We start from the raw sequence: 225,934 nt of genomic DNA, 5'->3' as shown, positions 1-225,934 counted from the left end.
CCTGGATCAGGTCTGCCTGAGCCAGGCCGTAGCCCGAATAACTGCGGGCAATGTGCACAACAAAACGCAGGTGGGCGAGCACCATCTGCCGAGCCGCCCCAAGATCCTGCTCATAGTAGAGACTCTCGGCCAGTTCACGCTCCTGCTCCGGTGTCAGCAATGGAATGCTGTTCACCGTGTTTACATAAGCCTCCAGGTTCGCACCCGGAACCAACGCATACGCAGGTTGCAAAGAAGTGGTCATACGAAAAAACCTCCGTCTTACATAACTCGTGCAGTTCAGCACTGCGAAAGTTGACTGGGAACCACAAAAAAAGTTCCCTAAAAAGCTGAAAAGGTCAACAGGCGAAAAGAAACTACTTAGGCGAAAGCTCACGTAAGTGACGCGCGACTGCAATCCATGCACCGATATACCCTAACAGCACCGCGCCAAGCAAGAGAGACAGACCATCGGCTACCGGCACGCCGGCCAGTGCAAAGTTGCTGCCATACAATCCGGCCAGTCCCGTGACCGCATCGTTGAGCCAGTTCAACCCGAAAGCCAGAACACCCCAGGAAAGCACACCGGCGCCAAAACCATAAAGCGCACCCATATAGAGAAATGGCCTGCGCACATAGCTGTCTGTACCGCCTACCAGCTTGATGACTTCAATCTCGATTCGACGATTCTCAATATGCAAACGAATCGTATTACCAATAACCAACAACAAAGCTGACACCAGCAACACCGTCAAGCCAAACACAAAACGGTCACCCAGCTTCAAAATTGCCGCCAGACGTTCGACCCAGACTAGATCAAGTTGCGCCTGTTGCACGTTAGGCAACTCCGCAAGGCGTTCGCGAAGGGCTTCGAGAGCAGTTTTGTCGACCTCATTGGGGGTCACCAGCACCACACCCGGCAAGGGGTTATCGGGCAACTCCTTGAGCGCTTCACCCAGCCCTGACTGCTGCTGGAACTCCTCAAGGGCTTTTTCACGGCTGATGAACTCTGCGTCCGCAACACCTGCCATACCTTTGATCTGATTGCTCAGTTGCTCGCCCTGATCGCTGCTGGCGTCCAGTTGCAGATACAACGAAATTTGCGCTGCTCGCTGCCAGGAGCCGCCCAGACGCTCGACGTTGTTGAGCAACAACGACAAGCCCATTGGCAGGCTCAGGGCAACTGCCATCACCAGACAGGTGAAGAAGCTGCCGATGGGCTGTTTGCCAAGACGTCTCAGGCTGTCGAGCAAACTCGCACGATGAGCCTCGACCCAGGCATGAAACAACATCCCGAAGCTCGGGCCATCGTCTTCATCATGCTTTTTCCTGGATGGCTGCGGATCGGAGGCTTTGGGTGCCACGCGCTCAGACACTTTGGGGCTGCGTGTAGCACTCATTGTGCGGCCTCCCCGTCGCCGATCAAGCGCCCGCGCTGCAACGTGAGCATACGATGGCGCATCCGGGCAATCAGTGCCAGGTCATGGCTGGCAATCAGAACGCTGGTGCCCAACCGGTTGATGTCTTCAAATACGCCCATGATTTCAGCCGCCAGACGAGGATCGAGGTTGCCGGTAGGTTCATCTGCCAGCAACAAGGCTGGACGATGAACGATGGCCCGGGCAATACCGACACGTTGTTGCTGGCCTGTGGACAAGTCACCGGGATACAGATCGGTTTTATCCGACAACGCCACACGCTCCAGCGCTGAATCGACACGCTTGATGATTTCAGCCTTGGACAGGCCAAGAATCTGCAGTGGCAAGGCCACGTTGTTAAACACCGTACGATCAAATAACAGCTGGTGGTTCTGGAATACCACGCCAATCTGGCGACGCAAGAAAGGGATCTGCGCGTTGCTGATCTGCCCCAGATCCTGACCGGCCAGCAACAACTTGCCGGTGGTTGGGCGCTCCATTGCCAGCAGCAGCCTCAGCAGGGTGCTTTTACCCGCGCCAGAATGTCCGGTGACAAAAAGGAACTCGCCCCGACGAACCCGAAAGCTCAGCTCGTGCAGGCCCACGTGTCCATTTGGATAGCGTTTACCGACCTGCTCGAAACGAATCATGGACGCTCCCGCTCCGCAAAAAGAGCCTGGACAAAAGGTTCGGACTCAAAATCACGTAAGTCATCAATGCCTTCACCGACACCGATAAAACGGATCGGAATATTGAACTGCTTGGCCAGGGCGAAAATCACACCGCCTTTGGCCGTACCGTCCAGCTTAGTCAGCGCCAGCCCGGAAAGAGGAACGGTTTGATTGAATTGCTTGGTCTGGCTGATTGCGTTCTGACCTGTACCGGCATCGAGCACCAGCAATACTTCGTGCGGAGCGGCTTCATCGAGCTTGCCCATCACACGGCTGACTTTTTTCAGCTCTTCCATCAGGTTGTCTTTAGTGTGCAGGCGACCTGCGGTATCCGCGATCAACACATCAATACCACGGGCCTTGGCCGCCTGTACCGCGTCAAAGATCACCGAGGCCGAATCCGCGCCCGTATGCTGGGCAATGACCGGAATATTGTTGCGCTCGCCCCACACCTGCAGCTGCTCAACGGCTGCTGCGCGGAATGTATCACCTGCAGCAAGCATGACTTTCTTGCCCTCAAGCTGCAGTTTTTTGGCCAGTTTGCCGATGGTGGTGGTTTTGCCTGCACCATTAACGCCCACGACCAGAATCACGAACGGCTTGTTCTGCGCGTCGATTTTCAGCGGCTGCTCAACCGGTTTGAGCATGGCAGCCAGCTCGGCCTGCAAGGATTTGTACAACGCGTCTGCATCAGTCAGTTGCTTGCGCGCAACTTTTTGCGTCAGGTTTTTGATGATCACCGAAGTGGCTTCAACACCCACGTCAGCAGTCAGCAGGCGGGTTTCGATTTCGTCGAGCAGGTCGTCATCGATGATTTTTTTGCCCAGAAACAGGCTGGCCATGCCTTCGCCAATGCTGGCGCTGGTTTTGGACAAACCTTGCTTGAGGCGGGCAAAGAAACCGGTCTTGACCTCAGGGGCAGGAGCCGGTGCCACAACAGGTTCAACAACGGCAACGGCTTGTGGCTCTGGCTCTGGCTCTGGCTCTGGCTCTGGCTCTGGCTCTGGCTCTGGCTCAACAAAAGTCTCGACCACTTCCAGAATTTCAACCACAGGTTCGACAGCGACCACCGGGACAGTGGCAACCTCGACCATGGGTGGGATCGGCGGCACGAAGTGCGGCGCCTGCACGTCTTCAACCAGTGCGACCGGCTCTTCCGGGACCGGCAAGGGCGGCCATGGCACAGGTTCCGCGGTGACCTGAGGTGCTTCGGCAGGCGCTGCGACCACAACCTCTTCAGGGGTTGGCTCAATGACCACCGGGACGGCTTCGATCAACGGCTCCGGGGCGATTTCGGGTGCAGGCGCGGGCTGTTCGACGACGGTTTCCTGCGGCTTTCTGCGCAGCCATCCGAACAGGCCTTTTTTCTCGCCAGCAGCAGCTGGGTTCTTCTTGTCGTCGTTGGAACCAAACATGGAGGACGGCTATCTCATGGTAGCGACGCGCCACTGTGGCGCCCCGACAAATAATATTCAGTGTGAAAAAGACTGTTTTTTTGTCAGCTTGTTCGCACGCAACTTAATTCAGAAGGGAAAAACACCTCTGAAAATTCGTCTTAACTCGAATCCAAGACGGAAAAATCGGCAAAAAAGCGAAATTTACCGGGATATGTCCACACTTCACAACGGGCTCCTATACTGCCCGACCAAACGCTGTCTGATCGTCAGAAGCCTGATAGGCGTGGCCGCCAGTAAAACGGATCAGTATCCTAGCACCTCCTCACCCGCCGACGCTAAGGCCAAGCGGGCAGCCCAACAGGTTTAAAAACGAATGAATGCTCTAGCCCGCCGCGCTGCTGGCCTGTTGCTCAGCACAGTTTTCCTTCCATTTTCGGTCCTCGCGGCCGAACCACAGCCTACCCATGAGTTCCGCCTGGACAATGGCCTTAAAGTCATCGTGCGCGAAGACCACCGTGCGCCGGTCGTGGTTTCCCAGGTCTGGTACAAAGTCGGCTCAAGTTATGAGACCCCCGGCAAGACCGGTTTGTCTCATGCCCTTGAACACATGATGTTCAAGGGCAGTAACAAAGTTGGCCCCGGTGAGGCCTCGTTGATCCTGCGCGACCTCGGCGCTCAGGAAAACGCGTTCACCAGCGATGACTACACTGCCTATTACCAGGTACTGGCACGCGACCGCCTGCCCGTGGCCTTCGAACTTGAGGCCGACCGCATGGGCAGCCTTCGCCTGCCCCCTGAAGAGTTCAAGCGCGAGATCGAAGTCATCAAGGAAGAGCGTCGCCTGCGCACCGACGACCAACCGATGAGCAAGGCTTTTGAGCTGTTCAGCGCCATGGCCTATCCGTCCAGCGGGTATCACACGCCGACCATCGGCTGGATGGTTGACCTGGAGCGCATGAGCGTTGGCGAACTGCGCGCCTGGTATGAAGAGTGGTACTCCCCCAATAACGCCACACTGGTGGTGGTGGGCGACGTGACCCCGGATGAAGTCAAAGCCCTGGCCACACGTTACTTCGGCCCCGTGCCCAAGCGTGAGGTCCCGATTGCCAAAGCCCCTCTGGAGCTGGCAACGCCCGGCGAGCGCCTGCTCAAGATCCATGTACAGACCCAACTGCCGAGCCTGATGCTGGGCTTTAACGTACCCAGCATTGCAACCGCCAAAGATCCGGTCACGGCCAACGCCCTGCGCCTGATTTCAGCCCTGCTGGACGGTGGTTACAGTGCACGCATGCCGACACAGCTGGAGCGCGGCGAAGAGCTGGTATCCGGAGCCTCGTCCGACTACAACGCATTCACCCGTGGCGACAGCCTGTTCATGCTTTCGGCAATGCCCAACAGCCAGAAAAAAGTCACCCTGGCCCAGACTGAAGCCGGTCTGTGGCGCTTGCTCGATGAGCTGAAAAAGACCCCTCCCTCCGCAGAAGAGCTGGAACGCGTCCGCGCTCAAGTGATTGCCGGTCTGGTCTACGAGCGCGACTCGATCACGAGTCAGGCCACTTCGATCGGCCAGCTGGAAACCGTCGGCCTGTCCTGGAAACTGATGGACACCGAGCTGGACGACCTGCAGAAGGTCACTCCTGCCGATATCCAGCAAGCCGCCCGTACTTACTTCACTCGCGACCGCCTCAGCGTTGCGCATGTATTGCCCGAGGAGAAAACCCATGAGTGAGCGTAAAGGTCCCCGCTACGCCCTGCTCGGTCTGAGCGCCGCCGTACTGGTCGGTGCACTCGGCTACTATTTCGCCAATCCTGTCGAGACGGTGGCCAGCCCCGCTCTGGAGAGCGCCAAGGCCGAGCGCAAGCTCGAATCCCTGGCAGAGCTCGACGGCAAGCCCCCCAGCCATCGGGCGCTAAACGTTCAAACCTGGAAAACCGCCGAAGGCTCCAGGGTGCTGTTCGTTGAAGCCCGGCAATTGCCCATGTTCGATCTGCGCCTGACCTTCGCGGCCGGCAGCAGCCAGGACGACAACACACCGGGGCTGGCACTGCTGACCAACGCCATGCTCAACGAAGGTGTGGCGGGCAAGGATGTCGGCGACATCGCCCAGGGTTTTGAAGGGTTGGGGGCAGAATTCAGCAACGGCGCTTATCGCGACATGGCTGTTGCCTCTCTGCGCAGCCTGAGCGACATCGACAAGCGCACGCCTGCGCTCAATCTGTTTGCTGAAGTCGTGGGCAAGCCTGCGTTCCCGGCTGACTCGTTGGCACGTATCAAAAACCAGATGCTGGCCAGCCTGGAGTTTCAAAAGCAGAACCCCGGCAAACTGGCCAGCAATGAACTGTTCGAGCGCCTGTACGGCAACCACCCGTACGCCCATGCCAGCGACGGCACGGTTCAAAGCATCACCTCGGTCACCATCGACCAGCTCAAGGCCTTTCACAACAAAGCCTACACCGCTGGCAACGCCGTCATTGCCATCGTCGGGGACTTGTCCCGCGCCGAAGCCGAGGCCATAGCGTCCCAGGTCTCGGCCGCACTGCCAAAAGGCCCGGCAGTGGCCAAGGCAGTGCAACCGGTTGACCCGAAGGCCGGCGCCCATCACATCGAATTCCCGTCCAAACAAACCCATTTGCTGCTGGCCCAACTGGGCATTGATCGGGACGACCCCGATTACGCGGCCCTGTCGCTGGGCAATCAGATCCTGGGAGGCGGTGGTTTTGGTACGCGCTTGATGACCGAAGTCCGTGAAAAACGTGGCCTGACCTACGGCGTCTATTCCAATTTCAGCCCGATGCAAGCGCGTGGCCCGTTCCTGATCAACCTGCAAACCCGTGCCGAATTGAGTGAAGGAACCCTCAAACTGGTGCAAGACATTTTGGCTGACTACCTGAAAAATGGTCCGACGCAAAAAGAACTCGACGATGCCAAGCGTGAACTGGCGGGCAGCTTTCCGCTGTCGACTGCCAGTAACGCGGCCATCGTCGGCCAACTGGGCGCAATGGGCTTCTACGATTTGCCTTTGGACTATCTGGAAACCTTCATGCAGCAGTCCCAGGACCTGACCATCGAGCAGGTCAAGGACGCCATGAACAAGCACCTGAGCGCCGACAAAATGGTCGTAGTGACCGCTGGCCCAACCGTGCCGCAAAAACCACTGCCACCTCCAACCGATAAACCTTCAGAGCAACCTCTTGGGGTTCCGGAGCATTAATGGCAAAGCAAAAATACACATCGCACACTGGCGCAGGCCAATTGCGCATCATTGGTGGCGAATGGGGCAGCCGCAAGCTGAGCTTCCCCAACGCCGAGGGCCTGCGTCCAACGCCGGACCGCGTGCGTGAAACCCTGTTCAACTGGCTGGCGCCGTACATCGGCGGGGCCAAGGTACTGGACGTCTTCACCGGCAGCGGTGCGCTGTTCCTAGAGGCCCTGTCACGTGGCGCCGCCAAGGGCGTAGCCCTGGACAGCAACCGCGACGCGATCTCCAGCCTGCGCGAGCACATGGGCACCTTGCGTTGCACCACGGGTGAAGTGCAGCAGACCAACGCCCTGAACTACCTGGCTACCGCGCCAACGGAAGTCTTCGACGTGGTGTTCCTCGATCCGCCGTTCAACCTGGATCTGCTCAAGCCTGCCTGTGATTTGCTGGAACAGAATGGCTGGCTGGCGGATGAGGCCTGGGTCTACACCGAAAGCGAACGCCGCCCTTCGGAACTGGGTCTGCCAGCCAACTGGCGCCTGCACCGCGAACAAAAAGCCGGAGGGGTGAACTACGCCCTGTGGCAACGAGAAGCGGCGCCGGTGCCTGCAGCGCAGTAACCATGAGCGTGGCGCACCCTTGGGTGCGCCACCCATGGCCTGTCTTGTCAGGTCAACCTCATACACGCGTGCTCCCCAAAGGCACAGTCCTGAATCCCCCCTCCTGCTTCACACTCCCCATCCTCCAGCAGTCAAAAGCGCGATTATCGTGACTGAAGACGCCTGTCAGTCGACTAATGGAGTAGCCTGCGCCTGCATGTAACACTTGGGTGCCATGCCTCGATTGTGGCAACGTAGACAGACCGCCGTATCAGTCATCCGATGAGAACTACAGTGCCCCCTTTCACCGCTACAGCTTTGCCTCCAGAACCGTTTGCACCGGCTTCACGACTCAGCAACCCTCATATCCAAACACTCTGGGGGCCGCTGTGGCGCACCAAGCCGGTACTCGACCATCAGCGTGAGCGGGTGTGGCTGGAAGACGGCGATTTTCTGGATCTGGACTGGCACGGCACACCGTCGGCCTATGCCCCGGTGGTGCTGGTACTGCATGGTCTGACCGGCTCATCGTGCTCGCACTATGTGCTGGGCATGCAAAGCGCCCTCGCCTCCCAGGGCTGGACCAGCGTCGCCTTGAACTGGCGCGGTTGCTCAGGCGAGCCGAACCTGCTGACACGCAGTTATCACTCCGGCGCCAGCGAAGACCTGGCCGCGGCCGTGGCTCACCTGCGTGACCGGCATCCGCTGGCACCGTTGTATGCGGTGGGTTATTCCCTGGGGGGCAATGTATTGCTCAAATACCTGGGTGAAAGCGGCAGCCACAGTGGCCTGCAAGGTGCAGTCGCGGTGTCGGTGCCTTTTCGGCTGGATCAGTGTGCTGACCGTATTGGCCAGGGATTTTCCCGGGTGTATCAAGCGCACTTCATGCGCGAGATGCTGGCCTACGTGAAAAACAAGCAACGCCAGTTTCAACTCGATGACAAGCATGACGGCCTGGCGACCCTGGCCAAATTGGGCACCGTGAAGTCCCTAAGCAAAATGCGTACTTTCTGGGAGTTCGATGACCGCGTGACGGCTCCGCTTAACGGCTATTTAAGCGTGCAGGATTACTACCGCCGAGCCTCCAGCCGATATTTCCTGGGCAGCATCGACACCCCGACACTGATTATCCAGTCCGAGGACGATCCCTTCGTGTTCAGACACAGCATTCCCGAGGCTTGCGAACTGTCGTCCTGCACGCAACTGGAGTTGCATGCCCAGGGAGGACATGTCGGATTTCTGGAGGGGTCTTTCCGCAAACCGGGGTACTACCTCGAACGACGGATTCCCCAATGGCTGACCTCGCTCGAGCCCGCGTCTGTGTCATGAACACCGACCCGGGTGAGTCGATCCGCTTCTGGCAAACGCCCCCGCTGACGGGTGTCGAATTGCTCACGGCACGCTACATCGAGCACCGCTTCGTGCCACATGTGCATGATGGTTTTGTCATCGGCATGATCATGGCCGGTGCCCAGCGTTATCGCTATCGGGGCGCCGAACATCTCGCGGCCACCGGCACCCTGGTATTGATCAACCCGGACGAAGTTCACAACGGCCACAAAGGCCATGATGCCGGCTGGCGCTATCGGGCGTTTTACCCGGACAACGTGCAAATGTACCGTCTGCTGGAAGAGCTTGGGCTGCCTGCGTCCCACTTGCCAACGTTCAATGACACGCTGCTGCATGACCCTGCATTATTCAGCGGCTTGTGCCAATTGCATCAATTGCTTGAAGAGCCTGAGTCTGCATTGCAGCAGCAAACATTGTGGCGCCAAATGATGCTCGCGCTGCTCACTCGCCATGCACGACTGCCGCTGCCGGCCAAACCCGGGGTCGAACACCGTGCAGTGAATCAGGCCAAAGAACTGTTGCAGGCGCGACTGGCGCAGCCACCTTCGCTGGAAGAGCTGGCGGCTGCGGTCAATCTTTCACCCTTCCACTTTGCCCGCGTGTTCCAGCGCGCGACAGGCATGCCACCGCACACGTGGTTGATGCAGCAGCGCATTGCCCATGCCCGGGCCTTGCTGCAGAAAGGCTGCTTGCCGCTGCACGTTGCGATGCAGTTGGGATTTGCCGATCAAAGTCACCTGAGCCGGCAGTTCAAGAAGGTCTACGGCGTGGGCCCCGGCGCGTATCGAGCGGCCAGTGCCCAGCTCCCGGACGCATAGATACCTGCTTCAATCGCCCGTGGCTATCCCGCGCGCCGGATCATTGATCCACTCACTCCACGAGCCCGCATAGAGCTTGCCCAACGGATACCCCGCCAACCCCAGTGCAAACAGGTTGTGGCAGGCCGTCACGCCGGAACCGCAATACGCGACCAGCGACTCGGGCGCGCGGCCAGCGAGCTTTTCAGCAAAGCGTTGCTTGAGCTGCCCGGCAGGCAAGAAGCGCCCCGTGCTATCGAGGTTTTCACTGAACGCGGCACATTGCGCGCCAGGGATATGTCCGGCAACAGGATCGATAGGTTCGACTTCACCGCGAAAGCGCGGCTGGGCACGGGCATCGATCAAGGTCAGCGCCGGATCACCCAGGCGTTTTTGCAAGTGCTCCGCGTCCAGTAGCAAACGGGGGTCAGGCTTGCCATTGAAGTCACCCCTCGGGACCACCACCGCATCCAGGCTGAGCGGCAACCCCGCGCCATGCCAGGCCTTGAGGCCACCATCAAGGATAAACACGCCATCGCGCTTGCCCAGCCAGGTCAGCAACCACCACGCCCGTGCCGCAAAGGCACCAGGGCCATCGTCGTAGAGCACCACGTCGCTTTCGGCGTCAATGCCCCAGGCGCGCAGTCGCTCAAGCAATACCGCAGGATCGGGTAGCGGGTGGCGCCCGGTCACGCCTTTGATGACCGGCCCGCTCAAGTCCCGCTCAAGGTCGGCAAACTGCGCACCGGCGATATGCCCTTCGGCATAGCTGCAAAGGCCGTAGTCCGGGTCTTCAAGGGCAAAACGGCAATCCAGAATAATCAGACCGGGCCGTTCCTGGCGTTCCAGCAGGACTTCGGGGCTGATCAATTGCGCAACGGGCATAGTGAACTCCTGTAAAGGGGTGAAATGCAGTTAGTGATCGTGCAGCGCGTCTTCCAGAGGAACGTAGTATTCGTTGATCAGGAAGTCGACCGCCTCGCGGGCCTCTTCAGTGACAAAGCCCGACTCCAGCACCAGCAGTTGGTACACCCCGCGCTTGATCGCGCGCTCACTGAGCTGGTCACCGGATTCGCGGGTGGTACACAGGAAGCTGACCCATGAGGTGAGGATAATCCACGCATTGAGGGTCAACGACTCAATTTGCAGAGGCGTCATGCGCAGGATCCCGGCATCGACAAACCCGGCATAGATCATTTGCGCCTGAGCCAGGCATTGCCGGGAAAACTGTCGGTAGCGGGCGGCCAGTTCATTGTCACTGTGCAGAAAGTGCTCAGTATCGCGATACAGAAACCGATAGCGCCACATGGCATCGAGCAGTTTTTGCAAATAAAAGCGCTTGTCATCGACGTTGAACGCACGCCCTTCGAGCGGGCGTAAAAAGCTCAATACCAGCGTCTCGTACTCGCTGAACAATACCGAGATGATCGCCTGCTTATTGGGGAAGTGGTAATACAGATTGCCCGGAGAGATCTCCATATGGGCCGCAATATGATTGGTCGTGACACTGCGCTCACCCAGCTGGTTAAACAACTCCAGGCTGCTATTTACGATGCGCTGGCTGGTTTTTATTCGTGTGACCATGAGCTTAGGCTTTAGTGAATAACGAATGGCATCTTACGGCCTAACCCCGGATCGATAAACAACATGGCATACAGGCCCCGATTGACAATTTAGAGTATAGGCTCTAAAAATCACGCTATTCTCATAAAAACAACGCCTACAGAATCCGCCTGGAGCGAACCATGTCTGCCGACAGTGCCTCTCTTCAAGACGCTTCAGCCATGGGGGATGATCTCCATGCCCTGCTCGACAAACAGCGGCAAGCCTATGCGGCTCATCCATTTCCGCCGTTTGCGCAACGCCAGCAATGGCTAAAGAGCCTGCGCCGGTTACTAAGTGATGAACGTGAGGTTCTGATCGACGCCATCAGCCAGGATTTCAGCCACCGAAGCCCTGATGAAACCCTGTTCGCTGAATTGATGCCCAGCCTTCACTGCATTGACGACACCCTCAAACACCTCAAGCGCTGGATGAAACCTTCATCTCGCCGCGTGAGCATGATGTTCCAGCCCGCCAGCGCCAAAGTGGTCTATCAACCGCTGGGGGTCGTAGGGATCATCGTCCCGTGGAACTACCCGCTGTACCTGGCGATCGGCCCTCTGGTCGGCGCATTGGCTGCCGGTAATCGGGTCATGCTCAAGCTCAGCGAGTTCACACCGGCCACCGGGCGCTTGCTCAAGGACCTGCTGGAACGCATTTTCCCAGAAGACATGGTCGCCGTCGTACTGGGTGAAGCCGATGTGGCCGTGGAATTTTCCGGACTGGCGTTCGATCATCTGTTGTTCACCGGCTCCACCCATGTCGGCAGGCAAGTGATGAAAGCCGCGTCGGCAAACCTGACCCCGATAACCCTGGAGCTGGGCGGCAAATCACCGGCTATCGTCTCCAGCGATGTGCCGCTTAAAGACGCGGCCCAGCGTATTGCCTGGGGAAAATCCCTGAACGCCGGGCAAACCTGTATCGCACCGGATTACGTACTGGTGCCACAGACGCGGATCGAGGCGTTCGTTGAGGCCTACCGCCAGGCCATCCACAGCTTTTACCCGACCTTGATCGACAACCCGGATTACAGTGCAATTATCAACCAACGCCAGGTCGCAAGACTTGAGCAGCTGAAAACCGATGCGACACTCAAAGGTGCGCGCCTGATTTCACTGTATGAACAAGGTCAGGGACGACGCATGCCCCACAGCCTGTTGTTGAATGTCACTGACGACATGCAGGTAATGCAGGACGAAATCTTCGGCCCGCTGCTGCCCATCGTGGCGTACAGCGATCTGGATCAGGCGCTGGCCTATATCAACGCCCGACCTCGCCCGCTGGCTCTTTATTACTTCGGTTACGACAAGCGTGAACAGGACCGCGTGATCCAGCTCACCCATTCAGGCGGCGTGTGCATCAACGAAACACTGCTGCACGTCGCCATCGACGGCTTGCCCTTTGGCGGCGTCGGGCAATCGGGAATGGGCCATTACCATGGCCACGAAGGCTTCTTGACCTTCAGCAACGCCAAGGGCGTGCTGAGCAAGCAGCGCTGGAACGGTTCGCAGATGATCTACCCGCCTTACGGACGACAGCTGGTGCGCCTGATTCAAAAGCTGTTTGTCCGATAGGCTAAAGGCTTGCCCTGAGTGTCCAATTTGATGGCGAGGCCACCCATGCCTGAATCGTGTGTTGAAACTACCCTGCTTTCCCGTCGCGGTGCGCTGAAAATCGGCCTGTGCGCCAGTGCATTTTTGGCAACTGCCGGCTTGGGTGCCAGCCTCAGCGGTTGCTCGGCCAGTCCCCGTGCCAGTGGCTTTGCCATATTGCGCAGCAGCGACGTGGTTTTTCTGCAAGCGGTGATCCCGGTCATGCTGGCCGGCAGCGTCGACGCACCGGACCAGCCCGGCGTAAACGACGCCACACTGTTGATGCTGGACAACAACCTGAATCACTTGTCGCCCGCTCTCCTGACCCTTACCCAGCAATTGTTCGACGTCCTCGCCATGCCCGTGACCCGCGGCCCGTTGACCGGCGTTTGGGGGCGCTGGGAAAACGCCAGCGCCGAGCACATCCAGCATTTTTTGCAGCGCTGGGCAAACAGCCGCATCGACCTGCTGCGCATGGGGCATGGTTCGCTGCTGAAATTGGTGATGATGAGCCGGTACGAATGCCCCGAATCATGGGCCCATTGCGGATACCCGGGACCACCCGCGGTCTGAATGGCCCGGCGCCCATGATGACCTGCGCAGCGCGCTCAAATAATAATAATTTCAGCCTGAGAAACTACTTATGCCCGTACCCGATCCATTCCGTGAAGGCCTGGCCCGAGGCTGGAAAACCTATGATGGCTCGCAACTCGACAGCGACCTTACGCTCGAAGCCGACGTTGCCATCATTGGCAGTGGCGCCGGGGGCGGCACCACGGCCGAAATCCTCAGTGCAGCGGGTTACAAGGTTCTACTGATCGAAGAAGGCCCGCTCAAAACCAGCCGCGATTTCACGCTGCTCGAAAACGAAGCGTATGCCAGCCTCTACCAGGAAGGTATCGGCCGAATGAGCAAAGACGGCGCCATCAGCATCCTCCAGGGGCGTGCCGTGGGTGGCACGACCCTGGTCAACTGGGCATCCAGCTTCCGCACCCCGGGGCCCACCCTGGAGCATTGGGCCCGTGAGCATCAGGTCATCGGCCACAGCAGCGAACAGATGGCGCCCTGGTTTGAACAGATGGAGCAGCGCCTGGGCATCGCCCCCTGGGTGATCCCGCCCAATGCCAACAATGAAGTGATTCGCAACGGCTGTGAAAAGCTCGGCTACAGCTGGCATGTGATTCCACGCAACGTCCGCGGCTGCTGGAACCTGGGGTACTGCGGCATGGGCTGTCCGACCAACGCCAAGCAATCGATGCTGGTGACCACCATCCCGGCCATGCTCGAAAAAGGCGGAGAGTTGTTGTACATGGCCCGCGCCCAGCGATTATTGATCACGGGGGATCAGGTCAACGGCCTGGAATGCCAGGGCATGGACAGTCGCTGCGTAGCTGCCAACGGGCACACGATTACAGTCAAGGCGCGGCATTACGTGCTGGCGGGAGGCGGCATCAACACACCCGGTCTGCTGATGCGTTCCGACGCACCCGACCCTCACAATCGACTCGGTAAACGCACGTTTCTGCACCTGGTGAACTTCTCTGCGGGTCTATTCCCCGAGGCGATCAACCCGTTTTATGGTGCGCCTCAGTCGATCTACTCCGATCACTTTCAATGGAAAGACGGCACCACCGGCCCCATGGGCTACAAACTCGAAGTACCGCCGCTGCACCCGGCTTTGGCCGCCACATTATTCTCCAGCTATGGGCAAACCAACGCCCTGCACATGGCGCAACTGCCCAACACGCACATGATGCTGGCGTTGATGCGCGACGGTTTTCATCCCGACAGTCCCGGCGGACATGTCGAATTGCGCTCGGACGGCAGCCCGACACTCGATTACACCCTCACGCCTTACGGCTGGGAGGCGTTGAAGCGAGCCTTCCACAGCATGGCCGAGATTCAGTTTGCAGCGGGCGCCACGGCAGTCATGCCGTTGCACAGCGATGCGCGCTACATGAGCAGCCTGCGTGAAACACGTGATCGAATCGACAGTTTGAGCCTTGAGTTGTATCGAACACGCCTGGCCAGCGCTCATGTGATGGGGGGTTGTGCGATGGGTGAAAATACTCGAATGGCCGTCACCGACAGTCTCGGCCGTCATCATCAATTGCGTAATGTATCGATCCACGATGGCTCTCTTTTCCCCACCAGCATTGGGGCTAACCCACAATTGTCAGTGTACGGGCTCACGGCAAAACTGGCCTCGCAGCTGGCCGAGCGCCTGAAAAATTCATGAAAAAGGACTTATCTGGACGCGTCTATAGTGCTTTCTTCTTCGAATGGCGACTTGGCCGACCGGGAATGCTGCGATACCATCCGACTCCCCAACGGATTCCCGCCAGGACGACGCGATGAACCGAGTGTTGTACCCAGGTACATTCGACCCTATTACCAAGGGCCATGGCGATCTGGTCGAACGCGCTTCGCGCCTGTTCGATCACGTGATCATTGCTGTCGCTGCCAGCACCAAGAAAAACCCGCTATTCCCTCTGGAACAGCGAGTGGAGCTGGCTCGTGAAGTCACCAAGCACCTGCCCAATGTTGAGGTAGTCGGCTTCTCGACGCTGCTCGCGCATTTCGCCAAGGAACAGAATGCCAATGTGTTCCTGCGTGGCCTGCGTGCCGTGTCGGACTTCGAGTACGAGTTCCAGCTGGCGAACATGAACCGCCAACTGGCCCCCGATGTCGAGAGTCTGTTCCTCACGCCGTCAGAGCGTTATTCGTTCATATCGTCGACATTAGTGCGCGAAATTGCTGCACTCGGTGGCGATATCACCAAATTCGTTCATCCGGTAGTGGCCGAAGCCCTGACCGAGCGTTTTCGCAAGAAGTGACCGCTGAAGCGGCGCCCGCGTGCACTGCGGGCGCCAATGCGGCACAATTGCCGCATTCGATTTCAGTTGCCCGGGCTGACTGCCCCGGCCGGAGTACCCATGTCCCTGATCATCACCGACGATTGCATTAACTGCGACGTCTGCGAACCCGAGTGTCCGAACGCTGCCATCTCGCAAGGCGAAGAGATCTACGTGATCGACCCTAACCTGTGCACACAGTGCGTGGGTCATTACGATGAGCCGCAATGCCAGCAGGTTTGCCCGGTTGACTGCATCCCTCTGGATGAAGCCCACCCGGAAACCGAAGAAGAGCTGATGACAAAGTACCGGGCAATCACCGGCAAGGCTTGAGCCACCCATACCCTGCAGGAGCGAGCACGCTCGCCTCTGCCAGGCCTTGAGTTCAATCCTATGTCTGGCAGCGCGGGCAGAATACGCTGGCACGCTGCCCCAGCTTGACCTCGCGCAGTTCGCTGCCGCAAACCTTGCAAGCCTCATAACCCCGCCCGTACACGAACAGCTCCTGCTGGAAGTAGCCAGGCTGGCCATCGCCGCCGATGAAATCGCGCAGGGTGGTACCGCCGCGCTCAATGGCTGCGGCCAGAATTCGCTTGATCTCGATCGCCAGCTTTAAATAGCGCGCCCTGGAAATCCCTCGCGCTTCGCGACGCGGATCGATCCCGGCAGCAAACAGGGCTTCGGTGGCGTAAATATTTCCCACGCCCACCACTACGGCGTTGTCCATGATGAACGGTTTGACCGCCATCGAACGGTTACGCGACAGCTGGAACAAGCGATCACCATCAAACAGATCGGTCAACGGCTCTGGCCCCAGACGCACCAGCAACTCGTGGTTGAGCGGGTCCAGGCTCCACAGCATCGCGCCGAACCGACGCGGGTCGGTGTAGCGCAAGGCCAGTCCAGACTCCAGTTCAATGTCCACATGCTCATGCTTGGCGGCCGGCAACCCGGCTTCGACCAGCCGCAAGTTGCCCGACATTCCCAAATGGCTGATCAAGGTTCCGACTTCGGCGTTGATCAGCAAGTATTTGGCACGCCGCTCCACCAGCACGATGCGCTGCCCGGACAGGCGTACATCGAGGTCCTCGGGGATCGGCCAGCGCAGGCGCCGGTCGCGCACGATCACCCGACTCACCCGCTGCCCCTCAAGGTGCGGGGCGATGCCACGGCGGGTGGTTTCAACTTCAGGTAATTCAGGCATGGGCTCTCCGCACTCTGCAATAGCGGGCGATTCTAGCGGAATTTTCTGGCAGGCTGGGCTCAGCGTCCGACGCAATGCGCTGAATCAGCCAAGCCTGCGGGTAGCGTCTAGGGCTATAATCGCGCCCTTTTCAATACCCGGAGCGACGTCATGTCCCTGCCAAGCCTGCGCCTTAAAGCCAATGCCGATCGACGCCTGCGCGCCGGCCACTTGTGGGTCTACAGCAACGAAATCGATGTAGCCACCACCCCGCTCAATGGCTTCAAGGCTGGCGACCAAGCCATTCTCGAAACCGCCGGCGGCAAGCCGCTGGGCATCGTTGCCATTAGCCCGAACAACCTGATCTGCGCCCGCCTGCTGTCACGCGACATCAAACTGCCGCTGGACAAGTCGCTGCTGGTACACCGTCTGAACATGGCGCTGTCCCTGCGTGACCGCCTGTTCGACAAGCCTTACTACCGCTTGGTGTACGGCGATTCCGACTTGCTGCCGGGCCTGGTGGTGGACCGTTTCGGCGACATCCTGGTGGTTCAACTGGCTTCCGCCACCATGGAACAGCATAAAGAGGACGTGATCGCTGCCCTGGTTCAAGTCCTTAAGCCAAGCGGCATCCTGTTCAAGAACGACTCGGCTGCCCGCGACGCAGAAGGCCTGGAGCGTTACGTTGAAACCGTCTTTGGCCTGGTGCCTGAGTGGGTGGCCCTGGAAGAGAACGGCGTGAAGTTCGAAGCTCCGGTCATGGCCGGTCAAAAAACCGGCTGGTTCTACGACCACCGCATGAACCGCGCCCGCCTGGCCCCGTACGTCAAAGGCAAGAAGGTTCTGGACCTGTTCAGCTACATCGGCGGTTGGGGCATTCAGGCGGCCGCTTTCGGCGCCAGCGAAGTGACCTGTGTCGACGCTTCGTCGTTCGCCCTGGACGGTGTTGAGCGCAACGCCGCGCTGAACGGTTTTGCCGAGAGAGTCACCTGCATGGAAGGTGATGTGTTTGAAGCCCTGAAAGAGCTGAAAGCCAACGAAGAGCGTTTCGACGTAATCGTGGCGGATCCTCCGGCCTTCATCAAACGTAAAAAAGACCTGAAAAACGGTGAAGGTGCCTACCGCCGCCTGAACGAGCAAGCCATGCGCCTGCTCACCAAGGACGGGATTCTGGTCAGCGCATCGTGCTCGATGCACCTGCCGGAAGACGACCTGCAAAACATCCTGCTGACCAGCGCCCGTCATCTGGACCGCAATATCCAACTGCTGGAGCGCGGCGGCCAGGGCCCGGATCACCCGGTGCACCCGGCGATCAACGAAACACGCTACATCAAGAGCATCACCTGCCGCTTGCTGCCTAACAGCTAAGACCGGTGTCGATCCTTGGCAGCGGCTACAGGGCGCCCCTTACTCTGTAGCCGCTGCCAAAGGCTGCGATGCTTGAAAGGGCATCACGGCTGAGGGACTTTATCGAGCTTCGGGCTCAGCTCCACGTCCTCGATCAGCAACGATTGATAACGCGGTTTCACCACCTTTACCTTGCCCTCACGTATCCGCTCGATCAGCTCCAGCGGGTTTTCACCACCGTCATAAGTGCCTGTGCGCTGCCACTTCCCCTGCACGTCGCGCTTGAAGAAATACAACGGATCGAACCACTTCTGTTTGGGCAACTGCAGCACCTCGTTTTGCCCGTCCTGATCCAGGTCGACCGACCACAGCACACACCCCGGAGGCCAGCATGGCTGCCCGCCAATTTTCGGATCGTCGAACTGCTCACTACCCTCGACGGGCGGGCCCATCCATTCCAGCAGCCTGTCATTGGGCCCTCGCGCGCCCTGGCCGGTGTCTGCATCCTTAAGACGCTTCAGCAATATTTGCCGCGCAGGTTCCGCCAGCACCTTGCCCTGCTCGACTTGCGCCAACAAGGTGTCATACGCCTGCTTGCCCTGCGGCCCCAGGCGGTAGCGCAAAGTATCCGCGTCAAACGTCTCGACCGATGTCTGGCCACTCAGCACGCGTTGCACCTGATTCTTTGCACTGAACTGCAACGGGCTGAACCAGGGCGTGTGAATCGCCAGCAATAACACCACGCACAGCAACGCAATCAACGGGTTGCTGATACGCAGGCTGCCCAGCCAGCTCGCCTGAGGCACAAGCGCCGCCCAAACCGCCGCCACGCTGTGGGCAAAAACCACCAGCACCAACAGCATCGCCAGAATGCGCGTCGGCGTGAGGCCGTACTGCTCGATACGCAACCAGCTCGAATACCCCGCCAGCAGCACCAGAACGGGTAAACACAGCAAGCACACGTCAACCATGCGCAGCAGCCATTTGGGATAGCCGCTGCCTTGCGAACCGTCCTGGAACACGCCGTTGAGCAAAAACAGATTGGCCGCCACCAGCCACAACATGATCGGCGTGGAATAACCGGTATCCCAGATCGGCTCCAACCCGCTGAATGGCAAGGCCAAGGTGAATACGATGGCAATCAGCGAGCTGAGCGGTAGCAGGAAGCGGCACAGCGTCAGCAAAATCCCTCGCAAAAGGCCGATGACCCGGTCCTTCTCGCGCCCCATGTGTACGCCCAGGGCAAACACCATCGCCGAACTGACATACATAAATCCATCGGTGGTAAACAGCTGGTTCAGCGCAACGACCCCGAGCATCTTGAACAGGCTGCCCCACAACAACAGCAACGCCCAAAACACGGCGTTCAACAGCAACCCCAGCAATACGATAAACACCGTGTCCCAGGCGTGGCGGAACAGATCTTCGTAACGCGGGAAGCGCCCTTCGCGGGTCGGCCAACTCAATATGAAAACAGTGCAGATATAAGTAATCACCACCGCAAAAAACGTCCAGCTGCCCGTCAGCCAACTGCTGGAGCGCCATACTTCACCGCCCTCCCAATACACCCAGGCACTGGTCACCGACATCACCGTGGTCAACCCGAGCACCAGCCAGGCAGTTCCGCGCAAACGGATGTTATCGCCCAGCAGCAATAGATTGATCCCGCCAACCAGTGCTGCCGTCGCCAGTGCAAACTTGATGCCCGGCTCGCTCAAAGAACTCGCCAGCCACAGCAGCAGCCCTTGCACCAGGCCGATGGCCAGACAGGCTTTGACAGATCGGTTGAGGGTTAGCATTCGGAATCCCTGCTGAATAAGTGTATCCCGCACTCTAATACTTATTCGCCATAGCTGCCTACCTCACGCCCGCCGTCAATAAAAACACCGCGCATGAAATCCAGAAAAACAAACAAATACTGACACCTATCAACAGTATTGATTTTTCCTACACGAAAGAGCGCTCAGACCTACAGCGCACAACATTGAAAATTAATATCGAGCAACTATGGTGTCTCTAGCCTCTTATTCAAAGTGGCGACTTATCCATCCAACAAAATGCCACGCGCAACTTGGCATCCACCTGAGGAACACTGTCATGAAAGCAATCATTCTGGAATCTGGAAAAATCGCCAACCTGGCATGCCTGGCCGTGTCCAAGCGGGCCTGATCTATAAAAACGCAACGCCGAGGGACGCCGGCACCTCGGCGTTATTTACATAGACGCCGACACCAACATTCGGCGCACTGATATGCCATTTCATATAAACCCTTACTTATTCATGCTGGCTCGCCCACCCCATCAAATTGTTTGGGATTATCTAAATCACACCCAATTTGAACTCAACATTGATTACTGCCAACGGCTGACCCAGTTAATTAACAATCCTGCACTGCTCGACAAAAACCATCCCATAGATCGAGACTTCTATAACGCCAAACTCTTCACCGACACGCCCATTGCACCTGTTGAGTGGCAGTGGGATGAGCTGTCGAAAATATTTCATATCGGCACAAAAAATTTACCGCAAGAACAGATACCACACGATGTTCATGAGTGGTCGGCACAGTACCTTGCCCATTGCCAGGACGTGCTCGCGACCCCGGCGCCGTCCTCTTCCCAACGTGAGTGCTTGCCCGAAGAGTTGATCCGGTTACCTGCCTGTATGCCTCCGTTTGAAGCGCAGGGTTCACTGGTAGATTCGCTTGTCAGCCGCAAAACCTGCCGCTCGTTTACTGAAAAAAATATTTCCCTGAGCCATATCAGTACCTTGCTTTACCTGTCACTGGGCTATCTCAATGAGCGCAAGGACGATGTCGATCCCTCCCTGCCCAAAGGGCTGGAAGCCAGGCGAAGCAGCCCTTCGGGCGGTGGCCTCAATGCCAGTGAAGGTTTTCTGTATGCCTCCCGGGTTGACGGTCTCAAGCCAGGGATCTACGCCTACCATTGCGCCCTTCACGCACTGAGCCATGTCAGTGACCTGCCGCCCGCCCCCTTGGGTCAACTACTCAGTGGCCAGCACTTCATCAACAACCTGCCCGCGGGACTCTTTATCACGTCGCGTTTCGACAAACTGTGGTGGAAATACGAGCATTCACGCGCCTACCGCATGGCATTTGTCGAGGCTGGGCATATTTCACAGACCTTTCAACTGGTTGCCACACATCTGGGACTCAACACGTGGCTGACCGGGGCGTTAACGGATGACTGTGTTGAAACCCTGTTAGGTTTGGATAACACCACAGAACAACCGTTGTTCTTTGTTGGCTGTGGATACGGCGACGGGCGCGTTCAGTGCGAGGCGCTGGTTGCCTTGATCAATGCACAAGAAAAAAACCCATGAACAGCCCGGCCTCGCAACCTGCAGGGCTTGGCCTGAGCGAGCAGCACTGCACCCTGGGTGACTGGGACAGCACAGCCTGTGTGAGGATAGATCGGCGCGATTACCTGCTTCCGGCAGAGCTGGAGCACGAACTGGAGAACCGGCACTGGTTTGTCCCCGCCTTCATGCCCTACCTCGCACACCCGAAGATTGTGCAGGCAGACCGCTCCATGACCTTACGGCTGGAGGCCAATCAACTGGTGTACTTTCTCGACTACACCACGCTGCTCGAACATAAAATTGTAAATCGCGCCGTCGAAACACTCATCCACAACGAACTTGGCATACCCATACCAGGGCACATGAAAAATGCCGCGCTACAGCTCTATACCGATGAGGGTTATCACGCGCTGTTCTCTAATCAAGTAGCAGAGCAGGTAGCGCAGCTTTATGACATCCAGAACCGCTCTGCACTACCGCTGCGTGTCACACGTCTGCAGGGGCTTATTGAAAAAACGCCCGCTGAACACCAGGCGCTGACCTGGTTTCTCGTGGGATTCGTGTCTGAAACCGTGGTCGCCAAGGAGTTGCTTGGCGCCGCACGCAACACCGTCGTATCCACGGTTTTCAGAATGCTCAAAAGCCACCTTGAAGACGAGGCTCGGCATAGTCGCTATTTCTCTGATGTTTTCGCTTATGTCTGGATGCAACTGGAGCAAGAGCAACGCTCGCGGGCAGCCCGATCATTAGTCGCGATCATCGGCATCTTCTTTGAAACGGATTCCCAGTGGCTGAGCGAGAGCTTCGGCGCAGTGGATCTGGACGAAACAACCATCGTGGGCATTGTGGCGGCCCTCGTACACCCCGACGCGCATCGTAAACGGGTGCGAAGAGGCGCCAGCGCGACACTGCTTGCCATGAGCCGCGGCGGTTTTTTTGACGACGATGAAAACCTCTTGCTGATGCGTGAAGCCGGATATATCAATGACTGAGTCCGGTACTGCAAAGCGCCGGGCAGCAGTGGCCCTGTTGCTGGCGATGGTCCTGCTCGGGGTATTCCCGCTGGATGTTGTGCTGCCCTCTTTCCCCGCGCTGTCTAGCCATTTCAACCGCTCGACCTCCGACATCGCGTTCTCAGTGAGCCTGTTTGCAGTGGGTATATCCCTCTCTCAGCTGTTGATTGGTCCACTGTCAGACACGCTTGGGCGCAAGGGGCTACTGCTTGCCGGGATGCTCATTTCAATACTGGGGGGAATCGGGTGTGTACTGGTATCGGACTTCACCTGGTTTTTGTTTTTCAGATGTATTCAGGCCATAGGGTGCGGTTCATTCGTCCTCACCCAGGCGCTGGTACAGGATCTGTTTGTTGGCAAGGCGCGCGACCAGCTGCGTATTTTGATGATCACCGCCAGCGGGGTATTCATTTCAGTTTCCCCCTTGGCAGGCACCTTGCTGCAACAGGCTTTCGATTGGCCGGGCAGTTTTTGGGTCTTTGTCGCCCTGGCCACGATGGTGTTTATCAAGGCGCTGTTCTTCCTTGAAAACTCACTTCCCCTCCCACACCCGTCGCGCACGCTTGTGCAGTCGTATCGACTCGTATGTCGCGACTCGATCTTTATCGGCTACTGGCTGATTTCAGGCTTGGCCTTCGCCTGTCACTTCTCTTTTATCGTGATGTCTCCGTTGCTGTTTTTGCAGCATTTGCAGCTTTCGCCTTATGCCTTCTCCCTGGTTCTGTTGCTGTATGGCCTGGCTTATCTATGCGGGGGTGTCGTGGCGCAAATGTTAAGCCGCCGGATTCAGGCGCGGGCCCAAATCAATGTCGGCACGCTGATGATTGTTTTCGCGGGGGTGTTGATGCTGCTGTTTTCGAGCCTTCTGGGGCTGTCGATACTGGGCGTGTTATTGCCGATGATTGTCTGCACGGCGGGGACGACCGTTGCTCGCCCTATCGCAACCTCCAGGGCAATGGACGTTTTCCCCGAATATGCAGGCACCGCCGCCTCCATCGGAGGCATGCTGGTTTTTGTCTGCGGCGGGGGGATCAGTGCGCTGGTCAACCTCAGCCGGTTCGACCTGCAAACCACCCTGGCGGTCTGTTTCATGGTACTGGGCGCTGCAATGCTGGGCCTGCATGCCCTGATCAACCGTCGGCAAACCAAGCGGCGGGCTGAGTAAGTCATTTCGCCTGCAGACCAGACCCATTCCCTCCCGCCTCCAGCCGTGTAGAATCGACGTATTCATCGCCAATCATCCCCGGCGGGTTTATGAGCTCAGGCCCAGACGCGCGGCGATCCCGCACCGTTAACGGCAGCTTGCGGACACGTAGTCATTTTCTGTGTGGTCCTCGAGTCAGTAGAAGCTCACTTCCCTGTTTGTTATCTGATTAGCCGCCCGGAGTTGTTCCATGCCTGACTATCGTTCGAAAACCTCCACCCACGGCCGCAACATGGCCGGTGCCCGCGCTTTGTGGCGCGCCACGGGGATGAAAGATGCCGACTTCAAGAAGCCGATCATCGCTATTGCCAACTCCTTTACCCAGTTCGTACCCGGTCACGTCCACCTCAAGGACATGGGCCAACTGGTTGCCCGCGAGATCGAACGCGCGGGTGGCGTTGCCAAAGAATTCAACACCATTGCCGTCGATGACGGCATCGCCATGGGCCACGACGGCATGCTGTACTCGCTGCCGAGCCGCGAGATCATTGCCGACTCCGTCGAGTACATGGTCAATGCCCACTGCGCCGACGCCATTGTGTGCATCTCCAACTGCGACAAAATCACCCCGGGCATGCTGATGGCGTCGTTGCGCCTAAACATCCCGGTGATTTTCGTTTCAGGCGGGCCAATGGAAGCGGGCAAGACCAAGCTCGCCAGCCACGGCCTCGACCTGGTCGATGCCATGGTCATCGCCGCCGACTCCAGCGCTTCTGACGAGAAGGTTGCCGAGTACGAGCGTAGCGCTTGCCCTACCTGCGGTTCGTGCTCCGGCATGTTTACCGCCAACTCGATGAACTGCCTGACCGAAGCCCTCGGCCTGGCGTTGCCGGGCAACGGTTCGGCCCTGGCTACCCACAGCGACCGCGAACAGCTGTTCCTGCAGGCTGGCCGCACCATCGTTGACCTGTGCCGCCAGTACTACGTCGAAAATGACGACTCGGTACTGCCGCGCAACATTGCCAACTTCAAGGCCTTTGAAAACGCCATGACGCTGGACATCGCCATGGGTGGCTCGACCAACACCATCCTGCACTTGCTGGCGGCGGCCCAGGAAGCCGAGATCGATTTCGACCTCAAAGACATCGACCGTCTGTCCCGTCATGTACCCCAGCTGTGCAAAGTGGCGCCAAACATCCAGAAGTACCACATGGAAGACGTGCACCGCGCTGGCGGCATTTTCTCCATCCTCGGTTCGCTGGCCCGTGGCGGCTTGCTGCACACCGACCTGCCGACCGTACACAGCAAGACAATGGCGGAAGGCATCGCCAAGTGGGACATCACCCAGACTGACGACGAAGCCGTGCATACCTTCTTCAAGGCAGGCCCGGCCGGTATCCCGACGCAAACCGCGTTCAGCCAGTCGACTCGCTGGGAAACCCTGGACGACGACCGCGAAAACGGCTGCATCCGCAGTGTCGAGCATGCCTATTCGCAAGAAGGCGGCCTGGCAGTGCTTTACGGCAACATCGCCCTGGATGGCTGCGTCGTGAAAACCGCGGGCGTCGACGAGTCGATCCACGTGTTTGAAGGCAACGCCAAGATTTTCGAAAGCCAGGACAGTGCCGTGCGCGGCATTTTGGCCGACGAGGTCAAGGCAGGCGACATCGTGATCATTCGTTACGAAGGCCCGAAAGGCGGCCCGGGCATGCAAGAAATGCTCTACCCGACCTCGTACCTGAAGTCCAAAGGCCTGGGTAAAGCCTGCGCCTTGCTGACCGATGGCCGTTTCTCGGGCGGTACATCGGGCCTGTCCATTGGTCACGCCTCTCCAGAGGCCGCAGCCGGTGGGGCCATTGGCCTGGTGCAAGACGGCGACAAAGTGCTGATCGACATTCCGAACCGCTCGATCAATCTGTTGGTCAGTGACGAAGAACTGGCGGCTCGTCGCGTGGAACAGGACAAGAAAGGCTGGAAGCCGGTCGAAGTGCGTCCACGTAAAGTCACCACCGCTCTCAAGGCTTACGCCTTGTTGGCCACCAGCGCTGACAAGGGCGCTGTACGTGACAAGGCATTGCTGGACAAACTGGTGCCATAAACCAGTGCGTTAACCCAAAAATCCCGGCCATGTGCCGGGATTTTTTATATCAGCTACTGGATCTGGTCGGGCTTGACGATCACCCAGTTCTTGTCTGCCGTCACCGGCAGCCCTTCCTTGGCCTGCGCCGCCGCATTTTTGGCCATCATGCCTTCCAGTTGCGCCATGTATTTGTCTTTGCGGTTGATCCACAAATGCACCCCGCCCTTGGCCACGTCAACGCCGTGAAACAGCATGTAGCCATCACTGGCCGGCGTATCGCCACCCACCAGCACCGGCTTTTTCCATTGGTCGATGTAGGTCAGGATGGCGGCCTGCTTGCCCGCCATCCATGTCGCCGGGGTCCACAGGTACGGAGTCAGTTCCAGTCCCAGGTTGGCCTTTTCGTTATATGTACCGGCGCTGATCTGTTTGCGAGCGGTGGTCAATTCGCCGGTTTTACGGTCCTTGAGCAGCGTGCTCACGCCAATCACATTCTGCGGTTTGACGTTGTAGCCGTACTTGGGATCAGCCGCGACCATGCGCACCAGCTCTTCCGAGGCGGCGGTCATCACGTAGACCTCAATGCCGTTTTCCATGAGTTTGTTGAACAACTCGACCTGACCGGTAAACACCTTGGGTGGCTGGATTTCGGAGGTCTTGAGCGCATCACCCTCAAAGTACGTCACCGGCACCGGCTTGCCCGAGGCCATCAGCTCATCCACGTAGCCTTTGAGTTCCTGCAGGGTGAAACCGGAAAACACCTGCGCCACCCACGGGTAGCACACCATGTCGTCCACTTCGCACAGGCGGTAGTAGTAACTGAACAGGCTTTCTTTATGGTCGGCGGTGTCTTTGAACGGGATGAGTTTAAGTGACGGGTCGAGGCTTTCTCGGGTGATCAGGCCCTTGTTTTCCATATAAGGTAACAACGCTTCTTCGAGATCGTTGCGATAGCTGGTGTTATCCATGTCAAAGACCGCGAAGTTACCTTTGTTCGCGTTGGCAGCAATCATGGCTTCCAACTGTTTCGCCTGGTCGGCGGGCCAGTGCTTGAGCTCGGTGGCCAACGCCTGGCCCGTAAGGCCCAGACAAAGGGTTACAGCGATCAACTTGGCAGTCAGTTTCATCAGCTATGCTCCTCGTTAAAGGCATCGACGCTAACAAACCGGCATGACATTTTTTAACTCGGACACGACCGCTATCGTCTTGTCTGCGCCAATGTCTTATTCCAAAAACCTAGGTCTTCATTCCACATCGGTATATTTGTAGATATATCAACCTGTTAGGATTTCCGGTTCGCTATTGTTGCAGCCAAAGACTGGTACAAGTCGCCCCTCGGAGCTTTCATGAATTTCCCGCTGATCCTCAATCTGCTGGTGTTCCTCGCGTTGCTGTTCGGCTTGTCGCTGACCCGTCACACCGCGTGGAGCCTGGCGAAAAAAGTCCTGCTGGCACTGGTCGTCGGTGTCGTCTTTGGTCTGGGCCTGCACCTGATCTACGGTGCCGAAAACCCGACCTTGAAAACCTCCATTGGCTGGTTCGATCTGGTCGGCAGTGGCTACGTGCAACTGCTGCAAATGATCGTGATCCCGTTGGTGTTCGCTTCGATCCTGAGTGCCGTGGCGCGCCTGCATAACGCTTCGTCGCTGGGTAAAATCAGCTTCTTGACCATCGGTACGCTGCTGTTCACCACCATGATCGCAGCGTTGGTGGGCATCGGCCTGACCAACCTCTTCGGTCTGACCGCTGACGGACTGGTGGCGGGCGCAGCTGAAATGAGCCGCCTGCAAGTTATCCAGAGCGATTACGCAGGCAAGGTCGCAGACCTGAATGTGCCGCAATTGCTGCTGTCGTTCATCCCCCAGAACCCCTTTGCCGATCTGGCACGGGCCAAACCTACGTCGATCATCAGCGTGGTGATTTTCGCGGCGTTCCTGGGCGTCGCCGCCCTGCAATTGCTCAAGGATGAACCGGAAAAAGGCAGCAAGGTACTGAACGCGATCGACACCCTGCAAGGCTGGGTGATGCGTCTGGTACGTCTGGTCATGAAACTGACCCCGTACGGCGTGCTGGCCTTGATGACCAAAGTGGTCGCCACATCCAACCTGCAGGACATCATCAAGCTGGGCAGTTTTGTGGTGGTGTCTTATATCGGCCTGGCGTTGATGTTCATGGTTCACGCCTTGATCGTGTCGCTGTCCGGTATCAGCCCGCTGCGATTCTTCCGCAAGGTGTGGCCGGTTCTGACGTTTGCATTCACCAGCCGTTCGAGCGCAGCCAGCATTCCGCTGAGCATTGAGGCACAAACCAGCCGCCTGGGCATCCCGGCGTCCATCGCCAGCTTTGCCGCCTCCTTTGGCGCGACCATTGGCCAGAACGGCTGTGCAGGCTTGTACCCGGCAATGCTGGCGGTGATGGTAGCGCCTACCGTGGGCATCAACCCGCTGGATCCGCTGTGGATCGCGACACTGGTGGCGATTGTGACCCTGAGTTCGGCCGGTGTGGCGGGTGTGGGTGGCGGGGCGACCTTCGCCGCACTGATCGTGCTGCCAGCCATGGGCTTGCCGGTGTCGCTGGTCGCGCTGTTGATCTCGGTCGAACCGTTGATCGACATGGGTCGTACCGCATTGAACGTCAGCGGTGCGATGGTGGCGGGCACGGTGACCAGCCAGATCATGAACCAGACCGACAAGGCCATTCTGGCCGAAGACGATCATGGGGACCTGGCGCACGCCTAAGCCCTGCACGCCTGTGCCCCTGCAGGAGCGGGCTTGCTCGCTCCTGCAGGGTATGTGGCTACTTCAAGCCCTTTCCCAGACCTCAAAGCTGAATGCCGGCTTGTCATCCGCCGCTGCATGCTGCTCTTGCGATACCAGCGTCCACTGCGCCTGATCAAACTCAGGGAACCACGCGTCGCCTTTCGGGCTCAGGCCCACTCGCGTCAGGTACAACCGGTCGGCATCTGCCAGGCCCTGGGTGTACAGCTGCGCACCGCCAATCAGCATTACCTCGCTCACGCCCTGCTCGTGTGCCCACGCTTGCGCGCGCTCAACGGCGGCCTCAAGTGTGGCAAACACTTCGGCACCTTCGAGCTGCAAGTCGGTCTGACGACTGACCACAAGGTTCAGCCGACCGGGCAACGGGCGACCCAGGGAATCCCAGGTTTTGCGACCCATGATGATCGGCTTGCCCAAGGTGGTGGCCTTGAAATATTTGAAATCCGCCGGCAAATGCCACGGCATGCTGTTGTCGACGCCGATCACGCGGTTTTCACCGAGGGCTGCGATCAGGCTGAGGGGGAGAGTTTTTTTCATGCCGGCGAGGATACCAGAGCCATCCCTGCAGGCAGTACCCTGCCCGACGTAACAGCGGTTATGCTCACGGCTCACTTGAATGGAATGTCGCGTGACTCAACTTTCCCCACTGCAACGCCTCTGGCTGACCGAAACCGTGCGCTTGCGCGAAGAACATGCCGGCCCGCTGGATGACCTTGAAGCCAACCGTCATGCCCGCAGCGCTGGCGGCGACCTCGCCGCGCGCCTGCAAACCCGAGCCTTGTGGCTGGCCGAGCGTGATGGTTTGCTCGGCGCCCTGCAGCATTGGCTGCAGGGCGCACGCCTGGCGCTGCTGGTTCTGGTTGTCCTCGCCATACTCAGCGGCGCCGGGCTGGCCTTCGCCGCGCTGGGTGACGGCCAGGGCCCGGTCAATGTGTTCTGGGCGCTGGGCAGCTTGCTCGGGCTCAATCTGGTATTACTCGTGAGTTGGGGCCTGAGCCTGCTGTTCGCCGGTGAACAGGGCGCCAGCCTCGGTCGCGTGTGGTTGTGGCTCAGCGAAAAACTCGCGCGCGATGCTAAAGCCGCGCAATTGGCGCCCGCCCTGCTGCTGTTGCTGCAACGGCGCAAGCTCAATCGCTGGGCGCTCGGCACGCTGGTCAATGGCCTGTGGCTGCTGGCGATGCTCAGCGCGCTGGTGATGATGCTGTTGCTCATGGCCACCCGCCGCTACGGCTTCATCTGGGAAACCACGATTCTCGGCGCCGACGTGTTCGTCACCGTGACCCGTGCCCTTGGCGCCCTGCCCGGTTTACTGGGCTTCAACGTACCCACCGCGGAGATGATCCGCGTCAGCAATGACACCAGCTACAATTCCGAACTGTTGCGTCAGGCTTGGGCGATCTGGCTGGTGGGCGTACTGCTTGTCTATGGCGTGATCCCGCGCCTGCTGCTCTGCGCTTTTTGCGCGTGGCGCTGGATAACCGGGCGCAATGCGCTGCAACTGGACCTGAGTCTTCCCGGCTATAGCCCATTGCGCGAACGCTTGATGCCCAGCAGCGAACGTCTGGGCGTCAATGACATCGCCCCCGAGCAATTGCCCGACGTGCAGGCCGGGCACACCGACTTGCACGCCAATGGCGCCTTGATCGTGGCCATCGAGCTGGATGATCAGCACCCTTGGCCGCCGAAGCTACCTGACGCGATCATGGACGCAGGCATTCTCGACAGCCGCGAATCCCGGCAAAAGTTGCTGGAGCAAATGACCCGCTTTCCCCCTGCCCGCCTGGTGATCGCCTGCGACCCGCGCCGCTCGCCGGATCGCGGCAGCCTGGCATTGATTGGCGAACTGTCGCGCAGTGCGGCGGACACCCGTGTATGGCTGTTGCAAGCCCCGCCCGGCCAAGCGCTCGACGCTGACCGCCTTGGCGACTGGCACACCGCACTGAAACAACTGGGGTTGCCCTTCGCCACCAGCCTTCCTTTGAACTGGCTGGAGACAGGCCATGACTAAGCCATTGACGCTGGCCGTGGTCGGCCACACCAATGTCGGTAAAACCTCATTGCTGCGTACGCTGACCCGCGATGTCGGGTTCGGCGAGGTGTCCCATCGCCCCAGTACCACACGCCATGTCGAAGGCGCACGCCTATCAGTGGACGGTACCCCGCTGCTGGAGCTGTACGACACGCCGGGGCTGGAAGACGCCATTGCCCTGCTCGACTACCTGGAGCGCCTTGACCGCCCCGGCGAACGCCTCGATGGCCCGGCCCGGGTGGCACGCTTTCTGGACGGCAGCGAGGCCCGGCAGCGGTTTGAACAAGAAGCCAAAGTCCTGCGCCAACTGCTGGCTTCGGATGCCGGGCTGTACGTGATCGATGCCCGCGAACCGGTGCTGGCCAAATACCGTGACGAGCTCAGCGTCCTGGCCAGTTGCGGCAAGCCGCTGTTGCCGGTGCTCAATTTTGTCAGCAGCCCGCAGCACCGCGAACCCGAATGGCGCGACGCCCTGGCCCGGCTGGGCCTGCATGCGCTGGTGCGCTTTGACAGCGTGGCACCTCCTGAAGATGGCGAACGTCGCCTGTATGAAAGCCTGGCGTTATTGCTGGAACATTCGCGTGACGCCCTGCAGCGGCTGATTACGGATCAAGAAGCGCAACGCCAGGCCCGGCAACAGAGTGCCTTGCGCCTTATCGCAGAACTTTTGATCGACTGCGCCGCCTGCCGGCGCAGCGTGGTCAACGATAAAGCCGTCGAGCAACAGGCCATCGGCGAGCTGCGCCAGGCCGTTCGCCAGCGTGAGCAGCGTTGTGTCGAAGCCCTGCTCAAGCTGTATGGATTCCGGACCAGTGATGCCGCCGCCGGTGACTTGCCGCTATTGGACGGACGCTGGGGCGATGACCTGTTCAATCCCGAAACCCTCAAGCAATTGGGGGTGCGGGTGGGCAGTGGTATTGCGGCGGGTGCCGCCGCCGGTGCAGGGGTGGATTTGATGGTGGGCGGCCTGACACTGGGCGCTGCAGCGCTGGCCGGGGCCATCGCCGGAGGCGCGCTGCAAACGGCCCGCAGCTATGGCAGCCGCTTGCTGGGCAAGTTCAAGGGGCAGCGCGAGCTGACCGTGGATGACAGCGTTTTGCGCTTGCTCGCCTTGCGCCAACGTCAATTGGTCCACGCCTTGAATGCCCGTGGGCATGCTGCAGTCGACAGTATCAAGGTCGCCATGCCTCAGGATAAAACCTGGCGCGAAGGCAAACTCCCAGAGGCTCTGAATAAAGCCCGCGCCCACCCGCAATGGTCGTCGCTCAACCCGCACCCCAAGCTGAGCCAGACCGAACGCCAGGAACAGATCGAAGCGCTGACGGAGCAGATCTGAACCCTCCCCGGTCGCCGCCGCAGGCTGCGTTGCTGAGCGTGCGCCATCACTTTTCCCCCAATAGCCTGGCGATATTGCTCTCTGCCATCGCCGGTCCCACACTCATGCCCACGCCAGTGTGCATCAGCGCCGCATTCAAGCCGGGGGCCACCTCCAGCCACGTGAAGGGGCTGGCCCCTTTTGCACCATAAACCCCCTGCCAGCGCTCGACGACTTGCACCCGGCAATCCAGCGTTTCTTCACACAGCTGCAAAAGCCAGTTGTCGACCTGTTCACCATTGAAGGGCGAAGGATCGCTGCTGTAGTCGTGAGAATCGCCGATGATCAGTTCACCGTAAGGCGTAGGACTGATCAGCAAATGGATGCCGTGCCGGTCCAGATGCGGGCTGTCCCGCAGAATTTCAGCCTGAACCGCCGCTGCTTGCGGCAGATCGGCAAAGGCGCCGTAATGCACACAACTCAGACCGGTCAGCAGCGCGTGCTGCAACTTCAAATCCACCTGCGGGCGGACACGGAGCATTTGCAGACGGCAGATACGCGGGTTGAGTCGGGCCAACGGCTCGGCCAGCAGGGTTTGGTAATCATGCCCCGAACACACAATCACCTGTGAGCCCTTGAATCTGCCCGCCGTGGTGTGGACGCAACCTGGTTCGACTTCCCGTACCAGTGTCGAGAAGTGAAATTCGACCCCCAACGCACGGTGCAAATAGTTGATCAACGCCGGAATGGCCTCACGCGAATACACTTGCTGATCGTCCAGCCCGTGCAAGGCCGCACGGTGATGGCTGAACTGGCCGTCATACAGCCCCCGCAGATCGCGCCCCCGCAACAATTCGGCACGATAACCGTGCGCTTGAGCCCGACCTAGGCAAAAGGCTTCCAGCAGATGCTCTTCGGCCTCGGTGCGGGCAAACAGGAATGAACCATTACGTTTGAGCCCGAACCCGGCGTGCTTCGCCCACTCACCCCAAATGGCCCGGCTTGCACGTGCCAGATCGAGCATTACGCCTGGAGGCTGGCCGGTCACCAGCGCTTGGCCAAAGTTGCGAACCGAGGCGCCCAGCGGCGTGCTGGTGCGCTCGAAGACCCGGACTTTTAACCCGCGCTTTGCGGCGGCATAGGCATGGGACAACCCGAGAATACCGGCGCCTACGATAAGAATCTGTTGAGTCATGATCACATCCTGAAGGGCAAACCCCCTGTAGGAGCGAGCCTGCTCACGATGGGCTCCCGGCGATGAGTCCGTGACACCGCATCGTGAGCAAGCTCGCTCCTGAAGGATTTACGTAGCTGCAAAATTACTGCGCCGCTTTCTCGGACTTGCCGTCGTAGCGCTTGCGCCATTCAGCGAGGATGCTGTCGCGGTTTTGCGAAGCCCAGGCAAAGTCATTTTTGATCAGGCGTTGTTCGTAGTCCGCTGGCAATTCGGTTTGCGGCTTGGCGATCCCCGGTTGCGCCAGTACGGCGAAGTTTTCCTTGTACAGCTCCATCGCTGCCGGGCTGGCAGAGAAGTCAGCCAGCTTCTTCGCCGCTTCTTCGTGTGGCGTGCCTTTGATCACCGCCGTGGCTTCGATCTCCCAGCCCAGGCCTTCTTTTGGCAACACGATGTCCAGCGGTGCACCCTGACGCTTGAGCTGCACCGCCGGGTATTCAAACGAGATCCCGATCGGGAATTCGCCTGCCGCTGCCAGTTTGCAGGGCTTGGAGCCGGAGTGAACGTACTGCCCGATGTTCTGGTGCAGGTCGTCCATGAACTGCCAGCCCTGCTTCTCACCGAAGGTTTGCAACCACGCACTCACGTCCAGGAAGCCGGTGCCCGACGATGCGGGGTTGGGCATCACGATCTTGCCCTTGTACTCAGGCTTGGTCAGGTCCTGCCAGCTCACCGGTTTGCTCAGGCCCTGTTTTTCAGCCTCGATGGTGTTGAAGCAAATGGTCGCGGCCCATACGTCCATGCCCACCCATGCCGGAGGATTGGCTGCATCGCGGTAGTTGGCGCCGATCTTGTCCAGGTCTTGGGGGGCATAGTTTTGCAACATGCCTTGCTGGTCGAGAATCGCCAGGCTTGAAGCCGCCAGTCCCCAGACCGCATCTGCCTGCGGGCGGGCTTTTTCGGCCAGCAGTTTGGCGGTGATGATGCCGGTGGAGTCACGCACCCATTTGATGCCCACGTCCGGATACGCCTTCTCAAAGGCTTGCTTATAGGTTTTCAACTGCTCGGCCTCGAGAGCGGTGTAGACCGTCAATTCGGTTTTGGCGGCAAAAGCGTTAAGGCTAAAAGCGGTGAGGACAGCAGCGGCAAGAGCAAGAGGCTTGAACATGATGCGGTTCCTTGAGGTTGTGGGAGCGTAGGTTGAGCCACGAATCATTGCGCAGGGACACCTTGCCGCCAGGCTTGGGAGCGTCGCAGCAAGCCGCGCGAAGCCCAGGCCAGCAGCAGGGAGACGCCCGCCGAGGTGAACAGGATCAGGGTCGACATGGCCGCCGCACCGCCGACGTTTCCGGCGTCGTCCATGTTCAGCACCGCCACGGCCGCAAGGATGGTGTCGGGGCTGTAGAGGAAGATGGCCGCCGAGACGGTGGTCATCGCCGAGACAAACAGGTAGCGCACGATATCCAGCAACGCGGGCAGGCAAATCGGCACGGTGACACGCCAGTAGTGGCGATACAGCGGCGCCTTGAGGGACAGCGCAGCCGCTTCGAATTCACTATCGAGCTGGCGCAAGGCCGTGGTCGCGGTCATTTGTGCGGTGGTCAGATAGTGAGCAATGGTGCACACCACCAGCAGCGTCATGGTTCCGTAGAGCACATGCAGCGGGTTGCCGCTCATGTTGAAAAAGAACACGTAGCCCAAGCCCAGCACCAGGCCCGGCACCGCCATCGGGACAAAACTGAGCATGCGCAGCGCCAGATTCAGACCCTTTTGACCGGTTGTTTTTTCCATCAGATACGCGCCGGTAAAGATCACCACCGTGCCGATCAGGGCAGCGCACAACGCCATGGTCACGCTATTGCGGTAGGCCAGCCAGCCGCCGCCAGCGGTGTCGTTGAACTGGTAGTGACTGAGCGACAGCGACAGGTTGTAAGGCCAGAACTTCACCAGCGACGAGTACACCGCCATCCCGAACACCAGCAGCAAGGCGGCGCAAATCAGCATCACGATGGCCAGGTAGCAGCGGTCACGGACTTTCGACGGGACCGGTTTGAACACTTGCGCACGGCCGCTCATCGAGTCGCCGTGTTGACGACGCAACCAGGCATCGACCCCGAAGCTGAACAGCGCTGGCAACAACAGCACCATGCCAATCAATGCACCGCGCCCAAACTGTTGTTGGCCAACCACGGCTTTGTAGGCTTCCAGCGCCAGCACTTGATAATCGCCACCCACCACCACCGGCACACCGAAATCCGTAATGGTCAGGGTGAACACCAGACAGAATGCTGCAAACACAGCCTGCCTGGTGCCCGGCCAGGTGATGCTGCGAAACGCCTTGAACGGTCCCGCGCCCATGCTTGAGGCGGCGTCAAACAAACGCGCATCGGCCAGCGACAACGCCGAAAGCAAAATCATCAATGCATGAGGGAAGGTATAAATCGCTTCCCCGAGAACAATGCCCCAGAAGCCGTAAATGTTGTCCGAGACCAGTCCGCGCAACATGCCCTGATTACCGAACAGGTACACCAGCGCAATGCCGGGCAACATCGAGGGCGCCATCAGCGGCAGCAGTGACAACCCGCGCCAGATGCGTTTTCCGGGGATCATGGTGCGCTGCAGCGCATAGGCAAACAGGTAGGCAAGCGGTACGACAATCGCCGCTACGCTGAGCGAAACCTTAAGGCTGTTACCGAGCAACCAATGAAAATTATCGCTGGTGACCAACTCACGCGCTGCCACCCAGCCGCCACCCTGACCGTCTTCAGCACTGAAGCCCCGCCAGAAAATCGCCAGCAAGGGCATCAAGACCGCAATGCTCAACAGCAGCAGTAACAGCAGCTTGCCGCCGACCACAAAAATCTTATCGCCGAGTTGCGCCTGCGAGCTGCTGCGGTTCAATTTGCCTGGTATTGGCAGCGCCATATCAGCAGCCATCTCAGGCAAACACCTGAAGGCTTTCTGGCGGCAAGGCCACAAAAATATCCTGTGCCCCCAGCCGCGGCAGGTCCTGGCTACCGACCTCAGCAGTCAGCGCATGGCCGGGCAACTGGTTCAGCTCAAAGCTCATGCGGCAACGATTACCAAGAAAGGTGATCTCGCGAACCCGTGCCGGAAACAGGTTTTCCTCATGCAGCAGCGGATTGACGCTGATGGCCTCCGGACGGCAGAACAATCGCCCCGAGGCAGCCTGCCCGGCACCGGCGGCCAGACGCATGCTCATGCCGCCAACGTTGGCGTGGCTATCGCTGCTGCGCTGAAAAGGCAGCCAGTTACCTTGCCCGACGAATTCGGCGACAAACGGGGTGGCCGGCTTGTCGTAGATGTCTTGTGGTGTCGCGTACTGCTCGACCTTGCCGTTGTTCATCACGGCAATGCGATCGGCCATTAACATGGCCTCATCCTGGTTATGGGTCACCATCAACGTGGTGATGCCCAGCTGACGTTGCAGCTGTCGCAACTCAGTGCACAGATGCTCGCGAACCCGAGCGTCGAGAGCCGACATCGGTTCGTCGAGCAGTAACAAGGAAGGCGCTGGCGCCAAGGCACGAGCCAGGGCCACCCGCTGCTGCTGGCCACCCGAGAGCTGGCCGGGGAATTTCTTTTCACTGCCGCTTAGGCCTACCAGGTCCAGCATCTCGCCAACCCGCTTGCGCACCACGTCACGATTACTGCCGGCCAGGCCGTATGCGATATTGGCTTCGACGCTCAGGTTGGGAAACAGCGCGTAGGACTGGAACAGGATCCCGTAATCCCGCGCTTGTGGTGCCAGGTCGGACACATCGCGATCACCCAGGTACAGCACACCGCTGTCCTGACGCTCCAGCCCGGCAATGCAGCGCAGCAAAGTGGTCTTGCCACAGCCGGACGGCCCCAGCAAACACACCAGCTCGCCGGCAGCGACATCCAGCGACACATCATCCAGCGCAGTAAAGGCGCCAAAGCGCTTGCTTACATTGCGCACTTTCATCGGTGCGCCGGGTTGGGTCAAAGCGGTGGTGTTCGAACGGTTCATGGATGCACCTCATCAAGCAGATGGAGGTCATCCTAGAGAGGCAATGCGTACAAGATGTGGCAACAAGGTAAAAGCTGCCGATAGTCGTATTGGCGGATTTGGGATAGCCACAGCCAGAATCAAGCCGGGGCCATTTCCTGCGCCAATCCAAGAAACGCTGCCGGCAAGCGTGCGGATTTACGCTCTTTGAGGCAGTAGAGGTACTCATGGATCACTGGCGCATTTTCCAGGGTCAGTACGCGCAGCTGCGGATCATGGGGGACTTCCTGGCGGGCGATGATACTGATCCCGATGTTGCGCAATACCGCTTCGCGAATCGACTCTCGACTGCCAATTTCCAGCAACGGGCCAAACCCCACACCTGCTGCTCCAAGCAGCGTTTCGGTCAACTGGCGTGTGGTCGAGCCCTCTTCACGCATCAACAGGCAATGTCCGGCCAAGGCACTGAGCGGTACATGCTCAAACGCGGCCAAGGGGTGATTGCGGTGCACCGCCAGCACCAGCGGATCGCTGCCAAGCACCCGGCGAATCAAGCGCGAATCCTCGAGCAACTGCGATGAAGCGGCCACATCAACCCGGTATTCCTCCAGCGCCTCCAGCACCTGCTGGGAATTGCCAATATCCACCGATACCTGAATCTGCGGCAGCCGGGCGCGAAAGGCTTTGACCAGATCGAGGATGTAATACGGTGCGGTCGCGGCGATGCGCAACGTGCCCGCGCCCTGGCCGCTATTGCGCAAGAAGAACTCAATGTCGGCCTCTTGCTGCAACAGCAACTTGACCATCGGCAGCAGGCGCACGCCTTCATCACTGAGGGTCAGGCGCCGTCCGCCGCGATAGAACAGCTCTACCGCGTACTGGCTTTCAAGGTGCCGGATCTGTGTGGTCACGGTCGGCTGGCTGAGCCCGAGCTTTTTCGCGGCCTGAGTAATGCTGCCCAATTGGGCCACCCGGTAAAACGCTTTCAGCTCTGCACTCAGCACTGCGGCCTCTCTTGATCTACTTGCGCAACAGGCGCAAGCCATTGAACACCACCAACAGGCTCACGCCCATGTCGGCAAACACGGCCATCCACATGGTGGCCAAACCGAGGAAGGTTACCGCAAGAAAGATCCCTTTAATGACCAATGCCAAGGCAATGTTCTGTTTGAGGATGCTGGAGGTCTGCCGTGACAAGCGGATGAATGCGGGTATTTTGCGCAGATCGTCGTCCATCAGGGCTACATCGGCGGTCTCTATCGCGGTATCGGTGCCCGCCGCGGCCATCGCAAAACCGATTTCGGCGCGAGCCAGGGCCGGGGCATCGTTGATGCCGTCACCGACCATGCCGACGTGATGCCCTTGGGCAGACAGCACCTCAATGGCTTTGAGCTTATCGTCCGGCAGTAAATTGCCCTGGGATTGATCGATGCCCACATGTGCGGCAATGGCACTGGCCGTGTGGGGATTGTCACCGGTCAGCATCAGGGTCTTGATCCCCAGTTCATGCAACTCGCGGATCGCTTCGCGACTGGTTTCCTTGACGGTATCGGCCACAGCGAACAGCGCCAGCGGACCAGAGCGGTCGCACAGCAGGATCACGGTCTTGCCTTGTTGCTCCAGAGCATCGAGCTTTTGTTCGAGCGCAGGCGAGCAAAGGCCCAGTTCCTCAACCAGACGGTGGTTACCCAAGTGGTACAACTCACCGTCGATCTCGCCGCGGACACCGCGCCCGCTCAGGGCCGTGAAGTTATCCACAGCGCGCAACACCAAATTCTTATCCACAGCCGCATTGGCCACCGCCAATGAAACCGGGTGATCCGAGCGGGTAGCCAAACTGGCGGCCAGCAACACGGCGCTTTCGGTTACCAGCGGATCAAGCGGCAGGTAGTCGGTTTGCACCGGTTTGCCGTGGGTGATGGTGCCGGTCTTGTCGAGGGCCAGATAGTCGAGTTTGTGCCCGCTTTCGAGGTACACCCCACCCTTGACCAGAATCCCTTTACGCGCCGCTGCTGCCAGACCACTGACGATGGTCACCGGGGTCGAGATCACTAGCGCACACGGGCATGCCACCACCAGCAATACCAACGCGCGGTAAACCCAATCGAACCACACGCCACCCATCAACAGCGGCGGGATCACCGCCACCGCCAACGCAAACAGAAACACCACCGGGGTGTAGATTTTGGCGAAGCTGTCCACAAAGCGCTGGGTCGGCGCCCGCGCGCCCTGGGCTTGTTCCACCGCGTGGATGATACGGGCCAGTGTCGAGTGGTTGGCGGCGGCCGTTACCCGATATTCCAGCGAGCCGGCCTGGTTGATGGTGCCGGCAAACACTTTGTCACCCACGGTTTTCTCAATCGGCAAGCTTTCGCCGGTGATCGGTGCCTGATCGATGGTCGAGTTGCCCGACACCACCTCGCCATCCAGGCCGATACGCTCGCCGGGGCGCACGCGCACCACCACGCCGAGTTCAATGTCTTTCACCTCACGCTCAACCCAGCTGCCATCGGCTTGCTGCACGGTGGCTTTGTCCGGCGCCATTTGCATCAGGCCGCTGATGGCGTTACGGGCGCGGTCGAGGGATTTGGCTTCAATCAGTTCGGCCACGGTAAACAGGAACATCACCATCGCCGCTTCAGGCCATTGGCCGATCAAAATCGCGCCCGTCACCGCGATGCTCATCAGCGCGTTGATATTCAGGTTGAGGTTTTTCAGGGCGATCCAGCCCTTTTTGTAGGTGGTCAGGCCACCGCTAAGGATCGACGCCAGCGCCACCAGCGCGATCACCCAAGTGGGTGCCGCGTCGGTAAAGTGCAACACCTCAGCGGCCAACGCGCCGACACCGGCCACGGCCAGCGGCCACCAGTGCTTCTTCGGCGCAGGCGCTGCCGGGGGGCTGGCATCGGCGCCCTGTTCCAGTGGTTCGGCCTGCATGCCAAGGGATTTGATCGCTGCCACAATCGGATCGGTCGACGGCAGGTCGTGGGTGACACCCAGCACCCGATTGATCAGGTTGAATTCCAGTTGCTGTACACCCGCCAGCTTGCCCAGTTTGTTCTGGATCAGACTTTGCTCAGTCGGACAGTCCATGGCCTCAATGCGAAAAGTGCTCAGGCGCGAACCCGCCGTCGGGGCAGCGCTCAGTTTCACCACGCTCGGGGCTGACGCAGACGAACAGCAGCTGTGCGCATGAGGCGCGTGATCGTGGCTGTGCCCGCTGTCGTGTTCATGCTTGTGCGGAGTGTGAATGGAATCGCTCATCAGGTTGTGTCCATTAGAAGGTGCCTGTTGCCAAGTAAAGACCCTGTAGCCACTATAGGGTCAAGTAACCTTTGGGAGGCACGACTGATGAAAATTGGTGAGCTGGCAAAACTGACCGACTGTCAGGTCGAAACCATCCGTTATTACGAGCGCGAAAAGCTGCTGCCAGAGCCGGCCCGCAGTGACGGCAATTACCGTTTGTACACCCAGGCCCATGTCGAACGGCTGACCTTTATCCGCAATTGCCGCAGCCTGGACATGACACTCGAAGAAATCCGCAGCCTGCTCAATCTGCGCGACAGCCCTCAAGACCAGTGCCAGAGTGTCAATGCGCTGATCGACGAACATATCCACCACGTCAAGGCGCGGATCGATGGCTTGCTGGCGTTGCAGGTACAACTGCTCGACCTGCGCCAACGCTGCAGCCAAGGACTGGACAAGGATCATTGCGGAATTTTGCAGCGCCTGGAAGTCAGCGGCTCGGTGACACCGCCAGAAGGCGAACCGAGCCATGTGGGCAAAAGCCACGGGCATTGAGAAAGATCCCGACGGTCGGGTGTACGTCTCTCACGTTCTGGGCATTATCGGGACGTGAGCTCCAGGTAGATCCAGTACAACAGAGCACTTGCACTGATGGCAGCCCCCAACATGCAAACCGCCCCCCAGCCAAAGTGTGCATATACATAAGTTGCCGCAATGGCGCCCAGTCCGCTGCCGATCGAGTAGAAGCACATATAGGCGCCGACAAGACGACTCTGCGCATCGGGGCGCGCGGCAAAGATCAGGCTCTGATTGGTGACATGCACCGCTTGAACGGCGAAGTCCAGCAACACAACGCCCACGACCATAGCCAGCAATGAGCTTTCGACAAACGCGGTGGGCAACCAGGACACGGTCAACAGCAGCAAGGCCACGCCGGTCGTGCGGTTGCCGAGCCCTCGGTCGGCCAGTCGCCCGGCCCGTGCCGCAGCCAGTGCGCCAGCCACTCCGGCCAGGCCGAAAAGGCCGATTTGGGTGTGTGACAGCGACAGCGCAGGCGCGCTGAGCGGCAGCACCATCGATGTCCACAACACGCTGAAGGCGGCAAAGATGAGCAGGGCAAAGGTGCCCCGGACGCGCAACGTGCGTTCGGTCAGATACAGTTGAAACACCGACCGCAGCAACGCCAGGTAACCGCCTTTTGCAGGTGCTGCCGGGGAGGCAGGCATGGTGCGCAACAACACCAGCGCCATGCCGATCATCAATGCCGCCGACACAAAATAAACACCGCGCCAGCCCGCCAGGTCGGCCACCGCCCCCGACACGAAGCGGGCGAGAAGAATCCCCAGCACGACGCCACTGGTCACGGTGCCCACGACCTCGCCGCGCTGTTCGGGGAGCGCCAGGGTGGCCACGTAGGCGACCACCACTTGGACCACAACGGCCATCAGGCCCACCAGCATCATTGCACCGAGCAGCATGCCCCAGTCCTGAGCCAGTCCTACAGCGCACAAGGCCAAAGCCGACAGAAGCAATTGGGTAAGGATGAGTTTTTTGCGGTTCAGCAGATCACCTAGTGGAACAATGAACAGCAACCCCAGCACATAACCAGCCTGGGTAGCGGTGACGACGATACCGATGGCGCCGGGCGAAACCGACAGGCTGGTGGCCATGGACTCCAGCAGAGGCTGTGCAAAATAGACGTTTGCCACCGCCATTGCGCAGGTCACCGCAAAGAGAAAGGTCTGGTAACGGCTCAGGGTGGCGGTCGTAGCACCTTGGGCAGACTCGGGATAGCCGCCGGCAGCCTTCTCGGTTTCGGCGTCCATTTTGGCTGGTGCAAGAGATTTACAGGCCATCAACTATCCTTGGAACTTGGTTGCTAAAAGAAACCGGATCGTTGTTTTTTATCAAATCAAGTTGTTAAATACAACCAGTTTGTCAAAGGCACCCCTCTGCCGTTTGATCCTTCCCGATCCATTTTCAGCACCCTGGTGAGTCATGGCCAAGCAGCAAATACTGGCTCAAAGCGAATGTCCGGTGGCCCGCACGCTTGAGGCGATCGGCGACCGCTGGATCTTGATGATCTTGCGCGAAGCGTTCGACGACGTTCGCCGCTTCAGCGAGTTCCAGAAACGTCTTGGCCTTGCCAAAAATATTCTGACCGTGAAACTCAAAATGTTGGTCGAACTGGGCGTGTTCGAAATCCAGCCGGCGTCCGATGGCAGCGCCTACAAGGAATACGTGTTGACCGAAATGGGACGCGCGGTGTTTCCCGTGGTCGTCAGCATGCGCCAATGGGGCGAGCGGTTTATGTTCAGTAAAGGCGAGAGTTTTTCGATATTGCTCGACAAAGAGCGGTCGGAGCCGGTTGAAACCATCACCGTGCGCTCCAAAGCGGGCAAGGTGTTGACCCCGGCAGACAGTTATAGGCGCGTCATCACGCGTGACGTGTGACCGCCTATTGTGGACACCTCGCGCTCAGGTGGCCCAGCGCCGGGCCTGAAAACCCGGTAGCCGCTGGTGCAGGCTGCGACTACCGGGTGTGCAGCGTTACACCGCCATCGGCGCGGTCATGGGAGCATGGTGCTGATAGCCTTCGAGGCTGAAGTCGCCCGGCTCGATCAGCCCCAGCCACTCCGGCTGGTAGACACCCGTCCTGGCGAACTCCGGAACGCGGTCCGAGATCACCAGTTTTGGCATCGGGAACGGCTCGCGGGTCAGCTGTTCGTTGAGCATGTCCAGGTGGTTCTCGTACACGTGAGCATCACCGATGAAATAGGTGAACCAGCGCGGCGTGTAGCCGGTCAGTCGGCCGATCAGGCTCAACAGCGCTGCGCCTTCGGTCAGGTTGAACGGCGTGCCCAGGCCCAGATCGTTGGAGCGAATGTAGAGCGTCAGGGAGATCTCCTTGGTCTCGACATTCGGGTGGAACTGGTACAGCAGGTGGCACGGCGGCAGAGCCATTTCGTCCAGCTGGGCGCAGTTCCAGCCATGGAACAAAATACGGCGGCTGCCCGGATCATTGATGATGGTGTCGACACACTGACGCACCTGGTCGATGGCCTTGTACAGCACCACGTAGGGCTGGCCGTCTTCCTCTCCTTCGGCAATCTGGCGATAACCCTGGCTCAGTGCCAGCTCGATGGCGGCCTGATTGCCGCGCCCAATCTGCTTGTAGGCAGGCCACTTGCGCCATTGCACGCCATAGATCTCGCCGAGATCGTCTTCGCCCTGACGGAACGGATTCGCCAGCCACTGTGCGTTTTCGTTGGCGTTCTGGTCCCACACCTTGCACCCCAGGGCGCGGAAGTCGGCAGCGCTGTTCACTGGACGCAAGAAGCCACACATTTCGCCGATCGCGGACTTGAATGCCATGCGTCGGGTGGTGATGGCCGGAAAGCCTTCTTTGAGGTCGTAGCGCAACATCGCCCCAGGCAGGCTGATGGTCTTCACGCCGGTGCGGTTGGCTTGCAAGGTGCCATTTTTGATGACGTTGGCAACGAGTTCGAGGTATTGCTTCATGGATTTCCTACCGTTTGAATGCAGGGCTTTATGAGCCCTGCAATTCGAATTTATGACGCAGCTTTTTGAGCCGCTGGATCACGATGGTAAGCCCACCAGATCAGTAACAGTCCGCCGGCGATCATCGGAATGCAAAGGATTTGCCCCATGGTGACCCAGCCAAACGCCAGATAGCCCAATTGAGCATCCGGCACCCGGACGAACTCGACGATAAAGCGGAAGATGCCGTAGAACAGGGCGAACATCCCGGAAACCGCCATGGTTGGACGCGGTTTACGCGAATACAGCCAAAGAATCAGGAACAATGCCACACCTTCCAGCGCAAACTGATACAGCTGCGACGGATGACGTGCCAATTGCTGCGGATCGGTCGGAAAAATCATCGCCCAAGGCACATCGGTGGCCTTGCCCCACAACTCGGCGTTGATGAAGTTGCCAATGCGCCCCGCGCCCAGGCCGATGGGCACCACAGGGGCGATAAAATCCATGATCTGGAAAAACGACTTGTTGTTGCGCTTGCCGAACCACCACGTGGCCAGCATCACGCCGATCAGGCCGCCGTGGAACGCCATGCCGCCTTTCCAGACTTCGAAAATCAACAACGGATTGGCGATGTAGGCGCTCAGGTCGTAAAACAGCACATAACCCAAACGGCCACCGACAATCACCCCCATCGCCACCCAGAACACCAGGTCAGACAGCTTTTCCTTGGTCCAGGTCGGGTCGAAACGGTTGAGACGACGGGACAGGATCAGCCAGGCTGCGCCAATGCCGATCAGGTACATCAAACCGTACCAATGGATTTTCAGCGGTCCGATGGCCAATGCCACCGGGTCAATCTGCGGGTAAGGCAGCATTGCGACTCCTCGTTAGATCAGGAAACTCAAGCCGACACAGAACAACAGTGCGGCAAACAGCCGTTTCAGCAGGCGTGGCGAGAGCTTGTGAGCCAAACGCGCACCGAAACGGGCGAAAAACATGCTGGTCAGGGCGATGCCCAGCAGCGCCGGCAAGTAAATAAACCCGAGACTATGCGCGGGCAAGTCCGGGTTGTGCCAGCCAATGATCATGAAACTTAATGCACCTGCCACCGCTATCGGCAATCCACAGGCCGCCGAGGTCGCCACAGCCTGCTGCATGGGCACACTGCGCCAGCTCAGGAACGGGACAGTCAGCGAACCGCCGCCGATCCCGAAAATGGCCGATGCCCAGCCAATCACACTGCCCGCCAGGGTCAAGCCCAGCTTGCCCGGAACCATTCGACTGGCCTTGGGCTGTAATCCGAAGGCCATTTGCACGGCAATCAGCACCGCGAACACCCCAATGATCTTTTGCAGGTGCGGCCCCGCGATGGCTTCAGCAGTCAGCGCACCGATGCCTGCACCGATCAAAATGCCCAGCGTCATCCAGATAAACAACGGCCAGCGCACGGCACCCTTGCGGTGGTGCTCACGAATCGAATTGATCGAAGTAAAGATAATCGTAGCCAATGACGTGCCGACGGCCAAATGCGTCAGCACCTCGGTATTGAAGCCCTGCAGGGTGAAACTGAACACCAGCACCGGCACGATGATAAGCCCGCCACCGACACCAAACAGCCCGGCGAGAACACCGGCAAAGCCTCCCAGCACCAGATAGAGCAGAAATTCCATAACGCCCCCTTCGATTTTGATCCGCATGGTAACGGAGCAAGGGCTTGGGCTCCACTCATGGCGCGACGGGCCAAGGCAATCTATAACTACAGGGGTTAAAAAATCATTAAGGACTGCCCATGTGCCTGATTGTCTTTGCTTGGCGCCCCGGTCACGCACAACCGCTGGTGGTTGCTGCCAACCGCGATGAATTTTATGCCCGCCCCGCCATGCCCTTGGCGCAGTGGGCCGAAGCGCCCCATGTGTATGCAGGGCGCGACATCGAAGCTGGCGGCACCTGGCTGGGCATTGGCGCCGATGGCCGCTTTGCGGCACTGACCAATATTCGCGAGCCCCATCGCCCGCCTTCACGGCGCTCCCGCGGCGAGCTGGTCTCTGAGTTTTTGATCGGAAACCAGTCAATTGGCGAGTACTTTGCCGACGTTGGTCGACGTTCGGTGGAATATGCCGGCTTCAACCTGTTGTTGGGCACCCGCGACCAACTCTGGCATTTCAACTCAAGGGAGTTGGCTGCGCAGCCGTTGAGTGCAGGTATTTATGGGCTGTCGAATGCCGGGCTGGATACCCCGTGGCCCAAGCTGCTGAAAGCCAAGGCAGCGTTGGCCGAAGTGCTGGGCGACCCGCAGCCGCAGTCCTTGTTGGCCTTGCTCAAAGATACGCAAACAGCGCCATTCAGCGAGTTGCCGGATACGGGCGTAGGGCTGGCAACCGAAAGTTTGTTGTCGAGCGTATTTATCACCAGCACCAGCTACGGCACCCGCGCCAGCACGGCATTGATCGTCAAGGCTGACGGTTCAAGGTTGATGGTGGAATACAGCTTCGGGCCACTGGGCGGGCGTTTGGGAGAAGTCAGAATCGAAGTTTGAAGCCCTCTCTGCAGAAGCGAGTACGCTCGCCTGCAGAGGGGCGTCTTTGTGGCTAATACGGCTTGATTGCCGCCGGATTCATCATCCGGGTCAGGCCCATGTTTTTCAGGGCCAGTTGCACGGTACTGCGAATCACCTGCGGGTTATCGATGGTCATGACTTCGGCCAGGATTTCCTTCGCACGGCTCAGGCTGACCTGGCGCAGCATCCATTTCACTTTTGGCAAGTTGGTGGCGTTCATCGACAGGCTGTCGAAACCCATGGCCATCAGCAGGATCGCCGCGGCCGGATCACCCGCCATTTCCCCGCAGATACTCGCAGGCTTGCCTTCGGCATGGGCATCGCGCACCACCGATTGCAGGGCTTGCAGCACGGCCGGGTGCAGGTAATCGTACAAATCGGCGACCCGCGGGTTGTTGCGATCGACGGCCAACAGGTATTGGGTCAAGTCGTTGGAACCCACAGACAGGAAGTCCACCTGGCGCGCCAGTTCCTTGGTCTGGTACACCGCTGCCGGAATTTCGATCATCACCCCGATCGGAGGCATCGGCACATCGGTTCCTTCGTCACGCACTTCACCCCAGGCGCGGTGCAGCAGGTGCAGCGCTTCTTCAAGTTCGTGGGTGCCGGAGATCATCGGCAGCAAAATACGCAGGTTGTTCAGGCCTTCACTGGCCTTGAGCATGGCCCGGGCCTGAACCAGAAAAATTTCGGGGTGGTCGAGGGTGACACGGATCCCGCGCCAGCCGAGGAACGGGTTGTCTTCTTTGATCGGGAAATACGACAGTGACTTGTCGCCGCCAATGTCCAGGCTGCGCATCGTCACCGGTTGCGGATGGAAGGCGGCGAGTTGCTCGCGATAAATCGCCAGCTGCTCCTTTTCGCTCGGAAAGCGCTGGTTGATCATGAACGGCACTTCAGTGCGGTACAGACCCACGCCTTCTGCGCCGCGCTGTTGCGCACGCGCTACATCAGCCAGCAGGCCGGTGTTGACCCACAACGGCATGCGATGCCCGTCAGGGGTGATGCACGGCAGCTCACGCAACGCATCAAGGCCCTGGGACAGCTGACGCTCTTCTTCGACGACTTCAGCGTACTGCTTGCGCAACACTTCGCTGGGGTTGGTGTAGACCTCGCCGTGATAACCGTCGACGATCATCTGAATGCCGTCGACCTTGGAGTACGGCAGGTCGACCAGGCCCATCACCGTCGGGATGCCCATTGCACGGGCCAGAATCGCCACGTGGGAGTTACCCGACCCCAATACCGACACCAGGCCCGCGAGCTTGCCTTCAGGCACCTCACCCAGCATGGTCGCCGTCAGCTCCTCGCTGATCAGAATGGTGTTGTCGGGATAGACCATGGTTTGCTGGCGATCATGCTGCAAATACGCCAGCAGACGCCGCCCGAGGTCGCGAACATCCGAGGCCCGCTCACGCAGGTAGGCATCGTCCATCAGCTCAAAACGATTGACGTGGTCCGTCACTACCTGCCGCAGCGCGCCCTGGGCCCACTGGCCGGTCTTGATGACATTTTTGACTTCGCTGCCCAGCGATGCGTCATCGAGCATCATCAGGTAGACATCGAACAGCGCCTGCTCTTCGGGCCGCAACTGGGACGCGAGCTTGGTCGACAGGGCACGCATGTCATTGCGCACGCCTTCGAGGGCCGTTTTGAACAGTTTCAGCTCGGCGGGAATGTCAGTGATGGTTTTATCGGGAACAACGTCCAGATCGGCCGGGGGCAACATGACCACCGCCGTACCCACCGCAGCACCAGGTGAACCGGGTACGCCGACGAACTTGGCCTCCTGGATGCCCTTGCCCTGACGCCCCAGGCCGCGAATCGAGCCCGTGGCTTCGGCGTGGGCGATAACCCCTGCCAACTGGGCGCTCATGGTCACCAGGAAGGCTTCTTCGCCCTCATCGAACTGACGGCGTTCCTTTTGCTGGATGACCAATACCCCGACCACACGGCGGTGGTGGATGATCGGCGCGCCGAGGAATGAGGCATAGCGCTCCTCACCGGTTTCGGCGAAGTAACGATAACGCGGGTGATCGGCGGCGTTTTCGAGGTTCAGAGGTTCTTCACGCGTGCCCACAAGGCCGACCAGGCCTTCGTTGGGCGCCATGCTGACTTTACCGATCGAGCGCTTGTTCAAGCCCTCGGTGGCCATCAGGACAAAACGGTTGGTCTCTGGATCAAGCAAATAGACCGAGCAGACCTGGCTGCTCATAGCCTCTTTGACGCGCAACACAATAATCCCCAACGCCGCCTTGAGATCCTTGGCGGCGTTAACTTCCTGGACGATCTTGCGCAGCGTATTGAGCATGGCTCGGGGTCGAACTCCGTGTCAGGCGCGCGTTAAAAGGCGCGGGGCAAGCTCTTTGAGAGCGCGACGATAGACCTCGCGCTTGAATGTCACCACCTGGCCCAACGGATACCAATAGCTGACCCAACGCCAGCCATCGAATTCCGGTTTACCGGTCAAATCCATCCGCACCCGCTGCTCGTTAGAGATCAGGCGCAGCAAAAACCACTTTTGCTTCTGGCCGATGCACAGCGGTTGACTGTGGGTACGGACCAGCCGTTGCGGCAAACGATAACGCAACCAGCCTCGCGTGCAGGCGAGTATTTCTACATCTTCGCGTTCAAGGCCAACTTCTTCGTTCAGCTCACGGTACAAGGCGTCTTCCGGCGTCTCATCAGGGTTGATACCGCCCTGTGGAAACTGCCACGCTTCTTGATTGATACGGCGAGCCCAAAGTACCTGACCAGCATCATTTGTCAGAATAATCCCGACATTAGGACGGAAACCATCGGGGTCGATCACGGCAACAACCTCGCAAACGCATGTCGCCGCATTGTTCCACAAAGGTTGTGAAAGCAGCAACGCGCCTTCCCGCCTTATGTGCACTCTTATGAAAAGACCGTATTCTTAGGGCCTTTTTTACAGACATTTCAGCAGGTAACTTCTATGCGTCTGGCTTTATTCGACTTGGACAACACCCTTCTGGGCGGCGACAGCGATCACGCATGGGGCGATTACCTGTGCCAGCGGGGCATTCTCGATGGCGACGCCTACAAGGCCCGCAACGATGCCTTTTACCAGGATTACCTGGCCGGAAAGCTGGACAACGCGGCGTATCTTAATTTCAGCATGGAAATCTTTGGCCTCCATGACATGGCTCAACTGGATCAATGGCACCGCGAATTCATGCGCGATTGCATCGAGCCCATCATGTTGCCCAAAGCACAGGCCTTGCTGACTCAGCACCGTGAAGCCGGCGACCTGCTGGTGATTATCACCGCCACCAACCGCGTAGTCACCGGCCCGATCGCTAAACGCCTGGGCGTGGAACACCTGATTGCCACGGAATGCGAAGTCGTCGACGGCCGCTATACCGGGCGCAGCACAGACATACCGTGCTTCCGTGAAGGCAAGGTGACACGCCTGAACCGCTGGCTCGAAGAAACCGGCTACAGCCTCGCTGACAGCTACTTCTACAGTGACTCAATGAACGATCTGCCGCTGCTGGAGCAAGTGACCCATGCGGTGGCGGTAGACCCTGACGAGAATCTGCGGGCCGAGGCCGTGAAGCGCGGCTGGCCGGTGATTTCACTGCGCGACTAAAGCCCCTGCCCCTCTCCAACCGGGGAGGGGCCGTTTGAAGTTACACCGGTTTGGCGCCCATCAGCCCGGCGATGGCGATAAAGCAAATGGCGCAAAAAACCACCAGCACCCAGGTAAAGCGCGGGTGCTTGGCCACACGTCCCAGCCGCTGCCGATTAAGACGCACCACCAGCCACAGCCAGCTCAGGCCGCCCAGCAGATACAAACTGCTGCCCGCCAGCAGCCACAACTGACTCAATGGCCAGCCCGCCAGATGCACCAAAAACCAGCCACTCACCGGCAGTACCAACAGACACAGCCCCATCAGAGCCCAGACAAATCCCCACGGACGCCGCACCACGCCGCCCGACAGGTCTTTATCACCGGCCCGCCAACGACGAACTACCCAGACAAGCAAAACGATGGCGCTGACAAACAGCAGCAGTGTCGACACGCCATGAACCAGCTTTAATGCTGCGAACGTTTCCATTTTATAAATTCCTTGCACCGTTCAAACAGCGTAGCGGCTATCAGCCAAGAAACAGCTGATAAGCCGGGTTATCGGTTTCATCCCAGTACGGGTAGCCAATTTCAGCCAGCGCCGCCGGCACCAGATGGCGCTCTTCAGCAGGCACCTGCAAGCCGGCCATCACACGACCGTCGGCCGCACCGTGGTTCCGGTAATGGAACATTGAAATATTCCAGCGTCCTCCCAGCTTGTTGAGGAAGTTGAACAGTGCGCCCGGGCGCTCAGGGAACTCGAAACGGAACAGCAGCTCATCGCTGACCTTCGCCGCGTGTCCACCGACCATATGCCGGATATGCAACTTGGCCAGTTCGTTCTCGGTCAGGTCAACCACCGGGAAGCCTTGTTCCGCCAGGCTGGCGAGCAGCGCGCGGCGCGGGTCATTCTCGGGATGGGTTTGCACACCGACAAAAATGTGGGCTTCGCTGCCGGTGTGGTAGCGATAGTTGAATTCAGTGATCTGACGCTTGCCGATGGCCTGGCAGAACGCCTTGAAGCTGCCCGCCTCTTCAGGGATGGTCACGGCGATGATCGCTTCACGGCCTTCACCCAGCTCGGCACGCTCGGCTACATGGCGCAAGCGATCGAAGTTGACGTTAGCCCCCGAGTCGATGGCCACCAGCGTCTGGCCACGCACACCGCGTTGCTCGACATACTTCTTGATCCCGGCCACACCCAGAGCGCCGGCCGGCTCAGTGATCGAACGCGTGTCGTCGAAAATATCCTTGATCGCCGCACAGATCTCGTCAGTGCTGACCGTGATGACTTCGTCCACGTAGTTTTTGCAGATATCAAAGGTGTGCTGGCCAATCTGTGCCACGGCCACACCGTCGGCAAAAATCCCCACGGTCGGCAACACCACCCGTTCGCCAGCAGCCATTGCGGCTTGCAGGCAGTTGGAGTCATCCGGTTCAACACCAATGACCTTGATGTCCGGGCGCAGGTATTTCACGTAGGCGGCAATCCCGGCGATCAGACCGCCACCGCCCACCGGGACGAAAATCGCATCGAGTGGTGCCGGGTGCTGGCGCAGAATTTCCATCGCGACCGTGCCCTGCCCGGCAATGGTGTGCGGGTCATCGTACGGGTGAACGTACACGTAGCCTTCTTTCTCGACCAGTTGCAGCGAGTAGGCCAGGGCTTCGGGGAACGTGTCGCCGTGCAGCACCACAATACCGCCGCGGGAACGTACGCCTTCGACCTTGATCTCGGGCGTGGTCTTGGGCATGACGATGGTGGCCTTGACCCCCAGCTTCTTGGCCGCCAGGGCCAGGCCCTGTGCATGGTTACCCGCCGATGCCGTGACGACACCGCAGGCCCGTTCGGCATCACTCAAGTGCATCAGTTTGTTGTAAGCGCCGCGAATCTTGAACGAGTACACCGGCTGCAGATCTTCGCGCTTGAGCAGAATCTGGTTGCCCAACCGCTGCGTGAGCTGATTGGCGGTTTGCAGAGGGGTTTCAACGGCTACGTCATAAACGCGCGAGGTGAGGATCTTCTTAACGTACTGTTCGAGCATCGGAAAGCTTCACTGGGCGGGTTGGCAGGGACCAAGGAGTCTACCCCAGCGTTTACGCGGGCGACCATACGAATCCAAAGGTTTTAGATGCTTGGGGTATACTTGCCGCCCTCTGATACCCTTCCCGCCCCGGAGCCCGCATGACCCAGGATCAACTCAAACAGGCCGTAGCCCAGGCTGCTGTCGACTTCATCCTTCCAAAGCTGGATGACAAGAGCATCGTCGGGGTCGGTACCGGCTCCACAGCCAACTGCTTCATCGACGCGCTGGCGCTGCACAAGGGCGCATTCGACGGCGCAGTGGCGAGCTCCGAAGCCACCGCTGCCCGTCTCAAGGGTCACGGTATTCCGGTGTATGAGCTGAACACCGTCAGCGACCTGGAGTTCTACGTGGATGGCGCCGATGAAAGCGACGAAAACCTGAACCTGATCAAAGGCGGTGGCGCAGCCCTGACCCGCGAGAAAATCGTCGCGGCGGTGGCCAAAACCTTTATCTGCATCGCCGACGGCAGCAAACTGGTGCCGGTGCTGGGTGCGTTTCCGCTGCCTGTTGAAGTGATCCCGATGGCCCGCAGCCACGTAGCCCGCGAGCTGGTGAAGCTGGGCGGCGACCCGGTTTACCGCGAAGGCGTGGTGACTGACAACGGCAACATCATCATCGACGTATTCAACATGCAGATCACCAACCCGGTTGAACTGGAGCGTCAAATCAACGCCATCGTCGGCGTCGTGACCAACGGCTTGTTCGCCGCACGCCCGGCTGACCTGCTGTTGCTGGGCACGGCTGAAGGCGTAAAAACCCTGACCAAGTAACCCGACGCTGAGCACTCGACCACGGCTACAAAAACCAGCCATAGCCGCGGTCGAGCAGCGCGAGGCCGCGTCCGGCTGCGCAGCAGTCGTAAACCCGGCCTCAGGTCAGGCCTTAGGGTTTTTTGAATACGTAAAACAGATTCGGCTCACTCACCACGTAAACCGCTCCCTCATCGTCCATCGCGATGCCTTCCGCTTGCGGCACTGACTTCGTCAAGCCGTGCCGGCCTTTTTTCAGCGACAGCGTGCTGATGGGGCGCCCTTCTACATCCAGTTCCAGCAGTAACTTCGACTCATCCGACAGCGCCAGCAAATGACCGCTGCGCTCGTCGAACTGCAAACTCGACAAATCGCGTACAAACAATCGGGCATCGCGCCGGGGGTTGGTCACCACATGGGTGGCGTAAGGCTCTTGCGGGTTATCGTGGGGGAAGCCGCGCACTTCGTAAATCAGCATCGGATCGCGCTCTTTGGCCACAAACAGGCGTTTGCCGGCCGAATCATAGGCCAGACCTTCAAAGCCTTTGTTACCCGCCAAATTGAGCCCCAGCGTCAGTTGCTCGGCATCAACCGCATCGAGAAACCGCGTGCTGTCATCAACCCGCACTTTAATCAGCCGCTGCTGGCGTTCATCGGTGATCACATAGGTGTTCTCACCAATGAACTCCACCGCTTCAGCATCACCAAACCCGACCAACGGAATACGCCGCAGAATTTTCCCGTCGAGGGACAGTTCGATCAGCTCGGCTTTTTTATTGGTGACGGTAAACAGGCTTTTGCGCAGCGGGTCGTAGGTCAGCGCCGACACATCGTCTTCCAGACCCTCAATGGCGCGACCCTGCACCACGACCTGATATTCGCCGAGGTTGATCGCTGCCGGGTCGATGGATTGCCATTGCTGGTTGATGTTGAACCACGTCCGCTCGAAGAAGCGGTAGTGCTGGGCCGCCATTCCTGCAGCGACCAAGGCCGCAAGAATCACGCAAACAAGAAAAACGGTGAGGCGACTGACACGGTGCATGGGACGGACTCTCTACAGATCAGGCAAATGAAATACCACGACTGCATGAATTCAAACTTAATCTGCCATGCACCTGGGTGCCCGCAACTACCTCAACACTAGCTGACGCATTACTTGGCGGCCTTCTCGAAGCGATAAAACAGGTTGGGCTCGCTCACCATGTAGAGCGTGCCGTGTTCGTCAGTTGCCACCCCCTCAGCACGCGGGATGGTGTTTTTAAGACCATTGAAGCCTCGCAACAACGTCATGAAGCTCACTTGTTCGCCCAATTCATCGAGTTCGAGAAGCATGTGCGAATCTGCCGACAGCACCAGCGTATGCCCGGTACGCGGATCAATACTCAAGGCCGACAGGTTTCTCAGGTCCAGCTCATCGCTGGATAATTTTTGCTTGTTGCCGGTGAGGGTCTGGCTGCCATTGCTTTTCCACACATACAAGGCGGGTGGACGCTCCTCTCCCAGCAGTAATTGCTGGCGACGCGGATCCCAGGCAATGGCTTCAAAGGCTTTGTTCTGGTCCTTGGAAACGCCCAGGTCGTAACTCGGAAAGTCAGCCATGTTCAGGTTTTGAGTCTCGGCATCGACTTTCACCACGGTCAGCATGTGATCACGCTCATCGACAATGGCCAGCAGGCCATTCTCCATCACGGTCACGCCTTCCGGATTGCTCCAGCCCTGGAGTGGAATCTTGCGCAGCACGTCACCCTCGAGTGACAACTCAACCAGAAACGGATTTTTGCCCATCACTGAAAATAGCGTTTTGGTGGCGGGGTTGTAAGCAAGGTCCGAGGCTTCGTCATCTTCCAGGCCCGGCAACGGCTTGGCATCAATGACTGCCGTGTAGTCGGGCAACCAAACGCTTTCACTCTGTTCTGTCGGGCTCTCGAAGCCCTCCAGCACCCATAACACGCCCCGGTCATCCCAATGCATGACGGAAGCTATCCCATAAAACACTGCACCCAGCAGCAACAGCCAGTAATACCAGCGCAGGTTAAAACGGGAAACTCGGCGTACGGGGGGCGTTTGAGGCGTGGTGGCCATTTGAGTGCTCTTCCAGAAAATTCGGCTACGTCTAAATATCACAAAGCAGGCAAAACCGATTGCCTCGTCTGGACTTATTATCCTGATCGTGTGTGAAAGAAATGGGAAAAACGTCAATGACCGGTCCGGACTTGTGTCACACAAACGGTGCAAAAGCACTCCCCCGTCAGCGTCAAAGGAAGCCTGTTGAACGACGCTATGAAGCACACTCCGAAAGCATATAAACATGGGTAGGAAAGTTCTTTTATTATTAACAGCGCTGCCAGCATTAAAGAAAAAATCAATTATAACGCTCGCCCACGACTTAAACATTGCCCACTCACTCCCACACTTCAACGACCCCATAGACATTTAAGTTCCAAGCGAACACTCTACACTCTTCTTCGCGACACAATTAAAGCCTTATGCCAGTAGGAGCATTCCGAATAAGTTGAAGGTGCCTATATTCTTCCCCTTGTGCCTTGACACTCATGCGTCGAGCCTCTTATCTAATAAGTAACCAGCCGGCCCAGCCCGTACCTGAAGTACCCGCTCAATACTCCATCACAGTGCCCATGGCTCCTAGCAAGGATCTTCAAGCCATGCCGGCACCCGTACGGCCTGTACCGATGTGTTTCGTCACCCATTACACGTTAGAAAGGAAACTTGCCCATGCCCTTCACCTCACACGCTGACAAGTTGGCAGCGCCGACACTTTATGAAACCAGCAAACATACTATTTGCGCCCGTACCGCCGAGCACTTACTTGTCACAATAGCGCCTTATTCAAATATGGAAGAGAACGATCTTATCGAATTATTCTGGGACGGCTGCTATGTAACCTCGCGCCAACTATGCAAGACCGACATTGGAAAATCTGTATCACTCAGGGTACCCGAAAGTTTCATCCAGAATGGAACCGCGCGCCTCTACTATCGAGTCATGCATATTGGCAGCAGCCCCGTACTTTCAGCACAACTCAAAGTCCTGATCAAGCTTGACTGCCCAGGCGGAGACGCCATCGGCGAGGAAAACCAGGGGCTCGCCCCGCTGATGATCCCGGAGCCGATACAGCGTTACGGGGTTAACCCCAGCCAGATGAAACGCGGCGTCCCGGTGAGCATCGAGCCCTATCGCAACATGGCCAGTGAAGATGCGATCACCTTGCTGTGGGGGGACGTGCGCATGGATCTGCCCAAACTGCGCAAGGCAGACATCAACAAACCCGTCAGCGTGTTCGTCCCGCCCGAAATCATTCAAGAGGCCGGTGAAGACCCCAAACTGGAAGTCACCTACTGCGTGATTGATCACGTGGGCAACAACTCCCGCTGGGCACCCGCACGCACCCTCAGGGTGGGTGCCCACAAGCTCTACTTGAACTCCGCCCCCCGCGAAGTGCTGCACGCTGCCGAGCCTCGCCCCAACTGGCGCAACTGATCGATACAGGGTCAAATAATCATCTATTCTTATTCCTAAAAGTTAGTTCTTTTAATTTTTATACTCGATTAGGGTATATGAACCGGACCACCGGACTCTCTGGTTTTTATTCGCGCCGCTCATGCGGCGCTCTAATGATGAGATGCGAGGTAGGTATGGTCAGGAACACAATTACCCTTGTGCAGATCGCCAGGGCATTGCGTGCAGCCAAGGAGCAGCACTGATGTCCAATTTGGCGAACGCACACCTGCAAAGCGACCTGGATGTCGCCCCACCGTTGCTCGACGCGCATATCCTGCGCACCGACACCGAAGCCCTTGAAGCCGCCCGCACCCTGGCTGCCAGCGCACGTGAGCACGCCGCCAGGCGCGACCAGCAGCGAAGCCTGCCGTGGTCGCAGGTCGAGGCGTTTACCCGCAGCGGCCTGGGCAGCATTTCCATTCCACGCGAATTTGGCGGGCCTCAGGTGTCATTCGTGACCCTGGCTGAAGTGTTCGCGACCATCTCGGCGGCCGACCCAGCGCTGGGGCAGATCCCGCAAAATCAGGTGGGTATCCTGCACCTGATTTTGAATACCGCAACTCAGGCGCAAAAAGAACAACTGTTCAGCAGCGTGTTGCAAGGTTGGCGCATCGGCAATGCAGGGCCTGAACGCGGCAGCAAAAATACCCTCGATTTAAAAGCACGTATCTCCGCTGAAGGCGATGAGTTCGTTATCAACGGCCAAAAGTTCTACTCCACAGGTGCATTGTTCGCCCACTGGATTGCCGTCAAGGCGCTTAACGAAGACGGCAAGCAAGTGATCGCCTTTGTACGTCGTGGTACACCCGGCCTGCGCGTCGTCGATGACTGGTCAGGCTTTGGCCAGCGCACCACCGCCAGCGGTACCGTGTTGCTCAATAACGTACCGGTTGAAGCCCAATGGGTAGTGGAGAACTGGCGCCTCAACGAGACCCCGAATATTCAAGGCGCCGTGTCACAACTGATCCAGGCCGCCATCGATGTGGGCATCGCCCGCGGCGCGATCACCGACACCATCAGCTTTGTACGCGAGCGCTCCCGCCCCTGGGTGGACGCCAAGGTCGACCGCAATAGCCATGACCCGTATGTGATCGCCGATATCGGCAAACTGAAAGTCGAACTGCACGCCGCCGAAGCGTTGCTGCGCAAGGCCGGACGGGTACTGGACGAAGTCAGCGCCGCACCGATTGATGCGCAGGCCGCCGCCCGGGCGTCGATTGCAGTGGCCGAAGCCAAAGTGCTGAGCACCGAAGTCTCACTGCTGGCCAGCGAAAAGCTCTTCGAACTGGCCGGCAGCCGCGCCACTCTCGCCGAATTCAACCTCGACCGGCACTGGCGCAACGCACGGGTTCATACCCTGCACGACCCGGTGCGCTGGAAGTACCACGCCATTGGTGCGTATCGCCTCAAGGGCACATTGCCTGCACGGCATTCCTGGATCTGACCCGGAGACACCCATGTCACTGATATCCAAACAGGTCCCGGTATTGCGCAGCGATGCCGAGGCCTTGAGCGTAGCGCGTGAACTCGCCGCCCATTTCAAACGCGACAGCGCCCTGCGCGACCGTGAACGCCGCCTGCCCCATGACGAACTCGAACTGTTTTCCCACACGGGCCTGTGGGGCATTACTGTGCCCCAGACTTACGGCGGTGCCGGTGTCTCCAACGTCACCCTGGCACAAGTGGTCGCGCTGATTGCAGCAGCAGACGGCTCGCTGGGGCAAATTCCGCAAAACCATTTCTACGCACTTGAAGTACTGCGGGTAAACGGCAGCCCCCAGCAACAGGCGCGGCTGTATGCCGAAGTCCTGGCCGGTCAGCGCTTTGGCAATGCCCTGGCTGAAATCGGCACAAAAACCGCCCACGACCGCACCACGCATCTGGCCAAGGCCGAGCACGGCTATCGCATTACCGGCCGCAAGTTTTATGCAACCGGCGCACTTTACGCCCAGCGCATTCCGACTTCCGTGGTGGATGACGACGGCATTCAGCAACTGGCGTTTGTGCCTCGCGACAGCGACGGGCTAAAGGTTATCGATGACTGGAGCGGTTTTGGTCAACGCACCACTGGCAGCGGCTCGGTCATCTTCGACAACGTCTTTGTCGGCGCAGAAGACGTGATCCCGTTTCAAAGTGCCTTCGAGCGCCCGACACCCGTGGGGCCGCTGGCGCAGATTCTGCACGCCGCCATAGATACCGGCATCGCCCGAGCGGCCTTTGAAGAGGCCTTGCACTTTGTACGCACCAAAACCCGCCCATGGATCGACGCTACAAGTGATGTGGCCAGTGAAGATCCCCTGACCCTCAAAAGCTTCGGCCAGCTCAGCGCCCGCTTGCATGCGGCCGAAGCCTTGCTGGACCGCGCCGGCGAATTTCTCGACCAGGCCCAGATCGACACCAACGCCACGACCGTAGCTGCCGCTTCGATTGCCGTCGCGCAAGCCCGCGCCATCAGCACCGAGGTCTCACTGGCCGCTGGCAGCACCCTGTTTGAACTGGCCGGCAGCCAGGCCACCCTGGCCGAACACGGCCTTGATCGGCACTGGCGCAATGCCCGGGTCCATACGTTGCACGACCCGGTGCGCTGGAAGTACCACGCCATCGGCAATTACTACCTCAACGATGAAAACCCGCCACTGCGGGGCACCATCTGATGAGTAAAAAGAAAATCCTGTTCAATGCCTTCAACATGAACTGCATTGGCCATATCAATCACGGCCTGTGGACACATCCGCGGGACACGTCTACCCGCTTCAACACTCTGGAGTACTGGACCGAACTGGCACAGCTGCTGGAACGCGGGCTGTTTGACGGATTGTTTATCGCCGACATCGTGGGCGTGTACGACGTGTACCAGCAGTCGGTCGACGTACCGCTCAAAGAGTCGATCCAATTGCCGGTCAATGACCCGCTGCTGCTCGTATCCGCCATGGCCGCCGTCACCAAAAACCTTGGCTTTGGTTTAACTGCGAACCTGACCTACGAACCGCCGTATCTGTTCGCACGTCGCATGTCGACGCTTGATCACCTGACCCGTGGACGCGTGGGCTGGAACATTGTCACGGGCTACCTCGACAGCGCTGCCAAGGCCATGGGCCTGACCGAGCAGGTCGAACATGACCGCCGTTATGACCAGGCCGACGAATACCTCGAGGTGCTCTACAAACTGTGGGAGGGCAGTTGGGAAAACGATGCGGTCATCAATGACCCGGCACAACGCATCTACGCCCGCCCAGAAAAAGTGCACAAGGTGAAACACGCCGGCGAGTTTTATCAGGTCGAGGGTTACCACCTCTGCGAACCGTCACCACAACGCACGCCCGTGCTGTTCCAGGCCGGCAGCTCGGATCGCGGGCTGGTGTTTGCCGGGCGCCATGCCGAGTGCGTGTTTATCAGCGGGCAAACCAAGGCCGCCACCAAACGCCAGGTCGACAAAGTACGCGCCAGCGCCCTGGCGGCAGGGCGCAACGCGGATGACATCAAACTGTTCATGGGCCTCAACGTCATCGTTGCGCCGACAGAAGCCCAGGCACTTGCCAAGCGCGATGACTACTTGAGCCATGCCAGTGCCGAGGCCGGAGTAGCGCATTTCGCCAGTTCCACCGGCATCGATTTTGCTGACTATGAACTGGATGAACCCATCCAGTACGTGAAGAGCAACGCCATTCAGTCGGCAACCAATGTGTTGCAGAACAACGACTGGACCCGACGCAAGCTGCTCGAACAACACGCCCTTGGCGGGCGTTACATGACGCTGGTGGGCTCGCCAGCACAGGTCGCCGATGAGCTGGAGTCATGGATCGAAGAGACCGGCCTCGATGGTTTCAACCTGACGCGAATTGTCACCCCCGAAAGCTATGTCGACTTTATCGATCTGGTCATCCCGGAATTGCAGCGCCGGGGCTCCTACAAAACGGCGTATGACAACGGCAGCCTGCGACAAAAACTGTTTACCGATGGCAGTGCGCACCTGCCCGATCGACATACCGGCGCTGCCTTTAGGCACACAACATAACCCGCAGGAGCGAGCTTGCTCGCGATGGCATCACTGCGGTCTGCCTGACGCACCGCGTTACCGGGATCGTGAGCACGCTCGCTCCTGCAAAGTTCGAACTCTGACTCGTTGACTGGAATTAACTTATGAACAAAAAACACACACTAATTCTGGCCCTCGGGCTGTTCAGCGGCATTGTCTTCGCAGGCGAAAAACCGCTCAAGGTCGGCACCACCGCCGCCTTTGCCATCCCGCTGGAAGCCGCGGTGGCCGAAGCCGACAAGCAAGGGCTGAAAGTCGAGCTGGTGGAGTTTACGGACTGGATCGCCCCCAACGTCAGCCTGGCCAGCGGCGATATCGATGTGAATTACTTCCAGCACATCCCCTTTCTGGAAAACGCCAACGCAGCGGGCGGCTTTCATCTGGAGCCTTATGCCCGGGGCGTGATCAACAATGTCGGTTTGTATTCGAAAAAAATACAGCAGTCTCGACGCACTGCCTGAAGGGGCCACCGTGGCCATCGCCAACGACCCGATCAACAGCGGTCGAGGCCTGCAGCTGCTGGCCAAGGCCGGACTGATCACCCTCAAGCCGGGTGTCGGCTACAAAGCCACCGAAGAGGACATTCTCACCAATCCGAAGAAGATCAACATCCTTCAGGTCGAAGCCGTGCAACTGGTTCGTGCCTACGATGATGCCGATCTGGTGCAGGGTTATCCGGCTTACATTCGCCTGGGTAAAACCTTCGATGCCGAATCAGCCCTGCTGTTCGACGGCATCGACCACCCCGAGTACGTGATTCAATTTGTCATCCAGCCCAAAAGCAAGGACGACCCGCGCCTGGCCAAGTTCGTCGATATTTACCAACACTCACCCGTGGTAAAGGCTTCGCTGGATAAAACCTACGGCACGCTCTACCAAGCTGGCTGGGGAGGCTGAACATGAGCATTGCCACTGCCCGCGTGCAGCTTGATGAGCCACCGCCCAGCGCCTCCCGAACAGAGCTGCACCCCGAGCTGAGTCGCGCCCATGTGCGTTTTATCGGCGTCGGCAAGACCTATGACGGCCGCCAGGGCCCGGTGGATGCACTCAAGGGCATTGATCTGGCGATTCAGCACGGGGAAATTTTTGGCATTATCGGGCGCAGCGGCGCTGGCAAGTCGTCACTGATTCGTACCATCAACCGCCTCGAACAACCCAGCAGCGGGCGGGTCTTGATTGATCAGGTCGACATCGGCGACTTCAATGAAAATGCGCTGGTGGCTCTGCGTCGCCAGATTGGCATGATCTTTCAGCACTTCAACCTGATGTCAGCCAAAACCGTATGGCAAAACGTCGAGCTGCCGCTCAAGGTCGCGGGTGTACCCAAGCCGCAGCGTGAGCAGAAAGTCCGGGAGCTGCTTGAGCTGGTGGGCCTGCAAGGCAAGCACACCGCCTATCCGGCACAACTCTCGGGCGGACAAAAGCAGCGCGTGGGCATTGCCCGGGCGCTGGTGCATGATCCAGCGATTTTGCTCTGCGACGAAGCCACCTCGGCCCTCGATCCTGAAACCACACAGTCGATCCTCGGCTTGCTGCGCGAGATCAATCAGCGGTTGGGGCTGACGATCATTCTGATCACCCACGAGATGGCCGTGATTCGCGATATTTGCCACCGCGTGGTGGTACTGGAACAAGGCCGGGTGGTCGAGCAAGGTCCGGTGTGGCAAGTGTTCGGCGACCCGCAACATGAGGTCAGCAAAACCTTGCTCGCCCCCTTGCAGGACACCTTGCCCGAAGCACTGCAACAGCGCATTTCACAGCAACCGACCGCGGCCAGCTCCAGTGTGATCCTGCGCCTGCGGTTTACCGGCAGCCAGGCCCGCGAGCCTGATCTTGGCGCCGTGTTCAGCGCGCTGGGCGGCCAGGTTCGCCTGTTGCATGGCGGCGTCGAACAGATTCAGGGGCATGCCCTGGGGCAACTTTTACTCAGTGTGACCAGCGCATCGCTGGGCGCAGAAGAACTGCGCAAGCGCGCCGAACAGTGGGCACAACAGGTCGAGGTCGTGGGCTATGGGGTTTGAGCGTTTATGGCAGGGCGTCGTCGACACTTTTTTGATGGTGGGGGTGTCGTCACTGATCGCGCTGGTGCTGGGGATTCCGCTGGCGGTAATTTTGGTCACCAGCAACAAGGGCGGAATTTATGAAGCGCCAGCGCTGAACAAAGCGCTGGGCGCGTTCGTCAACCTGTTCCGTTCTATTCCGTTTCTGATTTTGATGGTGGCGCTGATTCCGTTTACCCGCCTGATTGTGGGCACCACCTATGGGGTGTGGGCAGCCGTCGTACCGCTGACCATCGCGGCCACACCGTTCTTTGCCCGTATCGCCGAAGTCAGCCTGCGTGAGGTCGATCACGGCTTGATCGAAGCCGCCCAGGCCATGGGTTGCAAGCGTCATCACATCATCTGGCACGTGCTGTTGCCTGAGGCATTGCCGGGTATTGTCGGCGGTTTCACCATCACCCTGGTCACGATGATCAACTCTTCGGCCATGGCCGGTGCCATTGGCGCGGGCGGCCTGGGAGACATCGCCTATCGCTATGGTTACCAGCGCTTCGACACACAAGTGATGCTCACCGTGATTGTGCTGCTGGTGGTTCTGGTTGCCGTGATTCAGCTCGGCGGCGACCGTTTGGCCCGTGTTCTGAACAAACGCTGAGGTATAGTCGGTGGCCTGACGTGCCGCCGACTGAGCCTGAGATGACCCTCGATCCAAAAACCCTCGAACAGATTGCTGCCACCACCCTGGACCACTATCAACAGAGTGCCGAAGGGTTCCGTGAAGGCACCCGTGATCACGATGTCAGCCAAAACATCGACGCCTTGCTGCGGCATATCCGGGGCACGTCCCCATTTTCGATTCTCGACTTCGGCTGCGGCCCGGGCCGCGACCTGCAAACCTTCACTCGCCTGGGCCATGAGGCCATCGGGCTGGACGGCACAGAGCGCTTCACGCAAATGGCCCGCGAAGACAGCGGCTGTGAAGTCTGGCATCAGGATTTTCTCAAGCTCGACTTGCCGGCCGAACGCTTCGACGGCATCTTCGCCAACGCCTCGCTGTTCCACGTTCCCACCCAGGAACTGGCACAAGTCCTGGGCAAACTGCACGCCACCCTGAAACCCGGTGGCGTTCTGCTCAGCTCGAACCCCCGTGGCGATAACCGCGAAGGCTGGAATGGGCAGCGTTATGGCGCATACCACGACCTGGAAAACTGGCAGGCGATGCTCACGGCCGCGGGTTTTACCGAGTTGGAACACTACTACCGCCCGGCCGGCCTGCCCCGAGATCAACAACCCTGGCTGGTGAGCGTGTGGCGCAAAGCAGGGGCATGAATCCCTACACGGGCAGTTATAGCCATAGGGCGTCCCAGTGCGGGTAATCACCCAGACGCTTGACCAAGCCAGCGCGTATCGGGTTGGTAACAACATAGCGGGCAGTTTTTTTCAGATCCTCGTCATAGCGCAGTGCCCGGTCGTGATAGCCCTTTTGCCAAAGTTGTGCCTGACTTTTCTGACGCGCGTTGATCACCCGGGCGCTGAGTGATTTTGTGCGCTGCATGACACTCGAAAGAGCGCTGTGTTGAAGCTCGATTAACCAATGAAAGTGATCGGGCATCACAACCCACGCGAGGGAATTCACAGCACCTTGCGAATGAGTTCGCCTTAGCTCATTGATCAAGAGACGGGCTAAAAAAAAGTCATGGAAAATTGGTTCACGATTCATCACGACAGCAGTCATCAAGTAAATACGACCCGTCTCGGAATACCTGCCGGTACGCAGCCGACACCCATGAGGAAACACGGACATTCCTTTGCCCTCTAAAATAAGTTTCAAAGGGAAAGCTTAGCGCCGGGCAGAAAGGCAGGAGTACCCCAGTGATTCCAAACATGTCCCTTTCTACAGGAGCGAGCTTGCTCGCGATGACATCCCTGCGGTTTATCTGAATCACCGCGTCGTCGGGATCGCGAGCAAGCTCGCTCCTACAGGTTTGGTGCAGGCTGCGATTTTCGAAGGGCCATCGACCCGTACTTTGTAGGAGCGAGCTTGCTCGCGATGACATCTCTGCGGTTTATCTGAATCACCGCGTCGTCGGGGTCGCGAGCAAGCTCGCTCCTACAGGTTTGATTTTCGGGAGGGTCATCGATCCGTAGGTTGTCTCGCGATGGCATCTCTGCGGACTCGCTGAAACATCGCGTTCTGCAAGTCCACAAAAAACCCCGAAGGGCTCACGCCTTTCGGGGTTGTGGGTCTTCCATGGGTTACAACTTGGCGATGGACACTTCGGTGGATTTTACAAAAGCGATGACTTCGCTGCCGACGACCAGTTCCAGCTCTTTGACCGAGCGGGTGGTGATGACGGAGGTGACGATGCCCGATGCGGTTTGCACATCGATTTCAGAGAGCACGTCGCCCAGCACGATTTCCTTGATGTGGCCTTTGAACTGGTTGCGAACGTTAATGGCTTTGATGGTCATGATGTCGATTCCTGTCTTGAGATAGAACGTGAGGTTATTGCGCCCAACGCAATTGCGTAGGCAAAGGTGCAACGGGTTCTGGCTCAGGGGGCGAGCCAGGCAAGGCGAGTACTCGGTTCAACACTTCGGTTTCCAATGCCGCCAGCCGGTGGGAGCCACGGACTCGGGGCCGTGGCAGTTCGACGATGAGGTCGAGCCCCACTTCGCCGTCTTCGATCAGGATCACCCGGTCGGCAATGGCAACGGCTTCGCTGACATCGTGGGTCACCAGCAAGACCGTGAAACCATGTTGACGCCACAGGCGTTCGATCAGGTGCTGCATCTCGATGCGTGTCAGCGCATCCAGTGCACCCAACGGCTCGTCCAGCAGCAACAAGCGGGGTTGGTGTATCAGGGCGCGGGCCAGGGCCACGCGCTGCTTTTGGCCACCCGATAAAGCAGCAGGCCATTCGTTGGCACGTTCGGACAGGCCGACTTCTTCCAGCGCCTTGAGTGCCTTCGGCCGCCAATCGCCCGTGAGCCCCAAGCCAACGTTGTCGATCACTTTTTTCCAGGGCAGCAGACGGGCCTCCTGAAACATCAGCCGCGTATCGTCATGGGCGTCCTGCAGAGGGGCGCTGCCGGCCAGCAATGCGCCGCCCGTGGGCTGGTCGAGACCGACCAGCAAGCGCATCAAGGTGCTTTTACCACACCCGCTGCGCCCGACTATCGCCACGAATTGTCCGGCCGGGATGTGCAGATCAATGTCCCGCAGTACCTGACGCTCGCCAAAAGACTTCTGCAGACCGTTGATCGCCAGAGGAATGCCCGGGCGCAAACGCGGAGGTTGTTGAGCTGTCATGCTGCACCGCCTTTAGCCACTTGATAGGCCGGATGCCAGCGCAACCACACGCGCTCCAGACCTCGCGCTGCGCTGTCAGCCAATTTGCCGAGCACCGCGTACAAAACAATTGCCAGCACCACGACATCGGTTTGCAGGAACTCCCGGGCGTTCATCGCCAGATAGCCAATGCCGGAACTGGCAGAGATGGTTTCAGCCACGATCAGGGTCAACCACATAAAGCCCAGCGCAAAACGCACCCCCACCAGAATCGAAGGCAAAGCACCGGGCAGGATCACCTGGCGGAACAGGCTGAAACCGGACAAGCCATAGCTGCGAGCCATTTCCACCAGCGCCGGGTCAACGTTACGGATGCCGTGATAGGTGTTGAGGTAGATCGGGAACAGAGTCCCCAGTGCCACCAGAAAAATCTTCGCTGACTCGTCGATCCCGAACCACAGGATGACCAGCGGGATCAGCGCCAGATGGGGCACGTTACGGATCATTTGCACCGAACTGTCGAGCAGGCGCTCTCCCCACTTCGACAGACCGGTGATGAACCCCAACACCAGTCCGATGCTGCCGCCGATCACAAAGCCCAGGCCCGCACGCCAGCCGCTGATGGCGAGATGCTTCCAGATCTCGCCACTGCGCACCAGCTCAACCCCGGCTGCGATCACTGCGCTGGGGGCAGGCAAGATACGCGTCGACAACCAGCCCGCCGACACGGATAACTGCCAGACCGCCAGCAGCAACACGGGCAAGGCCCAGGGCGCCAGCCGCTGGCCAATACTGTTGAGGCTTGATGCCTTCACCGTACTCATGGCCGCCTCAGCTCTGCGACGCAGCTTTAGGGATGATGTCATTGGCGACCATTTCGCCAAACGGGCTCACGTAACCGCTGCTTTTCGGCAACTCCGGACGCTCGATATCCAGGTGCGGAAACAGCAGCTCGGCCACGCGGTATGACTCCTCCAGATGCGGGTACCCCGAAAAGATAAAGGTATCAATGCCCAGGTCCGCGTATTCCTTGACCCGTGCGGCCACTGTCGGACCGTCACCGACCAGCGCCGTCCCGGCACCGCCACGCACCAGGCCCACGCCGGCCCACAGGTTTGGGCTGACCTCAAGGTTGTCACGGCTACCGCCATGCAGCGCGGCCATGCGTTGCTGGCCCACGGAGTCGAAGCGCGACAGCGACGCCTGGGCACGGGCGATGGTGTCGTCATCCAGGTGCGAAATCAGTTTGTCGGCGGCTTTCCAGGCCTCGTCGTTGGTTTCACGCACGATTACATGCAAACGAATGCCGAAACGCACGGTACGCCCGAGCTTCGCGGCCTTGGCCCGCACCTGGGAGATTTTTTCGGCAACCGCCGCCGGCGGCTCTCCCCAGGTCAACACCATTTCAACCTGCTCAGCAGCCAGATCCTGCGCGGCCTCCGAGGAACCGCCGAAATACAGCGCTGGACGCGGTTGCTGGATCGGGGGGTAGAGCAACTTGGCGCCTTTGACTTTGATGTGCTGACCGTCGTAGTCCACGATCTCGCCTTCCAGTACCCGTCGCCAGATACGCGTGAACTCCACCGAGGCTTGATAGCGCTCTTCGTGGCTCAGGAACAAACCGTCTCCGGCCAATTCTTCAGGGTCACCGCCCGTCACCAGGTTGAACAGTGCACGCCCGCCGGACAGCCGGTCGAGGGTCGCCGCCTGACGCGCGGCCACGGTCGGCGAAACGATGCCCGGACGCAGAGCCACCAGAAACTTCAGGCGCTGAGTCACAGGAATCAGCGATGCTGCCACCAGCCATGAGTCTTCACACGAACGCCCCGTTGGAATCAGTACCCCGCCAAAACCCAGACGGTCAGCCGCTTGTGCGACCTGTTGCAAGTAACCATGGTCAACGGCCCGGGCGCCCTCTGAGGTGCCAAGGTAATGGCCGTCCCCGTGGGTGGGCAGGAACCAGAAAATATTGAGGCTCATGGAGTGGTCTCCTAATAAGTGGGTACGGCAAGCATTAAGGGGCTTTGGCCAGATTGGCGGGCGGCGTCCAGATCACGTCTTTAACAGTCAGCGGTTTGGGGATCAGCTTGAGCTGGTGAAAGCTGTCAGCGATCTTTTGCTGGGCATTGACCACTTCAGGGGTCAAGAACTGCGCACCGTAGCCTTGGCGTTTGACGGCAGTCAGGGTGATCTCGGGCGACAAGCCGAGCAGCGGGGCAACTTGTCGCGTCACTTCTTCAGGGTTGGCCTTGGCCCAGTCACCAATATTTCGCACTTCATCCACCAGGGTTTCGATCACCTTGGGATGCTGCTCGGCGTAGGGTTTGGTCGCCAGATAGAATTGATGGTTGTCAGCGATGCCACTGGCATCACGCAAGGTTCGCGCTTGCAGCTGTTGCTCGGCGGCAGCCTGGTACGGGTCCCAAATGACCCAGGCATCGACGCTGCCACGCTCAAAGGCAGCCCGGGCATCCGCAGGCGGCAGGAAAACCGTCTGGATATCGGTGTAGTTCAGCCCGGCATCTTCCAGAGCACGCACCAACAAGTAATGAACGTTGGAGCCTTTATTGAGGACGACCTTTTTACCCTTGAGATCTTTGACCGAGGTGATCGGCGAGTCCTTGGGCACCAGAATGGCTTCACTGGTCGGAGCAGGCGGCTCGTAAGCGACGTACAGCAGATCGGCACCTGCCGCCTGGGCGAACACGGGCGGGGTTTCGCCCGTCACGCCGAAGTCGATCGAACCGACGTTCAGGCCTTCCAGTAATTGCGGCCCGCCCGGAAACTCAGTCCATTGCACGTCGACGCCTTGTTCGGCCAGACGCTTTTCCAGCGTGCCTTTGGCCTTGAGTAACATCAGCGTGCCGTATTTTTGATAACCGATGCGCAGAGCATCAGCTTGGGCTTGTGTAACAGCGCCGAAGGACACAGCCGCAGCGAACAGTGCGACCAGACCACGACGCAAAATGACAGGGCGCATGGCGCTCTCCTATTTGCAGTTCGAGATTCGGGTGCACCTGCCGAGCCGTTAGCGGATCAGTAAGGTGGGTGATACCAATTACAAACCTGGAGGCGCTCGATCAGCTGTTCCTGCAGGGAAAATACATTCAGATGCTCCAGCGCGCGGTCCGAAGCCGCTCGTTGAGGATGTTCGGATCCAGCGGTTTCGGCCGACGGGCCAGGGCACTGTAAAAGTGCTCCAGAGACTCGCTCAAACGTTGTTCCAGTACCGGCACCAGCTGCGCTTGTGCGCTGCCTTCGCCGTAAGCAATCTGGCTGTCTTCGGCAAAAATGCCGTGCAGCATTTCTTGGGCCTTGAGTGCCGACAACACCGGCTTGAGCGCGTAATCCACCGCCAGCATATGGGCGATGCTGCCACCGGTTGCGATGGGCAAAACCACCTTGTGGCTCAAGGCACGCTCGGGCAGGAGATCGAGTACGGTTTTCAATGCGCCGCTGAACGAGGCTTTGTAGACCGGTGTCGCAATGATCAGGCCGTCAGCATTTTCAATCTGTTGCAGCAAGTCGATAATTTTCGGGCTATCAAAGCGCGCATGCAGCAAGTCTTCGGCCGGAAAGTCACGTACCTGATAACTCACCACTTCAACGCCATTCTGGTTTAGCCAGTGTTTGGCGCGATCCAGCAACACCCCGGAGCGGGATCGTTGGCTTGGGCTTCCTCCGAGTGTCACGACCAGCATCTAGGCGTTTCCTTGAATGAATGTGGGGAATTCTTTATCAGCGTTTTCGCTTGAGTGAGGTGACATTAGCAGGTGTTTTATATATCTATAAATCATATTTATTCATTTGTTTATTCTTAAAATGCATATGAGTTTTTGTTGAATAAAAGGCAAAAAAAAGGCCGTCGAGACGGCCTTAAACCCTATGGAAGACACGCTATATCTGTAGCAGCTGCCTCGTTCCTTCGGCAGCTGCTACAACAATCGGTGGTTATTTATTTGGCTGTGGCGTCAGCCGCAGGTAGGGCTTCACAGCGCGGTAACCTTTTGGAAAGCGGCGCACGAGCTCGTCTTCGTCCTTGAGCGAGGGCACGATCACGACCTCCTCTCCGTCTTGCCAGTTGGCCGGCGTAGCAACTTTGTAGTGATCGGTCAGTTGCAGTGAGTCGATCACTCGCAGGATCTCGTTGAAATTACGTCCTGTACTGGCCGGGTACGTAATAGTCAGGCGGATTTTTTTGTTCGGATCAATCACGAACAACGAGCGAACGGTCAGGGTGTCGCTGGCATTGGGGTGAATCAGGTCGTAGAGATCGCTGACCTTGCGATCCGCATCCGCCAGGATCGGAAAGTTGACCACCGTGTTCTGGGTTTCGTTGATGTCTTCGATCCAGGCATGGTGCGATTCCACCGTGTCAACGGACAATGCAATGGCTTTGACGCCGCGCTTGGCAAAGTCATCCTTGAGTTTGGCCGTGAAGCCCAGCTCGGTGGTGCAGACGGGAGTGAAGTCTGCCGGGTGCGAAAACAAAACACCCCAACTGTCGCCCAGCCACTCATGAAAACGGATCGGGCCGGCACTGGAATCCTGTTCAAAATCCGGGGCGATGTCGCCGAGTCTGAGGCTCATGGTGCTGCTCCTTTTCATAGGCAATGGCAGGGCGTGATGGGCTTACTCTGCCTGCACCGGAACTTAATTAAAAAGAATAAATATCAATTTAATTAGATCTAAAAAGAATATTAAAAACTGTTTCATTGGACGCAACAATGCCCCGGGTCCACTCTGGACTCAGGTTTAGGCAAGGGAGCGGCAGGGAGCTGCGCCATTAAATGTGTTGCGAACGCACCCGCCAGGGGGCTTCGGTAAACACCCTGCCCGGAATTGCGCCGGGCAGGACTTTTCTTGCTTTTACGCTACAGCAAACTTACAGCAACGGAATCGAGTAGCTGACGATCAGACGGTTTTCGTCCTGGTCGCGCTGGCCCGCGATGTCGTTACGCCACATGGCGTTTTTCCACATCACACCCAGGTTTTTCAACGCACCATCCTGAACCACATACGCCAGGGTCAGGTCGCGTTCCCACTCCGAGCCGCCATTGGTGGCCACTTTGCCGCCGCTGATGGTGTCGATGTTATCGCCACGCAGGTAAACCGCGCCCGCAGTCAGGCCTGGAACGCCCACTTTGGCGAAATCATAAGAGTAACGTGCTTGCCAGGTACGCTCGCCGGCGCGGGCGAACTTCGAGATTTGCATGTCAGTGGTCAGGTAAGCCGACGAACCGTCACCCTGGTTCAACCAAGGGAAATCGCTGCTGCCATTGCTGACCTGATAGCCGCCACCGAAGGTGTGACCTTCAACGGTGTACAGGAACAAGGCGCTGTACAGGTTGTTGTCGACTTTGCCTTTACCGGTAGCGTTGCTGCGGTAGTCGCCAGTGGTGAAGTAGGCTGGGTCGCTGCCGTTCTTGCCGTCATCACTGCTGTTGAAATAACGCACATCAGATTTCAACACACCTGGACCGATGGACCAGTTGTGGGTCAAGCCCAGGAAGTGCTGCTTGTAGAAGTCTTCCAGGTTGCCGTAGTAGTACTGCAGCAACAGGTCTTTGTTGAGTTTGTAGTCCACACCGCCGTACAGGAATTTATTGCTGAACTCGCCCGTACGCGCGTTGTTGGCACCCGCGATCGACAACCCCTCGGTGTTGCTGGAGTTACGGCCCTTGGCGTGCTCGATCTGACCACCAACAAACGTCAGGTCCTTGAATTCGTTGGAGGTGATTTGGCCCCCTTCAAAAGTCTGGGGCAACAAGCGGCCATCGTTGGAAACGATCACCGGCAGCTTCGGCATCAGGGTGCCGTAGCGCAATTCGGTCTGGGAGATCTTGGCCTTGGCTGTCAGGCCCAGACTAGAGAAGTCGCTGACTGCACGGCCATCGCTATCGGTAGGGAATACGGTGCCGCCGTAGTTGGCGCTGGTCGGGTTGCCATGACGGCCTTTGCCTGAATCCAGACGCACACCCAGCAAGCCGATGGCATCAACACCAAAACCTACGGTGCCTTGGGTAAAGCCCGAGGTGTAATCAAGCTGGAAGCCTTGGCCCCATTCTTCCTGATAGCTGGCGTTCTTGGGCGTGCCCGAGTCGCGGTTATCGTTGTTGATATAGAAGTTGCGCAGCTTCAGCGTTGCCTTGCTGTCTTCGATAAAGCCGGCAGCACTGGCTTGCTGTGCCAACAAACCGATGGCCACAGCCACGGCCAAGGTGGACCTGTTCATTGTGTTGCTCCTTTACGTTTCTAATTTTTGTAGGTCTTCAGCCCGAAATCTGACGCTTCGGTGCTATAGATGCGCGATTAGCGCCAGACCGTGACCAGCAAGTCAATCGTAACTATTCATGTCTACGACTTTTGTCTAGTCATTTACTGCTTGCAAGAAGGTTAATGGGTTTTTGATAAACCCAAAAAGAATTATTTAAGAAATTTTCAGACCGAATAATTATATAGAAGCTTATTCCCAAAGGCATTCGAAGGAATGCTATCGGGCCTTCGTCTAATGCCTGAACGGAATTTAATATAATTTTTTAGTTCATTTGGTTCTTGATTCCGGGAAGCCACCGGCTTCGGATCAGAACATCCAAAGGCCTGGAGCAAAGGGTCAGGAGGTATCGGAACTACATAAGCTAATGCTAAAAAGTTATTTATTTGTGCATTCTTAGATCATTTAACCTCGCTTTCTGCCGATATCCGGCCGCCTGCCGAGGAGCCCCCTGATGAAACTGCACTCTCCCCTACGCCTTTTGGCAGCTTTGTCTCTGGCAGGTGCCAGTTTTTTCGCACAGGCGGCCAGCGAAGTCACCGTGGCCTACCAAACCACTGTCGACCCGGCCAAAGTGGCCCAAGCCGATGGCGCTTACGAGCGCTCCATCGACGCCAACATCCGCTGGAGAAAATTTGATAATGGCGCCGACATCATTGCCGCGATCGCCTCCGGCGATGTGCAAATCGGCTATCTGGGGTCTAGCCCGCTAACGGCGGCAATCACCCGAAAAGTCCCGGTTGAAACCTTTTTGATCGCGACCCAGATCGGCGCTGCCGAAGCGCTGGTGGCACGGGAGGGTTCCGGCATCAACAGTCCCCAGGACCTGATCGGTAAAAAAGTGGCCGTGCCGTTTGTGTCCACCGGGCACTACAGCCTGCTGGCAGCACTGAAACACTGGAAGATCGACCCTGCGAAAGTCACGATTCTTAACCTCGCCCCGCCCGCCATTGTGGCCGCCTGGAAGCGTGGCGATATTGACGCGACCTATGTCTGGGACCCCGCGCTCGGCACGGCCAAAGAGAACGGCAAAGTGCTGATCACCTCGGGCGAACTCAGCCAGTTCGGTGCACCCACTTTTGATGCCTGGATCGTGCGCAAGGATTTCGCCGCCAAGCATCCGGAGATCGTCACAGCGTTCGCCAAAGTGACCCTGGACGCCTATGCCGATTACCACAAAGATCCAAAAGCGTGGCAGGCCAATCAGAGCAACGTCGACAAGCTGGTGAAGCTGTCAGGGGCCAAGGCCACTGACATTCCACTGCTGCTGCAAGGCAATGTGTACCCGCTGGCCGCTGGCCAGACGCAGTTGCTCGGTGCACCCACCACCAAGGCCCTGGCGGACACCGCCGCGTTCCTTAAAGAGCAAGGCAAGGTGGATGCTGTGCTGCCGGACTACGCGCCGTCGGTTAACGCCCGCTTCATCACTCAATAATCAACGCCCGCTGAGGAGTCGACTGCCATGGCCTTGTTATCACTGGAGCGCATCAGCGCACAGTACCCGGGCGCTGCCGAGCCTGTGCTGTCGGATATTTCCCTGAGCCTCGGCCCCCAGCAACTGCTGGTCGCACTCGGCCCGTCCGGCAGCGGCAAAACGTCATTGCTGAACCTGATCGCCGGTTTTGTCGAGCCCAGCGCCGGGCGCATCACCCTTGATGGCGCCCCGGTCAAAGGCCCTGGCGCCGAGCGTGGCGTGGTCTTCCAGGACGATGTGTTATTGCCCTGGCAAGACGTGCTGGCGAACGTAGCCTTTGGCCTTGAGCTGGCCGGTGTGCCGCGTAACAAACGCGAAACCCGCGCCCGTGAAATGCTCACACTGGTTGATTTGTCAGGCTTTGAACAGCGCCGGATCTGGGAACTGTCCGGTGGGCAAAGACAGCGAGTAGGCCTGGCGCGTGCCTTGGCGGCCGATCCTCGTGTGCTGCTGATGGATGAACCGTTTGGCGCCCTGGATGCCTTCACCCGTGAACAGATGCAAGAGCTGTTGCTGCAGGTGTGCAAACGCACCGACAAGCCGGTCTTCCTGATCACCCATGACATTGAAGAGGCCGTGTTTCTGGCCACTGACCTGATTTTGCTGGCCCCTGAGCCGGGTCGTATCGTCGAGCGCCTGGCCCTGGATTTCGGCCAGCGCTACAACGCCGGTGAATCGGCGCGGTCGATCAAGTCGGATCCTCGTTTTATTGAAACCCGTGAACACGTGCTGGAGCGCGTATTTTCACAACGCGGCGCCGCTCAGCGGCAGGAGCGCGCATGAGCAGCTATGAACTTCCGGCAATCACACCATCCGTTGCCGCGCCCCCTGCGTCGCGCCCGGTAAAACGCAGCTTGAGCACGCGCTGGATCAGCGTGTTGACGCTGCTGACCCTGATTGCACTGTGGTGGGCCGTCACCGCTGGCGAACTGATCGAGCCACTGTTCTTGCCACCACCGTCCGCCGTACTGGAGAAAGGCTGGTTACTGGCCACCAAGGGCTACATGGACTCGACCTTGTGGCAGCACTTGGGCGCGAGCCTGAGCCGGATCGGCCTGGGCCTGGGTTTCGCCATTTTGACTGCCGTCCCGGTGGGCATCGCCATTGGCTACAACCGCATTGCGCGAGGGATTTTCGATCCGCTGATTGAGTTCTACCGCCCGATTCCGCCGTTGGCGTATTTGCCGCTGATCGTGATCTGGTGCGGCATTGGCGAACTGTCGAAAGTGCTGCTGATTTATCTGGCGATTTTTGCGCCGATTGCCATCGCAACCGCGACCGGTGTGCGCACGGTAGACCCGGCAAAAGTCCGCGCAGCGCAATCCCTGGGAGCGACCCGCTGGCAGCTGATCCGTCATGTGATTTTGCCCAGCGCTCTGCCGGACATTTTGACCGGCGTACGTATCGGCCTGGGTGTGGGCTGGTCAACGCTGGTGGCTGCGGAGCTGATTGCGGCCACCAGCGGCCTGGGCTTCATGGTGCAATCGGCCGCACAGTTTCTGGTCACCGACGTGGTGGTGCTGGGGATTCTGGTGATTGCCATTATCGCCTTCGCGATGGAGATGGGCCTGCGCGCCCTGCAACGCAAGCTGGTGCCATGGCATGGCCAGGCTCACTAAGCCTATTGAACAGAACTCGACGCTGATCAATCGGCGCGCTGATAAAAGAGACGATCATGAGCCTGACCATTACCCCGATTAGCGCTGCCCTGGGTGCCCAGATTGACGGCGTTGACCTGAGCCTGCCGCTGAGCGTGGAACACCGTGATGCCATCGAACAGGCACTGCTCCGGCATCACGTTGTGTTCTTCAGAAACCAGCCCGTCACGCCACAGCAGCAAGCACGCTTTGCAGCCCATTTTGGCGACCTGCATATCCATCCCATCTATCCCAATGTGCCCGAGCAACCGCAAGTACTGGTGCTGGACACTGCCGTCACCGACGTGCGCGACAACGCAGTCTGGCATACCGATGTCACCTTCTTGCCGACACCGGCGATGGGGGCGGTGCTGAGTGCCAAACAATTGCCTGCTTTCGGAGGCGATACCTTGTGGGCCGCCGGCATTGCGGCGTTTGAAGGGTTATCCAGACCGCTTCAAGTCCTGCTGGATGGACTGACGGCCACTCACGACTTCACCAAGTCATTCCCGCTGGAGCGTTTTGGCTCAACGCCAGAAGACCTGGCGCGCTGGGAGCAAACCCGCAAGAGCAACCCGCCGCTGTCACACCCGGTGATTCGCACACACCCGGTGAGCGGGCGCAAATCGCTGTTCGTCAACGAAGGCTTCACCACCCGCATCAATGAACTGTCCGAAGCGGAAAGCGAAGCCATTTTGAAACTGCTGTTCGCCCATGCGACACGGCCGGAATACACCCTTCGCTGGCGCTGGCAGGAAAACGACGTGGCCTTCTGGGACAACCGCGTGACCCAGCATTACGCCGTGGATGATTACCGCCCCAATCGCCGCGTAATGCACCGTGCGACTATTTTGGGTGATGCACCGTTTTAACCGCGGCGCAAAAAACCTGTAGGCGCGAGCGGGCTCGCGCCTACAGGTCGGATTCGTTCATGGGTGCCAAGCGTTTCGGCAAAAAAGGCGGCAGGTACAACCCCAAATAAGCATCCACGACGCGCAGGCCTTCTTCGGCCATACGCGGGGTGATGCAGTCATGCAACTGGATGGAGCGCGCATAAACGCGATCACCCAGCTCCATCGCCAGCGCAAATACATCCACATCCTGCGGCAAAACCGGCAACTCGAAATGACGCATAAACAGCGCGTGCATCAGTTGGCCCAGCTCAAGATCGTGCTGGCGGTCGGCCCGGGTGACTTCGGTGAGGCCATGCTGAGCCAGAATCAGCTGTCGAGCCGCCGCATCTTCGCTGTAAATGGCCAACATGCGCTGCTCAATCCGTTGTGACAAGTCGCGCCAGGTGCTCAACGCTTCATGCTCGACCGGTGTTTGCAAACACGCGCGAAACGCGGCGTGTACATCACTGGTCAGGGCTTCGAGCAGCGCTGGCACCCCCGCAAAAAAGTGATAGACCGACGAGGGCGGAATCTCGGCGCGCTCGGCCACGCTATAGATAGAAAGGCTGGCCACGCCTTCAGCCGCAAGCAACGTTCGTGCGGCGTCGAGTATCGAGTCGATCCGGGCCTGACTGCGTGCGCGGGACTTGCGAGGTGTAGCGCGTGGCGGGGCGGGGCGCGTCATGGGTGTCTCCTGCGGGGCAGCAGGCATTGTACGAGCCGGTTCAGGTATTAGTCACTGACCTGCGCCGTGCGCTCATCACCCGGCTGCACAGGACGAGTGTTCGCCGGGAACAATAATTGAAACGTGTGCAACTGAGCTTTGGACATTTCAACCGGGGTTTTCAGCACGTGCCAACGTACACAATCGATACATGACGGCGCTTTCAGCGACCCCTTATGCGTGTAGTAATCGCGCTGCGCAGGAAACAGCTGAGAAATGTCCAGATACCCCAGTGTCAGCGTTTCACCTTTACGCGCGGGCGCCGCTGCAAACAATTGGGCCAGCACCGGGTTTTCGGCACCTTCCTTGAACTGCATGACAACCACCGCCCACTCGCCGTTTTGATTGCGGTGCACCAGGTGGGCAACGATGGGGTAAAGGCCGGCTTTGCTCTGTTTTTCGCTGAGCGTGTGCACGTGCAGTTGGACGAATTCGTAAAAGTCCTCGCCCATGATGATCCGGCCCTCAGTATCAGACCTGACTTCCAGGGTATGCCCCATGTGCTCGACTGTGGCCGGGCCCACCAAATAGTGAATATCCAGGTCAGGTAAACCGGCAAGGGAGGCACTGTTCATGTTGACTGGCGACTGAACGCAGTCAGAGTTGCAGGCGTCATCATCCGGAGCAGGCGTGCTCCAGTGAGCGGAGCCGGACGCCTCGGCATAGTTCCAGGACTGACTGTTTGCAAGTGCCGAGTTCCAGACAAACAGGCCCATGACCAGAATGACCGCGCTGAAGATGCGGAGCTTCATGATGAATTCTTCGTGAAAAAGGATGTAAAGAACGCGCGACAACTCCTTTTCAAAACCTGAATGGCCGCTCATTAAGCCGAACATCTTGAGAGCTTGGGTAAAATATTTATGTAGGACTTTTCCCGTATTCCATGACGATTTGCTGATCTGTTCGCAGGCCAACCCCCATAAAAAAACGCCGCGGGCTGGGAAGCCGGCGGCGTTTTCAGTGGCTGCAAGCGCTTACACGGTATGCAGGTACCAGTTGTATTCGAGATCGGAGATGGAGTGTTCAAACTCCTCCAGCTCGCTCTCTTTACAGGCCACAAAGATATCGATGTATTTAGGATCGATATATTTGGCCATGACTTCACTGTCGTCCAGCTCGCGCAGTGCATCACGCAAGTTATTCGGCAGGCTTTGTTCATTCTGCTCGTAGCTGTTGCCTTCGACTGGCGCACCCGGCTCGATCTTGTTGGTCAGGCCGTGATGCACGCCTGCCAGGACTGAAGCCATCAGCAAGTAGGGGTTGGCATCGGCGCCGGCCACACGGTGTTCGATACGCACAGCATCGGAAGAACCGGTCGGCACGCGAATGGCTACCGTACGGTTGTCCAGGCCCCAGCAAGGCGAGTTGGGAACGTAGAACTGTGCACCAAAACGGCGGTACGAGTTGACGTTAGGGCAAAGGAACGCCATCTGCGCCGGTAGGGTCTCCAGCACACCGCCGATTGCGTGACGCAATGCGGCGTTCTGCTCGGGATCCTCGCTGGCAAAAATATTTTTGCCTTCTTTATCCAGAATCGAAATATGAACGTGTAGCCCGTTGCCCGCCTGGCCTGGGTAAGGCTTGGCCATGAAGGTGGTGTCCATTTCATGGTCGTAGGCGATGTTCTTGATCAAACGCTTGAGCAGTACCGCGTAGTCGCAGGCCTTGATCGGGTCGGCAACGTGGTGCAGGTTCACTTCGAACTGCGCCGGGGCACTTTCTTTAACGATGGCGTCAGCCGGGATGCCTTGCTCTTTGGCACCTTCCAGAATGTCCTGGAGGCAGTCGACGTATTCGTCGAGGTCGTCGATCAGGTAAACCTGAGTCGAGTGCGGACGCTTGCCGGAAATCGGCGAACGCGGCGGTTGTGGACGGCCGTTCACGTTCTCCTGATCGATCAGGTAGAACTCAAGCTCAAAAGCGGCACAGATGGTCAGGCCCAACTCATCAAACTTGGTGACTACCTGGCGCAACACTTCGCGCGGATCGGCGAAGAAAGGTTCACCTTCAAGTTCGTGCATGGTCATCAGCAATTGCGCGGTTGGGCGCTTTTGCCAAGGCTCGTTGCACAGGGTGTCAGGAATTGGATAACAGATTCGGTCTGCATCACCGATATCCAGACCCAGACCGGTGCTTTCCACCGTTGAGCCATTGATATCCAGAGCAAAAAGGGAGGCTGGCAGGTTGATGCCTTTCTCGTAAACCTTGTGGAGGCTGGTGCGTTCAATGCGCTTGCCGCGCACTACACCATTCATATCCGCAATTAGAAGGTCAACGTACAGAACCTCAGGATGTTCCTTAAGGAACGCGTTCGCTTCATTCAGCTGAACGGCACGCGGGGGTACCGACATGATGCAACACCTTTGTTGTTAAAAATATCAATCATTGAGCGCTACGGGTTTCAGTCAACCCGAACGGCATACCGAAGTCAAGCAGCCTGTTTTTTGCCCTAAAAAAGCGCCACAAGGCCATTTTTGGTGCTTTATAGGGCAGCTTTAGGGATTTTAAATCCTTGCCGCCCGCAGGCTTGAGCGGGCCGTGTTGTATTTTTTACGGGGGTGTTGTGTAAAAAAATGAACAAGGCTAAGCTCGATTCAAACCCATAACAGCAATAATACCGGGGTGTTACATGTCACGCCTGCCGTTAATCGGCGTCACCGCTTGTACCAAACAGATAGGTCTTCATCCCTATCACGTCACGGGCGACAAGTATGTTAGAGCCGTTGCGGTGGCAGCCAAAGGCTTGCCTCTGATCCTTCCGTCATTGGCGCAAGTGATTGATCCGAACGATATTCTGGACAGCCTGGACGGTTTACTCTTTACCGGCTCCCCATCCAACGTAGAACCCCATTGGTATCAAGGACCTGACAGCGCGCATGGCACGCTTCACGACCCTGACCGCGATCAAACGACCCTTCCCCTGATTCGCGCAGCCCTTGCCGCAGGCGTTCCCGTGCTCGGTATTTGCCGAGGCTTTCAAGAATTGAATGTAGCCCTGGGTGGCTCACTTCACCAGAAATTACATGAAGTCGACGGCTTCATGGAGCACCGCGAAGACCCCAGCGCCCCGGTTGAAATCCAGTACGCCCCCAGCCACAGCATGCACGTTGAACCCGGTGGCATCCTGGCCAGCCTCGGTTTGCCAACCGAGTTCGATGTCAACTCGATTCACACCCAGGGCATACAGCGACTGGCACCCGGCTTAAGGGTCGAGGCGCGAGCCCCGGACGGGCTGGTTGAAGCCGTCTCCGTGCAGGACGGCAAGGCTTTTGCTTTAGCAGTTCAATGGCACCCTGAATGGCAGGTAAGCTCTAATCCGATTTACCTCGCCATCTTCCAGGCATTTGGCGATGCCTGCAGAAGGCGCGCACGACAACGCGACGCCGATGCGTCAGTAAACGCCTGACTTATTCAAGTCAGGAAACTCAGCCCAGAGGCATTTATGAGTAACAACCTCGACCAGCTCACCGATTGGTTGAAAGACCATAAGATCACAGAAGTCGAATGCATGATCGCCGACCTCACCGGGATTACTCGCGGGAAGATATCGCCGACCAACAAGTTCATTGCCGAAAAAGGCATGCGCCTGCCCGAGAGCGTATTGCTGCAAACCGTTACGGGCGACTATGTCGAAGACGACATCTATTACGAACTCCTCGATCCGGCTGACATCGACATGGTCTGCCGTCCTGACGAGAACGCAGTATTTCTCGTGCCCTGGGCAATTGAGCCCACGGCACAGGTGATCCACGACACCTATGACAAACAGGGCAACCCGATCGAGTTGTCGCCGCGCAACGTGCTTAAAAAGGTATTGAAACTCTATGCCGACCACGGCTGGCAGCCCATCGTGGCGCCGGAAATGGAGTTTTACCTGACCAAGCGCAGTGACGACCCCGATTATCCGTTGCAGCCACCGATAGGTCGCTCCGGACGCCCTGAAACCGGCCGCCAGTCCTTCTCTATCGAAGCGGCCAACGAATTCGATCCGTTGTTCGAAGACGTGTACGACTGGTGCGAACTGCAAGAGCTGGACCTGGACACGCTGATCCATGAAGACGGCACGGCGCAGATGGAAATCAACTTCCGTCATGGCGATGCACTGTCCTTGGCCGACCAGATCCTGGTGTTCAAGCGCACCATGCGCGAAGCCGCGCTCAAGCACGATGTGGCGGCGACCTTCATGGCCAAACCCATGACCGGCGAACCGGGCAGCGCGATGCACTTGCACCAGAGCATCATTGATATCAACACCGGTAAAAACGTCTTCTCCAATGAAGACGGAAGCATGAGCCAACTGTTCCTCAACCATATCGGTGGCCTGCAAAAGTACATCCCGGAGTTGCTGCCCCTGTTTGCTCCGAATGTGAACTCTTTCCGTCGCTTCCTGCCGGATACCTCAGCACCGGTCAACGTGGAATGGGGTGAAGAGAACCGCACCGTGGGTCTGCGGGTACCGGATGCGGGCCCACAGAATCGCCGGGTAGAAAACCGCCTGCCGGGCGCCGATGCCAACCCGTATCTGGCCATTGCTGCCAGCTTGCTGTGCGGTTACATCGGCATGGTCGAAGGCCTCAATCCGAGCGCGCCTGTCGTGGGTCGGGGCTATGAGCGTCGCAACCTGCGCTTGCCCCTGACGATTGAAGACGCACTGGAGCGCATGGAAAACAGCAAGACCATCGAGAAGTACCTGGGGACCAAGTTCATTGCCGGCTACGTGGCGGTCAAACGTGCCGAGCATGAAAACTTCAAGCGCGTCATCAGTTCGTGGGAGCGAGAGTTCCTGCTGTTCGCTGTCTGACACGCCCGTCTGGCATGGGAGCGCTGCGCCAGGAAGGCGCAGCACCCACACTGAATAAAGGAGAGTTGCATGACGAATAAGAACCCGCAAACCCTGGCCTGGCAAAACCTGAGCAACGATCACCACCTGGCGCCTTTCAGCGACTTCAAGCAATTGAAAGCCGTCGGCCCTCGCATCATTACTCACGCTAAAGGCGTGTACCTGTGGGACAGCGAGGGTCACAAAATTCTCGACGGCATGGCCGGCCTGTGGTGTGTTGCCATTGGCTACGGACGTGACGAGCTGGCGGACGCCGCCAGCAAGCAAATGCGTGAACTGCCGTACTACAACCTGTTTTTCATGACTGCCCACCCTCCTGTACTCGAGCTCTCGAAAGCCATCGCCGATATCGCGCCTGAAGGCATGAACCATGTGTTCTTCACCGGTTCCGGCTCTGAAGGCAACGACACCATGCTGCGCATGGTTCGCCATTACTGGGCGATCAAGGGCCAGCCCGACAAGAAGGTCATTATCAGCCGCAAAAACGGCTACCACGGTTCGACCGTTGCGGGCGCCAGCCTGGGCGGCATGACCTATATGCACGAACAGGGCGATTTGCCGATCCCGGGTATTACCCACATCCCGCAACCTTATTGGTTCGGTGAAGGGGGCGACATGTCCCCGGAAGAGTTCGGCATCTGGGCCGCCAATCAGCTGGAAGAAAAAATTCTCGAACTGGGCGTGGACAATGTCGGTGCCTTTATTGCCGAGCCGATTCAGGGTGCCGGCGGTGTCATTGTGCCGCCCGAAAGCTACTGGCCGCGCATCAAGGAAATCCTGGCCAAGTACGACATTCTGTTCGTCGCAGACGAAGTGATCTGCGGCTTTGGCCGTACCGGTGAGTGGTTCGGTAGCGATTTCTACGACCTCAAGCCCGACATGATGACCATCGCCAAGGGCCTGACTTCAGGTTACATCCCGATGGGTGGCCTGATCGTGCGCGACGAAGTGGTCGCTGTGCTCAACGAAGGGGGCGATTTCAACCACGGTTTCACCTACTCCGGTCACCCGGTCGCTGCTGCCGTGGCGCTGGAAAACATCCGGATTCTGCGCGAAGAAAAAATCATCGAGAAGGCTCACGCCGATACGGCACCGTATTTGCAAAAGCGTTTGCGTGAGCTGAACGATCATCCGTTGGTTGGCGAAGTTCGTGGCGTGGGTCTGTTGGGAGCCATTGAACTTGTTCAGGACAAAGCCACCCGCAAACGTTATCAAGGTAAAGGGGCGGGCATGATATGCCGGCAGTTCTGCTTCGATAACGGCCTGATCATGCGCGCCGTGGGCGACACCATGATCATCGCGCCACCGCTGGTGATCAGCAAAGACGAGATCGATGAGCTGGTCACCAAGGCGCGTAAGTGCCTGGATCTGACCTTGAGTGCATTGCAAAGTTGACTGCTAGCTCAGAGCGCAAGACAACTACGATTTTAAAGTAGGTACTTTCGCTCTGGACCTTAAGAAACAAGGGCCTTCCCTTGAAAGCCTGCCCACGATCTTGCCAGACTAGCCACCGGCTTTGGTTGCCCTGGGCTCAGGTCGCTGAATCGGTGGTTTAAAAGAATAATTGGAGTATTAAAGATGAAGGCATCAGGTTTTAAAAAAGCTGGCAAGACCCTTCTCGCCCTCTCCTTGATGGGCGTAATGGCTGGGGCGGCTCAGGCAGCGGACAAAGTTCTGCACATCTACAACTGGTCCGACTACATCGCACCCGATACCGTAAAGAAATTTGAAGACCAGACCGGTATCAAAGTGGTTTACGACGTGTTCGACAGTAACGAAACCCTTGAGGCCAAGTTGCTGGCGGGCAAATCCGGCTACGACATCGTCGTGCCGTCCAACAATTTCCTGGCCAAGCAAATCAAGGCCGGCGTTTACCAGGAGCTGGACAAGTCCAAGCTGCCTGGCTGGAAAAACCTCGACCCGGCGCTGCTCAAGGCCGTGGGCGATGCCAGCGACAAAGACAACAAACATGCATTCCCGTACATGTGGGGCACCATCGGTATCGGCTACAACCCGGAAAAGGTCAAGGCTGCTCTGGGCGTCGACACCATCGATTCCTGGGATGTGCTGTTCAAGCCCGAGAATGCAGCCAAGCTCAAGAGCTGCGGCATAAGCTTCCTCGATTCGCCGACCGAAATGATTCCGGCTGCCCTGCATTACCTGGGCTACCCGACCGACTCGACCGACAAGAAGCAACTGGCTGAAGCCGAAGCCCTGTTCCTCAAGATTCGCCCTTCGGTGGGTTACTTCCACTCCTCCAAGTACATCTCGGATCTGGCCAACGGCAACATTTGTGTCGCTGTGGGCTATTCGGGCGACCTGGAGCAGTCCAAGACCCGTGCTGCCGAAGCCGGTGGCAAGATCAAAGTGGCCTACAGCATTCCTAAAGAAGGTGCTGGCAGCTTCTATGACATGGTCGCCATCCCCAAGGATGCGGAGAACGTAGAGGCTGCTTACGCCTGGATGAACTTCCTGATGCAGCCTGAAATCATGGCTGAGATCACCAACAACGTTCGCTTCCCGAATGGCAACAAAGCCTCAACGCCGCTGGTAAGCAAGGATATCTCTGGCGATCCAGGCATCTACCCGCCAGACGCCGTAAAAGCCAAGCTCTATGCGATCAGTGATTTGCCTCCTGCAACGCTGCGCCTGCTGACTCGCAGCTGGACCAAGATCAAATCCGGTCGATAACCTGACCCGGTGAAACCTGCAGGAGCCAAGTGTGTTCGCGGTGCGGCTGCCGCGAGCAAGCCCGGCGCCTGCAGACCGGATCTAAATACGCTTTAAATCAGTGCTTTACAGCAACAAATCGCAGAAAACTTTGCTGTGTAGGTTTATCGAGGGTAAGTTGCGCGCCGGTTTTGTCTTTGGCGGCTTTGCTGCTGTGTGACGCGGGCAACTCAGGCCCAACTATTTAGAGGACCACCACGTGTCTATATCTTTGTTTCGCAAGACCCTGCTGGTCGGAGCGGGTTTGACGATTGCTGTCAGCGTTCAAGCGGCACCCACCGTGCATATATATAACTGGTCGGATTACATAGCACCGACCACGCTGGTCGATTTCGAGAAGACCACCGGCATTAAACCGGTGTATGACGTATTCGATTCCAACGAAACCCTGGAAGGCAAACTGCTGGCTGGACGCACCGGTTATGACGTGGTCGTTCCGTCTAACCACTTCCTGGGCAAACAGATCAAGGCAGGGGCATTCCAGAAGCTCGACAAGTCGCAGCTACCCAATTACTCCAACCTTGATCCGGCCTTGCTCAAGCGTCTTGAGCAAAACGATCCGGGCAACCTGTATGCCGTGCCTTATCTGTGGGGCACTAACGGCATCGGTTACAACGTCGACAAGGTCAAGGAAGTGCTGGGTGTCGACAGCATCGATTCCTGGGATGCCGTGTTCAAGCCCGAAAACATGAAGAAGCTGCAAAGCTGTGGCGTGGCCTTCCTGGATTCGGCCGATGAGATGCTGCCGACCGTGCTCAACTACCTGGGCCTGGATGCCAACAGCACCAACCCCAAGGATTATAAAAAAGCCGAAGCAACACTGATGTCGGTTCGACCTTACGTCACCTACTTCCACTCTTCCAAATACATCTCCGATCTGGCGAACGGCAACATCTGTGTCGCCATTGGCTTCTCCGGGGATGTATTCCAGGCCAAGGCGCGAGCCGACGAGGCCAAAAAGGGCGTGAACATTGCCTACATCGTGCCCAAAGAGGGCGGCGCCCTGTGGTTTGACATGCTGGCCATCCCCAAGGATTCCAGCAACGTCAAGGAAGCCCACACATTCATCAACTACCTGCTCAAGCCTGAAGTGATCGCTCAGGTCAGCGACTATGTCGGCTATGCCAATCCCAATCCTGCGGCCGACAAGGTGATGGATGAGTCCATTCGGACCGATGAAGCGGTTTATCCAACCCAGGCAGTACTGGACAAGACTTACGTTTCAACCGAGCTACCACCCAAAATCCAGCGTCTCATGACGCGCACATGGACCAAGGTCAAGACGGGTAAATAGCTCACAAGACCACCTATCCAAGGCCTGATCATCTAGGTCAGGCTGCTAAATTTGTTGGGAGTTTCGTAAATGGCTGTTGCCTCCGGCGCCTATAAGAAAGCCCTCGAGGGCGACCACACACCTAAGCAGGTGTTGGTCAAAATCGACCGGGTCACGAAAAAGTTCGACGAGACGATTGCGGTGGACGATGTGTCCCTGGAAATCAACAAAGGCGAAATTTTCGCCCTTCTCGGCGGATCGGGATCAGGCAAATCCACCTTGCTGCGTATGCTCGCCGGTTTCGAGCGCCCAACAGAAGGCCGTATTTTCCTCGATGGTGTCGATATCACCGACATGCCGCCCTATGAGCGGCCCATCAACATGATGTTCCAGTCCTACGCTCTGTTCCCGCACATGACGGTGGCGCAGAACATCGCCTTCGGCCTCAAGCAGGACAACATGTCCAGCGCCGAGATCGATGCCCGCGTAGGAGAGATGCTCAAGCTGGTGCACATGAGCCAGTACGCCAAGCGCAAACCTCATCAGTTGTCCGGTGGCCAGCGCCAGCGTGTGGCCCTGGCCCGTTCGCTGGCCAAGCGTCCCAAGCTGCTGTTGCTTGATGAGCCGATGGGGGCACTGGATAAAAAACTGCGCTCACAGATGCAACTCGAGCTGGTTGAGATCATCGAGCGCGTCGGCGTGACCTGCGTCATGGTGACCCACGACCAGGAAGAGGCCATGACCATGGCCCAGCGCATCGCCATCATGCACCTGGGCTGGATTGCCCAGATCGGCAGCCCGATCGACATCTATGAAACCCCGGTCAGCCGGCTGGTGTGCGAGTTCATCGGCAACGTGAACCTGTTCGACGGTGAGGTGGTGGACGATGCCGAGGGTTATGCCCGCATCAACTGCCCTGAGCTGGAGAACGACATTTACGTGGGCCACGGCGTCAGCACCTCGGTGGAAGACAAGCACATCACCTACGCGATTCGTCCGGAGAAGATGCTGGTCACCACTGAAAAACCGTCGTGCGAATACAACTGGTCACGCGGCAAAGTGCATGACATCGCCTACCTGGGCGGTCATTCGGTGTTCTACGTTGAGCTGCCCGGCGGCAAGCTGGTGCAATCGTTTGTCGCTAACGCCGAACGCCGTGGCGCTCGCCCGACCTGGGACGACGAAGTCTACGTGTGGTGGGAAGACGACAGCGGCGTGGTACTGCGCTCATGAACATGCGAAAGCTCAAACGCCGATTGCAACGAATAACCCCCGGTGGCCGTCATGTGGTCATCGGGATTCCATTCCTGTGGCTGTTCCTGTTCTTCATGCTGCCGTTCTTCATTGTGCTGAAGATCAGCTTTGCCGAAGCCGACGTCGCCATTCCGCCGTACACCGAGATCTACAGCTACGTTGACCAGAAAATCCAGCTGCTGCTGAACCTGGGCAACTACGCCATGCTGGGCGACGACGAGTTGTACATCGCCGCCTACCTGGGCTCGCTGAAGATGGCTTTTTTCAGCACACTGTTGTGCCTGATCATCGGCTATCCGATGGCCTACGCCATCGCCAATGCGCGCAAAGAGATGCAGACCGTGCTGGTGCTGCTGATCATGATGCCGACCTGGACAGCGATCCTGATCCGCGTTTATGCGTGGATGGGCATCCTGAGCAACAACGGCCTGCTCAACGGCGTCCTGATGTCGATGGGCTGGATCAACGAACCGTTGCAGATCCTCAACACCAACATCGCGGTGTACATCGGTATCGTCTACTCGTACCTGCCGTTCATGATCCTGCCGCTGTATGCCAACCTGGTCAAACACGACAACAGCCTGCTGGAAGCAGCGTCTGACCTGGGCTCCAGCACTTTCAACAGTTTCTGGAAAATCACCGTCCCCTTGTCCAAGAACGGCATTATCGCCGGCTGCATGCTGGTGTTCATCCCGGTCGTGGGCGAGTTCGTGATTCCGGAACTGCTGGGCGGCCCTGAAACCCTCATGATTGGTAAAGTTCTGTGGCAAGAGTTCTTCAACAACCGTGACTGGCCGGTGGCGTCTGCGCTTGCCGTGGTCATGCTGGCGATCCTCATCGTGCCCATCATTCTGTTCAACCGCAGCCAGGCTAAAGAACTGGAGGGCAAGATATGAATCGCTTCCGTTTTTCTAGCTTTATGTTGGTCGCCGGACTGACCTTCATCTACCTGCCGATGCTGATTCTGGTCATCTACTCGTTCAACGCCTCCAAACTGGTGACGGTGTGGGGCGGCTGGTCACTGAAGTGGTACGTGGGCCTGCTGGACAACACCCAACTGATGGGTTCGGTGATGCGCTCGCTGGAAATCGCGTTTTACACCGCGATTGCAGCCGTGGCGCTGGGCACACTGGCCGCGTTCGTCCTGACCCGCATCAGTCACTTCAAAGGCCGCACGCTGTTTGGCGGTCTTGTGACCGCACCGCTGGTCATGCCGGAGGTGATCACCGGTCTGTCGCTGCTGCTGCTGTTCGTGGCCATGGCGCAAATGATTGGCTGGCCGCAAGAACGCGGGATCGTCACCATCTGGATCGCCCACACCACGTTCTGCGCCGCGTATGTGGCGGTGGTGGTGTCGTCCCGACTGCGCGAACTGGACCTGTCGATCGAAGAGGCGGCAATGGACCTGGGTGCAAAACCCTGGAAAGTGTTCTTTTTGATCACTATCCCGATGATTGCACCTTCACTGGCGGCGGGCGCCATGATGTCCTTTGCCCTGTCGCTGGATGACCTGGTACTGGCCAGCTTCGTCTCCGGCCCGGGGTCCACGACGTTGCCGATGGAAGTATTCTCGGCCGTGCGTCTAGGGGTAAAACCCGAGATCAACGCCGTGGCCAGCCTGATTCTGCTGGCGGTGTCACTGGTGACCTTTCTGGTATGGTTCTTCAGCCGACGGGCTGAAGAACACCGCAAAAAGGCCATTCAGCAAGCCATCGATGAATCAACCGCCGAGGCCTGGAAACAACCTGACATCCGCCGTCCAAAATCGCCCGGCGCGGCTTAAGACAGCGTCATAAAAAACCTCGCCTTCCTGCATCAGGGGGCGAGGTTTTTTTATGGGGAACAGAAACCATAGCCGTTGCCGAGCACGCGAGGCGGGTTAAGGCTTGGCTACTTTCCAGGCACCGTCCATCTTGCCGTCGCCTGTTACATCGCCTGCTTTCTTGTCCATGACAAAGGTGTACAACGGCTTGCCGTCATAGGCCCATTGCATCTGATCATCGTCGCGGCTGATTACCGTCCATTTGCCCATGCTCTCATCCGTGCTGTCGGCCTTCAGGGGCGGCCAGTTGGTCGCACACTTGTCGTTGCACATCGACTTGCCACCTGCATCCTTGGCGAAGGTGTAAAGCGTCATTCCGTTGTGATCCACCAGCATGCCGTCCTTGGTCATGGCCGGATCCGCTGCAAGCGCCAGTCCGGGCAAGGTCATGACTGCCGTGAGCAGGAGGGTTTTAAAAGAAAAAGAGCTGGAAATCATCGGAATCGTCCTCTTGGTGGTTGTACGATTTGAACCCAAAGCGTAGTCCATTAACCTAGAGCACGCGTTTACCCCGCATGACTGTCACACGACTGCAATAATTCCGTTATCTAATGCGCCACAAGACAGTTAAATGACACTAGGAGTACGGCATGGCAGGCAGGAGCATTCTGATCGTAGATGACGAGGCGCCGATCCGCGAAATGATCGCGGTGGCCTTGGAAATGGCAGGCTATGACTGCCTCGAAGCCGACAATGCTCAGGACGCACACGCCATCATCGTTGACCGTAAACCTGATCTGGTCCTGCTGGACTGGATGCTGCCCGGCGGCACTTCGGGTATCGAGCTGGCCCGCCGCCTCAAGCGCGAAGAGCTGACCAACGACATCCCGATCATCATGCTGACGGCCAAGGGTGAAGAGGACAACAAGATCCAGGGCCTGGAAGTCGGCGCTGATGACTACATCACCAAACCGTTTTCCCCGCGTGAACTGGTGGCCCGCCTCAAAGCGGTGCTGCGCCGGGCCGGCCCGGCTGACGCCGAGGCCCCGATCGAAATTGGCGGCTTGCTGCTGGATCCCATCAGCCATCGTGTGACCATCGACGGCACACCTGCCGAAATGGGCCCCACCGAATATCGTCTGCTACAGTTTTTCATGACCCACCAGGAGCGCGCCTACACCCGCGGCCAATTACTTGATCAAGTCTGGGGTGGCAACGTCTACGTCGAAGAACGCACTGTGGACGTTCATATCCGTCGGCTGCGCAAGGCGCTCGGCGAGGCTTACGAAAATCTGGTACAAACCGTGCGCGGCACCGGTTATCGGTTCTCGACCAAGAACTGATAACCCCTCTTTCTGATCCAACGGCATGCAAGGACCCGCGCGACGTGAATCAAAACTGGCATGGCACTCTTGTTCGTCATTTGCTGCTGCTGGTCACCGGTTGCCTGCTGGTCGGGTTGATCAGTGGCTACTATGGCTGGAGCCTGGCACTTGGCCTGGCGGTCTATCTGGGCTGGACGCTCAAACAGTTGCTGCGTCTGCACGACTGGTTGCGTCATCACCAACCGGACGAAGCGCCACCCGACGGTTATGGCATGTGGGGCGAAGTGTTCGACAGCATTTACCATCTGCAACGCCGCGATCAACGGGTGCGTGGACGCCTGCAAGCGGTGATCGACCGGGTGCAAGAATCCACCGCGGCGCTCAAGGATGCAGTGGTGATGCTCGACAGCGAAGGCAATCTGGAGTGGTGGAACCGCGCTGCCGAAACCTTGCTCGGGCTCAAGACTCCTCAGGATGGCGGCCAGCCGGTCAGCAACCTGGTTCGCCACCCGCGCTTCAAGGAGTACTTCGAGCAAGGCAACTACGCCGAACCGCTGGATATCCCCTCCCCGGTCAATGATCACTTGCGAATCCAGCTCTATATCACCCGTTATGGCAACAACGAGCACCTGATGCTGGTACGCGACGTCACCCGTCTTCATCAGCTTGAGCAAATGCGCAAAGACTTTATCGCCAACGTCTCCCATGAACTGCGCACACCGTTGACCGTCATCTGTGGTTATCTGGAAACACTGCTCGACAACGTTGACGACATCAACCCGCGCTGGAAGCGGCCGTTATCGCAAATGCAGCAACAAGGCGAGCGCATGCAAACCTTGCTCAACGACCTGCTGTTGCTGGCCAAACTTGAAGCCACCGACTATCCCTCGGATAACCAGCCGGTAGCGATAGATGCGCTGCTGCAAACCATCAAGAACGACGCACAGGCGTTGTCCGGCGAGCGTAACCAGACCATCACGCTGGATATCGAAGCCGGGATCGCCCTCAAAGGCAGTGAAGCCGAGTTGCGCAGCGCCTTTTCCAATCTGGTGTTCAACGCCGTCAAATACACCCCGGACGGTGGCAGCATCCGTATTCGCTGGTGGACAGACGCCCTGGGGGCACATCTGGGGGTTCAGGATTCGGGCGTCGGGATCGATAACAAACACCTGCCGCGCCTGACCGAACGTTTCTACCGCGTCGACTCCAGCCGTAATGCCAGCACCGGCGGGACCGGACTGGGCCTGGCCATCGTCAAGCATGTGCTGTTACGTCATCGGGCGACCCTTGAGATCAGCAGCGTGCCGGGGCGTGGCAGCACATTCACCTGCCATTTCGCTGCGACGCAGATAGCAAAACCCAACCTCCAGACTATCGTCGACTAGTCATGTGGCCTTTGACCACTAGGCAAAGGCCACCTCAGCCGCTACATTGCTCGGCCGAGGCCAAGCTTTCAGGCCCTTACCTCCCCACTTGAAACAACGGAACCATTAAAACTCCATCATGGACCCTTCCCCTGGCTTTACCCTCGCCACACTCTTCGCCGACTTCGGCATGATTCTTTTTGCACTGATCCTGGTTTTGCTCAACGGCTTTTTCGTTGCGGCGGAATTTGCCATGGTCAAACTGCGCTCGACCCGGGTCGAAGCCATTGCAGAGCTGAACGGCTGGCGCGGCCAGATCCTGCGTACCGTTCATAACCAGCTCGACGCGTACCTTTCAGCATGCCAACTGGGTATCACCCTGGCGTCGCTGGGCCTGGGCTGGGTCGGCGAGCCGGCGTTTGCCCACTTGCTGGAGCCGCTGCTGGGCGCCATGGGCGTCGACTCCCCCGAAGTGGTCAAAGGCGTGTCGTTTTTTGCCGCGTTCTTCATCATTTCGTATCTGCACATCGTGGTCGGTGAACTGGCACCCAAGTCGTGGGCCATTCGCAAACCCGAGGCCCTGTCGCTGTGGACAGCCGTGCCGCTTTACCTGTTCTACTGGGCCATGTACCCGGCGATTTACCTGCTTAACGCCAGCGCCAACGCCATTTTGCGCATCGCGGGCCAAGGTGAACCCGGTGCGCATCACGATCACGCCTACAGCCGTGAAGAACTCAAACTGATCCTGCACTCCAGCCGCGGTCAGGACCCGAGCGATCAGGGCATGCGTGTACTGGCCTCCGCCGTGGAAATGGGCGAACTGGAAGTGGTCGACTGGGCCAACTCCCGCGAAGACCTCGTCACTCTCGACTCCAAGGCTCCGCTCAAAGAAATTCTGGCGCTGTTCCGCCGTCACAAGTTCAGCCGGTACCCGGTCTACGATGCAGAAACCAACACATTCGTTGGTCTGCTGCACATCAAGGACCTGCTGCTGGAGCTGGCAGATCTGGACCACTTGCCCGAGACGTTCAATCTCGATGAACTGACCCGCCCGCTGGAGCGCGTATCGCGACACATGCCGCTGTCGCAATTGCTCGAGCAGTTCCGCAAGGGCGGTGCTCACTTTGCATTGGTCGAAGAAGCAGACGGCAAGGTTGTCGGCTACCTGACCATGGAGGACGTGCTCGAAGTGCTGGTGGGCGATATTCAGGACGAACACCGCAAGACCGAACGCGGAATCCTGTCCTATCAACCAGGCAAACTGCTGGTGCGGGGCGACACGCCGCTGTTCAAGATTGAGCGATTGCTGGGTGTTGACCTGGACCATATCGAAGCCGAAACGGTTGCCGGCCTGATCTACGACACCCTCAAGCGGGTGCCGGAAGAAGAAGAGCAACTGGAAGTCGAAGGTTTGCGCATCATCATCAAAAAGATGAAGGGCCCGAAAATCGTGCTGGCCAAAGTCCTGAAGCTGGACTGACAGAGCGCCCGACAGAGACGCCACCTCGTTTTACTCGACCCCTGAATCCATCCGTGGCAGCGGTCGAGTGGCGCGAGGCCGCGTTCAGCGGCGTAGCCGTCGTAATACCCACAGAGCAGTTTTTTCGCCTTCGAAAGCTGGGTGAAAGAATTCATCTTTAGCATCCCGTCACCACCGGCAAAAGACCGGTCGGCCTGACCAGTGTCCTGACACAGGGTCAACGCCCAACTAACAACAAAAATGGTGATGCTGATGTTTGTCGATACCCGCCCGTACTCCCTCCCCGCGCCTCTCCCTTTCGAGCTTTCCGTCCTGCGCTGACCTCTACGGTTTGCCCTTGCCTGCCCTCGTTGCGCCTGGAGTGTTCCTATGCTGACTTTCCTTGGCTTTGCCATGGTCATTACGTTCATGTACCTGATCATGACCAAGCGCCTGTCCGCGCTGATCGCCTTGATCCTGATCCCTATCCTGTTCGCGGTATTTGGTGGTTTTGCACCGAAGATCGGACCGATGATGCTCGAAGGCATCAGCAAACTCGCCCCCACCGGCGTGATGTTGATGTTCGCCATCCTCTACTTCGCGCTGATGATCGACTCCGGCCTGTTTGACCCGGCAGTGCGCAAGATCCTCAAGCTGGTCAAAGGTGATCCGCTCAAAGTCTCGGTCGGTACCGCAGTGCTCGCCCTGGTGGTGTCACTCGACGGCGACGGTGCAACCACGTACATGATTTGCGTAGCCGCGATGCTGCCGCTCTACAGCCGCATCGGTATGAGCCCACGGATCATGGCCGGCCTGATCATTCTGGCCGGTGGCGTGATGAACATGACCCCGTGGGGTGGCCCGACTGCGCGCGCTGCCAGTGCGCTGCATGTAGACCCTTCCGATATCTTTGTGCCCATGATTCCCGCCATGCTGGCCGGGGTAGTCGCCATTCTGGCCATTGCCTGGTTCTACGGTAAACGTGAACGCGCACGCCTGGGTGAACTGCACCTGCACGGAGATGAAATCGATCACAGCGAAATCAGCGTGTCGCAGTTCCCTGATGCCCGTCGTCCCAAACTGATCTGGTTCAACGGCCTGCTGACCCTGGCGCTGATGGTGACACTGATCGCGGGGCTACTGCCCCTGCCCGTGCTGTTCATGGTCGCGTTCAGCATCGCAATGGTCGTCAACTACCCTTGCCTGCAACAACAGAAAGACCGCGTCGCGGCGCATGCCGGCAGCGTATTGGCGGTGGTCGGGCTGATTTTCGCAGCAGGTATCTTTACCGGCATCCTGTCGGGCACCGGTATGGTCGATGCCATGTCGAAAAGCCTGCTGGGCGTCATCCCGCCAGCGCTCGGGCCTTACCTGGCGGTGATTACCGCACTGGTGAGCATGCCCTTCACCTTCTTCATGTCCAACGATGCGTTCTACTACGGCGTATTGCCGGTCCTGGCAGAAGCCGCCAGCCACTACGGTATTACCGCGGTAGAAATGGCCCGTGCCTCGATTGTTGGCCAGCCCGTGCATTTGCTCAGCCCGCTCGTACCTTCAACCTATTTGCTCGTGGCCCTGGCCGGTATCGAGTTTGGCGATCACCAGCGCTTCACTCTCAAATGGGCGGTTCTGGTCTGTGTGTGCATCTTGGTTGCGGCCTTGTTGCTGGGCACGTTCCCGATGTTCAGCACGCTGTAACCCCTACTGTGCAGGAGCGAGCGTGCTCGCGATCCAGTCAACGCGGTTTATCTGAGATACCGCAGGGATTTGGTCGCGAGCACGCTCGCTTCTGCAGGTTGAGGGACACGGCAAATATTTCAGAAATGTTTCAACCTGTGCGATGCTGGCGCTCTGCTCGAATGCCGTCTACAGCTTAAGAAAGGCCGTAGAAAAGGCTTGCAGCTATCTGATACCTCAGCACATCCATCGCACAGGGAGCCGGCATGCTGACCCTGCTCAATCTGCTTTCCGCCGTAGCCCTGTTGATCTGGGGTACGCACATTGTCCGAACTGGCATCTTGCGGGTGTACGGTTCAAACCTGCGCCATGTGATTGGACAAAACGTGTCCCGGCGCATGTTTGCATTTGTCGCCGGCATCGTGGTCACGGCCATGGTTCAGAGCAGTAACGCCACCGCCATGCTGGTCACTTCGTTTGTGGGCCAGGGCCTGATGACGCTCACGCCCGCACTGGCCACCATGCTCGGCGCCGATGTCGGGACGGCTTTGATGGCCCGAGTACTGACCTTCGACCTGTCGTGGCTGTCACCGCTGCTGATTTTTCTCGGGGTAATCTTCTTTCTGTCACGCAAGCAGACCCGCGCCGGGCAACTTGGCCGGGTCGGCATCGGTCTGGGCCTGATCATTCTGGCGCTGCAATTGATTGTCGAAGCAGCCGCGCCCATCACTCATGCCCAAGGCGTGAAGGTGATATTCGCCTCATTGACCGGTGACATCCTGCTCGACGCCTTGATCGGTGCCGTGTTCGCGATGGTGTCTTATTCAAGCCTGGCGGCGGTACTGCTGACAGCCACGCTGGCCGGTGCCGGAATGATCAGTTTGCCGGTGGCCGTGGGGCTGGTGATTGGCGCCAACATTGGCAGCGGCGTGCTGGCGTTCCTCAGCACCAGCATGCAAAACGCCGCCGGACGCCAAGTGGCCCTGGGCAGCCTGTTGTACAAGTTGATCGGCCTGCTGCTGGTCATTCCCGTTCTCGACCCGCTCGTGGCCTGGATGGACAGCCTGAATTACAGCGCACAGGAGCTGGTGATCGGCTTTCACCTGCTCTACAACACCCTGCGCTGCTTCGTGCTTTTGCCCACGGTGGGCATTATGGCGCGGTTCTGCGCCTGGTTACTGCCCGAACGCGAGCACCTCAACGGAGCGATCAAACCGCGCCACCTGGACCCGACTGCGCTGCAAACACCTGGCCTGGCACTGGCCAATGCGGTTCGCGAAACCCTGCGCATCGGCGACCTGATCGACAACATGCTGGTCAACATGCGCGACGTGTTGCACGGTAAACAAACCGCGATGACCCAAGAGATGCGCACCCTCAGCGATGACGTTGAAGTGTTGTACAGCTCGGTCAAGTTGTACCTGGCGCAAATGCCCCGTGAAGACTTGAGCGAACAGGACAGTCGGCGCTGGGCAGAAATCATTGAGCTGGCGATTAACCTCAAGCTCGCCAGCGATCTGATCGAGCGCATGCTGCGCAAAGTGCAGCAGCAAAAAACCGCGATGCGACGCTCTTTCTCCGAAGATGGCCTTGAGGAGCTGTCCGGCTTGCACAGCCAACTGATCGATAACCTGCGCCTGGGCCTGACCGTGTTTCTCAGTGCCGACCCGCAGAGCGCCCGTCAGTTGCTGCGGGAAAAACGTCGTTTTCGCGCCCAGGAACGGCGCCTGGCTCACGCCCACGTCAGCCGCCTGCAACGTAAAGTGCTACAAAGCATCGAAACCAGCTCACTGCACCTGGAGCTGATTGCCGACATGAAGCGCCTTAACTCGCTCTTTTGCAGCAGCGCCTACGTCGTACTGGAAACCTCGGAAATCGGCGCCCTGCAACTCGATGACGCCGTCGATACCCATCATTCGCCTTGAACGTTGCGCAGCGAGCTGTTGTCAGTCTCTCAGTACCGACTAACCTGCACAGGTTGACCCAATACGGACTCAGGGATTTTTTATGCGTTGCCTGCTATTCCTCTGCCTGCTGCTGGGCGCCACCCAGAGCTTCGCACTCGATCGATCCAACGTGGAGGGCTACCAGCTCCCCAATGGCCTGCAACTGATCCTCAAGCCAGGTAACGATCGTGGACATGTGGCCATTCGCCTGGTGGTCGGCGTCGGGCTGGATGATTTCAGCTGCGCCAATCAACAGCTGCCTCATCTGCTGGAGCACCTGCTGTTCAGTGGTATCGATGACGCGGGCGAAGGGGGCCTTGAAGAGCGCATGCAAGCCCTGGGCGGTGAATGGAATGCCTTCACCAGTCATGCCGACACAACGTTCGTGATTGAGGCGCCGGCTAAAAATCAGCGCAAAATCCTCGATCTTCTGCTGAGCCTGCTCACCCAAACCCAACTGACCGAACAGCGTATCGATGACGCCAAACAGGTGGTCGAGCGTGAAGACGGTGGCCACTATTCACACCTGCAACGCTGGCTCGACCGTCAGGACCTGGGGCATAGCGCCAGCAATCAACTGGCCGTTGAACTGGGTCTTAAATGCGCGGAACGGGCAGAAGTGCATGACCTGACGCGCCAGCAACTCGAAACCGTACGGCAAAACTGGTACGCCCCGAACAACATGACACTGATTGTCGTGGGGGATCTGGACCGCCTGCTGCCGGCCTACCTGGAACGTACGTATGGCGCGCTCGATCCGGTAGAGCCCAGTGAGCACAAGCCTTTGGCTGCCATCGAGTCCAGGGCCGATGCCGAGCGCGTGCTGGTGCGTGGCACCGTGGGCGACACGGCCAAGCTGCACTGGCTATTGCCGGAACCGGTGCTGGAGAAGCAAGGCGACCAAACCTGGAACCTGCTCAGGGATTATCTGGAGTGGGCCTTGTACAGCGAGCTGAGGCTCAAACATGGGTTGTCTTACGGGCCATGGGCGGAGCGCGAAGTGTTCGGCGGTGTCGGCTTTTTAAGCCTGAATGCTGACCTCGCCCGCGATGATGTGCCCAAAGCGCAGGAGGTCATGGCGAACCTCAAAGCCCAATTGCTCAAGGATGGACTCGACCCCGAGCGCTTCGCCCGCCTCAAGCAGGCGGCCATTGCCCGACAGGCCTGGGCAGTGCAAGGCAACAGTGCGCTGGCTGATTATTACTGGGCTTCACTGGGTGAATATGACGACGGGCGTTTTGCCGATCCGGCCAGACAACTGCAGAGCATCAGCCTCAAGCAGGCCAACGTGGCCATGCGCGAGTTATTTGCTGAACCCGGGTATGTGCGTATCGAAAAACCCCTGTTCAGTTACAACAGCTTGAGCCTGATCATCCTGGGCCTGCTGGGGCTGCTGATTATCCTGGCGGTCGGCTGGAGACGCTGGCGTCAGCGTCGACACTCTAATAAATGATTCAATCCGAAACGCTTTGATACCGTAAAATCATTGCCCATTCGCGGCTGATCAAATCAGCCGCCAGCGTGCGGAGAATTATCGTGATTGATCGTTCCAATCCTTGGCAACTGCAAAGCATCGTCAGCCAGCTGCGGACAGCGCGCAATCAGTGGCGCACACAAAACGGGCGTGTCAGTGGCGAACTCGGCGGGCGAGAGCTGCCCTCAAGAGCAGCCATGGCCGATATTCTTGAAGCGCTGTGCGGAGCCTTGTTTCCGATGCGCTTGGGGCCGGTTGATCTGCGCGAAGAGAGCGAAGACTTTTACGTCGGACACACCCTGGATGTCGCCCTCAATGCCTTGCTGGCTCAAGCCAAGCTGGAATTGCGCTACGCCGCACGGCAAGCCGGCCAGCCCGATGACAGCGTCTCGGCCACCGCAACCTTGTTGATCCAGGATTTTGCCCTGGCGTTACCGGGCCTGCGCAGCATTCTGGATACCGACGTGCTGGCCGCGTATCACGGCGACCCGGCGGCCCGCAGTGTGGATGAAGTGCTGTTGTGCTATCCGGGGATTCTGGCGGTGATTCACCATCGACTCGCCCATCATCTGTACCGAGCCGGATTGCCCTTGCTCGCGCGGATCAGCGCAGAAATCGCCCACTCGGCCACCGGTATCGACATTCACCCCGGCGCGCAGATCGGCCGAAGCTTCTTTATTGACCACGGGACAGGCGTGGTCATCGGGGAAACCGCGATTATCGGCGAACGTGTGCGGATTTATCAGGCTGTGACCTTGGGTGCCAAGCGCTTCCCGGCAGATGAATCGGGGCAGTTGCAGAAGGGGCATCCGCGTCATCCGATTGTGGAAGACGATGTGGTGATCTATGCCGGGGCCACGATTCTGGGGCGAATCACGATTGGCCAGGGATCGACCATTGGCGGCAATGTGTGGCTGACCCGCAGCGTGCCCGCCGGTTGCAACCTGACCCAGGCCAATTTGCTGCACGACGACGGGACACAAAAATAGAAACCCGGTAACACGGGCAGGAGCGAGCCGTCGCGCGGCTGCTCCTGCAGTGTCCTTAGTGCCGTGCCTTGCGCACGCCCTCTGCCAGCGCCGCACACAGGCTCAACACGCCATCGACCGCATGCTCAGGCGTTGCGGCATTTTCGATCTTGTCGATCAGTGCCGAACCCACCACCACGCCATCCGCCAGGCGGGCAATCGCGGCTGCCTGCTCAGGAGTACGAATGCCGAAGCCCACGCTGATCGGCAAATCGGTGTGCCGACGCAGGCGTTCAATGGCCGTGCTCACTTGTTCAGTCGTGGCTGAACCTGCGCCGGTTACACCCGCCACCGACACGTAGTACACAAAGCCCGAGCTGCCCGTCAGCACTTTTGGCAGGCGCGCATCGTCGGTGGTCGGGGTCGTCAGGCGAATGAAGTCCAGGCCCGCCGCCTGCGCCGGGTCACACAGCTCGCTGTTGTGCTCCGGTGGCATGTCGACCACGATCAGGCCATCGACACCTGCCGCCTTGGCCTCGGCAATAAAGGCTGGCACGCCGTAATGGTGGATCGGGTTGAAGTAGCCCATCAGCACCAGCGGCGTATCGCTGTTGCCTTCACGGAATTCACGAACCATTTGCAGGGTTTTTGCCAGGTTCTGTTTCGCACCCAACGCACGGATATTGGCCAGCTGAATCGCCGGGCCGTCCGCCATCGGATCGGTGAAGGGCATGCCCAGCTCGATCACATCAGCACCCGCAGCAGGCAAGCCCTTGAGGATGGCCAACGACGTGTCGTAAGTCGGATCACCGGCCGTGACGAACGTCACCAGGGCGGCACGGTTTTGTTCCTTGAGTTCGGCAAAACGTGTTTGCAGGCGGCTCATGAGTGTTTCTCCTGCTGGGACTGTTCCATGTGGTGCATCACGGTTTGCATGTCTTTGTCGCCTCGACCGGACAGGTTGACCACCATCAGGTGATCCGACGGCAGGGTCGGTGCGCGCTTGAACACTTCGGCCAGGGCGTGGGCGCTTTCCAGTGCCGGAATGATGCCTTCAAGGCGGCAGCATTTATGGAACGCATCCAGGGCTTCGGCATCGGTTACCGAGGTGTATTCAACGCGGCCAATGTCGTGCAACCACGCGTGTTCCGGCCCGATACCCGGGTAGTCGAGCCCGGCGGAAATCGAATGGGCGTCGATGATCTGACCATCGTCGTCCTGCAACAGGAAGGTACGGTTACCGTGCAACACGCCTGGCTCGCCACCGTTAAGACTGGCGGCGTGCTTGCCGGTTTCAATGCCATAGCCTGCAGCTTCAACACCGATGATTTCGACGCTGGTGTCGTCCAGAAACGGGTGAAACAGGCCCATTGCGTTCGAGCCACCACCGATGCAGGCCACCAGGCTGTCCGGCAGGCGGCCTTCCTGGGCTTGCATCTGATCGCGGGTTTCCTTGCCGATCACGGCCTGGAAGTCGCGCACCATCGCGGGATACGGATGCGGACCTGCCACTGTGCCAATCAGGTAGAAAGTGCTGTCGACATTGGTCACCCAGTCGCGCAGGGCTTCGTTCATCGCATCCTTGAGGGTGCCGGTGCCGGCCACGACCGGAATCACCTCGGCTCCCAACAGCTTCATGCGAAACACGTTGGCCTGCTGACGCTCGATATCGGTAGTGCCCATGTAGATCACGCACTGCAGGCCAAAGCGGGCTGCCACGGTGGCGGTGGCCACACCGTGCATGCCGGCGCCGGTCTCGGCGATGATGCGTTTTTTGCCCATGCGTCGCGCCAGCAGGATCTGGCCGATGCAGTTGTTGATCTTGTGCGCGCCGGTGTGGTTCAGCTCTTCGCGCTTGAGGTAAATCTTGGCGCCGCCACAAAACTCGGTCAGGCGCTCGGCGAAGTACAGCGGGCTCGGGCGTCCCACGTAGTCGCGCTGAAAGTACGCCAGCTCTTTGATGAATTCCGGATCGGTCTTGGCCTGCTCATACTCGCGGTCCAGATCAAGGATCAGCGGCATCAGGGTTTCAGCCACGTAGCGGCCGCCAAATGAGCCAAACAGGCCATTGGCATCAGGGCCGGTACGCAAAGTGGATTGAGTCATGTGACGCTCCAGCTGGAAAGGTAAGAAGGTCGATGGGCCTGACTTTACCCGCGACAGCGCAGGATGAAAACCGATAAGATCGCTGCAACCTGTCAGGAAAACTCACATATCCCATGAGCCGCGACCTCCCTCCCCTGAATGCCTTGCGCGCCTTCGAGGCCACTGCCCGCCTGAGCAGCGTAAGCCTCGCTGCCGAGCAGTTGAACGTCACCCACGGTGCCGTTAGCCGACAACTCAAAGTGCTCGAAGAGCACCTTGGGATCAGCCTGTTTATCAAGGAGGGCCGAGGGCTGAAGCTCACCGAGGCTGGTATGCGCTTGCGCGACGCCAGCAGCGAAGCCTTTGATCGCCTGCGTAACGTGTGCACTGAACTCACGCAAAGCCATATCGACGCGCCCTTTGTACTCGGCTGTTCGGGCAGTCTGCTGGCACGCTGGTTTATCCCCCGGCTGGGACGCCTGAATGCCGACCTGCCGGATTTGCGCTTGCACTTGTCGGCCGGTGAAGGCGATCTGGACCCTCGCCGCCCGGGGCTGGATGCCTTGCTGGTCTTTGCCGAGCCCCCATGGCCGGCGGACATGCAGGTGTATGAACTGGCCAGCGAACGTATCGGGCCGGTGCTCAGTCCACGCTCGACCCGCTATGCGCAGCTGGCCGGAGCGCCCGCCAGTGCCCTGTTGGGTGAATCTCTATTGCACACCACCTCACGCCCTCAGGCGTGGCCAAGCTGGGCACGGCAACAGGCACTCGATCCGAAAGACTTGAAGTACGGGCAAGGGTTTGAACATTTGTATTATTTGCTGGAAGCCGCCGTGGCTGGTCTGGGGGTCGCGATTGCCCCTGAACCGCTGGTAGCCGAGGACGTTCGGGCAGGACGCCTGGCTGCACCGTGGGGTTTCAAGGAAACCTCGGCGCAGCTAGCGTTATGGTTGCCCAAGCGCGCCGCAGATGGGCGCGCCCGGCAACTGGCGCAATGGCTCAAGGCTGAGCTTGCGCGTGACGCCGATCAGTGACCGCGCTTGCACAGCAGAAAAGCCGCCAGCAGACCCAACGCACCAATCGCAACACCCGCGGTAGCATACGGATGTTCTTGTGCGTATTCGCGAGTGGCAATCCCGGTTTCGCGCGTTTTGGCCTTCACTTCTTCATAAGCATCGCTGAGCAGGTGGCGCGAATGCTTAAGCGCGTTCTCGGCATTGCCTTTCAGCGCCTTGAGCGTTTTTTTGGACTCGTCTGAAGCGTCGTCCTTGAGGCTTTCCAGAGACTTCAGCAGGCTCTCGATCTCAGCTTCCATGCTTTGCAATGAGGCTTTACGTAAAGAATTGCTAGCCATTTAGGGCTCTCCTGCATTGATGAGTGAGGTACGTGTTAAGTCCGACTCCAGCGTTTTCGGAAAGTGCAGTAAACCTGAACTTTTCCTTTCTATCAGCCCACGAAGTATTGAGCGAAATCGCTGCTAGGCTTTGATCTACGACAAAGGAGAACGTTATGTCTGACCACCACACCTACAAAAAAATCGAACTGGTAGGCTCGTCCCCGAGCAGCATAGAAGACGCCATCAGTAATGCACTCGCAGAAGCCCACAAAAGCATCAAACACCTGGAGTGGTTCGAGGTAGTCGACACCCGGGGCCATATCAAGGACGGCAAAGTGGCGCATTACCAGGTCACACTCAAGGTGGGTTTCAGGATTGCCACCAGCTAAACGACAGCCTTTTGAACTTCCAGGCTGGCCGTTTGCCATAACCTCGGCTACACCGTCCGGGTGCGACATGCCATGCGCGTGTCGCACCCTTTTAACGTTGACTTGAGGAATGTGACCGATGAAAAAAAGCCTGTTAGCTATAGGCTTGCTCAGTTTGGCGGGCACAGCGTTCGCCGCGGGCAAACCGTGCGAAGAACTGAAAAGCGAGATCGCTGCGAAAATCGAAGCCAAAGGCGCTTCGCACTACTCGCTGGAAGTCGTGGACAAAGGCACTGCAACAGACGGGAAGGTAGTGGGCTCCTGCGAAGCCGGCACCAAAGAGATCGTTTACAAGCGCGGTTAATCATCGAAAGCACTGCAGGAGCAAACGTGCTCCTGCAGTGGCTGCGTTAAGCCTGCTTCATTACCTGAGCCAGCAACTCGTACGAACGAATGCGGTCGGCGTGCTCATACAGGTCACTGGTGAAAATCAGCTCGTCGGCCTGGGTCTGGTCCACCAGCTTTTCCAGCTTGGCCCTGATTTTCCCCGGGCTGCCGACCATTGCCAGCCCCAGAAAACTCATCACCGCATCTTTTTCATGGGGCAGCCACAAACCATCCATCGTTTCAACCGGTGGTCGCTGTACCAGGCTCTGTCCGCGCATCAGCGCCAGAATCCGTTGATAGACCGACGTCGCCAGATACTCCGCCTGCTCATCGGTATCCGCCGCGACCAGCGGCACACCGAGCATCACATAAGGCTTGTCGAGGACTGCCGAGGGTTTGAAGTGATTGCGGTACACGCGAATGGCTTCATGCATCAAACGTGGCGCGAAATGTGAGGCAAAGGCATAAGGCAGCCCCTGCTCACCCGCCAGTTGCGCACTGAACAGGCTGGAGCCGAGCAACCAGATCGGCACATGGGTCCCGGTGCCCGGCATGGCAATCACGCGTTGATCGGGAGTGCGAGGGCCCAAATAACGCATCAGTTCGGCCACATCCTGCGGGAAATCGTCCGCGCTGCCGGAGCGTTCGCGGCGCAAGGCGCGCGCGGTCATCTGGTCCGAGCCGGGCGCACGCCCCAAGCCCAGATCAATGCGCCCGGGGTACAGGCTTTCGAGGGTGCCAAACTGCTCGGCGATGACCAGCGGCGCATGGTTGGGCAGCATGACCCCGCCCGAGCCGACGCGAATAGTCGACGTGCCACCTGCCAGATAGCCAATCAACACCGAGGTGGCCGAGCTGGCAATGCCATCCATGTTGTGGTGTTCAGCCACCCAGAAACGGTTGTAGCCAAATTTTTCCACGTGCTGGGCCAGATCCAGCGAATTGCGCAACGACTGAGCGGCGCTGCCATTTTCGCGCACGGGTACCAGGTCGAGGGTAGAGAATTTGATATCGGACAAACGTGTCATGAGCGGGCGCCTCCTAATGGGATGCAGGCCATGACGCTCGCCAAAACCTGCCAGTGCTCTAAGCAATATGGGCATATACCCGAGTTTCAATGGTAGCGCTGTAAATGAGCCACTAAAAAAGACGATTGGTCCGATAGGATGAACTTTGTAATGACGTCTACCCTCACAAGTCCAGTCAGGCGTGAAACCTTCACGCTGCTTTTCAGGAGGCACGCATGAGTATCAAGAAAAAAGCATCGGCTCATTGGGCAGGCGACCTTAAAACCGGCATCGGGTCCATTTCTACCGAAACCGGCGTGCTGCGCGACGCACCTTATGGTTTCAAGGCGCGGTTCGAGGGCGGCAAAGGCACTAACCCCGAGGAGCTGATCGGCGCAGCCCATGCCGGCTGCTTCTCAATGGCACTGTCGATGATCCTTGGCGATGCCGGGCTCAAGGCCGACAGCATCGATACCACCGCCGAAGTCAGCCTGGACCAGGTAGAAGGCGGCTTTGCAATCACGGCTGTACATCTGGTGCTCAAGGCCAAGGTGCCGGGTGCCACCCAACAGCAATTTGACGAACTGACCACCAAAGCCAAAGAAGGCTGCCCGGTGTCCAAGGTGCTGAATGCAAAAATCACCCTCGACGCCACACTGCTGAGCTAAGTCGCTGTACTGATGACACGCGATGCCCCATTCGCCATGAATGGGGCATCGCTGACCCGGACAGTTCGTACAGTGTTGCGCCACATGTGATCGATTGGTCACCCACGGCGTCAGACCATGACGTTGCGTACTGCATCAAGGGAGTCCCACCATGAAACGTTTCGCTCTGGCTGCTATCTGCTGTGCTCTGGCCACCTCGGCCATGGCCGCCCCCAAACCCTGTGAAGAATTGAAAGCCGAGATCGAAGCCAAGATCCAGGCCAACAATGTGTCGTCCTATACGCTCGAAATCGTGACCAACGATGAAGTCCACGACCAAAGCATGGTGGTGGGTACGTGCGAAAACGGCACCAAAAAGATCATCTACCAAAAGAACGACAACTAAGCCTCAGGGCAAGCAGTTGACCAGTCGCTCTTCGGCCACCACCTCGCCCGCGGCGTTATATAACCGGGCGTAGGCGTTGAACCCCACCGAGCGGGCTTGCAGCCGGTAATGCTGACCGGGCCGGAAGTCGTCGTAACGAACCGACAGATAGCACAAGCGCTCCTGCGGATCGCTGAACTGCCCCATGCCGCCGATAAACACTTCGTAATCGAAGCGCACCATCAACTCATGGCTGCCTGGCGTGACCTGAAAGTAGCGACCGTCCTGCAATCGTTGATTGTCCAGGCGCTCGGCCATCACCAGCTTGCCGGTCTGGGTTTCAAGATCGATCCAGGCACGTGCCGGGTCAGCGTTGGGCAGGGGGGTGCTGGTGCATGCGCTTAATAGCCCCGCCATCAGCATTAGCACAGACCTGCGCATGATTGTTTTCACGGTTGGAGTCATACCTTGTGAGGGCCGGTTGTGGCGGTCGCAATGAAAGAGCAATGTTTTCAGCATAGCGCTGATCGCCCGAACTGTGGCACTTCGGCATACGCTGAGGCTAGTCTTGCGCCCGTCACCCAGTGGATCGCGTTATGACCTCCCCCGCCCGTTGCTTGCTTCCCATCACCTTGCTGGCCTTGCTCACGGGATGTTCCAGTCCTGGTTATTACCCGCAACTGGCCGCTGGCCAATGGCAGTTGCTCAAAGCCCGTGAGCCCGTGGCCCGGGTCATTGCAGACCCGCAGCGCGATCCTCACCTGCGCGAACGCCTGGCGGGCGCCCAGGCCGCCAGAACGTTCGCCAGCAAGCAATTGCACCTGCCGGACAATCAAAGCTATCGCGTGTATGCCGACCTCAAGCGGCCCTATGTGGTGTGGAACGTCTTCGCCACTCCGGCATTCTCGCTCGACCCCGTCACCCATTGCTTCCCCGTCGCCGGCTGTGTGGCCTATCGCGGGTACTACGAACAGGGCGCAGCACGTGGCGAGGCCGCCTTGCAGCGCCAACAAGGTCTGGATGTGTATATCAGCGGCGTCGAGGCCTACTCCACCCTGGGCTGGTTCGATGACCCGATCCTCAACAGCATGTTGAGCTGGGGCGATGAGCGACTTGCCAGCCTGATATTTCACGAACTCGCCCATCAGCGTCTTTATGTGAAGGACGACACCGAGTTCAATGAGTCTTTCGCCAGCTTTGTCGAGCAGGAAGGCAGCCGCCAATGGCGCGTCCATCAAGGTTTACCGGCCCCCGATACCCAAAGCGTGCAACAGCGTGAGGCGTTTACAGGCTTAATCCTCACGACTCGGCAGCGCCTGCAAACACTGTACGGACAGCCGCTGAGCGAGGCGCAGATGCAGGAACAGAAAGACGCCGAGTTCGAGCATATGCGTCAAGAGTACCGGCGATTGCGGGATCAACACTGGCCGGGCAACACACGCTACGACGCCTGGATCAATGCCCCATGAATAACGCCAAACTCTTGCCTTTCGGTCTTTACGACCAATGGGTCCCCGCTTTCAGCGCTCTGTTCAAGAGTTCCGGCGGAGATTGGCAAGCGTTTTATACCGAAGTCGAAAAGCTCGGAAAACTGCCCGCAGCCCAGCGCAAAGCGGCTTTGCGTCGCTGGGCAGATGCCTGAACCTGTGTTTTTTCGCTGAAGGTGCGGCAAATTTACGCATGAAACGATTCACCTGACGGTCTGGCCTGTTAGTATTTGTTACCAATCTTTGCAGGCGTGTTGAGGTGCTCAACCCTTCACGTCTCGCTGCCAAAACGAAAAGCTGCCACTGAGCGGCTGTAAACCGTGACTGCCTGACGAGGTGCCCCTTCATGTCTGAACAAGACAATCCGCGGCGTGAGTTTCTGCGCAAAACCCTCACACTGATTCCCGTGGTAACGGTCGCCAGTACCGGTCTGGGAGGCACTGTGCTGATGGCCGCGCCTGCCGCCTCACCCGCATCGGCACCCGCTCCTGCGCCCTCTGGCAAGACCTATGAGCCGACTTACTTCACCGCAGAAGAATGGGCCTTTGTGGACGCTGCCGTCGCCCGTTTGATCCCGAGCGATGAACAGGGCCCGGGGGCTGTGGAAGCCGGTGCTCCGGAATACATTGACCGCCAGATGAACACCCCTTACGCCAGCGGCGCACTGTGGTTCATGCAAGGCCCGTTCAATGCCGACGCGCCAGCCGAGATGGGCTGGCAGAGCAAATTGGTGCCCAAACAGATCTATCGCCTGGGCATCGCCGCTACGGATGATCTCTGCAAAAAGACCTATGGTTCAGTATTTGCTGGCCTAGACAGCGCTACCCGAGACGAAGTGCTTAAACAGCTAGAGGCCGGCAACGCCAAATTCGACAGCGTGCCGTCGAAGATTTTTTTCAGCCTTTTGCTGCAAAACACACGGGAAGGCTTCTTTTGCGACCCGATCCACGGCGGCAACAAAGGCATGGTCGGCTGGACCATGATCGGCTTCCCCGGCGCTCGCGCTGATTTCATGGACTGGGTTGAACGTAACGAGCAATACCCTTTCCCGGCAGTATCCATTCGCGGCGAGAGGGCTTGAGCATGACGACCGTAATGAAAAAAGTTGATGCGATAATCGTCGGCTTCGGCTGGACCGGCGCGATCATGGCCAAAGAGCTGACAGAAGCGGGCCTGAATGTTGTGGCCCTTGAACGCGGCCCGATGCAGGACACCTATCCCGACGGTAATTACCCGCAGGTGATCGACGAACTGACTTACAGCGTGCGCAAGAAGCTGTTCCAGGACGTTTCGAAAGAAACCGTGACCATCCGCCATAGCGTTAATGACGTGGCTCTGCCCAACCGCCAACTGGGTGCTTTCCTCCCCGGCAATGGCGTTGGCGGCGCCGGTTTGCACTGGTCGGGTGTGCACTTTCGGGTCGATCCGATGGAACTGCGGATGCGCAGCCATTACGAAGAGCGCTACGGCAAGAACTTCATCCCCAAAGACATGACCATCCAGGACTTCGGCGTCAGCTATGAAGAGCTGGAACCGTTCTTCGACTACGCCGAAAAGGTTTTTGGCACCTCGGGCCAGGCCTGGACCGTCAACGGCAAAGTGGTGGGCGAGGGTAAGGGTGGCAACCCTTACGCACCGGATCGCTCGGATCATTTCCCGCTGGTTTCCCAGAAGAACACCTACTCGGCCCAGCTGTTTCAGAAAGCGGCCAGCGACGTTGGCTACAAGCCTTACAACCTGCCTTCGGCCAACACCTCCGGGCCTTACACCAACCCGTATGGCGCACAGATGGGGCCGTGCAACTTCTGCGGTTTTTGCAGTGGCTATGTTTGCTACATGTATTCCAAGGCATCGCCTAACGTCAACATCCTGCCTGCGCTCAAGCAGGTGCCTAACTTTGAGCTGCGCCCTGATGCGCACGTAATCCGGGTCAATCTGGACAGCACCAAAACCAAGGCCACCGGAGTAACCTACATCGATGCCCTGGGCCGTGAAATCGAGCAACAGGCCGATCTGGTCATCCTTGGGGCGTTCCAGTTCCACAACGTGCGCCTGATGCTGCTGTCGGGGATTGGCAAGCCCTATGACCCTAAAACCGGGGAAGGTGTGGTCGGCAAGAACTTCGCGTACCAGAACATGGGCACGATCAAGGCCTACTTCGACAAGGACGTACACACCAACAACTTCATCGGCGCAGGCGGCAATGGCGTGGCGGTGGATGACTTCAACGCGGACAATTTTGACCACGGGCCACACGGCTTTGTCGGCGGTTCGCCGATGTGGGTCAACCAGGCGGGCAGCCGTCCGATTGCGGGTACGTCCAACCCACCCGGCACTCCGGCCTGGGGCAGTGCCTGGAAGCGTGCAACTGCGGATTACTACACCCACCAGGTATCGATGGACGCCCATGGCGCGCATCAATCCTATCGTGGCAACTACCTTGATCTTGACCCTGTATACCGCGATGCCTACGGCCAACCGCTGCTGCGCATGACGTTTGACTGGCAAGAAAACGACATCAAGATGAACCGCTTCATGATGGAAAAAATGGGCAAGATCGCCGAGGCGATGAACCCGAAGGCCATCGCCATGATCGGCAAAAAAGTCGGCGATCACTTCAACACCGCGTCCTACCAGACCACCCACCTCAATGGTGGCGCGATCATGGGCACCGACCCGAAAACCAGTGCGATTAACCGCTACCTGCAGTGCTGGGACGTGCACAACGTATTCGTACCGGGCGCCTCTGCTTTCCCGCAGGGCCTGGGCTACAACCCGACTGGCCTGGTCGCTGCGCTGACCTACTGGTCTGCCCGGGCGATCCGCGAGCAGTACCTGAAAAACCCCGGCCCACTGGTTCAGGCATAAGGAGCGATGACCATGAAAGCACTTGTTATCGCCACCCTGGCCCTGCTGGGTAGCTTCTCGGCCGTCGCCGCGCAGAACGAGCCGCAATCGGCACTGATCAAGCAAGGTGAGTATCTGGCCCGCGCCGGCGACTGCGTTGCCTGCCACACGGCCAAAGGCGGCAAGCCGTTTGCCGGTGGCCTGCCGATGGAAACGCCGATCGGCGTCATTTACTCGACCAACATCACGCCGGACAAAAGCGGTATTGGCACTTACAGCTTTGACGATTTTGACAAAGCGGTACGTCATGGCATCGCGCAGAACGGCAGCACGCTGTACCCGGCCATGCCTTACCCGTCCTACGCGCGAGTCAACCAGGCCGACATGCAGGCGCTGTATGCGTACTTCATGAAGGGCGTTGAGCCCGTCGCACAAGAGAACAAAGCGGTCGATATTCCATGGCCGCTGAGCATGCGTTGGCCGCTGGCAATGTGGCGCGAGCTGTTTGCGCCGGCAGTGGAAGACTTCACACCGGTGGCCGGGCAAGACCCGGTGGTCAGCCGCGGCGCCTATCTGGTTGAAGGCCTTGGTCACTGTGGCGCATGCCACACGCCACGGGCGCTGACCATGCAGGAAAAAGCGCTGAGTGCCGCCGACGGCAGCGTGTTTTTGTCGGGCAGTGCGCCGCTCGAAGGCTGGATTGCGAAGAACCTGCGGGGTGACCACAAAGACGGCTTGGGCAGTTGGGACGAAGAGCAGCTGGTGCAGTTCCTGAAAACCGGCCGCAGTGATCGCAGCGCCGTGTTTGGCGGCATGAGCGATGTGATCGTACACAGCATGCAGTACATGTCCGAGTCTGATCTGACGGCCATTGCCCGCTACCTGAAGTCGCTGCCGGCGGTCGATCCGGCGGACACCCCGCATCGATACGATCCGTCTGTGGCCGATGCCTTGTGGAACGGTGACGACAGCAAGCGCGGTGCAGCGGTGTATATCGACAACTGCGCGGCCTGCCATCGCACTGACGGCCACGGCTACACCCGCGTATTCCCTGCACTGGCAGGAAACCCGGTGCTGCAGTCAAACGATCCGACGTCGTTGATCCATATCGTGCTCAAGGGCGGAACACTGCCTGCGACCCATACGGCACCGTCGACCTTCACCATGCCTGCATTCGACTGGCGTTTGTCAGATCAGGAAGTGGCTGATGTGGTCAACTTCATCCGCACCAGCTGGGGTAACAAAGGTGAAGACGTGAAGCCTGAGGACGTGAAGAAGCTACGCGAGTAATCAATGGCATAACGCTGTAGGCGCGAATCCGTGCCTACAGCGTTTGTGCATCCAGTCTTACGGTTTTGTAGCATCCATCCCCAGCCATTTTTGCGACAAGGCGGCCAACCGGCCATCCACCCTGGTTCGCTGCAATGCGTTATCCAAGCTAGTCTGAAAAGCCGGGTTACCTTTCTGGAAGGGTATCGCCAGCATCACCACTGGCCCCGCCTGCAATGGCGTGCGGGTGTAGCCATAAGGCGCGCTGAAATCGAAACGATTCTGAAGTTCGGGAGTCATAGCGACATGGTTGATGGCCACATCGTATTTACCGCTCTCGACCCCCGACAGCAGGTCACTGCCATCCGTGACGATAATCGATGCGTTGACCTCCAGCTCCTTGGCCAGCAGTTCGCCAAGCTCAACGTCAAACCCTGTCAAATGCCCGTCCTGCCTGAAGCTGAACGGGGGCTGGTCGGCTTCCAGGGCAATGCGCAACTCGCCCCGGTCGTTCACATCGTCGATCAGTTCGGCTTGAGCAAAAGGACTCGTCAACGGCAGTAAAAGCATCAAACCCGACAAAATACGCATGGTCACTCCTTTGAATGGGATGCAAGCGATTCGCAATAAGCATCCCCTTTGCTTTATGTTGGTCAGTTGCGAGGTTGGACAACAGATCGGCTCGAAGTTGTACAACCTGCTGAATCTTGAGAAAAAACGGAGAAACAAATGAACGCTCTACTGTCTCGTGTTGCGCTGGCTTCTGTGTTGATGGGGGCTTCCGTCATGGCGACTGCAGCCGGCCTGGAATCTGTTGAGGCTCCGGCAGGCGCCAAAGTAACCATTCTTTCCCCTGCGGACGGCGCCACAGTGGATAAGACCTTCACCGTGAAATTCGGTATCGAAGGCATGGATCTCAAACCTGCAGGCGACCCGACACCACACACCGGTCACCATCACCTGCTGATCGATGTCGACACCTTGCCTGCCGAGAATGCACCCATTCCAGCCGATGCCAACCATGTCCACTTCGGCAAGGCCCAGACCGAAACCGAAGTGACCCTGACGCCGGGCAAACACACCCTGCAACTGGAGCTGGGCGACAAGTATCACGTACCGTTCAAGCCCGCTGTCGTGTCGGAAAAAATCACCGTCAATGTGAAATAACTTTTTCCGCGGCACAAAAAAGGGAGACCCGCGGGTCTCCCTTTTTATGAAGCGCGTTTTAGAACAAGACGCGGCAACGGATGGTGCCATTGATCTTTTGCAGCTTCTCTTGCGCCAGGTCCGAAGACTCGGCATCAACGTCGATCACTACATAACCCACTTTCTCGTTGGTCTGCAGGAACTGACCGGAGATGTTGATACCGTTTTCAGCGAAGACCTTGTTGATCTCGCTCATCACACCCGGGATGTTTTCGTGGATGTGCAACAAACGGTGCTTGCCAGGGTGAGCCGGCAGGGCCACTTCAGGGAAGTTCACCGACGATACCGAAGTACCGTTATCGCTGTACTTGACCAGTTTTTCTGCCACTTCCAGACCAATGTTGGCCTGGGCTTCAGCGGTGGAACCGCCGATATGCGGGGTCAGGATCACGTTGTCCAGGCCACGCAGCGGGCTTTCGAACACGTCGTCGTTGGAACGCGGCTCAACCGGGAACACATCGATAGCGGCGCCGATCAGGTGCTTGTCCTTGATCGCGTCAGCCAAGGCGTCCAGCTCGACCACGGTGCCACGTGCGGCGTTTATCAGAATGCCGCCCTTTTTGATGGCGCGGATTTCCTTCTCACCGATCATCCACTGAGTGGCGGCGGTTTCCGGCACGTGCAGGGTCACGATATCGGACATGCCCAACAGTTCGTGCAGGTTGCCGACCTGAGTCGCGTTGCCCAATGGCAGCTTGGTCACGGTGTCGTAGAAGAACACCTGCATGCCCAGACCTTCAGCCAGTACCGACAATTGAGTACCGATCGAACCATAACCAACGATACCCAGCTTTTTACCGCGAATTTCGAAGGAGTTTGCCGCGCTTTTGATCCAGCCACCACGGTGGCAGGAAGCGTTTTTCTCAGGGATGCCACGCAACAACAGAATCGCTTCCGCCAGCACCAACTCAGCCACCGAACGGGTGTTGGAGTAAGGTGCGTTGAAAACAGCGATACCGCGTTCGCGAGCAGCGTTGAGATCGACCTGGTTGGTGCCGATGCAGAAACAACCAACAGCAACCAGTTTCTTGGCGCAGTCGAACACTTCTTCGGTCAGCTGGGTACGAGAACGGATGCCAATGAAATGGGCATCAGCGATCTTTTCCTTCAGCTGGGCTTCAGGCAAGGAACTGGTGATGTATTCAATGCTGGTGTAACCGGCAGCCTTGAGTACTTCAACAGCGGATTGGTGGACGCCTTCCAAAAGAAGGAACTTGATCTTGCTCTTATCGAGAGAAGTCTTGCTCATCTGCGTAAACCTGTGTCCCAGAGAAAAAATGGCAGGGAATGGACAGCGCGAGCTGACCTGGCCGGCGTGAAGACCGGCACCGAGAATCGTCCTATGGCTCGATTCTGCGGGGGGGTCGTATGCTAGCATAAGCGCCCCGCTAAACACCCATTCCTGCGACGTGAAGCGTTCTCAGGATGACCATGAATTGTTCGAGAGTTCTGTTGATGACCCATCCTGCCTTGATTGATGAGCTAAAGACCCTGGTAGAGCCTGGCAAGGTTTTGACCGATGCCGACTCCCTTAATGCTTATGGCAAGGATTGGACCAAGCATTTCGCCCCCGCCCCAGTGGCTATCGTGTTCCCGAAAACCACCGAACAGGTGCAGGCGATCGTCCTGTGGGCCAACAAGAACAAGGTGGCGCTGGTGCCTTCCGGCGGTCGCACAGGCCTGTCGGCCGCCGCCGTGGCAGCCAATGGCGAAGTCGTTGTGTCGTTCGACTACATGAATCAAGTGCTGGACATCAACCTGACCGACCGCACCGTGGTCTGCCAGCCGGGCGTTGTCACCGAGCACCTGCAAAACCTGGCCGAAGAAAATGGCCTGTATTACCCGGTGGATTTCGCTTCAGCAGGATCCAGCCAGATTGGCGGCAATATCGGCACCAATGCCGGCGGGATCAAGGTTATTCGTTACGGCATGACCCGCAACTGGGTGGCCGGCATGAAAGTCGTCACCGGTAAAGGCGACATCCTGGAACTCAACAAAGACCTGATCAAAAACGCCACCGGCTATGACATGCGCCAGCTGTTCATCGGCGCGGAAGGCACCTTGGGTTTTGTCGTGGAGGCCACCATGCGCCTGGACCGGGCGCCAAAAAACCTGACTGCCATGGTGCTGGGCACCGCCGATTTCGACTCGATCATGCCGGTGCTGCATGCCTTCCAGAGCAAACTGGATCTGACGGCGTTTGAATTCTTCTCCGACAAGGCGTTGGCTAAAGTCATGGACCGTGGCGATGTCCCTTCTCCGTTCGAGACTGATTGCCCGTTCTATGCGTTGCTGGAATTCGAAGCAACCACCGAAGAAGTCGCGAACGCGGCCCTCGAAACGTTTGAACACTGCATGGAAGAGGGTTGGGTGCTGGATGGCGTCATGAGCCAGAGCGAAACCCAGCTGCAAAACCTGTGGAAGCTGCGCGAGTACATCTCCGAGACCATTTCCCACTGGACGCCGTACAAAAACGACATCTCGGTTACTGTGTCGAAAGTACCGGGGTTCCTGAAAGAAATTGACGCCATCGTCGGCAAACACTATCCGGACTTCGAAATCGTCTGGTTCGGCCACATTGGTGACGGCAACCTGCACTTGAACATCCTCAAACCCGAAAACCTGAGCAAGGATGAGTTCTTCGCCAAGTGCGCGACCGTGAACAAGTGGGTGTTCGAGACGGTCGAAAAGTACAACGGCTCCATCTCTGCCGAACATGGCGTGGGCATGACCAAGCGTGACTACCTGACCTACAGCCGCTCACCGGTTGAGATCGAATACATGAAAGCGCTCAAGGCCGTGTTCGACCCGAACGGCATCATGAACCCGGGCAAGATCTTTGCGGTTTAACTAACGGCACAACACCCGTAGCCGCTGCCGCAAGCTGCGCGGCGGCTACACAGTCACCCCCTCATCGGAGACAGTCATGAGCTATCAGCACCAGTATGTCGACGGCACCCGGATCCACTTCCCCCTGGGCAAAGTGGTCTGCATCGGACGTAATTACGCCGAACACGCGAAGGAGCTGGATAACCCGATCCCCACTGAGCCTTTGCTGTTCATCAAGCCAGGCAGTTGTGTGGTGGCGCTGGAAGGTGGTTTCACGATTCCGGCCGAGCGCGGCTCCGTGCACTACGAAGCCGAAATTTCGGTTCTGATTGGCAAATCCCTGTCGAACAACCCGAGCACCGAAGAAGTCCTGGACGCCATCTCCGGCTTCGCACCCGGGCTTGATCTGACCCTGCGCGACAAGCAGGCCGAACTCAAGAGCAAAGGCTTGCCATGGGAAATCGCCAAATCATTCGACGGAGCCTGCGTACTGGCACCCTTCGTACAAAGCAGCGCGTTCCCGGATCTGACCGATATTGGTATTCGCCTGACCATCAACGGTGAAGTGCGCCAGGACGGCAACAGCGCCCTGATGCTCAACCCGATCGTGCCGATGATTCAGCATATGGCCGCATGCTTCTCGCTGCAGGCCGGCGACGTGATCATGACGGGCACGCCGGTGGGTGTAGGCCCGTTGAATGCGGGCGACGAACTGGTGCTGGAGCTGCCGGGTGTGAGCCGCTTCGAAAGCAGCGTGCGTTAATCACAGCAGACGACCATCATGCAGGAGCGAGCTTGCTCGCGATGCAGACAGCGCGGTTTTGAAAATAAACCGCGGTGATGCCATCGCGCGCAAGCTCGCTCCTGCAGTTTTTTTGAACCACACCAAAAATGTGAACCGCCGAATGCCTAACTGGAACCTCTATTTACAGCGCATCCTTGAGTTGATGAAGCGCTATCCAGGGTTGATCGCACTCTTCGGTTTTTGCTCCGGGGTCGGCAGTTTCATGCTGGTTGACCGTCAACAAGGCATGGCCCGCTGGATCGCCGTCATCATGCTGGTGAGCTGGCTCTGGCTGATGCTGGAAAACACCTTCACCCAGCTGTTCGCTCGGGTGTTCAAGCGTGAAATACCCCCGCCTCTGCTGCGTTACGCAACCCAGATGATTCACCAGGAAAGCCTGTTCTTTGTCCTGCCGTTCTTCTTTATCACCACCACCTGGAACAGCGGCCAACTGGTATTCACCGGGCTGCTGGGCGCTGCTGCACTGGTCTCCATCACTGATCCGCTGTACTACAAATGGCTCGCGCCCAAACGCTGGCTGTTTTTGGGGTTGCACACCCTCACCCTGTTTGCAGCGCTGCTGACGGCATTACCCATCATTCTCAACCTGACCACCGCCGAGAGCTACAAACTGGCGCTGGGCACCGCAGTGCTGCTTTCCATTCCGAGCCTGGCCGTCAGCCTGCCGCTAAAAACCTGGCGCGGCTGGCTAGTGCTGCCCTTGATCGTGCTCATGCTGGGCGGCACCGGCTGGCTGCTGCGCTCCTGGGTACCACCGGCAACGCTGTGGATGACCGAAGTCGCCGTCACCACTCAGCTGCAAGACCGTACGCCGGGCGAGAGCCTCAAAGCCATCAGCGCCAGCGAACTGCGCAGCCGTGGCTTGTATGCCTACACCTCGATCAATGCTCCGCGCGGGCTGAATGAGCGGATTTATCACGTCTGGAAGCATAACGGCAAAGAAGTGGACCGCATTGCTCTGGATATCCATGGCGGGCGTAAAGAAGGCTACCGCGCCTGGACCCACAAGCAAAACTTCCCGCCGGACTCTGTGGGTCGCTGGCAAGTGCGGGTCTTGACCGAAGATGGACAAATGATCGGTGTTTTGCGCTTCCTGGTTAATCCAGATCAGTCTGCGCCAGCCGACGTTCAGGCAAACTGAAGCACTTTTTCAGGATTGTGCTATTACATAAGGTCTGCGTTCTAGCGTACCGAGCACGGAGCTAACGATCATCACTGCTATGGCTGGCAATGCCCGACTAGACACATCAAGCACTCCGGCGCGGCTGCGAATCAGCGGCGACTGGACGCTTGCCCATTACGCACGTCTCAAACAACAGACGGAGCAACTGCGCGATCAATACGATGCCCGGACCGCGATCGACCTGGATGAGGTTTCCAGCCTCGATACCGCTGGCGCTTCGCTGTTGGTTGAACTGCTGGGAGCCGAGCGCGTCAGCCAGCTGACCGACACCGCACAAAAGCTCCCCGCAGCCGATCGCGCCTTGCTGCAAACCGTCTATTCGTCGATGCGTGATTTCTGTGTGCCGGTAAAGACCCCCGAGCACAACATCGGCATCCAGTTGCTGAGCCGGATTGGCTGCGCGGTGGACAAGCTCTGGCAAGACTCACTGCAATTGCTGGGCTTTATCGGCCTGATTCTGCAGACACTCGCCCGCAACCTGTTTCGTCCCAAGCAGTGGCGGATCACACCAATGGTGGCTCATATCGAGCAGGTCGGCCTCGATGCGGCACCGATCGTGATACTGCTGACCTTTATGGTGGGCGCGGTGGTGGCCTTTCTCGGGGCCACGGTACTGGCCAACTTCGGGGCCGGGATCTTTACCGTCGATCTCGTGGCGTTTTCATTTCTGCGTGAATTCGGTGTCTTGCTGACCGCCATTCTGCTGGCCGGGCGTACAGCCAGTGCCTTTACTGCGCAAATCGGCTCGATGAAAGCCAATGAAGAAATCGACGCCATCCGCACCCTGGGTCTCGACCCCATGGATTTGCTGGTGCTGCCGCGAGTTTTGGCCCTGCTGATCGCCCTGCCGTTACTGACCTTTTTGGCCATGATGGCCGGGATCCTGGGCGGCGCACTGGTGTGCGTCGTTTCGCTGGGCATTTCGCCAGACATGTTTATTTCGCTGCTGCATTCCGATATCGGCGTTCAGCACTTTCTGGTGGGCATGGTCAAAGCACCGTTTTTTGCCTTTCTGATCGCTGCGGTGGGCTGCCTCGAAGGCTTTAAAGTCAGTGGCAGCGCCGAGTCGGTCGGGGCCCACACCACCTCCAGCGTGGTGCAGTCTATCTTTATCGTGATTGTCCTCGATGCCGTGGCAGCACTGTTCTTTATGGAGATGGGCTGGTGAGTCGTCCAACACGTGCGCCCAGCGAGGCGGTGATTGAAGTACGCGGCCTGTGCAACCGCTTTGGCAGCCAAAGCGTGCACGAGAACCTTGATCTGGATGTGTATCGCGGTGAGATCCTGGGCGTGGTCGGCGGTTCCGGGACCGGCAAGTCGGTGCTGTTGCGCAGCATTGTCGGGCTGCGCAGGCCTACCGAAGGACAAGTCCGGGTGTTTGGCAAAGACCTGATGAACCTGCCGGAAGACCAGCGATCCTTGATCGAGAGACGCTTTGGCGTGCTGTTTCAGCGTGGCGCACTGTTTTCCTCACTGACCGTGACCGAAAACATCGCCCTGCCCTTGATTGAACATGCCGGGCTGAGCCGCCCCGACGCCGAACACCTGGCTTGCGTCAAGCTCGCCCTGGCCGGGTTGCCGTTGTCGGCTGCCGACAAATACCCTTCGGCCCTCTCGGGCGGGATGGTCAAGCGCGCCGCACTGGCCCGGGCGCTGGCGCTGGACCCGGACATCCTGTTTCTTGATGAGCCTACCGCCGGACTCGATCCCATTGGGGCAGCGGCCTTTGATCAACTGATTCTGACTTTGCGCGATGCCCTGGGGCTGAGTGTGTTTATCGTCACCCACGACCTGGACACCCTGTACACCATCACTGACCGGGTGGCGGTGCTGTCGCAGAAAAGGGTACTGGTGGCCGCGCCGATTGCCCAGGTCGAAGATTTCGACGACCCGTGGATTCATGAATATTTCCATGGCCCCCGTGGCCGCGCCGCCTATGAAGCGGCAACCCAGCGTAAGGAGCAATGACATGGAAACCCGTGCCCATCATGTATTGATCGGCTTGTTCAGCGTGCTGGTCGTTATCGGGGCCATGCTATTTGGCCTGTGGCTTGCCAAGGCGAGCATGGACGATGCCTTCACGGACTACGAAGTGGTGTTCAACGAAGCCGTCAGCGGCCTGTCCAAAGGCAGTTCGGTGCAATACAACGGGATCAAGGTGGGCGACGTCATAGAGCTGCGGCTGGACGAAAAGGATCCGCGCCGGGTGCTGGCACGCATACGCCTGACGGCGGGTACCCCGGTCAAGGTCGACACCAAGGCCAAACTGGCGCTGACAGGGGTCACCGGTACTTCCATTATCCAGCTCTCCGGTGGCGATCCCGACAGTCCGGACCTCAAGGGCAAAGCCGGAAAACTGCCCGTGATCGTAGCCTCGCCCTCTCCGATTGCCCGTCTGCTCACCGATGGCACGGACATGATGGCCAACATCAACATGCTGCTGCACAACGCCAATCAACTGTTCTCACCCGACAACGTTGCACGCGTTGGCAAGACCCTCGATAACCTGGAACTCACCACTGAGGCCATTGCAGGCCAACGGGGTGATATCAGCCAGACCCTGAAGCAACTGTCGCAAGTCGGCAAAGAGGCCAGCATCACGCTTGAGCAGACCACCACGCTGATGCGCAACGCCAATGGCATGCTGAGCAACCAGGGCAAACAAATGTTCAGCAGCGCCGAACAGGCAATGCAGTCCCTTGAAAAAAGCAGCGCCACCATCAACAGCTTGCTCAACAACAATGAAGAGTCGCTCAACAGCGGGTTGCAAGGCCTCAATCAGCTCGGCCCTGCGGTCAACGAACTGCGCGAAACCCTCAGTACGTTGCGCTCGATTTCGCGACGTCTGGAAGCCAATCCAAGCGGTTACTTGCTGGACCGCGAGCAAAACAAGGAATTCACGCCATGAGCCGCACTTATCGTCTGGCAGGGGCCGTCGTTCTGGCGACGAGTCTGAGCCTGCTCAGCGCCTGTTCAATCCTGCCCAAACCCGAGCAAGTCGACGTGTATTGGCTGCCGTACGCACAAACGCCGATTGCCACCAGCCCCAGCGCCCCCGTGAGCTGGTCGCTGAAGCTCGACAAACCGATGGCCAGTAATGCGTTGAACAGTCAAAACATTGCGGTGGTGCCCGAGGGTAACCTCATCAGTAATTACAAGGGCGCGCGCTGGAGCGATCCGGCGCCCGTGCTGCTGCGCAACCGGCTGCTTGACGCATTCCTGCAGGATGGCCGGATCCAGGGGTTGAGCACCGACGACAGCAATCTGCAGTCTGATTTCGAGCTGGGTGGAGAGTTGCTGGCGTTTCAGACCCGCTACAACGGCAAAAGCCCCGAAGTACTGATTCAGTACAACGCACGCTTGGTGCGCAGCCGTGACCAACGGGTGATCGGCTCCAAGCGCTTCGAAACGCGCCTGCCACTGACCAATCCGATGGTACCGGGCGTTGTGGCAGGTTTTGGACAGGCCACCGACCAGTTGATGCCGCAGGTGGTGCAATGGGTGCTGCAGCAAGGGCAAGCGCAGCGCTGAACAGGCTGTAGCGCTTGTGTAGCCGCTGCCGAAAGCTGCGAAAAGGACCGAAGGGCTTTAACGGGCGCTTGCGCGCCCATCGCAGCCTTCGGCAGCGGCTACAGATGCTTGCCTCGCTATGCGAGTCAGCGGCTACAGATCAACGTACGGCTTGAAGCCGCCTCAACCGAAGAACCAGTAGCACACGCCAATCGCCGCCACGACACCCGACAGCTCGGCCAGCAAGGCGCAGCCCACGGCATGGCGGGCGCGCTGGATGCCGACGGCACCGAAATACACCGCCAGCACGTAAAAGGTGGTTTCTGTGCTGCCCTGCACCGTCGCGGCCACCAACGCCGCAAAGCTGTCCACGCCTTGAGTCTGCATGGTTTCAATCAGCAAGGCCCGGGCCGCACTGCCTGAGAATGGTTTGACCATGGCCGTGGGCAAGGCATCCACAAAACGCGTGTCCCAGCCCAGCCACTCCACGGCATGACGGATACCGTCCAGGCCAAAGTCCAGCGCCCCGGATGCACGCAACACCCCTACCGCGCACAACATGGCTACCAGATACGGCAGCAGGTTCTTGGCCACGTCGAAGCCTTCTTTGGCGCCTTCGACGAATGCTTCGTAAACCTTGACCTTGCGCAGCGCGCCTATCACCAGAAACAGCATGATCAGCCCGAACAGCGTCAGATTGCCAAGGATCGAGGACAAACTGGCCAGCGCCGTCGCCGACAAGGTCGCCAGTAACGCCATGAAGCTGGCAAGGATCAATGCACCGGGCAACAGATACGCCAGCACCACCGGGTCCCATAACCGCAAACGCTGCATGAAGGCCACTGAGAGCAGGCCTACCAGCGTCGAGGCACTGGTCGCCAGCAGGATAGGCAGGAACACCAGCGTCGGGTCTGCAGCGCCTTGCTGGGCGCGATACATAAAGATCGTCACCGGCAGTAACGTCAGGGATGACGCGTTCAGCACCAGAAACAGGATTTGCGCATTGGTTGCACTGGCGGGATTCGGGTTGAGTTCTTGCAGCGCACGCATGGCCTTGAGGCCAATCGGTGTGGCGGCATTGTCCAGCCCCAGGCCATTGGCAGCGAAGTTCAGGGTAATAAACCCCAGCGCCGGGTGACCCGACGGCACTTCCGGCATCAGGCGCTTGAACAGAGGCCCCAGCGCCCTGCCCAACCAGTCGACGATCCCGGCTTTTTCCGCAATTCGCAAAAAACCCAGCCATAAGGTCAGGGTGCCAAACAGCAGGATCATCACTTCAACCGACAACTTGGCCATAGCGAAGATGCTTTCAACGATCGCGGAGAAGATCCCGGCATTGCCTCCCACCAGCCATTGGGCGAGTGCCGACACCGTAGCGACAACGAAAAAGCTGAGCCATAGGCCGTTAAGCATTCAAAGAACTCCTGAAAGATGCGGCGAATGATAGCGGCCAGACGTCAGAAACAACAAACCCCGGACAAGTCCGGGGTTTGGGGGAGTGAAGATGCCTGACGCGATTACTCGCCTTTTGGCAGGGCTTCCTTGCTGCGCCAGTGCGGCAGCGAGTTCCAGTAGCGCTCGCCCTTGGCATCGTCGTACATGCCTTCCCAGCGCGAAATCACCAGCACCGCCAAGGCGTTGCCGATCACGTTCAGTGCAGTACGCGCCATGTCCATCACACGGTCGACACCGGCGATGAAGGCCAGGCCTTCCAGCGGAATACCCACACTGCCCAAGGTCGCCAACAGCACCACGAAGGACACGCCCGGAACACCCGCGATACCTTTGGAGGTGACCATGAGGGTCAATACCAACAGCAATTGCTGGCTGATTGACAGGTCGATGCCGTACAGCTGGGCAATAAAGATGGCCGCGATGCTTTGGTACAGGGTCGAACCATCAAGGTTGAACGAGTAGCCCGTCGGTACCACAAAGCTGCAGATAGCTTTCGGCGCGCCGTAGGCTTCCATTTTCTCGATTACGCGCGGCAACACGGTTTCGGAACTGGCGGTGGAGTAAGCCAGTACCAGCTCATCCTTGAAGATGCGCATCAGCTTGAGCACCGAGAAACCGAACAGCTTGGCGATCAGGCCCAGTACCGCAAAGGCGAAGAACAGGATGGCGGCGTAAACCAGCACAACCAGCTTGGCCAGTGGCACCAGCGAGGCAAAACCGAAGTTGGCCACGGTGACGGCGATCAGCGCAAACACACCGATGGGTGCGTAGTTCATGATCATGTGAGTCACTTTGAACATCGACTCGGACACGCCCTGGAAGGTTTTCACCAGCGGGTCGCGCAGTTCGGCATTCAAGCTCGACAGACCAAGACCGAAGAGCACCGAGAAGAAGATGATCGGCAGCATCTCACCGCGAGCCATGGCTGCGAAGATGTTCGACGGGATCAGGTTGAGGATGGTCTCGATGAACGCATGTTCATGAGTAACCTCGGCAGCGGTGGCTGCGTATTTGGAAATATCGACCGTACCCAGGGTACTCATGTCGATACCGGCACCCGGGTGGAACACGTTGGCCAGCACCAGGCCGACCAAAATCGCGATGGTCGTCACCACCTCGAAGTAAATGATGGTTTTCAGACCGATGCGACCCAGCTTCTTCGCATCTCCCACGCCTGCAATCCCGACAACCAGTGAGGAAATCACGATTGGGATTACGATCATCTTGATCAGACGGATAAAGATATCGCCTGCAGGTTGCAGAACGTTACTGATCCACCATGCCTTTTCAGCACTGAAATGGTTTAGCAGCGCCCCGATTGCAATCCCGAGGACCAGACCGATTAGGATCTGCCAGGCGAGGCTAAGTTTTGCCTTCTTCATGTCATTACCCTTACTTCAAGTGGACTCGGGCAGAGGTCTAGACTAGAGCACTGAAAAGCGCAAAAGCCGCATACCTCTGCCCCCGTAGAAGGTCGCCCAAATCGAGCCGAACACGCTCTTTGGCAGGCGAAAAAAGGCGCAACTATTCCCATGCGAGAGGAAGCCGTCTAATGCCGTAAACGCCTACCCTATGCCGAATCGGCATGAGTATTGTCCGACAAGACCTCAAAAACACGGACAGCTGAAAGGACAGAACAGACGGCATAAGTGCCGTGCACCGGCTGTTTCAAGGTTATCTTTGCCAAGAGTTGGCAGTGTCGAACCGACTAAAAGCTCAGAAATATCCGACAACATAAATCGGAAATAGTGAGCTAATCATTTTGATGTTAGTCGATATACGGTCGACGTTCCGAGCCCCCTTCCAAGCCACATTAGTTTCGAAAAAAATGAGCCGGGATAAGGTTTTACAGACGAAAGGTCGATGTGCCAGACATAAAAAAAACCAAGGTAATCCCTTGGTTTTTTTGTGTTGAAAATCTGAACCTTTAACGCCGAATGTTCAGTACCCATCAGTACCAATTGGGATCTTTTTTCAGTTGCTCTTTCAGCAATGCTTGCATGCCTTCATCAGGCTCGCCCAAAAAACGATAATCGGCATGACGTGTCGGAGACTTGTCAGCTGGCAAGCCAGCGGGGACTTCGACCAACATGGCATAAGCGTCTTTTTTATCGAGGCTGAAGGCAACGATCAAACGCTTGTTGAGGCACGTCTTGGCGGTTTCACACAACGGCCCGACCACGTATGGATCGCCATCCTCAGTGACCGCATTCATTTGCTCGGCGCTGCCGGAAAGATTGATCACCCACTCGGGCAAACGCTCCTCCTTTTGCACCACCTGTTGCCAGGCTTGCCGATAGGCCGGATCGTTCAGCAGTTCGTTGGCACGTACCTGACCGTCATTACCGGCCAGAGTCATGGCACTGCTGCCCATCAACAGGGCAGCAGCCATTGCCTTAAAGGATCGGCTGAACATGGTTAGCCTCGACCGCGGCGGCCAAAGATGAAGGACACCACAAACATCACCAGGAACACCACAAACAGGATTTTGGCGATACCGGTTGCGGTGCCCGCGATACCACCGAAGCCCAGAACAGCAGCGATGATGGCGATAATCAAGAAGGTAATTGCCCAACTTAACATGGTGATTCTCCTTATAACTGTGGGAAAGCCCGGTGATGCCAATGCTGTGCCTCAACGCCCTGCGGGGGCCTCAAGGTTGTGAACACTTAAAACACCCAACGTTCCGGCAGCCGTTCAGATTTCGCAATTTCCGTCTCATCGACCTCGGCCAGGGTGAAACCAACGCTGGAACTGGCCGCACTAAAATGTTGCTGTGTGGCTGCAGGCTGCAAAACGACGTGGGCAGTGGCCTCAGCCTGAGGTGACTGACCCCGCGTCGCCAGTTGTTGACCACCGATCAGCGTCACTAACACAGCCAAGCTGGCGCACAAGCCTTGCTGCAGATGAAGCGACGAAAGGCGGATGTAGGGGAAACCTTGACGATTCATGCTCAAACTCCTGCCACTCGGTGGTCAATCTTGTGAAGTTAAGGCCGCCCGTCACGCTGGCGCCGGGCAGCCTCCATATACAACAGAGAGTGCAGGTGGCGTGCCAGCTTTTCACTTCAAATAAAAATCTTATAAATCAATAAATTAACTAATTATAGAAAGCAGCCTGACGCGCATCTTGCACGATGCCCGCTCTGCAGGTCGTGCGTTCTGCACGACCCCGCAACGACCCCCATACCGGACGCCGCCCGGCAACCTGACAAAGACGTCCGCACGGACATTCCTTTGCTCGGCAGAAAGCTCAAAAAGGGCTTTAAACATAAAACAAATCAGTTAGTTACAGCATGCAGGCAAACCGCTTCCCTGCTAGCCTCCGAATCATTCCCGAAAAATCATGCAACTTGCCCGATTATTACGACACTAACCAAAATCACTCATTAAGGAACACAGGATATGGAGTCAGTCAAAGAGCACCAGGGCCGCATTCTGCTGGTCGACGATGAATCCGCCATCCTGCGCACGTTCCGCTACTGCCTTGAAGATGAGGGCTATACCGTCGCCACGGCCAACAGTGCGGCGCAGGCCGATTCTCTGCTTCAGCGCCAAGTGTTCGACCTGTGCTTTCTGGATCTGCGCCTGGGCGAAGACAACGGCCTGGATGTGTTGGCCCAGATGCGTATTCAAGCCCCGTGGATGCGGGTCGTGATCGTCACGGCACACTCCGCCGTCGACACGGCCGTGGATGCCATTCAAGCGGGTGCCGCCGACTACCTGGTCAAGCCCTGCAGCCCTGACCAGTTGCGCCTGGCGACCGCCAAACAACTGGAAGTGCGTCAGTTGTCCGCCCGCCTCGAAGCCCTCGAAGGTGAAGTCCGCAAACCCAAGGACGGCCTCGACTCCCACAGTCCGGCCATGATGTCGGTGCTGGAAACCGCCCGCCAGGTAGCAGGTACCGATGCCAATATCTTGATTCTGGGTGAGTCCGGTACCGGTAAAGGCGAACTGGCGCGGGCAATCCATGGCTGGAGCAAGCGCGCCAAGAAATCCTGCGTCACGATCAACTGCCCTTCACTCACCGCGGAACTGATGGAGAGCGAGCTGTTCGGTCATACCCGTGGCGCCTTCACCGGCGCCAGTGAAAGCACGTTGGGCCGGGTTAACCAGGCCGATGCCGGGACGCTGTTTCTGGATGAAATCGGTGATTTTCCGCTGGCTTTGCAGCCAAAACTGCTGCGTTTCATTCAAGACAAGGAATATGAACGCGTTGGCGACCCTGTCACCCGTCGCGCGGATGTGCGAATCCTGGCCGCGACCAACCTCAATCTGGAAGACATGGTTCGTGACGGGCGCTTCCGCGAAGACTTGCTCTACCGTCTGAATGTGATCACCTTGCATCTACCTCCCCTGCGTGAGCGCAGCGAAGACATTCTGACCCTGGCCGATCGTTTTCTGGCCCGGTTCGTCGTGGAATACGCCCGGCCTGCCCGAGGGTTCAGTGCAGAAGCGCGTGAGGCATTGGCCAATTACCGATGGCCCGGCAACATTCGCGAATTACGCAATGTGGTTGAGCGCGCGAGCATTATTTGCCCCCAGGAGGTCGTCGAAATCGGTCATTTGGGCATGGCCGAGCAAACCACCCCAAATGCCCCGCGCATTGGTGCGGCGCTAAGCCTCGACCAGCTGGAGAAGGCGCATATCGGGGCGGTACTGGCGACCAGCGAAACCCTCGACCAAGCGGCGAAAACCCTGGGCATTGACGCCTCGACACTTTATCGAAAACGCAAGCAGTACAACCTGTGAGCCGCCGATGAAAATCGCGATCAAGCTGCGCACCCGGCTGTTCTTAAGCATTTCGGCGCTCATCACCGTGGCGTTGCTGGGGCTGTTACTCGGCGTCGTCAGCGTGATGCAGATGGCCAAGACCCAAGAAGCGCTGATCAGCAATAACTTCATCACCCTCGACCTGGGGCTCAAGTTGCGTCAGAGCCTGGGCGACCAGCTCATCCTGATGCTGCGCAACCACAAAGACCTCCAAGCGCTGCAAGCTTCCTCACAGGAGTACCTGAAGCTGCTTGATGAAGGCATCGAGCATGAACGCAAGAACAACCTGCAGAACGGCTTCAAGCAAGCCCGTGCCAACTACGAAGACTTCTTAAAAGTATTCAACCAGGCCCGCAGTTCCCCGTTCGATTTGAGCAGCGACGATGAGCTCACCACTCGCTTTAACCAGTTGCGCAATGGCCTGATCAGTGAACATCGCCATGCCCTCGACAACATCTACGCCGCCCAGGCTTCCGCTCAGGAGCGGGCTATCATCATTGCGGCGCTGCTGAGCTTCATCGGGCTTACGGTGCTGATCATTGGCTTTATCACTGCACATGGTATCGCTCAGCGTTTTGGCGCGCCGATCGAAGCGCTGGCCAAAGCAGCCGACAACATAGGCAAGGGCAACTTTGAAGTGGTGCTGCCGCTTTCTTCAGCCACGGAAATGAACCTGCTGACGCGCCGCTTTGGAATCATGGCGGAAGCCTTGCGCCAGCATCAGGCAACTAATATCGACGAGTTGCGAGCGGGCCAGCAGCGGTTTCAGGCCGTGCTCGACAGCATTGATGACGGTTTGCTGATGATCGACCATCAAGGCCGCCTGGAGCATTTAAACCCCGTCGCGCAACGGCAACTGGGCTGGGACGAAAGTCGTCTGGGGCAGCCACTGGGCGAAGCCTTGTCTCGCCCTGAGCTCGATCAGCAATTGCTGACGGTTCTGCACGGCGGCAGTCTGGAACGCTTGCCGGAAGACTTGAGCGTAGACATTGAAGGTGAAAACCGCCTGCTGACCTATAGCCTGACGCCGGTCAGCCAGCCCAAAGGTCCGATTCTCGGCGCAGTGATGGTGTTGCATGACGTCACCGAGCAGCGCGCCTTTGAGCGTGTCCGCAGCGAGTTCGTACTCCGGGCCTCCCATGAATTGCGTACGCCGGTAACGGGGATGCACATGGCCTTTGGCTTATTTCTCGAGCGCGCGCGTTTTGACCCGCAATCACGTGAAACTGACCTGCTGAATACCGTGAACGAAGAAATGCAGCGATTGATGCAGCTGATCAACGACTTGCTGAACTTCTCTCGCTACCAGAACGGCATGCAAAAGCTGACGCTGGCCCCGTGCGATATCGAAGAGATGCTGGAACACGCCCGCGCCCGCTTTGCCGAAGCAGCGTCAGCCGAACACATCGAGTTGCAGCTTGACCTGCAACAGCCGCTCCCGCGATTGAACGCCGACCAGGCCCAACTGGAGCGCGTGCTGGATAACCTGCTGGACAATGCCTTGCGCCATACCGCCAGTGGCGGGCAGATCCGCTTGCAGGCGCGACGTCACGCCGAACGGGTGATCATCAGCATCGAAGACAATGGCGAAGGTATTGCCTATAGCCAGCAAGGCCGTATTTTCGAACCCTTCGTACAGGTGGGTCGCAAAAAAGGCGGTGCCGGCCTTGGGCTCGCGCTGTGCAAGGAAATTGTCCAGCTGCATGGCGGGCGCATCGGTGTGTATTCACGCCCCGGGCAAGGCACGCAGTTCTACATGGCGCTGCCCTTATAGACGACACCCTGCGCAATCAGTTCTTTGGGGCGTTCAACACGCTCAGGATCGCCGCGCTCTCGGCATCCGGCGTTCCATCATGGCGAGAGGGCCGGAAGTGCATTTGAAACGCCGCCAGCACATGGCGGGTGGCAACATCCAGCTCACCGGTTTGCGGGGTTTCGTAACCCAACTGCGCCAACTGCTGCTGGAACCAGGTGATGCTTGGCATTGTGATCGCAAAAAGTGCCTGTTCACGCGCGACGGCCTGAGCATTTGGCCAAACGCCGAAGCCTGCATCGGCCAAGCGCTTCCAGGGAAACAGCGGACCCGGATCGAGCTTGCGCAGGGGCGCAATGTCGCTGTGACCAATGATGTTGTGGGGGTCGATCTTGTAGCGTGTCGAAATATCCTTGAGCAGCACGATCAAAGCCTGGATCTGACCTTCGGTATAGGGATACCAGAGTCGGCCGTTCGGCGTGTCACGGAAACCTTGATTGACGATTTCGATGCCGATGGAGCTGGAATTCAACCAGGTGCGACCCTTCCACTCACTCTCCCCCGCGTGCCAGGCGCGCAGATTTTCATCCACCAATTTATAAATCGTGGGTGGATTATCGCCAATCAGGTAGTGACTGCTGACCGGCCCGCGGGTCAGCAGCTCCAGCGAGCGCTCCAGGGAGGTCGAGGTGTAATGGAGCACCACAAACTGCACACGGCTGTCGTGGTTGACCGAAGGATGGTTGGTGTCCATTCGAGGACCGCTGGCACAACCGGCCAACAGCGCAAGGGACAGAATCAGAGCAGGAAGTTTCATGGGCAATGGCAGCGCTGGTCAATATTCATGCGCAAGCATACCTTACCGGCCTTGTCCGCGAGCTGAACCTCTTGCCGTTCTGGCCTGCATTCAGGATCCGGCCTGCACAACACGATTGCGCCCATTGTGCTTCGCCTGGTACAGCGCTTCATCGGCTCTTTTGAGCACATGATCGCTGCGGTCTCCGGGCCTGAAGTCAGAAAGCCCGATAGAAGCCGTGATCGTCACCGGCTCTCCCTTGAAGTGGAACGGACAGGCTGCAATGACCGTCCGCAGCTTTTCGAGCTGCTGCAGGCCCAACGCCAGCGTCGTATCGGGAATCAGCAAGACAAATTCTTCACCGCCAAACCTGGCGATGAAATCCCTGGGCCGCAAGTGCTTGCGCAACTGAGCCGCAATGATTTTGAGGACTTTGTCACCCGCCAGATGACCATACCCGTCGTTGACTCGCTTGAAATGGTCAAGGTCGAGCATGGCGATCAGCAGCGGATTGCCGTGGGCTTGCCACTGCATGACCTCCTGCGCCAGCCGTTCGCTCCAGGCCGCCCGATTGGGCAAGCCGGTCAACGGGTCGAGCAACGCCTTCTGTCGCTGATCCTCGAGGTGCTCACGATAACCAAGGACTTGCTGCTCCATCTGCGCCACACGCTCGGCCAACGATTGCAAATGGACCGAGATATCCTGTTCACGCACATCGCGCTGCTCTTGATGCTGGTCGATCATGCCCAGTAATCCTTCCAGGCGGTTCTCCAGTACGTGCTTAAGGCTGGGCAAGTCGACCGCATCTTGCACGCTGTGTTGCAGATCATCGACATGCTCGCGCAACTGAGTGTGCAGCGCATCAACCGCCGACCGGCCCTCGACGTGGACCTCACTGGCCACCTGGAGATTATTCTGGAACGATTCAAGACGTTCGTTGAGCTGTTTGAGATAAGCCTCGAACTCATGCTGGCCACTGTCAGTGACGGCCAGCATCAATACAGCAAGATCATCGAGGATCGGCAGCAACTCGTACCAGTTGAGCCCTTTTTCCAGACGGCTGCGTACCGCTTCGGCTTGCGGTTGATGGTGCTCGGGCAGCGACAAGTCACTGAGCAATCCCAACAATGTCGACTCGATATGCGCCGCTACCGAGCTGTAGGACGGCTCCGGGGTTTCAGGCAAGACATAGACGGCGTCCACCTCACCGCTGGCCTGCTCAGGCTTCGCTGCCGCCAGTGAAGCATCCGCGGACTGCGCAAGGACCGGGCGGAGCTCGGCGTCAGGCGTCGCAGGCTCTACGCGGTTTTCAGTCAGGTTATTATCTGCTTCGACCTGCGCCACAACCGACTCAAGCGCGCCGCTCGATGACGCATCAAACACGGGCTCATCCGGCACGGGCGGCGACGCTTCAACGGGGGCCAACGGGGGCTGTAAGGCGGCCACTTCCGACGGTGGCGCAGAACTCGCCTGAGGTTTCACCTCTGCCGCGGGCAGTGCATCGGGCCTGACCTCCAATGCCTGGGCTTCGGTTCGACGCCCGGGCAGCAGGACGTCAGGTTCTGGAGCAGCCGGTTCGGCCACTGCTTTATCGGTGCCGAACAAGCGCTGCAACAAACCCGACCTGACCTCACCGAATTGCGGTGCCAGTGCCTGTCCCTGCAAATGACTCAGTTCATCCAGTAACAGCGGCATCTCACGGGCGTGGTTAACCCGGCTGTCGAGCTGCCGGGCGAAAGCCTTGAGCGGCTTGCTGACTTCGCGGGGCAGCGGCAAGGCTTGCAGTTGCGTGACCAGCGTATTCATCGCCGTACTGATCTGCTCGGTCCGCGTTTCACGCCGCTGCTCGGAATCGAGCACGGCTTTTTCAAGCCGGGGCAAGAGCGCAGCCAACGCTGCGTCCATCTCGTCACTGCGCACCACCTCGCGCATTTCCTTCATGCACTGATCGACGCTTCGATCCGTACCTTCAGCCGCCAGGGTGCTACGCACCAGGCCACGGCGCAGCAAATCGAGACGTGCCTTCCAGCGATCTTCGAGCTTTTCCTGCTGCTCGATGCTTTTGAGGTATTTCTCTTTCCAGCGCCCGGCGTCATCGGCACTCATGCAAGGGGCTCGCTGGCTGGCGCTATCACCGCAGGCAGCGAATCGACACCCACCGAGCCTGGCAAACGGATTTCAACCGCCACCGGCAGGTGATCCGAAATGGGTTGATCGAGCACCTGTACACGCTCAAGGGTCAGGCTGGAACTGAGCAAGATATGATCAAGGCACCGCTGTGGACGCCAGCTGGGAAAGGTCGCCTCCATTTGCGGTGCCAGCAAGCCCAAGTCCCGCAACGGCGAGGACTGCAGCAAATCGTTGGCATGAGTGTTCATGTCGCCCATCAACACTTGGTGCTGGTAGCCCTCAATCAACTCACGGATATACGCCAGCTGTCGTGTACGGGTTTTGGTCCCCAGCGCCAGGTGCATGACTACGACCACCAGCGCATCCGGGCCATCGCCGAATCGCACCAGGATTGCGCCGCGCCCTGCCGGCCCAGGTAGAGGATGATCCTCAATCGCTGTGGGACGTAATCGGCTGAGCACACCATTGCTGTGCTGGGCCAAGCGCCCGAGATTGCGATTGAGTTGTTGATACCAGTAAGGGAATTCGCCCTGTTGGGCCAGGTATTTCACCTGATTGACGTAGCCGGAGCGGTGGCTACCGCCATCGGCTTCCTGCAGGGCGACCAGATCGAAGTCGCTCAGCAAGCCGCCGATTTTCTCCAGGTTACCGGCCCGCCCTTTGTGCGGCAGCACATGCTGCCAACTGCGGGTCAGGTAATGACGGTAGTTTTGCGTGCTGTTGCCGACCTGGATATTGAAGCTGAGCAAACGCAAACGCCGATCATCCGGCATCACAAAGGATGTCAGATGATCCTCGTTGACCTGCGCTTCATGCAAGCCAACGATTCGCTCGCTTTTCCAGCGCCGCACGGGGGAGGCGCCGCTTAGTTCTTGCTCGGCGATGCGGCGGCTGCACGCTCTTTGGCAATCAGTTGGTCCGCGACATCCAATGTGCCTTCGGGGCCGCCGGCGGTGCCAAGGTCAAAACGGTATTTACCGTTAACCACCATGGTCGGTACGCCAGAGATGCCGTACTTCTGGGCAAGCTCTTTGGCTTTTTTGATCTGGCCGGCAATGGCAAACGAATTGTAGGTCGCCAGGAATTTGTCTTTGTCGACGCCCTGTGTCGCCAGGAACTCTGCCATTTCGTCAGGCTTGGTCAGGCGCTTGCCTTCTTTCTGGATGGCATTGAACACGGCCGCGTGAACCTTGTGCTCAACCCCCATGGCTTCCAGCGTCAGGAACATCTGGCCATGAGCGTCCCATGGGCCGCCGAACATGGCAGGCAGACGCACAAAGTTCACATCGGCCGGCAGCTTCTCGGCCCATGGATTAACCACCGGTTCAAAGGCGTAGCAATGCGGGCAGCCATACCAGAACAGCTCGACCACTTCGATCTTGCCAGGCACCGCTACGGGCACCGCGTTGCTCAGCTCTACATATTGTTTACCCGCTTCAAGCGGCTCGGCAGCTTGAGCGGTCATGCCAAACAGGCTGGCGCTGACGAGAGCGGCGCTGAGAATCAGATTACGCATGCTTTACTCCTGGGCAAATAAGGTCGCTTCAACGTGACCGGGTTAAGACCGGTCCTTTCAAGCTTGAGTTCGATAGTGTAGCGGCAGATGCCATGAAAAAGGGCAGCCGAAGCTGCCCTTTGAGGTTTACATCCAAGGATTAAACGATCGTTAACGTTGCCACAGGCGCTTGGCCCAGGCCTCGTCGACCGTACAGACCTTAGTGCAGGCCTTGAATGTAGCTGGCCAGCGCCTTGATATCCTTGTTGCTCAACTTGGCTGCAATGCCACGCATGATCATCGAGTCGCCGTCGTTGGTACGATCGCCTTCACGGAAGTCGGTCAGTTGTTTTTCAACATAACCGGCGTGCTGGCCACCCAGGTGCGGGAAGCCGGCAGCGGCGTTGCCTTGGCCGTCTGGCGAGTGGCAACCGGTGCAGGCAGGCAGGCCTTTTTCCAGGTCACCACCACGAAACAGCGCCTCGCCCCGGGCCACCAGCGCCGGGTCAGCAGCGCCGACAGAGCTTTTCTGACTTGAGTAGAAAGCCGCAATATCCGCGAGATCCTGATCGTTCAGGTTGGTCAGCAGGCCGGTCATTTCCAGCACCTGGCGTTTGCCATCCTTGATTTCATGCAACTGTTTGAGCAGGTAGCGATCACCTTGCCCGGCCAGTTTTGGAAAGTTAGGGGCCATGCTATTGCCGTCTGGACCGTGACAAGCGCCACACACAGCAGTTTTTGCCTGACCGGCAGCCGCATCGCCCACAAGAGCGGTGCCTGCAGCCTGGGCAATCCCGGTGACGCCCAAGGTCAACAGCAGACTCACGAATATTTTGTTCATCAGCTAATCCAACTACGGCTAAGGGTTAAAGAGTTATGGCCGGGTTACTGACTCATCAATTGAATGACGGCTCGGTAATCCTCGACACTGCAGTCCATGCACAAACCACGCGGCGGCATCGCCTTGAAACCCTGGGTCACGTGTTGCACCAGCGTCTCCATACCTTGCTCCAATCTTGGCCTCCAGGCTTCCCGATCTCCCGATCCAGGGGCTGTTGGCAGCTGACCAGCAGGCAGGCCACACAAACGCGGTTGTACACGGCTTCCGGATCCTGTGTAGCCTGAGCGCTATAAAGCGGCATCAAGATACCGGCAGCTAGCAGCCATTTCGTCATAAAACGACCTTTTCAGGGTTGGGAGCTTGCTGCGTTCTAATGCGCAACCTAGGTCTATCGCTCCCGTGTTCTTCATCCTACGCTGGGACAAAGCGCACACAAAATCTGCGGCATTATATACTGGCGTCACTGAAACGGAAACGACACGCTCGCCGCGTCCATTCCTGACGCCGCTCACATCGGAAATCCCATGCAACTCAAGAACCCCATTCTCGGTCTGTGCCAACAGGCTACCTTCATGCTCAGCGCAGCCAAAGTTGATCAATGCCCCGACGACGACGGCTATGAAGTCGCGTTTGCCGGGCGCTCAAACGCCGGCAAGTCCAGCGCACTCAACACTTTGACCCATGCCAGCCTGGCGCGCACATCGAAAACACCCGGCCGCACCCAGCTGCTGAACTTCTTCCAACTGGACGAAGAACGTCGTCTGGTTGACCTTCCCGGCTATGGCTACGCCAAAGTACCCATCCCGTTAAAAATGCACTGGCAGCGTCACCTCGAAGCTTATTTCGGCAGCCGCGAAAGCCTCAAAGGCGTGATCTTGATGATGGATATCCGTCATCCAATGACCGATTTCGACGTTTTGATGCTGGACTGGACGACGTCGAGCAGCATGCCGATGCATATTTTGCTGACCAAAGCCGACAAACTGACGTACGGCGCAGCCAAAAATACATTGCTTAAAATCCAGGCTGATATCCGCAAGCGTTGGGGTGACTCGGTCACGATCCAGCTGTTCTCCACGCCTAAGCGCATGGGCCTGGAAGAGGCATACACCGTGTTGGCACGCTGGATGGAATTGCCCAATAAAGGCGAAGAGGCTGGCGAGTCCGAGGCATAAGGAATCGCAGGCAAAAAAAACCCCGGACTTCGTATGGGGGGGAGAAGTCCGGGGTTTAAGCACTGGACCGCTAGGGCGTGGTCCAGATATCTGCCAACACTTAACACAACATTAGGAGCTTGAAGGTTTAACCCTTCAATAAATCTGAGTGGTGTGTGACCGATTTAGTTCCAGCGCACCGGCAAACAATTCGGCCTAAGCCCGATCACACCCATCCCCCCTGTGTGGAGCGAGCGAACTCACTCCGCCAGCAGGCCGCATTTTGTCAGTGCGCCTCGTCCCAGTTATTGCCCACACCCACTTCAACCACCAGCGGCACATCCAGCTTCGCGGCATCACTCATGTGACTGCGCACCTCATCACGTACCTGCTCCACCAGGTCTTCGCGCACTTCAAGCACCAATTCATCGTGTACCTGCAGGATGACGCGGGCATCGAGACCCGACGCACTCAGCCAGTTATCCACAGCCACCATGGCTTTCTTGATGATGTCAGCCGCCGTGCCCTGCATCGGCGCATTGATCGCAGTGCGTTCAGCCCCTTTGCGCAGCGCCGGGTTTTTAGCGTTGATATCTGGCAGGTAGAGGCGACGACCAAAGATGGTCTCGACGTACCCTTGCTCCGAGGCTTGGGCCCGGGTGCGCTCCATGTAATCCAGCACGCCCGGATAGCGCGCAAAGTAACGGTCGATGTACGCCTGCGACTGCTTGCGGTCGACCCCGATCTGCTTGGCAAGGCCAAAGGCGCTCATGCCGTAGATCAGACCAAAGTTAATCGCCTTGGCACTGCGGCGCTGGTCCGTGGTGACCTCGCCCAACTCAACGCCGAACACCTCGGCCGCTGTGGCGCTATGCACATCCAGGTTATTGCGGAAGGCATGCAGCAGCCCTTCGTCCTTGGCCAGATGAGCCATGATCCGCAGTTCGATTTGCGAATAGTCCGCGGCCAGCAGCTTGTAACCTTGGGGCGCGACAAACGCCTGGCGGATTCGACGGCCTTCAGCGGTACGGATCGGAATGTTCTGCAAGTTCGGGTCGCTGGACGACAAACGTCCGGTCGCCGTCACCGCCTGATGGTAAGACGTGTGAATCCGGCCGGTACGCGGATTGATCTGCTCCGGCAAGCGGTCGGTGTAGGTGCTTTTCAGTTTGCTCAGCGAACGGTACTGCATCAAAACCTTGGGCAGCGGGAAATCCTGTTCGGCCAGTTCAGCCAGTACGGCCTCCGCGGTCGAAGGCTGGCCCTTGGCGGTCTTGCTGATGATGGGCAAGCCCAGCTTTTCATACAAAATCACGCCGAGCTGCTTCGGCGAACCCAGGTTGAACTCTTCACCGGCAATGGCGAAGGCCTCACGCTCAAGCGCCACAAGCTTGTCGCCCAGCTCAACGCTCTGAATCCCCAGCAAGTTGGCATCTACCAACGCACCCTGACGTTCAATACGTGCCAACACAGGCACCAGCGGCATTTCAATATCCGTCAGTACAGCGTTCAGGCTAGGGATTGCCGTCAGCTTCTCATGCAGAACCTGGTGCAAACGCAATGTCACATCAGCATCTTCAGCGGCATACGGGCCAGCCTGCTCCAACGAGATCTGGTCAAAGGTCAACTGCTTGACGCCCTTGCCGGCGATGTCCTGGAAACTGGTGGTCGCATGGCCCAGATATTTGAGCGCCAGGCTGTCCATATCGTGGCGGGTGGCCGTGGAGTCGAGCACGTAGGACTCCAGCATGGTGTCGTAGGCAATGCCCTGCACCGTGATGCCGCAGGCCTGATCGCCACCAATGGCGCAATTGGCCAGAATATTCATGTCGAACTTGGCGTGCTGACCGACCTTGGCCTTGCCCGGGTCTTCCAGCAGCGGCTTGAGGGCACGCAACACGGTGTCGCGGTCCAATTGCTCCGGCACACCCATGTAGGAATGCGTTAGCGGAATATAAGCCGCTTCGCCGGGCTTGACTGCAAACGACAGCCCCACCAATTGCGCTTGCTGCGCGTCTATGCCGGTAGTTTCAGTATCAAAGGCAAACAGCTTGGCGTCATTGAGCTTTTTCAGCCACACGTCGAAACGCGCTTGATCCAGGATGGTTTCGTACTGCGACTCCGCCTCCTCCGCCACTGGTTCTTCATGCACCACCACCTGCCCGGCGCGCTTGGCCTCGCGCTCGACTTCGGCGATCCAGCTCTTGAACTCCAGTACGGTGTACAGCTCAATCAGCTTTTCACAGTCAGGCGCCTTGAGGTGCAAGTCTTCCAGACCGATATCCAGCGGCACATCGATTTTAATCGTCGCCAGCTGATAGGACAGGAACGCCATTTCTCGATGTTCTTCGAGCTTGGCCGGCAGGTTTTTAGCCCCGCGGATCGGTAAAGTCGGCACGACGTCGAGTTTTTCGTACAGATCAACAAGGCCACCGCCTACACCCATCAGCAAGCCTGACGCGGTTTTCGGGCCAATCCCCGGGACGCCAGGAATGTTGTCGGACGAATCGCCCATCAGCGCGAGGTAATCGATGATCTGCTCGGGGGCGACGCCAAACTTCTCTTTCACGCCTTCGATATCCATCACGCTGCCGGTCATGGTGTTGACCAGGGTGATGTGACCATCGACCAGTTGCGCCATGTCCTTGTCGCCGGTCGAAATCACCACCGGACGGTCTGCCGCGGCACTGCTGCGGGCCAGCGTACCGATCACATCGTCAGCTTCAACGCCTTCGACGCACAGCAAAGGAAAGCCCAGGGCAATGACGCTGGCATGCAAAGGCTCAATTTGAACCCGCATGTCATCGGGCATGCTCGGTCGATTCGCCTTGTATTCGGCGTACATGTCATCGCGAAATGTGCCGCCCTTGGCATCGAAAACCACCGCAAACGGGCTGTCCGGATACTGCTTGCGCAGGCTTTTCAGCATGTTCAAAACGCCCTTCACGGCGCCTGTCGGCAGGCCCTTGGAGGTAGTCAGCGGTGGCAGCGCATGGAAGGCGCGGTACAGATATGAAGAACCGTCCACCAGGACGAGGGGAGCTTGGCTCATGAGCAGGATCAACCTTTTCGGCGAGTCCGGCGCTAGAATGTCCGGACCAATGACGACAAAGGGACAAGGTTATCATGCGCACACTCAATCGCCTGTTGCTGACCGGCTTGTTTGCATTCACTCCGCTGGTAACCTTTGCAGCTGATGAAGCAGTCACCGCCGACCCAGACGTAACCATTCGCACGGAAGGCGATAAAACCATTCAGGAATACCGTCAAAACGGTTTTCTGTACGCCATCAAGGTCACCCCAAAAGGGGGCAAACCGTACTTTCTGGTACGCGCTGATGGTACTGATGCCAATTACATCCGTTCCGACCAGCCGGATATGCTGATTCCTTCGTGGAAAATCTTCGAATGGAAATAGCGTCTTAACTTTAATTGGCGCCGCTTGAACGCGGCGCCCGTACTGGCAATTTAAATCATGTCTGTATTCACCCCACTGACTCGCCCTGAGCTGGAGACTTTTCTTGCGCCTTACGGACTCGGCCGTCTGCTCGATTTCCAGGGGATTGCCGCTGGCAGCGAAAACACCAATTACTTCATCAGCCTGGAGCAGGGCGAATTTGTCCTGACCCTGGTTGAGCGTGGCCCTATCAAAGAGATGCCGTTCTTTATCGAACTGCTCGATGTGCTGCACACCGCAGATTTACCCGTGCCCTTCGCCTTGCGCACTGTCGACGGCGAGGCCCTGCGCGAACTCAAAGGCAAACCGGCACTGCTGCAGCCGCGCCTGGCCGGCAAACATATTCGCGAAGCCAACGCTCAACATTGCGCACAGGTCGGCGACCTCCTGGGGCACTTGCACGTCGCCACACGCGATAATGTGCTGGAACGCAAGACGGATCGCGGCCTGGACTGGATGCTGACCGAAGGCCCGTCGCTGATGGCCAACCTGGAGCCGGCAGCGGCTCAGTTACTGCAAAAGGCCCTGAGCGAAATCACCGAGCGCAAGGCGCAGATCCTGGCATTGCCACGAGCCAACCTGCACGGTGACTTGTTCCGCGATAACGCCATGTTTGAAGGTACGCATCTGACGGGACTGATCGACTTTTACAACGCCTGCTCCGGCCCAATGCTGTACGACGTGGCGATCGCCCTGAATGACTGGTGCGCAGACGAGGACGGTCAGATTGACGCCCCTCGTGCCCGCGCCCTGCTGGGGGCCTACGCCGCCCTGCGCCCATTCACGGCCAGCGAGGCCGAGCTCTGGCCAACCTTGCTGCGCGTCGCCTGCGTGCGGTTCTGGTTGTCACGCCTGATTGCAGCCCAGACCTTCGCCGGTCAGGACGTGCTGATTCACGATCCGGGCGAATTTGAACGTCGCCTGGCATTGCGCCAGAACGTGAACCTGCCGCTGCCGTTCGCGCTATAAAGCAGGTCGCAACCCCTGTAGCCGCTGTCATATCTTCGGTGGCGGCTACAGGATTACGCGTGGCTTAGAGGCTTTCCAGGCAGCCTGCCAGGTCGTTCCCCAACTTCTCCAGCAACTGCTCGTAGCCTTGAGCGGTAGCAGGGGTAAAACCACCCAATGCATCCAGCTCAGCCAGTTTGACCGGCATGCCCGCAGTCAACGTTTCAGCCAAGCGCGGACGAATGGGAGGATCGCTGAATACACAGGTCTTGCCCACTTCCTGCAAACGCTTGCGCATCGCCGCCACATGCTGAGCGCCGGGCTGTACTTCCGACGCGACGCTGAACACGCCAGCATGCTTGAGCCCGTAGGCATTTTCAAAATAGTCGTAGCCTTCGTGGAAAACGAAGTACGGCTTATCCGCAACCGCGGCCATACGCACCTTTAGCCGTGCATCCAATGCATCCAGACGCTCATTGAACGCCTTGAGGTTACTTTGGTAACGGGCTGCGTTCGCCGGGTCTTTCTCGCTCAAGTCAGCCGCCATTCTGGCTGCAATCACGCGCGCATTGTCAGGGGCGAGCCACAAGTGGGCGTCCAGCGATCCCGGACGATGATCGTGATCATGTTCGGCAGTATCTTCTTCATGGGAGTGGTTATCTTCGGCGAAATGCCGCAGTTTCAAACCCGGCAGGTTTTGCACCATGATGGTCGGCAAGGTTCGGCTCTTGGTCACTCGCGGCAAGAAGCCTTCCAGATCCGGCCCGATCCAGTACAGCAGCTCAGCCGACTGCACACGCCGTACGTCAGAAGGGCGCAAAGCATAGTGATGCGGCGAAGCACCCGGTGGCAAAAGTACCTCCGGCTGGCCCACACCGTCCTGCACCGCGGCTGCAATCAGCTGCAAGGGCTTGATGCTGGTCAGTACGTTGACCTCGGCCTGAGCCGGGCTAAACACCCATAAACTGGCGCTTAAAGTAAGAAAAAGGGCAAAAAGACGGGGCACGATAAGCACTCATGGTGGCTGAAACAGGTAACATAATAACGTCTCCATCAAAAATCGTCGCCGCCCATGCCTATAACACCGCTTGCCAGCCGTCCCCACGATCACTCTCACTGCGTTCACAGCGCGCTCAGCGAGGCGGATGTTCTGTGCGCGCAAAAAGGCCTGCGTCTGACTGCATTGCGTCGCCGCGTGCTGGAACTGGTATGGCAGAGCCACAAGCCGCTGGGAGCCTATGACATTCTGGCGGTGCTCAGCGAGCAGGACGGACGTCGCGCCGCACCGCCGACCGTTTATCGGGCACTGGATTTTTTGCTCGAAAATGGCTTGGTGCACCGCATTTCGTCGCTCAACGCATTTATTGGCTGTAGCCACCCGGAGCATCCGCATCAGGGTCAGTTCCTGATTTGCCGCAGTTGCCATGCGGCCATCGAGCTTGAACAAAAAACCATCAGCGATGCGATTATCAACAGCGCCCACGATGTCGGCTTTACTGTTGAAGGCCAGACTGTCGAAGTGATTGGCCTGTGTTCGGGTTGCCGGGAGTCCTGATGAGCACCGCACTGATTCGCCTTGAACATGTCACGGTGACTTATGCCGGGCAAAACGTACTCGACAACATCCAGCTGAGTGTTGAGCCCGGCCAGATTGTCACCCTGATCGGCCCCAACGGCGCCGGGAAAACCACGCTGGTCAAAGCCGTACTCGGCTTGCTCAAGCCCACCCGCGGCAGCGTCTGGCGCAAGCCCAGGCTGCGCGTCGGCTATATGCCGCAAAAATTGCACGTCGACCCCACGCTGCCATTGTCCGTGCTGCGCTTTTTGCGCCTGGTGCCCGGCGTGGATCGCGCCCAGGCCCTCGCCGCACTCAAAGAAGTGGGCGCCGAAAAGGTCATCGACAGCCCGGTCCAAAGTGTTTCGGGCGGTGAAATGCAGCGCGTATTGCTGGCCCGCGCTCTGCTGCGCAAGCCCGAGTTACTGGTGCTGGACGAGCCGGTACAAGGCGTGGATGTCGCCGGCCAGGCCGAGCTCTACAGCCTGATCACACGCTTGCGCGATCGCCACGGTTGCGGTGTGCTGATGGTTTCTCACGACTTGCATCTGGTGATGAGCACCACCGACCAGGTGGTCTGCCTCAACCGCCACGTCTGCTGCTCGGGTCATCCGGAGCAGGTGAGCGGCGACCCGGCTTTCGTTGAGTTATTTGGCAAAGACGCACAAAGCCTGGCGATTTATCACCACCACCACGACCACGCCCATGACTTGCATGGTTCAGTGGTCAGCGAAGACGCCGCTGTGGCGCCCGCACATGTTCATGGAGAAGGCTGCAAGCATGGCTGATTTTCTGTTGTATGCCCTGCTGGCAGGCCTGGCGCTGGCAATCGTCGCAGGCCCACTGGGTTCGTTCGTGGTCTGGCGGCGCATGGCTTATTTTGGCGACACGTTGTCCCACGCAGCCTTGCTTGGCGTAGCCATGGGCTTTTTGCTCGACATCAGCCCCACCATTGCGGTGACGGTCGGCTGCCTGTTGCTGGCCGTGTTGCTGGTGACCTTGCAACAGCGTCAATCCCTGGCCTCCGACACTCTTCTCGGAATTCTCGCTCCCAGCACCTTGTCCCTCGGGCTGGTCGTACTAAGCTTCATGCATGAAGTGCGGATCGACCTGATGGCCTACCTGTTCGGTGACTTGCTGGCGATCAGCCCGACCGACCTGATGTGGATCATCGGCGGCAGTGCTGCGGTGCTGACTTTGCTGGTCGCACTGTGGAGGCCGTTATTGGCGATTACCGTGCATGAAGAGCTCGCCATGGTTGAAGGCCTGCCGATAGCCGCACTGCGCTTGGCCTTGATGCTGTTGATTGCCGTGGTGATCGCCGTGGCGATGAAGATTGTCGGGGTGCTGTTGATCACGTCCCTGCTGATCATCCCGGCCGCAGCGGCTCAACGTCACGCCCGCTCTCCGGAGCAAATGGCATTGGGCGCCAGCTTGCTGGGAATGCTGGCCGTGTGTGGCGGGCTGGCCCTGTCATGGTTCAAAGATACGCCCGCGGGACCATCGATTGTGGTGTGTGCCGCGTCACTGTTTCTGCTGAGTTTTGTTCTGCCCCGTCGAGGGGTGTAGACTTGCTCGTTTTTTGCGCACTTAGAGAGCCGCAGGAATGAAGCTGTTCAACTCCCGTTACTTGCTCCTGGCCGCATTTTCCTTGCTGCTGGGCGCCTGCCAAAGCACACCGTCTGCCGACAATGCTGTCCCGGACGGACGCGCTGCGGCTATCGCACAGCTGGAGCAAAACCTGGCCAGCAGCGAACTCGCGACTGCTGAAGATCAACTGGCTGCCTTGCAGGCGCAAACGCCGGATGATCCTCAATTGGTGCAGTACCAGCGCCAACTGGCAGAAGCCTACCTGCAACGCAGCCAGATCGTGTTGCAGAAGGGTGATGTCAATGCTGCAGCCACTGCGCTAAGCCGCGCTCGCGCCTTGATGCCCAAGGCCCCGGCGCTGACCGGAGGCGTCAACAGCGCCATCGCTCAGGCCCGCAAGGCTGAGCTGGAGCGAGCCGAAGCCGCCCTTCGAGCAGCCGAAGCCCGACCACCGGCAAAGGTCATTGACCCTGCCGCCGAAAGCACCACCGTAAGATTGAATATCAGCGATATTGCGAAACTTCGCCATCAGTTGGATCTGATCGCGCAAGATATCGTCAACTATCAATGTGCTGTCAGCCTGCAGGTTCCACGCACGGCAGACTACCCTTGGTTGTCCACTCTGATCAGCAAGCGGGTCAAAAAACTCGATCCTGAGTTTGACCTCAAACTCGAGCGTCAAATCGTACGCCATGTGCCTGCGCAAATGGTGCTGACCCCCAGCAAGCCGTAAGTGCAGCCGTGCAGGAGCTTTCGAGCTCCTGCACGCCCAACCCCTGCCTGTTACGCCGGTACTGCCTTGGCCCTGGCTTCCCGTGCCCATACCCGATGCTGTGCAATGGCAGCAAAGAAAGCCTTGAACTGCTTGGCATCCTTGAGCACCAGCAAACCTTCATCTGCCTGCAAATGCAGCACATCAAGCAACTGAGCGGCCTCGCCATGCAACGCAATGGCCTTGAGATGCTTGTAGGCTTCCAGCAGGTAGTGCAACGCTACACCGTCTGCGCTCAACGCCTTGATTGATGCCGCGCCACCCGGAACAAACACCGCGTCAAAGGCCACCGAAGGCAAACCTTCCATCGACGCATCGACCGGCAACAACTTGCCTTGAGCCGTTTTAACCGGTGCCGACGTCGGCCCCAGCAGCTTGGCGTGGGCGCCTTCAGCAGCCAATGCCTGCTTTAACGCATCGATCGCGGCACCATCGACACCATTTGCCGCCAGAATCGCCACTTTTCGCGTCTTGATATCGCCGGGCAGCAAGTTGGCCTGGCTCAAGGCCGGAGACTGGGCAAGCCCGGTTTTGCGAACGGCCACAGTGCCCGCCTTGGGTGGCGTAATGCCCAGGTTATCCGCCACGCGCTTGGCCAGCCCCAGGTCAATATTCGCCAGGATTTCATTCACCTGACGCTCGCGGATAGGTTCGCGCTCGACCTTGCCCAACTCAAAGCTGTAAGCCGCAATAATGTGTTCTTGCTCATGCTTGCTCATGCTGTTGAAAAACAACCGCGCTTGCGAAAAGTGGTCACTGAACGACTCGCTGCGCTGGCGGATCTTGTTTGCATCGATACGCTCGGGGTAGCTCTCAAAACCGCCATCGTGTGCAGCAGGCGGCGTTTCTTTGGGCCAGCCGCCATCAATGGAATTCGGCTCGTAAGAGGCACGCCCCTTGTGAATGGTGCTGCGGTGCTGCGCATCGCGCTGGTTGTTATGCCCGGGGGCAACAGGACGGTTGATGGGGATTTCGTGAAAGTTGGGCCCGCCAAGCCGGCTGATTTGCGTATCGGTGTATGAAAACAGGCGCCCTTGCAGCAGCGGGTCATTGGAAAAGTCGATCCCCGGCACGATGTGCCCGGGGCAAAACGCAACCTGCTCGGTTTCGGCAAAGAAATTGTCGGGGTTTCGGTTCAGCACCATCTTGCCAAGTGGCGTGATAGGCACCAGCTCTTCGGGAATCAGCTTGGTCGGGTCAAGAATGTCGAAGTCAAACGAATGCTCGTCTTCCTCGGCGATGATCTGCACCCCAAGCTCCCACTCAGGGAAGTCACCGGTTTCAATCGATTCCCACAGATCGCGACGGTGAAAATCGGTGTCTTTGCCTGCCAGTTTTTGCGCTTCATCCCACACCAGCGAACACGTACCCACACTCGGACGCCAATGGAATTTGACGAAATGTGACGTGCCTTTGGCGTTGATCAAACGGAAGGTATGCACTCCGAAGCCCTGCATACTGCGCAGGCTTTTCGGAATAGCCCGGTCGGACATGGCCCAAATCACCATGTGAGCGGTTTCTGGCACCAGCGAAACGAAATCCCAGAACGTGTCATGGGCTGAGCCGCCGGTGGGCATTTCATTATGGGGTTCAGGTTTTACCGCGTGAACAAAGTCAGGGAACTTGACCGCGTCCTGAATGAAAAACACCGGCATGTTGTTACCAACCAGGTCGAAGTTACCTTCGTCTGTATAGAACTTCACGGCGAAACCGCGCACGTCGCGCACCGTGTCACCGGAACCACGCGGTCCCTGTACGGTAGAAAAGCGCACAAATACGGGGGTCTTCTTGCTCGGATCCTGCAGGAAGCCGGCCTTGGTCAACGCTGTATGCGGCTCGTAAGTCTGGAAGTAACCATGAGCACCCGTTCCACGGGCATGGACAATGCGCTCCGGAATGCGCTCGTGGTCAAAGTGGGTAATTTTCTCGCGCATAATGAAGTCTTCTAGCAGCGAAGGCCCCCTGGCACCTGCTTTCAGGGTGTTTTGATTATCGGCAATCTTCACCCCCTGATTGGTGCGCAATGCCTGACCCGTCGCGTCGTCGCGAAAAATCTCCAGGCTGTCCAGTTTGACGTTCGTGTTGCCACGATCCATGGTGTCTGTTCCGGCCATTTGGCTCTTGTTCGGAGACGGTTTTTTCGTGCTCATCAGACTTAACTCCTTGTTCGCAAAAGCCCGTCTTGCGGGCGTTGTCTACAAATGCCCCAAGCGGGACGCGAGCTGCCTAAGTACAGACTAGAACCCTCTAAAGGCGTTCCTTTTTTCTGACCTTTAGTCGTCTTATTGCCAAATTGAAGGTTTACACCGAAATAAATGCTAAGAACCCCTATACGGACAGGCTAAAATGCGCGCCCAGCTAACCGCTGATCTTCTTTTTTTACGCGCCCCACAAGGTTCGCTACGTGATTGAGTTCCATAACGTTCATAAAACTTACCGGGTCGCCGGTAAGGACATTCCCGCGTTGCACTCCACCAGTTTGCGTGTCGAGAGCGGCCAGGTGTTCGGCCTGATTGGCCACTCCGGCGCGGGTAAAAGTACATTGCTGCGCCTGATCAACCGACTCGAAACCCCAAGTGGCGGGCAGATCATTGTCGATAACGAAGACGTCACCGCGATGGATGCCAAAGGCCTGCGGCGCTTTCGTCAACAGGTCGGCATGATTTTCCAGCACTTCAACCTGCTGGCGTCCAAGACCGTCGCTGACAACGTTGCGATGCCACTGACGCTGGCAGGCGAGTTGTCCCGCAGTGAGATCGATCAACGCGTCGCTGAATTGCTGGCGCGCGTGGGCTTGTCTGACCACGCCAAAAAATACCCGGCGCAACTGTCCGGTGGTCAAAAACAGCGCGTGGGTATTGCCCGTGCGCTGGCCACCAAGCCAAAAGTGCTGCTGTGCGACGAGGCCACCAGTGCCCTCGACCCGCAAACCACGGCGTCGGTCCTGCAACTGCTGGCCGAAATCAACCGTGAGTTGAAGCTGACCATCGTGCTGATCACTCACGAGATGGATGTGATCCGTCGCGTGTGCGATGAAGTCGCGGTGATGGATGCGGGCGTGATTGTCGAACAGGGCCCGGTAGCGCAAGTGTTCTTGCACCCGACGCACCCCACGACCAAACGCTTTGTGCAGGAAGACGAGCACATCGATGAAAGCGAGCAGCGCGACGACTTCGCTCATGTGCCAGGTCGCATTGTTCGCCTGACCTTCCAGGGCGAAGGCACCTACGCGCCGTTGCTGGGCACCATCGCTCGTGAAACGGGTGTGGACTACAGCATCCTGGCCGGCCGCATTGACCGCATCAAAGACACCCCTTATGGGCAACTGACCCTCGCCATCACCGGTGGCGACATGGAAGCTGCTTTCGCGCGCTTCATCGCTGCGGACGTACATATGGAGGTGCTGCGCTAATGGAATCCCTTTTGAGCTTTTTCGGCAACATCGACTGGTACGAAATCTGGCTGGCCACCGGCGACACGCTGATGATGCTTGGCGGTTCGCTGCTGTTCACCATCGTGCTGGGTCTGCCGCTGGGCGTGCTGCTGTTTCTGTGCAGCCCCCGGCAACTGTTTGAGCAAAAAGCGGTGTATGCCTTGCTGTCGCTGGTGGTGAACATCCTGCGATCGCTGCCGTTTATCATCCTGCTGATCGTCATGATCCCGTTCACCGTGCTGATCACCGGTACGTCGCTGGGTGTTGCCGGTGCAATTCCGCCACTGGTGGTCGGTGCCACGCCGTTCTTCGCCCGCTTGGTCGAGACCGCACTGCGCGAAGTGGATCGCGGCATTATCGAAGCGACCCAGGCAATGGGCGCCAGTACCCGCCAGATCATTACCAGCGCGCTGCTGCCAGAAGCCCGTCCCGGCATCTTTGCAGCGATTACCGTGACCGCAATCACACTGGTTTCCTACACTGCTATGGCCGGTGTGGTCGGTGCCGGTGGTTTGGGCGACCTGGCAATCCGCTTCGGTTACCAACGCTTCCAGACCGACGTCATGATCGTCACAGTGGTACTGCTGCTGATTCTGGTGCAAATTCTGCAAACCGTTGGCGATCGGCTGGTGGTGCACTTTTCGCGCAAGTAAGCGTGGCCTCGTTAATAAACGTAACCGCCAGCCCGCGGCTGGCAGGCACCTGAAAGCAGGTGCCCACAAGGAGTTGCTGAATGAAGAAGTTATTTGCTGCTGTGGCTGCTGTTGCGGCGTTCTCGGCTCAGGCAGGCGATCTGTCGGTGGCGGCTACGCCGGTGCCACACGCTGAAATCCTGGAGTTCGTGAAACCTGCGCTGGCCAAAGAGGGTGTTAATCTCAAGGTCAAGGTTTTCACTGACTACGTGCAACCCAACGTGCAAGTCGCGCAAAAGCGTCTGGACGCCAACTTCTTCCAGCACCAGCCGTACCTGGATGAGTTCAACAAGGCCAAAGGCACCGATCTGGTCAACGTCGCCAACGTTCACCTCGAGCCGCTGGGTGCTTACTCCAGCAAATTCAAGAACGTTGCCGATATCCCGGACGGCGCAGCCGTGATCATCCCTAACGATGCCACCAACGGTGGCCGTGCCTTGCTGCTGCTGCAACAGGCGGGTCTGATCACGCTCAAGGATCCGAAAAACATCCTGTCGACCACCAAGGACATCGCCGGAAACCCGAAAAACCTGAAGTTCCGCGAACTGGAAGCCGCCACGATCCCGCGCGTGCTGACCCAGGTCGATCTGGCGCTGATCAACACCAACTATGCGCTGGAAGCCAAGCTGAATCCGGAAAAAGACGCGCTGGTCATCGAAGGCAAAGACTCGCCTTACGTGAACATTCTGGTGGCTCGCCCGGACAACAAGGATTCGGCTGATATGCAGAAACTGGTCAATGCCCTGCACACGCCGCAAGTGAAGAAGTTCATCGAAGAGAAATACAAAGGCGCCATCGTTCCGGCGTTCTGATCCACGTACACCGCTATGAGAACGGACCAATCCCCTGCAGGGACGGCCGAACGCTGAGCTCTTTTGGAGTGGCGTTCACCAGAACCTGCAGGGGGATTGTCTGTATCTGTCCCCCGCGTTACTTCCTTTCGAGCAAGCCCGGCAGCTGGGCAACCATTTTCTGGGTGTTGAACGGTGCCCTGATAAAACCTCGCTGAGTGCCGTCCGGCCCGATCAGCGCCAGATTCCCGCTGTGGTCCACGGTGTAGTTCGGCTTGCTGGTGTCCGCCGGGATAAACGGAATACTCACCGCGTTGGCCAACGTTTGCAGCTCATCCACCGAGCCGGGTGTCAGCCCGACAAACGTTGGGTCGAAGTAGCCAAGGTATTGCTTGAGCTGCTGCGGAGTGTCGCGGTTGGGATCGACGCTGACCAGTACGATTTGCAGTTTGTCTTGCGCCGCTTGCGGCAGCTCGCTTTTGATCTGACGCAACTGGGCGAGGGTGGTCGGGCAGATATCCGGGCAAAAGGTGTAGCCAAAGAACAACAGGCTCCACTTGTCATTCAGCTCGTCCATCTGCACCGGCTGACCGTCCTGATTGGTCATTTTTATCTCCGGCAACTGGCGACTCTGCGGAAGCAGAATGATCCCCGCATCGATCAGAGACGTCGTATCGACCTGGCCTTTGCCCGACATGATTTTGTTAAACGTCAGGCCCATGACCAATGCCACCAACGCGACGAGGATAAAGACCGTTTTTTGAGTTTTAGTCATAGCTTCAACATGAGGTAGTGATCGACAAGCAGCGCGGCAAATAGCCAGAGCAAGTAGTAAATCGAGTACTTGAACGTATTGATCGCGGCGCGCGGTTGAGTACCACGGTACAGCACCCATGCCCAATGCAGAAAGCGTGCGCCCAATCCGAGTGCACAGGCCAGGTAAAGCACGCCGCTCATGTGAATCACAAATGGCAGCAGACTGACCGCCAGCAACACACAGGTGTACAGCAGAATATGCACTTTGGTGTAGTGCTCGCCGTGGGTGACCGGCAGCATCGGAATATCGGCCTTGGCGTATTCAGCCTTGCGATGAATCGCCAGCGCCCAAAAGTGCGGCGGGGTCCAGGCAAAGATAATCAACACCAGCAGCAGGGGTTCGGCCGTGACATGGCCGGTGACTGCCACCCATCCCAACAATGGCGGAGCCGCCCCGGCCAACCCGCCAATCACTATGTTCTGCGGTGTGGCGCGCTTGAGAAAGCCGGTGTAAATCACGGCGTAGCCGAGCAGCGAAGCCAGCGTCAGCCAGGCGGCCAGGGCATTGGTAAAAATCAGCAACAGCGCCAGCCCCGAGACCGCCAGTAACAAAGCGAAAGACAATGCTGCCAGGGCCGAGATCCGGCCTTCGGCCAAAGGCCGCTTGTGGGTGCGCGCCATCAGGGCATCGATACGCCGGTCCAGCACATGATTGACCGCTGCGGCCCCCCCCGCACACAAGCCAATCCCCAGGTTGCCGAACACCAGCACCGCCCACGGCACACCGGCCCGGGTCGCCAAAAACATGCCCACCAGCGAAGTGATGAGCATCAGCACCACGACTTTGGGCTTGGTCAGTTCCAGGTAATCACGCCATCGGGCCGAGCTATAGCGCTCGCCGGTCAGGGTCGCCATGGCAGTTCTCCTTTCAGGGTGAAGGGACCGGCCGTTGCGCGCCGGGGGCTGAAAGTCCAACGCGCAAAACGCGGAGCCCTGACCCTGACCAGCGCCGTGCGAGCGTGATAGTTAACCAGCACCAGCGTCAGCAACAGCCCCGCACCGCCCGCGTTGTGCGCCACCGCCACGGTCAGGGGAAGATGAAACACCACGTTGCTCACGCCCAGGCTGATCTGAACCACCAATGCTGCCAGCAACAAGCCCGCCAGACGGGTCATGCCGACTTTGCGTAGCTGCCAGGCCAGACCCAGTAAAACCAGCGTCAGCGCCACAGCCCCCAAGCGATGGGTGAGGTGAATCGCCGTGCGGGCTTCGCTGTCCAGTTGCCCGCCCAAATAGTTGGGACCGATGTGCTGGGTCAGATGAAAGCCGTTGGCAAAATCGGCGGCAGGCCACCATTCGCCGTGGCAGGTGGGCACATCAATGCATGCCACGGCCGCATAGTTGGAGCTGACCCAGCCTCCCAGGGCAATTTGCAAAATCCCCAGTACCAGCCCGGCCGTGGCCCAGCGCTGCAGACGGCGAGGCACGGCGAGGGCGGGTAACACCCCGGACAGACGTAACGTCAGCAAAAACAGCAGGCTCAACGTCGCAAAACCACCGAGTAAATGCCCCGTCACCACCTGCGGCCATAACTTCAGCGTCACCGTCCACATGCCAAAGGCGGCCTGGGCGAACACCACCAGCAAGATGAACAGGGGCAGCTTGAGGGGTTGATCCGGCACATGCCGCTGGCGCCAGGCCCGCGCAGCCAGCACCGCAATCATCAGGCCAAGGGCACCGGCAAAATAACGATGGACCATCTCGCTCCAGCCCTTATCGGCCTCCACCGGCGTGTCCGGAAAGTGCAGCTCGGCATGGGCCAGTTGCGCCTCACTCTGCGGCACGCTGATGAAGCCATAACAGCCGGGCCAGTCCGGGCAACCCAGCCCGGCGTGGGTCAACCGGGTGTAGGCACCGAGCAACACCACGAGCAGCGCCAGCAACGTGGCCAGCAACGCGAGGCGGAATCCAGCTTTGGCCATGACAATACCCCTATCCGATGTTGGACAGCTTCAGCAGGTGGCGCAGGTCGTTGAGCACGTCCTTGCCTTTGACCTGAGGGTTGTAACGCAGTACCAGATTGCCGTGCGGGTCGATAATCCACAGTTGCGCCGCGCCATTGCCTTCAGCGCCCCGGGTGTAGGCCGGCAAGTCCAGCGTGTAGCGCAACAGTTGCGGGTATTGCTGCTGCAGACGGGTGGCGTACTCCGGGTCCACCGGTTGCGTGACCGCCAGTGCATGGGTGGCCCGTGATGCGTCACGCCCAAGGCCTATCTGGATCTGACGCGCCAGGTACACCAGTTGCTGGCAATCGCTCGTGCATGCCTGAGGTGCCGTCACCAGCAATTGCCAGCGCTGCTCATCAGCTTGCACGCCAAGCGCCGCCCGGCTTTGCCCGTTGCCGATCAGCTCTCCGTGATAGCTGCGGCTTTCCGGCACCCAGAATTTGTACTGGTACATGACTGTGGCCAGCACCATCGGGCCGACGGTCAGCAATACGATCAGGATCAGTTGCAACCGCCCGCGCCGGCGCACAGGTGCTGAAGGGGGACGAGCGGTTTCAGGCGGACTGATGGCCGTTGCCATGGCGTTTCTCCTGAGCGTTATGCCAACCGAGATAGAGGTAAAGGCCGAGCAGCGCCAGCGCCATGGCGAACCATTGCACGGCATACGCGGTATGTTTTTCCGGGCCCATGCCGGTGGCGATCACCGGCCAGTCGGCCTGATAAGCCGCCGGGCCCGACGCAAGACGCACTTCATCGGCGAAACCCTCACGGCCCAGCTCAGCCCACAGCCTGGCCGGCTCAACCGCGGTGATCAGACGAGGCCAACGCGCAGCCGATGGATCGGCTTGTAGCTGAAAGGCAGCCCCGGGTGACTCATACACCCAGGCCTGGAGATCAAGAACCTGCTCCGGGGTACTGAACGTCGGGGGAATGCGCCGATCTGGCCACGCTAACCAACCGCGATTCAGCAGCAGCCATTCTCCGCTGGCCTGATCCTGAAACGGTTGCAGCAGTTCGACGCCAACCTTGCCGTCGCGCATCCGGTTATCCAGCAGCAGGCTGTGATGAGCATCGAATTGCCCGCGCAACTGCACACGGCGAAACGCCGGTTCGCTGACCAGGGCCAGTTGCCCGACGGTCAGCGGCACCGCGCTTTGACGCTCTGCATAGCTGGCGAGCAACACGCGCTTCTGTTCGCCCCGGGCGAGCTGCCAAAAGCCAAGAAACACCAACAACGGCAGCAACGCCAACACCATCAAGGTGGGCGCAATACCAGGCCGAAAGCGCATCATGGGCGCTGTCCGTAAGCGGGGGTTTCAGTCGCTATACTTATTTTCATTGCGTCTGCCCGGAGCTGCATCATGTTGAAAATCGCTATTGTGCTGATGCTGATTGCGACCGTAATCAGCCTGTTCAGCGGCCTGTTCTTTCTGCTCAGCGACCAGGGTCGTTCAAATCGCCTGGTCACCGCGCTGACCGTGCGCGTGACCCTGGCCGTGATCACGGTCACGCTCATCGGCTGGGGCTTCTACAGCGGTCAGTTGGTGTCCTCAGCCCCTTGGTGATCCGGCCTAAAGCACGTACACAAACACAAACAAACCGATCCACACCACGTCCACAAAGTGCCAATACCAAGTGGCAGCCTCAAAACCGAACTGATGCTCAGCGTTGAAATGCCCACGCATCACTCGAATCAGCATCACGAGCAAAATCAGGGTACCGATGGTCACGTGGGCCCCATGAAAGCCGGTGAGCATAAAGAACGTCGCGCCATAGACCCCGGAACCCAGCGTCAGCCCCAGCTCTTTATAAGCGTGAATGTATTCCTCAGCCTGAAACCCCAAAAACGCGATGCCCAGCACAACGGTCAGGGCCAGCCAGAATTTCAGCGCCCCGCGATGGCCCTTGTTCAGGGCATGGTGGGCAATGGTCACCGTCACGCTCGAACTGACCAGCAACACGGTGTTGAGCAGCGGCAGCCCCCAAGGGTTGATGATGTCTTTGGGCGCGGGGTACAGGGTCGGGTCAGGGGTGTGCAACAGTGGCCAGGCAAATTGAAAATCCGGCCACAGCAATTGCGTCATGGCCCGGCTGCCTTCGCCCGCAATATCTGGACCCGATATGTTGCGCACGTAAAAAAGAGCACCGAAAAACGCGACGAAGAACATCACTTCGGAAAAAATAAACCAGGTCATGCCCCAGCGAAACGATCGGTCCAGCTGCGGGCTGTAGAGCCCAGCCCGGCTCTCTTTGATGACCGCACCGAACCAGCCAAACAGCATGTAGGCCAGTACCAGGCTACCGATGAAGAAAATCAGCGGGCCGTGAGAATCCGGCCGGGCGGCTTTCATGTCGTTAAACCACATGCCCAGGCCATACACCGTAATGAACAGGCCCACTGAGGCAATAATCGGCCACTTGCTCTGCGCCGGAACGTAATAGTGATCGTGAGTTGCCATGGAGCGTTCTCCTTATCGGGCAAGCCGGGTGCTATCACTGCCAGCGTTGGCGATGGCAGGCGGTTGGCGAGCGGTGATATCGAACAGCGTGTAGGCCAGCGTCAGGTGTTTCACGTCCTTGGGCATATCGCGATCAACGATAAAGCGCATCGGCATTTCGATGCGTTCGCCCGGCTGTAACACTTGTTGGGTAAAGCAAAAGCATTCGGTCTTGTGGAAATACTGGGCGGCCTGGGCAGGTGAAATACTCGGTACGGCTTGAGCCGTCATCGGGTGATCCGAAGGGTTGATCGCCACAAAGACCATTTCGTTGACCGCTCCCGGGCTCACGTCCAGTTGATCGCCCTTGGGGTAAAACTCCCACACCATGTCGATGGCATTGGTCGACAAGAACTGCACGCGAACCTGGCGACTGTCATCCACCACCTGCGAGCCTTCATATTGCCCCGCGGTTTTGCCGTTAATGCCGAAAGCCTTGCACATCACGTCGTAAATCGGCACCAGGGCAAAACCAAAGGCAAACATCACCGTTACCAGCAGCAACAGGCGGATGACCAGGCGCTTGATCGAGGTTGAGTCATTCATAAGCCCCCCCTGAACGTGCAACGGTGATGTTCATTTGACTTCCGGTGGGGTGGTGAAGGTGTGGTAAGGCGCGGGCGATGGCACGCTCCACTCCAGCCCTTCAGCTCCGTCCCAAGGCTTGGCCGGCGCCTTGGGCCCGCCGCGGATGCATTTGATGACGATAAACAGGAACAGAAACTGCGTGGCGCCGAACATGAATCCGCCAATCGAGGCCACCATGTTGAAGTCGGCAAATTGCAGGTTGTAGTCCGGAATCCTCCGTGGCATCCCTGCCAGCCCGACAAAGTGCATCGGGAAGAAAGTCAGGTTCATGCCCACGAATGAGAGCCAGAAGTGCAGCTTGCCCAAGGTTTCGTCGTACATGTGCCCGGTCCATTTCGGTAACCAGTAGTAGGTCGATGCGAAGATCCCGAAAATCGCTCCCGGCACCAGCACGTAATGGAAATGCGCCACCACAAAGTAGGTGTCGTGGTACTGAAAGTCGGCCGGTGCGATGGCCAGCATCAACCCGGAAAATCCGCCGATGGTGAACAGAATCACAAAGGCCACGGCAAACAGCATCGGTGTTTCGAAGGTCAACGAGCCTTGCCACATGGTGCTCGCCCAGTTGAACACCTTGACCCCGGTAGGCACTGCAATCAGCAGCGTGGCGTACATGAAGAACAGCTCACCCACCAACGGGATCCCCACCACGAACATGTGGTGCGCCCATACGATGAATGACAGGAAAGCAATGCTCGCCGTGGCGTACACCATTGAGGTGTATCCGAACAAAGGTTTGCGCGAGAAGGTCGGAATGATTGCGCTGACAGCCCCGAAAGCCGGCAGGATCATGATGTAGACCTCAGGATGCCCAAAGAACCAGAACACATGCTGGAACAACACCGGGTCCCCTCCCCCGGCCGCACTGAAAAAGCTGGTACCGAAGTGAATATCCATCAGCATCATGGTCACCACACCGGCGAGCACAGGCATGACTGCAATCAGAAGAAAGGCCGTGATCAACCAGGTCCACACGAACAGCGGCATCTTCATCAACGTCATGCCAGGGGCGCGCAAGTTGAGAATGGTGGCAATCACGTTGATCGCGCCCATGATGGAACTGATACCCATCAAATGAATGGCAAAAATAAAATAAGTAACGCTTTCAGGTGCATACGTAGTGGATAACGGCGCGTAAAACGTCCACCCGAAGTTCGGCCCGCCTCCCGCCGTGAACAGGGTCGATACCAGCATGAGAAACGCTGCGGGGAGCAGCCAGAAACTGAAGTTGTTCATCCTCGGCAACGCCATGTCTGGCGCCCCGATCATCAGCGGGATCATCCAGTTGGCCAGGCCGACAAACGCGGGCATGACCGCACCGAACACCATGATCAGCCCGTGCATGGTGGTCATCTGGTTAAAAAATGCCGGCTCGACAATCTGCAGACCCGGCTGGAAAAGCTCGGCACGGATGACCATGGCGAAGGAGCCACCGAGCAAGAACATGCAGAAGCTGAACCACAGGTACAAGGTGCCGATGTCTTTGTGATTGGTGGTCAACACCCACCGCATCAACCCTTTGGCGGGGCCGTGTGCATGCTCGCCTGCAGCCCCGTGGTCATCAATAACAGCACTCATGTCCTGACTCCTGCGTAAGGATGGACCAAAAAACCAGCAGCTGGCTGCCCCCGGCCGGTGTGCGCGCAGATCCTTGAGCCGCTCATTTGCCTTGCGCCTGTTTTAACTCCAGCACATCTTTGGGGGTCACCATATCGCCCTTGTTATTCCCCCAGGCATTGCGCTCGTAGGTCACCACCGCCGCGATATCGACTTCCGACAACTGCTTGCCGAAGGCCGCCATGGCAGTGCCCGGCTTTCCGAAAAACACGCGATGCAGGTGCTCGTCCTTGGGCCCGGTGGCAATCGGTGAGCCTTTAAGAGCGGGGAACATGGGCGGCAGCCCCTGGCCTTCGGCCTGATGGCAGGACGTGCAAGCGGTGTGGTAGACCTTATCGCCGCGAGCCACCAGCTCCTCAAGGGTCCATTCCTTGCTGGTCAACTCTTTGAGTTGTGCGGCCTGGGCCTTGCGCCCCGCAAGCCAGGCGTCGTAATCGGCGCGGGTTTTGACGTCGACCACAATGGGCATGAAGCCGTGATCCTTGCCGCAGAGTTCAGCGCATTGGCCGCGATAAATGCCGGGCTTTTCAACACGAGTCCAGGCTTCGTTGATAAAGCCCGGAATGGCATCGCGCTTGACCGCGAAGGCGGGTACCCACCATGAGTGGATAACGTCGGCCGACGTCACCAGAAATCGGACCTTGGCGCCAATCGGCAATACCAGAGGCTCATCGACTTCAAGCAAGTAATGCTCGCCCTTGGTGGCCTGGTTATGGATCTGCTCGGCAGGGGTGGACAGATTACTGAAGAACTCGACGTCCTGACCCAGGTATTTGTAATGCCATTTCCACTGATAGCCCGTGACCTGGATGTCGACATCCGACTCGGTGCTGTCGTAGATATTGATCAGGGTCTTGGTGGCGGGTACCGCCATCGCTATGAGTATGAGCAGGGGGACGACAGTCCAGAGGATCTCCACCGAAGTGTTTTCGTGGAATTTGGCCGCTTGCTGACCGGTGGAACGCCGATGGACGATCATCGACCAGAACATGGCAGTGAAGACGATGATGCCAATCACGACACAGATCCAGAATATGGTCATGTGCAGGTCGAAAACGGCGTTACTGACTTCTGTCACACCCGGCGCCATATTCACCGTCCAGGCTCCGTGAGCCTGAGTGAATACTGACCACAACAGCAGGCCCATCCAAACACGTGGATGTCGCATCGCGGGTTCCCCTTTGTTTTTCTTGTTATTGCGCCGGTAGATACCTGCGTACAAGGGGGCGGTTTTCAAACCTGTGGACTCTGGCCGCCGAGCCTCGTCTGCTCAGGCAGTCGGGCGTCATCAAAAAACGTTTACAAAAGCGAGTATAGACAGCGGTGCCATCCCCGCAATGTGAGCACCCAAAACAGCAAAATTGCGCTCTATCGACAAATGGCACTCACTACCCGGTCACAAAATGAATAACAATACTGCCCCTAAAAAAAAGCTCCTGCCCCGAAGAGAGCTACTTTTAAGTTCTTCCTTTCCCGTTTTGTGCCTCTCTGGAGCTCCCATGAACACCGCCGCCCTCCGCGAACTGATCCTGCGTGCCCAACAGCATGAGGCCGAAACGGGCCTGCTCGCCAAGCATCTCGCCGTTCAATTGCCACACCTTCACGCTGCGATCCAGCTGCCTGAAACCGACAAGAATCTGGTGATGACACGTTTCGTCACGGCTTATATCGAACAGGTACCCGACTTGCTCGATGCGGCCAATGAGGTCGCTCGCGAGGCCGGTATCGAGTCGCAAATTCGCCCTGTACTCAAAATTGCCGAGCAGTTTTTTGCCCAGCCGCCAGCCATGCTCTCCGGCCATGAAGGCCTGGAAGGTCTGCTGGATGAGGCATATCTGGCGCACCGGCTGGTAGAAGAGGTCAACGATCTTTATATCAAGCACTTCCAGCAGCCGTTGATCCCGCTGGACATGACGGTGGCCAACCTGATCGCCCATCAATTGGTAGGCGAAACCTTTGCCAATCAACTGGACGAAGCCGTACACCATGCTGTCGATGAAATGCTCAACGACGAAAGCTTTGCCCTGGAGTCGGTTGAAGCCTACCGCGAACGCCTGACCAGCCCTGAAACAGGCGCGGCCTGGAAACGCTGGCCGTGCCTGTCCAAGCAACTGGGTGTCGGGCTGGATCTGTAACCCGATCCGGCTACGTGGCCATCGTAAGGTCAGATAACTTTAAAACCGTGCCTTGGGCGTGGCACTCGGGATCGGGTTGGTGCCATCCAGCGGCAGGAAACAGCCTTTGTCAGCGTCGTAGGCTTTAATCGCACTGGTTTCGATGTCGTACACCCAACCATGGATAAACAGGTGCCCGTTGGCCATGCGCGATGCCACCGACGGGTGCGTGCGCAAATGCTGCAACTGGGCAATCACGTTTTCTTCAGTCAACACGTGCATGCTTTCGGCTTCGGTGGCGCAGTTGCAGTTGTCCTGCACCATGGTCTTGGCCACTTCTACGTGGTGTAGCCAAGCTTTGACCGTGGGCATTTTTTTCAGGCTCGCAGGGTTCAGCACCGCCCGCATCGCGCCACAATCCGAATGCCCGCAAATGATGATGTGCTGTACGCCCAGTGCCAGCACCGCATACTCGATGGCGGTCGATACGCCGCCGTTCATCTGACCGTAAGGGGGTACGACATTGCCCACGTTACGCGTGACGAACAGATCACCAGGGGAACTTTGAGTGATCAGTTCCGGCACAATCCGCGAATCAGCACAGGCAATGAACATCGCACGTGGCTTTTGTGCGGTGGCGAGTTTTTTGAAAAAAGCTTCTTGCTCAGGGAAGATTTCGTGATGGAAATGTAAAAAACCATCAACGATATGGTGCAACGCTGAATCAGCGCTTTCTGCGGTGGCCGAGGCCGAAGGCTGTGGTTTCTGCTTGTCAGTCATCGTGTTTCCCCTAGGCAAAATGGCACCGGATGTTACCTGAATTCATGAAAACGTGTGATCGTTGCTGACGGTTTGAAAGGTAGCCGCAGCGGCCCTAGGGCTTCAGCACAGGTTACAAAAACTCGGCCTCAAGGTCTGCTAACGCTTTTGCCGCTTCTACCAGTTGCAGCTCGTTGAACACCTGCACCCCGGCTTGCGTCAGGAGCGCCGCAGTCACGCCCTGGCCTTCAACTTTGTTCCCCGTAAAACTGCCGTCATAGGTCTGTACATTGCCACACGAAGGGCTGTTGGCCTTGAGGATGGCGATGCGAATGCGGTGCTGTTCAACCAGTCGCAGGGCTTGGCGTGCGCCGGATACAAACGCCTGCGTGACGTCTTCACCATCTATGGTCATCACCCGGGCGCTTGCGCTGAGTACCGCCTCACCTTGACCACCGGGGATCTCCGCCGGTGCACGAGGGGTCGGCAAGCCGCCTGCGACTTCCGGACACAAGGCGACCACACGGCCTTCGGCCTGCCATTGCGCCAGCTGTGCATGCGGGCCATTGGCGCCACCGTCGTAACGCACGGGATGGCCCAGCAGGCAGCGGCTGATCAATAGTTTTTGGCTCATATGAACACATCGTTGGCACGCCGGCGAAACCAGCCGGTCAAGGATAGACGGTCGCGGGTGGCTGGCATCACCTCGTGCGGGATCTCTCCCGACAGGAACACCACCAGGCATCCCCCGGCGGGCAGTACGTCATAGTCGATCCCGCCCTCGAGGTACATACGCAAGTGACCTCCGTGCTCGGGTAGCCAAGCCTGATTAAGGTACACCACGGCAGAGACCATGCGCCGGTCATCATCACGGAAACGGTCCAGGTGCTTGAGGTAAAACGCATCTGGCGGATAGAGCGCGAAGTGGCTTTCAAAGTCCTCCAGGCCCAAAAAAAGCCTGCGATTCATGGCGATTCGCAGGCTTTCCATTAAGCCCAGGTAATTGTCACAGGCTAAGGTTTCTCCAGGCTCCAGCCATTGAATATGGTCACCGCGGATACCCTCCCTGACCTCTTGGGCTAGGCCCCGCCCAACCGCCGCCGGAACCAGTTCGCCTTCACCAGCACGTTTATGGCACTCAGCCGCCAATTCGAGGGTCAAAGCCTCGGGCAGAAAGATATTTTGCTGTGACCACCCTTGTGCATACAGGTCGTCAACGATACGCAACAATAGCGGGTGATCAGAAGGTATTTGCATGGCGCGCATAATATCGGGACGCCTGAGAATCCGACAGCGCCGTCGAGCTGCCTGCGAAAAAAAATCACACGCCGATTTAAGCTCATTGAGAGAGACGAATTCTCGACAAGTCCTAGGCCACACCCGGACAATAGCGCCCTGCTGACAGGAGTCCTCCATGCGCCGCTTGTTTTTACTGTTAATGCTGTTTTGCACCTTACCCGCATGGGCAGATAACCTCGATGATCTGTTCAAGATTGCCGGCTGGCCGGAACAACGTGCGCATTTCAATGATGCCCTCAATGCCGCTCAAGAGCGTTATCGCGATAACTTGCCGCCTGCGGTGTATCAAGCCCTGGTCAATAACAGCAGCCAGCGCTTTGCGCCCGAAGCCATGGATCGGCGCGCCAAGCAGCAAATGCGCAAAAATCTGCCTGACCCTGTGCCCGCGCTGACGTTTTTCCAGTCCCCGCTAGGCCACAAGATCGTGGCTGCAGAACTGCTGGCTACCCGGCGCGATCAGTTGGCCAAACACGCGAAAGGCTTACCGCGCATCGAAGGCAGCGCGACGCGCCAGTTGCTGATCAACCATTTATCCAATGCACTGCCAGCCCGGGAAGCCGGCGCAGAAGTCAGCCTGGCGATTGCCGGTGTAGCGGCCGACAGCTTGAGTTCCATGATCCCCGGCTTGCTGGGCGGCGGCCAGGCTCAAGGCATGCTGAATGGCCAGCGCCAGCGTTTGATGGAGCAAATCGCCGGCGAACTGGATAACACCCTGCTCTACGTGTATCGCGACCTGTCTGATCCGGAACTTGAAGAATTCGTCACGTTTGCCGAATCGCCTGAAGGTAAAACCTATTACCAGGCCGCATTGGCCGCCATTCGCGCCGGGCTGGCCGTAGGCCAGAGCACCTCAAGCCTAATCCAATGAGGCCTGGTGGCACTCACCCGCCAACATGGACAGTCGATCAAAAAAACGTGTCCAAAAAAGCGAAATAACGATCGCGTATCTCTGCGGTTTCATTCGCCAGGTGGTGCCGGGCCTTGGGCAATAACAGCACCCGGGGTTGATTGAACTTGGCGCTCAGCACGTTCAGGTTGTGCCGCCAGTCAACTGTTTCGTCGGCCTGCCCTTGAATCACCAAGGGCCGGCGTGCACTGGGAAGCGCGGCCTCGATAAGCGGAATCCAGCGCGCCAGTGCACCGACCCACGCGGTCGGCAGACGCCGCGGCTGTAGCGGATCCGCTTGCAGGAACGGTAAAAACGCCGGGTCGTTTGAATTCTCGCTGAAACGCCGGTCAATGCCTTTGACGAAAGCTCGCAGCAGGTAATAGCTGAACTTTGACCAGTGCCAATCTTTGGGCCTGACCAATGGCGCCAGCAAAATGGCCTGCCCCTGAGCCGGGCTTTGGTCACCGTGGCGCAGCAGATGATCCAGAACAATCGCCCCACCGGTGCTCTGCCCGCACAGGTGCCAGGGTTGCGGCAGGGCCAACGATTGCGCCTCATGAAACAAACCGTGCAGCACGGCCTGATATTGCGCGAAATCACCGATGCTGGCCCGCTCGCCACTCGACAGGCCATGACCGGGCAAATCGCAGGCGATGACGACAAATCCCCGGTTCAGCCCCCATTCAATGACATGTTTATACAGCCCCATGTGATCGTAAAAACCGTGGACCACGAACAGCGTCGCCACCGGTGGAACATCGGGCCACCATACCTGACAGACCACGTCATAGCCCGCAGCACTAAAGCGCCCCAGAAGCCGGCGAACCGGCGTTTCCCGCCGGGGAAAATCCACACCATAAAAACGCTGGTACGCCAGAGCCTCGCTCGATAACGGTTGACCCGCGGCCAAAGGGTGCAAGCTGGCGCGCAAGGAGTCGGGAGCAAACGGGGCGGGCATAAGGGTTTCCAAACAAGACACAAGGGTGCAATACAGGCTTTATAGACCGACGATATTCATCTGTCAGGCCAAGCATGGCAAGCTACCCGACCTACGAGGACCTCTTTGCATGCCTGTGCCCACCGCCAAAAACCTGATTGCCTGCCTGATAACGCTGGTCTGTGCGGCGGGATTGTGGGTGGCTTACGACTGGTTTCAAGGCCGCTACATTCGCGTCTTCAGCGACCAAACAGCGTTGTTTGCCGGCGACATCCTGCGCCTGCCCGCCGAGCTGTCCGGGCCGGGGCCGATTCGCGTGGTGCATTTCTGGGATCCGGCCTGCCCGTGCAATGTCGGCAATCAGCAACACCTCGCGGACCTGCTGGCTCAGTATGTACCGCAAGGCGTCGAGTTTTACGCCGTGCAAAAACCGGGCACTCAAGGCCAGCTACCGGCCACCCTGGGCGCAATCAAGCCCTTGGCCAGCCTGCCCGGCTCCGAACACCTGAGCGCCAGCCCGGCCGTGGCGATCTGGGACCGCAGCGGCCAACTGGCCTATTTCGGCCCCTATAGCGAAGGCGCTACGTGCAATGCCAGCAACAGCTTCATCGACCCCGTCTTGCGCGCGCTAGCCACGAACCGCCCGGTAAAAGCCACCCATACCATGGCCGTGGGCTGTTATTGCCCGTGGCAGGCCGATGCCGCCCCTCATTGATTGCGCCAGGAAGCCGGTGCCCGGAACAAGGAGTCCACTCATGAAACGCAGCCTGATTGTGATGGCGCTGATCGTCACTGCTGTCGCCGGGGGGGCTCTCTGGTATGTGCAGGGCAAGCTGCCCGTGCGCCAGGGGCAAGTCGCGTTGAATACCCTGCAAGCCCCGGTCACGGTGCGTTATGACGAGCGTGGCGTGCCGCATATCCAGGCAGGTAATCAGCTCGATATGTACCGTGCCCTCGGTTACGTACACGCGCAGGACCGGCTGTTCCAAATGGAGATCATGCGCCGGCTTGCCAGAGGTGAACTGGCCGAGGTGCTGGGACCCAAGCTGGTCGATACCGACAAGTTGTTTCGCAGCTTGCGCATTCGCGAACGGGCCACACGCTATGTAACCGAGCTGGATCACCAGTCGCCCGCCTGGCTGGCACTGCAGGCCTATCTGGACGGAATCAATCAATACCAGGCGACCCGTGCCAACCCCATAGAATTCGACCTGCTGGGCATAACGCCCCGACCGTTTGCTGCCGAAGACACCCTGAGTATTGCCGGCTACATGGCCTATAGCTTTGCAGCGGCGTTTCGGACTGAACCGCTGCTGACCTTTGTCCGTGATGAATTGGGCAGCGATTACCTGAAAGTCTTCGACCTCGACTGGCAGCCTCAGGGTGCCCTGGCCCCGGCCCTCGCCGCCAGCGACTGGAAAACCCTGGGTGCGCTGGCCCGGCTGAGCGATCAAGCCTTGAGCCAGGCCGGTTTGCCACAGTTTGAAGGCAGCAACGCCTGGGCGGTTTCAGGCCAGCGGACGCAAAGTGGCAAACCCTTGCTCGCGGGCGATCCGCATATTCGCTTTTCCGCGCCGTCGGTCTGGTACGAGGCGCAGCTCTCGGCACCGGGTTTTGAGCTGTATGGCTACCATCAGGCCCTGGTGCCCTTTGCTTTTCTGGGCAACAACCGCGATTTCGGCTGGAGCCTGACCATGTTCCAGAACGACGATCTGGACCTGATTGCCGAGAGGACCAACCCCGACAACCCGAATCAGGTGTGGTACCACGGTCAGTGGGTTGATATGAGCAGTAGCGAGCAGCACATCGCAGTCAAGGGTGAAGCGCCGGTGACCTTCACCCTGCGCCAGTCGCCCCATGGGCCGATAATCAATGACGTGCTGGGCGTAACAGCGGGCAACATGCCTATTGCGATGTGGTGGGGGTTTCTCGAAAGCAGGAACCCGATCCTTGAAGGCTTCTACCAACTCAATCGCGCCGACAGCCTGAGCAAGGCCCGTATGGCCGCCAGTCATATTCAAGCTCCGGGGCTGAACCTGGTATGGGCCAGCGCCACGGGTGATATCGGTTGGTGGGCGGCGGCGCAGTTGCCGAAACGTCCGGCTGGCGTTAATCCATCCTTCATTCTGGATGGCAGCACAGCCCAGGCAGACAAAGACGGCTTTTACCCGTTCAGTGCCAACCCGCAAGAAGAAAACCCGGCCCGCGGCTACATTGTGTCGGCCAACTTCCAGCCGGTCTCACCCGCCAACATTGAGATCCCCGGTTACTACAACCTCGCGGATCGCGGCCAGCAATTGGACCGTCAGCTCAGTGATGCCAGCGTCAAATGGACTCTGGAAAACAGTCAGGCGCTGCAACTGGGCACCACCACAGACTATGGGCAACGCGTGCTCAAACCGCTCTTGCCAGTGCTGCGAGAGGTGGTCAGCGACCCGATCGAACGCAAGTGGGTGGAGCATCTGGCACAATGGAAAGGCGATTATCCGCTGGACTCAACCGCCGCCACGCTATTCAACCAGTTGTTGTTCAACCTGACCGATGCTGCGATGCATGATGAGCTGGGCGAAGTCTTTTTTGACCCGTTGCTGAGCACCCGCGTCATCGACGCTGCCTTGCCGCGCCTCGCCGCCAGTCCTGATTCCCCGTGGTGGAACAACCGCAATACAGCGCAAACAGAAACTCGTGCTGATACGGTGAAGATCGCCTGGAGCGCCAGCATCGCTCACCTCAAGGCCACCTTGGGCGATGACTTCAGCCAATGGCATTGGGGCCGCGCCCACACCCTGACGCACGACCACCCGCTGGGGCGGCAAAAGCCGCTGGATCGGCTTTTCAACGTTGGCCCATTCGCGGCACCCGGCAGCCACGAGGTGCCGAACAATCTCTCGGCCAAACTCGGCCCGGCACCGTGGGCAGTCACCTATGGTCCCTCGGCGCGACGTCTGATCGACTTCGCCGACCCGTCCCATAGCCTGACCATCAACCCCGTCGGTCAAAGCGGCGTGCCTTTCGACAAACACTACAGCGACCAGGCCCAATCCTACGTTCAGGGCGACTACGACACGCCGCACATGGATGAGGCCGAGATCCAGCTCAATACGCGCAGCACTTTACGGTTGGTGCCGGCGCTGTAACGGCTGCTGAAACACGGCGGGGTCACGCCAGCGCGTAATTCAGCACGATCCCCACAAAGATCGCCAGCCCGGCCCAGTGGTTGTGCAGGAAGGCTCTGAAGCAGCGCTGCGGATCGCGGTCGCGGGTGTACCAGAACTCCCACACGAAGCAGGCGGCGGCCGCCAGCAGGCCGAGGTGGAACCAGCCACCCAGCTCAAACTGTGCTCCGGCCAGCAGCAGACAACCCAAGGCCAGGCCTTGCAGGCTGAGAATGATGATGCGGTCGGCATCACCGAACAGAATGGCGGTGGATTTGACTCCGATTTTCAGGTCGTCGTCGCGGTCGGTCATGGCGTAGTACGTGTCGTAGCCCACGGTCCAAAGCAGGTTGGCGATGTACAGCAACCACGCTGCCGCTGGCAGGCTGCCGGTCTCGGCCGTGAAGGCCATGGGCATGCCCCATGAGAATGCGGCGCCCAGTACCACTTGCGGGTAGTAGGTATAGCGCTTCATGAACGGGTAACTCGCCGCCAGCGCCAGACCGCCGAACGACAGGGCAATGGTTGGGGCGTTGGTGCACAGCACCAGCAGGAAACTGATCCCCATCAGCAGTGCAAAAAACACCAGGGCCTCTTTGCTGCTGATTTTTCCACTGACCAGCGGGCGCTGGACCGTGCGCTTGACATGTCCATCGACTTTGCGATCGGCAAAGTCATTGATCACACAGCCACCGGCACGGGTCAGGATGACGCCAAAGACAAAGATCAGCAGGTTGCTCAGCGAAGGCACGCCCTTTGCCGCAACCCACAGGGCCCACAGCGTCGGCCACAGCAGCAGATAAATGCCAATGGGCTTGTCCATGCGGGTCAGCTGAATAAAGTCCCAGGCACGTGGGTTCAGACGATTGAGTGATTTGAGCAAGCGCACGTACATCAGTTGTTCTCCGACCGGGCACTCAGGGCAGCCCACAGATTGGGTAAAAACACCTCGGCGACCAATACACTCAAGGCCCCGCGCTCAAAGCGCGAGCGGCGGCCCCACAACGCATCGGCCTGGTCGGCGGCAGGCAACCATTGACGCGGGTAATGACACACCTGCAGGGCACCGCGCTTGAAGGCCTGATCACAAAACAGCAGCTCGCCCAGCGAGCGGGTGCCAAGGGCATCCATGTTCAGCCCGCCCGCTTCCAGCGCACTTCTCGACGCCACGCTACGCGCAAACACCCACGGCTGCTGATGCCCGCGCAAATGCACTTCGCGCACCCAGCCCTCACTGCCTTCGGAGAGGTCCAGAGCCTCGCATTCATCCTCACGTAAGGTCTGCCAGCCCTCGAAGAGCGGCAGAACACTGAAGGCACCTTCTGAAAGCGCAGTAAGACGACGGGTCAAGGAGCCTTGATCGAACAACCAGTCGAGGGTCTGTTCGTCAGGCGGCGCAGAAAGTTGGCTCTGTTCAAGCCACTCGGGGGAGATCAGCGGAGACGTTATGTGCGGCACGGTGGGTCATAATTGGCAGCCATTGAGGTCGGCGAGCTTATCATGCTGGCTCTTAAATGAGCGCCCTGGCGCCTTTGGCGGTAAACGTACTTGCATCTGCTGGTACTCATCAGTACAAAACGCCCTGAATTTAACGAGCAACGCGGCTGTTCCCAATAAGTCTGTGACCTCGTCCAAGCCTGAACGAAAGGAAGTACCCCCATGAAGAAGTGGCAATGCATCGTATGTGGTCTGATTTATAACGAAGCAGACGGCTGGCCGGATGACGGCATCGCCCCCGGTACGCTCTGGCAGGACGTGCCTGAAGACTGGCTGTGCCCGGATTGCGGCGTGGGCAAAATGGATTTCGAAATGATCGAAATCAACTGATCGACCCTCTTTTGACCTGATTCACTCTGGAGATTGGAATGAACGCACCTGTCGTGATCGTTGGTACCGGGCTGGCCGGCTATAACCTGGCCCGCGAGTTTCGCAAGCTGGACAGCGAAACCCCGCTGCTGTTGATCACGGCTGATGACGGGCGTTCGTACTCCAAACCCATGCTGTCCACCGGCTTTGGCAAGAACAAGGACGCTGACGGCCTGAGCATGGCAATGCCGGGGGCCATGGCCGAGCAACTCAACGCGCAAGTGCGTACGCACACGCGCATCAGCGGGATCGACCCGGGGCACAAGCAATTGTGGATCGGCGAAGAAACCGTCCCGTATCGCGATCTTGTTCTGGCCTGGGGCGCACAAACGGTGCAGGTTCCGGTAGAAGGCGATGCACAGGACGCCATCTTTCCGATCAACGACCTGGAAGATTACGCCCGCTTCCGGGCAGCGGCCGCCGGTAAACGCCGTGTGCTGATCCTGGGTGCCGGCCTGATCGGCTGCGAATTTGCCAATGACTTGATCGCCGGTGGGTATGAGGTCGATCTAGTCGCCCCGTGCGAGCAAGTGATGCCCACCCTGTTGCACCCCGCCGCCGCTGCGGCGGTTCAGGCCGGCCTCGAAACCCTGGGTGCGCGCTTGCACCTGGGCCCGGTGTTGACCCGACTGCAACGCACAGGCGATGGACTCCAGGCCCATGTGTCCGATGGCAGCATCATTGCCTGTGACGTAGTGGTATCGGCCATCGGTTTACGTCCCCGGATCGACTTGGCAGCGGCCGCCGGCATCCAGGTCAATCGCGGCATTGAGGTGGATCGCCAACTCAGAACCTCCCACGCCAACATTTACGCACTGGGCGACTGTGCCGAAGTCGAGGGCTTGAACCTGCTGTACGTGATGCCATTGATGAGCTGCGCCCGTGCGTTGGCACAAACGCTGGCGGGCAACCCGACGACCGTCAGCTACGGCCCGATGCCCATTACCGTTAAAACCCCGGTATGCCCGCTGGTGGTGTCACCCGTGCCGCGTGGTCATGAAGGCGTGTGGACTGTGGAGGGGCAAGGGGCGGACATTAAAGCCCTGTGCCGCACCACTGATGGCAAATTGCTTGGTTATGCCCTGACTGGCGAGGCTGTTCGCGAAAAACTGGCACTCAACAAAGAGCTGCCTGCACTTTTGGCGTAAATACTGCTCTTTTTGTCGCATACACCCTTGCCTTGCCTCAACAAAGCCCTCCCAGAGGCTGGCGCCGGCCTTGGCCGCGTGCCATTCTCACACCGGTCTGCCGCAGTTTAGAGCCTGCGGCGCCTTGGGCGCTGCTCCGCAGAGAGCAGCACGGACATAACAACAAAAAACCGTCTAAAGAGGCTTCATCATGCGTAAACCAGATCTCGCCGCCGCTATTGCTGAAAAGGCCGACCTCACCAAAGAACAAGCCAGTCGCGTACTCAATGCAGTGCTTGAAGAAATCACCCAGGCTCTGCACCGTAAAGACAGCGTTACGCTGGTCGGCTTCGGTACCTTTATTCAGCGTCATCGCGGCGCCCGTACCGGCCAGAATCCGCAAACCGGTCAGCCGGTAACGATCAAAGCCAGCAACACTGTGGCCTTCAAACCGGGCAAGTTCCTCAAAGACAGCGTCAACCCATAAGACCGTGAACGGGCGTTGCTCGCGATGGCCCTGAAGAATGGGCAAGCCGGCCTGGCTGGCGGCCCATTCTTGATCAAGACCCGGCCGATCATGCGGCCATAAGTGGCAAAACACACCCCATCTGCGCCTATATCAGTAGATATATGGCGTTCCTCGCTCAAATCGTTACACTGCGCCGGCCATTTATTATTCCTTCGAGGCCGCGTACATGAAATTTCGCTTTTTGCTCTGGATTCTGGGCTTTCTGATGGGCAGAGCCAGCCGTAAAAACCCTGCCTTTCAGCAACAACTGGCTGACAAGGATCTGGTATTCCAGCTGCAAACCCTCGATGGCAAAGTCGCCCGTCACTTCAAGGTCAAGAACCTGCGTATCACCAGCCACTCGGGCGTCTATCCGGAACCGGCCTTTGCCATCGCGTTCAAGGATGCCGCTTATGGCTTCGAAACGCTGCAAGCCAAAAACAAGCAACTGGCGTTCATGACCGGGATTCAGGACAAATCGATTCAGATCAAAGGCAACCCGGCCCAGGTGATCTGGTTCCAGGGACTGACCAAATACCTCAAGCCGCGGAAAAAAACCCAGGCGTGATGATCAGACCATGGGCTGCGGGCTTTTAAAAAAGGGGATTCACGCCTGATTGAACTGCGCCGTCAGCTCGCGCAGCAGCACCTCGGCCTCCAGCACTTTGCTGACCGCATCCTCTGCCTTTTCCCGCGTCAGGCCCAGGCGCTCAAACAAGGCGTCAGGCAGCGGCGTACACGGGCCATGCCCAATCCCTCGGTTGCGCAGCAGGCTCACCGCAATGCACACCAGATTCGGGTAATCCGCATGGCTGGCGGTGTAGCCCGGGTCGTGCTGAAAACGCAAGCTGGCGGCCAACTCCTCAGGCATTCCCCAATAGCGCATCAACCAGGCGCCCATTTGTTCGCGGCAGATGCCCAGCAAGTGCTGTTCGATGATGAAGTGGGGGACGTGCGGATTGGCTTCAAGATGGCGACAAATCAGTGAGAAGTGTGGCGGGAACACATACGCCAGAACCAAATAGCCAAAGTTGTGCAGCAGGCCAGCCAAATAGGCCAGGCCAGTTTCCGGGCGGCGCTGCGGTGCAATGGCCCGGGTGATCCCTTCGATGACCGCTGCCGTATAAATCGACTGCTGCCAATAGGGCGTACTGGACTGCGGGTTATCCTGGGGCAAGTGCAGGGTTTTACCCAACGACAGGCTCAACGCGAGGTTGATCACCAGGTCGACCCCCAACACACGCACAATCGCATCTTCAACCGAGCGAATTTTGGTCGGTGCGGCGTAGTAAGAGGAGGACGCCCAGCTGACAACTTGCGCCGCGAGTGCCGCGTCGGTTTCAACAACGCTTGCGATTTCATCCACGCAGACATGCGGATCGACCCGCAGGCGCATGATTTTGCGCACACTCTCGGCCAGCGGCGGTAACTCGATGGTGGCTTCCAGACGTTGCTGGATACGACGCGCCGTAAAGGCTTTCACCGCTTGGGTGATGGCCTCTGCGTCATGATCCGGACAATCGAGATTGAACGGCAAGGTGCTTACGGGCTCAGCAAAATGCCCGGCGCGGGCATCACCGAGCAGCCGTCTGAAATCTTCTTGAGCCATTTCCAGCAGCAGACCTGGCTCGCCTGAGCTGATCAAGAGCAAAGGTTGCAACAGCAAGTGCTCTTCATACAGGCAAGGCGAGCCAATCAATACCGGCACACCCGGCAGTTGCTTCAGATCGTGCTTGCCGAGTACGTCCTCAAGGCGATCGCGGCTCACCGCGGTCATATGACGCCCGGTCACACTGGCCAGGCAGGTGAGATCAAGCAAGTGGCTCTGCCCGAAGAGCACCATCAGGGTACCGCTGGCGTCATCGAGCAACACGGCCTGAACCTTGCTGGCAGGATTCAGCCCCGGAAGGTCGGTGACCTCCCTGCACGGTATTGCCCACTCAGCGAGCAACGTCCGGACAGCAGACGGCGTGTTCACAACGAGAGGAGCACTGACAACTTCAAGCGTGGCCTGCATTCGATTCCTGCAACTCCAATTGATAACTCCTGACTTGATCGGCCGCGTTTCCATTTACTGAATGATCTTTTACACCTGTCCGTATTGCTGACCATGGCGCAGCCAGCGATCCAGCAATGGACTGACATGGGACGGCCAGCGCTCAATCAATGCCAGTGCAGCGTCGCGCACGGCCGGCAGCAGATCAGCATCGCGCATCAGGTCAGCCACTTTGAATTGCAAAAGACCGGTCTGCCGGGTCCCCAGCATTTCGCCGGGACCACGCAGTTCAAGGTCTTTTTCGGCGATCACAAATCCGTCGTTGGTTTCGCGCATGATACCCAGACGCTGACGTCCGATTTGTGACAATGGTGGGTGATACAGCAACACGCAATGACTGACGGCGCTGCCACGGCCCACACGCCCGCGCAGCTGATGCAACTGCGACAGGCCCAGGCGTTCGGGGTTTTCGATGATCATCAAGCTGGCATTGGGCACATCGACACCCACCTCGATCACTGTTGTCGCTACGAGCAACTGCAGCTCACCGGCCTTGAATTGCGCCATGACCGCCGCCTTTTCCGCGGCCTTCATGCGGCCATGAATCAACCCGACACGCAGTTCGCCCAAGGCGCTGGAGAGGTCTTCAAACGTGGTTTGCGCGGCCTGGCAGGTCATCTCTTCGGATTCTTCGATCAGGGTGCATACCCAATAGGCCTGCCGCCCCTCGGCACAGGCCGCACGCACCCGCTCAATCACTTCGATACGCCGTGTATCGACCACCAGCACAGTGTTGACCGGTGTCCGGCCCGGCGGAAGTTCGTCGAGAATCGAGGTGTCGAGATCGGCATAAGCGCTCATGGCGAGCGTGCGCGGGATGGGGGTCGCGGTCATGATCAGTTGATGCGGGCACATCGCGCCACCCACCCCCTTGTTACGCAGGGCCAGGCGCTGCTGTACACCGAAACGGTGCTGTTCGTCGATGATGACCAATGCCAGACTCTTGAACTGGACATGCTCCTGGAACAGCGCATGGGTGCCGACGACCATGGGGGTGCCGTTGGCAATCTGCTCCATCGCAGCCAGACGCGCTTTGCCTTTAAGCTTGCCCGCCAGCCACGCCACCTCAAGCCCCAAGGGCTCAAGCCAGCGCTGGAAGTTGATGAAATGCTGCTCGGCAAGGATTTCAGTGGGCGCCATCAGCGCCACCTGATAGCCCGCTTCGAGCGCCTGCAAGGCTGCCAGCGCCGCCACAACGGTCTTGCCCGCACCCACATCGCCCTGGATCAAACGCAGCATGGGCTCCGGTTGACTGAGGTCATAGGCCACTTCGTTGCCGACTCGCACTTGCGCGCCTGTGGGCGGGAAACCCAGATTGGCCAGAAACTGTGCCGGCAGCTTTTGGGCTTTGGGCAAGGCAGGCGCCCGCAGCGAACGCAGGCTCTCGCGCAAGCGCTGCTGCGAAAGCTGGTGAGTCAGCAGCTCTTCAAAGGCCAGGCGGTGTTGTGCCCAATGATGGCCCAGGGCGAGCTCCTCAACATCGGCATCGGCTGGCGGCTGATGCAGATAACGGATGGCTTCATCCAGCGGGGCCAACTGATAGTCGTTGGCAAGCTCCGGCGGCAGCCAGTCCGGCAGGCTGCGCGGGCCAAGCATGGCCAGACTCTGCTGGCTGAGTTGGCGCAGGCGCTGCTGCGTAAGGCCCTCGGTGGTCGGATAAATCGGCGTCAGCGTGGTGTCCACGGGCGGCGGTTCATCGCCGGTAATGGCGCGATATTCGGGGTGGTAGATCTCCAGCCCCGACGCACCGGGACGCGCCTCGCCATAGCAGCGCACTTCGGTGCCACGCTTGAGGCTTTCTTTTTGTGCATTGCTGAAATGATAGAAACGCAGGCTCAGGCCGCCGGTGCCATCATTGATGCGCACCAGCAAGCTGCGGCGCTTGCCCATCACCACATCGGCCCCTATAACCCGACCTTCGACCACGGCATCCTGGCCCGGGCGCAAAGCACCAATCGGAACCACACGGGTTCGATCCTGATAGCGCAAGGGCAAATGAAACAGGACGTCCTGAACGTTTTCCAACCCCACTTTGGCCAATTTTTCGGCCATGGCCTCGCCCACGCCTTTGAGCGCGGTGACCGACACATTCGACAACTCGGTCATCGGCAGGCTTACTTCTCGGCCGGCGGCTTGGCCACCGAGCACAAACGGATCGAATCCGCGAGAATTTCAATGGCTTTAGGTCGTGGAAAGCTGGCGCGCCAGGCAATCGCAACCGTGCGGAAGGGGACTGGCGGGGTCAACGGACGCACGGCCAGAATGCCGGGCGAGTAATGATGGCTGTCGACTGCCGACAGCGGCAGGATCGAGATCCCCAAACCAGACGCAACCATGTGGCGAATGGTTTCCAGCGAACTGGACTCGACCGTGGTGTGCTTGGCCCCATCGCTGCCTTTGGCCAGCGTCGGGCAGGCTTCAAGCACCTGATCGCGGAAGCAGTGACCTTCGCCCAGCAACAGCAGGCTTTTGTCATTGAGCAAACTGGCGTCGATGGTGGTTTTTTTCGTCCACGGATGCTCGCTTGGCATCAGTACGTAGAACGGTTCGTCGTAGAGCGGCAGGGTCAGCACGTCCGCTTCCTGGAATGGCAACGCGATGATGATTGCATCCAGTTCGCCGTTACGCAGCTTGTCACGCAGCACGTGAGTGAAGTTTTCTTCGATGTACAACGGCATTTGCGGGGCAACCCGATGCAGTTGTGGAATCAGGTGCGGAAATAGATACGGACCCACAGTGTAGATCGCGCCGACCTTGAGTGGCGCCGTCAACTGATTCTTGCCGGCCTGGGCCAGTTCGCGGATACCTTGGGCTTGTTCCAGTACCTTTTGGGCCTGGGCAACGATGCCTTCACCCACAGGTGTTACTCGCACGGCGCTTTTGCTGCGCTCGAAAATCAGCACACCGAGCTCGTCCTCCAGCTTTTTGACACCGACCGACAGCGTCGGCTGGCTGACATGGCAACGTTCAGCCGCATGGCCGAAGTGTTGTTCTTGGGCAAGAGTAACGATGTAGCGTAATTCTGTGAGAGTCATAGCGGACGTCCATGAGGTTGCGGGCCAAAGCATAGCGGCTGCAATCGATAGACGCACGTTATCAGACATTGCCCACGGAGCTACAGTCGCCAATCAATGTCCGTCAGGAAAAATATCTATGGGCAAGAGCGACAGGAGAGCGAGGCACAGGCCTGGAGGGGAGGGAGCCCTGGCGGGTCAACCCGACCATACGGTGAATATTCACCGTATGGTCGGGCTGGCTCGTGAGGGTTTATCGCCGACGTTTATCGATGGAGTAAACGAAGGGAGCGACAATTTCGATGCTGCCATTGGTCAGCATATCTGCCGGAGGCTTGGGCAATGGCTGTGCCCGGCGAATCATTTCCAGAGTAGCCCGGTCCAGATCAGCGTTGCCAGAGCGTCCAACCAGCTCGTAGGACAGCACCTTACCTTCGGCATCAACGACGAAGCGCAGTCGGTTCAAACCTTCCTTGCCGCGCGACTGAGCAGCCGCAGGATACTTCTTGTACTTGCCCAGGTGGCTCAGCAATGCGCCTTCCCAACTGGCTTTGGCAGCCAATTGCTGGGCCGATGGACCTGGAGCCGGAGCCGCTGACTTGACGCTTGGCGTTTTGGTCGGCGTGGCATCGCTTGGCTTCTCTTCTGAAGGCTTTTCCTTGACCGGTTCCGGTTTTTTCTCAGGCTTGGGCGGTTGAGGCTTTTGCTTGGGCTTGACCGGTTTAGGTACAGAAATCTTCGGTTTAGGCGCTTCGGCCAGCTTGGGTATCGGCAACTCTTCCACAGGCGTCGGCGGTTGTGGCGGGGTCACCACTTTCGGCGGAGCAGGCGGCGGAGGTGCCGGCAGCGGTGCCAGATCGATCATCATCGCCTGAGGCGGAAGTTCGATCGCACGAGGGGTGGACCATTGCAGGGCAAGAATCACTGCCACTGCATGGATACCCAACACCGCGGCCAAGCTGACTCCGTAACGCGTCATCTTTGAGCGCGTCATGGTCATTTCTTGGCTGCCGTCTCAAGTCCGACCAGACCCACCTTCAGGTAACCGGCAGCGCGCAATGCATCCATCACGCTCATCAAGTCACCGTAATCCACGCCTTTGTCGGCCTGGAAGAAGATCGTCGTGTCTTTGTTGTTTTTAGTCCTGGCATCCAGGGTCGGGCCCAGTGCTTCAACACTGACCGGCTCTTCACCCAAGAACAGGCGCTGATCAGCCTTGACGCTGAGGAATACCGGTTTCTCGGGCCGCGGAGCAGGTTTGGCGGTCGAAGCAGGCAGGTCAACCTTGATATCCACGGTCGCCAACGGTGCTGCCACCATGAAGATGATCAGCAGCACCAGCATCACGTCAATAAAAGGGGTGACGTTGATTTCATGGTTCTCGGCGAGATCGTCATCGCCTTCTTTTAAATGCAGGCCCATGGCCGATTACCCCACTTTCACCATGTGCGGTTGCGAGCTGCGCTCGGGCGGCAGGTGATCAAGATCACGGCTTACCAGCAGCAGTACTTCAGCCGATGCATCAGCGACCTGGGCCTTGTAACCGGTGATAGAGCGGGCGAATACGTTGTAAATCACAACAGCAGGGATCGCGGCGACCAGACCCAATGCCGTGGCCAGCAGGGCTTCGGCGATGCCGGGAGCGACCACAGCCAGGTTGGTGGTTTGCGTTTTGGCGATACCGATGAAGCTGTTCATGATGCCCCATACGGTACCGAACAGACCGACGAACGGTGCTGTAGAGCCGATGGTGGCAAGCACGCCAGTGCCGCTGCTCATGTTGCGGCCACAGGCAGCCACAAGACGCTCCAGACGGAAGCTGACACGCTCCTTGATGCCTTCTTTTTCGCGGCTATTGGCCGACAGACGCATTTCTTCAAGCGCATCCTGAACCAGCAAGTAGGCGAGCGTGCCTTTTTTGGCTGCCGTCTCGCTGGCTTCCTTAAGGGTGCCGGCTTTTTTCAGGTTGCTGATTTCAACACGCAGACGACGCTTGGCGCCCAGGACTTCAAAGCCTTTGGCAATCCAGATGGTCCAGGTGATGATCGAAGCGATCGCCAGACCAATCATCACAAGTTTCACGATGATGTCGGCGTTTTGGTACATGCCCCAAGGCGAGAGGTCATGGGCCATGCCCAGGCTGTTGGCTTCTTCGGCAATGATTTGCGGTTCTTCGCCTGCCGGGGCTACAGCTTCTTCAGACGAGGTAGGATCAATCGCGACAGGCGCCGGTGATGCAGGGGCTGCAGCCACAGTGGCCGGCTGAGCGGCCGGTGTCGCAGGCTCGTCGGCAAAGGACGCGGCAGGTGCCAGCAGCAGGCTGAACATCAGCGCGGCAACCCCACGCCAGACGCGTTTTGGGCTAAAAAGCTGGGTTGGCGAAGCGGTGGGATGATTGCATGTCATGCTAGCCGGACCTGAAGATAGTAAAAGGGTTTTGCCCTACAGCGCGGTGTAAGACCCAAAGCAAACGATGCGTTATTATTGCAAGTAATTCTTGTTAACAAAAGCAATAGCATCTGTTTTTTTCAAATGTCACGACCTTGGTAGCACCTATTTATGCTGCTTTGTAACTTTTGATTAGGAATTTCGAGATGCCAAGAACCTCCGTTCTGATCGTCGGATGCGGCGATGTAGGAAGCCGCCTGGCCACTCAGTTACTCGACAATGACTGGTTGGTGTATGGCCTGCGCCGTTCTGTCGATCGTCTGCCCGATGGCGTTATCGGAGTCGCCGGGGATCTGTTCGATGCGTCATGCCCGGCGCAATGGCCAAAAGGCCAGATCGACTATCTGGTGTACAGCACTGCGGCTACCACTCACGACGAAGCCGGGTATCAAGCGGCTTATGTCGAAGGGCTCAAGCACACCCTTGGCTGGCTGAAGAAAAATGGCCAGCGCCCAAAACGCCTGCTGTTTGTATCAAGCAGCGGCGTTTATGGCCAAAAAGATGGGGAATGGATCGATGAAACATCCCCGGCTGAAGCCACGAGCTACTCGGGGCGAATCATGCGACAGGCCGAGCAAGTGGCGCTGGACAGCGGCATCCCGGCCAGTGTGGTGCGTCTGACCGGAATCTACGGGCCAGGACGTGAGTGGATGCTGAGCCAGGTTCGTGAAGGCTATCGTGTCGCCGTTGATCCCCCGCTGTATGGCAATCGGATCCATGCCGATGACGCCGGCGGTCTTCTGGCCTTCCTGTTGAACGCCGCCCGACACGGCAAAACCCTGGATGATTGCTATATCGGCGTCGATGACGCCCCCGCCCCCTTGGCGCAGGTCGTGGACTGGTTACGTGAGCAACTGGGCGTGACGGAATGGGCAGCCGAGGCCAGCGTCAGACGGGCGGGCAGCAAGCGTTGCAGCAACGCCCGCGCCAGGGCGTTGGGCTGGGAACCGCGCTACCCGAGCTATCGCGAGGGATATGGGAAAATTCTGGCAACGAAGGCATAACGGCTTCATATCACCGCTGCCGCAGACGGCGGCAGCGGCTACCGCTCTGCATCAGGGCTGCTTTTTCAGCACCCACTCCCGCTTGCCCGGGTAAAACTGTGGCATTTCGTCGGGCTGGGCAGCGTCAAGCGCCTGGAAAATTTCCAGCTGCGGGCCGTTGCGCACAAAAATATGCGCAGCACCTGTATCGCCCTGCTGCAACCAAAGGCTGTCGTACTCACCACTCATCGATGCACAGTCGCCTGCCAAACACAGGGCGTAAATACTGCTGCCTGGCAGTCCCTTGATCTGACCATCAGGCAAGAAAGTCACTTCGCCGCCTTGCCCCTGACCACTGACAATATGCCACTGGCCACCCAAATAAGCTGACTTGAGCGCCGCTTCAAAACTGGAGCCAAGCGGAGCATCGCTTGTCACGCTGACAGGCGAGCGAACGAACGATTGCTGGGGGTCGGACTCGGCAGCGGCTTGTATCAGCTGGTCGCCGGCAAGGCTCAAGACCGTGGCCGAGCTGCCGTAGAAGCTGACCTGCCAAACGCCCTTGTTTTCAGGCATCAACTTGCCTTCGACTCGCTCAAAACCATTGGTGTAGTTGGCTTGAGCCCTTTTGGCGTCGATATCCCATTCCAGGTTCGGGCCATTGGCCAGCAGGGCCTCACGCAGGTTCCCGCCTTTGGCAGCTGCGTCGATTGCGGCCTGGTTGATCCAGACACCACTGATATCGCGGTGGGCGGGTTCGCTGGCACAGCCACCCAAAACAAGAGTGAGCAGTGACATGACTAGCGCTTTGCGCATAGCGGAATCCTTTTAGAACGGGGGACAAGCGAGGGGGTTGGCGCAGCATGAAGATGCTGCGCCGAGGGCATTACTCAATTACCAGAATGGCGTCCATCTCGACCTGCGAACCCTTTGGCAGGGCAGCAACGCCAATGGCGGCGCGAGCCGGGTAAGGCTGTTCGAAGTACTTGCCCATGATCTCGTTGACCTTGGCGAAGTGGCTCAGGTCAGTCAGGAAGATGTTCAGCTTGACGATGTCCTTGAACGAACCGCCCGCAGCTTCAGCAACCGACTTCAGGTTTTCAAACACCTGGACAGTCTGGGCTTCAAACCCTTCAACCAGCTCCATGGTTTTTGGGTCAAGCGGGATCTGGCCGGACATGTAGACAGTATTGCCAGCCTTGATCGCCTGGGAATAAGTGCCGATAGCGGCAGGTGCCTTGTCGCTGGTGATAACGGTCTTGGTCATGAATGACTCCTTGTAATGGCCGGGCTTATGAACGGGTTATGCACGCATGCGGGTGATGCGGATAACCCCGGTAAGAGCACGTAGTTTTTTGATCACACGGGCCAGGTGCACACGGTCGTGCACGCTGACGACGAGCTGGACCACACTGATGCGGCCATCGCGCTCGTCCATGCTGATTTTTTCGATGTTGCCATCGGCAGCGTTGACGCTGCTGGCAAGCAGCGCAATCAGGCCACGCTGATGTTCCAGTTCGACGCGCAATTCGACGTTGAACTCTCCGGTAACATCCTTGGCCCACGAAAGCTGGATGCATTTTTCGGGGTTATGGCGGATTTCGCTGATATTGCGGCAGTTGTCCAGGTGCACAACCATGCCTTTGCCCGCAGACAGATGACCCACAATCGGGTCACCCGGGATCGGCGTACAGCATTTGGCGTAACTGAGCACCAGACCTTCAGTACCGCGAATCGCCAGCGGACCCTCGGGGCTAGGCAATGCTTCACCTTCGCCCAACAAGCGCCGGGCCACCACGTAAGCCATACGGTTACCCAGGCCAATGTCCTCAAGCAGATCTTCGATCTGTTCCAGGCGGTATTCCTGAAGCATTGCCTGAACACGCTCTGCCGGAATCTTGTCCAGCGCGCTGTTGAAACCGTTTAGCACCTTGTTCAGCAGACGCTCGCCCAGGTTCACCGACTCGGAACGACGCTGCAACTTGAGGGCATGGCGAATATGCGTACGGGCCTTGCCGGTGACCACAAAGTTGAGCCAGGCCGGGTTGGGGCGGGCACCCGGTGCGCTGACGATCTCGACCGTGGAGCCACTTTGCAGCGGCTCGGACAGCGGTGCGAGACGGCGATTGATCCGGCATGCAATACAGCTATTACCCACATCGGTATGCACTGCGTAAGCAAAGTCGACCGCCGTGGAGCCTTTGGGCAGCTCCATGATTCGGCCTTTGGGCGTGAACACGTAAACTTCGTCCGGGAACAGGTCGATCTTCACGCTTTCGATGAATTCAAGGGAGTTGCCTGCGCGCTGCTGCATCTCCAGCACGCCTTTGACCCACTGCCGCGCACGGGCATGAGTGCCCTGGTGCTGTTCGTCGCCACTGGACTTGTACAACCAGTGAGCGGCGATCCCGTTGTTGGCCATTTCTTCCATTTCACGGGTACGGATCTGAATTTCGATCGGTACGCCGTGCATGCCAAACAGCGTGGTATGCAACGACTGATAGCCGTTGGCTTTGGGAATGGCGATGTAGTCCTTGAAACGACCCGGGAGAGGCTTGTACAAATTATGTACAGCGCCCAGCACGCGGTAGCAGGTATCGACCTTGTCGACGATGATCCGGAACGCGTAAACATCCATGATCTCGTTGAAAGCCCGGCGCTTGCCGCGCATTTTTTTGTAAATGCCGTAGATATGCTTTTGACGGCCGCTTACCTCGCCCTGAATGCCGTCGATGGCGAGACAGTGGCTGAGCGACTCTTCAATTTTATTGACGATTTCCTTGCGATTGCCCCGGGCGCGCTTCACGGCCTGATAAATGCGCGCGGAGCGCATCGGGTACATCGCTTTGAAACCAAGGTCTTCGAATTCGATACGAATACTGTGCATACCCAGCCGATTGGCAATGGGTGCGTAGATTTCCAGGGTTTCCTTGGCAATCCGCCGGCGCTTTTCGCCGGACAGTACTTCGAGGGTACGCATGTTGTGCAGGCGATCAGCCAGTTTCACCAGGATCACGCGAATATCGCGTGCCATGGCCATAGCCATCTTCTGAAAGTTTTCAGCCTGGGCTTCAGCCTTGGTTTCGAAGTTCATCTGAGTCAGCTTGCTGACCCCATCGACCAACTCGGCCACGGTCTCGCCAAACTGAGCGACAAGCGCTTCCTTGGCAATACCGGTGTCCTCGATCACGTCATGCAACATGGCCGCCATCAGGCTCTGATGGTCCATATGCATTTCGGCAAGGATGTTTGCGACTGCCAGCGGATGCGTGACATACGGTTCGCCGCTACGTCGGCGTTGGCCGTCGTGGGCTTGTTCTGCGTAGAAGTACGCCCGGCGGACCAGATTGACCTGGTCCGGACCGAGGTACGTCGACAAGCGATCGGCGAGGGCGTCTATGCTCGGCATGAGGAATCCTCCTGCCAAAACTTTTTACCCTTCGCCGTGCTACGTCGACCGGGCATAGGCTTAGTTCGCCTCGTTGGACTCGTCCTCGAACGCTGCAAACAGCGGTTCGTCTTCGACGATTTCAGCGTTGGCGATAAACTCGTAGCTCATCAGGCCTTCGGCGATTTCACGCAGGGCGACAACGGTAGGCTTGTCGTTTTCCCACTGAACCAAAGGCTCTTTACCGCCGGTGGCCAGTTGACGGGCACGCTTGGTAGACAGCATGACCAGCTCAAAGCGGTTATCCACGTGTTCTAGACAGTCTTCAACGGTTACGCGGGCCATGGTCTTCCTCGTAGCAAATGCAATATGCGCGCTGCCCGGATGGGCGAGCGGACTCAACAGTTTAAAAAATCACCAGCGATTAGGGAAGCGCTGATTTTTCAAGCAACTCCCCAAACACCTCTGCAAGCGCCAATGTAAGGCCCTTGCAGGTGTTTTGGGAAGAGCCCTTTAGCCGAGCAACTCAGCCAGTAATTTGCCATAACGCTGCTGCTGACGCTTTTGCTGGAGCTGATTGGCGCGAAAAATCGCCTTCAGGTCATCAAGCGCATGGGTAAAATCGTCATTGATGATCAGGTAGTCATAATCAACATAGTGACTCATTTCGCTCACGGCTTCGCGCATCCGGCCATCAATGATTTCGTCGCTGTCCTGCCCACGGTTGTCCAGACGCTGACGCAGCGCTTCCTGGCTCGGCGGCAGAATGAAGATCGAGCGTGCCTTGGGCATCACCTGGCGCACCTGTTCAGCACCTTGCCAGTCGATTTCCAGAATCAGGTCGTGGCCTTCATCCAGCGTTTGCTGCAAATGGCTCTGCGACGTGCCATAGAGATTGCCGAACACCTCGGCGCGCTCCAGGAAATCGCCGTGCTCGATCATTTTCACGAACTCTTCGCGCTCGACAAAATGATAGTTCACACCATCGGCTTCACCCGGACGCATGGCCCGCGTGGTGTGCGACACCGAAACGCGGATCTGCGGCTCAGCGTCGATCAATGCTTTGACCAGGCTGGTCTTGCCCGCACCCGAAGGCGCAGAAATGATGTAGAGGGTGCCAGTGCTGTGGTTCATGTCAGGGGGAGCCTTACTCAATATTCTGTACTTGTTCGCGCATCTGCTCGATCAACACTTTGAGGTTGACCGCCGCTTGCGTGCTGCGTGGATCAAACGCCTTGGAGCCAAGGGTGTTGGCCTCACGGTTAAGCTCTTGCATCAGGAAGTCGAGACGTCGACCTGCGGCCCCCCCCGACTTGAGGACGCGACGCACCTCGAGAATGTGGGTGCTCAAACGGTCAAGCTCCTCCGCGACGTCACTTTTTTGCGCCAGCATGACCATTTCTTGCTCAAGACGCTGGGGATCAAGTTCGGCCTTCATGTCGGCGAAGCGATCCAGCACCTTCTGACGTTGCGTAGCGAGCATCTGGGGCACCAGCTCGCGCAAGGTGTCGACATCGCCTTCAATGGCGGTCAAACGCTCGCTGATCAAGCGTGCCAGCTCCGCACCTTCGCGCTCGCGGCCGCTTTTCAGCTCTTGCAGGCCTTGCTTGAACAACGCCAGCGCCTGAGTGTTGAGCGCCTGCGGGTCACTGGCATCGGCGACCAGAACCCCGGGCCAGGCCAGCACTTCCAGAGGATTGAGCGCAGCCGGCTGCTTGATCAGGCTGGCGATCGTTTCAGCGGCGGCAACCAGTTGCGCGGCGCGCTCCCGGTCAACCTGCAGCGGTTTGCCCGTGGTTTCCTCGGTAAAACGCAGGGTGCATTCCAGCTTGCCCCTGGAAATACCCTGGCGCAGCGCTTCACGCACGGCGCCTTCGAGATCCCGGAAAGACTCGGGCAGACGCAGGTGCGGTTCCAGGTAGCGGCTGTTGACCGAGCGCAACTCCCAACTCAGGGTGCCCTGAGTGCCGACGCTTTCGACGCGGGCAAAGGCGGTCATGCTGTGTACCATGGACGGTACCTCGCGATTCAATGAATGAAGCCTGACGGCCATTAAGGCGGCGGATTGTAACGCAGTGCACGGGGAGCCCCCAAATGACGTCTGTCGTAAACATCACCCCCCCCTGAATACGCAGATCGGTATTAGAGGTGTCCTGTTGGGCGATGGCCCTTATAATGCTCGGCAGTTTTCCGTCCCGTACAGGTATCCCACATGAAACGTCCAAGTGGTCGCGTTGCCGATCAGCTGCGCCCGATCCGCATCACCCGCAACTACACCAAACACGCAGAGGGTTCTGTACTGGTCGAGTTCGGTGACACCAAAGTCATCTGTACCGTCAGCGTCGAGAACGGTGTCCCGCGCTTCCTTAAAGGCCAGGGCCAAGGCTGGCTGACCGCCGAATACGGCATGCTGCCGCGCGCCACCGGCGACCGCAACCAGCGTGAAGCCAGCCGTGGCAAGCAAGGGGGCCGCACCCTCGAAATCCAGCGCCTGATCGGCCGCTCCCTGCGCGCAGCGCTGGACATGTCAAAGCTGGGGGACATCACCCTGTACGTCGACTGCGACGTTATTCAGGCAGATGGCGGCACCCGTACGGCTTCCATTACCGGTGCAATGGTCGCACTGGTCGACGCACTGAAAATCATCAAAAAACGCGGCGGCCTTAAAGGCGGCGACCCGATCAAACAAATGATCGCCGCGGTTTCCGTGGGTATTTATCAAGGCGAGCCTGTGCTTGACCTCGACTATCCTGAAGATTCGGCAGCTGAAACCGACCTCAACGTCGTTATGACCAGCAGCGGTGGCTTCATCGAAGTCCAGGGCACTGCCGAAGGCGCACCATTCCAGCCCGAAGAGCTGAATGCCATGCTCGCCCTCGCACAAAAAGGCATGAACGAAATCTTTGCGCTGCAACAAGCGGCACTGGCTGACTGAATGCCTGCCCGATTGCCTGAGCCACCCATTACGTGGAGAACGCCATGAGCGAACTGGACCTTTCAAAACCCAAACCGAGCCGCGAAGCTCGGCAATGGGCCATGTTTTGTCACTTCTCCGCGTTCCTCGGGATGTGGTTCCCGTTTGGCAGCCTGATCGGGCCACTGATCCTGTGGCAGATAAAGCGCGAAAGCGACCCCTTTATCGACGACCAGGGCAAGGAAGCACTGAACTTTCAAATCACCGTGGCGATTCTCTCGGCGATTTGCTACGTCCTGATGTTCATCCTGATTGGCTTCGCATTACTCGGCCTGGTACTGATAGGCGCCGTCGTGCTGGTGGTGATTGCTGGCGTGAAGGCCAATGACGGGGTGACTTACCGCTACCCCTTCACCTGGCGCCCGATCAAGTAAACCGCGACTAAAACCAGCGCCCACAAAAAAGCCGACAGCGATGTCGGCTTTTTTATGGCGGCGAAAAAACACTTAGATGGTCAGTGTCCAGTCGTAGTCCACAATCAATGGCGCATGTTGCGAGAAACGTGGCTGACGCGGCAAACGGGCGCTTCTTACAAAGCGGCGCAAGCCCGGCGTGAGCAACTGATAGTCAAAACGCCAGCCCAGATTAAGCATCTCGGCCTGTTCGTTGTCCGGCCACCAGCTGTACTGGTCGCCTTCACGGCTGACTTCTCGCAGGGCATCGACATAACCCATATTGCCCACAATCTCATCCATCCAGGCCCGCTCAGGCGCCAGGAAACCCGGAGATTGCTGGCTGTCGCGCCAGTTTTTAATGTCGAGCTTCTGCTGTGCCACATACAGCGAGCCACAGTAGATGTACTCACGACGCTTGCGACGCTGCTTATCAAGGTAGCGCGCAAAGTCATCCATTAGCTTGAACTTCTGGTTCAAGTCTTCATCGCCATTCTGCCCCGAAGGGAGCAGCAAGGTCGCGATGCTGACCTTATCGAAATCGGCTTGCAGGTAGCGCCCGTAGCGATCCGCCGTCTCGAAGCCAAGCCCGGTGATGACCGCTTTCGGTTGCAACCGCGAATACAAAGCCACACCGCCTTGGGCAGGGACTTCAGCTTCACAGGCATAAAGAAAGTAGCCATCGAGCTGGTAGGCTGGATCGTCCAGTTCAAAGGCGGAGGCGCGGGTGTCCTGCAGACAGATAACGTCGGCATTCTGAGCTTGCAGCCAACTGAGCAAACCGCGCTCGACTGCCGCCTGAATACCATTGACGTTCACACTGATGATCCGCATAAATGGCCCCAAAAATCACGTGCGTGTATGATACACGCGGTCTTACTAATTAGCTAAATCCGTGGTATCTGGGGCTTTTTACATGCAAGCGTATCAGCGCGACTTTATCCGTTTTGCCATTGATCGCGGCGTTTTGCGCTTCGGTGAATTCACCCTGAAGTCCGGGCGCACCAGCCCTTACTTCTTCAATGCCGGCCTTTTCAATACTGGCTCGGCGCTGGCTCAGCTGGGGCGCTTCTATGCCGCAGCCATTGTAGACAGCGGTATTCCTTTCGACGTGCTGTTTGGCCCGGCCTACAAAGGTATTCCTTTGGCGGCAACCACTGCCGTGGCACTGGCCGAGCACCATGACCGCGACATGCCATGGTGCTTCAACCGCAAAGAAGCCAAGGCGCACGGCGAAGGGGGCAGCCTGGTGGGCTCACCGCTCGAAGGCGACATCCTGATCATCGACGACGTGATCACGGCCGGCACTGCCATCCGTGAGGTCATGCAGATCATTCAGGCCCAAGGCGCCAAGGCAGCCGGGGTTCTGATTGCCTTGAACCGTCAGGAGCGTGGCAACGGTGAGTTGTCGGCCATCCAGGAAGTCGAGCGCGACTTCGGCATTCCGGTCATCAGCATCGTTTCGCTGAATCAGGTGCTGCAATTCCTGGCCGAAGACGAAACGCTCAAGCAATACCTGCCAGCCGTAGAAGCATACCGGGCGCAATACGGGATCTGATATCCCTGCCCACAAAAAAGCTCCGTTCGGCAATCACCGGACGGGGCTTTTTCAGTTCTGCTTAAAGCGGCTTGCTGTTGGTGATCAAGGTACCGACACCGGTGTCGGTAAAGATCTCCAGGAGCACCGCATTCGGCACACGGCCATCGACAATGTGCGCGGTGGTCACGCCACCTTGCACCGCTTCCAGCGCGCAACGGATCTTAGGCAGCATGCCGCCATAGATGGTGCCGTCGGCAATCAGCTCATCGACTTGAGCCGTGGTCAGCCCAGTCAGGACCTTACCCTGCTTGTCCATCAAACCGGCAATGTTGGTCAGCAACATCAGTTTTTCGGCTTTCAGGGCTTCGGCAACCTTGCCCGCCACCAGGTCCGCGTTGATGTTGTAGGACTCGCCATTGGCGCCCACACCTATTGGCGCGATAACCGGGATGAAATCACCTTTGGTCAGCATATGCAGCAGGTCAGTGTTGATCCCGACCACTTCGCCCACATGACCAATATCGATGATTTCCGGCGAAGTCATCTCCGGGGTCTGGCGGGTGACCGTCAGTTTTTTTGCACGGATCAGCTCCGCGTCCTTGCCAGTCAGTCCGATCGCGCTACCGCCATGACGGTTGATCAGGTTAACGATGTCCTTGTTCACCTGGCCGCCCAGCACCATCTCCACGACATCCATGGTTTGCGAGTCTGTCACGCGCATACCGTCGATGAAATGGCTTTCGATGGACAGGCGCTTGAGCAGATCACCGATTTGCGGACCGCCACCGTGCACGACGACCGGGTTGATCCCCACCGCCTTCATCAACACGATGTCCCGGGCAAACCCGGTTTTCAGCTCGTCGTTCTCCATAGCGTTGCCGCCGTACTTGATCACCAGCGTCTTGCCGACGTAACGGCGAATGTAGGGCAACGCTTCGGACAAAACCTTGGCAACATTGGAGGCGGCATCACGTTCGAGGGTCATTCAGGGCTCCGGTAGAACAAATCGATCAAAACGGTAGTTGGAGATCAGGGGCAACACGCTTGAGTTGTGCGTGAAAGACATCCTTGATGCGTTGCAGTTCAACCTCGGTATCAGCCTCAAATCGCAGCACCAGCACCGGCGTGGTGTTGGACGCTCGAACCAGGCCCCAACCGCGGGGATAGTCGACCCGCACACCATCAATGGAGGTCAGTTCGGCAGTTTCACCCCATTGGGCATCGTGCAGGGCCTCAATGATGCTGAATTTGCTCTCATCCGTCACATCGATATTGATCTCAGGTGTAGAAATATCGTTCGGGAAGGCCTCAAACAGCTCTTCTGCCGTCGCTTGCTGCCTGCTGAGGATTTCCAGCAAGCGTGCAGCGCTGTAGATCCCATCATCAAAACCGAACCAGCGCTCCTTGAAAAAAATGTGCCCGCTCATTTCGCCGGCCAGCAGGGCGCCGGTTTCTTTCATCTTCTTTTTGATCAACGAATGACCGGTCTTCCACATCAGTGGGCGGCCACCAGACTCCTTGATCAGCGGCGTCAGACGACGCGTGCACTTCACATCAAAGATAACCTCGGCCGCCGGGTTACGCGTCAACACATCCTGAGCAAACAGCATCAGCAGACGGTCAGCAAAAACGATGGTACCCGCGTTGGTTACAACGCCGACCCGATCACCATCGCCGTCGAACGCCAGTCCGATGTCGGCCCGGGTTTCCTTGACCTTGGCGATCAGATCCTGAAGATTTTCAGGTTTACCCGGATCCGGGTGGTGGTTGGGGAAGTTGCCGTCCACCTCGCAGAACAACGGAATCACTTCGCAATTCAAGGCCGCGATCAACTGCGGTGCAATGACTCCCGCGGCACCGTTACCGCAATCCACCACCACCTTCAAACGCTTCGCCAGCTTGACATCCCGGGTTATCTCATCGGAGTAACGCGACAGAATTTCAACGCGCTCGATACGGCCTTCGCCCCACGTCAGGTCATTGGTTTTGAGGCGCGTGTGCAGCGCCTGAATTTGCTCGTTGGCCAGGGTGTCGCCCGCGATCACGACTTTGAAGCCGTTGTAGTTCGACGGGTTATGGCTACCCGTGAGCATCACCCCCGACTTACCTGCCAGGACGCAGGCTGCGTAATACAGCGCTGGTGTCGGCACCAGGCCCACATCGCTGACGTAGCAACCACTGTCAGCCACGCCCTGGATCAAACGCTCCACCAGCTCCGGACCCGACAAGCGCCCGTCGCGGCCCACCGATACACGGGACTCGCCTTGGGCCAGGCTCTCGGCACCGACGGCGCGACCAATCCAGTAAGCCGTTTCAGCGGTCAGGGTTTTCGGCACCACGCCACGAATGTCGTAGGCGCGAAAAATGCTGTCAGGGAATTGCGGGGGGACCGAAGCGGGGCTACTCATTGCAGGGGGGACTCCACGCTCAGAGGATTCAGGGGGCACTGAAGGTCAGGCAGGGTGCCTGACCTTGTACTGCACAATCAGAGCTTGCCGGAGTGGCCAAAACCACCAGCGCCACGCTGGCTTTCGTCGAACTCTTCAACCAGCTCGAAATGCGCCTGCACCACCGGCACCAGCACCAGTTGAGCAATGCGCTCACCGACGGTGATATTGAACGCGGTCTGACCCCGGTTCCAGCACGACACCATCAACTCGCCCTGATAATCGGAGTCGATCAGACCGACCAGATTGCCCAGCACGATGCCGTGTTTATGACCCAGGCCCGAGCGCGGCAGGATCAGCGCTGCAAGGCCCGGATCACCAATGTATACCGACAGGCCGGTCGGAATCAGCAGGGTCTGGCCCGGCTCCAGAAGGGTGTCTTCTTTGAGCATGGCGCGCAGGTCGAGACCGGCAGAGCCCGTCGTGGCGTATTGCGGCATCGGAAATTCGTTACCAATGCGTGGATCGAGGATTTTGGCTTGCAAAGCGTGCATACGAGTTAAACCTGGTTCAGACGTTCGGCGATAAAAGTGACCAGTTGGCGGGCAATCTTGCCCTTGCTGGTCTGGGCAAACACAGTGGCATGCAGTTCGCGGTCAATCACGCTGCATGCGTTCTCCTCACTGTTGAAGCCAATGCTGGGGTTAGCCACATCGTTGGCGACAATCAGGTCGAGGTTTTTGTCTTTCAGCTTGCGCGCAGCGTAATCAAGCAAGTGCTCGGTTTCTGCGGCAAAGCCGACACTAAAGGGGCGATCCGGGCGCGAAGCAATCGTGGCCAGGATGTCGGGGTTGCGCACCATCTGCAGCAACAGACCATCGCCTTTGGCAGGATCTTTCTTTAATTTTTGCGGGGCGACGACTTCAGGCCGGTAGTCTGCAACAGCAGCAGATGCAATAAACACATCACACGGAATAGCCGCTTCACAGGCCGCAAGCATGTCACGGGCACTGACCACGTCGATGCGGGCTACGCGATCCGGGGTCGGCAAGTGTACCGGTCCGGTAATCAGCGTCACGCGGGCACCGGCTTCAACCGCGGCTTCGGCCAGGGCAAAGCCCATTTTCCCGGAGCTGTGATTGGTGATGTAACGCACCGGGTCGATGTTTTCCTGCGTCGGGCCGGCGGTAATCAGCACATGCTTGCCGGTCAGCACCTTGCGCTGGAAACACTCAGCGGCACACTGCACCAGGTCATCGGCCTCAAGCATGCGGCCAAAGCCGACATCGCCACAGGCCTGGCTCCCGGAGGCCGGGCCAAATACATGCAGGCCACGGCTTTCGAGCAATCGGGTATTGGCTTGGGTGGCTGGATCACGCCACATGGCCTGATTCATCGCTGGCGCGATAGCAACCGTTGCGTCAGTGGCCAGCACCAGCGTGGTCAGCAAATCATTGGCCAGACCCTGGGCAAGGCGGGCGATCACATCAGCGGTCGCCGGTGCGATCAACACCAGGTCAGCCCATTTGGCGAGTTCGATATGCCCCATGGCTGCTTCCGCTGCCGGGTCGAGCAAGTCCAGATGGACCGGATGCCCTGACAACGCCTGCATGGTCAGGGGCGTGATGAACTCACTGCCGCCCCGCGTCATGACTACACGGACTTCAGCACCCTGGTCCAGCAGACGGCGGACCAGCTCTGCACTCTTGTAAGCCGCGATGCCGCCGCCGACGCCCAAAACAATGCGTTTTCGATACAGCCGCTGCATAGGCCTGCCTTTTAGTTCGATGATGACTGCGTGAAAAATGGCCAAAAGCCACGCAAAAAAGATGGGCTAAGATAACACAGCGCCTGCTATGGAACAGCGGGCCCCATACACATGGAGGTGTTATGAGCATCAAGAATTGGCCTGCTTCCGAGCGGCCGCGAGAAAAACTTTTAGCTCAAGGATCAGCAACGCTTTCCGATGCCGAACTGTTGGCAATCTTTCTGCGTACCGGAGTGCCAGGCAAAAGCGCCGTCGATCTGGCGCGCCATTTATTGACTGAATTTGGCAGCCTCAGGGCTTTGCTGGAAGCGGATTTGAGCGTTTTCTGCCGGCCGCCGGGGCTAGGGCCAGCCAAGTACAGCCTGTTGCAGGCCGTACTGGAGATGGGACGGCGCCACTTGGCTGAGCGCTTGCGCCGCGACTCCGCCCTGGAAAGCCCGCAAGCTGTTCGCCAGTACCTCAAATCAGCATTGCGTCATGAGCCGCACGAAGTCTTTGGCTGCATGTTCATGGACTCCAAACACCGCATGCTGGCCTTTGAGAAGCTGTTCAAGGGCTCCATCGACAGCGCCAGTGTTTACCCGCGCGAAGTGGTCAAACGCGCCCTTGCGCACAACGCCGCGGCCGTCATTTTCTGCCATAACCATCCCTCCGGCATCAGCGAACCCAGCCATGCCGATCACCGCCTGACCCAGCGCCTGACCGAAGCGCTGGATCTGGTTGAAGTACGGGTGCTCGATCACTTCATCATCGGGGACGGCGAGCCATTCTCGATGGTCGAACATGGCTGGATGTAGCCTTCAGGGCTTGATGCTGACCGTTGAGAACTCCTGGCGCCCAAACGGACTTACCTGATAACCCTGTATGTCTTTACGGGTTAACGCGTAAGCCGTTGGGTGAGCCAGCGGCAACCACAAGGCCTGCTGCTGGATCAGTGCCTGAGCCTTCTGATACAGCACACTGCGCTTGTCCTGATCGCTCAGGGTCTTGCCATCCGTTAGCAGGTTGTCCAGTGTCTTGTCGCAATAACGAGCAAAGTTGGTCCCTGACTTGACTGCCGCACATGAAAACTGTGGAGTCAGGAAGTTATCAGGGTCGCCGTTATCGCCCGCCCAGCCCATAAACAGCAGGTCGTGTTCACCTGCTTTGGCCCGGCGAATCAACTCGCCCCACTCAATCACGCGAATATCGGCCTTGATCCCGACTTTCGCCAGGTCAGCCTGCAACAACTGCGCCCCCAGACTTGGATTCGGATTCAGCACGCTGCCTGTCGGTCGCGTCCAGATCGTAGTTTTAAAACCATTCGGGAGGCCGGCCTTGGCCAATAACGCTTTGGCTTTTTCAGGGTCGTGGGCATAACCCGGTAAATCCTTGGCGTAACTCCAGGTCGTAGCCGGGTAGATACCCTTGGCGACCTGCGCGCTGTTCTCGAACACCGCCTTGAGGTACGTCGCCTGGTCGAAGGCCAGGTTGATCGCTTGCCGCACTTCAGGCTTGTCCAGCGGCGGATGCTGGCTGTTGATGGCCACAAAGGCCGTCATAAAGGCCGGGGTCTGCACGACCTTCAGCGCCGGATCTTTCGCAGCAACGTCTACATCCAGCGGTTTGGGCGAAAGGGCGATCTGGCACTCATTGCGTCGCAGCTTTTGCAGGCGCACGTTGGCATCCGGGGTAATGGCAAAAATCAGCCCGTCGATACCGGGCTTGCCCGCGAAATAGTCCGGATTGGCCTTGTAACGCACCACGGCATCTTTCTGAAACCGGGTAAACACGAAAGGACCAGTGCCAATCGGCTGGCTGTTCATCCGTTCAGGGGTACCGGCCTTGAGCAGTTTATCGGCATATTCAGCTGAATAAATCGACGCAAAGCCCATGCTCAGGGCCGGAAGGAAAGTCGAATCCGGATGACTGAGCGTAAAACGCACGGTCAGCGGGTCCGGGGTCTCAATCTTTTTGATCAGCTCAGGCAACTGCAAAGACTGCGCATGTGGGAAACCGCTTTGCGCCACCTTGTGCCAAGGGTTGGCCGGATCCAGCATGCGCTCAAAGCTGAAACGCACATCATCGGCATTCAACTCACGGCTTGGTGTGAAATAAGGAGTGCTATGAAACTTGACCCCGGGGCGCAATTTGAAATCGTACACAAGGCCGTCAGGAGACACTGACCAGCTCTGGGCCAGGCTGGGCACCAACTTGGCGGCCTGAGCGTCAAAGTCCACCAGACGGTTCATCAACACGTCTGCCGAGGCATTGGTGGTACTGAGCGAGTTGTACTGCACCACATCAAACCCTTCCGGGCTGGCCTCGGTACATACACTCAACGTAGCCGCCTGCACCAGAGGGCTTAGGCATAAAGCGAGCAAAAAGGGGGCAGCAGCGAGGTGCATGGTCTATTTTCCTTCGCAAGTCATTGACCCATCTGCGTGTGCAGTCTGGAAAAGGACTACCCTAGTAGGGCCATCATCAAATGACTACTTTTAATCGTTGTCCGTTCCCGCTTCTGCGCGTATGAAGGGCCGTTGAACGCATTTTAGCCACCCTTCACGCTGCCAGCGCCAGCGAGCGCCACGCGCACAACAACCGCTGACGAGGGTTTTGCTGCCTGAAACCTTTCACCCAGCGACGAGCGGTAAAACCCCGCCACACACAGGCTTCAAGCTGAATGCGGGTTAAAATACCGGTTCAATTAATCACGGCAAATCACACTGCTTGTTGTTGCGCTTTAGTCTTTCTGGTATAAAGCAGCGCTCTTTTCTAGGGGCCCGGTTCCTTCGTTTGTAGGTGTAACCGGTAAGACCCTTAAAGAAACGCGGCGCCTAGCGCCAAATGACTGAGAGATTAAGCGGCCAACCCATGCCGGGTTGGGCATGTGGTTTTAGAGGGCTGAGGCATGTCGAGAGTCTGTCAAGTTACCGGTAAGGGTCCGGTGACTGGGAATAACATTTCCCACGCAAATAACAAAACCCGTCGTCGTTTCCTGCCGAACCTGCAGCATCACCGCTTCTGGGTTGAAGAAGAGAAACGTTTCGTGCGTCTGCGCGTATCTGCTAAAGGCATGCGTATCATCGACAAGCGTGGCATTACTGTCGTGCTGGCCGAAATCCGCCGTGCTGGCAAGATCTAAGGGAGCTAATCATGCGTGAATTGATCCGTTTGGTGTCGAGCGCTGGTACAGGCCATTTCTACACCACTGATAAGAACAAGCGCACCACTCCGGACAAAATCGAAATCAAAAAATTCGATCCGCGGGTTCGCAAGCACGTGATCTACAAAGAAGCCAAAATCAAGTAATTGATTTTTGTCTCTTTAAGAAAAAGCCCGCTTCGGCGGGCTTTTTCTTGCCTGAAATTCAAGCGTTCTGCTCAAACACGACATACGTCTTGCGGCATTTTTCCAGTACTTCCCACGTTCCGCTGAAGCCGGCCGGAATCACAAAGCGGTCTCCCGCCCGCAGGGTTTTGGCATTGCCTTGCTGGTCGCGCAGGACCGAAACACCTTCAATGATTTCGCAGTACTCGTGCTCGGTGTAGTTCACCGTCCATTGACCCACTGCACCCTCCCATACACCCGCATTCATCTGCCCGCATGGGCTGGCATAGTGGTTGTGGATAACTTGTTCGGGATTCCCCTTGAGCACCTTTTCCGGTGCCGGACTGAAGCGCTCAGCCTGGGTGTTGGCAGTGTTGAAATCGACGATGGTTGTGATACTCATGGTGCTTATCCCCCCGGAATGACGGTGTGTAGAGCCAGAAAGTCCAAATACTATGTTTATTAAAACGAACAAGCCATGTCGTTTACGACACATATGTCAAATATATTGAAAGTCCCCGGGACACTGGTTTAGGGTGGCGCATGTCTCGTGCCAATCACTCTAGTCGATTGGACAGCATCCCTGACGCGCCACGCGAAAGCCGGGGCGCTTCTATTTTTAATAAGAGGAGGACACTCGAATGACCACCCTGACCCGTGCTGACTGGGAACAACGAGCCCAACAGCTAAAGATCGAAGGCCGCGCGTACATCAACGGTGAATACACCGCCGCAGTCTCCAATGAAACATTCGAGTGCCTCAGCCCGGTCGATGGCCGTTTGCTGGGCAAGGTTGCCAGCTGCGATGCCGCTGATGCCCAGCGTGCCGTCGAAAACGCGCGCAAGACTTTCGACTCCGGTGTCTGGTCGCGCATGGCCCCGGCCAAGCGCAAAGCCACCATGATCCGCTTTGCCGGCTTGCTCAAGCAAAACGCTGAAGAGCTGGCTCTGCTTGAAACCCTGGACATGGGCAAGCCCATTACCGACTCTCTGGAAATCGACGTACCTGGCGCGGCCAACGCGCTGAGCTGGAGCGGCGAGGCCATTGACAAGATCTACGACGAGGTGGCTGCTACGCCGCATAACCAGCTGGGCCTGGTGACCCGCGAACCCGTGGGTGTTGTCGCGGCGATCGTGCCATGGAACTTCCCGCTGATGATGGCCTGCTGGAAACTCGGGCCTGCGCTGTCCACCGGTAACTCGGTCATCCTCAAGCCATCCGAGAAATCTCCGCTGACCGCCATCCGCATTGCTGCACTGGCCGTTGAAGCCGGTATTCCAGCCGGTGTGCTGAACGTACTGCCAGGCTATGGTCATACCGTCGGTAAAGCGCTGGCGCTACACATGGACGTCGACACCCTGGTGTTCACTGGCTCGACCAAAATCGCCAAACAACTGATGGTGTACTCCGGCGAGTCCAACATGAAGCGCGTCTGGCTCGAAGCCGGCGGCAAAAGTCCGAACATCGTGTTTGCAGATGCTCCCGACCTGCAAGCCGCCGCCGAATCGGCTGCCAGTGCCATTGCCTTCAACCAGGGCGAAGTCTGCACGGCCGGTTCGCGCCTGCTGGTCGAGCGCTCGATCAAAGACCGCTTCCTGCCGCTGGTCATCGAAGCCCTCAAGGGCTGGAAGCCTGGCAACCCGCTGGACCCGGCTACCACCGTGGGCGCACTGGTCGACACCCAGCAAATGAACACCGTGTTGTCGTACATCAAGTCCGGCCACAGTGACGGCGCCAAACTGGTGGCGGGCGGTAACCAGATCCTGCAGGAAACCGGTGGAACTTATGTTGAGCCGACCATTTTCGACGGCGTTAACAACGCGATGAAAATCGCTCAGGAAGAGATTTTTGGCCCGGTGCTGTCGGTCATCACCTTCGACACGGCTGAAGAGGCGATCCAGATTGCCAACGACACACCCTACGGCCTCGCCGCTGCCGTCTGGACTGCTGACATTTCCAAGGCTCACCTGACAGCCAAAGCCCTGCGCGCCGGCAGTGTGTGGGTCAACCAATACGATGGTGGCGACATGACCGCACCGTTTGGCGGTTTCAAGCAATCGGGCAACGGCCGCGATAAATCGCTGCATGCTTTCGACAAATACACCGAGCTGAAATCCACCTGGATCAAGCTGTAACAGCACACACGCAACACACGGTGGGAGCGGGAGTGCCCGCGGTGCAGGCCTGGGGGCTGACTCAGACTCTAGGCCTGCACCGCGGGCAAGCTCGCTCCCACTGTTATTTCCTCTCTCGAAAATTGAGTTATCCACAGGAGCGCAGACATGCGTTGGGCGACTTATTTCGCGGTGCTGGCTTCAATTCTCAGTGTCGGCCTGGCACTGGGCGTCAGCATGCCGCTGGTCTCCTTTCGCCTTGAAGGCTGGGGCTATGACGGATTCGCAATTGGCGTAATGGCGGCCATGCCTGCGGTGGGTGTGCTCGTGGGAGCCAGCGTGGCCAGCAAGCTGGCTGCCCGTTTTGGCACACCTGGACTGATGCGCCTGTGCCTGTGGGGAGGCGCACTGTCCATCGGTTTGCTGGCGCTACTGCCCAGTTACCCGGTGTGGCTGGTCTTGCGTCTGCTTATCGGCGTGGTACTCACGGTGATTTTTATTCTCGGCGAAAGCTGGATCAACCAGCTGGTGGTCGAACAGTGGCGCGGTCGCCTGGTGGCACTGTATGGCTGTGCCTATGCCTTGAGCCAATTGTCCGGCCCTCTGCTACTGGGCCTTATCGGTTCGGAGGATGACTACGGGTTCTGGATCGGCGTCGGCTTGCTGACACTGGCTCCCTTGCTGCTGATGGGTCGTGACGGAGCGCCGAGCACAGAAGCGTGCAGTGTGACATTCAAGGATTTGCTGGGGTTCTGTCGGGGAATGCCGGCCATCGCTTGGGCCGTGGCGCTGTTTGCAGCCTTCGAGGCGATGATTTTGACGCTGCTGCCCATTTACTGCCTGCGCCAGGGGTTCACGGCGGACATCGCACTGGCGATGGTCAGCACGGTGGTGGTGGGCGACGCCCTGTTGCAGCTGCCGATTGGCGCACTGGCCGACCGCCTGTCCCGCCGCTCGCTGTTTACCGGCTGTGCCGTGATGTTGATGGTGTCGAGCCTGGCAGTGCCATTGCTGCTCAATACGCTGCTGATCTGGCCGCTGTGGGTCATTTTCGGCGCCAGCGCTGGCGGGCTGTTCACGTTGTCGCTGATTCTGATCGGGGAACGCTACCGCGACGACGCGCTGGTGCGCGCCAATGCCCACGTGGCGCAACTGTGGGGCATCGGCTGCCTGATCGGCCCGCTGGCCGCCGGAGCCGGTAGCCAATGGATAAGCGGGCATGCGTTACCGCTGTTCATGGCCGCCGGAGCATTGGGGCTGGTCATCCTGGTATCGCGCCAGGGCGCATTCGGGACAGAAGCGGGCACCGGGGGGTGATTCAGAGCATCTTCTCCAGCCCGACACTTTTACTGAACCACGCATTGACCCGGCGCCACCAACTGCCCGGCTCACGCTTCAGCGTATGCAGCTGGCCGTTGTCTTCGGTCTCCCAGACGATTTCGCCCTGCTCCAGTTTCGGCTGGTAACTCAACGCCGGTGCCATACCTTGCAGGGCGAGCTTACGGGCTTCAGCAGCCAGTTGCGGGCTATCGACCAACACCCCGACCTCCGTGTTCCACAAACCCGAACGCGGGTCGAAATTGAACGATCCGATAAATGATTTTTGCTGGTCAAAAATCATTGCCTTGCTGTGCAGGCTCGAGTCCGAACTCATCCCTTTTCTGAACAGGTGCGGGCCACTGCCTCCGCCCACGCCCGGCTGGCGCCGCAGCTCGTAGAGCTTGACGCCGTGCTCGAGCAACGCCTTGCGATAAGGTGCATAGCCGCCGTGAACGACCGGCACGTCCGTGGCTTCCAGTGAATTGGTCAATAAACGCACATCGGCCCCGGCATCTGCGCGGCCGGTCAGGTACACAAGGCCGGTTTCGCCGGGCACGAAATAAGCCGAAATCAGGATCAACTCTTTGGTGACATTGGCCATGTCGGGCGCCAACTGCGTGGTCAGCAGTAAATGCGGGTCGGGCTCGCCTCTGGCCAGCACCTTGCTCGGCGCATCCCACAGCGCCTGATTCCAGGCCCATATCAGCTCTTGGCGCCATACGTCCAGCCGAGGATCCGTTTCATAGGAAGCCAGTTGCTCATACAGTGCGCGGTTGCGTTGTTGCGCCACCTTGAGGGAAGCCTCCAACTCGCTGCGCGCCTTGGACAGCTCACGCCCGGACAGGCGTGAAGACACAAAATCACCAATCGGCTGACTCAGGGCGCTGTTCCAGTATTGATCGAAGCTGTGCCCCAACTGCTCGGCCACCGGGCCGACGCCGAGCAGGTCGATGTCCGTGAAGTTCAGCTCAGGCTTGGCATCGAAATACTCATCGCCCAAGTTGCGCCCCCCGACAATCGCCACGCTGTTATCGGCCAACCACAGCTTGTTGTGCATCCGTCGATGCTGGCGCGAAAGATTGAACAGCCGCCCAAGGGCCCGTGTCACCCCGGTGCTGCGCCCCAATTGCAACGGGTTGAACAACCGGATATGGATATTGGGATGGGCACCAAGGGTGGCAAGCAGCCCGTCCAGGCTATCGCTGGCCGTATCATCGAGCAAAATCCGTACACGGACCCCGCGATCAGCGGCTTTGAGCAACTCGTCCACCAGCATGCGGGTGCTCAGCCCGTCATGGACGATGTAATACTGCAAGTCGAGGCTGCTCTGCGCATTGCGAATCAACTCGGCCCGGGCGCGAAACGCTTCACCGCTGTTGGGCAACAGGCGAAAGCCCGAACGCCCCATGTATGGTGCAGCTTGTGCTTGAATCGAACGGCCAAAGGCCGAGTCCGATGCAGGTAAAGCCTGTGTCGATTCACGGGGTACGTCCAAAGTGGCACAACCTCCCAGCCATAGGGTCAACAGCAGTACGCCGAGTGGTTTCATCGAAAGAGTCATCAAACGGTCTCTGCCAACAATTTGCTGGCCGCCATGGCAACCTTGCGCACAGCATCTTCGATCTGCGGCGTAGGCTTTGCAGCGTAGTTCATGCGCAAGCAGTTACGGTACTTGCCCGAGGCTGAAAAAATACTGCCCACCGCAATTTGCACCCCTTGTTCCAGCAATATTCGGTTGAGGCGCAAGCTGTCAAAACCATCAGGGAGCTCCAGCCACAGCATAAAACTGCCTTGGGGGCGGCTCACGCGCGTGCCCACCGGAAAGTAACGACTGACCCACCCCAGCATCAAATCGCGATTACGCTGATATTGACTGCGCATTCGGCGCAGGTGCGGCTCGAAATGCCCCTTCCTCAAAAAGTCGGCAATCGCCAGCTGCGGCTGCGGCGCGGTCGAGCCGGTGCTGATGTATTTCATGTGCAGCACCCGCTCCAGATAACGTCCCGGAGCGACCCAGCCAACCCGTAAACCGGGGGCCAGGGTCTTGGAGAATGAGCTGCACAGCAAGACTCGCCCATCATCGTCGAAGGATTTAATCGTGCGCGGGCGGGGGTAGGTATAGGCCAGCTCACCGTAAACATCGTCTTCGATAATCGCCACATCAAACCGCTGCGCTAACGTGACCAGCGCCCGCTTTCGAGCCTCGGGCATGATGTAGCCCAAGGGATTATTGCAACTGGGCGTGAGCTGGATCGCTTTGATAGGCCATTGTTCAAGTGCCAGCTCGAGGGCTTCCAGACTGATGCCGGTCAGTGGATCGGTCGGGATCTCGAGTGCTTTCATGCCTAACCCTTTCAAGGTTTGCATAGCCCCATGAAAGCTTGGCGAATCGACCGCTACGATGTCACCCGGCTCGCACACCGCGCGAATGCTGCACGACAGGGCTTCATGGCAGCCGGTGGTAATCACCAGATCGTCCGGCCCGAGATGACAGCCGGAATCGAGCAACAGGCGCCCGATCTGCTCGCGCAAGCTCAAGACGCCGTAGATATTGTCGTAATACAGCCCGGGCAAATCCTGGCGGCGGCTTATCTGAGCCAGGCTGCGCAATAACGGCTTGATGGTCGGCGTGGTGACGTCCGGCATGCCGCGCCCCAACTGAATTACATTTTTTTGCGGGACCGAACGCACCAGCTCCAGCACCTGCTCCCATTGCGAAATTTCCACCGGCCGTTGCGCTGGCCTGCTCATGACCGGCAAAGCGTGAAGCTCACGCTCCACTGGCACAAAGTAGCCGGATTTCGGGCGAGGCGACGCCAGCCCGTTGTCTTCCAGCAAGCGGTAAGCCTGCTGCACCGTGCTCAGACTGACGCCATGTTCGGCGCTTAACGCCCGTACCGACGGTAAACGGTCGCCGGGGCGATAAAAGCCCTGTTCGATACGCGTGCCAAGTAAGTCGGCGAGATTAACGTAAAGGGTCATGGCAGAACTCTCGGCAGATAGACGAACGACGAACCAGTACAGATGGTGCAAAAACAGAGGATTCAGCAGCTAAAAACGCTATCTGTATGAGCGTAAAAGCACGCTGTTGAATCTGTCATGGTTTTTGGTGCAGCGCCATCATGCTGACTCATGACATTTGAGTCAAAAGGGAGCGTCCAATGAATGGTTTGAGCGATGTACGCCTGACACTGCATAACCCGCAACTTCAAGCCGAGCACGAGCTCGGCCACGGAGTCTATCCAACTACCAGTGCGCCTCAAGGGTTAAGCCGTTGGGCCTTGTTCTGGCACCGCTCGCGCACCCGCCGCGCCTTGCTCAACCTCAATGAACAGCAACTGCGCGACGTGGGCCTGAACCGCCACCTGGCGCAATGTGAAGGGCTAAAACCGTTTTGGCGCTCTTGACCCGCGCACACGCTGTAAATGTCGTAGCCACTGCCGAACGCTACGCCCGATTGCGAAGCGGTTGTAAATGCAAAGGTGTCGGACTTAGCTGACACACCGCCGGACGCAGCCTTCGGCAGCGGCTCCGTTTTTTAGCGCAGCTCTTTCAGCCGGTGCCAGAGCATCCCTAACGCCAGCAAGGGTGAGCGCAGGTATTTGCCGCCCGGGAAGGTGATATGCGGGACTTGGGCAAACAGATCAAAGCCATCACTGTGCTGCCCGCTGATGGCCTCGGCCAACAACTTGCCAGCCAGGTGGGTGGCGTTCACCCCGTGCCCTGAATAGGCCTGTGCGTAATACACATTGGGTTGATCCGGCAGTCGACCGATTTGCGGCAACCGATTGGCGCCAATACCGATCATCCCGCCCCACTGGTAATCAATTTTCACGTTGGCCAGATGCGGGAATACATCGAGCATTTTCGGACGCATATAGGCGCCAATATCCTGCGGATCCCGTCCCGAATAATGACAAGCGCCACCAAACAGCAAACGCCGATCAGCCGAAAGCCGGTAATAGTCCAGCGCTACACGCTGATCGCACACCGCCATATTTTGCGGCAGCAAGGCATGGGCCTGGGCTTCGCTCAATGGTTCAGTGGCGATGATGTAGCTACCGGCTGGCAGCACCTTGCCGCTGAGCTGAGGGTTCAAGTCCTTGAGATAAGCATTGCAACCCAGCACCAGGCTCTTGGCCCGAACCGTCCCCTGCGCCGTGTGCACACGGACTTCAGAACCATAATCGATACGGGTCACCGCTGAGTGCTCGAACAGGCGTACACCCAGCTGTGCCGCGGCAGCAGCTTCGCCCAGCGCCAGATTCAACGGATGCAAGTGCCCCGACCCCATATCAACGAGCCCTCCGACATAGCGATCCGAGCCCACCACACTGCGCACCTCATTCGCTTGCAGCAGGCGGAGTTCGTGACGATAGCCCAAACCTCGCAACTCTTCGGCTTCCTCGGCAAAGCCCTCAAGGTCACGCGGCTTGTTGGCCAGGTCACAATAGCCCCACGTCAGGTCACACGGGATATTGAAACGCTCGACACGCTGGCGAACGATTTCCACCGCCTCCAGCCCCATCAGTTTCATGTGCCGCACACCGTCTTTGCCGATGATGCCTTCAAATTGTTCGAGGCCATGACCGACACCGCGAATCAGTTGCCCGCCATTACGCCCGCTGGCCCCCCAGCCGATCTTGTGCGCTTCGAGCAGCACCACGCTCATGCCACGCTCGGCCAGCTCCAGTGCTGTGTTCAGGCCCGAGAAGCCACCCCCGACCACGCACACATCCGCCACATGCTCGCCTTGCAACACCGGGTGGTCGGGTTGCGGCAAGCTGCTGGCGGCATAGTAAGAGGCGGTGTGCTGGCTGCGCTGAACCGGGGCGTTCATGTGCGTAATCCTGATATTTGTGTTTGGAAAATTTTACGGAGCATAAGCCGGGCCATTCCCAAGGAGCAAGAACAGCCGGACGGCGCTGTCTAGAGCAGGCGTTTTCAGGCAGACTTTGCGGCCTTTACACATCCGGTAAGCTTTAGATGAGCTGTAACAGTCACAAGATCCACTTTCTCAGGCAACAGATTCCGTCGTTTGAATGCGTACCGGGTTGCCACGACTGCTGCGGGCCCGTGACCACCTCATCCGAAGAAATGGCCCGCTTGCCGCGCAAAACCGCGGCCGAGCAAGAAGCCGCCATGGATGAACTGAACTGCGTGCACCTGGGCCCCAACGGCTGCACCGTGTACGAAGAGCGGCCGCTGATCTGTCGCCTGTTCGGCACCACGCCGACCTTGCCGTGCCCTAACGGACGCCGCCCCGTGGAACTGATCCACCCAAGCGCCGAGAAGTTGGTACATGAATACATCGCCAGCACCCGGCAGGTCCTGGTTTAAGGGCAGAGTGCAGGTCAGTCCGGAATTGGCAAGTTCAGGCTTTCCTTCACTTCCTCCATCACGATGTAGCTCTTGGACTCCCGTACGTGGGGCAGCTTGAGCAAGATATCGCCCAACAGTTTGCGGTACGAGGCCATCTCGCTGATCCGCGCTTTTACCAGATAGTCAAAGTCGCCTGAAACCAAATGGCATTCCAGAACATGGGGCAGTTTCAGCACAGCCCGTCGAAATTCTTCGAATGTATCGCCTGACTTGTAATCGAGGCTGATCTCAACGAATACCAGCAAACTGCCCTGCAGATGCTGCGGATTGAGCCGTGCGTTGTACCCCATGATGATCCCTTCGCGTTCCAGCCTGCGTACCCGCTCGGTACAAGGCGTGGTCGACAGTCCCACCTTGTCTCCGAGCTCGGTAAAAGAGATCCGGCCATCAGCCTGCAGGATGCGCAAAATATTCCGGTCAATCTTGTCCAGTTCCCGCTTGGTTTGATGATTTGTACGCATAGGAGATTCTCCTTTGTCAAAAGCGTTTTGGCCGAGAATTGTCGCCAAATATAGCTGGTTATATAGTGAAATTCACTGGCCAATGCTTCTTATACTGCGTCCATCTTCGCTTTGAACAATAAACGTCAGCGGCTGGCCGCGATGAGGGAAATAAATATGCGAGTTATGGTACTGGGTGGCGGCGTTATTGGTACTGCCAGCGCCTATTATCTGGCCCGAGCCGGTTTCGACGTTGTCGTTGTGGACCGTCAGCCAGCCGTTGCAATGGAAACCAGTTTTGCCAACGCCGGCCAGGTGTCCCCAGGCTATGCTTCGCCGTGGGCAGCGCCAGGCGTTCCGCTCAAAGCCATCAAATGGCTGCTGGAACGCCACGCCCCTTTGGCGATCAAGGCCACCGCCAATATCGATCAATACCTGTGGATGGCGCAGATGCTGCGCAACTGTACCGCCAGCCGCTATGCCGTCAACAAGGAGCGCATGGTACGTCTGTCCGAGTACAGCCGTGACTGCCTCGACGAATTGCGCGCCGAAACCGGCATTGCTTATGAAGCCCGTAACCTCGGCACCACCCAATTGTTCCGCACACAGGCGCAACTGGATGGTGCAGCCAAGGACATCGCGGTACTCAAGGAGTCCGGCGTTCCTTTCGAGCTGCTCGACCGTGCCGGGATTGCCCGGGTTGAACCGGCATTGGCCAGCGTCACCGACATTCTGGCCGGAGCCCTGCGACTGCCGAATGACCAGACGGGCGACTGCCAGATGTTCACCACGCGCCTGGCGGAAATGGCGAAGAACCTTGGCGTGGAGTTCCGCTTCAGCCAGGACATCCAGCACCTGGACTTCGCGGGCGACCGGATCAATGGCGTCATGATTGACGGCAAGCTCGAAACTGCTGATCGCTATGTACTGGCCCTGGGCAGCTACTCGCCGCAAATGCTCAAGCCGCTGGGGATCCGTGCGCCGGTGTACCCGCTCAAGGGTTACTCGCTGACCATCCCGATTACCAACTCGGACATGGCACCGACTTCGACCATTCTCGACGAAACCTACAAAGTCGCGATTACCCGTTTCGACAACCGCATCCGTGTCGGTGGCATGGCTGAAATCGCCGGCTTTGATCTGTCGCTGAACCCGCGTCGACGTGAAACCCTGGAGATGATCGTCAACGACCTTTATCCTCAGGGCGGCGACCTGACCCAGGCCAGCTTCTGGACAGGCCTGCGTCCGACGACGCCGGATGGCACACCGATTGTGGGCGCAACCCCCTACAAGAACCTGTTTCTGAACACCGGTCATGGCACACTCGGCTGGACGATGGCCTGCGGTTCCGGTCGCTTCCTCGCTGACGTGATGGCCAGAAAGACCCCGCAAATCAGCACGGAAGGCCTCGATATCTCTCGTTACGGCACCCACAAGGAGACTGCAAAAAATGGCAATCCAGCGCCAGCTCACCAATGAACGCATGAGCCAGGTCGTCGCTCATAACGGCACCGTGTACCTGTCCGGCCAAGTGGGTGACGACATGAATGCGGGGGTTGAGCAGCAAACCCGCGAAACACTGGCCAATATCGAACACTTGCTGGATCTGGCGGGCACCGACAAAAGCCAGATCCTGTCGGTCACCATCTACCTCAAGGATATCGATGCCGACTTTGCCGGCATGAACAGCGTGTGGGACCAGTGGCTGCCTAAAGGTGTAGCACCGGCTCGCGCCACAGTTGAAGCCAAGCTGTGCGAACCGGAGATCCTGGTCGAGCTGTCCGTCATCGCCGCGCTGCCTTAACATCGGGCATCGAGTACCGCCTCTGTGCGGCACAACGCGCGGTTAAACCTGCGCGTCAGTGCCGCTTTTTCTTCCTCCGCCGTTAGAAGCCCGCCGCCATGCGCCCAGCCCGTGCCCTGATCGATCTTCAAGCCCTGCGTCATAACTACCAACTGGCCCGCGAAGTGTCGGGAGCCAAGGCCCTCGCCGTGATCAAGGCCGATGCCTATGGACACGGCGCGGTACATTGCGCCCAGGCTCTGGAAGCCGAAGCCGATGGGTTTGCCGTGGCCTGTATCGAAGAGGCGCTGGAACTGCGTGCCGCCGGCATTCAGGCTCCGGTTTTGCTGCTCGAAGGCTTTTTTGAAGCCGATGAACTGCCGCTGATCGTCGAGCACGGGTTTTGGTGTGTCGTGCATTCGCTGTGGCAACTCGATGCAATCGAACGCGCCAACCTCGCCCAGCCGATCCAGGTGTGGCTTAAACTCGACACGGGCATGCACCGTGTCGGCTTGCACCCCACCGACTACAAAATCGCGTATCAGCGCCTGCAAGCCAGCGCCAACGTGGCCAAAATCGTCCTGATGAGTCACTTTGCCCGCGCCGATGAGCTGGACTGCACCCGCAGCGAAGAGCAACTCGCGGTCTTCCAGGCCGCACGCGCCGACCTGTCTGCTGAAATCAGCTTGCGTAACTCTCCATCAATCCTCGGCTGGCCTGCCGTGCCTAGCGACTGGGTGCGCCCAGGCTTGATGCTGTACGGCTCCACGCCGTTCGAAGAAGCCCAGGCTCAAGCCTCACGCTTGCAACCGGTGATGACGCTGGAGTCCAAAGTGATTTCCGTGCGTGAATTGCCCGCTGGCGAACCGGTAGGGTATGGCGCGAAATTCATCACATCGAAACCAATGCGCATCGGCGTCGTGGCCATGGGTTATGCCGACGGTTATCCACGTCAGGCACCTACCGGCACACCCGTATTGGTTGCCGGTCAGCGCAGCCAGTTGCTGGGGCGGGTCTCGATGGACATGCTGTGCATCGACCTGACGGATATTCCGCAAGCCGGCCTCGGTTCGAGCGTTGAGTTGTGGGGTAAAAATATCCTGGCGAGTGAGGTGGCAGATAAAGCGGACACTATTCCTTACCAGATTTTCTGCAACCTGAAACGCGCGCCACGCCTCTATTCCGGGAGCTGATGGGTTGTAGCCAAAATGCGGGGCCAAAAGGGCACGCAGGTTTGAAGTCGAAGTGTTGTAAATACTGAACGCTATCGCCATGATGGCGGCTTCTCGACTTGAATCTGATCCCTAGGAGGCTCCCGCATTGGACGTCGGTGAACGACTGCAATCCATCCGCAAACTGAAAGGCCTGTCACAGCGTGAACTCGCCAAGCGCGCGGGCGTCACCAACAGCACCATTTCGATGATCGAAAAGAACAGTGTGAGCCCTTCGATAAGCTCCCTGAGAAAAGTGCTGAGTGGCATCCCCATGTCCATGGTCGAGTTTTTTTCCGAAGAAATCCTTCAGGAAAAGCCGACACAGATTGTCTACAAAGCCAATGAACTGATCGATATTTCAGATGGCGCCGTGACCATGAAGCTGGTCGGCAAGGCGCATCCCAGTCGAGCCATTGCATTCCTCAATGAAATTTATCCACCGGGCGCAGACACCGGGGACGAAATGCTGACCCATGAAGGCGAAGAAACCGGAATTCTGGTCGAAGGTCGTCTCGAGTTGACCGTAGGTCTTGAGACCTTCGTGCTTGAAGCAGGTGACAGCTATTATTTTGAAAGCTCCAAGCCACACCGCTTCCGTAATCCGTTCGACGTTGCGGCGCGACTTATCAGCGCAGCAACACCGGCTAACTTCTAATAACCAGAGGCACCCTGTATTTACAGAGGTACCCGGCGCTGCATTTCGCCACCTCTATTCCCCCTTTGTCTTTAGGGTTGTTTCAGAGTGGCGGGCTAACCGTTATACTTTCGCCCGCCCGCGAAACCGTGGTTGTGGGCGTGACTAGCCACCATTGAGGGTGTACGCGTGAACCTAATTATGAAAATGCTGGCCATACCAGCAACAGTAATGGCCCTTTGGGCAGTCAACGCTCAAGCAGCGACCAACGATGACATCGCAAAACGCCTCGAGCCCGTTGGCAAGGTCTGTATCCAGGGCGAAGAATGCAAAGGCATGGACGTTGTGGCCTCTGCAGGCGGCGGCGGTGGAATGACCCCCGATGACATCATTGCCAAGCACTGCAATGCATGCCACGGCACCGGTCTGCTGGGCGCACCCAAGATCGGTGACACCGCAGCCTGGAAAGAGCGCGCCGATCACCAGGGAGGCCTCGACGGCATCCTGGCCAAGGCCATCACCGGTATCAACGCCATGCCGCCAAAAGGCACGTGCATGAGCTGTTCCGATGAAGACCTCAAAGGTGCCATCCAGAAGATGTCTGGCTTGAAGTAAGCCGACCTTCTCCAAAAAAGCCGCTGATGGGCGGCTTTTTTGTGCCTGAAGGTTTTGATCTGCTCTCTGGTCTTTGCAACCAACAACCGTCACTCTCTGTCACATCTCTATTCACGGATGGTTTTGGAGGCTCAGATGGTGCAATCCTGTTCGATCGAGAATGCAGTGGATGATGTGCTGGCGCGTTTACCCGCACATATCCACCTCGGTCTGCCGCTGGGTCTGGGCAAAGCCAACCGCTTCGTCAACGCGTTGTATCAGCGGGTCAAGCGATTACCCGAACGTCAGTTGACGATCTACACCGCTTTAAGCCTTGGCCGTCCCATGCTGGGCGATGGGTTGCAGCGACGTTTTCTGCAGCCCTTTATTGAGCGGGTATTTGGCGATTACATTGAGCTGGATTATCTGGCGGATCTGCAGCGTGATGCCGTGCCCGACAACATTCAGATCGAGCAGTTTTTTTTGCAACCAGGCAGCTTGCTGAACAGCCCCACCGCTCAACAAAATTACGTCAGCAGCAACTACAGCCACGCTGCCCGCGACATCAATGCTGCTGGCTTGAATCTTGTGGCACAACTCATCGCGCGTCATCCCCGAGACGCGAACCGCCTGAGCTTGAGCTGCAATCCCGACATCACCCTCGATTTATTGCCAATGATCGCCAAACGGCGAGATGCCGGTGAAACCATTCTGATGCTGGGCCAGATTCACCGCGACTTGCCCTATATGCCGGGCGACTCAGAACTCAGCGCCAATGATTTTGACCTGCTGATCGAGGACGAAGAGTGCACCACGCTGTTTTCTACGCCCAATATGCCGGTGAACACCCAGGACCACTTCATTGGCCTGCACGCCAGCACGCTGATTCGCGACGGCGGTACGTTACAAATTGGTATTGGCGCCATGGGCGATGCCTTGAGCGCAGCGTTGCTGGCACGGCATGCCGACAATCCGCGCTATCGCGCCCTGCTCGACGAGATTGATACCACACCTTGGCGCACGCTGATTGAACACCAAGGCGGCGTCGAACCGCTCGCTCAGGGCTTGTATGGTTGCAGTGAAATGTTTGTACACGGGCTAATGATGCTGGTGGATGCCGGCATTGTACGGCGCAAGGTTTACCCGGATGCCGAACGACAGGCCCAAGCCAATGCTGGCACTCTGAATGAAAGCCTTCACACCGATGGCGTCAGTGTTCACGGCGGCTTCATTCTGGGGCCAAGCAGCTTTTACCAACGCCTGCGGGATCTGCCCCCTGACAAGCGCGCCGAATTCAACATGACGGCTATCAGCTATATCAATGAGCTGTATGGTCAGGAAGATCTGAAGCGCCTGCAACGGCGTGATGCACGCTTTGTGAACAGCGCCTTTACCGCCACCTTGCTGGGGGCCGCCGTAGCCGATCAGCTGGAGGATGGGCGGGTGCTCAGCGGGGTCGGCGGGCAATATAACTTCGTCGCCCAGGGTCACGCCCTGCATGACGCACGCTCCGTCATCATGTTGCGCAGCTGGCGCGAGTCGGGTGGCGAGGTGAGCTCGAATATCGTCTGGGAATATGGCCATTGCACCATTCCCCGGCATTTACGTGACATCGTGGTGACCGAGTACGGGATCGCCGATTTACGTGGCAAAACCGATCGCCATGTCATTGAAGCGATGCTGAACATCAGCGACTCACGCTTCCAGACCGAACTGATCGAGCAGGCACAGCAAATCGGCAAGCTGCCCAAGGACTTTTGCCTCGATCCACGCTTTGCCGATAACAGCCCGGAACGCTTGCTGAAGATTGCCGCGCGCCATGCCCCCTTGTTCCCGGAATACCCGCTGGGCAGCGATTTCAGCGCGCAGGAGCAAGACCTGCTACGAGCGTTGAACTGGCTCAAAAGCAAATTCAAACTCACGCAGATCTACACGCTGGGCAGAGCTACGCTCGACGCACCTTCGCCGCAGGCATTCCCCGAGCATCTGGCGCGCATGCAGCTCGCGCAGCCCGAAGGGCTGCGCGAGGAGCTCTACCAGCGTCTGCTGCTGGCCGGGCTACAGGCCACCGCTAAATAACGGGGCCAATCTCCTGCAGGAGCGAGTTTGCTCGCTCTTACAAAAAGGTCACAACGCCGCCAGCCAGAGATTTAACCCGTGCCAGGGACTCAACGCGATAGCCTTGAGCGTCCAGCTCGGCACGGCCGCCCTGGAACGACTTCTCGATGACGATACCCAGGCCCGCAACGGTCGCGCCGGCTTGTTTGATGATCGAAATCAGCGCCTGCGAAGCTTTGCCGTTAGCCAGGAAATCGTCGATAACCAATACACGATCGCTGCTGGTCAGGTGTCGCGGAGAAATCGCTACAGTGCTTTCAGTTTGCTTGGTGAACGAGTAAACCGTGGCCGACAGCAGGTTCTCAGTCAGGGTCAGCGACTGATGCTTGCGTGCGAAAATCACCGGAACGCCCAGATTCAGGCCTGTCATCACAGCCGGGGCAATACCCGAAGCCTCAATGGTGACGATCTTGGTGATGCCCGCATCTTTGAACAAGCGCGCGAACTCGTCGCCGATTTCTTGCATCAGCTTCGGATCGATCTGATGATTCAAAAAGGCGTCAACCTTCAAAACCTGATCGGAAAGCACGATGCCTTCTTCGCGAATTTTCTTGTGCAGTGCTTCCAACGTAACGTCCTCAAATAGCGCCTATGCGCTGAAGGTAGAGTAAAAAATAGTCAAGTTTAGCGTTTTAGCATCGCGCGTATATCGGCCAATGCCGTATTTCCGCGAACCGCTTTCACTTCGGTGGGGGTATCGTCGTTGCCTTCCCAGGCCAAATCGTCCGGCGGCAACTCATCGAGAAAACGACTCGGTGCACAATCGATGATTTCGCCGTACTGCTTGCGCTTGGCGGCAAAGGTAAACGCCAGCGTCTCGCGTGCACGGGTAATCCCCACGTACGCCAGTCGACGTTCTTCTTCGATGGTATCGGCCTCGATGCTGGAGCGGTGCGGCAGAATCTCTTCTTCCATGCCCATGATGAACACGTAGGGAAATTCCAGGCCTTTGGAAGCATGCAGCGTCATCATCTGCACACCTTCGGCACCGTCTTCCTCTTCCTGCTGACGCTCAAGCATGTCACGCAACACCAGCTTGCCAATGGCTTCTTCGATGGTCATGCCACCGTCTTCGTCTTTTTCGAGGGTGTTTTTCAACGCCTCAACCAAAAACCAGACGTTGGACATGCGGTAGTCCGCGGCCTTTTCGCTGGAGCTGTTGGTACGTAGCCAGTTCTCGTAATCGATGTCCATGATCATGCTGCGCAGCGCTGAAATAGGGTCTTCACCCGAACACTGCTGGCGAACACGGTCCATAAAGCGCTTGAAACGGCCCAGACGGTCAGTAAATCGTGCGTCCAGATGTTCACCCAGGCCTATTTCATCGGTCGCGGCATACATCGAAATTTTGCGTTCGGTGGCGTAGTTCCCGAGCTTTTCGAGCGTGGTCGAACCGATTTCACGACGCGGAACATTGATCACCCGCAAGAAGGCGTTGTCGTCGTCCGGGTTCACAATCAGCCGAAAGTAGGCCATCAGATCTTTAACTTCCTGACGCCCGAAGAAGCTGTTACCGCCTGACAGGCGATAAGGAATCTGATGGTGCTGAAGCTTCAGCTCGATCAGCTTGGCCTGGTAGTTACCGCGGTACAGGATCGCAAAGTCGCTGTAGGGCCGATCGGTCCGTAAATGCAAGGTGAGGATCTCGACCGCCACGCGCTCGGCTTCAGCGTCTTCGTTACGGCAGCGAATGACCCGAACCTCATCGCCGTGCCCCATTTCGCTCCACAGTTGCTTCTCGAACGCGTGTGGGTTGTTGGCGATCAGAATGTTGGCGCAGCGAAGAATCCGGCTGGTGGAGCGATAGTTTTGCTCCAGCATCACCACTTTCAGGGACGGGTAATCGTCCTTGAGCAGCATTAGGTTTTCCGGGCGGGCACCGCGCCAGGCGTAAATGGACTGGTCGTCATCGCCCACCACAGTGAACTGGTTACGCTTGCCGATCAGGTACTTCACCAGCAAATACTGGCTAGCATTAGTGTCCTGGTATTCATCCACCAGCAGGTAGCGGACCTTGTTCTGCCACTTCTCGAGAATGTCGGCGTGTTCCTCGAACAGCTTCACCGGCAGCAGGATCAGGTCGTCAAAGTCCACAGCGTTATAGGCTTTGAGCGTGCGCTGGTAGTGGGTGTAGACGATGGCCGCCGTCTGTTCCTTGGGGTTGCGCGCGTTTTCGAGCGCCTCGGGCGGCAGGATCAGGTCGTTTTTCCACGAGCCAATCATGTTCTTGATTTCGTCGACCCCATCATCGCCCGAGTATTCCTTTTGCATGATGTCGGTCATCAGCGCTTTGACATCTGCTTCGTCAAAGATCGAGAAGCCCGGCTTGTAGCCCAGCCGGGCATGCTCCTTGCGGATAATGTTCAACCCCAGGTTGTGGAACGTGCAAACCGTGAGCCCCCGACCTTCGCCCTTCTTGAGCAAAGTGCCCACTCGCTCTTTCATCTCGCGCGCGGCCTTGTTGGTAAAGGTCATGGCGACGATGTACTGGGCACGGATGCCGCAGTTCTGAATCAGATGCGCAATTTTGCGGGTGATCACGCTGGTTTTGCCGGAGCCTGCGCCGGCGAGCACCAAAAGAGGGCCGCCGACGTAGCTCACGGCTTCTTGCTGCCGGGGATTGAGTCGGGACATGACGAGTCAGGGGGTCGTATATAAAAAGGGCAGGCATTTTAACAGGCTGAGCAGATAATGCTGCCTCTGTGCGACAGTGTGACGTAGCCCTCTATCTAAATTTTCCGCTTTTGTTACTTTCGCGCAGGATGCCGGACAGATTTAAGGTTAATGTTGGAATAAAATCGGCAATATGTATTTGATAATCCATGTCATTTGCCCCCTGTAAACTTGCACGTCATACTGCCCATCGCCTGTTTTTTTGCAGAGTCTAGGGAGCTAGCTTGTCTACGCCTGTCGAACCCTTGCGTTTGCTGCTACTGGCCGAAGAGCCATTTTGGGCAGCGTTATTGCGCGAGTGTCTGGCGCCCATGGGAAGCACGGTTTTACTGATTTGCGCGCCGGACTGGGAGTCTGTGAACTACCTGTTCGAGGCCGATCGAAATGCCCTGCTCCTGACCACCCCGGCCCTGCAACCCGCGCCGGGCCGTTGCCGCTTGTCCAGCGTATTGCTGCTGGATACCGAGCCGGATGTTCCGCCCCAAGGGGTCAGCGACTGGTTGGTGGCGGCCACCCTGAACACCGATGTCCTGCGGCGCTGCCTGCGTCATGTGCGCGAACGCGGTGTGCTTGAACACACTTTGCAGCGCCTGGCCGAGGAAGACCCCCTGACCGGTATCGCCAACCGGCAAGGTTTCCAGACACTGCTGGCGGTGCGTCTGGCCGAAAATGAAGGCCGTGGCATTGCCCTGGGTCACCTGGATCTGGACAACTTTCGCCATGCCAACGACGCCTTGGGCCATCAAGCCGGCGACCGCTTGATCCTGCAAGTGGTGGCACGCCTTAAAAGCCAGCTCGAAGCCGGTGATCAAGTGGCCCGCTTGGGCAGCGACGAATTTGCCCTGGTGATCGACACCCGGCGAGCGCCCGAGCGCGCGGAGTGGATGGCCGAGCGGATCATCGAAGTGATGGCTGAGCCTTACTGGGTCGATGGCGAAAGCCTGCTGATCGGCTGCAGCCTGGGCATCGCCCACGCACGCGCCAACGCGGGTGCCGACCCTTTGATGTGGCATGCGCATATCGCCATGCAGCAGGCCAAAAACACCCAGGGCTGTACGTTTTACCTGTTCGACGAGCGTATCAACCGCAACGCCCGCAGCCTCGCAGACCTCGAAAGCGAGCTGCGTCGCGCCTTGCGACGCAACGAACTGGAACTGCATTACCAACCGCGCCTGGACCTCAGCAGCGGGCAGATTGTCGGACTTGAAGCATTGGTGCGCTGGCGCCACAGCGAGCGCGGCTTGCTCGCACCCAGCGAATTCGTACCGCTGGCCGAGCAAAGCGGCCTGATCGTGCCTTTGGGGTACTGGGTTATTTCGCGGGCCCTGCGTGACATGCAAACCCTGCGTGAAAACAAGCTGGCACCGCTGCACATGGCAATCAACCTGTCGTTCCGCCAGTTCCAGGACAGCCAGCTGCTCTCGACCCTCAGCCGCCTGATCACCGAGCGGGGTGTCGACGCTCAGTGGCTGGAATTCGAACTGACCGAAACTGCCGTCATGCGCCGCAGCGAACTGGTCAAGCAAACGATGGATGCCCTGGGACGACTCGGCGTACGCTTCTCGCTGGATGACTTTGGTACCGGGTTTTCATCGTTCGTGCACCTCAACAGCCTGCCGATCACACTGCTCAAAATCGATAAAAGCTTCGTCGGCGGCATGGAGAGTCGCGAAGAGAACCGTAAGCTGGTGCACGCCATGATTAATCTGGCTCACAACCTCCAGCTGCAAGTCGTTGCCGAAGGCGTCGAAACCCCCGAGCAGTTAGCGTTGCTACGCGATTTTGGCTGCGACCAGGTGCAAGGCTACTTCATCAGCAAACCATTGCCGCTGGTGGAGCTGGTTGAATACTTGACCCCACAAGCAGGACAGCAGGTGTCATACGCGATCTGAGCACGGCACGCCAGCGCCTACACCGTCATGGCCGCTGCGTTCGCCGCCTTGCGCTCCCGTTTGAGCATACGCCGTACTTTCCACTCGAATGCCAGCGTCAAACTCACAGAGGCGCACGCCAGGCCCAGGGCCAGGCCCCACCACACGCCGGTTGGCCCCCACTCGAAAGTAAACGCCATCAGCCAAGCCATTGGCGCACCAATGACCCAATAGCAGAAAAGCCCGACCAGGAAGGTCGTCTTGGCATCCTTGAGCCCACGGATAGCACCCATGGCAATGGTTTGCGCACCATCAAAGAGCTCAAACCAGGCCGCCACCGCCAACAGGCTGACCGCCAGTTCAAACACCGGGCGAAACGCGGGATCGTTGTAGCCCAGGAACAGGCCGATCAGCTCCTTCGGCCAAAACCAGAACACGAATGAAAAACCAAGCATCACCGCCGCACCAAAGCCGATCCCGACCCGCCCTGCCAGCCGCGCCCGCACCAGATCACCACCGCCATAATGCTGACCGATGCGCATGGTAATGGCGTACGACATGCCCGCCGGGACCATGAACGCCACCGATACGATCTGCAACGCAATTTGGTGGGCGGCCAGTTGCGTACTGCCCATGGTGCCCATGCAGAGCGCAGCGAAGGCAAACAATCCGACCTCCACCGCATAGGTGCCACCAATGGGCAGACCGAGGCGCCACAACTCACGCAGATAGGTCAGATTAATCCGCGACAGCCCCTTGCTGATCGGATAAGCCTCGTAGGCCGGATGCCGATGAATATGCCAGGCCAGGCCCAGCGCCATGCAGGTCGCCACAATGGCCGTCACCAGGCCAATCCCCATCAGGCCCAGTTTTGGCAGGCCGAACATGCCGGTAATCAGCGCGTAATTGAGCAAAAAGTTGGCTACCGTGCCGATCAGGCTGATCACCATCACCGGCGTTGCACGCCCCATCGCACTGGTAAAGCCGCGCAAGGCCATGAATGTCATGTAACCGGGCAGGGCAAATGGCAATAGCAGCAAGAATTGCCCTGCCGCCTCTACGTTCGTGGGCGTCTGGCCGAACAGCAACAACAACGGCTTGATGTTCCACAGCATGACCGCGCCCGCTAATGCCAAAGCCCAGGCCAGCCACAGCCCGGCCTGGGTCAAGCGCGTCGCGCCCTCAATATCACCGGCGCCCTGACGAATCGACACAAGGGTGCCCACGGCAGCGATCACACCAATGCAGAAAATCGACACGAACGAATAACTGGCGGCCCCAAGACTTCCGCCGGCCAGTGCCTCAGGACTCAAGCGAGCCATCATCAGCGTATCGGTCAGTACCATCAGCATATGTGCCAACTGCGAGGCAATCAGCGGCCCTGCCAGCCGCAAAATGGCCCGGAGTTCGATACGTGCAGAATGCTGTTTGATCATCAGTTCGATTTCTTTAGATACGTTGAAAGGCTTGATTCTCGGCGCCTTGAGTGTTTTAAGCAAAGGGATAAAAACGATCCCTGACATAATTAAAACTCATGTATTAGTACAGATATGCTGCCTTTTCCTGCTGAATTGTCGGAATAAACCTCATGCCTCGTAATCTTCCTCCACTTTATGCCTTGCGTGCCTTCGAGGCCGCCGCTCGCCATAGCTCGTTTACCCGCGCGGGCGAAGAGCTGTCGATTACCCAAAGCGCTGTCAGCCGCCATATCAAAACCCTGGAGGCGCACTTTGCCTGCCGGTTATTTCAGCGCAACGGCCGTACTTTGCAACTCACTGAAGCCGCCCGCTTGCTCCTGCCCGGGGTTCGCGAAGGGTTTAGCGCCCTGGAACGCGCCTGCACCACCTTGCGCGCCGAAGATGACATCTTGCGCATGAAGGCCCCCTCAACCCTGACCATGCGCTGGCTACTGGCCCGACTCAGTCGCTTTCGACATTTACAGGCCGGCAACGAAGTGCAACTGACCAGTGCCTGGATGGACATCGACCATGTGGACTTCAATCAGGAACCCTTCGACTGCGCCGTGCTGCTGAGCAATGGTCACTTTCCGCCAGACTGGGAGGCTACGTTGCTGTTCCCGGAAATGCTGATCCCGGTGGGCGCGCCCAATTTGCTGAACGAGCAACCGTGGGATGCCAAACGGCTGGCGGCGACCGAATTGCTCCACCCCACGCCTGACCGCCGGGACTGGCGTCGCTGGCTCGATTGCATGGGCCTCGGCGGGCAAGTTTCGCTCAAGGGCGGACAAGTGTTCGACACTCTGGAACTGGGCATGATCGCCGCCGCCCGAGGCTACGGAATTTCGATGGGAGACCTGCTGATGGTCGCAGAAGACGTTGCCCAGAATCGCTTGAGCCTGCCGTTCTCAGCAGCCGTGGCCAGCGGCGAGAACTACTATCTGGTATGGCCAAAGACCCGCCCCGGCGGCGAACGCTTGCGCCGCTTGAGTGATTTTTTGCAGCAAGAAGTCGCCGCCATGGAATTGCCGGAGGTAGAACGGCTGGGCTAACAGCTCTGCCGACATAATTATCTATTTGCCTAGGCAATTTCAGAATCCACCTACAAAGCCGCCCCGGCAACCCGCCATAGACTGCTCGCTTCCACTCAAGGCGAAGGCGAGCAGCTCATGGCGAATAACAGTTACATGACCATTACCGGGACCACCAGCGGTCTCATGTCGGCCGGTTGCTCTACGCCCGCCTCCATGGGCAACAAATGCCAAGCCACCCACGCCGACGAAATCATGGTGCTGTCCGTCGACCACAACCTGTTCAGCGGTCATAACACCAACCAATTTGGCAGCAATGCCAAACACCAGCCCGTCGTCATCAGCAAATACATCGACAAGTCCTCGCCCTTGCTGGCCAAGGCCCTGGACGACGGCGAAAGCCTGAACTGCATCATTCACCTTTACCGTTCCTCACCCACCGCCACAGGCGAAGAGAAGTACTTTCGCATCGAACTGCGCGAAGCACGCATTGCCCACATCAACCTCAGCGTGCCCACCGCAACCTCAAAGGGCGACTCACAACCCATCGAATACGTGGCCATCCGCTATCAGGACATCATCCTCGAACACATCGCCGCCCGCACCAGCGCTGGCATGTCCTGGCTGACCAAAAATGAATGATCCGCGCTGCACCCAGGCAGACGTCGACCAGGCCGGCGAAGAACTCATCGCCCTCGGCCGCAAAGCCTGCGCCCTGCACATCAATGACGGCGTTGCGCGGCTCAGTTTCATGAGGCAAGTAGACGCGTTTGTCGACGAGATTGTTCAAGATGTTGTGGACGGGGTTATCAGCGCGCAAGAAGGGCTGGAGACGTTATGGGAAGAGTATGAGGCGCTGAGGGGGAAGGTGGGGTTTTATATGCAGAATGGGATTACTGTGGCGGGTGGGGCTGCACAAGTTGGCACGGGGGTTGGCATAAGCTGGGGATCTTCTGGAGTTGCAGTTCCTCTGGGGGGCCTCTACGTCAGCCACGGCTTGAACAATATATACGAGGGAGCTGGAAACATTCATAACGGGTCGAGCATGAGTAGCACCACAGGACCTTTGAGAAAAATCTACCAAGACACCATGGGCGGGGTCCACGAAGGAAACATTTTATATGGCATTAATGACTTAGGCTTGTCAGTGGGCGGACTGGCGTGGCTGGTACGTAAACCAAATTCGTTCCAATTATTCAGACAAGACCTCATAAATTACACGCGTGCATTCAGACAAATGAGCAAACCAGCCTTAACCTTTGAAATTATCGTTAACATCTACACGATACAATCAATGAAGCAAGAAGAGCCTCCCGAATAAAACGCTTGGGCCACTACCAAAACTTACGTAATCGTGGAGCATAAAAAAGCACAGCCCATGTTGCTACCACCGAATAAACCACTCCAAGTAAAATACGTCTAGGACCTACGTCTATGGGAATTAATTGTGCAAGGCACCACACAATAATCACCGAAAAGGTCATAGCGCCAGCCAAAACAGCCAAATACATACCTGCTACGGACAGCTTGTTTTTTAAGTCCATACATACACCCAAGAAAAATTCTTTGAAAATCTCCGAACCCATTAAAACATTCTGCGCAACAAGTATTTATTGCACTTAATTCACCCACAGCCGCCATCCTGCCAATGATTTTTTCTCACGTTGCGGTAATAGCTTGCGCATCACCGGCATCAAGCAGTAATAAATCACGAGCGCAAGCACAACAAATGCAATCGTTCTAACAGCAAAAATTGTACCCCCACCAACCGGCATAAAACGGTCAATCCAAAAAACAATAGGTGCTGTATAAAACACGCTGGTCGCCAGCACTATTAAATACACCCCAGCTCGGGTACTAAGCCTAATATAAACATGACTGCCCACACCCCCAATAAATCCACCACACTATACCTGCCCTTGGTTATGCCTTCCCACCTCCAAAACTTTCATTTACCACAATTACTGCGAGTACTACTTATATAAAAGAATCACCTCATCCCACCAAAAGACATTTCTTACAAATAACAAACATATTCCACACCCATCACCCACTCACCGGCCGGTACTGCAACGCTTCCGCCAGGTGTTTGCGCTCAATGCATTCCACCTGTTCCAGGTCCGCCAATGTGCGCGCCACTTTCAGCAACCGATGCGCCGCCCGAAGTGACAAGGTCATGCGCTCGCAAGCGGTCTCCAGCCAGGTGTTGTCCACTTCGCTCAGACCACACTGGGTTCGCACACCCGGTAGATCGAGGAAGGCATTGGCGCACCCTTGGCGTTGCAACTGCCGTTCACGTGCCTTTGCCACTAACGCGGCGGCGTTGGCGGTGGTGTCGCCAGAGGCGAGCGGGGGGTTGAGTGCGGTGGTTTCACGGGCCACGGTGAGGTGCAGGTCGATGCGGTCGAGCAGGGGGCCGGAGAGTTTGTTGCGGTAGCGCTGGATCTGCTCCGGGGTGCAACGGCAACGTCCGGTGGGTTCGCCCAAGTAACCGCAAGGGCAGGGGTTCATCGCAGCGACCAGCTGGAAGCGCGCCGGGAAGCGCATCCGGTCCCGGGCGCGGGCAATCACGATAAACCCGGACTCCAGGGGCTCTCTTAAGACTTCCAGCACTTTGCGATCAAACTCGGGCAGCTCATCAAGAAACAACACGCCATGATGGGCGAGAGTGATTTCCCCCGGCTGCGGTTTTGAGCCGCCTCCTACCAGCGCCGGGCCGGACGCTGAGTGGTGCGGCTGCCTGAACGGACGCTTCGGCCAGCAACTCAAGGGCACATGACTGGCCACCGACTGGATGGCTGCCACCTCCAGCGCCTCTTGCTCGTTGAGCGGTGGCAATAACCCCGGCAGGCGGCTGGCCAACAGGGTTTTACCCGTACCGGGCGGGCCGGTGAACAGTACATTGTGGCTGCCCGCTGCCGCGACCAATAACGCCCGCTTGGCCGAGAGCTGACCTTGTACATCGCTCAGGTCCGGATAAGGTTGGCTCACATGCAACAAACCACTGGCTGCATAAGGCTCAATCGCCCCACGGCCTGCAAAGTGCGCCACGACCTGCAATAAATGCTCGGCTGCGATGACGGTCAATCCGGACGCCAGACAGGCTTCTTCCGCATTCGCCAGCGGCACCACCAGGGCCCGACCTGCCGATCGCGCGGCCAAGGCAGCCGGCAATACACCCTGGACTGGCTTGATGGCCCCCGACAATGCCAGCTCACCCAAACATTCCACGTGTACCAGCGCCGGTGCGGGTAATTGCCCGCTGGCCGCCAAAATGCCCAGTGCAATAGCCAGATCAAAGCGCCCGCCATCCTTGGGCAGATCGGCAGGTGCCAGGTTGAGGGTAATGCGCCGGGCAGGGAAATCCAGCCCGGAATTGAGAATCGCACTGCGCACACGATCCTTGCTTTCCTTGACCGCGGTTTCAGGCAGCCCGACCAGTGTCAGCGCCGGTAGGCCATTGGCCAGATGCGCCTCGACCGTGACACAGGGAGCTTCGACGCCCACTTGGGCACGGCTGTAAACGATAGCCAGCGACATGACTCATTCCTTGAGTTCGCAAAAAGACATGGTGCGCGAATCAGGATCAAAGAGCAGGGCGGGAATGGATACGGAATGTGTGCTCGATCGTCTGCCAAACGGCTACTCACGTGACGACTACAAGGCTTTCGTTCTCAGATCTTCGGCAAAGCGCAGCAAGTAGCCATCAGGATCGGGCACCAGGAAGTTTCGCTCGCCAAACTGCAGGTCGTTACTGCGATACCAGCACTCTTCCAGCGGTTTGCGCAGGCGGTGTCCGGCGGCTTCAAGACGGGTGATCAGGGTTTGGGCGTCTGGGCATTTGATCGATAGGTTCATGCCTTGACCAAAGGGCGCTTCGAGCGGGCCGACACGCCAGGCGGACTCTTCAAGATCGTCCTGCTCCAGCATCAACTGGCTGCCATGAAAGGAGAGAAAGGCGAATAGATGCTCGGGCCGCTGGTATTCAATACCAAAGCCAAGTACCCCGCAGTAAAACTGCAGGCTGCGCGCCAGGTCCGAGACAATCATCTCGGGCACCAAGCGGTTCATGACCAACATATAAAAACATCCTTGTTTAGAGAAACGCACCGCGGTTGAGCATTACTCGGTCGGCGGCAACATCCGGGCTTCCAGTTCTGCCACTTTGGCTTCAAGGCTTTCGAGGCGGGCACGGGTGCGGGCTAGGACGACCATTTGGCTGTCGAATTCCTCACGGCTCACCAGGTCCAGTTTGCTGAAGCCACTTTGCAGCAAGGCTTTGAACTGGCTTTCTATTTCGTTGCGCGGCAGCGGAGTTTCCCCACTGAACAAACGTGAAGCGTGGCCACTCAGGGTGTCGAGAAGATCTTTGGGCGCGAGCATGGTTAAGGTCCTGAAAACTGATGGCAGGAGTGTATCACGCAGTGTCAGGGCCCATTTATCGCCTGCCCGCGCACGTTTTTTGGGCGTGCCGCCCGCAAACCATGCACCGTTTATGTGCACAAATAGCCTTCAAAATCAGGCTAAAAGCCATCAACTGCGGATAACTTGCTGTAATTGCTGGCTTTCCCAGACATGGCAAGGTTTCTGCTTAGTTGCCTGAGACTCATGCACTGATGCGGTAGCTGTGACGAAAGCAGTGCGGCAAGTGGTTCAAGGAGTGTTTTCGTCACCAGCGATTTATACACGTCGTGCTGCCTGCAGAAGGCTGACGACGCGTTACAAAGCCAGGCACTGCGCTTAGACTTGAGCCGGGTTTGTTTTCCTGGGGCAAGTCCACTATTTCGGGAGAAGTTTCATGAAGCTAGTCACCGCCATTATTAAGCCATTCAAGTTAGATGACGTGCGCGAGTCGCTGTCTGAAATCGGCGTGCAGGGCATTACCGTTACTGAGGTTAAAGGCTTCGGCAGACAGAAGGGTCACACCGAACTGTATCGCGGCGCGGAGTACGTGGTCGATTTTCTGCCAAAGGTGAAGATTGATGTCGCCATCGACGACAAAGACCTTGACCGGGTTATCGAGGCGATAACCAAGGCCGCCAACACCGGCAAAATTGGTGACGGCAAGATTTTCGTGGTCAATCTGGAACAGGCAATTCGCATCCGTACCGGCGAAACCGATACCGACGCAATCTAAGCCGCCAAACCCCAACGCCCCAGGAGAAAACACTATGACTCTGCGTAAATTCGCAGGGCTCGGAGCCCTGTTGTCTGTCGTAATGCCTGGCCTGGCCATGGCCGCCGACGAAGTGGCTGCTCCAGTCCTGAATTCCGGCGACACTGCCTGGATGCTGACTGCAACGGCATTAGTGCTGTTCATGACCATTCCCGGCCTGGCACTGTTTTACGGCGGCATGGTTCGCTCCAAAAATATTCTTTCGGTCATGATGCAGTGCTTCGCCATTACCGGCCTGATCAGCATCCTGTGGGTCATTTATGGCTACAGCATCGCGTTCGACACCACCGGGATGGAGCAGGGCGTCACCAACTTCAACTCGTTCATCGGCGGGTTCTCCAAGATATTTCTCAACGGCGTCACCCCCGACAGCCTGACCTCCGCCACGGCGCTGTTCCCTGAAGCGGTATTCATTACCTTCCAGATGACTTTCGCCATCATTACCCCGGCACTGATCGTCGGTGCGTTCGCTGAGCGCATGAAGTTCTCGGCCATGCTGATCTTCATGGGTATCTGGTTCACCCTGGTGTATGCGCCGATTGCGCATATGGTCTGGAGCGGTGACGGCGGTCTGTTGTGGGACTGGGGTGTACTCGACTTCGCAGGTGGCACCGTGGTGCACATCAACGCCGGTATTGCAGGGCTGGTGGCGTGCATCGTGCTCGGCAAGCGTAAAGGCTACCCGACCACCCCAATGGCTCCGCACAACCTGGGTTACACCCTGATCGGCGCCGCCATGCTGTGGATTGGCTGGTTCGGCTTCAACGCAGGCTCCGCAGCAGCCGCTAACGGCACTGCAGGCATGGCGATGCTGGTTACCCAGATCGCGACAGCTGCTGCCGCGCTGGGCTGGATGTTTGCCGAGTGGATTACCCACGGTAAACCCAGCGCGCTGGGCATCGCCTCGGGTGTCGTCGCCGGTCTGGTTGCAATTACACCGGCCGCAGGTACTGTCGGCCCGATGGGCGCGATCGTGATCGGCTTGGCCTCTGGTGTGATCTGCTTCTTCTGCGCCACCAGCCTCAAGCGCAAGCTGGGTTATGACGACTCGCTGGATGCCTTCGGTGTTCACGGCGTCGGCGGTATTGTCGGGGCGATCCTCACCGGCGTATTCGCAGCGCCGGTATTGGGTGGCTTTGGCGAAGTGACCGATATCGCCACCCAGGTCTGGATTCAGTTCAAAGGCGTAGCCTTCACCGTGGTCTATACCGGGATCGTGACCTACGTCATTCTCAAGGTGCTGGATGCCGTGATGGGCCTGCGTGTGGCTGAAGAGGTTGAGGCGGTCGGCCTCGACTTGGCAGAACACAATGAGCGTGGCTACAACTTGTAATTTTCCTGCAGAAAAAATACCCGGCTTGCCGGGTATTTTTTTGACTGAAGTGCGGCATCACTCACAGCAATAAAATGGTTTTTCCCACATCTTCAAGGGAATATCAGGCGCACACCTGTTTGTGAGATGAACACTTACAACACAACTCGACTATTAGCCGCTTTGCTTTTTTATTCAGCACGCTAGAATGCGCGCCGAAGGGCAAAAAACTGCGCCCGGGCAAGACGAAGGCGAGGATGACCTCCCGACGCTTTCAAGGCCAGCGGGCCGAGTGCCAGAACAACTGGCACCAGGCTCCCGGCAACGTGTTTATGTGAACGAACACCGTGCTTGCGGCGGTGTCCGTAAAGCCCTCTTCACCCTCACCGATGAGGAGGCGTGAGCCGCGGTTTACCCAAGGCTACTTTTTCACCAGCGGCGGTCGACAGTTGGCGCAGCTGGTCTATAACTAATCTGCTTTACGTAAGTCATGGGGTAGAACATGAGCGACGACGATCTGGAAAATGATGACCTCGAAGTAGGCGACGAAGACGAGACTGAAGAAGGTCTTGAGGCCGCTGCCGATGATGTGGCTGACGATGATGACAGTGGCGACGATACGCCGGCCCCTGTGGCCAAGGGCAAATCGAAAGCCGCAGTCTCGGTTGATGACCTGCCAAGCGTAGAAGCCAAAAACAAAGAGCGTGATGCTCTGGCCCGTGCCATGGAAGAGTTTCTGTCCAAGGGCGGCAAGGTGCAGGAAGTCGAGGCCAATGTGGTGGCAGACCCACCCAAGAAGCCTGACAACAAGTACGGCAGCCGCCCTATCTAAGGGTCGATTGTCCGCTTGAAAGAAAAAGCCCGCCGTCGCTGCGGGCTTTTTTGCAGGTGGCTGTAGTCGCCCGCATCAGGGCTACAGACGTTTCAATACTGCCGGCAACTCGCTCAAACAGCCAATTTCGGCATCTGGAGGGGTTGCGCCGTCCCAGTGCTTGCCGCCAGGGTTGAACCAGATGGCACGCAAACCGGCTTGCTGCGCCCCGGCGATATCGTCACCCGGGTGATCGCCCACATGCACAGCCATATCCGCCGTCACTCCTCCGCGTAACAACGCTTCGTGAAACAGCCGTGCATCCGGCTTGGCAATGCCAATGTCTTCGGCGCACAACACGAACGCGAAATGGTGACCCAACCCGATCCGCCGCACATCGGCATTGCCATTGGTCACGACGCCCAAGGCGTAATCCCGGGCCAGAGCGTCAAGTGTCGGCTCCGCCTGCGGGAACACCTGCAGCGCGTGCCGAGCCTCGATAAACACTTCAAACGCCTGATCCGCCAACGTTGCCGCATTCCCATAGCCCACACCGTGCAGGGCCCGGAACAGCACCCGGCGACGCAATGCACTGATTCGGTGCTTGAGCTGCGGCTCTTCGCGCAAAACCTGCTCGCGAACCGTCTGAAAAAGCCCGGGTTCAATAACGCCCAATTGTGGTGCGTTATGGGTCAACCACTCGTGCAACGCGGACTCGGCGCTGGCGATCACCGGCGCGGTGTCCCATAGCGTGTCATCGAGGTCGAAGGTAATCAGCTTGATCGTCATTCACTGCCCTTACTGCGTTTGGCCCGTGGATGGGCGCTGTCGTAGACCGATGCCAAATGCTGGAAATCCAGATGAGTATAGATTTGCGTGGTTTTGATGTCCGCATGCCCGAGTAGCTCTTGTACCGCCCGCAAGTCCTGGGAGGACTCCAGCAAATGACTGGCAAATGAATGACGCAGCATGTGCGGATGCAGATTTTGTCCCAGCTCGCGCTCACCTGCGGCCTTGACCCGCAACTGAATTGCCCGTGCGCCAAGACGCCTGCCGCGCTGGCTGACGAACACGGCGTCATCCTCAGGGTTAGCCAGTGCCCGTAAAGGCAACCACGCCTGCAACGCTTCACGGGCCTTTTTACCCACCGGTAATACGCGGGTTTTACTGCCCTTGCCGAGCACCTGAACCAGCCCGTCAGCCAAATCCAGCTGATCCAGATTGAGCCCGGTCAGTTCCGACAGTCGCAGCCCCGACGAATAAAAAAGCTCCAGGATGGCCTGGTCTCGCTGGGCCAGAAAGTCATCTTCGACCGCGCCCTCCAGCAATTGCAAGGCACGGTCGGTGTCGAGGGTCTTGGGCAGGCGTCGTTCACCCTTGGGCGGCGCCAGACCGTTGGCCGGGTCGTGATCGCACAGGCCTTCGCGATTGAGGTAGTGATAAAGCCCGCGTACTGCCGACAGCAAACGGGCAATGCTGCGTGAGGACTGGCCTTGCTGATGCAGGCGCGACACCAGTTGGCGCAGACGCTGAATATCCAGCGTGGACCAGCTGACAATGGATGCTTTGGTGCAAAACGCCACCACCTTGTTCAGGTCGCGGCGATAGGCTTCAAGCGTATGGGGCGACACCTGGCGCTCACTGCGCAGGTGAGTGCAGTAAGCCTCCAGCTGCCGCTCCAACGCTAACGTACCGAACGCAAAGCGTTGGTAAAACGCGGCAACACGCGACCCAGCACTTCAGCGATATAGCCCAGGAACAGCGTGCCCACCGAGCTTTTGTAGTGCTGCGGATCACGACTGGCAACTGCGAGTACCCCGTGCAGCCCCAAGTGATTGAGCGCTACCACCGCAGTGGAGCCAATCTCTTTGCGCTGCTCTTCACCGAACAGGAAGTCCAGCTCATGTTCACGCAGGCTGCCGCTGACTGTCTTGCCTTCAGCCAATAGACCGCCCAGCGCACGCTGGGCATCGGCACTGCTCACCCACCGACCGACCGGCATCGGATTATCGCCAAACAGGACCAGGCTGACGAAAGGCACCTGAAAGTCCTGACGCAAGCTGTCCTCAACCGCAATCACCAGCTCTTCAAGGCTGGTGGCATCCATCAGAGCCAGGTTGAGACGACGGGTTTTTTTCAAACAGGCGGTCGTTATCACGTGCCACGTCCATCAACTGCGACAAGCGATGACGCATCTCGATATTACGGCCGCGCAACAGTTCCAGCTGGCGTTCTACCAGTGATACCGTATCGCCACGCTGATGAGGAATCCGCTGCGTCAGCAGCAGCTCCTCGCGCTGGCTGAAAAAGTCAGGATGCGCCTGCAGGTACGCCACGACGGCCGCAGCCTCAGGGCTTTCAACAGGTGTTTCGAGATCTGAGGGCTGTGCCTGGTCGGTCATCGGTTACGCTCGCTCATAAACGGACTTGTCCTTCGTAAACACGCATCGCCGGGCCGGTCATGATCACGGAATGGCCTGGGCCTTCCCACTCGATGGACAAACGGCCGCCGGGTAGATCAAGGATCAGTGGCGAGTCCATCCAGCCTTGACTGATGGCAGCCACCGCGGCGGCACAGGCGCCAGTACCGCAGGCCTGGGTTTCCCCGGCACCGCGTTCCCAGACACGCAGCTGCCCGCGCTGACGGTCGATCACATGCAAAAAACCGACATTGACCCGTGCCGGAAAGCGCGGGTGATGCTCGATTTTCGGGCCCAGCTCATGCACCGGTGCGGCATTGATATCGTCCACACGCAGTACCGCATGCGGATTGCCCATTGATACGGCAGCCAGCTCGACGCGCTGACCGTCGACGTCTACCTCATAACTCAAGGCTTGAGCATCGGCCACAAACGGAATGTCAGCCGGAACCAGACGGGGCGGCCCCATGTCGACACTGATTTGCCCATCACTGCGCACATTGAGCTCGATGATGCCGCTTTTGGTTTCGACCTTGATCTGGCGCTTGGTGGTTAAACGCTTGTCGAGCACAAAGCGCGCAAAACATCGCGCACCGTTGCCACATTGCTCAACTTCCGAACCGTCGGAGTTGAAGATCCGATAACGGAAATCCACTTCCGGGTTACTCGGTGCCTCGACAATCAATAGCTGGTCAAAACCGACGCCCGTGTGCCGATCACCCCATTGTTTGGCGTGCTTGGGCAAAATATGCGCGTGCTGGCTGACCAGGTCGAGCACCATGAAGTCATTGCCCAGACCGTGCATTTTAGTAAAACGCAGCAACATGGGCTTACTCCGCCAGCAGGCTTTCGCCAGCAAACAACTCGGCGATGGTCTCGCGACGACGCACTTCAAACGCTTGATCACCGTCCACCAGAATTTCGGCGGCGCGGCCACGGGTGTTGTAGTTCGAGCTCATGACAAAACCATAGGCACCCGCCGAATGCACGGCCAGAAAATCACCTTCGGCCAGCGCCAGTTGACGGTCCTTGGCCAGGAAATCGCCCGTTTCGCAAATCGGCCCAACGATATCGTAAGTACGTGTTTCGGTGTCGCGCGGGCGAACCGCGGTCACGTCCATCCAGGCCTGATACAACGCCGGGCGAATCAGATCGTTCATCGCCGCATCAACAATGGCGAAGTCTTTGTGTTCGGTGTGCTTGAGGTACTCGACCCGGGTCAGCAGGACGCCCGCATTGGCCACAATAAAACGGCCCGGCTCAAACACCAGTGCCAGATCACGACCGTCGATGCGCTCGCGCACAGCCTTGATGTAATCCGCAGCCAGTGGCGGCTCTTCGTCACGATAACGGACGCCCAGGCCACCACCCAGATCGATGTGACGCAGGTAAATACCGCAATCACCCAAACGGTCGATCAGCGCCAGCAGGCGATCGAGTGCATCGATGAACGGCTCAAGGGTGGTCAATTGCGAACCGATATGGCAATCGACGCCCACCACTTCGAGGTTCGGCAACTGCGCAGCACGGATGTACACATCTTCGGCATCGGCGATGGCAATACCGAACTTGTTTTCCTTGAGGCCGGTGGAGATGTACGGGTGCGTGCCCGCATCGACGTCCGGGTTGACCCGCAACGAGACCGGCGCACGAACGCCCAGCCCGGCGGCGACCTCTTGCAGGCGCTCCAGCTCATCGGTGGATTCAACGTTAAAACAGTGAACCCCG

The 225,934-nt window shown here is 58.3% G+C and carries 217 protein-coding genes and 5 pseudogenes (2 of these 222 only partly in view); 112 read left to right on the top strand and 110 right to left on the bottom strand.

Annotation, left to right across the window (positions count from 1 at the left end; all coding sequences use genetic code 11):
• The 4 genes from rpoH to ftsY all read right to left on the bottom strand — a co-directional run.
• On the bottom strand, positions 1–244 hold the 5' end (the start) of the coding sequence (rpoH, locus tag DQN55_RS01380) for an RNA polymerase sigma factor RpoH (RefSeq protein ID WP_048381039.1). Its footprint begins 611 nt before the window's first position; 244 of the gene's 855 nt are visible here — the first part of the coding sequence; it begins with the start codon at positions 242–244; its stop codon lies beyond the left edge, outside the window.
• A gap of 112 nt (positions 245–356) precedes the next feature.
• A complete protein-coding gene (gene ftsX / locus DQN55_RS01375) occupies positions 357–1,379 on the bottom strand; it encodes a permease-like cell division protein FtsX (RefSeq protein WP_048381041.1) in 1,023 nt (340 codons plus the stop codon).
• Positions 1,376–2,047: a cell division ATP-binding protein FtsE gene (ftsE, locus tag DQN55_RS01370; RefSeq protein ID WP_048381043.1), complete on the bottom strand. Its 672-nt coding sequence runs from the start codon at positions 2,045–2,047 to the stop codon at positions 1,376–1,378. Before ftsE ends, ftsX begins: the two co-directional genes overlap by 4 nt.
• Complete coding sequence (gene ftsY, locus DQN55_RS01365) at positions 2,044–3,483, bottom strand: signal recognition particle-docking protein FtsY (protein WP_048381045.1); 1,440 nt, start codon at positions 3,481–3,483, stop codon at positions 2,044–2,046. The genes ftsE and ftsY overlap by 4 nt, the downstream gene beginning before the upstream one ends.
• Before the next feature lie 355 nt (positions 3,484–3,838).
• Between ftsY and DQN55_RS01355 the strand changes: the two genes are divergently transcribed.
• From DQN55_RS01355 to DQN55_RS01335, 5 genes are all read left to right on the top strand, one after another.
• On the top strand, positions 3,839–5,194 hold the full coding sequence (locus DQN55_RS01355) for a M16 family metallopeptidase (RefSeq protein ID WP_048381049.1): 1,356 nt from the start codon (positions 3,839–3,841) through the stop codon (positions 5,192–5,194).
• Positions 5,187–6,677 (top strand): M16 family metallopeptidase, encoded by a 1,491-nt coding sequence (locus DQN55_RS01350; protein ID WP_048381051.1) that lies wholly within the window; start codon positions 5,187–5,189, stop codon positions 6,675–6,677. The genes DQN55_RS01355 and DQN55_RS01350 overlap by 8 nt, the downstream gene beginning before the upstream one ends.
• Complete coding sequence (rsmD, locus tag DQN55_RS01345; RefSeq protein WP_048381054.1) at positions 6,677–7,285, top strand: 16S rRNA (guanine(966)-N(2))-methyltransferase RsmD; 609 nt, start codon at positions 6,677–6,679, stop codon at positions 7,283–7,285. The genes DQN55_RS01350 and rsmD overlap by 1 nt, the downstream gene beginning before the upstream one ends.
• 261 nt (positions 7,286–7,546) lie before the next feature.
• The gene (locus tag DQN55_RS01340; RefSeq protein WP_082150740.1) at positions 7,547–8,593 is read left to right on the top strand and encodes a hydrolase; all 1,047 of its coding nucleotides are present in this window, start codon (positions 7,547–7,549) and stop codon (positions 8,591–8,593) included.
• Complete coding sequence (locus DQN55_RS01335; RefSeq protein WP_172601040.1) at positions 8,590–9,432, top strand: AraC family transcriptional regulator; 843 nt, start codon at positions 8,590–8,592, stop codon at positions 9,430–9,432. The genes DQN55_RS01340 and DQN55_RS01335 overlap by 4 nt, the downstream gene beginning before the upstream one ends.
• A gap of 9 nt (positions 9,433–9,441) precedes the next feature.
• Here DQN55_RS01335 and DQN55_RS01330 read toward each other — a convergent pair whose 3' ends face one another.
• Positions 9,442–10,296, bottom strand: a complete 855-nt coding sequence (locus DQN55_RS01330) for a sulfurtransferase (protein WP_048381056.1) — start codon at positions 10,294–10,296, stop codon at positions 9,442–9,444.
• Positions 10,297–10,326: 30 nt separating this feature from the next.
• Positions 10,327–10,995: a TetR/AcrR family transcriptional regulator gene (locus tag DQN55_RS01325; RefSeq protein ID WP_048381060.1), complete on the bottom strand. Its 669-nt coding sequence runs from the start codon at positions 10,993–10,995 to the stop codon at positions 10,327–10,329.
• 161 nt (positions 10,996–11,156) lie between these two features.
• Between DQN55_RS01325 and DQN55_RS01320 the strand changes: the two genes are divergently transcribed.
• The 5 genes from DQN55_RS01320 (at position 11,157) to DQN55_RS01300 (ending at position 15,793) form a co-directional block, all read left to right on the top strand.
• Positions 11,157–12,587: a coniferyl aldehyde dehydrogenase gene (locus DQN55_RS01320; protein WP_048381062.1), complete on the top strand. Its 1,431-nt coding sequence runs from the start codon at positions 11,157–11,159 to the stop codon at positions 12,585–12,587.
• Between the two features lie 45 nt (positions 12,588–12,632).
• Positions 12,633–13,178 (top strand): hypothetical protein, encoded by a 546-nt coding sequence (locus DQN55_RS01315; RefSeq protein WP_048381064.1) that lies wholly within the window; start codon positions 12,633–12,635, stop codon positions 13,176–13,178.
• 70 nt (positions 13,179–13,248) lie between these two features.
• A complete protein-coding gene (locus DQN55_RS01310; RefSeq protein ID WP_048381066.1) occupies positions 13,249–14,844 on the top strand; it encodes a GMC family oxidoreductase in 1,596 nt (531 codons plus the stop codon).
• A gap of 115 nt (positions 14,845–14,959) precedes the next feature.
• The gene (gene coaD / locus DQN55_RS01305; protein WP_048381069.1) at positions 14,960–15,442 is read left to right on the top strand and encodes a pantetheine-phosphate adenylyltransferase; all 483 of its coding nucleotides are present in this window, start codon (positions 14,960–14,962) and stop codon (positions 15,440–15,442) included.
• Between the two features lie 99 nt (positions 15,443–15,541).
• Positions 15,542–15,793: a YfhL family 4Fe-4S dicluster ferredoxin gene (locus DQN55_RS01300; RefSeq protein WP_048381072.1), complete on the top strand. Its 252-nt coding sequence runs from the start codon at positions 15,542–15,544 to the stop codon at positions 15,791–15,793.
• A 58-nt stretch (positions 15,794–15,851) separates the two neighbouring features.
• Here DQN55_RS01300 and mutM read toward each other — a convergent pair whose 3' ends face one another.
• A complete protein-coding gene (gene mutM, locus DQN55_RS01295; RefSeq protein WP_048381074.1) occupies positions 15,852–16,664 on the bottom strand; it encodes a bifunctional DNA-formamidopyrimidine glycosylase/DNA-(apurinic or apyrimidinic site) lyase in 813 nt (270 codons plus the stop codon).
• A gap of 150 nt (positions 16,665–16,814) precedes the next feature.
• On the opposite strand from mutM, the gene DQN55_RS01290 reads away from it, so the two are divergent.
• Positions 16,815–18,011, top strand: a complete 1,197-nt coding sequence (locus DQN55_RS01290) for a class I SAM-dependent rRNA methyltransferase (protein WP_048381076.1) — start codon at positions 16,815–16,817, stop codon at positions 18,009–18,011.
• A gap of 83 nt (positions 18,012–18,094) precedes the next feature.
• Here the strand turns inward: DQN55_RS01290 and DQN55_RS01285 are convergent, their stop codons facing one another.
• Entirely contained in the window at positions 18,095–19,789 is a 1,695-nt protein-coding gene (locus DQN55_RS01285) for a DUF4153 domain-containing protein (protein WP_048381077.1), read from the bottom strand.
• A gap of 452 nt (positions 19,790–20,241) precedes the next feature.
• Between DQN55_RS01285 and DQN55_RS01280 the strand changes: the two genes are divergently transcribed.
• From DQN55_RS01280 to ilvD, 4 genes are all read left to right on the top strand, one after another.
• A complete protein-coding gene (locus DQN55_RS01280) occupies positions 20,242–21,333 on the top strand; it encodes a SagB family peptide dehydrogenase (RefSeq protein WP_048381079.1) in 1,092 nt (363 codons plus the stop codon).
• A complete protein-coding gene (locus DQN55_RS01275) occupies positions 21,330–22,304 on the top strand; it encodes a diiron oxygenase (protein WP_048381081.1) in 975 nt (324 codons plus the stop codon). The genes DQN55_RS01280 and DQN55_RS01275 overlap by 4 nt, the downstream gene beginning before the upstream one ends.
• Positions 22,297–23,490, top strand: coding sequence for an MFS transporter (locus DQN55_RS01270; protein WP_048381083.1), 1,194 nt, complete (start codon positions 22,297–22,299; stop codon positions 23,488–23,490). The genes DQN55_RS01275 and DQN55_RS01270 overlap by 8 nt, the downstream gene beginning before the upstream one ends.
• Positions 23,491–23,719: 229 nt before the next feature.
• Positions 23,720–25,567: a dihydroxy-acid dehydratase gene (gene ilvD, locus DQN55_RS01265; protein ID WP_048381085.1), complete on the top strand. Its 1,848-nt coding sequence runs from the start codon at positions 23,720–23,722 to the stop codon at positions 25,565–25,567.
• A 53-nt stretch (positions 25,568–25,620) separates the two neighbouring features.
• Here ilvD and DQN55_RS01260 read toward each other — a convergent pair whose 3' ends face one another.
• Positions 25,621–26,676, bottom strand: coding sequence for an HAD family hydrolase (locus DQN55_RS01260; protein ID WP_048381087.1), 1,056 nt, complete (start codon positions 26,674–26,676; stop codon positions 25,621–25,623).
• A gap of 219 nt (positions 26,677–26,895) precedes the next feature.
• On the opposite strand from DQN55_RS01260, the gene DQN55_RS01255 reads away from it, so the two are divergent.
• Complete coding sequence (locus DQN55_RS01255) at positions 26,896–28,287, top strand: L-cystine transporter (RefSeq protein ID WP_048381089.1); 1,392 nt, start codon at positions 26,896–26,898, stop codon at positions 28,285–28,287.
• 63 nt (positions 28,288–28,350) lie between these two features.
• On the opposite strand, the gene DQN55_RS01250 is transcribed toward DQN55_RS01255, so the two are convergent.
• A complete protein-coding gene (locus tag DQN55_RS01250) occupies positions 28,351–28,863 on the bottom strand; it encodes a dihydrofolate reductase (RefSeq protein ID WP_048381091.1) in 513 nt (170 codons plus the stop codon).
• A 91-nt stretch (positions 28,864–28,954) separates the two neighbouring features.
• On the opposite strand from DQN55_RS01250, the gene DQN55_RS01245 reads away from it, so the two are divergent.
• Complete coding sequence (locus DQN55_RS01245; protein ID WP_048381093.1) at positions 28,955–30,334, top strand: DUF2868 domain-containing protein; 1,380 nt, start codon at positions 28,955–28,957, stop codon at positions 30,332–30,334.
• Positions 30,327–31,691 (top strand): GTPase/DUF3482 domain-containing protein, encoded by a 1,365-nt coding sequence (locus tag DQN55_RS01240; RefSeq protein ID WP_048381095.1) that lies wholly within the window; start codon positions 30,327–30,329, stop codon positions 31,689–31,691. Before DQN55_RS01245 ends, DQN55_RS01240 begins: the two co-directional genes overlap by 8 nt.
• Positions 31,692–31,737: 46 nt before the next feature.
• Here DQN55_RS01240 and DQN55_RS01235 read toward each other — a convergent pair whose 3' ends face one another.
• From DQN55_RS01235 to DQN55_RS01210, 6 genes are all read right to left on the bottom strand, one after another.
• The gene (locus DQN55_RS01235; protein ID WP_048381098.1) at positions 31,738–32,865 is read right to left on the bottom strand and encodes a TIGR03364 family FAD-dependent oxidoreductase; all 1,128 of its coding nucleotides are present in this window, start codon (positions 32,863–32,865) and stop codon (positions 31,738–31,740) included.
• 124 nt (positions 32,866–32,989) lie between these two features.
• Positions 32,990–34,012, bottom strand: coding sequence for a putative 2-aminoethylphosphonate ABC transporter substrate-binding protein (locus tag DQN55_RS01230; RefSeq protein ID WP_048381100.1), 1,023 nt, complete (start codon positions 34,010–34,012; stop codon positions 32,990–32,992).
• A 44-nt stretch (positions 34,013–34,056) separates the two neighbouring features.
• Positions 34,057–35,781, bottom strand: coding sequence for a putative 2-aminoethylphosphonate ABC transporter permease subunit (locus DQN55_RS01225; RefSeq protein ID WP_048381102.1), 1,725 nt, complete (start codon positions 35,779–35,781; stop codon positions 34,057–34,059).
• A gap of 1 nt (position 35,782) precedes the next feature.
• Positions 35,783–36,859, bottom strand: a complete 1,077-nt coding sequence (locus DQN55_RS01220; RefSeq protein WP_048381103.1) for a putative 2-aminoethylphosphonate ABC transporter ATP-binding protein — start codon at positions 36,857–36,859, stop codon at positions 35,783–35,785.
• A gap of 119 nt (positions 36,860–36,978) precedes the next feature.
• The gene (locus DQN55_RS01215; protein WP_048381105.1) at positions 36,979–37,842 is read right to left on the bottom strand and encodes a LysR family transcriptional regulator; all 864 of its coding nucleotides are present in this window, start codon (positions 37,840–37,842) and stop codon (positions 36,979–36,981) included.
• Positions 37,843–37,858: 16 nt separating this feature from the next.
• Positions 37,859–40,102, bottom strand: a complete 2,244-nt coding sequence (locus DQN55_RS01210) for a heavy metal translocating P-type ATPase (protein ID WP_048381107.1) — start codon at positions 40,100–40,102, stop codon at positions 37,859–37,861.
• Positions 40,103–40,189: 87 nt separating this feature from the next.
• On the opposite strand from DQN55_RS01210, the gene cadR reads away from it, so the two are divergent.
• Positions 40,190–40,639 (top strand): Cd(II)/Pb(II)-responsive transcriptional regulator, encoded by a 450-nt coding sequence (cadR, locus tag DQN55_RS01205; RefSeq protein WP_048381109.1) that lies wholly within the window; start codon positions 40,190–40,192, stop codon positions 40,637–40,639.
• 44 nt (positions 40,640–40,683) lie between these two features.
• On the opposite strand, the gene DQN55_RS01200 is transcribed toward cadR, so the two are convergent.
• Positions 40,684–41,940, bottom strand: coding sequence for an MFS transporter (locus DQN55_RS01200; protein WP_048381111.1), 1,257 nt, complete (start codon positions 41,938–41,940; stop codon positions 40,684–40,686).
• Between the two features lie 142 nt (positions 41,941–42,082).
• Between DQN55_RS01200 and DQN55_RS01195 the strand changes: the two genes are divergently transcribed.
• Entirely contained in the window at positions 42,083–42,538 is a 456-nt protein-coding gene (locus DQN55_RS01195; protein WP_048381113.1) for a winged helix-turn-helix transcriptional regulator, read from the top strand.
• Between the two features lie 96 nt (positions 42,539–42,634).
• Here DQN55_RS01195 and DQN55_RS01190 read toward each other — a convergent pair whose 3' ends face one another.
• From DQN55_RS01190 to DQN55_RS01180, 3 genes are read right to left on the bottom strand one after another with little or no spacing between them, the layout of a single operon-like run.
• Positions 42,635–43,606: a thymidylate synthase gene (locus DQN55_RS01190; protein WP_048381115.1), complete on the bottom strand. Its 972-nt coding sequence runs from the start codon at positions 43,604–43,606 to the stop codon at positions 42,635–42,637.
• Between the two features lie 50 nt (positions 43,607–43,656).
• A complete protein-coding gene (lgt, locus tag DQN55_RS01185; RefSeq protein ID WP_048381117.1) occupies positions 43,657–44,463 on the bottom strand; it encodes a prolipoprotein diacylglyceryl transferase in 807 nt (268 codons plus the stop codon).
• Positions 44,464–44,475: 12 nt separating this feature from the next.
• Positions 44,476–45,258, bottom strand: coding sequence for a sulfite exporter TauE/SafE family protein (locus tag DQN55_RS01180; protein WP_048381703.1), 783 nt, complete (start codon positions 45,256–45,258; stop codon positions 44,476–44,478).
• A gap of 119 nt (positions 45,259–45,377) precedes the next feature.
• On the opposite strand from DQN55_RS01180, the gene DQN55_RS01175 reads away from it, so the two are divergent.
• Positions 45,378–46,124 (top strand): NRDE family protein, encoded by a 747-nt coding sequence (locus DQN55_RS01175; protein WP_048381121.1) that lies wholly within the window; start codon positions 45,378–45,380, stop codon positions 46,122–46,124.
• Between the two features lie 52 nt (positions 46,125–46,176).
• Here the strand turns inward: DQN55_RS01175 and ptsP are convergent, their stop codons facing one another.
• Together ptsP and DQN55_RS01165 are read right to left on the bottom strand one after the other, a co-directional pair.
• The gene (ptsP, locus tag DQN55_RS01170) at positions 46,177–48,456 is read right to left on the bottom strand and encodes a phosphoenolpyruvate--protein phosphotransferase (protein ID WP_048381123.1); all 2,280 of its coding nucleotides are present in this window, start codon (positions 48,454–48,456) and stop codon (positions 46,177–46,179) included.
• Positions 48,457–48,477: 21 nt separating this feature from the next.
• Positions 48,478–48,957, bottom strand: coding sequence for an RNA pyrophosphohydrolase (locus tag DQN55_RS01165; RefSeq protein WP_048381705.1), 480 nt, complete (start codon positions 48,955–48,957; stop codon positions 48,478–48,480).
• Positions 48,958–49,101: 144 nt separating this feature from the next.
• Between DQN55_RS01165 and DQN55_RS01160 the strand changes: the two genes are divergently transcribed.
• Positions 49,102–49,758, top strand: coding sequence for a histidinol-phosphatase (locus DQN55_RS01160; RefSeq protein WP_048381125.1), 657 nt, complete (start codon positions 49,102–49,104; stop codon positions 49,756–49,758).
• A gap of 40 nt (positions 49,759–49,798) precedes the next feature.
• Here DQN55_RS01160 and DQN55_RS01155 read toward each other — a convergent pair whose 3' ends face one another.
• Together DQN55_RS01155 and ilvA are read right to left on the bottom strand one after the other, a co-directional pair.
• Positions 49,799–50,227: a DUF2269 family protein gene (locus DQN55_RS01155; RefSeq protein ID WP_048381127.1), complete on the bottom strand. Its 429-nt coding sequence runs from the start codon at positions 50,225–50,227 to the stop codon at positions 49,799–49,801.
• 40 nt (positions 50,228–50,267) lie between these two features.
• On the bottom strand, positions 50,268–51,782 hold the full coding sequence (gene ilvA / locus DQN55_RS01150; RefSeq protein WP_048381129.1) for a threonine ammonia-lyase, biosynthetic: 1,515 nt from the start codon (positions 51,780–51,782) through the stop codon (positions 50,268–50,270).
• Between the two features lie 140 nt (positions 51,783–51,922).
• Here ilvA and rpiA point away from each other — a divergent pair, with 140 nt between their 5' ends.
• Positions 51,923–52,594, top strand: a complete 672-nt coding sequence (rpiA, locus tag DQN55_RS01145) for a ribose-5-phosphate isomerase RpiA (RefSeq protein ID WP_048381131.1) — start codon at positions 51,923–51,925, stop codon at positions 52,592–52,594.
• 112 nt (positions 52,595–52,706) lie between these two features.
• Here rpiA and DQN55_RS01140 read toward each other — a convergent pair whose 3' ends face one another.
• Both DQN55_RS01140 and DQN55_RS01135 read right to left on the bottom strand, forming a co-directional pair.
• Positions 52,707–53,615: an SdiA-regulated domain-containing protein gene (locus DQN55_RS01140; RefSeq protein WP_048381133.1), complete on the bottom strand. Its 909-nt coding sequence runs from the start codon at positions 53,613–53,615 to the stop codon at positions 52,707–52,709.
• A gap of 110 nt (positions 53,616–53,725) precedes the next feature.
• The gene (locus DQN55_RS01135) at positions 53,726–54,655 is read right to left on the bottom strand and encodes an SdiA-regulated domain-containing protein (RefSeq protein ID WP_048381135.1); all 930 of its coding nucleotides are present in this window, start codon (positions 54,653–54,655) and stop codon (positions 53,726–53,728) included.
• A gap of 651 nt (positions 54,656–55,306) precedes the next feature.
• On the opposite strand from DQN55_RS01135, the gene DQN55_RS01130 reads away from it, so the two are divergent.
• From DQN55_RS01130 to DQN55_RS01095, 8 genes and pseudogenes are all read left to right on the top strand, one after another.
• Complete coding sequence (locus DQN55_RS01130; RefSeq protein WP_048381137.1) at positions 55,307–56,071, top strand: hypothetical protein; 765 nt, start codon at positions 55,307–55,309, stop codon at positions 56,069–56,071.
• Positions 56,072–56,294: 223 nt separating this feature from the next.
• Positions 56,295–57,536: an SfnB family sulfur acquisition oxidoreductase gene (locus DQN55_RS01125; protein ID WP_048381139.1), complete on the top strand. Its 1,242-nt coding sequence runs from the start codon at positions 56,295–56,297 to the stop codon at positions 57,534–57,536.
• Positions 57,537–57,549: 13 nt separating this feature from the next.
• Positions 57,550–58,746 carry an SfnB family sulfur acquisition oxidoreductase gene (locus DQN55_RS01120; protein WP_048381141.1) on the top strand — a complete coding sequence of 399 codons (1,197 nt, stop codon included), beginning with the start codon at positions 57,550–57,552 and terminating at the stop codon, positions 58,744–58,746.
• Positions 58,746–60,107, top strand: coding sequence for an LLM class flavin-dependent oxidoreductase (locus tag DQN55_RS01115; RefSeq protein WP_048381143.1), 1,362 nt, complete (start codon positions 58,746–58,748; stop codon positions 60,105–60,107). The genes DQN55_RS01120 and DQN55_RS01115 overlap by 1 nt, the downstream gene beginning before the upstream one ends.
• Positions 60,108–60,232: 125 nt before the next feature.
• Positions 60,233–61,025: pseudogene (locus DQN55_RS01110) on the top strand (MetQ/NlpA family ABC transporter substrate-binding protein).
• 2 nt (positions 61,026–61,027) lie between these two features.
• The gene (locus DQN55_RS01105) at positions 61,028–62,149 is read left to right on the top strand and encodes a methionine ABC transporter ATP-binding protein (RefSeq protein ID WP_048381149.1); all 1,122 of its coding nucleotides are present in this window, start codon (positions 61,028–61,030) and stop codon (positions 62,147–62,149) included.
• A complete protein-coding gene (locus tag DQN55_RS01100) occupies positions 62,139–62,783 on the top strand; it encodes a methionine ABC transporter permease (protein ID WP_048381151.1) in 645 nt (214 codons plus the stop codon). The genes DQN55_RS01105 and DQN55_RS01100 overlap by 11 nt, the downstream gene beginning before the upstream one ends.
• A 41-nt stretch (positions 62,784–62,824) precedes the next feature.
• Positions 62,825–63,457, top strand: coding sequence for a class I SAM-dependent methyltransferase (locus DQN55_RS01095; protein WP_048381153.1), 633 nt, complete (start codon positions 62,825–62,827; stop codon positions 63,455–63,457).
• 16 nt (positions 63,458–63,473) lie between these two features.
• Here DQN55_RS01095 and DQN55_RS01090 read toward each other — a convergent pair whose 3' ends face one another.
• From DQN55_RS01090 to DQN55_RS01050, 9 genes are all read right to left on the bottom strand, one after another.
• Positions 63,474–63,932 carry an REP-associated tyrosine transposase gene (locus DQN55_RS01090; protein ID WP_048381156.1) on the bottom strand — a complete coding sequence of 153 codons (459 nt, stop codon included), beginning with the start codon at positions 63,930–63,932 and terminating at the stop codon, positions 63,474–63,476.
• 452 nt (positions 63,933–64,384) lie between these two features.
• Entirely contained in the window at positions 64,385–64,600 is a 216-nt protein-coding gene (locus tag DQN55_RS01085; RefSeq protein WP_003444581.1) for a TOBE domain-containing protein, read from the bottom strand.
• Positions 64,601–64,634: 34 nt separating this feature from the next.
• Positions 64,635–65,441: an aliphatic sulfonates ABC transporter ATP-binding protein gene (gene ssuB / locus DQN55_RS01080; RefSeq protein WP_048381158.1), complete on the bottom strand. Its 807-nt coding sequence runs from the start codon at positions 65,439–65,441 to the stop codon at positions 64,635–64,637.
• Entirely contained in the window at positions 65,438–66,244 is an 807-nt protein-coding gene (ssuC, locus tag DQN55_RS01075; RefSeq protein ID WP_048381160.1) for an aliphatic sulfonate ABC transporter permease SsuC, read from the bottom strand. Before ssuC ends, ssuB begins: the two co-directional genes overlap by 4 nt.
• Positions 66,245–66,251: 7 nt before the next feature.
• On the bottom strand, positions 66,252–67,400 hold the full coding sequence (ssuD, locus tag DQN55_RS01070) for an FMNH2-dependent alkanesulfonate monooxygenase (protein ID WP_048381162.1): 1,149 nt from the start codon (positions 67,398–67,400) through the stop codon (positions 66,252–66,254).
• A gap of 34 nt (positions 67,401–67,434) precedes the next feature.
• On the bottom strand, positions 67,435–68,400 hold the full coding sequence (locus DQN55_RS01065) for a sulfonate ABC transporter substrate-binding protein (protein WP_048381164.1): 966 nt from the start codon (positions 68,398–68,400) through the stop codon (positions 67,435–67,437).
• Positions 68,401–68,527: 127 nt separating this feature from the next.
• A complete protein-coding gene (gene ssuE / locus DQN55_RS01060) occupies positions 68,528–69,121 on the bottom strand; it encodes an NADPH-dependent FMN reductase (protein ID WP_048381165.1) in 594 nt (197 codons plus the stop codon).
• A 250-nt stretch (positions 69,122–69,371) separates the two neighbouring features.
• A complete protein-coding gene (locus DQN55_RS01055; RefSeq protein ID WP_048381167.1) occupies positions 69,372–70,010 on the bottom strand; it encodes a peroxiredoxin in 639 nt (212 codons plus the stop codon).
• A 295-nt stretch (positions 70,011–70,305) separates the two neighbouring features.
• Complete coding sequence (locus DQN55_RS01050) at positions 70,306–71,655, bottom strand: OprD family porin (RefSeq protein ID WP_048381169.1); 1,350 nt, start codon at positions 71,653–71,655, stop codon at positions 70,306–70,308.
• A 493-nt stretch (positions 71,656–72,148) separates the two neighbouring features.
• Here DQN55_RS01050 and tauA point away from each other — a divergent pair, with 493 nt between their 5' ends.
• From tauA to tauD, 4 genes are read left to right on the top strand one after another with little or no spacing between them, the layout of a single operon-like run.
• Positions 72,149–73,129, top strand: coding sequence for a taurine ABC transporter substrate-binding protein (tauA, locus tag DQN55_RS01045; RefSeq protein WP_048381170.1), 981 nt, complete (start codon positions 72,149–72,151; stop codon positions 73,127–73,129).
• A 27-nt stretch (positions 73,130–73,156) separates the two neighbouring features.
• A complete protein-coding gene (tauB, locus tag DQN55_RS01040) occupies positions 73,157–73,951 on the top strand; it encodes a taurine ABC transporter ATP-binding subunit (RefSeq protein ID WP_048381172.1) in 795 nt (264 codons plus the stop codon).
• Positions 73,948–74,787 (top strand): taurine ABC transporter permease TauC, encoded by an 840-nt coding sequence (gene tauC / locus DQN55_RS01035; protein ID WP_048381174.1) that lies wholly within the window; start codon positions 73,948–73,950, stop codon positions 74,785–74,787. The genes tauB and tauC overlap by 4 nt, the downstream gene beginning before the upstream one ends.
• A gap of 56 nt (positions 74,788–74,843) precedes the next feature.
• Entirely contained in the window at positions 74,844–75,677 is an 834-nt protein-coding gene (gene tauD, locus DQN55_RS01030; RefSeq protein WP_048381176.1) for a taurine dioxygenase, read from the top strand.
• A gap of 40 nt (positions 75,678–75,717) precedes the next feature.
• Here the strand turns inward: tauD and DQN55_RS01025 are convergent, their stop codons facing one another.
• From DQN55_RS01025 to DQN55_RS01015, 3 genes are all read right to left on the bottom strand, one after another.
• A complete protein-coding gene (locus tag DQN55_RS01025) occupies positions 75,718–76,383 on the bottom strand; it encodes a TetR/AcrR family transcriptional regulator (protein WP_048381178.1) in 666 nt (221 codons plus the stop codon).
• A 47-nt stretch (positions 76,384–76,430) separates the two neighbouring features.
• Positions 76,431–77,174 carry a carbonic anhydrase family protein gene (locus DQN55_RS01020; protein ID WP_159434153.1) on the bottom strand — a complete coding sequence of 248 codons (744 nt, stop codon included), beginning with the start codon at positions 77,172–77,174 and terminating at the stop codon, positions 76,431–76,433.
• Positions 77,175–77,396: 222 nt separating this feature from the next.
• Positions 77,397–78,773 carry a glutamine synthetase family protein gene (locus DQN55_RS01015; RefSeq protein ID WP_048381179.1) on the bottom strand — a complete coding sequence of 459 codons (1,377 nt, stop codon included), beginning with the start codon at positions 78,771–78,773 and terminating at the stop codon, positions 77,397–77,399.
• A gap of 278 nt (positions 78,774–79,051) precedes the next feature.
• On the opposite strand from DQN55_RS01015, the gene DQN55_RS01010 reads away from it, so the two are divergent.
• The 8 genes from DQN55_RS01010 (at position 79,052) to DQN55_RS00975 (ending at position 88,302) form a co-directional block, all read left to right on the top strand.
• Complete coding sequence (locus DQN55_RS01010; protein WP_048381181.1) at positions 79,052–79,828, top strand: gamma-glutamyl-gamma-aminobutyrate hydrolase family protein; 777 nt, start codon at positions 79,052–79,054, stop codon at positions 79,826–79,828.
• Positions 79,829–79,864: 36 nt separating this feature from the next.
• Positions 79,865–81,223, top strand: coding sequence for a glutamine synthetase family protein (locus DQN55_RS01005; RefSeq protein ID WP_048381184.1), 1,359 nt, complete (start codon positions 79,865–79,867; stop codon positions 81,221–81,223).
• Positions 81,224–81,292: 69 nt separating this feature from the next.
• A complete protein-coding gene (locus DQN55_RS01000) occupies positions 81,293–82,657 on the top strand; it encodes an aspartate aminotransferase family protein (protein WP_048381185.1) in 1,365 nt (454 codons plus the stop codon).
• Between the two features lie 183 nt (positions 82,658–82,840).
• Entirely contained in the window at positions 82,841–83,953 is a 1,113-nt protein-coding gene (locus tag DQN55_RS00995) for a polyamine ABC transporter substrate-binding protein (RefSeq protein ID WP_048381187.1), read from the top strand.
• A gap of 238 nt (positions 83,954–84,191) precedes the next feature.
• Positions 84,192–85,286 (top strand): polyamine ABC transporter substrate-binding protein, encoded by a 1,095-nt coding sequence (locus DQN55_RS00990; protein WP_048381189.1) that lies wholly within the window; start codon positions 84,192–84,194, stop codon positions 85,284–85,286.
• A 69-nt stretch (positions 85,287–85,355) separates the two neighbouring features.
• Complete coding sequence (locus DQN55_RS00985) at positions 85,356–86,498, top strand: ABC transporter ATP-binding protein (protein ID WP_048381191.1); 1,143 nt, start codon at positions 85,356–85,358, stop codon at positions 86,496–86,498.
• Entirely contained in the window at positions 86,495–87,415 is a 921-nt protein-coding gene (locus DQN55_RS00980; RefSeq protein WP_048381193.1) for an ABC transporter permease subunit, read from the top strand. Before DQN55_RS00985 ends, DQN55_RS00980 begins: the two co-directional genes overlap by 4 nt.
• Complete coding sequence (locus DQN55_RS00975; RefSeq protein ID WP_048381196.1) at positions 87,412–88,302, top strand: ABC transporter permease subunit; 891 nt, start codon at positions 87,412–87,414, stop codon at positions 88,300–88,302. The genes DQN55_RS00980 and DQN55_RS00975 overlap by 4 nt, the downstream gene beginning before the upstream one ends.
• A 96-nt stretch (positions 88,303–88,398) precedes the next feature.
• On the opposite strand, the gene DQN55_RS00970 is transcribed toward DQN55_RS00975, so the two are convergent.
• Entirely contained in the window at positions 88,399–88,779 is a 381-nt protein-coding gene (locus tag DQN55_RS00970) for a COG4315 family predicted lipoprotein (protein ID WP_048381198.1), read from the bottom strand.
• Between the two features lie 152 nt (positions 88,780–88,931).
• On the opposite strand from DQN55_RS00970, the gene phoB reads away from it, so the two are divergent.
• The 7 genes from phoB (at position 88,932) to epsC (ending at position 98,515) form a co-directional block, all read left to right on the top strand.
• Positions 88,932–89,624 carry a phosphate regulon transcriptional regulator PhoB gene (phoB, locus tag DQN55_RS00965; protein ID WP_048381200.1) on the top strand — a complete coding sequence of 231 codons (693 nt, stop codon included), beginning with the start codon at positions 88,932–88,934 and terminating at the stop codon, positions 89,622–89,624.
• Between the two features lie 44 nt (positions 89,625–89,668).
• Positions 89,669–90,991 carry a phosphate regulon sensor histidine kinase PhoR gene (gene phoR / locus DQN55_RS00960; RefSeq protein WP_048381202.1) on the top strand — a complete coding sequence of 441 codons (1,323 nt, stop codon included), beginning with the start codon at positions 89,669–89,671 and terminating at the stop codon, positions 90,989–90,991.
• A gap of 118 nt (positions 90,992–91,109) precedes the next feature.
• On the top strand, positions 91,110–92,450 hold the full coding sequence (locus tag DQN55_RS00955; RefSeq protein ID WP_048381204.1) for a hemolysin family protein: 1,341 nt from the start codon (positions 91,110–91,112) through the stop codon (positions 92,448–92,450).
• A 369-nt stretch (positions 92,451–92,819) separates the two neighbouring features.
• Positions 92,820–94,127 (top strand): CitMHS family transporter, encoded by a 1,308-nt coding sequence (locus DQN55_RS00950; RefSeq protein ID WP_048381206.1) that lies wholly within the window; start codon positions 92,820–92,822, stop codon positions 94,125–94,127.
• Positions 94,128–94,372: 245 nt separating this feature from the next.
• Positions 94,373–96,031 carry a Na/Pi cotransporter family protein gene (locus tag DQN55_RS00945; protein WP_048381208.1) on the top strand — a complete coding sequence of 553 codons (1,659 nt, stop codon included), beginning with the start codon at positions 94,373–94,375 and terminating at the stop codon, positions 96,029–96,031.
• Between the two features lie 82 nt (positions 96,032–96,113).
• On the top strand, positions 96,114–97,505 hold the full coding sequence (locus DQN55_RS00940) for a M16 family metallopeptidase (protein ID WP_048381210.1): 1,392 nt from the start codon (positions 96,114–96,116) through the stop codon (positions 97,503–97,505).
• An 83-nt stretch (positions 97,506–97,588) separates the two neighbouring features.
• Entirely contained in the window at positions 97,589–98,515 is a 927-nt protein-coding gene (gene epsC / locus DQN55_RS00935; RefSeq protein WP_048381212.1) for a serine O-acetyltransferase EpsC, read from the top strand.
• A 55-nt stretch (positions 98,516–98,570) separates the two neighbouring features.
• Here the strand turns inward: epsC and trpA are convergent, their stop codons facing one another.
• Both trpA and trpB read right to left on the bottom strand, forming a co-directional pair.
• Positions 98,571–99,380 carry a tryptophan synthase subunit alpha gene (trpA, locus tag DQN55_RS00930; RefSeq protein WP_048381214.1) on the bottom strand — a complete coding sequence of 270 codons (810 nt, stop codon included), beginning with the start codon at positions 99,378–99,380 and terminating at the stop codon, positions 98,571–98,573.
• Positions 99,377–100,600, bottom strand: a complete 1,224-nt coding sequence (trpB, locus tag DQN55_RS00925) for a tryptophan synthase subunit beta (protein WP_048381215.1) — start codon at positions 100,598–100,600, stop codon at positions 99,377–99,379. Before trpB ends, trpA begins: the two co-directional genes overlap by 4 nt.
• Positions 100,601–100,713: 113 nt before the next feature.
• Here trpB and DQN55_RS00920 point away from each other — a divergent pair, with 113 nt between their 5' ends.
• A complete protein-coding gene (locus tag DQN55_RS00920; protein WP_048381217.1) occupies positions 100,714–101,613 on the top strand; it encodes a LysR family transcriptional regulator in 900 nt (299 codons plus the stop codon).
• Here DQN55_RS00920 and DQN55_RS00915 read toward each other — a convergent pair.
• Positions 101,607–101,933 carry an ElaB/YgaM/YqjD family protein gene (locus DQN55_RS00915; RefSeq protein ID WP_048381219.1) on the bottom strand — a complete coding sequence of 109 codons (327 nt, stop codon included), beginning with the start codon at positions 101,931–101,933 and terminating at the stop codon, positions 101,607–101,609. The genes DQN55_RS00920 and DQN55_RS00915 overlap by 7 nt on opposite strands.
• A gap of 155 nt (positions 101,934–102,088) precedes the next feature.
• Between DQN55_RS00915 and DQN55_RS00910 the strand changes: the two genes are divergently transcribed.
• A complete protein-coding gene (locus tag DQN55_RS00910) occupies positions 102,089–102,304 on the top strand; it encodes a dodecin (protein ID WP_048381221.1) in 216 nt (71 codons plus the stop codon).
• Positions 102,305–102,422: 118 nt separating this feature from the next.
• On the top strand, positions 102,423–102,647 hold the full coding sequence (locus tag DQN55_RS00905) for a DUF1161 domain-containing protein (protein ID WP_048381223.1): 225 nt from the start codon (positions 102,423–102,425) through the stop codon (positions 102,645–102,647).
• Positions 102,648–102,693: 46 nt separating this feature from the next.
• Here DQN55_RS00905 and DQN55_RS00900 read toward each other — a convergent pair whose 3' ends face one another.
• Positions 102,694–103,698: an LLM class flavin-dependent oxidoreductase gene (locus DQN55_RS00900; protein ID WP_048381225.1), complete on the bottom strand. Its 1,005-nt coding sequence runs from the start codon at positions 103,696–103,698 to the stop codon at positions 102,694–102,696.
• A gap of 215 nt (positions 103,699–103,913) precedes the next feature.
• Between DQN55_RS00900 and DQN55_RS00895 the strand changes: the two genes are divergently transcribed.
• Both DQN55_RS00895 and DQN55_RS00890 read left to right on the top strand, forming a co-directional pair.
• Positions 103,914–104,345 carry an OsmC family protein gene (locus DQN55_RS00895; RefSeq protein WP_048381226.1) on the top strand — a complete coding sequence of 144 codons (432 nt, stop codon included), beginning with the start codon at positions 103,914–103,916 and terminating at the stop codon, positions 104,343–104,345.
• A 151-nt stretch (positions 104,346–104,496) separates the two neighbouring features.
• Positions 104,497–104,730 carry a DUF1161 domain-containing protein gene (locus DQN55_RS00890; RefSeq protein WP_048381228.1) on the top strand — a complete coding sequence of 78 codons (234 nt, stop codon included), beginning with the start codon at positions 104,497–104,499 and terminating at the stop codon, positions 104,728–104,730.
• A 3-nt stretch (positions 104,731–104,733) separates the two neighbouring features.
• Here DQN55_RS00890 and DQN55_RS00885 read toward each other — a convergent pair whose 3' ends face one another.
• On the bottom strand, positions 104,734–105,150 hold the full coding sequence (locus DQN55_RS00885) for a PA0061/PA0062 family lipoprotein (RefSeq protein WP_048381230.1): 417 nt from the start codon (positions 105,148–105,150) through the stop codon (positions 104,734–104,736).
• A 155-nt stretch (positions 105,151–105,305) separates the two neighbouring features.
• Here DQN55_RS00885 and DQN55_RS00880 point away from each other — a divergent pair.
• From DQN55_RS00880 to DQN55_RS00865, 4 genes and pseudogenes are all read left to right on the top strand, one after another.
• Positions 105,306–106,351: pseudogene (locus DQN55_RS00880) on the top strand (aminopeptidase).
• A 191-nt stretch (positions 106,352–106,542) separates the two neighbouring features.
• Entirely contained in the window at positions 106,543–107,277 is a 735-nt protein-coding gene (locus DQN55_RS00875) for a gluconate 2-dehydrogenase subunit 3 family protein (protein WP_048381231.1), read from the top strand.
• Positions 107,278–107,279: 2 nt separating this feature from the next.
• Positions 107,280–109,064, top strand: a complete 1,785-nt coding sequence (locus tag DQN55_RS00870; protein WP_048381233.1) for a GMC family oxidoreductase — start codon at positions 107,280–107,282, stop codon at positions 109,062–109,064.
• Positions 109,065–109,076: 12 nt separating this feature from the next.
• On the top strand, positions 109,077–110,333 hold the full coding sequence (locus tag DQN55_RS00865) for a cytochrome c (RefSeq protein ID WP_048381235.1): 1,257 nt from the start codon (positions 109,077–109,079) through the stop codon (positions 110,331–110,333).
• A 57-nt stretch (positions 110,334–110,390) separates the two neighbouring features.
• On the opposite strand, the gene DQN55_RS00860 is transcribed toward DQN55_RS00865, so the two are convergent.
• Positions 110,391–110,903 carry a transporter substrate-binding domain-containing protein gene (locus DQN55_RS00860; protein ID WP_048381237.1) on the bottom strand — a complete coding sequence of 171 codons (513 nt, stop codon included), beginning with the start codon at positions 110,901–110,903 and terminating at the stop codon, positions 110,391–110,393.
• A gap of 138 nt (positions 110,904–111,041) precedes the next feature.
• On the opposite strand from DQN55_RS00860, the gene DQN55_RS00855 reads away from it, so the two are divergent.
• On the top strand, positions 111,042–111,479 hold the full coding sequence (locus DQN55_RS00855) for a DUF4399 domain-containing protein (protein ID WP_048381239.1): 438 nt from the start codon (positions 111,042–111,044) through the stop codon (positions 111,477–111,479).
• Between the two features lie 58 nt (positions 111,480–111,537).
• Here DQN55_RS00855 and serA read toward each other — a convergent pair whose 3' ends face one another.
• Positions 111,538–112,767, bottom strand: a complete 1,230-nt coding sequence (gene serA, locus DQN55_RS00850; protein WP_048381242.1) for a phosphoglycerate dehydrogenase — start codon at positions 112,765–112,767, stop codon at positions 111,538–111,540.
• Positions 112,768–112,973: 206 nt separating this feature from the next.
• Between serA and DQN55_RS00845 the strand changes: the two genes are divergently transcribed.
• From DQN55_RS00845 to DQN55_RS00815, 7 genes are all read left to right on the top strand, one after another.
• Positions 112,974–114,368, top strand: a complete 1,395-nt coding sequence (locus DQN55_RS00845) for an FAD-binding oxidoreductase (RefSeq protein ID WP_048381245.1) — start codon at positions 112,974–112,976, stop codon at positions 114,366–114,368.
• 76 nt (positions 114,369–114,444) lie between these two features.
• The gene (locus tag DQN55_RS00840) at positions 114,445–115,110 is read left to right on the top strand and encodes a fumarylacetoacetate hydrolase family protein (protein WP_048381248.1); all 666 of its coding nucleotides are present in this window, start codon (positions 114,445–114,447) and stop codon (positions 115,108–115,110) included.
• 142 nt (positions 115,111–115,252) lie between these two features.
• Entirely contained in the window at positions 115,253–116,293 is a 1,041-nt protein-coding gene (locus tag DQN55_RS00835) for a DUF5924 family protein (protein WP_048381708.1), read from the top strand.
• 79 nt (positions 116,294–116,372) lie between these two features.
• Positions 116,373–117,503 (top strand): ABC transporter permease, encoded by a 1,131-nt coding sequence (locus DQN55_RS00830; protein ID WP_048381251.1) that lies wholly within the window; start codon positions 116,373–116,375, stop codon positions 117,501–117,503.
• Positions 117,500–118,303 carry an ABC transporter ATP-binding protein gene (locus tag DQN55_RS00825; RefSeq protein WP_048381253.1) on the top strand — a complete coding sequence of 268 codons (804 nt, stop codon included), beginning with the start codon at positions 117,500–117,502 and terminating at the stop codon, positions 118,301–118,303. The genes DQN55_RS00830 and DQN55_RS00825 overlap by 4 nt, the downstream gene beginning before the upstream one ends.
• 1 nt (position 118,304) lies before the next feature.
• Positions 118,305–119,243, top strand: coding sequence for an MlaD family protein (locus DQN55_RS00820; RefSeq protein ID WP_048381254.1), 939 nt, complete (start codon positions 118,305–118,307; stop codon positions 119,241–119,243).
• Positions 119,240–119,866, top strand: coding sequence for an ABC-type transport auxiliary lipoprotein family protein (locus DQN55_RS00815; RefSeq protein WP_048381256.1), 627 nt, complete (start codon positions 119,240–119,242; stop codon positions 119,864–119,866). The genes DQN55_RS00820 and DQN55_RS00815 overlap by 4 nt, the downstream gene beginning before the upstream one ends.
• Positions 119,867–120,028: 162 nt before the next feature.
• Here DQN55_RS00815 and DQN55_RS00810 read toward each other — a convergent pair whose 3' ends face one another.
• From DQN55_RS00810 to DQN55_RS00790, 5 genes are all read right to left on the bottom strand, one after another.
• On the bottom strand, positions 120,029–121,258 hold the full coding sequence (locus DQN55_RS00810; protein ID WP_048381258.1) for a nucleoside recognition domain-containing protein: 1,230 nt from the start codon (positions 121,256–121,258) through the stop codon (positions 120,029–120,031).
• Positions 121,259–121,362: 104 nt separating this feature from the next.
• Positions 121,363–122,682: a glutamate/aspartate:proton symporter GltP gene (gltP, locus tag DQN55_RS00805; protein ID WP_048381260.1), complete on the bottom strand. Its 1,320-nt coding sequence runs from the start codon at positions 122,680–122,682 to the stop codon at positions 121,363–121,365.
• A gap of 569 nt (positions 122,683–123,251) precedes the next feature.
• Positions 123,252–123,716: an inhibitor of vertebrate lysozyme family protein gene (locus DQN55_RS00800; RefSeq protein ID WP_048381262.1), complete on the bottom strand. Its 465-nt coding sequence runs from the start codon at positions 123,714–123,716 to the stop codon at positions 123,252–123,254.
• 2 nt (positions 123,717–123,718) lie between these two features.
• Positions 123,719–123,883, bottom strand: coding sequence for a DUF1328 domain-containing protein (locus DQN55_RS00795; protein ID WP_019828122.1), 165 nt, complete (start codon positions 123,881–123,883; stop codon positions 123,719–123,721).
• Between the two features lie 86 nt (positions 123,884–123,969).
• Positions 123,970–124,251 carry a hypothetical protein gene (locus tag DQN55_RS00790; RefSeq protein WP_048381264.1) on the bottom strand — a complete coding sequence of 94 codons (282 nt, stop codon included), beginning with the start codon at positions 124,249–124,251 and terminating at the stop codon, positions 123,970–123,972.
• Between the two features lie 453 nt (positions 124,252–124,704).
• Between DQN55_RS00790 and algB the strand changes: the two genes are divergently transcribed.
• Together algB and DQN55_RS00780 are read left to right on the top strand one after the other, a co-directional pair.
• Positions 124,705–126,051: a sigma-54-dependent response regulator transcription factor AlgB gene (gene algB, locus DQN55_RS00785; protein WP_048381266.1), complete on the top strand. Its 1,347-nt coding sequence runs from the start codon at positions 124,705–124,707 to the stop codon at positions 126,049–126,051.
• Positions 126,052–126,058: 7 nt separating this feature from the next.
• Positions 126,059–127,846 (top strand): KinB sensor domain-containing domain, encoded by a 1,788-nt coding sequence (locus tag DQN55_RS00780; protein WP_048381268.1) that lies wholly within the window; start codon positions 126,059–126,061, stop codon positions 127,844–127,846.
• Between the two features lie 16 nt (positions 127,847–127,862).
• Here DQN55_RS00780 and DQN55_RS00775 read toward each other — a convergent pair whose 3' ends face one another.
• From DQN55_RS00775 to DQN55_RS00750, 6 genes and pseudogenes are all read right to left on the bottom strand, one after another.
• The gene (locus DQN55_RS00775; protein WP_048381269.1) at positions 127,863–128,642 is read right to left on the bottom strand and encodes an N-acetylmuramoyl-L-alanine amidase; all 780 of its coding nucleotides are present in this window, start codon (positions 128,640–128,642) and stop codon (positions 127,863–127,865) included.
• A gap of 90 nt (positions 128,643–128,732) precedes the next feature.
• The gene (locus tag DQN55_RS00770; RefSeq protein WP_048381271.1) at positions 128,733–130,727 is read right to left on the bottom strand and encodes a GGDEF domain-containing protein; all 1,995 of its coding nucleotides are present in this window, start codon (positions 130,725–130,727) and stop codon (positions 128,733–128,735) included.
• Entirely contained in the window at positions 130,724–131,602 is an 879-nt protein-coding gene (locus DQN55_RS00765) for an endonuclease/exonuclease/phosphatase family protein (protein WP_048381273.1), read from the bottom strand. Before DQN55_RS00765 ends, DQN55_RS00770 begins: the two co-directional genes overlap by 4 nt.
• Positions 131,603–131,616: 14 nt before the next feature.
• The gene (dsbA, locus tag DQN55_RS00760) at positions 131,617–132,267 is read right to left on the bottom strand and encodes a thiol:disulfide interchange protein DsbA (RefSeq protein WP_074702830.1); all 651 of its coding nucleotides are present in this window, start codon (positions 132,265–132,267) and stop codon (positions 131,617–131,619) included.
• Between the two features lie 199 nt (positions 132,268–132,466).
• Positions 132,467–133,087, bottom strand: coding sequence for a c-type cytochrome (locus DQN55_RS00755; RefSeq protein WP_048381277.1), 621 nt, complete (start codon positions 133,085–133,087; stop codon positions 132,467–132,469).
• 44 nt (positions 133,088–133,131) lie between these two features.
• A pseudogene (locus DQN55_RS00750) lies at positions 133,132–133,421 on the bottom strand (c-type cytochrome).
• 190 nt (positions 133,422–133,611) lie between these two features.
• Here DQN55_RS00750 and yihA point away from each other — a divergent pair.
• A complete protein-coding gene (yihA, locus tag DQN55_RS00745; protein ID WP_048381279.1) occupies positions 133,612–134,262 on the top strand; it encodes a ribosome biogenesis GTP-binding protein YihA/YsxC in 651 nt (216 codons plus the stop codon).
• A gap of 265 nt (positions 134,263–134,527) precedes the next feature.
• On the opposite strand, the gene polA is transcribed toward yihA, so the two are convergent.
• Positions 134,528–137,293, bottom strand: a complete 2,766-nt coding sequence (gene polA / locus DQN55_RS00740; protein WP_048381281.1) for a DNA polymerase I — start codon at positions 137,291–137,293, stop codon at positions 134,528–134,530.
• A 74-nt stretch (positions 137,294–137,367) separates the two neighbouring features.
• On the opposite strand from polA, the gene DQN55_RS00735 reads away from it, so the two are divergent.
• Together DQN55_RS00735 and DQN55_RS00730 are read left to right on the top strand one after the other, a co-directional pair.
• Positions 137,368–137,658, top strand: a complete 291-nt coding sequence (locus tag DQN55_RS00735) for a DUF2782 domain-containing protein (RefSeq protein WP_019828138.1) — start codon at positions 137,368–137,370, stop codon at positions 137,656–137,658.
• Between the two features lie 57 nt (positions 137,659–137,715).
• Positions 137,716–138,666 carry a homoserine kinase gene (locus DQN55_RS00730; RefSeq protein WP_048381283.1) on the top strand — a complete coding sequence of 317 codons (951 nt, stop codon included), beginning with the start codon at positions 137,716–137,718 and terminating at the stop codon, positions 138,664–138,666.
• A 64-nt stretch (positions 138,667–138,730) separates the two neighbouring features.
• On the opposite strand, the gene znuA is transcribed toward DQN55_RS00730, so the two are convergent.
• Complete coding sequence (znuA, locus tag DQN55_RS00725) at positions 138,731–139,651, bottom strand: zinc ABC transporter substrate-binding protein ZnuA (RefSeq protein WP_048381285.1); 921 nt, start codon at positions 139,649–139,651, stop codon at positions 138,731–138,733.
• Between the two features lie 66 nt (positions 139,652–139,717).
• Between znuA and DQN55_RS00720 the strand changes: the two genes are divergently transcribed.
• Genes DQN55_RS00720 through DQN55_RS00705 form a run of 4 tightly spaced genes read left to right on the top strand, consistent with a single transcriptional unit; the run spans position 139,718 to position 142,523 of the window.
• Positions 139,718–140,200: a Fur family transcriptional regulator gene (locus DQN55_RS00720; protein ID WP_048381286.1), complete on the top strand. Its 483-nt coding sequence runs from the start codon at positions 139,718–139,720 to the stop codon at positions 140,198–140,200.
• Positions 140,200–140,988, top strand: coding sequence for a zinc ABC transporter ATP-binding protein ZnuC (gene znuC, locus DQN55_RS00715; protein ID WP_048381288.1), 789 nt, complete (start codon positions 140,200–140,202; stop codon positions 140,986–140,988). Before DQN55_RS00720 ends, znuC begins: the two co-directional genes overlap by 1 nt.
• Positions 140,981–141,769 carry a zinc ABC transporter permease subunit ZnuB gene (gene znuB / locus DQN55_RS00710; RefSeq protein WP_048381290.1) on the top strand — a complete coding sequence of 263 codons (789 nt, stop codon included), beginning with the start codon at positions 140,981–140,983 and terminating at the stop codon, positions 141,767–141,769. The genes znuC and znuB overlap by 8 nt, the downstream gene beginning before the upstream one ends.
• A gap of 37 nt (positions 141,770–141,806) precedes the next feature.
• Complete coding sequence (locus DQN55_RS00705; RefSeq protein ID WP_048381292.1) at positions 141,807–142,523, top strand: PA5502 family lipoprotein; 717 nt, start codon at positions 141,807–141,809, stop codon at positions 142,521–142,523.
• Positions 142,524–142,573: 50 nt separating this feature from the next.
• Here DQN55_RS00705 and katE read toward each other — a convergent pair whose 3' ends face one another.
• Positions 142,574–144,712, bottom strand: a complete 2,139-nt coding sequence (katE, locus tag DQN55_RS00700) for a catalase HPII (RefSeq protein WP_048381294.1) — start codon at positions 144,710–144,712, stop codon at positions 142,574–142,576.
• A gap of 254 nt (positions 144,713–144,966) precedes the next feature.
• Here katE and DQN55_RS00695 point away from each other — a divergent pair, with 254 nt between their 5' ends.
• The 3 genes from DQN55_RS00695 (at position 144,967) to DQN55_RS00685 (ending at position 147,499) form a co-directional block, all read left to right on the top strand.
• Positions 144,967–145,974 carry a methionine ABC transporter ATP-binding protein gene (locus tag DQN55_RS00695; protein ID WP_048381295.1) on the top strand — a complete coding sequence of 336 codons (1,008 nt, stop codon included), beginning with the start codon at positions 144,967–144,969 and terminating at the stop codon, positions 145,972–145,974.
• Positions 145,974–146,648: a methionine ABC transporter permease gene (locus DQN55_RS00690; protein ID WP_048381297.1), complete on the top strand. Its 675-nt coding sequence runs from the start codon at positions 145,974–145,976 to the stop codon at positions 146,646–146,648. The genes DQN55_RS00695 and DQN55_RS00690 overlap by 1 nt, the downstream gene beginning before the upstream one ends.
• Positions 146,649–146,728: 80 nt before the next feature.
• Complete coding sequence (locus DQN55_RS00685) at positions 146,729–147,499, top strand: MetQ/NlpA family ABC transporter substrate-binding protein (protein WP_048381299.1); 771 nt, start codon at positions 146,729–146,731, stop codon at positions 147,497–147,499.
• Positions 147,500–147,617: 118 nt separating this feature from the next.
• Here the strand turns inward: DQN55_RS00685 and DQN55_RS00680 are convergent, their stop codons facing one another.
• Genes DQN55_RS00680 through DQN55_RS00660 form a run of 5 tightly spaced genes read right to left on the bottom strand, consistent with a single transcriptional unit; the run spans position 147,618 to position 151,532 of the window.
• Positions 147,618–148,253, bottom strand: coding sequence for an SCO family protein (locus DQN55_RS00680; protein WP_048381300.1), 636 nt, complete (start codon positions 148,251–148,253; stop codon positions 147,618–147,620).
• Complete coding sequence (gene cyoE / locus DQN55_RS00675; protein WP_048381303.1) at positions 148,250–149,149, bottom strand: heme o synthase; 900 nt, start codon at positions 149,147–149,149, stop codon at positions 148,250–148,252. The genes DQN55_RS00680 and cyoE overlap by 4 nt, the downstream gene beginning before the upstream one ends.
• Positions 149,137–150,216, bottom strand: a complete 1,080-nt coding sequence (locus DQN55_RS00670) for a COX15/CtaA family protein (RefSeq protein WP_048381305.1) — start codon at positions 150,214–150,216, stop codon at positions 149,137–149,139. Before DQN55_RS00670 ends, cyoE begins: the two co-directional genes overlap by 13 nt.
• Before the next feature lie 10 nt (positions 150,217–150,226).
• Entirely contained in the window at positions 150,227–150,820 is a 594-nt protein-coding gene (locus tag DQN55_RS00665; RefSeq protein WP_048381307.1) for a hypothetical protein, read from the bottom strand.
• Entirely contained in the window at positions 150,795–151,532 is a 738-nt protein-coding gene (locus DQN55_RS00660) for an SURF1 family protein (RefSeq protein ID WP_048381309.1), read from the bottom strand. The genes DQN55_RS00665 and DQN55_RS00660 overlap by 26 nt, the downstream gene beginning before the upstream one ends.
• 69 nt (positions 151,533–151,601) lie before the next feature.
• Between DQN55_RS00660 and DQN55_RS00655 the strand changes: the two genes are divergently transcribed.
• Positions 151,602–151,805 carry a twin transmembrane helix small protein gene (locus DQN55_RS00655; RefSeq protein ID WP_048381310.1) on the top strand — a complete coding sequence of 68 codons (204 nt, stop codon included), beginning with the start codon at positions 151,602–151,604 and terminating at the stop codon, positions 151,803–151,805.
• A 6-nt stretch (positions 151,806–151,811) separates the two neighbouring features.
• On the opposite strand, the gene DQN55_RS00650 is transcribed toward DQN55_RS00655, so the two are convergent.
• From DQN55_RS00650 to coxB, 4 genes are all read right to left on the bottom strand, one after another.
• Entirely contained in the window at positions 151,812–152,699 is an 888-nt protein-coding gene (locus DQN55_RS00650; RefSeq protein WP_048381312.1) for a cytochrome c oxidase subunit 3, read from the bottom strand.
• Between the two features lie 12 nt (positions 152,700–152,711).
• Positions 152,712–153,284: a cytochrome c oxidase assembly protein gene (locus DQN55_RS00645; protein ID WP_048381314.1), complete on the bottom strand. Its 573-nt coding sequence runs from the start codon at positions 153,282–153,284 to the stop codon at positions 152,712–152,714.
• A 30-nt stretch (positions 153,285–153,314) separates the two neighbouring features.
• The gene (gene ctaD, locus DQN55_RS00640; RefSeq protein ID WP_048381316.1) at positions 153,315–154,904 is read right to left on the bottom strand and encodes a cytochrome c oxidase subunit I; all 1,590 of its coding nucleotides are present in this window, start codon (positions 154,902–154,904) and stop codon (positions 153,315–153,317) included.
• Between the two features lie 82 nt (positions 154,905–154,986).
• Positions 154,987–156,111 carry a cytochrome c oxidase subunit II gene (gene coxB / locus DQN55_RS00635; RefSeq protein WP_048381710.1) on the bottom strand — a complete coding sequence of 375 codons (1,125 nt, stop codon included), beginning with the start codon at positions 156,109–156,111 and terminating at the stop codon, positions 154,987–154,989.
• A 331-nt stretch (positions 156,112–156,442) separates the two neighbouring features.
• On the opposite strand from coxB, the gene DQN55_RS00630 reads away from it, so the two are divergent.
• Positions 156,443–157,078, top strand: coding sequence for a hypothetical protein (locus DQN55_RS00630; RefSeq protein WP_048381318.1), 636 nt, complete (start codon positions 156,443–156,445; stop codon positions 157,076–157,078).
• Positions 157,079–157,117: 39 nt separating this feature from the next.
• Here DQN55_RS00630 and DQN55_RS00625 read toward each other — a convergent pair whose 3' ends face one another.
• The 3 genes from DQN55_RS00625 to DQN55_RS00615 all read right to left on the bottom strand — a co-directional run bounded on the left by DQN55_RS00625 (position 157,118) and on the right by DQN55_RS00615 (position 159,082).
• On the bottom strand, positions 157,118–157,837 hold the full coding sequence (locus DQN55_RS00625) for a carbonic anhydrase (protein ID WP_048381321.1): 720 nt from the start codon (positions 157,835–157,837) through the stop codon (positions 157,118–157,120).
• 112 nt (positions 157,838–157,949) lie between these two features.
• Positions 157,950–158,450 carry a 2-thiouracil desulfurase family protein gene (locus DQN55_RS00620; RefSeq protein WP_048381324.1) on the bottom strand — a complete coding sequence of 167 codons (501 nt, stop codon included), beginning with the start codon at positions 158,448–158,450 and terminating at the stop codon, positions 157,950–157,952.
• Positions 158,447–159,082, bottom strand: coding sequence for a 2OG-Fe(II) oxygenase (locus tag DQN55_RS00615; RefSeq protein WP_048381326.1), 636 nt, complete (start codon positions 159,080–159,082; stop codon positions 158,447–158,449). The genes DQN55_RS00620 and DQN55_RS00615 overlap by 4 nt, the downstream gene beginning before the upstream one ends.
• A gap of 148 nt (positions 159,083–159,230) precedes the next feature.
• Here DQN55_RS00615 and DQN55_RS00610 point away from each other — a divergent pair, with 148 nt between their 5' ends.
• Positions 159,231–159,983 (top strand): DUF2059 domain-containing protein, encoded by a 753-nt coding sequence (locus DQN55_RS00610; RefSeq protein WP_048381329.1) that lies wholly within the window; start codon positions 159,231–159,233, stop codon positions 159,981–159,983.
• 37 nt (positions 159,984–160,020) lie between these two features.
• Here DQN55_RS00610 and DQN55_RS00605 read toward each other — a convergent pair whose 3' ends face one another.
• Positions 160,021–160,962 carry a phospholipase BipL gene (locus tag DQN55_RS00605; protein ID WP_048381331.1) on the bottom strand — a complete coding sequence of 314 codons (942 nt, stop codon included), beginning with the start codon at positions 160,960–160,962 and terminating at the stop codon, positions 160,021–160,023.
• A gap of 109 nt (positions 160,963–161,071) precedes the next feature.
• On the opposite strand from DQN55_RS00605, the gene DQN55_RS00600 reads away from it, so the two are divergent.
• A complete protein-coding gene (locus tag DQN55_RS00600; protein WP_048381333.1) occupies positions 161,072–161,656 on the top strand; it encodes a DUF6436 domain-containing protein in 585 nt (194 codons plus the stop codon).
• A gap of 40 nt (positions 161,657–161,696) precedes the next feature.
• Positions 161,697–164,078: a penicillin acylase family protein gene (locus DQN55_RS00595; RefSeq protein WP_048381335.1), complete on the top strand. Its 2,382-nt coding sequence runs from the start codon at positions 161,697–161,699 to the stop codon at positions 164,076–164,078.
• A gap of 22 nt (positions 164,079–164,100) precedes the next feature.
• Here the strand turns inward: DQN55_RS00595 and ubiA are convergent, their stop codons facing one another.
• The gene (ubiA, locus tag DQN55_RS00590) at positions 164,101–164,991 is read right to left on the bottom strand and encodes a 4-hydroxybenzoate octaprenyltransferase (RefSeq protein WP_048381337.1); all 891 of its coding nucleotides are present in this window, start codon (positions 164,989–164,991) and stop codon (positions 164,101–164,103) included.
• Positions 164,991–165,554, bottom strand: a complete 564-nt coding sequence (locus DQN55_RS00585; protein ID WP_048381340.1) for a chorismate--pyruvate lyase family protein — start codon at positions 165,552–165,554, stop codon at positions 164,991–164,993. The genes ubiA and DQN55_RS00585 overlap by 1 nt, the downstream gene beginning before the upstream one ends.
• A 201-nt stretch (positions 165,555–165,755) precedes the next feature.
• On the opposite strand from DQN55_RS00585, the gene DQN55_RS00580 reads away from it, so the two are divergent.
• The 4 genes from DQN55_RS00580 (at position 165,756) to DQN55_RS00565 (ending at position 168,165) form a co-directional block, all read left to right on the top strand.
• Positions 165,756–165,923, top strand: coding sequence for a rubredoxin (locus DQN55_RS00580; protein ID WP_003437744.1), 168 nt, complete (start codon positions 165,756–165,758; stop codon positions 165,921–165,923).
• Between the two features lie 38 nt (positions 165,924–165,961).
• Positions 165,962–167,110 carry an NAD(P)/FAD-dependent oxidoreductase gene (locus DQN55_RS00575; protein ID WP_048381343.1) on the top strand — a complete coding sequence of 383 codons (1,149 nt, stop codon included), beginning with the start codon at positions 165,962–165,964 and terminating at the stop codon, positions 167,108–167,110.
• Between the two features lie 190 nt (positions 167,111–167,300).
• On the top strand, positions 167,301–167,576 hold the full coding sequence (locus DQN55_RS00570; protein WP_048381345.1) for an HU family DNA-binding protein: 276 nt from the start codon (positions 167,301–167,303) through the stop codon (positions 167,574–167,576).
• A 208-nt stretch (positions 167,577–167,784) separates the two neighbouring features.
• On the top strand, positions 167,785–168,165 hold the full coding sequence (locus DQN55_RS00565; protein WP_048381348.1) for a hypothetical protein: 381 nt from the start codon (positions 167,785–167,787) through the stop codon (positions 168,163–168,165).
• A 39-nt stretch (positions 168,166–168,204) separates the two neighbouring features.
• On the opposite strand, the gene DQN55_RS00560 is transcribed toward DQN55_RS00565, so the two are convergent.
• The 6 genes from DQN55_RS00560 to exbB form a co-directional block, all read right to left on the bottom strand.
• Complete coding sequence (locus DQN55_RS00560) at positions 168,205–169,614, bottom strand: HDOD domain-containing protein (protein ID WP_048381350.1); 1,410 nt, start codon at positions 169,612–169,614, stop codon at positions 168,205–168,207.
• 69 nt (positions 169,615–169,683) lie between these two features.
• Positions 169,684–171,759, bottom strand: a complete 2,076-nt coding sequence (gene recG, locus DQN55_RS00555) for an ATP-dependent DNA helicase RecG (RefSeq protein WP_048381712.1) — start codon at positions 171,757–171,759, stop codon at positions 169,684–169,686.
• An 8-nt stretch (positions 171,760–171,767) separates the two neighbouring features.
• On the bottom strand, positions 171,768–172,688 hold the full coding sequence (locus tag DQN55_RS00550; RefSeq protein WP_048381352.1) for a hydrogen peroxide-inducible genes activator: 921 nt from the start codon (positions 172,686–172,688) through the stop codon (positions 171,768–171,770).
• A 232-nt stretch (positions 172,689–172,920) separates the two neighbouring features.
• Positions 172,921–173,667, bottom strand: a complete 747-nt coding sequence (locus DQN55_RS00545) for an energy transducer TonB family protein (protein ID WP_048381353.1) — start codon at positions 173,665–173,667, stop codon at positions 172,921–172,923.
• Positions 173,664–174,089, bottom strand: a complete 426-nt coding sequence (exbD, locus tag DQN55_RS00540; protein ID WP_048381354.1) for a TonB system transport protein ExbD — start codon at positions 174,087–174,089, stop codon at positions 173,664–173,666. The genes DQN55_RS00545 and exbD overlap by 4 nt, the downstream gene beginning before the upstream one ends.
• 6 nt (positions 174,090–174,095) lie before the next feature.
• The gene (gene exbB / locus DQN55_RS00535) at positions 174,096–175,073 is read right to left on the bottom strand and encodes a tonB-system energizer ExbB (RefSeq protein WP_048381356.1); all 978 of its coding nucleotides are present in this window, start codon (positions 175,071–175,073) and stop codon (positions 174,096–174,098) included.
• Between the two features lie 188 nt (positions 175,074–175,261).
• Here exbB and DQN55_RS00530 point away from each other — a divergent pair, with 188 nt between their 5' ends.
• Positions 175,262–176,119 (top strand): SDR family oxidoreductase, encoded by an 858-nt coding sequence (locus DQN55_RS00530; RefSeq protein ID WP_048381358.1) that lies wholly within the window; start codon positions 175,262–175,264, stop codon positions 176,117–176,119.
• 51 nt (positions 176,120–176,170) lie between these two features.
• Here the strand turns inward: DQN55_RS00530 and DQN55_RS00525 are convergent, their stop codons facing one another.
• From DQN55_RS00525 to DQN55_RS00500, 6 genes are all read right to left on the bottom strand, one after another.
• Positions 176,171–176,914, bottom strand: coding sequence for a putative periplasmic lipoprotein (locus DQN55_RS00525; protein ID WP_048381360.1), 744 nt, complete (start codon positions 176,912–176,914; stop codon positions 176,171–176,173).
• 70 nt (positions 176,915–176,984) lie between these two features.
• Positions 176,985–177,365: a RidA family protein gene (locus DQN55_RS00520; protein WP_025130815.1), complete on the bottom strand. Its 381-nt coding sequence runs from the start codon at positions 177,363–177,365 to the stop codon at positions 176,985–176,987.
• A 36-nt stretch (positions 177,366–177,401) separates the two neighbouring features.
• On the bottom strand, positions 177,402–179,507 hold the full coding sequence (spoT, locus tag DQN55_RS00515) for a bifunctional GTP diphosphokinase/guanosine-3',5'-bis pyrophosphate 3'-pyrophosphohydrolase (RefSeq protein WP_048381363.1): 2,106 nt from the start codon (positions 179,505–179,507) through the stop codon (positions 177,402–177,404).
• Positions 179,508–179,567: 60 nt separating this feature from the next.
• Complete coding sequence (gene rpoZ / locus DQN55_RS00510) at positions 179,568–179,831, bottom strand: DNA-directed RNA polymerase subunit omega (RefSeq protein WP_016782707.1); 264 nt, start codon at positions 179,829–179,831, stop codon at positions 179,568–179,570.
• Between the two features lie 168 nt (positions 179,832–179,999).
• Positions 180,000–180,620, bottom strand: coding sequence for a guanylate kinase (gmk, locus tag DQN55_RS00505; RefSeq protein ID WP_048381365.1), 621 nt, complete (start codon positions 180,618–180,620; stop codon positions 180,000–180,002).
• Positions 180,621–180,633: 13 nt separating this feature from the next.
• Entirely contained in the window at positions 180,634–181,497 is an 864-nt protein-coding gene (locus tag DQN55_RS00500; RefSeq protein ID WP_048381367.1) for a YicC/YloC family endoribonuclease, read from the bottom strand.
• Between the two features lie 201 nt (positions 181,498–181,698).
• On the opposite strand from DQN55_RS00500, the gene rph reads away from it, so the two are divergent.
• Together rph and DQN55_RS00490 are read left to right on the top strand one after the other, a co-directional pair.
• Complete coding sequence (gene rph / locus DQN55_RS00495; RefSeq protein ID WP_048381369.1) at positions 181,699–182,421, top strand: ribonuclease PH; 723 nt, start codon at positions 181,699–181,701, stop codon at positions 182,419–182,421.
• A gap of 44 nt (positions 182,422–182,465) precedes the next feature.
• A complete protein-coding gene (locus DQN55_RS00490) occupies positions 182,466–182,834 on the top strand; it encodes a DUF4870 domain-containing protein (RefSeq protein WP_048381371.1) in 369 nt (122 codons plus the stop codon).
• Between the two features lie 72 nt (positions 182,835–182,906).
• Here DQN55_RS00490 and DQN55_RS00485 read toward each other — a convergent pair whose 3' ends face one another.
• On the bottom strand, positions 182,907–183,686 hold the full coding sequence (locus DQN55_RS00485) for an exodeoxyribonuclease III (RefSeq protein ID WP_048372400.1): 780 nt from the start codon (positions 183,684–183,686) through the stop codon (positions 182,907–182,909).
• An 82-nt stretch (positions 183,687–183,768) separates the two neighbouring features.
• On the opposite strand from DQN55_RS00485, the gene pyrE reads away from it, so the two are divergent.
• Positions 183,769–184,410: an orotate phosphoribosyltransferase gene (pyrE, locus tag DQN55_RS00480; RefSeq protein ID WP_048381373.1), complete on the top strand. Its 642-nt coding sequence runs from the start codon at positions 183,769–183,771 to the stop codon at positions 184,408–184,410.
• Between the two features lie 61 nt (positions 184,411–184,471).
• On the opposite strand, the gene argB is transcribed toward pyrE, so the two are convergent.
• From argB to coaBC, 4 genes and pseudogenes are all read right to left on the bottom strand, one after another.
• Positions 184,472–185,377 carry an acetylglutamate kinase gene (argB, locus tag DQN55_RS00475; RefSeq protein WP_048381375.1) on the bottom strand — a complete coding sequence of 302 codons (906 nt, stop codon included), beginning with the start codon at positions 185,375–185,377 and terminating at the stop codon, positions 184,472–184,474.
• Between the two features lie 25 nt (positions 185,378–185,402).
• A pseudogene (locus DQN55_RS00470) lies at positions 185,403–186,806 on the bottom strand (phosphomannomutase/phosphoglucomutase); the annotation flags it as partial.
• A gap of 71 nt (positions 186,807–186,877) precedes the next feature.
• Positions 186,878–187,333, bottom strand: coding sequence for a dUTP diphosphatase (dut, locus tag DQN55_RS00465; protein ID WP_048381378.1), 456 nt, complete (start codon positions 187,331–187,333; stop codon positions 186,878–186,880).
• Between the two features lie 5 nt (positions 187,334–187,338).
• Positions 187,339–188,547 (bottom strand): bifunctional phosphopantothenoylcysteine decarboxylase/phosphopantothenate--cysteine ligase CoaBC, encoded by a 1,209-nt coding sequence (coaBC, locus tag DQN55_RS00460; protein ID WP_048381380.1) that lies wholly within the window; start codon positions 188,545–188,547, stop codon positions 187,339–187,341.
• 122 nt (positions 188,548–188,669) lie between these two features.
• On the opposite strand from coaBC, the gene radC reads away from it, so the two are divergent.
• On the top strand, positions 188,670–189,344 hold the full coding sequence (gene radC / locus DQN55_RS00455; RefSeq protein WP_048381381.1) for a RadC family protein: 675 nt from the start codon (positions 188,670–188,672) through the stop codon (positions 189,342–189,344).
• 3 nt (positions 189,345–189,347) lie between these two features.
• Here radC and DQN55_RS00450 read toward each other — a convergent pair whose 3' ends face one another.
• Entirely contained in the window at positions 189,348–190,934 is a 1,587-nt protein-coding gene (locus DQN55_RS00450; protein ID WP_048381384.1) for an ABC transporter substrate-binding protein, read from the bottom strand.
• Between the two features lie 503 nt (positions 190,935–191,437).
• Between DQN55_RS00450 and rpmB the strand changes: the two genes are divergently transcribed.
• Both rpmB and rpmG read left to right on the top strand, forming a co-directional pair.
• A complete protein-coding gene (rpmB, locus tag DQN55_RS00445; RefSeq protein WP_019410280.1) occupies positions 191,438–191,671 on the top strand; it encodes a 50S ribosomal protein L28 in 234 nt (77 codons plus the stop codon).
• 11 nt (positions 191,672–191,682) lie between these two features.
• A complete protein-coding gene (rpmG, locus tag DQN55_RS00440; RefSeq protein WP_003437824.1) occupies positions 191,683–191,838 on the top strand; it encodes a 50S ribosomal protein L33 in 156 nt (51 codons plus the stop codon).
• Between the two features lie 58 nt (positions 191,839–191,896).
• Here the strand turns inward: rpmG and DQN55_RS00435 are convergent, their stop codons facing one another.
• Positions 191,897–192,259 (bottom strand): cupin domain-containing protein, encoded by a 363-nt coding sequence (locus DQN55_RS00435; RefSeq protein ID WP_048381386.1) that lies wholly within the window; start codon positions 192,257–192,259, stop codon positions 191,897–191,899.
• A 238-nt stretch (positions 192,260–192,497) separates the two neighbouring features.
• Between DQN55_RS00435 and DQN55_RS00430 the strand changes: the two genes are divergently transcribed.
• Positions 192,498–193,991: an aldehyde dehydrogenase gene (locus DQN55_RS00430; protein WP_048381387.1), complete on the top strand. Its 1,494-nt coding sequence runs from the start codon at positions 192,498–192,500 to the stop codon at positions 193,989–193,991.
• Between the two features lie 147 nt (positions 193,992–194,138).
• Complete coding sequence (locus tag DQN55_RS00425; protein ID WP_048381389.1) at positions 194,139–195,287, top strand: MFS transporter; 1,149 nt, start codon at positions 194,139–194,141, stop codon at positions 195,285–195,287.
• Position 195,288: 1 nt separating this feature from the next.
• Here the strand turns inward: DQN55_RS00425 and DQN55_RS00420 are convergent, their stop codons facing one another.
• Together DQN55_RS00420 and DQN55_RS00415 are read right to left on the bottom strand one after the other, a co-directional pair.
• Positions 195,289–196,839, bottom strand: coding sequence for a phospholipase D family protein (locus DQN55_RS00420; protein ID WP_088500021.1), 1,551 nt, complete (start codon positions 196,837–196,839; stop codon positions 195,289–195,291).
• An 11-nt stretch (positions 196,840–196,850) separates the two neighbouring features.
• Positions 196,851–198,272 (bottom strand): aminotransferase-like domain-containing protein, encoded by a 1,422-nt coding sequence (locus DQN55_RS00415; protein ID WP_048381391.1) that lies wholly within the window; start codon positions 198,270–198,272, stop codon positions 196,851–196,853.
• 179 nt (positions 198,273–198,451) lie between these two features.
• Between DQN55_RS00415 and DQN55_RS00410 the strand changes: the two genes are divergently transcribed.
• Positions 198,452–198,697, top strand: a complete 246-nt coding sequence (locus DQN55_RS00410; RefSeq protein ID WP_048381392.1) for a DUF1127 domain-containing protein — start codon at positions 198,452–198,454, stop codon at positions 198,695–198,697.
• Between the two features lie 131 nt (positions 198,698–198,828).
• On the opposite strand, the gene DQN55_RS00405 is transcribed toward DQN55_RS00410, so the two are convergent.
• Positions 198,829–200,130: an NAD(P)/FAD-dependent oxidoreductase gene (locus DQN55_RS00405; protein WP_048381393.1), complete on the bottom strand. Its 1,302-nt coding sequence runs from the start codon at positions 200,128–200,130 to the stop codon at positions 198,829–198,831.
• A 146-nt stretch (positions 200,131–200,276) separates the two neighbouring features.
• On the opposite strand from DQN55_RS00405, the gene DQN55_RS00400 reads away from it, so the two are divergent.
• The gene (locus DQN55_RS00400) at positions 200,277–200,630 is read left to right on the top strand and encodes a YkgJ family cysteine cluster protein (protein ID WP_048381394.1); all 354 of its coding nucleotides are present in this window, start codon (positions 200,277–200,279) and stop codon (positions 200,628–200,630) included.
• 14 nt (positions 200,631–200,644) lie between these two features.
• On the opposite strand, the gene DQN55_RS00395 is transcribed toward DQN55_RS00400, so the two are convergent.
• Positions 200,645–201,133 carry an Lrp/AsnC ligand binding domain-containing protein gene (locus DQN55_RS00395; protein ID WP_048381396.1) on the bottom strand — a complete coding sequence of 163 codons (489 nt, stop codon included), beginning with the start codon at positions 201,131–201,133 and terminating at the stop codon, positions 200,645–200,647.
• Positions 201,134–201,289: 156 nt separating this feature from the next.
• Here DQN55_RS00395 and dadA point away from each other — a divergent pair, with 156 nt between their 5' ends.
• The 6 genes from dadA to DQN55_RS00365 all read left to right on the top strand — a co-directional run bounded on the left by dadA (position 201,290) and on the right by DQN55_RS00365 (position 207,416).
• Positions 201,290–202,591, top strand: coding sequence for a D-amino acid dehydrogenase (gene dadA / locus DQN55_RS00390; RefSeq protein WP_048381398.1), 1,302 nt, complete (start codon positions 201,290–201,292; stop codon positions 202,589–202,591).
• Positions 202,563–202,916, top strand: a complete 354-nt coding sequence (locus DQN55_RS00385) for a RidA family protein (protein ID WP_048381400.1) — start codon at positions 202,563–202,565, stop codon at positions 202,914–202,916. The genes dadA and DQN55_RS00385 overlap by 29 nt, the downstream gene beginning before the upstream one ends.
• Before the next feature lie 98 nt (positions 202,917–203,014).
• Positions 203,015–204,088 (top strand): alanine racemase, encoded by a 1,074-nt coding sequence (alr, locus tag DQN55_RS00380; RefSeq protein ID WP_048381402.1) that lies wholly within the window; start codon positions 203,015–203,017, stop codon positions 204,086–204,088.
• A 127-nt stretch (positions 204,089–204,215) separates the two neighbouring features.
• Complete coding sequence (locus tag DQN55_RS00375) at positions 204,216–204,764, top strand: cupin domain-containing protein (RefSeq protein ID WP_003437848.1); 549 nt, start codon at positions 204,216–204,218, stop codon at positions 204,762–204,764.
• A 180-nt stretch (positions 204,765–204,944) separates the two neighbouring features.
• A complete protein-coding gene (locus tag DQN55_RS00370; RefSeq protein ID WP_048381404.1) occupies positions 204,945–205,358 on the top strand; it encodes a c-type cytochrome in 414 nt (137 codons plus the stop codon).
• A gap of 135 nt (positions 205,359–205,493) precedes the next feature.
• A complete protein-coding gene (locus DQN55_RS00365) occupies positions 205,494–207,416 on the top strand; it encodes an acetyl-CoA hydrolase/transferase C-terminal domain-containing protein (RefSeq protein ID WP_048381406.1) in 1,923 nt (640 codons plus the stop codon).
• A gap of 37 nt (positions 207,417–207,453) precedes the next feature.
• On the opposite strand, the gene DQN55_RS00360 is transcribed toward DQN55_RS00365, so the two are convergent.
• Together DQN55_RS00360 and rep are read right to left on the bottom strand one after the other, a co-directional pair.
• Positions 207,454–208,023 carry a xanthine phosphoribosyltransferase gene (locus DQN55_RS00360; RefSeq protein WP_048381408.1) on the bottom strand — a complete coding sequence of 190 codons (570 nt, stop codon included), beginning with the start codon at positions 208,021–208,023 and terminating at the stop codon, positions 207,454–207,456.
• Positions 208,024–208,079: 56 nt separating this feature from the next.
• Positions 208,080–210,089 (bottom strand): DNA helicase Rep, encoded by a 2,010-nt coding sequence (rep, locus tag DQN55_RS00355; protein WP_048381410.1) that lies wholly within the window; start codon positions 210,087–210,089, stop codon positions 208,080–208,082.
• A 263-nt stretch (positions 210,090–210,352) separates the two neighbouring features.
• Between rep and DQN55_RS00350 the strand changes: the two genes are divergently transcribed.
• Positions 210,353–212,020 carry a putative bifunctional diguanylate cyclase/phosphodiesterase gene (locus tag DQN55_RS00350; protein ID WP_048381412.1) on the top strand — a complete coding sequence of 556 codons (1,668 nt, stop codon included), beginning with the start codon at positions 210,353–210,355 and terminating at the stop codon, positions 212,018–212,020.
• Between the two features lie 17 nt (positions 212,021–212,037).
• Here the strand turns inward: DQN55_RS00350 and DQN55_RS00345 are convergent, their stop codons facing one another.
• Positions 212,038–213,435: a NorM family multidrug efflux MATE transporter gene (locus DQN55_RS00345; protein ID WP_048381713.1), complete on the bottom strand. Its 1,398-nt coding sequence runs from the start codon at positions 213,433–213,435 to the stop codon at positions 212,038–212,040.
• 152 nt (positions 213,436–213,587) lie between these two features.
• Here DQN55_RS00345 and DQN55_RS00340 point away from each other — a divergent pair, with 152 nt between their 5' ends.
• From DQN55_RS00340 to DQN55_RS00330, 3 genes are all read left to right on the top strand, one after another.
• Positions 213,588–214,508: a LysR substrate-binding domain-containing protein gene (locus DQN55_RS00340; protein ID WP_048381414.1), complete on the top strand. Its 921-nt coding sequence runs from the start codon at positions 213,588–213,590 to the stop codon at positions 214,506–214,508.
• Between the two features lie 117 nt (positions 214,509–214,625).
• The gene (locus tag DQN55_RS00335; protein ID WP_048381416.1) at positions 214,626–215,129 is read left to right on the top strand and encodes an Hcp family type VI secretion system effector; all 504 of its coding nucleotides are present in this window, start codon (positions 214,626–214,628) and stop codon (positions 215,127–215,129) included.
• On the top strand, positions 215,122–215,808 hold the full coding sequence (locus DQN55_RS00330; RefSeq protein WP_048381418.1) for a DUF4225 domain-containing protein: 687 nt from the start codon (positions 215,122–215,124) through the stop codon (positions 215,806–215,808). Before DQN55_RS00335 ends, DQN55_RS00330 begins: the two co-directional genes overlap by 8 nt.
• Before the next feature lie 298 nt (positions 215,809–216,106).
• Here the strand turns inward: DQN55_RS00330 and DQN55_RS22235 are convergent, their stop codons facing one another.
• From DQN55_RS22235 to DQN55_RS00315, 4 genes are all read right to left on the bottom strand, one after another.
• Positions 216,107–216,319, bottom strand: coding sequence for an ATP synthase subunit B family protein (locus tag DQN55_RS22235; RefSeq protein WP_126514198.1), 213 nt, complete (start codon positions 216,317–216,319; stop codon positions 216,107–216,109).
• Between the two features lie 214 nt (positions 216,320–216,533).
• A complete protein-coding gene (locus DQN55_RS00325; protein WP_048381420.1) occupies positions 216,534–218,027 on the bottom strand; it encodes a YifB family Mg chelatase-like AAA ATPase in 1,494 nt (497 codons plus the stop codon).
• A 117-nt stretch (positions 218,028–218,144) separates the two neighbouring features.
• Positions 218,145–218,567, bottom strand: a complete 423-nt coding sequence (locus tag DQN55_RS00320; protein ID WP_048381422.1) for a bleomycin resistance protein — start codon at positions 218,565–218,567, stop codon at positions 218,145–218,147.
• A gap of 42 nt (positions 218,568–218,609) precedes the next feature.
• Complete coding sequence (locus tag DQN55_RS00315) at positions 218,610–218,870, bottom strand: accessory factor UbiK family protein (RefSeq protein ID WP_048381424.1); 261 nt, start codon at positions 218,868–218,870, stop codon at positions 218,610–218,612.
• A gap of 415 nt (positions 218,871–219,285) precedes the next feature.
• Between DQN55_RS00315 and glnK the strand changes: the two genes are divergently transcribed.
• The 3 genes from glnK to sutA all read left to right on the top strand — a co-directional run bounded on the left by glnK (position 219,286) and on the right by sutA (position 221,807).
• On the top strand, positions 219,286–219,624 hold the full coding sequence (gene glnK, locus DQN55_RS00310; protein ID WP_002555808.1) for a P-II family nitrogen regulator: 339 nt from the start codon (positions 219,286–219,288) through the stop codon (positions 219,622–219,624).
• A 34-nt stretch (positions 219,625–219,658) separates the two neighbouring features.
• A complete protein-coding gene (locus DQN55_RS00305) occupies positions 219,659–220,996 on the top strand; it encodes an ammonium transporter (protein WP_048381426.1) in 1,338 nt (445 codons plus the stop codon).
• A gap of 481 nt (positions 220,997–221,477) precedes the next feature.
• Complete coding sequence (gene sutA, locus DQN55_RS00300; protein ID WP_048381428.1) at positions 221,478–221,807, top strand: transcriptional regulator SutA; 330 nt, start codon at positions 221,478–221,480, stop codon at positions 221,805–221,807.
• Between the two features lie 81 nt (positions 221,808–221,888).
• Here the strand turns inward: sutA and DQN55_RS00295 are convergent, their stop codons facing one another.
• From DQN55_RS00295 to lysA, 5 genes and pseudogenes are all read right to left on the bottom strand, one after another.
• The gene (locus tag DQN55_RS00295; RefSeq protein ID WP_048381431.1) at positions 221,889–222,575 is read right to left on the bottom strand and encodes an HAD family hydrolase; all 687 of its coding nucleotides are present in this window, start codon (positions 222,573–222,575) and stop codon (positions 221,889–221,891) included.
• Complete coding sequence (gene xerC / locus DQN55_RS00290) at positions 222,572–223,468, bottom strand: tyrosine recombinase XerC (RefSeq protein WP_048381433.1); 897 nt, start codon at positions 223,466–223,468, stop codon at positions 222,572–222,574. The genes DQN55_RS00295 and xerC overlap by 4 nt, the downstream gene beginning before the upstream one ends.
• A gap of 2 nt (positions 223,469–223,470) precedes the next feature.
• Positions 223,471–224,188, bottom strand: a pseudogene (locus DQN55_RS00285) (DUF484 family protein).
• Between the two features lie 13 nt (positions 224,189–224,201).
• Complete coding sequence (gene dapF, locus DQN55_RS00280; RefSeq protein WP_048381437.1) at positions 224,202–225,032, bottom strand: diaminopimelate epimerase; 831 nt, start codon at positions 225,030–225,032, stop codon at positions 224,202–224,204.
• A 4-nt stretch (positions 225,033–225,036) separates the two neighbouring features.
• Positions 225,037–225,934: the 3' portion of a diaminopimelate decarboxylase gene (gene lysA, locus DQN55_RS00275; RefSeq protein WP_048381438.1), read on the bottom strand. 350 nt of this gene lie beyond the right edge of the window; only the last 898 of its 1,248 coding nucleotides appear in the window; its start codon lies beyond the right edge, outside the window; its stop codon occupies positions 225,037–225,039.

The sequence above is a fragment of the Pseudomonas taetrolens genome (assembly GCF_900475285.1).
Lineage (GTDB): Bacteria > Pseudomonadota > Gammaproteobacteria > Pseudomonadales > Pseudomonadaceae > Aquipseudomonas > Aquipseudomonas taetrolens.
This window is presented reverse-complemented; position numbering and strand designations above follow the sequence as displayed.

Excerpts from the sequence above, each read along its gene's own strand:
- ftsX (WP_048381041.1), bottom strand. The coding sequence starts at position 1,379 with ATGAGTGCTACACGCAGCCCCAAAGTGTCTGAGCGCGTGGCACCCAAA.
- ftsE (WP_048381043.1), bottom strand. The coding sequence starts at position 2,047 with ATGATTCGTTTCGAGCAGGTCGGTAAACGCTATCCAAATGGACACGTG.
- ftsY (WP_048381045.1), bottom strand. The coding sequence starts at position 3,483 with ATGTTTGGTTCCAACGACGACAAGAAGAACCCAGCTGCTGCTGGCGAG.
- DQN55_RS01355 (WP_048381049.1), top strand. The coding sequence starts at position 3,839 with ATGAATGCTCTAGCCCGCCGCGCTGCTGGCCTGTTGCTCAGCACAGTT.
- DQN55_RS01350 (WP_048381051.1), top strand. The coding sequence starts at position 5,187 with ATGAGTGAGCGTAAAGGTCCCCGCTACGCCCTGCTCGGTCTGAGCGCC.
- rsmD (WP_048381054.1), top strand. The coding sequence starts at position 6,677 with ATGGCAAAGCAAAAATACACATCGCACACTGGCGCAGGCCAATTGCGC.
- DQN55_RS01340 (WP_082150740.1), top strand. The coding sequence starts at position 7,547 with ATGAGAACTACAGTGCCCCCTTTCACCGCTACAGCTTTGCCTCCAGAA.
- DQN55_RS01335 (WP_172601040.1), top strand. The coding sequence starts at position 8,590 with ATGAACACCGACCCGGGTGAGTCGATCCGCTTCTGGCAAACGCCCCCG.
- DQN55_RS01330 (WP_048381056.1), bottom strand. The coding sequence starts at position 10,296 with ATGCCCGTTGCGCAATTGATCAGCCCCGAAGTCCTGCTGGAACGCCAG.
- DQN55_RS01325 (WP_048381060.1), bottom strand. The coding sequence starts at position 10,995 with ATGGTCACACGAATAAAAACCAGCCAGCGCATCGTAAATAGCAGCCTG.
- DQN55_RS01320 (WP_048381062.1), top strand. The coding sequence starts at position 11,157 with ATGTCTGCCGACAGTGCCTCTCTTCAAGACGCTTCAGCCATGGGGGAT.
- DQN55_RS01315 (WP_048381064.1), top strand. The coding sequence starts at position 12,633 with ATGCCTGAATCGTGTGTTGAAACTACCCTGCTTTCCCGTCGCGGTGCG.
- DQN55_RS01310 (WP_048381066.1), top strand. The coding sequence starts at position 13,249 with ATGCCCGTACCCGATCCATTCCGTGAAGGCCTGGCCCGAGGCTGGAAA.
- coaD (WP_048381069.1), top strand. The coding sequence starts at position 14,960 with ATGAACCGAGTGTTGTACCCAGGTACATTCGACCCTATTACCAAGGGC.
- DQN55_RS01300 (WP_048381072.1), top strand. The coding sequence starts at position 15,542 with ATGTCCCTGATCATCACCGACGATTGCATTAACTGCGACGTCTGCGAA.
- mutM (WP_048381074.1), bottom strand. The coding sequence starts at position 16,664 with ATGCCTGAATTACCTGAAGTTGAAACCACCCGCCGTGGCATCGCCCCG.
- DQN55_RS01290 (WP_048381076.1), top strand. The coding sequence starts at position 16,815 with ATGTCCCTGCCAAGCCTGCGCCTTAAAGCCAATGCCGATCGACGCCTG.
- DQN55_RS01285 (WP_048381077.1), bottom strand. The coding sequence starts at position 19,789 with ATGCTAACCCTCAACCGATCTGTCAAAGCCTGTCTGGCCATCGGCCTG.
- DQN55_RS01280 (WP_048381079.1), top strand. The coding sequence starts at position 20,242 with ATGCCATTTCATATAAACCCTTACTTATTCATGCTGGCTCGCCCACCC.
- DQN55_RS01275 (WP_048381081.1), top strand. The coding sequence starts at position 21,330 with ATGAACAGCCCGGCCTCGCAACCTGCAGGGCTTGGCCTGAGCGAGCAG.
- DQN55_RS01270 (WP_048381083.1), top strand. The coding sequence starts at position 22,297 with ATGACTGAGTCCGGTACTGCAAAGCGCCGGGCAGCAGTGGCCCTGTTG.
- ilvD (WP_048381085.1), top strand. The coding sequence starts at position 23,720 with ATGCCTGACTATCGTTCGAAAACCTCCACCCACGGCCGCAACATGGCC.
- DQN55_RS01260 (WP_048381087.1), bottom strand. The coding sequence starts at position 26,676 with ATGAAACTGACTGCCAAGTTGATCGCTGTAACCCTTTGTCTGGGCCTT.
- DQN55_RS01255 (WP_048381089.1), top strand. The coding sequence starts at position 26,896 with ATGAATTTCCCGCTGATCCTCAATCTGCTGGTGTTCCTCGCGTTGCTG.
- DQN55_RS01250 (WP_048381091.1), bottom strand. The coding sequence starts at position 28,863 with ATGAAAAAAACTCTCCCCCTCAGCCTGATCGCAGCCCTCGGTGAAAAC.
- DQN55_RS01240 (WP_048381095.1), top strand. The coding sequence starts at position 30,327 with ATGACTAAGCCATTGACGCTGGCCGTGGTCGGCCACACCAATGTCGGT.
- DQN55_RS01235 (WP_048381098.1), bottom strand. The coding sequence starts at position 32,865 with ATGACTCAACAGATTCTTATCGTAGGCGCCGGTATTCTCGGGTTGTCC.
- DQN55_RS01230 (WP_048381100.1), bottom strand. The coding sequence starts at position 34,012 with ATGTTCAAGCCTCTTGCTCTTGCCGCTGCTGTCCTCACCGCTTTTAGC.
- DQN55_RS01225 (WP_048381102.1), bottom strand. The coding sequence starts at position 35,781 with ATGGCTGCTGATATGGCGCTGCCAATACCAGGCAAATTGAACCGCAGC.
- DQN55_RS01220 (WP_048381103.1), bottom strand. The coding sequence starts at position 36,859 with ATGAACCGTTCGAACACCACCGCTTTGACCCAACCCGGCGCACCGATG.
- DQN55_RS01210 (WP_048381107.1), bottom strand. The coding sequence starts at position 40,102 with ATGAGCGATTCCATTCACACTCCGCACAAGCATGAACACGACAGCGGG.
- cadR (WP_048381109.1), top strand. The coding sequence starts at position 40,190 with ATGAAAATTGGTGAGCTGGCAAAACTGACCGACTGTCAGGTCGAAACC.
- DQN55_RS01200 (WP_048381111.1), bottom strand. The coding sequence starts at position 41,940 with ATGGCCTGTAAATCTCTTGCACCAGCCAAAATGGACGCCGAAACCGAG.
- DQN55_RS01195 (WP_048381113.1), top strand. The coding sequence starts at position 42,083 with ATGGCCAAGCAGCAAATACTGGCTCAAAGCGAATGTCCGGTGGCCCGC.
- DQN55_RS01190 (WP_048381115.1), bottom strand. The coding sequence starts at position 43,606 with ATGAAGCAATACCTCGAACTCGTTGCCAACGTCATCAAAAATGGCACC.
- lgt (WP_048381117.1), bottom strand. The coding sequence starts at position 44,463 with ATGCTGCCTTACCCGCAGATTGACCCGGTGGCATTGGCCATCGGACCG.
- DQN55_RS01180 (WP_048381703.1), bottom strand. The coding sequence starts at position 45,258 with ATGGAATTTCTGCTCTATCTGGTGCTGGGAGGCTTTGCCGGTGTTCTC.
- DQN55_RS01175 (WP_048381121.1), top strand. The coding sequence starts at position 45,378 with ATGTGCCTGATTGTCTTTGCTTGGCGCCCCGGTCACGCACAACCGCTG.
- ptsP (WP_048381123.1), bottom strand. The coding sequence starts at position 48,456 with ATGCTCAATACGCTGCGCAAGATCGTCCAGGAAGTTAACGCCGCCAAG.
- DQN55_RS01160 (WP_048381125.1), top strand. The coding sequence starts at position 49,102 with ATGCGTCTGGCTTTATTCGACTTGGACAACACCCTTCTGGGCGGCGAC.
- DQN55_RS01155 (WP_048381127.1), bottom strand. The coding sequence starts at position 50,227 with ATGGAAACGTTCGCAGCATTAAAGCTGGTTCATGGCGTGTCGACACTG.
- ilvA (WP_048381129.1), bottom strand. The coding sequence starts at position 51,782 with ATGCTCGAACAGTACGTTAAGAAGATCCTCACCTCGCGCGTTTATGAC.
- rpiA (WP_048381131.1), top strand. The coding sequence starts at position 51,923 with ATGACCCAGGATCAACTCAAACAGGCCGTAGCCCAGGCTGCTGTCGAC.
- DQN55_RS01140 (WP_048381133.1), bottom strand. The coding sequence starts at position 53,615 with ATGCACCGTGTCAGTCGCCTCACCGTTTTTCTTGTTTGCGTGATTCTT.
- DQN55_RS01135 (WP_048381135.1), bottom strand. The coding sequence starts at position 54,655 with ATGGCCACCACGCCTCAAACGCCCCCCGTACGCCGAGTTTCCCGTTTT.
- DQN55_RS01130 (WP_048381137.1), top strand. The coding sequence starts at position 55,307 with ATGCCCTTCACCTCACACGCTGACAAGTTGGCAGCGCCGACACTTTAT.
- DQN55_RS01125 (WP_048381139.1), top strand. The coding sequence starts at position 56,295 with ATGTCCAATTTGGCGAACGCACACCTGCAAAGCGACCTGGATGTCGCC.
- DQN55_RS01120 (WP_048381141.1), top strand. The coding sequence starts at position 57,550 with ATGTCACTGATATCCAAACAGGTCCCGGTATTGCGCAGCGATGCCGAG.
- DQN55_RS01115 (WP_048381143.1), top strand. The coding sequence starts at position 58,746 with ATGAGTAAAAAGAAAATCCTGTTCAATGCCTTCAACATGAACTGCATT.
- DQN55_RS01105 (WP_048381149.1), top strand. The coding sequence starts at position 61,028 with ATGAGCATTGCCACTGCCCGCGTGCAGCTTGATGAGCCACCGCCCAGC.
- DQN55_RS01100 (WP_048381151.1), top strand. The coding sequence starts at position 62,139 with ATGGGGTTTGAGCGTTTATGGCAGGGCGTCGTCGACACTTTTTTGATG.
- DQN55_RS01095 (WP_048381153.1), top strand. The coding sequence starts at position 62,825 with ATGACCCTCGATCCAAAAACCCTCGAACAGATTGCTGCCACCACCCTG.
- DQN55_RS01090 (WP_048381156.1), bottom strand. The coding sequence starts at position 63,932 with ATGTCCGTGTTTCCTCATGGGTGTCGGCTGCGTACCGGCAGGTATTCC.
- DQN55_RS01085 (WP_003444581.1), bottom strand. The coding sequence starts at position 64,600 with ATGACCATCAAAGCCATTAACGTTCGCAACCAGTTCAAAGGCCACATC.
- ssuB (WP_048381158.1), bottom strand. The coding sequence starts at position 65,441 with ATGACAGCTCAACAACCTCCGCGTTTGCGCCCGGGCATTCCTCTGGCG.
- ssuC (WP_048381160.1), bottom strand. The coding sequence starts at position 66,244 with ATGAGTACGGTGAAGGCATCAAGCCTCAACAGTATTGGCCAGCGGCTG.
- ssuD (WP_048381162.1), bottom strand. The coding sequence starts at position 67,400 with ATGAGCCTCAATATTTTCTGGTTCCTGCCCACCCACGGGGACGGCCAT.
- DQN55_RS01065 (WP_048381164.1), bottom strand. The coding sequence starts at position 68,400 with ATGCGCCCTGTCATTTTGCGTCGTGGTCTGGTCGCACTGTTCGCTGCG.
- ssuE (WP_048381165.1), bottom strand. The coding sequence starts at position 69,121 with ATGCTGGTCGTGACACTCGGAGGAAGCCCAAGCCAACGATCCCGCTCC.
- DQN55_RS01055 (WP_048381167.1), bottom strand. The coding sequence starts at position 70,010 with ATGAGCCTCAGACTCGGCGACATCGCCCCGGATTTTGAACAGGATTCC.
- DQN55_RS01050 (WP_048381169.1), bottom strand. The coding sequence starts at position 71,655 with ATGAACAGGTCCACCTTGGCCGTGGCTGTGGCCATCGGTTTGTTGGCA.
- tauA (WP_048381170.1), top strand. The coding sequence starts at position 72,149 with ATGAAACTGCACTCTCCCCTACGCCTTTTGGCAGCTTTGTCTCTGGCA.
- tauB (WP_048381172.1), top strand. The coding sequence starts at position 73,157 with ATGGCCTTGTTATCACTGGAGCGCATCAGCGCACAGTACCCGGGCGCT.
- tauC (WP_048381174.1), top strand. The coding sequence starts at position 73,948 with ATGAGCAGCTATGAACTTCCGGCAATCACACCATCCGTTGCCGCGCCC.
- tauD (WP_048381176.1), top strand. The coding sequence starts at position 74,844 with ATGAGCCTGACCATTACCCCGATTAGCGCTGCCCTGGGTGCCCAGATT.
- DQN55_RS01025 (WP_048381178.1), bottom strand. The coding sequence starts at position 76,383 with ATGACGCGCCCCGCCCCGCCACGCGCTACACCTCGCAAGTCCCGCGCA.
- DQN55_RS01020 (WP_159434153.1), bottom strand. The coding sequence starts at position 77,174 with ATGAAGCTCCGCATCTTCAGCGCGGTCATTCTGGTCATGGGCCTGTTT.
- DQN55_RS01015 (WP_048381179.1), bottom strand. The coding sequence starts at position 78,773 with ATGTCGGTACCCCCGCGTGCCGTTCAGCTGAATGAAGCGAACGCGTTC.
- DQN55_RS01010 (WP_048381181.1), top strand. The coding sequence starts at position 79,052 with ATGTCACGCCTGCCGTTAATCGGCGTCACCGCTTGTACCAAACAGATA.
- DQN55_RS01005 (WP_048381184.1), top strand. The coding sequence starts at position 79,865 with ATGAGTAACAACCTCGACCAGCTCACCGATTGGTTGAAAGACCATAAG.
- DQN55_RS01000 (WP_048381185.1), top strand. The coding sequence starts at position 81,293 with ATGACGAATAAGAACCCGCAAACCCTGGCCTGGCAAAACCTGAGCAAC.
- DQN55_RS00995 (WP_048381187.1), top strand. The coding sequence starts at position 82,841 with ATGAAGGCATCAGGTTTTAAAAAAGCTGGCAAGACCCTTCTCGCCCTC.
- DQN55_RS00985 (WP_048381191.1), top strand. The coding sequence starts at position 85,356 with ATGGCTGTTGCCTCCGGCGCCTATAAGAAAGCCCTCGAGGGCGACCAC.
- DQN55_RS00980 (WP_048381193.1), top strand. The coding sequence starts at position 86,495 with ATGAACATGCGAAAGCTCAAACGCCGATTGCAACGAATAACCCCCGGT.
- DQN55_RS00975 (WP_048381196.1), top strand. The coding sequence starts at position 87,412 with ATGAATCGCTTCCGTTTTTCTAGCTTTATGTTGGTCGCCGGACTGACC.
- DQN55_RS00970 (WP_048381198.1), bottom strand. The coding sequence starts at position 88,779 with ATGATTTCCAGCTCTTTTTCTTTTAAAACCCTCCTGCTCACGGCAGTC.
- phoB (WP_048381200.1), top strand. The coding sequence starts at position 88,932 with ATGGCAGGCAGGAGCATTCTGATCGTAGATGACGAGGCGCCGATCCGC.
- DQN55_RS00955 (WP_048381204.1), top strand. The coding sequence starts at position 91,110 with ATGGACCCTTCCCCTGGCTTTACCCTCGCCACACTCTTCGCCGACTTC.
- DQN55_RS00950 (WP_048381206.1), top strand. The coding sequence starts at position 92,820 with ATGCTGACTTTCCTTGGCTTTGCCATGGTCATTACGTTCATGTACCTG.
- DQN55_RS00945 (WP_048381208.1), top strand. The coding sequence starts at position 94,373 with ATGCTGACCCTGCTCAATCTGCTTTCCGCCGTAGCCCTGTTGATCTGG.
- DQN55_RS00940 (WP_048381210.1), top strand. The coding sequence starts at position 96,114 with ATGCGTTGCCTGCTATTCCTCTGCCTGCTGCTGGGCGCCACCCAGAGC.
- trpA (WP_048381214.1), bottom strand. The coding sequence starts at position 99,380 with ATGAGCCGCCTGCAAACACGTTTTGCCGAACTCAAGGAACAAAACCGT.
- trpB (WP_048381215.1), bottom strand. The coding sequence starts at position 100,600 with ATGACTCAATCCACTTTGCGTACCGGCCCTGATGCCAATGGCCTGTTT.
- DQN55_RS00920 (WP_048381217.1), top strand. The coding sequence starts at position 100,714 with ATGAGCCGCGACCTCCCTCCCCTGAATGCCTTGCGCGCCTTCGAGGCC.
- DQN55_RS00915 (WP_048381219.1), bottom strand. The coding sequence starts at position 101,933 with ATGGCTAGCAATTCTTTACGTAAAGCCTCATTGCAAAGCATGGAAGCT.
- DQN55_RS00910 (WP_048381221.1), top strand. The coding sequence starts at position 102,089 with ATGTCTGACCACCACACCTACAAAAAAATCGAACTGGTAGGCTCGTCC.
- DQN55_RS00905 (WP_048381223.1), top strand. The coding sequence starts at position 102,423 with ATGAAAAAAAGCCTGTTAGCTATAGGCTTGCTCAGTTTGGCGGGCACA.
- DQN55_RS00900 (WP_048381225.1), bottom strand. The coding sequence starts at position 103,698 with ATGACACGTTTGTCCGATATCAAATTCTCTACCCTCGACCTGGTACCC.
- DQN55_RS00895 (WP_048381226.1), top strand. The coding sequence starts at position 103,914 with ATGAGTATCAAGAAAAAAGCATCGGCTCATTGGGCAGGCGACCTTAAA.
- DQN55_RS00890 (WP_048381228.1), top strand. The coding sequence starts at position 104,497 with ATGAAACGTTTCGCTCTGGCTGCTATCTGCTGTGCTCTGGCCACCTCG.
- DQN55_RS00885 (WP_048381230.1), bottom strand. The coding sequence starts at position 105,150 with ATGCGCAGGTCTGTGCTAATGCTGATGGCGGGGCTATTAAGCGCATGC.
- DQN55_RS00875 (WP_048381231.1), top strand. The coding sequence starts at position 106,543 with ATGTCTGAACAAGACAATCCGCGGCGTGAGTTTCTGCGCAAAACCCTC.
- DQN55_RS00870 (WP_048381233.1), top strand. The coding sequence starts at position 107,280 with ATGACGACCGTAATGAAAAAAGTTGATGCGATAATCGTCGGCTTCGGC.
- DQN55_RS00865 (WP_048381235.1), top strand. The coding sequence starts at position 109,077 with ATGAAAGCACTTGTTATCGCCACCCTGGCCCTGCTGGGTAGCTTCTCG.
- DQN55_RS00860 (WP_048381237.1), bottom strand. The coding sequence starts at position 110,903 with ATGCGTATTTTGTCGGGTTTGATGCTTTTACTGCCGTTGACGAGTCCT.
- DQN55_RS00855 (WP_048381239.1), top strand. The coding sequence starts at position 111,042 with ATGAACGCTCTACTGTCTCGTGTTGCGCTGGCTTCTGTGTTGATGGGG.
- serA (WP_048381242.1), bottom strand. The coding sequence starts at position 112,767 with ATGAGCAAGACTTCTCTCGATAAGAGCAAGATCAAGTTCCTTCTTTTG.
- DQN55_RS00845 (WP_048381245.1), top strand. The coding sequence starts at position 112,974 with ATGACCCATCCTGCCTTGATTGATGAGCTAAAGACCCTGGTAGAGCCT.
- DQN55_RS00840 (WP_048381248.1), top strand. The coding sequence starts at position 114,445 with ATGAGCTATCAGCACCAGTATGTCGACGGCACCCGGATCCACTTCCCC.
- DQN55_RS00835 (WP_048381708.1), top strand. The coding sequence starts at position 115,253 with ATGCCTAACTGGAACCTCTATTTACAGCGCATCCTTGAGTTGATGAAG.
- DQN55_RS00830 (WP_048381251.1), top strand. The coding sequence starts at position 116,373 with ATGGCTGGCAATGCCCGACTAGACACATCAAGCACTCCGGCGCGGCTG.
- DQN55_RS00820 (WP_048381254.1), top strand. The coding sequence starts at position 118,305 with ATGGAAACCCGTGCCCATCATGTATTGATCGGCTTGTTCAGCGTGCTG.
- DQN55_RS00815 (WP_048381256.1), top strand. The coding sequence starts at position 119,240 with ATGAGCCGCACTTATCGTCTGGCAGGGGCCGTCGTTCTGGCGACGAGT.
- DQN55_RS00810 (WP_048381258.1), bottom strand. The coding sequence starts at position 121,258 with ATGCTTAACGGCCTATGGCTCAGCTTTTTCGTTGTCGCTACGGTGTCG.
- gltP (WP_048381260.1), bottom strand. The coding sequence starts at position 122,682 with ATGAAGAAGGCAAAACTTAGCCTCGCCTGGCAGATCCTAATCGGTCTG.
- DQN55_RS00800 (WP_048381262.1), bottom strand. The coding sequence starts at position 123,716 with ATGTTCAGCCGATCCTTTAAGGCAATGGCTGCTGCCCTGTTGATGGGC.
- DQN55_RS00795 (WP_019828122.1), bottom strand. The coding sequence starts at position 123,883 with ATGTTAAGTTGGGCAATTACCTTCTTGATTATCGCCATCATCGCTGCT.
- DQN55_RS00790 (WP_048381264.1), bottom strand. The coding sequence starts at position 124,251 with ATGAATCGTCAAGGTTTCCCCTACATCCGCCTTTCGTCGCTTCATCTG.
- algB (WP_048381266.1), top strand. The coding sequence starts at position 124,705 with ATGGAGTCAGTCAAAGAGCACCAGGGCCGCATTCTGCTGGTCGACGAT.
- DQN55_RS00780 (WP_048381268.1), top strand. The coding sequence starts at position 126,059 with ATGAAAATCGCGATCAAGCTGCGCACCCGGCTGTTCTTAAGCATTTCG.
- DQN55_RS00775 (WP_048381269.1), bottom strand. The coding sequence starts at position 128,642 with ATGAAACTTCCTGCTCTGATTCTGTCCCTTGCGCTGTTGGCCGGTTGT.
- DQN55_RS00770 (WP_048381271.1), bottom strand. The coding sequence starts at position 130,727 with ATGAGTGCCGATGACGCCGGGCGCTGGAAAGAGAAATACCTCAAAAGC.
- dsbA (WP_074702830.1), bottom strand. The coding sequence starts at position 132,267 with ATGCGTAATCTGATTCTCAGCGCCGCTCTCGTCAGCGCCAGCCTGTTT.
- DQN55_RS00755 (WP_048381277.1), bottom strand. The coding sequence starts at position 133,087 with ATGAACAAAATATTCGTGAGTCTGCTGTTGACCTTGGGCGTCACCGGG.
- yihA (WP_048381279.1), top strand. The coding sequence starts at position 133,612 with ATGCAACTCAAGAACCCCATTCTCGGTCTGTGCCAACAGGCTACCTTC.
- polA (WP_048381281.1), bottom strand. The coding sequence starts at position 137,293 with ATGAGCCAAGCTCCCCTCGTCCTGGTGGACGGTTCTTCATATCTGTAC.
- DQN55_RS00735 (WP_019828138.1), top strand. The coding sequence starts at position 137,368 with ATGCGCACACTCAATCGCCTGTTGCTGACCGGCTTGTTTGCATTCACT.
- DQN55_RS00730 (WP_048381283.1), top strand. The coding sequence starts at position 137,716 with ATGTCTGTATTCACCCCACTGACTCGCCCTGAGCTGGAGACTTTTCTT.
- DQN55_RS00720 (WP_048381286.1), top strand. The coding sequence starts at position 139,718 with ATGCCTATAACACCGCTTGCCAGCCGTCCCCACGATCACTCTCACTGC.
- znuC (WP_048381288.1), top strand. The coding sequence starts at position 140,200 with ATGAGCACCGCACTGATTCGCCTTGAACATGTCACGGTGACTTATGCC.
- znuB (WP_048381290.1), top strand. The coding sequence starts at position 140,981 with ATGGCTGATTTTCTGTTGTATGCCCTGCTGGCAGGCCTGGCGCTGGCA.
- DQN55_RS00705 (WP_048381292.1), top strand. The coding sequence starts at position 141,807 with ATGAAGCTGTTCAACTCCCGTTACTTGCTCCTGGCCGCATTTTCCTTG.
- katE (WP_048381294.1), bottom strand. The coding sequence starts at position 144,712 with ATGAGCACGAAAAAACCGTCTCCGAACAAGAGCCAAATGGCCGGAACA.
- DQN55_RS00690 (WP_048381297.1), top strand. The coding sequence starts at position 145,974 with ATGGAATCCCTTTTGAGCTTTTTCGGCAACATCGACTGGTACGAAATC.
- DQN55_RS00685 (WP_048381299.1), top strand. The coding sequence starts at position 146,729 with ATGAAGAAGTTATTTGCTGCTGTGGCTGCTGTTGCGGCGTTCTCGGCT.
- DQN55_RS00680 (WP_048381300.1), bottom strand. The coding sequence starts at position 148,253 with ATGACTAAAACTCAAAAAACGGTCTTTATCCTCGTCGCGTTGGTGGCA.
- cyoE (WP_048381303.1), bottom strand. The coding sequence starts at position 149,149 with ATGGCGACCCTGACCGGCGAGCGCTATAGCTCGGCCCGATGGCGTGAT.
- DQN55_RS00670 (WP_048381305.1), bottom strand. The coding sequence starts at position 150,216 with ATGGCCAAAGCTGGATTCCGCCTCGCGTTGCTGGCCACGTTGCTGGCG.
- DQN55_RS00665 (WP_048381307.1), bottom strand. The coding sequence starts at position 150,820 with ATGGCAACGGCCATCAGTCCGCCTGAAACCGCTCGTCCCCCTTCAGCA.
- DQN55_RS00660 (WP_048381309.1), bottom strand. The coding sequence starts at position 151,532 with ATGATGCGCTTTCGGCCTGGTATTGCGCCCACCTTGATGGTGTTGGCG.
- DQN55_RS00655 (WP_048381310.1), top strand. The coding sequence starts at position 151,602 with ATGTTGAAAATCGCTATTGTGCTGATGCTGATTGCGACCGTAATCAGC.
- DQN55_RS00650 (WP_048381312.1), bottom strand. The coding sequence starts at position 152,699 with ATGGCAACTCACGATCACTATTACGTTCCGGCGCAGAGCAAGTGGCCG.
- DQN55_RS00645 (WP_048381314.1), bottom strand. The coding sequence starts at position 153,284 with ATGAATGACTCAACCTCGATCAAGCGCCTGGTCATCCGCCTGTTGCTG.
- ctaD (WP_048381316.1), bottom strand. The coding sequence starts at position 154,904 with ATGAGTGCTGTTATTGATGACCACGGGGCTGCAGGCGAGCATGCACAC.
- coxB (WP_048381710.1), bottom strand. The coding sequence starts at position 156,111 with ATGCGACATCCACGTGTTTGGATGGGCCTGCTGTTGTGGTCAGTATTC.
- DQN55_RS00630 (WP_048381318.1), top strand. The coding sequence starts at position 156,443 with ATGAACACCGCCGCCCTCCGCGAACTGATCCTGCGTGCCCAACAGCAT.
- DQN55_RS00625 (WP_048381321.1), bottom strand. The coding sequence starts at position 157,837 with ATGACTGACAAGCAGAAACCACAGCCTTCGGCCTCGGCCACCGCAGAA.
- DQN55_RS00620 (WP_048381324.1), bottom strand. The coding sequence starts at position 158,450 with ATGAGCCAAAAACTATTGATCAGCCGCTGCCTGCTGGGCCATCCCGTG.
- DQN55_RS00615 (WP_048381326.1), bottom strand. The coding sequence starts at position 159,082 with ATGCGCGCCATGCAAATACCTTCTGATCACCCGCTATTGTTGCGTATC.
- DQN55_RS00610 (WP_048381329.1), top strand. The coding sequence starts at position 159,231 with ATGCGCCGCTTGTTTTTACTGTTAATGCTGTTTTGCACCTTACCCGCA.
- DQN55_RS00605 (WP_048381331.1), bottom strand. The coding sequence starts at position 160,962 with ATGCCCGCCCCGTTTGCTCCCGACTCCTTGCGCGCCAGCTTGCACCCT.
- DQN55_RS00600 (WP_048381333.1), top strand. The coding sequence starts at position 161,072 with ATGCCTGTGCCCACCGCCAAAAACCTGATTGCCTGCCTGATAACGCTG.
- DQN55_RS00595 (WP_048381335.1), top strand. The coding sequence starts at position 161,697 with ATGAAACGCAGCCTGATTGTGATGGCGCTGATCGTCACTGCTGTCGCC.
- ubiA (WP_048381337.1), bottom strand. The coding sequence starts at position 164,991 with ATGTACGTGCGCTTGCTCAAATCACTCAATCGTCTGAACCCACGTGCC.
- DQN55_RS00580 (WP_003437744.1), top strand. The coding sequence starts at position 165,756 with ATGAAGAAGTGGCAATGCATCGTATGTGGTCTGATTTATAACGAAGCA.
- DQN55_RS00575 (WP_048381343.1), top strand. The coding sequence starts at position 165,962 with ATGAACGCACCTGTCGTGATCGTTGGTACCGGGCTGGCCGGCTATAAC.
- DQN55_RS00570 (WP_048381345.1), top strand. The coding sequence starts at position 167,301 with ATGCGTAAACCAGATCTCGCCGCCGCTATTGCTGAAAAGGCCGACCTC.
- DQN55_RS00565 (WP_048381348.1), top strand. The coding sequence starts at position 167,785 with ATGAAATTTCGCTTTTTGCTCTGGATTCTGGGCTTTCTGATGGGCAGA.
- DQN55_RS00560 (WP_048381350.1), bottom strand. The coding sequence starts at position 169,614 with ATGCAGGCCACGCTTGAAGTTGTCAGTGCTCCTCTCGTTGTGAACACG.
- recG (WP_048381712.1), bottom strand. The coding sequence starts at position 171,759 with ATGACCGAGTTGTCGAATGTGTCGGTCACCGCGCTCAAAGGCGTGGGC.
- DQN55_RS00550 (WP_048381352.1), bottom strand. The coding sequence starts at position 172,688 with ATGACTCTCACAGAATTACGCTACATCGTTACTCTTGCCCAAGAACAA.
- DQN55_RS00545 (WP_048381353.1), bottom strand. The coding sequence starts at position 173,667 with ATGACCATGACGCGCTCAAAGATGACGCGTTACGGAGTCAGCTTGGCC.
- exbD (WP_048381354.1), bottom strand. The coding sequence starts at position 174,089 with ATGGGCCTGCATTTAAAAGAAGGCGATGACGATCTCGCCGAGAACCAT.
- exbB (WP_048381356.1), bottom strand. The coding sequence starts at position 175,073 with ATGACATGCAATCATCCCACCGCTTCGCCAACCCAGCTTTTTAGCCCA.
- DQN55_RS00530 (WP_048381358.1), top strand. The coding sequence starts at position 175,262 with ATGCCAAGAACCTCCGTTCTGATCGTCGGATGCGGCGATGTAGGAAGC.
- DQN55_RS00525 (WP_048381360.1), bottom strand. The coding sequence starts at position 176,914 with ATGCGCAAAGCGCTAGTCATGTCACTGCTCACTCTTGTTTTGGGTGGC.
- DQN55_RS00520 (WP_025130815.1), bottom strand. The coding sequence starts at position 177,365 with ATGACCAAGACCGTTATCACCAGCGACAAGGCACCTGCCGCTATCGGC.
- spoT (WP_048381363.1), bottom strand. The coding sequence starts at position 179,507 with ATGCCGAGCATAGACGCCCTCGCCGATCGCTTGTCGACGTACCTCGGT.
- rpoZ (WP_016782707.1), bottom strand. The coding sequence starts at position 179,831 with ATGGCCCGCGTAACCGTTGAAGACTGTCTAGAACACGTGGATAACCGC.
- gmk (WP_048381365.1), bottom strand. The coding sequence starts at position 180,620 with ATGAACCACAGCACTGGCACCCTCTACATCATTTCTGCGCCTTCGGGT.
- DQN55_RS00500 (WP_048381367.1), bottom strand. The coding sequence starts at position 181,497 with ATGGTACACAGCATGACCGCCTTTGCCCGCGTCGAAAGCGTCGGCACT.
- rph (WP_048381369.1), top strand. The coding sequence starts at position 181,699 with ATGAAACGTCCAAGTGGTCGCGTTGCCGATCAGCTGCGCCCGATCCGC.
- DQN55_RS00490 (WP_048381371.1), top strand. The coding sequence starts at position 182,466 with ATGAGCGAACTGGACCTTTCAAAACCCAAACCGAGCCGCGAAGCTCGG.
- DQN55_RS00485 (WP_048372400.1), bottom strand. The coding sequence starts at position 183,686 with ATGCGGATCATCAGTGTGAACGTCAATGGTATTCAGGCGGCAGTCGAG.
- pyrE (WP_048381373.1), top strand. The coding sequence starts at position 183,769 with ATGCAAGCGTATCAGCGCGACTTTATCCGTTTTGCCATTGATCGCGGC.
- argB (WP_048381375.1), bottom strand. The coding sequence starts at position 185,377 with ATGACCCTCGAACGTGATGCCGCCTCCAATGTTGCCAAGGTTTTGTCC.
- dut (WP_048381378.1), bottom strand. The coding sequence starts at position 187,333 with ATGCACGCTTTGCAAGCCAAAATCCTCGATCCACGCATTGGTAACGAA.
- coaBC (WP_048381380.1), bottom strand. The coding sequence starts at position 188,547 with ATGCAGCGGCTGTATCGAAAACGCATTGTTTTGGGCGTCGGCGGCGGC.
- radC (WP_048381381.1), top strand. The coding sequence starts at position 188,670 with ATGAGCATCAAGAATTGGCCTGCTTCCGAGCGGCCGCGAGAAAAACTT.
- DQN55_RS00450 (WP_048381384.1), bottom strand. The coding sequence starts at position 190,934 with ATGCACCTCGCTGCTGCCCCCTTTTTGCTCGCTTTATGCCTAAGCCCT.
- rpmB (WP_019410280.1), top strand. The coding sequence starts at position 191,438 with ATGTCGAGAGTCTGTCAAGTTACCGGTAAGGGTCCGGTGACTGGGAAT.
- rpmG (WP_003437824.1), top strand. The coding sequence starts at position 191,683 with ATGCGTGAATTGATCCGTTTGGTGTCGAGCGCTGGTACAGGCCATTTC.
- DQN55_RS00435 (WP_048381386.1), bottom strand. The coding sequence starts at position 192,259 with ATGAGTATCACAACCATCGTCGATTTCAACACTGCCAACACCCAGGCT.
- DQN55_RS00430 (WP_048381387.1), top strand. The coding sequence starts at position 192,498 with ATGACCACCCTGACCCGTGCTGACTGGGAACAACGAGCCCAACAGCTA.
- DQN55_RS00425 (WP_048381389.1), top strand. The coding sequence starts at position 194,139 with ATGCGTTGGGCGACTTATTTCGCGGTGCTGGCTTCAATTCTCAGTGTC.
- DQN55_RS00420 (WP_088500021.1), bottom strand. The coding sequence starts at position 196,839 with ATGAAACCACTCGGCGTACTGCTGTTGACCCTATGGCTGGGAGGTTGT.
- DQN55_RS00415 (WP_048381391.1), bottom strand. The coding sequence starts at position 198,272 with ATGACCCTTTACGTTAATCTCGCCGACTTACTTGGCACGCGTATCGAA.
- DQN55_RS00410 (WP_048381392.1), top strand. The coding sequence starts at position 198,452 with ATGAATGGTTTGAGCGATGTACGCCTGACACTGCATAACCCGCAACTT.
- DQN55_RS00405 (WP_048381393.1), bottom strand. The coding sequence starts at position 200,130 with ATGAACGCCCCGGTTCAGCGCAGCCAGCACACCGCCTCTTACTATGCC.
- DQN55_RS00400 (WP_048381394.1), top strand. The coding sequence starts at position 200,277 with ATGAGCTGTAACAGTCACAAGATCCACTTTCTCAGGCAACAGATTCCG.
- DQN55_RS00395 (WP_048381396.1), bottom strand. The coding sequence starts at position 201,133 with ATGCGTACAAATCATCAAACCAAGCGGGAACTGGACAAGATTGACCGG.
- dadA (WP_048381398.1), top strand. The coding sequence starts at position 201,290 with ATGCGAGTTATGGTACTGGGTGGCGGCGTTATTGGTACTGCCAGCGCC.
- DQN55_RS00385 (WP_048381400.1), top strand. The coding sequence starts at position 202,563 with ATGGCAATCCAGCGCCAGCTCACCAATGAACGCATGAGCCAGGTCGTC.
- alr (WP_048381402.1), top strand. The coding sequence starts at position 203,015 with ATGCGCCCAGCCCGTGCCCTGATCGATCTTCAAGCCCTGCGTCATAAC.
- DQN55_RS00370 (WP_048381404.1), top strand. The coding sequence starts at position 204,945 with ATGAAAATGCTGGCCATACCAGCAACAGTAATGGCCCTTTGGGCAGTC.
- DQN55_RS00365 (WP_048381406.1), top strand. The coding sequence starts at position 205,494 with ATGGTGCAATCCTGTTCGATCGAGAATGCAGTGGATGATGTGCTGGCG.
- rep (WP_048381410.1), bottom strand. The coding sequence starts at position 210,089 with ATGTCCCGACTCAATCCCCGGCAGCAAGAAGCCGTGAGCTACGTCGGC.
- DQN55_RS00345 (WP_048381713.1), bottom strand. The coding sequence starts at position 213,435 with ATGATCAAACAGCATTCTGCACGTATCGAACTCCGGGCCATTTTGCGG.
- DQN55_RS00340 (WP_048381414.1), top strand. The coding sequence starts at position 213,588 with ATGCCTCGTAATCTTCCTCCACTTTATGCCTTGCGTGCCTTCGAGGCC.
- DQN55_RS00335 (WP_048381416.1), top strand. The coding sequence starts at position 214,626 with ATGGCGAATAACAGTTACATGACCATTACCGGGACCACCAGCGGTCTC.
- DQN55_RS00330 (WP_048381418.1), top strand. The coding sequence starts at position 215,122 with ATGAATGATCCGCGCTGCACCCAGGCAGACGTCGACCAGGCCGGCGAA.
- DQN55_RS00325 (WP_048381420.1), bottom strand. The coding sequence starts at position 218,027 with ATGTCGCTGGCTATCGTTTACAGCCGTGCCCAAGTGGGCGTCGAAGCT.
- DQN55_RS00320 (WP_048381422.1), bottom strand. The coding sequence starts at position 218,567 with ATGTTGGTCATGAACCGCTTGGTGCCCGAGATGATTGTCTCGGACCTG.
- DQN55_RS00315 (WP_048381424.1), bottom strand. The coding sequence starts at position 218,870 with ATGCTCGCGCCCAAAGATCTTCTCGACACCCTGAGTGGCCACGCTTCA.
- glnK (WP_002555808.1), top strand. The coding sequence starts at position 219,286 with ATGAAGCTAGTCACCGCCATTATTAAGCCATTCAAGTTAGATGACGTG.
- DQN55_RS00305 (WP_048381426.1), top strand. The coding sequence starts at position 219,659 with ATGACTCTGCGTAAATTCGCAGGGCTCGGAGCCCTGTTGTCTGTCGTA.
- sutA (WP_048381428.1), top strand. The coding sequence starts at position 221,478 with ATGAGCGACGACGATCTGGAAAATGATGACCTCGAAGTAGGCGACGAA.
- DQN55_RS00295 (WP_048381431.1), bottom strand. The coding sequence starts at position 222,575 with ATGACGATCAAGCTGATTACCTTCGACCTCGATGACACGCTATGGGAC.
- dapF (WP_048381437.1), bottom strand. The coding sequence starts at position 225,032 with ATGTTGCTGCGTTTTACTAAAATGCACGGTCTGGGCAATGACTTCATG.